The organism is Desulfatiglans anilini DSM 4660 (genome assembly GCF_000422285.1).
Taxonomy (GTDB): domain Bacteria; phylum Desulfobacterota; class DSM-4660; order Desulfatiglandales; family Desulfatiglandaceae; genus Desulfatiglans; species Desulfatiglans anilini.
The window spans coordinates 1-196,762 of the sequence record NZ_AULM01000006.1; the positions used below are offsets into that span (position 1 = coordinate 1).

At 62.1% G+C, this 196,762-nt stretch carries 156 protein-coding genes, 2 tRNA genes, 3 rRNA genes and 2 pseudogenes; 102 read left to right on the plus strand and 61 right to left on the minus strand.

The window, feature by feature from the left end; translation table 11 throughout:
- The 12 genes and pseudogenes from H567_RS29300 to H567_RS0107855 form a co-directional block, all read left to right on the plus strand.
- Nucleotides 1-182 (plus strand): annotated as a pseudogene (locus H567_RS29300) (hypothetical protein); the annotation flags it as partial.
- A 155-nt stretch (nucleotides 183-337) separates the two neighbouring features.
- Entirely contained in the window at nucleotides 338-460 is a 123-nt protein-coding gene (locus H567_RS29815) for a hypothetical protein (RefSeq protein WP_279614977.1), read from the plus strand.
- A gap of 114 nt (nucleotides 461-574) precedes the next feature.
- Entirely contained in the window at nucleotides 575-1,720 is a 1,146-nt protein-coding gene (locus H567_RS27050; RefSeq protein ID WP_051184608.1) for a divergent polysaccharide deacetylase family protein, read from the plus strand.
- 111 nt (nucleotides 1,721-1,831) lie between these two features.
- Nucleotides 1,832-3,004: a DegT/DnrJ/EryC1/StrS family aminotransferase gene (locus tag H567_RS0107815; RefSeq protein WP_028320973.1), complete on the plus strand. Its 1,173-nt coding sequence runs from the start codon at nucleotides 1,832-1,834 to the stop codon at nucleotides 3,002-3,004.
- A gap of 204 nt (nucleotides 3,005-3,208) precedes the next feature.
- A 16S ribosomal RNA gene (locus H567_RS0107820) occupies nucleotides 3,209-4,773 on the plus strand.
- Between the two features lie 94 nt (nucleotides 4,774-4,867).
- Nucleotides 4,868-4,946 (plus strand) — tRNA-Ile (locus tag H567_RS0107825).
- 6 nt (nucleotides 4,947-4,952) lie between these two features.
- Nucleotides 4,953-5,028, plus strand: a tRNA-Ala gene (locus H567_RS0107830).
- A 183-nt stretch (nucleotides 5,029-5,211) separates the two neighbouring features.
- Nucleotides 5,212-8,238 (plus strand): 23S ribosomal RNA (locus H567_RS0107835).
- 70 nt (nucleotides 8,239-8,308) lie between these two features.
- Nucleotides 8,309-8,425 (plus strand): 5S ribosomal RNA (rrf, locus tag H567_RS0107840).
- Together the 16S, 23S and 5S rRNA genes with 2 tRNA genes alongside form the textbook arrangement of a ribosomal RNA operon.
- A 301-nt stretch (nucleotides 8,426-8,726) precedes the next feature.
- Nucleotides 8,727-9,626 carry a 50S ribosomal protein L11 methyltransferase gene (locus H567_RS23730; protein WP_153306092.1) on the plus strand — a complete coding sequence of 300 codons (900 nt, stop codon included), beginning with the start codon at nucleotides 8,727-8,729 and terminating at the stop codon, nucleotides 9,624-9,626.
- A gap of 60 nt (nucleotides 9,627-9,686) precedes the next feature.
- Nucleotides 9,687-10,223, plus strand: a complete 537-nt coding sequence (locus tag H567_RS27055; protein ID WP_051184610.1) for a PaaI family thioesterase — start codon at nucleotides 9,687-9,689, stop codon at nucleotides 10,221-10,223.
- The gene (locus tag H567_RS0107855; protein WP_028320974.1) at nucleotides 10,216-11,541 is read left to right on the plus strand and encodes a DUF362 domain-containing protein; all 1,326 of its coding nucleotides are present in this window, start codon (nucleotides 10,216-10,218) and stop codon (nucleotides 11,539-11,541) included. The genes H567_RS27055 and H567_RS0107855 overlap by 8 nt, the downstream gene beginning before the upstream one ends.
- Here H567_RS0107855 and H567_RS0107860 read toward each other — a convergent pair.
- Nucleotides 11,528-12,184: a protein-L-isoaspartate(D-aspartate) O-methyltransferase gene (locus H567_RS0107860; RefSeq protein ID WP_028320975.1), complete on the minus strand. Its 657-nt coding sequence runs from the start codon at nucleotides 12,182-12,184 to the stop codon at nucleotides 11,528-11,530. The genes H567_RS0107855 and H567_RS0107860 overlap by 14 nt on opposite strands.
- A 434-nt stretch (nucleotides 12,185-12,618) precedes the next feature.
- Between H567_RS0107860 and rd the strand changes: the two genes are divergently transcribed.
- From rd to H567_RS27060, 5 genes are all read left to right on the plus strand, one after another.
- On the plus strand, nucleotides 12,619-12,777 hold the full coding sequence (rd, locus tag H567_RS27810; protein WP_084517026.1) for a rubredoxin: 159 nt from the start codon (nucleotides 12,619-12,621) through the stop codon (nucleotides 12,775-12,777).
- Between the two features lie 28 nt (nucleotides 12,778-12,805).
- Nucleotides 12,806-13,903 (plus strand): two-component system sensor histidine kinase NtrB, encoded by a 1,098-nt coding sequence (locus H567_RS0107870; RefSeq protein WP_035253719.1) that lies wholly within the window; start codon nucleotides 12,806-12,808, stop codon nucleotides 13,901-13,903.
- A gap of 579 nt (nucleotides 13,904-14,482) precedes the next feature.
- On the plus strand, nucleotides 14,483-14,680 hold the full coding sequence (locus H567_RS0107880; RefSeq protein WP_028320977.1) for a ferredoxin: 198 nt from the start codon (nucleotides 14,483-14,485) through the stop codon (nucleotides 14,678-14,680).
- A gap of 154 nt (nucleotides 14,681-14,834) precedes the next feature.
- Nucleotides 14,835-15,743: a TIGR01777 family oxidoreductase gene (locus H567_RS0107885; RefSeq protein WP_028320978.1), complete on the plus strand. Its 909-nt coding sequence runs from the start codon at nucleotides 14,835-14,837 to the stop codon at nucleotides 15,741-15,743.
- Between the two features lie 12 nt (nucleotides 15,744-15,755).
- A complete protein-coding gene (locus H567_RS27060; protein WP_153306093.1) occupies nucleotides 15,756-16,508 on the plus strand; it encodes an RNA 2'-phosphotransferase in 753 nt (250 codons plus the stop codon).
- A 169-nt stretch (nucleotides 16,509-16,677) separates the two neighbouring features.
- Here H567_RS27060 and mtaB read toward each other — a convergent pair whose 3' ends face one another.
- From mtaB to H567_RS0107910, 4 genes are all read right to left on the minus strand, one after another.
- Nucleotides 16,678-18,003 (minus strand): tRNA (N(6)-L-threonylcarbamoyladenosine(37)-C(2))-methylthiotransferase MtaB, encoded by a 1,326-nt coding sequence (gene mtaB / locus H567_RS0107895; protein WP_028320980.1) that lies wholly within the window; start codon nucleotides 18,001-18,003, stop codon nucleotides 16,678-16,680.
- A 12-nt stretch (nucleotides 18,004-18,015) separates the two neighbouring features.
- Nucleotides 18,016-19,080 carry a tRNA 2-thiouridine(34) synthase MnmA gene (gene mnmA, locus H567_RS0107900; RefSeq protein ID WP_028320981.1) on the minus strand — a complete coding sequence of 355 codons (1,065 nt, stop codon included), beginning with the start codon at nucleotides 19,078-19,080 and terminating at the stop codon, nucleotides 18,016-18,018.
- 165 nt (nucleotides 19,081-19,245) lie between these two features.
- A complete protein-coding gene (locus H567_RS0107905; protein WP_028320982.1) occupies nucleotides 19,246-19,671 on the minus strand; it encodes an NIL domain-containing protein in 426 nt (141 codons plus the stop codon).
- 33 nt (nucleotides 19,672-19,704) lie between these two features.
- Nucleotides 19,705-20,886: a pyridoxal phosphate-dependent aminotransferase gene (locus tag H567_RS0107910; protein WP_028320983.1), complete on the minus strand. Its 1,182-nt coding sequence runs from the start codon at nucleotides 20,884-20,886 to the stop codon at nucleotides 19,705-19,707.
- Between the two features lie 267 nt (nucleotides 20,887-21,153).
- On the opposite strand from H567_RS0107910, the gene H567_RS0107915 reads away from it, so the two are divergent.
- From H567_RS0107915 to H567_RS0107935, 4 genes are all read left to right on the plus strand, one after another.
- A complete protein-coding gene (locus H567_RS0107915) occupies nucleotides 21,154-22,329 on the plus strand; it encodes a 6-phosphofructokinase (protein ID WP_028320984.1) in 1,176 nt (391 codons plus the stop codon).
- 438 nt (nucleotides 22,330-22,767) lie between these two features.
- Nucleotides 22,768-23,838 (plus strand): flavodoxin-dependent (E)-4-hydroxy-3-methylbut-2-enyl-diphosphate synthase, encoded by a 1,071-nt coding sequence (gene ispG / locus H567_RS0107925; RefSeq protein WP_035253753.1) that lies wholly within the window; start codon nucleotides 22,768-22,770, stop codon nucleotides 23,836-23,838.
- A 33-nt stretch (nucleotides 23,839-23,871) separates the two neighbouring features.
- Nucleotides 23,872-25,593, plus strand: a complete 1,722-nt coding sequence (locus tag H567_RS0107930) for a proline--tRNA ligase (protein WP_028320986.1) — start codon at nucleotides 23,872-23,874, stop codon at nucleotides 25,591-25,593.
- Nucleotides 25,577-27,718, plus strand: a complete 2,142-nt coding sequence (locus H567_RS0107935; RefSeq protein WP_028320987.1) for a RelA/SpoT family protein — start codon at nucleotides 25,577-25,579, stop codon at nucleotides 27,716-27,718. The genes H567_RS0107930 and H567_RS0107935 overlap by 17 nt, the downstream gene beginning before the upstream one ends.
- A gap of 22 nt (nucleotides 27,719-27,740) precedes the next feature.
- Here the strand turns inward: H567_RS0107935 and rpmB are convergent, their stop codons facing one another.
- Nucleotides 27,741-27,929, minus strand: coding sequence for a 50S ribosomal protein L28 (gene rpmB / locus H567_RS0107940; RefSeq protein WP_028320988.1), 189 nt, complete (start codon nucleotides 27,927-27,929; stop codon nucleotides 27,741-27,743).
- 349 nt (nucleotides 27,930-28,278) lie between these two features.
- Here rpmB and mpl point away from each other — a divergent pair, with 349 nt between their 5' ends.
- Both mpl and H567_RS0107950 read left to right on the plus strand, forming a co-directional pair.
- Nucleotides 28,279-29,751 carry a UDP-N-acetylmuramate:L-alanyl-gamma-D-glutamyl-meso-diaminopimelate ligase gene (gene mpl, locus H567_RS0107945; protein WP_244155443.1) on the plus strand — a complete coding sequence of 491 codons (1,473 nt, stop codon included), beginning with the start codon at nucleotides 28,279-28,281 and terminating at the stop codon, nucleotides 29,749-29,751.
- Nucleotides 29,752-29,783: 32 nt separating this feature from the next.
- A complete protein-coding gene (locus H567_RS0107950) occupies nucleotides 29,784-30,647 on the plus strand; it encodes a DMT family transporter (protein WP_208598346.1) in 864 nt (287 codons plus the stop codon).
- Nucleotides 30,648-30,695: 48 nt separating this feature from the next.
- On the opposite strand, the gene H567_RS0107955 is transcribed toward H567_RS0107950, so the two are convergent.
- Nucleotides 30,696-32,255 (minus strand): ASKHA domain-containing protein, encoded by a 1,560-nt coding sequence (locus H567_RS0107955; RefSeq protein ID WP_035253722.1) that lies wholly within the window; start codon nucleotides 32,253-32,255, stop codon nucleotides 30,696-30,698.
- Between the two features lie 546 nt (nucleotides 32,256-32,801).
- Between H567_RS0107955 and H567_RS23750 the strand changes: the two genes are divergently transcribed.
- The 10 genes from H567_RS23750 (at nucleotide 32,802) to H567_RS0108005 (ending at nucleotide 43,290) form a co-directional block, all read left to right on the plus strand.
- The gene (locus tag H567_RS23750; RefSeq protein WP_051184613.1) at nucleotides 32,802-34,814 is read left to right on the plus strand and encodes a TonB-dependent receptor plug domain-containing protein; all 2,013 of its coding nucleotides are present in this window, start codon (nucleotides 32,802-32,804) and stop codon (nucleotides 34,812-34,814) included.
- Between the two features lie 12 nt (nucleotides 34,815-34,826).
- On the plus strand, nucleotides 34,827-36,212 hold the full coding sequence (locus H567_RS0107965) for an ABC transporter ATP-binding protein (RefSeq protein WP_028320992.1): 1,386 nt from the start codon (nucleotides 34,827-34,829) through the stop codon (nucleotides 36,210-36,212).
- Nucleotides 36,193-36,939 carry an energy-coupling factor transporter transmembrane component T family protein gene (locus tag H567_RS23755; protein ID WP_153306094.1) on the plus strand — a complete coding sequence of 249 codons (747 nt, stop codon included), beginning with the start codon at nucleotides 36,193-36,195 and terminating at the stop codon, nucleotides 36,937-36,939. Before H567_RS0107965 ends, H567_RS23755 begins: the two co-directional genes overlap by 20 nt.
- Nucleotides 36,936-37,661, plus strand: a complete 726-nt coding sequence (locus tag H567_RS23760; RefSeq protein WP_051184615.1) for a hypothetical protein — start codon at nucleotides 36,936-36,938, stop codon at nucleotides 37,659-37,661. The genes H567_RS23755 and H567_RS23760 overlap by 4 nt, the downstream gene beginning before the upstream one ends.
- The gene (locus tag H567_RS0107980; RefSeq protein WP_028320993.1) at nucleotides 37,658-38,197 is read left to right on the plus strand and encodes a hypothetical protein; all 540 of its coding nucleotides are present in this window, start codon (nucleotides 37,658-37,660) and stop codon (nucleotides 38,195-38,197) included. Before H567_RS23760 ends, H567_RS0107980 begins: the two co-directional genes overlap by 4 nt.
- 459 nt (nucleotides 38,198-38,656) lie before the next feature.
- Nucleotides 38,657-39,874, plus strand: a complete 1,218-nt coding sequence (locus H567_RS0107985) for an ABC transporter substrate-binding protein (RefSeq protein WP_028320994.1) — start codon at nucleotides 38,657-38,659, stop codon at nucleotides 39,872-39,874.
- Nucleotides 39,875-39,992: 118 nt separating this feature from the next.
- Nucleotides 39,993-40,886, plus strand: coding sequence for a branched-chain amino acid ABC transporter permease (locus H567_RS0107990; RefSeq protein ID WP_051184616.1), 894 nt, complete (start codon nucleotides 39,993-39,995; stop codon nucleotides 40,884-40,886).
- A gap of 11 nt (nucleotides 40,887-40,897) precedes the next feature.
- Nucleotides 40,898-41,854, plus strand: coding sequence for a branched-chain amino acid ABC transporter permease (locus tag H567_RS23765; protein WP_208598347.1), 957 nt, complete (start codon nucleotides 40,898-40,900; stop codon nucleotides 41,852-41,854).
- Nucleotides 41,855-42,592: an ABC transporter ATP-binding protein gene (locus H567_RS0108000; protein ID WP_028320996.1), complete on the plus strand. Its 738-nt coding sequence runs from the start codon at nucleotides 41,855-41,857 to the stop codon at nucleotides 42,590-42,592.
- A complete protein-coding gene (locus H567_RS0108005) occupies nucleotides 42,592-43,290 on the plus strand; it encodes an ABC transporter ATP-binding protein (protein ID WP_028320997.1) in 699 nt (232 codons plus the stop codon). The genes H567_RS0108000 and H567_RS0108005 overlap by 1 nt, the downstream gene beginning before the upstream one ends.
- A gap of 80 nt (nucleotides 43,291-43,370) precedes the next feature.
- Here H567_RS0108005 and H567_RS0108010 read toward each other — a convergent pair whose 3' ends face one another.
- The 4 genes from H567_RS0108010 to H567_RS0108025 form a co-directional block, all read right to left on the minus strand.
- The gene (locus H567_RS0108010; RefSeq protein ID WP_028320998.1) at nucleotides 43,371-43,787 is read right to left on the minus strand and encodes a secondary thiamine-phosphate synthase enzyme YjbQ; all 417 of its coding nucleotides are present in this window, start codon (nucleotides 43,785-43,787) and stop codon (nucleotides 43,371-43,373) included.
- A 103-nt stretch (nucleotides 43,788-43,890) separates the two neighbouring features.
- Complete coding sequence (locus H567_RS0108015) at nucleotides 43,891-44,748, minus strand: 4Fe-4S ferredoxin (RefSeq protein WP_028320999.1); 858 nt, start codon at nucleotides 44,746-44,748, stop codon at nucleotides 43,891-43,893.
- A gap of 527 nt (nucleotides 44,749-45,275) precedes the next feature.
- On the minus strand, nucleotides 45,276-45,941 hold the full coding sequence (locus H567_RS0108020; protein WP_028321000.1) for a cytochrome b/b6 domain-containing protein: 666 nt from the start codon (nucleotides 45,939-45,941) through the stop codon (nucleotides 45,276-45,278).
- 2 nt (nucleotides 45,942-45,943) lie between these two features.
- On the minus strand, nucleotides 45,944-47,584 hold the full coding sequence (locus H567_RS0108025) for a tetrathionate reductase family octaheme c-type cytochrome (protein ID WP_051184640.1): 1,641 nt from the start codon (nucleotides 47,582-47,584) through the stop codon (nucleotides 45,944-45,946).
- A gap of 480 nt (nucleotides 47,585-48,064) precedes the next feature.
- Between H567_RS0108025 and H567_RS0108030 the strand changes: the two genes are divergently transcribed.
- Nucleotides 48,065-49,423 (plus strand): sigma-54 interaction domain-containing protein, encoded by a 1,359-nt coding sequence (locus H567_RS0108030; protein ID WP_028321002.1) that lies wholly within the window; start codon nucleotides 48,065-48,067, stop codon nucleotides 49,421-49,423.
- A gap of 631 nt (nucleotides 49,424-50,054) precedes the next feature.
- Entirely contained in the window at nucleotides 50,055-53,240 is a 3,186-nt protein-coding gene (locus H567_RS23770; RefSeq protein ID WP_051184617.1) for a PEP/pyruvate-binding domain-containing protein, read from the plus strand.
- Here the strand turns inward: H567_RS23770 and H567_RS0108040 are convergent.
- Together H567_RS0108040 and H567_RS0108045 are read right to left on the minus strand one after the other, a co-directional pair.
- A complete protein-coding gene (locus tag H567_RS0108040; RefSeq protein WP_028321003.1) occupies nucleotides 53,215-54,789 on the minus strand; it encodes a type VI secretion system contractile sheath domain-containing protein in 1,575 nt (524 codons plus the stop codon). The two genes, H567_RS23770 and H567_RS0108040, sit on opposite strands and share 26 nt — an antisense overlap.
- Before the next feature lie 33 nt (nucleotides 54,790-54,822).
- On the minus strand, nucleotides 54,823-55,932 hold the full coding sequence (locus tag H567_RS0108045; RefSeq protein WP_028321004.1) for an FHA domain-containing protein: 1,110 nt from the start codon (nucleotides 55,930-55,932) through the stop codon (nucleotides 54,823-54,825).
- Nucleotides 55,933-56,373: 441 nt separating this feature from the next.
- Here H567_RS0108045 and H567_RS0108050 point away from each other — a divergent pair, with 441 nt between their 5' ends.
- Genes H567_RS0108050 through H567_RS0108070 form a run of 5 tightly spaced genes read left to right on the plus strand, consistent with a single transcriptional unit; the run spans nucleotide 56,374 to nucleotide 62,057 of the window.
- Nucleotides 56,374-57,105, plus strand: coding sequence for a PP2C family protein-serine/threonine phosphatase (locus H567_RS0108050; protein ID WP_028321005.1), 732 nt, complete (start codon nucleotides 56,374-56,376; stop codon nucleotides 57,103-57,105).
- Nucleotides 57,102-58,136 carry a S1 family peptidase gene (locus tag H567_RS0108055; RefSeq protein WP_028321006.1) on the plus strand — a complete coding sequence of 345 codons (1,035 nt, stop codon included), beginning with the start codon at nucleotides 57,102-57,104 and terminating at the stop codon, nucleotides 58,134-58,136. Before H567_RS0108050 ends, H567_RS0108055 begins: the two co-directional genes overlap by 4 nt.
- 5 nt (nucleotides 58,137-58,141) lie before the next feature.
- Nucleotides 58,142-59,470 (plus strand): serine/threonine-protein kinase, encoded by a 1,329-nt coding sequence (locus H567_RS27065; protein ID WP_051184618.1) that lies wholly within the window; start codon nucleotides 58,142-58,144, stop codon nucleotides 59,468-59,470.
- Nucleotides 59,471-59,491: 21 nt separating this feature from the next.
- Nucleotides 59,492-61,447, plus strand: coding sequence for a tetratricopeptide repeat protein (locus tag H567_RS0108065; protein ID WP_028321007.1), 1,956 nt, complete (start codon nucleotides 59,492-59,494; stop codon nucleotides 61,445-61,447).
- Nucleotides 61,434-62,057, plus strand: a complete 624-nt coding sequence (locus H567_RS0108070) for a CsgG/HfaB family protein (RefSeq protein ID WP_028321008.1) — start codon at nucleotides 61,434-61,436, stop codon at nucleotides 62,055-62,057. The genes H567_RS0108065 and H567_RS0108070 overlap by 14 nt, the downstream gene beginning before the upstream one ends.
- On the opposite strand, the gene H567_RS0108075 is transcribed toward H567_RS0108070, so the two are convergent.
- The 4 genes from H567_RS0108075 to H567_RS0108090 form a co-directional block, all read right to left on the minus strand.
- Nucleotides 62,041-63,180, minus strand: coding sequence for a transporter (locus H567_RS0108075; RefSeq protein WP_028321009.1), 1,140 nt, complete (start codon nucleotides 63,178-63,180; stop codon nucleotides 62,041-62,043). The genes H567_RS0108070 and H567_RS0108075 overlap by 17 nt on opposite strands.
- Nucleotides 63,181-63,320: 140 nt before the next feature.
- On the minus strand, nucleotides 63,321-64,268 hold the full coding sequence (locus tag H567_RS0108080) for a CsgG/HfaB family protein (RefSeq protein ID WP_028321010.1): 948 nt from the start codon (nucleotides 64,266-64,268) through the stop codon (nucleotides 63,321-63,323).
- A 235-nt stretch (nucleotides 64,269-64,503) separates the two neighbouring features.
- Complete coding sequence (locus tag H567_RS0108085; protein ID WP_153306096.1) at nucleotides 64,504-66,990, minus strand: PKD domain-containing protein; 2,487 nt, start codon at nucleotides 66,988-66,990, stop codon at nucleotides 64,504-64,506.
- Between the two features lie 163 nt (nucleotides 66,991-67,153).
- Complete coding sequence (locus H567_RS0108090) at nucleotides 67,154-67,933, minus strand: hypothetical protein (protein ID WP_028321012.1); 780 nt, start codon at nucleotides 67,931-67,933, stop codon at nucleotides 67,154-67,156.
- 163 nt (nucleotides 67,934-68,096) lie between these two features.
- Here H567_RS0108090 and H567_RS27070 point away from each other — a divergent pair, with 163 nt between their 5' ends.
- Nucleotides 68,097-68,654 (plus strand): SHOCT domain-containing protein, encoded by a 558-nt coding sequence (locus tag H567_RS27070; RefSeq protein ID WP_153306097.1) that lies wholly within the window; start codon nucleotides 68,097-68,099, stop codon nucleotides 68,652-68,654.
- A 128-nt stretch (nucleotides 68,655-68,782) separates the two neighbouring features.
- Here H567_RS27070 and H567_RS0108100 read toward each other — a convergent pair whose 3' ends face one another.
- From H567_RS0108100 to H567_RS0108200, 20 genes are all read right to left on the minus strand, one after another.
- On the minus strand, nucleotides 68,783-69,187 hold the full coding sequence (locus tag H567_RS0108100) for a DUF4150 domain-containing protein (protein WP_028321013.1): 405 nt from the start codon (nucleotides 69,185-69,187) through the stop codon (nucleotides 68,783-68,785).
- A 9-nt stretch (nucleotides 69,188-69,196) separates the two neighbouring features.
- Complete coding sequence (locus H567_RS0108105; RefSeq protein WP_028321014.1) at nucleotides 69,197-69,847, minus strand: DUF3540 domain-containing protein; 651 nt, start codon at nucleotides 69,845-69,847, stop codon at nucleotides 69,197-69,199.
- Nucleotides 69,848-69,935: 88 nt separating this feature from the next.
- Nucleotides 69,936-71,111, minus strand: a complete 1,176-nt coding sequence (locus tag H567_RS0108110) for a pentapeptide repeat-containing protein (protein ID WP_084517038.1) — start codon at nucleotides 71,109-71,111, stop codon at nucleotides 69,936-69,938.
- Nucleotides 71,090-73,699, minus strand: coding sequence for a DUF2169 family type VI secretion system accessory protein (locus H567_RS0108115; protein WP_028321016.1), 2,610 nt, complete (start codon nucleotides 73,697-73,699; stop codon nucleotides 71,090-71,092). The genes H567_RS0108110 and H567_RS0108115 overlap by 22 nt, the downstream gene beginning before the upstream one ends.
- A 34-nt stretch (nucleotides 73,700-73,733) precedes the next feature.
- A complete protein-coding gene (locus H567_RS23785) occupies nucleotides 73,734-76,013 on the minus strand; it encodes a type VI secretion system Vgr family protein (protein WP_051184621.1) in 2,280 nt (759 codons plus the stop codon).
- Entirely contained in the window at nucleotides 76,006-78,771 is a 2,766-nt protein-coding gene (gene tssH, locus H567_RS0108125; protein ID WP_028321017.1) for a type VI secretion system ATPase TssH, read from the minus strand. Before tssH ends, H567_RS23785 begins: the two co-directional genes overlap by 8 nt.
- Before the next feature lie 67 nt (nucleotides 78,772-78,838).
- Nucleotides 78,839-79,936, minus strand: coding sequence for a type VI secretion system baseplate subunit TssG (gene tssG / locus H567_RS23790; protein ID WP_051184622.1), 1,098 nt, complete (start codon nucleotides 79,934-79,936; stop codon nucleotides 78,839-78,841).
- Nucleotides 79,900-81,633, minus strand: a complete 1,734-nt coding sequence (gene tssF, locus H567_RS0108135; protein WP_028321018.1) for a type VI secretion system baseplate subunit TssF — start codon at nucleotides 81,631-81,633, stop codon at nucleotides 79,900-79,902. The genes tssG and tssF overlap by 37 nt, the downstream gene beginning before the upstream one ends.
- Nucleotides 81,634-81,711: 78 nt before the next feature.
- Nucleotides 81,712-82,125 (minus strand): type VI secretion system baseplate subunit TssE, encoded by a 414-nt coding sequence (tssE, locus tag H567_RS0108140; RefSeq protein WP_028321019.1) that lies wholly within the window; start codon nucleotides 82,123-82,125, stop codon nucleotides 81,712-81,714.
- 298 nt (nucleotides 82,126-82,423) lie between these two features.
- The gene (gene tssD, locus H567_RS0108150; protein ID WP_028321021.1) at nucleotides 82,424-82,915 is read right to left on the minus strand and encodes a type VI secretion system tube protein TssD; all 492 of its coding nucleotides are present in this window, start codon (nucleotides 82,913-82,915) and stop codon (nucleotides 82,424-82,426) included.
- A 62-nt stretch (nucleotides 82,916-82,977) separates the two neighbouring features.
- Nucleotides 82,978-84,468, minus strand: a complete 1,491-nt coding sequence (tssC, locus tag H567_RS0108155; protein WP_028321022.1) for a type VI secretion system contractile sheath large subunit — start codon at nucleotides 84,466-84,468, stop codon at nucleotides 82,978-82,980.
- 22 nt (nucleotides 84,469-84,490) lie between these two features.
- Nucleotides 84,491-84,979 (minus strand): type VI secretion system contractile sheath small subunit, encoded by a 489-nt coding sequence (tssB, locus tag H567_RS0108160; RefSeq protein WP_028321023.1) that lies wholly within the window; start codon nucleotides 84,977-84,979, stop codon nucleotides 84,491-84,493.
- A gap of 28 nt (nucleotides 84,980-85,007) precedes the next feature.
- The gene (gene tssA / locus H567_RS0108165; protein ID WP_028321024.1) at nucleotides 85,008-86,777 is read right to left on the minus strand and encodes a type VI secretion system protein TssA; all 1,770 of its coding nucleotides are present in this window, start codon (nucleotides 86,775-86,777) and stop codon (nucleotides 85,008-85,010) included.
- A gap of 7 nt (nucleotides 86,778-86,784) precedes the next feature.
- On the minus strand, nucleotides 86,785-87,540 hold the full coding sequence (gene tagF, locus H567_RS0108170; RefSeq protein WP_028321025.1) for a type VI secretion system-associated protein TagF: 756 nt from the start codon (nucleotides 87,538-87,540) through the stop codon (nucleotides 86,785-86,787).
- Complete coding sequence (locus H567_RS0108175; RefSeq protein WP_028321026.1) at nucleotides 87,537-91,025, minus strand: type VI secretion protein IcmF/TssM N-terminal domain-containing protein; 3,489 nt, start codon at nucleotides 91,023-91,025, stop codon at nucleotides 87,537-87,539. Before H567_RS0108175 ends, tagF begins: the two co-directional genes overlap by 4 nt.
- Entirely contained in the window at nucleotides 91,026-91,706 is a 681-nt protein-coding gene (locus H567_RS0108180; protein WP_028321027.1) for a DotU family type IV/VI secretion system protein, read from the minus strand.
- Between the two features lie 2 nt (nucleotides 91,707-91,708).
- On the minus strand, nucleotides 91,709-93,094 hold the full coding sequence (gene tssK, locus H567_RS0108185) for a type VI secretion system baseplate subunit TssK (RefSeq protein ID WP_028321028.1): 1,386 nt from the start codon (nucleotides 93,092-93,094) through the stop codon (nucleotides 91,709-91,711).
- Nucleotides 93,095-93,113: 19 nt separating this feature from the next.
- A complete protein-coding gene (tssJ, locus tag H567_RS23800) occupies nucleotides 93,114-93,692 on the minus strand; it encodes a type VI secretion system lipoprotein TssJ (RefSeq protein WP_051184623.1) in 579 nt (192 codons plus the stop codon).
- On the minus strand, nucleotides 93,689-94,417 hold the full coding sequence (locus tag H567_RS0108195; RefSeq protein ID WP_153306098.1) for a hypothetical protein: 729 nt from the start codon (nucleotides 94,415-94,417) through the stop codon (nucleotides 93,689-93,691). Before H567_RS0108195 ends, tssJ begins: the two co-directional genes overlap by 4 nt.
- Before the next feature lie 128 nt (nucleotides 94,418-94,545).
- A complete protein-coding gene (locus tag H567_RS0108200; protein ID WP_028321030.1) occupies nucleotides 94,546-96,759 on the minus strand; it encodes a hypothetical protein in 2,214 nt (737 codons plus the stop codon).
- A gap of 599 nt (nucleotides 96,760-97,358) precedes the next feature.
- Between H567_RS0108200 and H567_RS0108205 the strand changes: the two genes are divergently transcribed.
- The 5 genes from H567_RS0108205 to H567_RS0108225 all read left to right on the plus strand — a co-directional run bounded on the left by H567_RS0108205 (nucleotide 97,359) and on the right by H567_RS0108225 (nucleotide 106,408).
- On the plus strand, nucleotides 97,359-99,182 hold the full coding sequence (locus H567_RS0108205; RefSeq protein ID WP_028321031.1) for a HAMP domain-containing histidine kinase: 1,824 nt from the start codon (nucleotides 97,359-97,361) through the stop codon (nucleotides 99,180-99,182).
- A 152-nt stretch (nucleotides 99,183-99,334) separates the two neighbouring features.
- The gene (locus H567_RS0108210) at nucleotides 99,335-100,729 is read left to right on the plus strand and encodes a sigma-54-dependent transcriptional regulator (RefSeq protein WP_028321032.1); all 1,395 of its coding nucleotides are present in this window, start codon (nucleotides 99,335-99,337) and stop codon (nucleotides 100,727-100,729) included.
- The gene (locus H567_RS0108215; RefSeq protein WP_051184624.1) at nucleotides 100,726-102,039 is read left to right on the plus strand and encodes an ABC transporter substrate-binding protein; all 1,314 of its coding nucleotides are present in this window, start codon (nucleotides 100,726-100,728) and stop codon (nucleotides 102,037-102,039) included. The genes H567_RS0108210 and H567_RS0108215 overlap by 4 nt, the downstream gene beginning before the upstream one ends.
- Nucleotides 102,040-102,562: 523 nt before the next feature.
- A complete protein-coding gene (locus tag H567_RS0108220; RefSeq protein ID WP_028321034.1) occupies nucleotides 102,563-104,119 on the plus strand; it encodes a class I adenylate-forming enzyme family protein in 1,557 nt (518 codons plus the stop codon).
- Between the two features lie 225 nt (nucleotides 104,120-104,344).
- Nucleotides 104,345-106,408 (plus strand): molybdopterin-containing oxidoreductase family protein, encoded by a 2,064-nt coding sequence (locus tag H567_RS0108225; RefSeq protein ID WP_035253730.1) that lies wholly within the window; start codon nucleotides 104,345-104,347, stop codon nucleotides 106,406-106,408.
- Nucleotides 106,409-106,738: 330 nt separating this feature from the next.
- Here the strand turns inward: H567_RS0108225 and H567_RS0108230 are convergent, their stop codons facing one another.
- Together H567_RS0108230 and H567_RS0108235 are read right to left on the minus strand one after the other, a co-directional pair.
- Nucleotides 106,739-107,398, minus strand: coding sequence for a hypothetical protein (locus tag H567_RS0108230; protein ID WP_028321036.1), 660 nt, complete (start codon nucleotides 107,396-107,398; stop codon nucleotides 106,739-106,741).
- A gap of 93 nt (nucleotides 107,399-107,491) precedes the next feature.
- Nucleotides 107,492-108,373: a LysR family transcriptional regulator gene (locus H567_RS0108235; protein ID WP_028321037.1), complete on the minus strand. Its 882-nt coding sequence runs from the start codon at nucleotides 108,371-108,373 to the stop codon at nucleotides 107,492-107,494.
- Between the two features lie 154 nt (nucleotides 108,374-108,527).
- Between H567_RS0108235 and H567_RS0108240 the strand changes: the two genes are divergently transcribed.
- The 12 genes from H567_RS0108240 to H567_RS0108295 all read left to right on the plus strand — a co-directional run bounded on the left by H567_RS0108240 (nucleotide 108,528) and on the right by H567_RS0108295 (nucleotide 125,609).
- Nucleotides 108,528-110,480, plus strand: a complete 1,953-nt coding sequence (locus H567_RS0108240; RefSeq protein WP_028321038.1) for a heterodisulfide reductase-related iron-sulfur binding cluster — start codon at nucleotides 108,528-108,530, stop codon at nucleotides 110,478-110,480.
- Between the two features lie 35 nt (nucleotides 110,481-110,515).
- Nucleotides 110,516-111,502, plus strand: a complete 987-nt coding sequence (locus H567_RS0108245; protein ID WP_028321039.1) for an electron transfer flavoprotein subunit alpha/FixB family protein — start codon at nucleotides 110,516-110,518, stop codon at nucleotides 111,500-111,502.
- Nucleotides 111,502-112,296 (plus strand): electron transfer flavoprotein subunit beta/FixA family protein, encoded by a 795-nt coding sequence (locus tag H567_RS0108250; protein WP_051184625.1) that lies wholly within the window; start codon nucleotides 111,502-111,504, stop codon nucleotides 112,294-112,296. Before H567_RS0108245 ends, H567_RS0108250 begins: the two co-directional genes overlap by 1 nt.
- A gap of 68 nt (nucleotides 112,297-112,364) precedes the next feature.
- The gene (locus H567_RS0108255; RefSeq protein WP_028321041.1) at nucleotides 112,365-114,008 is read left to right on the plus strand and encodes a phytoene desaturase family protein; all 1,644 of its coding nucleotides are present in this window, start codon (nucleotides 112,365-112,367) and stop codon (nucleotides 114,006-114,008) included.
- 281 nt (nucleotides 114,009-114,289) lie between these two features.
- Nucleotides 114,290-115,054 (plus strand): SDR family NAD(P)-dependent oxidoreductase, encoded by a 765-nt coding sequence (locus tag H567_RS0108260; protein WP_035253776.1) that lies wholly within the window; start codon nucleotides 114,290-114,292, stop codon nucleotides 115,052-115,054.
- 223 nt (nucleotides 115,055-115,277) lie between these two features.
- On the plus strand, nucleotides 115,278-116,426 hold the full coding sequence (locus H567_RS0108265; protein ID WP_028321043.1) for a (Fe-S)-binding protein: 1,149 nt from the start codon (nucleotides 115,278-115,280) through the stop codon (nucleotides 116,424-116,426).
- A gap of 44 nt (nucleotides 116,427-116,470) precedes the next feature.
- Entirely contained in the window at nucleotides 116,471-119,575 is a 3,105-nt protein-coding gene (locus tag H567_RS0108270; RefSeq protein WP_051184626.1) for a CoB--CoM heterodisulfide reductase iron-sulfur subunit A family protein, read from the plus strand.
- Nucleotides 119,576-119,602: 27 nt separating this feature from the next.
- On the plus strand, nucleotides 119,603-121,432 hold the full coding sequence (locus tag H567_RS23810; RefSeq protein ID WP_051184627.1) for an aldehyde ferredoxin oxidoreductase family protein: 1,830 nt from the start codon (nucleotides 119,603-119,605) through the stop codon (nucleotides 121,430-121,432).
- Nucleotides 121,416-121,784 (plus strand): 4Fe-4S dicluster domain-containing protein, encoded by a 369-nt coding sequence (locus H567_RS23815; protein WP_051184628.1) that lies wholly within the window; start codon nucleotides 121,416-121,418, stop codon nucleotides 121,782-121,784. The genes H567_RS23810 and H567_RS23815 overlap by 17 nt, the downstream gene beginning before the upstream one ends.
- Nucleotides 121,785-122,001: 217 nt before the next feature.
- Nucleotides 122,002-123,684 (plus strand): PEP-utilizing enzyme, encoded by a 1,683-nt coding sequence (locus tag H567_RS0108285; protein WP_028321045.1) that lies wholly within the window; start codon nucleotides 122,002-122,004, stop codon nucleotides 123,682-123,684.
- 176 nt (nucleotides 123,685-123,860) lie between these two features.
- Complete coding sequence (locus H567_RS0108290) at nucleotides 123,861-124,889, plus strand: PEP/pyruvate-binding domain-containing protein (protein ID WP_028321046.1); 1,029 nt, start codon at nucleotides 123,861-123,863, stop codon at nucleotides 124,887-124,889.
- A 60-nt stretch (nucleotides 124,890-124,949) separates the two neighbouring features.
- Nucleotides 124,950-125,609, plus strand: coding sequence for a hypothetical protein (locus H567_RS0108295; RefSeq protein ID WP_028321047.1), 660 nt, complete (start codon nucleotides 124,950-124,952; stop codon nucleotides 125,607-125,609).
- Between the two features lie 50 nt (nucleotides 125,610-125,659).
- On the opposite strand, the gene H567_RS27075 is transcribed toward H567_RS0108295, so the two are convergent.
- The 4 genes from H567_RS27075 to H567_RS0108320 all read right to left on the minus strand — a co-directional run bounded on the left by H567_RS27075 (nucleotide 125,660) and on the right by H567_RS0108320 (nucleotide 128,746).
- Nucleotides 125,660-126,529, minus strand: a complete 870-nt coding sequence (locus H567_RS27075; RefSeq protein WP_051184629.1) for an ARMT1-like domain-containing protein — start codon at nucleotides 126,527-126,529, stop codon at nucleotides 125,660-125,662.
- A gap of 71 nt (nucleotides 126,530-126,600) precedes the next feature.
- Nucleotides 126,601-126,861: a hypothetical protein gene (locus H567_RS27080; protein WP_153306100.1), complete on the minus strand. Its 261-nt coding sequence runs from the start codon at nucleotides 126,859-126,861 to the stop codon at nucleotides 126,601-126,603.
- An 11-nt stretch (nucleotides 126,862-126,872) separates the two neighbouring features.
- Nucleotides 126,873-127,724, minus strand: coding sequence for a hypothetical protein (locus tag H567_RS0108315; RefSeq protein ID WP_028321049.1), 852 nt, complete (start codon nucleotides 127,722-127,724; stop codon nucleotides 126,873-126,875).
- A 110-nt stretch (nucleotides 127,725-127,834) separates the two neighbouring features.
- A complete protein-coding gene (locus tag H567_RS0108320; protein ID WP_028321050.1) occupies nucleotides 127,835-128,746 on the minus strand; it encodes a damage-control phosphatase ARMT1 family protein in 912 nt (303 codons plus the stop codon).
- Between the two features lie 602 nt (nucleotides 128,747-129,348).
- Here H567_RS0108320 and thiS point away from each other — a divergent pair.
- The 3 genes from thiS (at nucleotide 129,349) to uvrA (ending at nucleotide 133,512) form a co-directional block, all read left to right on the plus strand.
- Nucleotides 129,349-129,555, plus strand: a complete 207-nt coding sequence (gene thiS, locus H567_RS0108325) for a sulfur carrier protein ThiS (protein ID WP_028321051.1) — start codon at nucleotides 129,349-129,351, stop codon at nucleotides 129,553-129,555.
- A gap of 64 nt (nucleotides 129,556-129,619) precedes the next feature.
- Nucleotides 129,620-130,657 (plus strand): 4-hydroxythreonine-4-phosphate dehydrogenase PdxA, encoded by a 1,038-nt coding sequence (pdxA, locus tag H567_RS0108330; RefSeq protein ID WP_028321052.1) that lies wholly within the window; start codon nucleotides 129,620-129,622, stop codon nucleotides 130,655-130,657.
- A complete protein-coding gene (gene uvrA / locus H567_RS23825) occupies nucleotides 130,654-133,512 on the plus strand; it encodes an excinuclease ABC subunit UvrA (RefSeq protein WP_051184630.1) in 2,859 nt (952 codons plus the stop codon). Before pdxA ends, uvrA begins: the two co-directional genes overlap by 4 nt.
- Here the strand turns inward: uvrA and H567_RS0108340 are convergent.
- From H567_RS0108340 to ahbB, 7 genes are all read right to left on the minus strand, one after another.
- Nucleotides 133,466-134,110: a redox-sensing transcriptional repressor Rex gene (locus H567_RS0108340; protein ID WP_208598349.1), complete on the minus strand. Its 645-nt coding sequence runs from the start codon at nucleotides 134,108-134,110 to the stop codon at nucleotides 133,466-133,468. The two genes, uvrA and H567_RS0108340, sit on opposite strands and share 47 nt — an antisense overlap.
- A gap of 192 nt (nucleotides 134,111-134,302) precedes the next feature.
- Nucleotides 134,303-134,668: an ATP synthase F0 subunit C gene (gene atpE / locus H567_RS0108345; protein WP_028321054.1), complete on the minus strand. Its 366-nt coding sequence runs from the start codon at nucleotides 134,666-134,668 to the stop codon at nucleotides 134,303-134,305.
- A 69-nt stretch (nucleotides 134,669-134,737) separates the two neighbouring features.
- Entirely contained in the window at nucleotides 134,738-135,424 is a 687-nt protein-coding gene (gene atpB / locus H567_RS0108350) for a F0F1 ATP synthase subunit A (RefSeq protein WP_028321055.1), read from the minus strand.
- Nucleotides 135,425-135,427: 3 nt separating this feature from the next.
- Nucleotides 135,428-135,817: an ATP synthase subunit I gene (locus H567_RS23830; protein ID WP_051184631.1), complete on the minus strand. Its 390-nt coding sequence runs from the start codon at nucleotides 135,815-135,817 to the stop codon at nucleotides 135,428-135,430.
- Nucleotides 135,817-136,035, minus strand: coding sequence for an AtpZ/AtpI family protein (locus H567_RS0108360; RefSeq protein ID WP_028321056.1), 219 nt, complete (start codon nucleotides 136,033-136,035; stop codon nucleotides 135,817-135,819). Before H567_RS0108360 ends, H567_RS23830 begins: the two co-directional genes overlap by 1 nt.
- 87 nt (nucleotides 136,036-136,122) lie before the next feature.
- On the minus strand, nucleotides 136,123-137,409 hold the full coding sequence (hemL, locus tag H567_RS0108365) for a glutamate-1-semialdehyde 2,1-aminomutase (protein ID WP_028321057.1): 1,287 nt from the start codon (nucleotides 137,407-137,409) through the stop codon (nucleotides 136,123-136,125).
- A 57-nt stretch (nucleotides 137,410-137,466) separates the two neighbouring features.
- On the minus strand, nucleotides 137,467-137,931 hold the full coding sequence (gene ahbB, locus H567_RS0108370) for a siroheme decarboxylase subunit beta (RefSeq protein WP_028321058.1): 465 nt from the start codon (nucleotides 137,929-137,931) through the stop codon (nucleotides 137,467-137,469).
- Between the two features lie 372 nt (nucleotides 137,932-138,303).
- Between ahbB and H567_RS0108375 the strand changes: the two genes are divergently transcribed.
- Entirely contained in the window at nucleotides 138,304-138,675 is a 372-nt protein-coding gene (locus tag H567_RS0108375) for a DnaJ family domain-containing protein (RefSeq protein ID WP_028321059.1), read from the plus strand.
- Nucleotides 138,676-138,790: 115 nt separating this feature from the next.
- Nucleotides 138,791-139,840: a branched-chain amino acid ABC transporter permease gene (locus H567_RS0108380; RefSeq protein WP_028321060.1), complete on the plus strand. Its 1,050-nt coding sequence runs from the start codon at nucleotides 138,791-138,793 to the stop codon at nucleotides 139,838-139,840.
- Here the strand turns inward: H567_RS0108380 and H567_RS29820 are convergent.
- Entirely contained in the window at nucleotides 139,837-139,959 is a 123-nt protein-coding gene (locus H567_RS29820) for a hypothetical protein (protein WP_279614978.1), read from the minus strand. The genes H567_RS0108380 and H567_RS29820 overlap by 4 nt on opposite strands.
- Before the next feature lie 175 nt (nucleotides 139,960-140,134).
- Between H567_RS29820 and H567_RS0108390 the strand changes: the two genes are divergently transcribed.
- The 6 genes from H567_RS0108390 (at nucleotide 140,135) to H567_RS0108415 (ending at nucleotide 147,114) form a co-directional block, all read left to right on the plus strand.
- Entirely contained in the window at nucleotides 140,135-141,010 is an 876-nt protein-coding gene (locus tag H567_RS0108390) for a branched-chain amino acid ABC transporter permease (RefSeq protein ID WP_028321062.1), read from the plus strand.
- Nucleotides 141,011-141,056: 46 nt separating this feature from the next.
- Nucleotides 141,057-142,253 (plus strand): ABC transporter substrate-binding protein, encoded by a 1,197-nt coding sequence (locus H567_RS0108395; RefSeq protein WP_051184632.1) that lies wholly within the window; start codon nucleotides 141,057-141,059, stop codon nucleotides 142,251-142,253.
- Between the two features lie 98 nt (nucleotides 142,254-142,351).
- Complete coding sequence (locus tag H567_RS23835; RefSeq protein WP_051184633.1) at nucleotides 142,352-143,176, plus strand: ABC transporter ATP-binding protein; 825 nt, start codon at nucleotides 142,352-142,354, stop codon at nucleotides 143,174-143,176.
- A 38-nt stretch (nucleotides 143,177-143,214) separates the two neighbouring features.
- Nucleotides 143,215-143,982, plus strand: coding sequence for an ABC transporter ATP-binding protein (locus H567_RS0108405; RefSeq protein ID WP_028321064.1), 768 nt, complete (start codon nucleotides 143,215-143,217; stop codon nucleotides 143,980-143,982).
- A gap of 4 nt (nucleotides 143,983-143,986) precedes the next feature.
- Nucleotides 143,987-145,795: an AMP-dependent synthetase/ligase gene (locus H567_RS0108410; protein ID WP_035253733.1), complete on the plus strand. Its 1,809-nt coding sequence runs from the start codon at nucleotides 143,987-143,989 to the stop codon at nucleotides 145,793-145,795.
- A gap of 20 nt (nucleotides 145,796-145,815) precedes the next feature.
- Complete coding sequence (locus H567_RS0108415; RefSeq protein ID WP_028321066.1) at nucleotides 145,816-147,114, plus strand: helix-turn-helix domain-containing protein; 1,299 nt, start codon at nucleotides 145,816-145,818, stop codon at nucleotides 147,112-147,114.
- Between the two features lie 133 nt (nucleotides 147,115-147,247).
- Here the strand turns inward: H567_RS0108415 and H567_RS0108420 are convergent, their stop codons facing one another.
- Both H567_RS0108420 and H567_RS0108425 read right to left on the minus strand, forming a co-directional pair.
- Nucleotides 147,248-148,831: an FMN-binding glutamate synthase family protein gene (locus H567_RS0108420; RefSeq protein WP_028321067.1), complete on the minus strand. Its 1,584-nt coding sequence runs from the start codon at nucleotides 148,829-148,831 to the stop codon at nucleotides 147,248-147,250.
- A gap of 307 nt (nucleotides 148,832-149,138) precedes the next feature.
- Nucleotides 149,139-149,849, minus strand: coding sequence for a GAF and ANTAR domain-containing protein (locus H567_RS0108425; protein WP_028321068.1), 711 nt, complete (start codon nucleotides 149,847-149,849; stop codon nucleotides 149,139-149,141).
- Between the two features lie 544 nt (nucleotides 149,850-150,393).
- Between H567_RS0108425 and H567_RS23840 the strand changes: the two genes are divergently transcribed.
- Both H567_RS23840 and H567_RS0108435 read left to right on the plus strand, forming a co-directional pair.
- Nucleotides 150,394-150,981 carry an NUDIX domain-containing protein gene (locus H567_RS23840; RefSeq protein WP_051184641.1) on the plus strand — a complete coding sequence of 196 codons (588 nt, stop codon included), beginning with the start codon at nucleotides 150,394-150,396 and terminating at the stop codon, nucleotides 150,979-150,981.
- Nucleotides 150,981-152,084 (plus strand): GHMP family kinase ATP-binding protein, encoded by a 1,104-nt coding sequence (locus H567_RS0108435; protein ID WP_051184634.1) that lies wholly within the window; start codon nucleotides 150,981-150,983, stop codon nucleotides 152,082-152,084. Before H567_RS23840 ends, H567_RS0108435 begins: the two co-directional genes overlap by 1 nt.
- On the opposite strand, the gene H567_RS0108440 is transcribed toward H567_RS0108435, so the two are convergent.
- A complete protein-coding gene (locus H567_RS0108440; RefSeq protein ID WP_028321070.1) occupies nucleotides 152,071-153,153 on the minus strand; it encodes a type IV pilus twitching motility protein PilT in 1,083 nt (360 codons plus the stop codon). The genes H567_RS0108435 and H567_RS0108440 overlap by 14 nt on opposite strands.
- Nucleotides 153,154-153,422: 269 nt before the next feature.
- Here H567_RS0108440 and H567_RS28450 point away from each other — a divergent pair, with 269 nt between their 5' ends.
- The 6 genes from H567_RS28450 to groL all read left to right on the plus strand — a co-directional run bounded on the left by H567_RS28450 (nucleotide 153,423) and on the right by groL (nucleotide 158,720).
- Nucleotides 153,423-153,605: a hypothetical protein gene (locus H567_RS28450; RefSeq protein ID WP_153306101.1), complete on the plus strand. Its 183-nt coding sequence runs from the start codon at nucleotides 153,423-153,425 to the stop codon at nucleotides 153,603-153,605.
- Between the two features lie 51 nt (nucleotides 153,606-153,656).
- A complete protein-coding gene (gene panB, locus H567_RS0108450) occupies nucleotides 153,657-154,490 on the plus strand; it encodes a 3-methyl-2-oxobutanoate hydroxymethyltransferase (protein WP_028321072.1) in 834 nt (277 codons plus the stop codon).
- Nucleotides 154,491-154,500: 10 nt separating this feature from the next.
- Nucleotides 154,501-155,448 (plus strand): ketopantoate reductase family protein, encoded by a 948-nt coding sequence (locus tag H567_RS0108455; protein ID WP_028321073.1) that lies wholly within the window; start codon nucleotides 154,501-154,503, stop codon nucleotides 155,446-155,448.
- 11 nt (nucleotides 155,449-155,459) lie between these two features.
- Nucleotides 155,460-156,419 (plus strand): NAD-dependent epimerase/dehydratase family protein, encoded by a 960-nt coding sequence (locus H567_RS0108460; RefSeq protein ID WP_028321074.1) that lies wholly within the window; start codon nucleotides 155,460-155,462, stop codon nucleotides 156,417-156,419.
- Between the two features lie 310 nt (nucleotides 156,420-156,729).
- The gene (groES, locus tag H567_RS0108465; protein WP_028321075.1) at nucleotides 156,730-157,017 is read left to right on the plus strand and encodes a co-chaperone GroES; all 288 of its coding nucleotides are present in this window, start codon (nucleotides 156,730-156,732) and stop codon (nucleotides 157,015-157,017) included.
- A 59-nt stretch (nucleotides 157,018-157,076) separates the two neighbouring features.
- Nucleotides 157,077-158,720, plus strand: coding sequence for a chaperonin GroEL (groL, locus tag H567_RS0108470; RefSeq protein WP_028321076.1), 1,644 nt, complete (start codon nucleotides 157,077-157,079; stop codon nucleotides 158,718-158,720).
- A 154-nt stretch (nucleotides 158,721-158,874) separates the two neighbouring features.
- On the opposite strand, the gene H567_RS23845 is transcribed toward groL, so the two are convergent.
- On the minus strand, nucleotides 158,875-159,366 hold the full coding sequence (locus H567_RS23845) for a GNAT family N-acetyltransferase (RefSeq protein ID WP_051184635.1): 492 nt from the start codon (nucleotides 159,364-159,366) through the stop codon (nucleotides 158,875-158,877).
- A 484-nt stretch (nucleotides 159,367-159,850) separates the two neighbouring features.
- Here H567_RS23845 and H567_RS0108485 point away from each other — a divergent pair, with 484 nt between their 5' ends.
- Both H567_RS0108485 and H567_RS0108490 read left to right on the plus strand, forming a co-directional pair.
- Nucleotides 159,851-161,743 (plus strand): autotransporter assembly complex protein TamA, encoded by a 1,893-nt coding sequence (locus H567_RS0108485; RefSeq protein WP_161626582.1) that lies wholly within the window; start codon nucleotides 159,851-159,853, stop codon nucleotides 161,741-161,743.
- 18 nt (nucleotides 161,744-161,761) lie between these two features.
- Nucleotides 161,762-166,147 carry a translocation/assembly module TamB domain-containing protein gene (locus H567_RS0108490; protein ID WP_153306102.1) on the plus strand — a complete coding sequence of 1,462 codons (4,386 nt, stop codon included), beginning with the start codon at nucleotides 161,762-161,764 and terminating at the stop codon, nucleotides 166,145-166,147.
- A gap of 235 nt (nucleotides 166,148-166,382) precedes the next feature.
- Here the strand turns inward: H567_RS0108490 and H567_RS0108495 are convergent, their stop codons facing one another.
- A complete protein-coding gene (locus tag H567_RS0108495; RefSeq protein ID WP_028321079.1) occupies nucleotides 166,383-167,573 on the minus strand; it encodes an MFS transporter in 1,191 nt (396 codons plus the stop codon).
- Nucleotides 167,574-168,130: 557 nt separating this feature from the next.
- On the opposite strand from H567_RS0108495, the gene H567_RS0108505 reads away from it, so the two are divergent.
- The 3 genes from H567_RS0108505 to H567_RS0108515 are packed head-to-tail and all read left to right on the plus strand — an operon-like array spanning nucleotide 168,131 to nucleotide 171,766.
- The gene (locus tag H567_RS0108505; protein WP_028321080.1) at nucleotides 168,131-170,440 is read left to right on the plus strand and encodes a xanthine dehydrogenase family protein molybdopterin-binding subunit; all 2,310 of its coding nucleotides are present in this window, start codon (nucleotides 168,131-168,133) and stop codon (nucleotides 170,438-170,440) included.
- 4 nt (nucleotides 170,441-170,444) lie between these two features.
- Complete coding sequence (locus H567_RS0108510) at nucleotides 170,445-170,921, plus strand: (2Fe-2S)-binding protein (RefSeq protein WP_028321081.1); 477 nt, start codon at nucleotides 170,445-170,447, stop codon at nucleotides 170,919-170,921.
- Entirely contained in the window at nucleotides 170,918-171,766 is an 849-nt protein-coding gene (locus H567_RS0108515) for an FAD binding domain-containing protein (RefSeq protein ID WP_028321082.1), read from the plus strand. The genes H567_RS0108510 and H567_RS0108515 overlap by 4 nt, the downstream gene beginning before the upstream one ends.
- Nucleotides 171,767-171,792: 26 nt before the next feature.
- On the opposite strand, the gene hisC is transcribed toward H567_RS0108515, so the two are convergent.
- Nucleotides 171,793-172,932: a histidinol-phosphate transaminase gene (gene hisC, locus H567_RS0108520; RefSeq protein ID WP_028321083.1), complete on the minus strand. Its 1,140-nt coding sequence runs from the start codon at nucleotides 172,930-172,932 to the stop codon at nucleotides 171,793-171,795.
- Complete coding sequence (locus tag H567_RS0108525) at nucleotides 172,929-174,251, minus strand: hypothetical protein (RefSeq protein ID WP_028321084.1); 1,323 nt, start codon at nucleotides 174,249-174,251, stop codon at nucleotides 172,929-172,931. The genes hisC and H567_RS0108525 overlap by 4 nt, the downstream gene beginning before the upstream one ends.
- Nucleotides 174,252-174,615: 364 nt before the next feature.
- Here H567_RS0108525 and H567_RS0108530 point away from each other — a divergent pair, with 364 nt between their 5' ends.
- The 3 genes from H567_RS0108530 to H567_RS0108545 all read left to right on the plus strand — a co-directional run bounded on the left by H567_RS0108530 (nucleotide 174,616) and on the right by H567_RS0108545 (nucleotide 181,457).
- Nucleotides 174,616-177,309: a DEAD/DEAH box helicase gene (locus H567_RS0108530; protein WP_028321085.1), complete on the plus strand. Its 2,694-nt coding sequence runs from the start codon at nucleotides 174,616-174,618 to the stop codon at nucleotides 177,307-177,309.
- A 161-nt stretch (nucleotides 177,310-177,470) separates the two neighbouring features.
- The gene (locus H567_RS23855; protein ID WP_035253741.1) at nucleotides 177,471-178,658 is read left to right on the plus strand and encodes an SWIM zinc finger family protein; all 1,188 of its coding nucleotides are present in this window, start codon (nucleotides 177,471-177,473) and stop codon (nucleotides 178,656-178,658) included.
- Between the two features lie 558 nt (nucleotides 178,659-179,216).
- The gene (locus H567_RS0108545) at nucleotides 179,217-181,457 is read left to right on the plus strand and encodes a TonB-dependent receptor (RefSeq protein ID WP_028321086.1); all 2,241 of its coding nucleotides are present in this window, start codon (nucleotides 179,217-179,219) and stop codon (nucleotides 181,455-181,457) included.
- 55 nt (nucleotides 181,458-181,512) lie between these two features.
- On the opposite strand, the gene H567_RS23860 is transcribed toward H567_RS0108545, so the two are convergent.
- Entirely contained in the window at nucleotides 181,513-186,669 is a 5,157-nt protein-coding gene (locus H567_RS23860) for a RecQ family ATP-dependent DNA helicase (protein ID WP_051184637.1), read from the minus strand.
- A gap of 249 nt (nucleotides 186,670-186,918) precedes the next feature.
- Here H567_RS23860 and H567_RS0108555 point away from each other — a divergent pair, with 249 nt between their 5' ends.
- The 17 genes and pseudogenes from H567_RS0108555 to H567_RS27830 all read left to right on the plus strand — a co-directional run bounded on the left by H567_RS0108555 (nucleotide 186,919) and on the right by H567_RS27830 (nucleotide 195,661).
- The gene (locus H567_RS0108555; RefSeq protein WP_028321087.1) at nucleotides 186,919-187,311 is read left to right on the plus strand and encodes a type II toxin-antitoxin system VapC family toxin; all 393 of its coding nucleotides are present in this window, start codon (nucleotides 186,919-186,921) and stop codon (nucleotides 187,309-187,311) included.
- A 1-nt stretch (nucleotide 187,312) separates the two neighbouring features.
- On the plus strand, nucleotides 187,313-187,531 hold the full coding sequence (locus H567_RS27815) for a type II toxin-antitoxin system prevent-host-death family antitoxin (RefSeq protein WP_028321088.1): 219 nt from the start codon (nucleotides 187,313-187,315) through the stop codon (nucleotides 187,529-187,531).
- Between the two features lie 283 nt (nucleotides 187,532-187,814).
- The gene (locus tag H567_RS0108565) at nucleotides 187,815-188,024 is read left to right on the plus strand and encodes a hypothetical protein (protein WP_028321089.1); all 210 of its coding nucleotides are present in this window, start codon (nucleotides 187,815-187,817) and stop codon (nucleotides 188,022-188,024) included.
- Nucleotides 188,025-188,036: 12 nt separating this feature from the next.
- Entirely contained in the window at nucleotides 188,037-188,162 is a 126-nt protein-coding gene (locus H567_RS29825; protein WP_279614979.1) for a hypothetical protein, read from the plus strand.
- Nucleotides 188,159-188,392 (plus strand): DUF433 domain-containing protein, encoded by a 234-nt coding sequence (locus H567_RS0108570; protein WP_028321090.1) that lies wholly within the window; start codon nucleotides 188,159-188,161, stop codon nucleotides 188,390-188,392. The genes H567_RS29825 and H567_RS0108570 overlap by 4 nt, the downstream gene beginning before the upstream one ends.
- Before the next feature lie 55 nt (nucleotides 188,393-188,447).
- A complete protein-coding gene (locus tag H567_RS30060) occupies nucleotides 188,448-188,639 on the plus strand; it encodes a DUF5615 family PIN-like protein (RefSeq protein WP_161626583.1) in 192 nt (63 codons plus the stop codon).
- Nucleotides 188,640-188,862: 223 nt separating this feature from the next.
- Nucleotides 188,863-189,003 (plus strand): annotated as a pseudogene (locus H567_RS30065) (type II toxin-antitoxin system HicB family antitoxin); the annotation flags it as partial.
- Entirely contained in the window at nucleotides 188,996-189,169 is a 174-nt protein-coding gene (locus tag H567_RS30070; protein ID WP_084517050.1) for a type II toxin-antitoxin system HicA family toxin, read from the plus strand. The pseudogene H567_RS30065 and the gene H567_RS30070, both read left to right, overlap by 8 nt.
- Nucleotides 189,170-189,355: 186 nt before the next feature.
- On the plus strand, nucleotides 189,356-190,255 hold the full coding sequence (gene zupT, locus H567_RS0108585) for a zinc transporter ZupT (RefSeq protein WP_028321091.1): 900 nt from the start codon (nucleotides 189,356-189,358) through the stop codon (nucleotides 190,253-190,255).
- 97 nt (nucleotides 190,256-190,352) lie between these two features.
- Nucleotides 190,353-191,624, plus strand: a complete 1,272-nt coding sequence (eno, locus tag H567_RS0108590; protein WP_028321092.1) for a phosphopyruvate hydratase — start codon at nucleotides 190,353-190,355, stop codon at nucleotides 191,622-191,624.
- Nucleotides 191,615-192,223, plus strand: coding sequence for a GNAT family N-acetyltransferase (locus tag H567_RS23865; protein ID WP_028321093.1), 609 nt, complete (start codon nucleotides 191,615-191,617; stop codon nucleotides 192,221-192,223). Before eno ends, H567_RS23865 begins: the two co-directional genes overlap by 10 nt.
- A gap of 142 nt (nucleotides 192,224-192,365) precedes the next feature.
- Nucleotides 192,366-193,904, plus strand: coding sequence for a DUF1254 domain-containing protein (locus tag H567_RS23870; protein ID WP_208598350.1), 1,539 nt, complete (start codon nucleotides 192,366-192,368; stop codon nucleotides 193,902-193,904).
- Between the two features lie 40 nt (nucleotides 193,905-193,944).
- On the plus strand, nucleotides 193,945-194,235 hold the full coding sequence (locus H567_RS0108605) for a type II toxin-antitoxin system RelE/ParE family toxin (RefSeq protein ID WP_028321094.1): 291 nt from the start codon (nucleotides 193,945-193,947) through the stop codon (nucleotides 194,233-194,235).
- An 8-nt stretch (nucleotides 194,236-194,243) separates the two neighbouring features.
- Nucleotides 194,244-194,582, plus strand: coding sequence for an addiction module antidote protein (locus tag H567_RS23875; protein WP_035253745.1), 339 nt, complete (start codon nucleotides 194,244-194,246; stop codon nucleotides 194,580-194,582).
- A 77-nt stretch (nucleotides 194,583-194,659) separates the two neighbouring features.
- The gene (locus H567_RS28455) at nucleotides 194,660-194,830 is read left to right on the plus strand and encodes a hypothetical protein (protein ID WP_153306103.1); all 171 of its coding nucleotides are present in this window, start codon (nucleotides 194,660-194,662) and stop codon (nucleotides 194,828-194,830) included.
- A gap of 162 nt (nucleotides 194,831-194,992) precedes the next feature.
- Nucleotides 194,993-195,286, plus strand: coding sequence for a type II toxin-antitoxin system RelE/ParE family toxin (locus H567_RS30075; RefSeq protein WP_084517054.1), 294 nt, complete (start codon nucleotides 194,993-194,995; stop codon nucleotides 195,284-195,286).
- A 24-nt stretch (nucleotides 195,287-195,310) separates the two neighbouring features.
- Entirely contained in the window at nucleotides 195,311-195,661 is a 351-nt protein-coding gene (locus tag H567_RS27830) for a HigA family addiction module antitoxin (protein WP_084517056.1), read from the plus strand.
- Here H567_RS27830 and H567_RS23880 read toward each other — a convergent pair.
- Nucleotides 195,632-195,811, minus strand: coding sequence for a hypothetical protein (locus tag H567_RS23880; protein WP_035253746.1), 180 nt, complete (start codon nucleotides 195,809-195,811; stop codon nucleotides 195,632-195,634). The genes H567_RS27830 and H567_RS23880 overlap by 30 nt on opposite strands.
- Nucleotides 195,812-196,447, minus strand: coding sequence for a phage integrase N-terminal SAM-like domain-containing protein (locus H567_RS23885; protein ID WP_051184638.1), 636 nt, complete (start codon nucleotides 196,445-196,447; stop codon nucleotides 195,812-195,814).
- Nucleotides 196,448-196,762: the final 315 nt, after the last annotated feature.

A 196,762-nucleotide genomic window follows, 5' to 3' on the forward strand; every position in this document is an offset into this window, starting at 1 on the left:
AGGACCTGGAGGGACACCTGCCTTCCGAGAAATCTGATGGGGAGGAAGGCGGCGAAAAGGATGCCAAAGACCCGGGAGAGGAGGCCGCACAGGTCCTCCTTGAACAAGACAATCAAGTTCGGTATGCCTTGGATCTGCTGAAAAGCTGGAAGGTTTTTTCCAGGATAAAGTCGGCATCCTGATATTGTCCGAACCGGCAGGAAAACATGGCCCCAAGGGGTACTCTAGATCATACGGAAATGATTTTGCGGTAGGACTCGGTTTCCAATCCGGAAATGAGGATTTTTCTTCACACCCTTCGGGTGCTCAGTCCCACCGCTTCGCGGCGGGTCCCGGTTTGGCCAATATCAAGGAAATCAAGCGTTTGTGCGGAGGCGACCTGCAGGTCGCCGCACAAGCAAACGTGCAGGTTGACGCCGAGATTGGCCAAAAAGACCATTTCCGGATGGAAACTCTCTAGGGTGTTGGAGGACGGGCGCGTGGATCGGCGCACGGTTCTGGTGTCTGGTTGGGAGCGAAAAGGAGAACGAAAAGAAAACCCCGGAAGCGCACAAAGCGGTCAAAATTCCGTCCGTTGACCATTGGGCTTTTCCTCGCCTTTCTTGGCCTGGTGGCTTTCTCGTTATGGGTTTTTCGGGACAAGGGGTTTACCGGGGATGCCGTCCGGACCATTCCGCCTTTCGAAGAGGTTGTCAGCGTTCCCGAAGGCTTCCGCGATGCAGTGGGAGAGATAGACCGATCTGTTTATCGCGTGCTTTTCGATTCGGGGATCGGCGAGGAGAGTGTCTCTTTCGAGCGGGTTATTCCTCAGCATCGCAATGGGATCGTCTGGGATTATGCCGAGCTTTCGGTCCGCTGTTCGAACGAGGAGTCTGCCAGGAAGCTGGCGTATGCTCTGGCACAAAACGCGGATGTCTATGACGCCCCTAAGATCCGGGGAAGGATCCTATCCTCGACGGGCGGGCGGATGGTGATCGAGATCAGCAAGGACAACCTGCGGACTCATCTTGTCTCCCTTGTGTGGGGTGTTCCAGAGGATCGGAAAATCCCGCGCCATCCCAAGCTTGCAATCGTCATCGACGATATCGGATATGACCGGCGGATGGCAGACGCGCTGATGTCTTTGGACTTTCCGTTGAGCCTTTCTATCCTGCCGTACGGCCCCTTTTCACGGGATGCCCTCGAGAAGTGCGAAGAACGCGGGCTGGAAGTGCTCTTGCATCTGCCGATGGAGCCGAAGGGTTACCCGGAGGTGGATCCGGGCGAGGGTGCGGTGTTGCTGCAGATGGATGAGACCCAGATCGCTGACGCACTGGATCGGGCCCTTGAACGGGTGCCCGGTGTCAAAGGGGTCAACAATCACATGGGATCCGCCTTCAGCGAGAACCTGGAGAAGATGCGTGTCGTGCTTGCATTTTTGAAGTCGCACGATCTGTATTACCTGGACAGCCGCACCAGCCCTCGAAGCGTCGCCATCGATCTGGCGGGTGACCTCGGGCTTGAGGCTGTGAGTAGGAATGTTTTCCTCGATGACGACCCCTCGCTGCCGGCCGTCCAGACGCAGATGGAGCGACTGCTGAGTCTTGCCCGGCATAACGGTTCGGCGGTGGGGATCGGCCACCCGCACGAATCCACCTTGCAGGTCCTGCGGGAATTCGCCTCACGGATTCGCAGTGAATTTGAGGTGGTGGCTGTTTCGGAGTTGGTGAAAACCCGATGAGTCGTCTGCCGCCCGGATGCCCGGGGCGACACCGGATGGGGCTGGACGCAAGCTGCGGCCGCTTTGGCAGAGAGGGTTTTTCCGCCCTACGGCGGAGGGAGGGAGAGGCTTTTGAAGGTTCCATTACTTGATCTGAAAGTGCAGTACGCACGGATTCGTGATGAGATCGACCAGGCTGTGAAAGGGGTCTGCGAATCGCAGCAGTTCATCCTGGGGCCGGTGGTCGCTCAGTTGGAGAAGGAGATTGCGGGGTATTGCGGGAGTGCCTATGCCGTGGGCGTTTCTTCGGGAACGGATGCCCTCCTCATCTCGCTGATGGCATGCGGGATAGGCAACGGCGACCTGGTGGTCACAACGCCATTCACCTTCTTTGCGACGGTAGGCTCCATTTTTCGAGTGGGTGCTACGCCCTTGTTCGTCGATATCGACGAGAAGACTTATAATATGGATCAAAGGATCCTGGGCGAGATGCTCGATCGGCTGCCCGCAGAGCGGCGTCGACGGGTCAAGGCAATCGTCCCGGTCCACCTTTTCGGCCAGTGTGCGGATATGTCTCCCATCCTGGAGATTGCAGGAAAATACGGGCTTGCCGTCATCGAGGACGCTGCGCAGGCATTGGGCGCCGAATACCGGTTTCCATCAGGCGAAACGATGAGGGCCGGTGCGATGGGGCAGATGGGGTGTTTTTCCTTCTTCCCCTCCAAGAATCTGGGGGCTTTCGGGGACGCGGGAATGGTAACCACCCATGATGAGGAACTCGCCTCGAAGCTCAACCTGCTGCGTGTGCATGGGGCGAGGACGAAGTACTACCACGATTTGATGGGAGGAAATTTCCGGCTGGATGCGATTCAGGCGGCAGTGCTGCAGGTCAAGCTTCGGTACCTCGATCAATGGACGGCGGGCAGGCGGCGAAACGCCGCCATTTACAGACGTTTTTTTGAAGAGAAAGGCCTGAAAGAGGTGGGCTTGCCGTTCGAAGACACGCCCCGACACATTTACAACCAGTTTGTCATAAGACTTCCCTATGACCGGGACGGATTGAAAACCTTCCTGAATGACCAAGGCATTGGGTGCGAGATTTATTACCCCGTCCCGATGCATATGCAGCCCTGCTTCTCGATGCTCGGGCATCGGCCTGAAGATTTTCCCGTGGCCTTGGAGGCATCCGATTCGACGTTGGCGTTGCCGATCTACCCGGAACTGGAGGAAAACCAACTTATGTATGTTGTTGATAAGATAGCTGAATTTTATGCATCCAAAAAAACTTCAAAAAAATCCTCGTGAGGCGATTTTTTTTGTTGACAGGATAAAACCTGCGAGGTATAAACACGCTTTCTTTGGCGCACAAAAAAAAGTTCTTGACACGGTCCAAAGAAAAGACTAATCTTCAAAATACAAATCGAACGGATTCCTTGCTCTTTGAAAACTAAATAGTGATGCCGCTGTAGGCCCTTCTGAAAAGATTGGGCCGCGAGCCCAAAGATGATTTAAGTGGAGAGTTTGATCCTGGCTCAGAACGAACGCTGGCGGCGTGCCTAACACATGCAAGTCGAACGAGAAATTCCGGCTTCGGCTGGAAGAGTAAAGTGGCGCACGGGTGAGTAACGCGTGGGTAACCTGCCCTTGAATCTGGGATAACTCCGCGAAAGCGGTGCTAATACCGGATATCGTCCCTTTGACTTTGGTCATTGTGATGAAAGGTGACCTCTTCATGAAAGTTGCCGTTTAAGGAGGGGCCCGCGTACCATTAGCTAGTTGGTGAGGTAACGGCTCACCAAGGCCGCGATGGTTAGCTGGTCTGAGAGGATGATCAGCCACACTGGAACTGGAACACGGTCCAGACTCCTACGGGAGGCAGCAGTGAGGAATTTTGCGCAATGGGGGAAACCCTGACGCAGCAACGCCGCGTGAGTGAAGAAGGCCTTCGGGTCGTAAAGCTCTGTCAAGTGGGAAAAAATCTTCATCGTAAACAGCGCTGAAGACTGATGGTACCACTAAAGGAAGCACCGGCTAACTCCGTGCCAGCAGCCGCGGTAATACGGAGGGTGCTAGCGTTGTTCGGAATTACTGGGCGTAAAGGGCGTGTAGGCGGTTTGGCAAGTCAGGCGTGAAAGCCCAGGGCTCAACCCTGGAAGTGCGTTTGAAACTGCCATTCTGGAGTATGGGAGAGGAGAGTGGAATTCCCAGTGTAGAGGTGAAATTCGTAGATATTGGGAGGAACACCCGTGGCGAAGGCGACTCTCTGGACCAATACTGACGCTGAGACGCGAAAGCGTGGGGAGCAAACAGGATTAGATACCCTGGTAGTCCACGCGGTAAACGATGAGAACTAGGTGTAGCGGGTATTGACCCCTGCTGTGCCGTAGCTAACGCATTAAGTTCTCCGCCTGGGGAGTACGGCCGCAAGGCTAAAACTCAAAGGAATTGACGGGGGCCCGCACAAGCGGTGGAGCATGTGGTTTAATTCGACGCAACGCGAAGAACCTTACCTGGGTTTGACATCCTTTGACCGCCATGGAAACATGGTTTTCCCGACTCTGTCGGGACAGAGTGACAGGTGCTGCATGGCTGTCGTCAGCTCGTGTCGTGAGATGTTGGGTTAAGTCCCGCAACGAGCGCAACCCTTGTCTTTAGTTGCCAGTATTAAGTTAGGCACTCTAAAGAGACTGCCTCGGTTAACGAGGAGGAAGGTGGGGATGACGTCAAGTCCTCATGGCCTTTATACCCAGGGCTACACACGTGCTACAATGGGCTGTACAAAGGGTCGCTATCCCGCGAGGGGGAGCTAATCCCAAAAAGCAGTTCTCAGTTCGGATTGGAGTCTGCAACTCGACTTCATGAAGTCGGAATCGCTAGTAATCGTGGATCAGCATGCCACGGTGAATACGTTCCCGGGCCTTGTACACACCGCCCGTCACACCACGAAAGTCGATTGTACCAGAAGTTGCTGGGCTAACCCTTCGGGGAGGCAGGTACCTAAGGTACGGTTGGTAATTGGGGTGAAGTCGTAACAAGGTAGCCGTAGGGGAACCTGCGGCTGGATCACCTCCTTTCTAAGGAGATTAAGTGGTCTCCAACCACTAAATCCTAGGTCAATCCTACAGTTGGCATCACTATTTAGTCTTGAGGGAGCAAGGGATACCGCATGGGCCTATAGCTCAGTCTCGGTTAGAGCGCACGCCTGATAAGCGTGAGGTCGTTGGTTCAATTCCAACTAGGCCCACCAACCATCGGGGGTGTAGCTCAGTTGGGAGAGCACCTGCTTTGCACGCAGGAGGCCATCGGTTCGATCCCGTTCACCTCCACCAATTCGAGCACAGTGCTGAACGCTATGAGTCATCTGGACGATCAAGCTGGTTGGACTCACAGCTTTGAGCCTTGCGCTCCGGACGAAATGTCCGTATGGTTCTTTGAAAACTGAATACAGAGACAAGTAAATCAAAGGCGCCTTTTTGTTTAAAAAGGTTACTCATTAGTATGGATGGCTTTATGGCCAAGATACTAAGGGCAAACGGTGGATGCCTTGGCGCTGGATGGCGATGAAAGACGTGGTTAGCTGCGATAAGCTTCGGCGAGCCGCTAAACAGGCATTGAACCGAAGATTTCTGAATGGGGCAACCCATCCCGGGTAATTCTGGGATATCTGTCGCTGAATACATAGGCGGCAGAAGCGAACGAGGGGAACTGAAACATCTAAGTACCCTTAGGAAAAGAAAGCAATAGCGATTCCCAAAGTAGCGGCGAGCGAAATGGGAACAGCCCAAACCGAATGTATGTCAAGCCTGCAAGCGTTGTACATTCGGGGTTGTGGGATTCCGTTGGAGGTGCTTGCAGGCACCTCGGCAAGTCACAAATCCAATTTATAGTCGAACGATCTGGAAAGGTCGACCACAGAGGGTGATAGTCCTGTAGACGAAATGAATTGGACTTGCTGGACGGAACACCCGAGTACCGTGGGACACGTGGAACCCTGCGGGAATCCAGGAGGACCATCTCCTAAGGCTAAATACACGCCAGCGACCGATAGTGAACTAGTACCGTGAGGGAAAGGTGAAAAGTACCCCGGTGAGGGGAGTGAAATAGTACCTGAAACCGTTTGTCTACAAGCAGTGGGAGAACGTTTGGGATCCCTCGGGATTCCATGTTCGACTGCGTACCTTTTGCATAATGGGTCAGCGACTTACTCTGTGTTGCAAGGTTAAGCCGTCAGGTGTAGCCGAAGCGAAAGCGAGTCTGAACAGGGCGTTCAGTAGCACGGAGTAGACCCGAAACCAGGTGATCTATCCATGGGCAGGGTAAAGGTCGAGTAACATCGACTGGAGGCCCGAACCGCAGAGGGTTGAAAACCTCCCGGATGACCTGTGGATAGGAGTGAAAGGCTAATCAAACCTGGAGATAGCTGGTTCTCCCCGAAATATATTTAGGTATAGCCTCACAAATTAAGTGACGGGGGTAGAGCACTGGATGGGCTAGGGGTCCTACCAGATTACCAAACCTAACCAAACTCCGAATACCGTCAACTTCTATTGTGGGAGTCAGACTACGGGAGATAAGTTTCGTGGTCGAGAGGGAAACAGCCCAGACCGCCAGCTAAGGTCCCTAAATATGCGCTAAGTGGGAAAAGAAGTGGAAATGCAGAGACAGCCAGGAGGTTGGCTTAGAAGCAGCCACCCTTTAAAGAAAGCGTAACAGCTCACTGGTCAAGTGATTCTGCGCTGAAAATATAACGGGGCTCAAGCGCATTACCGAAGCTGCGGATTCTTCGATTCGTCGAAGGATGGTAGGGGAGCATTCCATCCGGGTAGAAGCTGGACCGCGAGGACCAGTGGACCGAATGGAAGAGATTATGCTGACATGAGTAACGATAAAGCGGGTGAGAAACCCGCTCGCCGTAAGCCTAAGGTTTCCTGAGTAAAGTTAATCTTCTCAGGGTTAGTCGATCCCTAAGCCGAGGCCGAAAGGCGTAGGTGATGGGAAACAGGTTAATATTCCTGTACCACCATACTGGCGTTTGAGTGATGGGGGGACGCAGGAGGGTAGGCCAGTCGGGTGATGGATGTCCCGATTCAAGCCTGTAGGTGGAGAGGGTAGGCAAATCCGCTCTCTCTTAACACCGAGAGGTGATGAGGATCCGCTTAGCGGAACAAACTGGTTGATCCCATGCTGCCAAGAAAAGCCTCTAGCGAGTCAGTAAGGTGATCGTACCGCAAACCGACACAGGTAGGCAGGGTGAGTATCCCAAGGCGCTCGAGAGAACTCTGGTCAAGGAACTCGGCAAATTGACACCGTAACTTCGGGAGAAGGTGTGCCCTCACTAGGTGAAGAAATTCTCTTTTGGAGCCGAAGGGGGTTGCAGAGAAATGGGGGTGGCGACTGTTTACTAAAAACACAGGACTCTGCTAAGTCGCAAGACGATGTATAGGGTCTGACGCCTGCCCGGTGCTGGAAGGTTAAGGGGACTTGTTATCTGCCCCTCGGGGTAGAAAAGCTTTGAACCGAAGCCCCAGTAAACGGCGGCCGTAACTATAACGGTCCTAAGGTAGCGAAATTCCTTGTCGGGTAAGTTCCGACCTGCACGAATGGCGTAACGACTTCCCCACTGTCTCGACCAGGGACTCGGTGAAATTGAATTAGCGGTGAAGATGCCGTTTACCCGCGAAAAGACGGAAAGACCCCGTGAACCTTTACTATAGCTTGACATTGGACTTTGGGCTAGTATGTGTAGGATAGGTGGGAGACTGCGAAATCTCGACGCCAGTCGGGAGGGAGTCGTCCTTGAAATACCACCCTTATTAGTCTAGGGTTCTAACCTTGGCCCGTTATCCGGGTCGGGGACAGTGTCTGGTGGGTAGTTTGACTGGGGCGGTCGCCTCCCAAAGCGTAACGGAGGCGCGCGAAGGTTCCCTCAGGCTGATTGGAAACCAGCCGTAGAGTGTAAAGGCATAAGGGAGCTTGACTGTGAGAGAGACATCTCGAACAGGTACGAAAGTAGGTCTTAGTGATCCGGCGGTTCCGAATGGAAGGGCCGTCGCTCAACGGATAAAAGGTACTCCGGGGATAACAGGCTTATCGCCCCCAAGAGTTCACATCGACGGGGCGGTTTGGCACCTCGATGTCGGCTCATCGCATCCTGGGGCTGGAGCAGGTCCCAAGGGTTTGGCTGTTCGCCAATTAAAGCGGTACGTGAGCTGGGTTTAGAACGTCGTGAGACAGTTCGGTCCCTATCTTTCGTGGGCGTAGGATATTTGAGAGGATCTTTCCCTAGTACGAGAGGACCGGGATGGACGAACCTCTGGTGTACCAGTTGTCGCGCCAGCGGCATCGCTGGGTAGCTATGTTCGGAATGGATAACCGCTGAAAGCATCTAAGCGGGAAGCCAACCTCAAGATTAGATATCCCTCTCCGGATTCGTCCGGGGACTGAAGACCCCTCGTAGATGACGAGGTTGATAGGCCAGAGGTGTAAGTGTGGCAACACATTTAGCTGACTGGTACTAATTGGTCGTGCGGCTTGGCCATATTTTCACCATCCAAATGAATGAGACCTTTGATTGCTTGTCCTGTATCAGCTTTACTTTTGGTTTAGTTTTTCGGTGGCAATGGCGAAGAGGAAATACCCGTTCCCATCCCGAACACGGAAGTCAAGCTCTTCAGCGCCGATGGTACTGCGTGGGGGACTGCGTGGGAGAGTAGGACGCCGCCGAATTACCTTTTAAAGCCCATCGCTTTGCGATGGGCTTTTTTTATGGGTGCGCCCGGCAGGGCGCACCGACTTGGAGGTGTACGCGCCCTGACGGGATTGAATCACCCGCTCTGCGTAAAGTTTTCGAGGCATCGGTTGTGAGGCTTTTCATCCATCCTTTTCCGGATGTTTCCACCCCGTAGCCGCGCGGATCATTCTGTGCTTGACGTGGACGTGCGGGGATGTTTATTTATTTTTCCGGCCGGAAAGGGTCTTTTTTGCCAATTTCGGCCTCAATCTGCACGTCGGTTGTGGGTTGCGTGTTGTGAGCGATCGTCTTGAAGCGATGGGCGGAGTTGTGAGCGGGGGATCTTGCCCTTACCGGGATCTTTACATCTACGCTTTGGAGGGCAGGGTCCTTCGTGCTGATGAGTCAGGATTTGGGTCTGAATTCATCGGCAATTGGGTGGAAGGAGAGAGTTCATTTCTCTTTTTCAAGGAACCTGCTGATGAGCGGGTCGCCCGCCTCCTTGCGCAGCGTCCTGAACTGACGCTGAGCGAGCGGTACCAGTTTGACTATGAGGAGTGGCAGGGCGGGGGGCTGGATTGTATATCCGCGGGAGGGATTACCTTCCGGGCGGCGTGGTCCCGGGTCGGAACAGATGACGGCAGGACCCTGCTCCTCGACCCCGGAGTGGTTTTCGGAAACGGAGTACACCCTACGACCCGTGACTGTTTGAGCGCCCTGGCTGAGGCGCATGCGAGGTTTCCTTTTCATAGTGTGCTCGATCTCGGAACGGGGACCGGGATTCTTGCCCTTTATGCTGCGGCCCTGGACGCTGAGCGTGTCCTTGCGGTGGATCTGAATCCCCTGTGCGTCCGGACCGCCGTTCGGAACGTTGCCCTCAATGGATTTTCCGATGTGATCCAGGTAGTGGAAGGGCGGGCAGAGGACTTCTGCCGGAAGGGGGTCGACGTCGTGGTCGCGAATATCCATGCCGAGGTGATCAAGAGCCTGCTCGCCGTGGAGGCGTTTCTGCAAAGCCCGGTGCTCATCATCTCGGGTCTTTTGAGGACTCCTTTTCGGGAGATCCGCGAAAAGATCAGAGCGGCAGGGTATGACATACACAGGGTTTATGAACACGAGATGACGTGGCACACGCTCATGGCTGTGAGGCCGGCGCCTGGCGACAGAGCCATGGGCCGATTTCGGGTGGAGCCTTGAGCGATAAGCTCCCGGCCCTGAAAGGGCACCACGGCTGCTTTTGGCAACGGAGAGAACTTGATGATGAACGAAAAGCGGCGATATATCGAAAAACCTGTCGGCCACCACTGTTTTGGCTGTGGGACGGCCAACCCGGTGGGGCTGAACATGCAGTTCTATCCCTGCGGCGATATGCTCTGTTCCGATGTTGTCCTGAGGGGCGAGCACGTCGGCTGGGAAAACATCGCGCACGGCGGTATCATTTCGACCTTGCTGGATGAAATCATGTCCTGGTCGATCATCTACTTTCGCAGGGTGTTTTTCGTCACGCGGAAGATGGAGGTGAAATACGTCGCCCCCGTTCCTGTAGGGGTAACGTTGACCGCCAGGGGACGCATCGTGGATCCGACCGACCCGCGGCATCTCAAGCTGGCCGGAGAACTGGTCGATGCCGAGGGGCGGGTTCTCGCGAAATCCAAGGGGGATTTCGTGGAACTGTCGCTCGAAAGACTGCCGGGGGTGCCGGAGGTGGTGAAAGAGGAAATGATGCGGCTGTTCTCCATTTATGCATCCGCCGGCAACGCTCGAGTGCCGGCGGAAGGGGCCGGGAATGGATAAACGGCTCGTTTCGGTTGTCCGCTATGATGAGGCGGCCCGCTCCGTCGAGAGTGCCGTGGGGCTTTGCGACGGATTAAAGGGCGTTCCGCGGGACGCAAGGACGTTCATCAAGCCGAATATCGTCTTTTGGTCGCGCCGCGTGCCGTTTCCCAAATGGGGGGTCATCACCACTTCCCGCGTGGTAGCGGATGTGGTGGCTGTTTTGAAGGCCCACGGGATCGAGCATGTGACCATCGGAGAGGGGATGGTGACCTACGATCCGAAAGATGTTGCGACCCCGGCCCATGCCTTCGAGATGCTCGGCTATCGCCGGCTCGAAGAGCGTTACGGGGTCCGATGCGCGAATATCCACCAACGTCCCTTCAGAACGGTGGATCTCGGGGACGGCATCCGCGCAAAGGTCAACGCGGATATCCTGGAAAGCGATTTTGTCGTGGACCTGCCGGTGCTCAAAACCCATTCTCAGACTGTTGTGAGCCTCGGGGTCAAGAACCTGAAAGGCTGCCTGGATATCCCTTCACGGAAGGCCTTCCACGACACGAGGGACGGACTCAGTCTGCACCGGAAGGTGGCCGGGCTGCCTGGCATGCTGCCGGAGCGTTCTCTGACCATCGTGGATGGGATCTTCACGAACGAGCGTGGCCCTGGCTTCGACGGGCGGATCAGGCGGAAGGATATACTGGTGGCCTCCGCGGACTGGCTCTCCGCCGACCTGGTGGGGGCGGCCCTCCTTGGCTACACGCCTGAAGAGGTGCCGCATCTCGACTATCTGGTGAAGAGAATGGGCCGGGCGCCGGATCTGGGAGATATCGAGATCTGCGGAGAAAAGATCGCGGATCAGCGTCTGTTGCACGCCTATGCCTTCCCTTATACGAAGGACGGCTCGTTGCCTGTGCCCATGAAGCGCATGGGCATCGAGGGGTTGGCTTACCGTCAATATGATCAAACCCTCTGTACTTACTGTGCCCTTCTCAGTGCGGCCGTCGTGCCGGCGGTCGCCAAGGCATGGAAGGGGGAGCCTTGGGATGAGGTGGAGGTGCTGACCGGCAAGGTAATGCAGCCGACGTCAGGAAAGAAAAAGACGATCCTGCTCGGCAAGTGCATGTATCTGGCCAACCGGAACCATCCTGATATCGCCGAGATGCTCGCTGTGAAGAGCTGTCCGCCCACGTTGGAGGAGGTTGTGGATGTCTTCCACCGCGCCGGAATCCTCATCGAGCGGAGCTTGATAGAGGACATCGAGGCGGTTCCAGGGTCGTTTATGCAGAAGTACGAGGGCAAACCCGAGTTTGACGAAGGGCTTTTCAGGATTCCTTGATGCTGTCCTGCCAGCCGTGGATACCGATGAGGTCCACGAAGCGGCATCCGCCCAGCCCCTTTTCAACGAACTGCCCATTTTTCCGAGTGATCTGAACGAGTTCCTGGCTGTATCGATTGCCTAGGGGAATGACCAGCCGGCCGCCCTCAGCCAGTTGATCCAGCAGGGGCTGTGGTATTTTGGGGGCTCCGGCGGCGACGATGATGGCGTCGTAGGGTTCGTACTCCTTCCATCCGAGCGTGCCGTCGAAGGCCTTGAAGAAGATGTTTTTGTGTCCCAGTTCGGTCAGAACCCGCTTTGCATTCTCCATCAGGGGCCGAATCCGCTCGACGGTGTAAACCCACCGGGACAATTCGGCCAGAATCGCCGTCTGATAACCGCTTCCCGTGCCGATCTCGAGTACGTTTTCGTCGCCTTTCAGTTCGAGGGCCTCTGTCATCATCGCTACGATGTAAGGCTGGGAGATGGTCTGCCCGTGCCCGATCGGCAGGGGGTAGTCGTTATAGGCTTCGCTGACGAGGGCTTCCTGCACGAAGCGGTCGCGCGGGATTTTGCCCATGGCCTGGAGCACACGCGCGTCTTGTATACCGCGGGCAATCAACTGGTTCTTGACCATTTTCTCCCGCGCAAGACGATAGTCGATCCGTCCGTTCATCGTTTCTCCTGCGTCGGCCCTGTCTGTTGACCATCGAGGGATGGTCCCGGGCACGGGCTTGTTTTTCGATTCAGCATCGGAATCGGTCCTGACATCCTATTCTCTATCACATGTTCCCCGTCGAAGCAATCCGGTCCGTGCGGGCCTCACGCAAATCGGGTTGGATGAGAGCCCCTCCGGCCGCCGGAGCTTCGAAGCAACTTGACATCCTCTCCGGCGTACCTTAGCTTTAGGGATACTTTCAACGGCTTGCAGTCAATAGCTTTTCAATGGATGAAATTCCAGGGCTTCAATCGAGGCGGCCGTGTGCGGCGATGGCTGACATGAAGAGGCATTTTCCCGTATGTGAGAAGGGGATTCAGGTGCCCTGTCGACATGTCCGAGGACCACAATGATGACTTGAACAGAGCGGAGGTTGAAGAATGGATAAGTACGTTTGTACGGTATGTGGGTATGTCTACGATCCAGCTGAAGGGGACCCTGACAACGGCATCGATCCCGGTACAAGCTTTGCGGATATTCCCGCCGACTGGACATGCCCGGTTTGCGGCGCATCCAAGGATCAGTTCGAAAAGGAGTAATCCTGGAATGAGGCCTTGATTGAAAAACATGGGCGAGACAGAAAAATACTTCGATCAGAACGAGGAATTGGTTTTTCTCAAACATGCTGTCGAGAATACCAATGAGGCCTTTGTCACGATCGACAAAGACCATAAGGTCCTGTTTTTCAACAAGGCCGCCGAGAGGATTTTCGGCTACGATCGGAAGGAGGTGCTTGGTCATGATCTCGGCGTGATCATGGCCCCTACCTGCAGCCGAGATCACCGCGAGGCCGTGGCGCGCTACGTGGAGTCGAGGGTTCCGCGGCGGATCGGGCATGAGACCGAGATCCTGGCGATGCGGAAGGGTGGAGAGATGTTCCCCGCATCCATCTCCTTTTCCGTCGCTGAGGTGGACGGGCGTCTGATCTTCACCGGCATCGTCCGGGATATGACCGAGACCCGCGCCCTTCAGGAGAAGATCATGCAGTCCGAGCGCCTGGCGGCTTTGGGTCAGCTTGTCGCCGAGATCTCGCACGAGATCAAGAACCCGTTGATGATGATCGGGGGGTTTTCCCAGCAGTTGCTGCGGTCCGTCAGTGACCCGAAGGACAAGAGCAAGCTCGAGATTATCGCAAAAGAGGTGAAGCGCCTCGAAAACCTGCTGGCCGACCTGAGGGAGTTCCACGGCAGGCGGGCTCTGGAGGCTGCCCCCGTCGATCTCCACAGGCTTCTGCAGGACACTGTCGCCATCGTGAGAGAAAACAATCCTGAGAAGGCTGTCAACATCGAACTGATGGAAGACCCCGATGGGCGGTTCGTGTTCGGGGACGAGGAGCGCCTGAAACAGGTGTTTCTGAACCTCATCAAGAATGCCAGCGAGGCGGTGGAAAGCGGAGGCAACATCCTGGTCGTGACCCGGGTCGCGGAAGACAAGGTCGCGATCGACATCCAGGACAACGGTTGCGGCATTCCAGTGGAATACCAGGAGAAGGTTCTTTCCCCCTTTTTTTCCACCAAACAGAACGGGACTGGTCTTGGTCTGTGCATCTCGAAGCGGATCGTCGAGGAGCATGAAGGCGGCGGTCTCGAGATCGACAGCCAGGTTGGACAGGGAACGACCATCCATCTGAAGCTCCCCCTGTACCGGGAGACCAAGAGCGCTTAACAGGCTGTTGAAAAGCGCCTGTCTGCTGCTTTGAGCTCATCCCGTGCCACTGCAGCGTGCTGAAATGTGCGCCGCATCCGCGGGATTTAGCATACCTTACGCCCGGCCGTTTTTTAACAGCCTGCGCGCAATGGGTTTTTCAACACGCTGTTATGAGAGCCCGTCGATTCCATCCTCTGCCACCGTTTGAAGGAATGAATCTTCGCTCCGGCCGATGCGCTGCGTATGGATCATTTTTGGGGCGGGCTTCCTGACGAAGGAAGCCGATCGGACAGGCAGGGTCCATGCACCTACGGCGCCTGGCCAAGGGTGATTCAGGCGCGGACGGAATGCCGATCCGCCAACTCGAAGCAAGAAGCAGGCGCCGAGAGGCTGACCGATGACCGTTCAATCTGGAAAGAAATGCCGTGATTGCCGGGAATGCCAACACTGCGCCGCCAGTCGATGCCGGCAGTGTTTGAAGGGGAGTCATTCGGAGCCGGCTTCGCTCGGGCCCTTTCTTACGCGCGGGGATTATCTGTCCTGGCGCCGGTCGCGCGAAGAGGCTGACACAGGGAAAGGGTGCGGGGGAGAAGGCGCTTGAAAGAGGCTCCAGTGGTCAATTTGAAGGCCTGCACCGACTGCGGTTCCTGTCTGGAGGTGGCGCCCGGGATTTTTGCGCGGCGGCCGGAGACGGGTGAGATTACGGTGCTCGAGAGGGATGACTACCCGGATGAAGACGTTCATGCCGCCGTAACGATCTGCCCGGCGGATTGCATCAGCCCGGGACGCGGTTGAACGGTGCTGGGGCGGCTGGCTGACGGAAATCGTTCTTCTGCGGTTTTTTGGAGTGTGAAGAGTATAGCCGGCTGATAGCGACGAGGGGATGAGCCTTGCTCTCCGCAAGGGGAGAGCTTTTCGATCACATCAAACAGGCGGCGGTATTTCAGCGATGCGATTTTTTATCACGGGTGGAAGCGGCTTTGTGGGCTCCAGCTTGACGGCCGGTCTGGTGGCGATGGGCGGGACCGTGACCATCCTCACGCGGCGGATCAAGGCAGACGCCGCTGCACAGGAGGGGGTCCGCTATCTCGAAGGGGATCCGACACAGGAGGGGCCCTGGCAGGATGCCGTGGCGGACCATGACGTCGTCATCAATATGGCCGGGGAGACGATCTTCCAGCGGTGGAGCAGGGAGAGCAAGCGCCGGGTCTATGACAGCCGCATCCTCACCACCCGTAATCTTTCGAAGGCGCTCAATCGCGCCTCCGGGCCGCCAAGGACGCTCATCAGCACATCGGCGGTAGGGTACTACGGCTTCAGGGGGTCGGAGACCCTGGATGAATCCAGCCCGGCGGGTGAGGATTTCCTCGCGCGGCTGGCCCGCGACTGGGAGGCGGAGGCCCTGCGGGCCGCCGCAGGCGGGGTGCGCGTCGTCATCTGCCGCTTTGGAATCGTGTTCGGGCGGCGGGGCGGTGCGCTGGGGGAGATGGTGCCGATGTTCCGCAGAGGGCTGGGCAGTTCCCTGGGCTCCGGGCAGCAATGGATCTCCTGGATTCACGAAAAGGATCTGGTGGGGATCTATCTTCACCTGCTGGGCCGGTCGGATATCTCGGGCGCCGTCAATTGCACCGCGCCCAATCCGGTGACCAATCGCGAATTGACCGAAACCCTGGCCACCGTCCTGGACAAACCGGCGTTTCTCCCCGCAGTCCCGGCCTTCGTCCTCAAATGGAAGATGGGCGAAATGGCTTCGATCCTCCTCAATGGCCAGAAGGTGTGCCCCATGAAACTGCTCGATATGGGTTACCGTTTCCAGCATCCGACGCTGGAAGACGCCCTCACGAATCTTCTGGCTTGATGGGTTGCGCTCTTGGGCAAGCGTTCACATGACATGCAGGTCGAGGGGCTGTCCCGGTTCCTGGACTACGTCCTGGGGCGTCAACCGGACGAGTTCGGCCTGGTCCCCGATGCCGACGGGTATGTTTCTTTCAAAGAGCTTCTGAAGGCGATCCAGGAAGATCCCGAGTGGCGCCAGGTGCGGCAGGGGGGCATCCGCGAGGTGCTGATGGGGGAGAAGCGGGGCTGGTTCGAGGCGGATGACCGGAAGATCCGCGCCGTCGAAAGGTCGTGGACCTTGCCCGGCAGCGGTGTGCCCCTGAGCGAGGTCCCCAGGATGCTGTTTGCCGCGGTGAGGCAGAGGGCGCACCCCGTCGTGATGGAAAAGGGTCTGATGCCTCAGGCCGAGCCTTTCGTGGTTCTATCAGACGACCGGGAGATGGCTGCGAGGCTTGGGCGCCGGCGGGATCCGGAGCCCGTCGTGCTGGAGATCCGTGCATCGGCCTCCAGGGCGAAAGGCGTCCGTTATTTCGGGTTCGGCAGGCTGTTTCTGAGTCCGGGCATCCCGGCCGAGTTTATCGCCGGACCCAAAGTCGACCAGGCGCTGCTCGAGGCGCGGGCGCTGCGCCGCGAAGCAAAGGAAAAGACGGCCGCACCGCAGCCGGATTTCACACCCGGGAGTTTCCTGCTCGAGCCTCTGCGTGATCCGCAGGATCAGCGGAAGCGGGGCGGCAGAAAGCGGAAAGGGTGGAAGGAGGAGAGCCGCAAAGTCCGCCGCGGGCGCTGACCCCGCTTCTCGGCGGGCTTTTCGCCGTTGGCTCCAAGGCCCGCAACCGGCCCCGTACCCTTCCGTCCCGAAAGGGCCTCTTTTGTCCATCTCGGCGTCCATCTGCCCTTCGGTTGTGCCATGTGCCGCAGATCTCCTCAGTACAAACGCTTGAGTTCCTCGATATGGATCAGCCGGGACCCGCTTTTTCGAGCATCCGCCCCCACACCCCTTTTGGTGCGGTGCGCTCTGCCTTGACGGCCAGGAGGCGCCCCGATGCCCCCGATGCCCCCTCGAAAAAGACCGGCACGTAGTTGTCGCTCGTCCCGTGCATCACCCTCTCGGTCTCCGAATGCCAGCCCTCCGCCAGGACCTCCAGTACGCCCCAGACATTCCTGCCGTAAAAGTCCCTGCGCTTGCGCTCCCCAAGCGAACGGATCCGGGCCGCCCGCTCTTTGATCGTCGCCGGGTGAACCTGGTCCGCCATGTCGAAGGCCGCCGTCCCTTGGCGGCGCGAAAAAGGAAAGACGTGCAGATAGGAGATGGGCAGATCCTTCAAAAGCCCCGCCGTCCGCTGATGGGCCTCCTCGTCCTCTCCGGGAAAGCCTGCCATGACATCGACACCGATGGCGGCCTGCGGCAAAGCCGAGTGGATCCGCTCCACCAGGCGCGCGAAGTCCTGCGGCCGATAGCGGCGGTTCATCCTCTCCAAGGTGGCGGCATCCCCGCTCTGGAGCGGGATGTGAAAGTGCCGGCACAGCCATGCTTCGTTCCCGGCCATCTCGATCAGGCCGGGGCTGATCTCGGTCGGCTCCAGGGAACTCAGCCGGATGCGCAGCGGGAGCCGCTCCCTGCCGATGGATTGGAGGAGCCCGGTCAGGCCGGCGCTGTGAGGATCGCCGTTTCCGTATTTGCCGAGGTGAATGCCCGTGAGGACGACTTCGCGGTAACCGGCATCGGCCAGCGTGGTCAGGGCGGCCAGAACCCCGGCCTCGGGAAGGCTCCGGTAAGGTCCGCGCCCGAATGGGACAATGCAGTAACTGCAGAAGGCCTCGCAGCCGTCCTGGATCTTCAGGTAAGCCCTCGCACGGCCTGAGAAACGGGCGACCGGCATGGGATCGAACGGGAGACCCGGCCTCAGATCCGGAACGCTCACTTGGCAGGCATCCGTCCGCGGATGGGTCGAAATCCAGTCGGGAAGTCCGGCCTTGAGCCGGTTCCCCGCGACGAGATCCAGACCTTCGATTCGGGCCAGCTCGCGGGGGGCGACCTGGGCGTAGCAGCCGGTGGCGACGACCCGCGCCGCCGGGTTTTCCCGGATGGCCTTGCGAATGGCCTGCCGTGACTGATGGACGGCCTGCTGTGTGACCGCACAGGTATTGATGATGACCAGGTCCGCCGGGGTTTGGACGGAGCCCTTCTGCCAGCCTGTGTGTTCGAGGGCTTCTTCCAGGAAGGCGGTTTCGTACTGGTTTACTTTGCAGCCGAGGGTGACGGTCTTGAAGACAGGTGCCATGTTATACGCTCTTCAGGATTGGGGCGGTCGCACGATCCATCCGCCGCCGAGGACGGTTTCGCCATCGTAGCAGACCAGGGCCTGCCCCGGGGTGACCGCCCACTGCGGTTCGTGAAAGGTCAGGGAGACCCGGTTCGGGCCTGTCATTTCGAGCACGGCGGGCGCGGCCTTGTGCCGGTAACGGATTTGGGCGAGGACCTCGATTTCGCCTTGGATGGGCTCGATGCCGCCTGTCCAGACAAAGTCTTCGGCCGCCACATTGGACGAATAGAGATCTTCCCGCCGCCCGACAACCACCTCGTTTTGCTGCGCCCGGATCTCCAGGACGTAATAGGGCCTGGGTGAGGCGATGCCGAGCCCGTGCCTCTGCCCGATCGTATAGCGGTAAGCGCCGGAATGGGCTCCGACAGCCGCTCCCCGGATGTCGATGATCCGCCCCGGGGCGGCCGTTCGGCCGTTCCCCTCCTGGATCAGATGACGATAGTCCGCGCCGCCCAGAAAGCAGATCTCCTGGCTTTCGTGGCCGGGTTCAACAGGCAGGCCGAACCTGACGGCCTCCCGCTCCACCTCGGCCTTCGTCATCCTGCCGAGCGGAAACCGGGTCCTCGCCAGGATCTGCGCGGACAGCCTGTGGAGAAAATAGGACTGCTCCTTGCCGGGGTCCGCTCCGCGTCTGAGGCGCGGCCGGCCGTCCTCCGCGGTTAGGACGGCGTAGTGGCCGGTGGCGATCGATGGGGCCCCCATGCGATCCGCTTCATCGGCCAGCTGGGGGAATTTCACCCGTTCGTTGCACAGGACGCAGGGATTCGGTGTGAGGCCGCCCAGGTAGGCCGCCCGGAACGCGGTGATCACTTCCCTGTCGAACGCCTCCCGCACGTCGCGGAGCACGAGCGGGATCCCGATGTGTCCGCAGATCCTGCGGGTTCTCGCGATCAGCGCCTCGCGCCCGGTTTCCGGGCCGGGCAGGAGGAAGTGGACGGCACGGACGCGCCGTCCCTCCCTTTTCAGAACGGCGGCTGCAACGGCGCTGTCGACCCCGCCGCTCATGGCGACCAGGATATCGGTCGGGGGGTTCATCCGGGTATGGCCTCGGGGCCGGCAGGTTCGGCGTTTGCCGGCGGTGCTCGGTCGGGCCGCCGGGCCGCGCGTGCCGGTCCTTGTCAGGGGGTTTCAAACGAAACGCGCCGGCACATCAGCCTGCCGGCGCTTCCGGTATTCAGACTCGTTTGTCGGGGCGCTTTTTCAGGAAAGAAGCGCCTTGTTGAAACGCACCTCCATGGCCCTGGCCGGGCAGGCGGAGACGCAGAGTTCGCAGGCGCTGCATTTGTCGCGGTCGAAGATCACTTCCATTTCCGGGCGTTTGATCCAGAGTGCCCCTGTTGGACAGACGGCGGTGCAGGCGCCGCACTGGATGCATTTTTCCTCGTCGCGCTTGATGTCCTGCGCGATGCTTTCCACCATGATCCCGAGGCTTTTCAAGTACCGGACACCCCGGGCGAAATTCTTCCGGTGCCCGCTCAGCTCGAGGACCATCAACCCCTCCTTGCGGGGATAGATGGTGGCCTTGAGGATGTTGAATGAAAGATCGAACTTCTTGACAAGGTTGACCGCTACCGGTTCATTGACGATGGCCTTTGGAAATCTGAGCGACAGGATCTTGGAATACATCCCGCTCTCCTCTCTGCTGACTGAAACCCGCGTTCAGCGGTATTTTTTCATGACCCTGGCGAATCCCGGGATGGAACGTTCGATGGTGGCGTCGCTGACACAGTAGGCGATTCGGAAGTGACCGGGGCCGCCGAAACCGCTGCCGGGGACGGTCAGGATGTTTTCCTCCCGCAGTTCGCCGATGAAGGCGACGTCGTCTTCGATGGGGCAGCGCGGAAAGAGATAGAAGGCGCCTTCGGGTTTGGTGAATTCATAGCCGGCCTCGCTCAGGCCTTTGCAAAGGAGGTCCCTCTTGCGCTGGTAGGCGCCGATGTCGACGCTTACTTCGAGGAGGCGCGGGATGGCGCGCTGCATGAGCGCCGGGGCGTTGACATAACCCAGGATCCGGTTGCACAGAACGAGGCCCTGAATGATCCCCGACCGGTCGGAGATCTGCGGGTGGGCGGCGACATAGCCGATCCGTTCGCCGGGAAGCGAGAGGTCTTTGGAGAAGGAGGTCACGACGAAGCTTTCCGGATAGACGTCGAAGATGCTGGGGACCTCCACCCCGTCATAGACGATCTTGCGGTAGGGCTCGTCCGAGATCAGGTAGACGGTCTGACCGGTTCGTTTGTTGTAATCCGTGAGGAGTTGACCCAGCGCCTGCAACTCCCCGGAGGAGTAGACGCGCCCGGTCGGATTGTTGGGCGAATCGATCAGGACGGCCCGGGTCCGCTCGTTCAGGGCGCCGGCCATGGCCTCGAGATCCAGCGAAAAATCAGGCTTCGTCGGCACGAGGGATGCGGTGCCCTGGTGGTTGTCGAGGTAGAAGTTGTATTCGACGAAGTAGGGCTTGGGGATGACCACTTCCTCCCCGGGATTGAGGATGGTTTTGAGGACGACGTTCAACCCGCCTCCGGCACCTACCGTCATCACGATGTCGTCGGCTGTGAAGCGGCAGTGGTTGCCCTTGTTCAGGTGGGCCGCGACGGCTTCCCGGGTCTCCGGATATCCGGCGTTCGACATGTAGGCATGGGTGCCGGGGCTCTGATCCTGCACCAGCTCCAGCATGACTTCCCTGAAGCGTTCCGGAGGCTCCAGATTGGGGTTCCCAAGGCTGAAATCATAGACGTTTTCGGCGCCGAAGCGCTTCTTCCGTTCGTTGCCTTCTTCGAACATCTTGCGGATAAAGGATGATTTTTCGATGGATGCCAGGATCTTCCGGGATGCAGGCATGGAACGACCTCCTTATGATGGACTAAAACTACTAGACTAACCTTTTCTGTTGTCATGTCAACAAAAATGGTGCTCTTGGGATGGGGGAGAAGACGGCACAGGCGGCCCTTCCGGCCCTTCTGGAATGATCTTGACAGGTCCGGTAAACTCTTCTAGTTTGAAAAACTTGAGCGGGGGGATCATCCGGCGGATGAGGGTTTTTCGCCGCATGTCGATCCGGCACGCACGGAGAGTGCACAGGAACCGATCTCCGGGACGGGGTGAGAAATGGACATTACAGGGACTGAAAAACCGGTCATTGCTATTTTGACAGGGGGCGGGGATGTTCCCGGCCTCAATCCATGTATCAAGACCGTCGTTTACCGGGCGGCGAGCGAGGGAATCCGGGTCCTCGGCATCCGGAGGGGCTGGGCAGGCCTGCTGGAATACAATCCGGACGATCCGGAGACGGCGTCTCAATGCTTTCAGGAGCTGACACCCGGCGAAGTCCGGACGATCGACCGCTACGGCGGGACCTATCTCCACACGTCCCGAACCAATCCGAGCGCCGTCAAGAAGAAGAACGTCCCGGAGTTTCTCGCCCGCCAGTTCAAAAAGAACGACAAGACGAAGGACTTCACACAGCATGTTCTGAAGAACTTGGAGCGGCTCGGCGTCAGGGCGATCATCCCCATCGGCGGAGATGACACGCTCAGTTTTGCCGAGCGGATCCACAAGGAAGGCTTCCCCGTGATCGCCATCCCGAAGACCATGGACAATGACGTCTTCGGGACGGATTACTGCATCGGTTTCTCCACGGCGGTCACGCGCGGCGTCGAGTTCATCCATGCCCTGAGGACCTGCACGGGCTCGCACGAGCGGATCGCAGTCATCGAGCTTTTCGGACGGTACTGCGGCGAGACCTCCCTCATATCGGCCTATCTGGCCGGGGTCGACCGCGCGATCATCTCGGAGGTGCCTTTCGACCCGCACCGTCTGGCGGAGCTGATCATGCAGGACAAGCGCGCCAATCCGAAGAACTATGCGATGATCACGATCTCGGAGGGCGCGCGGATGATCGGCGGGGATCTGGTGCTCTCGGGCGAGTCCGACGCATACGGCCACAGGCGCCTCGGCGGGATCGGAGAGGAGACGGGGGCGGTCCTGAAAGAGTTGACCGGCGAGGATGTGCTCAATCAGCGGATCTCTTATCTGATGCGGAGCGGCGCCCCGGATTCCCTGGATCTCATGGTGGCCGTCAATTTTGCCAACATGACGATCGACCTGTTCCTGAAGGCCACCTTCGGCCGGCTGGTGGCGCTGAGCCGAGGAATTTACACGGATATACCCCTGAGCACGATCTCGAGCGGCCAGAAGCGGGTGGATGTAAGGGAACTCTACGATGCGGACGAATATCGTCCGAAGGTGCGGCACGTGAGCGGCAAGCCCATGTTCCTGTATTGAACCACCCTCTCACGAAGGCCCCCTCTGAACGGAAGGATATCCTCCCTATGGACCCTCTGCGCGCCCGCCGGCAGGAAAGGGGGTTCGGATGCCGGAAGCACGATTCGGACCTGCGCCTCCCCATTGATGGCGGTTTCCATCTGTAAAGGGTCTTTTTTGCCCATCTCGATGTCCATCTTTGCGTTTCCCCGTGTGGCCGTTTGTTCGGGGCGTCGTTTTGCAAGTGATTGATTTGCTTGTCGTTGGCAGACCGGGACCCGCCGCGAATTGGTGGGACTGGGCGCCCGAAGCGGTGGGGCTGGACTCCGAAGGGGCGGGACCGGGCACACGAAGCGAGTGAAAAAGCCGGACCCTGGTGAAAAGATGGACGGGTTCCGGGCAAAATACGGATATTCGACCCGGGCGGTTTCGGGACAGAAGGGAAAGTCAGGATTCAGCATGTTGGATGACATCCGGCGGCGCAGGACGCGCCGCATCCAAATCGGTTCGGTGCCCATCGGAGATGGCGCCCCGATCGCCGTACAGTCCATGACCAACACGGATACGCGCCGGATCGATGCGACCGTCGATCAGATCCGGGCCCTGGCGGAGGCCGGGTGCGAGATTGTCCGTTTGGCGGTTCCGGACGCGGAGGCGGCCCGCGCGCTGCGGGAGATCCGGTCGCAGATCGGACTTCCCCTGATCGCCGACATCCACTTCGACCACCGGCTGGCGATCGCCTCTCTCGACGCCGGGGCGGACGGGCTCAGGATCAACCCCGGCAATATCGGCGGGAAGCCGGCCCTTACGCGGGTGATCCACGCGGCCCGTGAACGGCGGGTGCCGATCCGGATCGGGGTCAACGCCGGCTCTCTTCAGAAAGACATCCTGGAGGCCTATGGTCATCCCACGCCGGAGGCGATGGTGGCCAGCGCCCTCGAACACATCCGCTTCTTCGAGGCCGAAGGGTTCACCGACATCAAGGTCTCCCTGAAATCCTCGCGGGTGCTCGATACCATCCGCGCCTACGAGCGGTTCAGCGAGGCGGTCGATTATCCGCTTCATCTCGGGGTGACGGAGGCCGGGACCCTGATCTCGGGAACCGTCAAGAGCGCAATCGGGATCGGTTACCTGCTCGCTGAAGGGATCGGGGACACCTTCCGCGTCTCTTTGAGCCGGGACCCCGTCGAGGAGGTCAAGGTGGCCTACGAGATTCTCCGGGCGCTCGAGCTGCGGCACAGGGGGCCGGAGATCATCTCGTGCCCGACCTGCGGACGCTGCGAGATCGACCTGTTCCGTCTGGTGGAAGAGGTGGAGCGGGCCTTGAGCGGGATGACGGCGTCCCTCAAGATCGCGATCATGGGCTGCGTCGTGAACGGGCCGGGAGAGGCGCGCGAGGCCGATGTCGGGATCGCGGGGGGCCGCGGGCAGGGGATCCTTTTCCGGAAGGGCGAAGTGGTGCGGAAGGTCCCGGAGGCGGACCTGGCCAGGGTCCTCCTGGACGAGGTGCAAAAGCTGACGTCCCAGTAGAAATCAATCTGTAGAAAGGGCAGGTACCGGTTTATGCGTTTCTCGCAATATTTCATTCCCACCTTCAAGGAGATCCCGGCCGATGCGGAGGTCGTCAGCCACCAGTTAATGCTGCGGGCAGGCATGATCTGCAAATTGACCTCCGGGGTCTACACCTACCTTCCGCTCGGGCTGCGGGCCATCCGCAAGGTCGAGCGGATCGTCCGGGAGGAGATGGACCGCTCGGGGGCGATCGAACTCCTGATGCCCACCGTCCAGCCGGCGGAGCTGTGGCAGGAAAGCGGCCGGTGGGAATACTACGGGCTCGAACTTCTGCGCCTGAAAGACCGGCACGGCCGTGAGGGATGCCTTGGCCCCACCCATGAAGAGGTGATCACGGACCTGGTTCGGAGGGAGATCCACTCCTACCGGCAGATGCCCGTGAACTTCTACCAGATCCAGACCAAGTTCCGGGATGAGATCCGTCCGCGGTTCGGGCTGATGCGCGGCCGGGAATTCATCATGAAGGACGCCTACAGCTTCGACTGCGACGAGGCCGGGGCCAACCGGAGCTACGAGATCATGCGCGAGACCTACACGCGCATTTTTGCTCGCTGCGGGCTCCGCTTCAGGGCGGTCGAGGCGGATACCGGCACCATCGGCGGCAGTTATTCGCATGAGTTCATGGTGCTGGCCGAGACCGGCGAGGACGTGATCGCGAGCTGCACGCAGTGCGACTATGCCGCCAACCTCGAACGGGCCGAGGTGTTGCCGCCCGGGAATGACGGCCCTGCGGCGGCGCCGGCCGCTGTGGAGGCGGTTGCGACCCCCGGCAAACGGACGATCGAGGAGGTGACCGCTTTTCTGGGGGTGCGGCCCGATCAGTTGATCAAGACCTTGATCTTTGTCGCGGATGGGGAGGCGATCGCCGCACTCGTCCGGGGTGACCACGAATTGAACGAGGCCAAGCTAAAGCGCTTCCTGGGCGCGCAGCAGATCGAACTCGCCGATGCGGCGCTGGTGGAAGAGGCGACCGGTGCGCCGATCGGCTTTGCCGGACCGGTCGGCTTGAAGGCCAGGATCCTCGCCGACCACGCGGTCATGGCTATGGCCGATGCGGTCACCGGCGGCAACCAGGCCGATCTTCACCTCCGGCACGTCCAACCCTCGCGGGATTTCAAGGCGGCCGGGGTGGGGGATCTGCGGGTGATCACCCCGGAGGACCCCTGTCCCCGCTGCGGCGGTGAAATCCAGTTCAGCCGGGGAATCGAGGTCGGTCATATCTTCAAACTCGGCACCAAGTACAGCCGGGCGATGAAGGCCCTCTTCCTGGACGAAAACGGGCAGGAACTTCCCATCATCATGGGATGCTACGGCATCGGCGTCGGGCGAACGGTGGCAGCCGCCATCGAGCAGAACCACGATGCCGACGGGATCATCTTCCCGGTGCCGATCGCGCCCTTCGAGGTGACCGTTCTTCCGCTGCAGATGCACGACAAGGACGTCGTGGACGCCGCCGGGAGAATTTATGGTGAGCTGCAGGCCGCCGGCCTGGACGTCCTTCTGGATGACCGCGACGAGCGGGCCGGAGTGAAATTCAAGGACGCCGATCTGATCGGGAGCCCGGTCAGGGTCACCATAGGGGCGCGGGGCATTCGGAACGGGGAGGTCGAAGTCAGGCTCCGTTCCGCAGCCGAAAGCGAATCGGTCCCCGTGGCGGAGGCGGTCGGTCTGGTCCGCCGAAAGGTCGCCGAAGGGTATGATTCGGTTAAATGACATCACCGACAAACTGCTGAAATACCATCCCAAGGCGAACACGGCCCTGGTGGAAAAGGCCTATGTTTATTCGGCCAAGGTCCACCTTGGGCAGGTCCGCCTGTCCGGAGAACCCTATCTCTCGCACCTCCTCGAGACGGCCTACATCCTGGCCCGCCTCAAGATGGACGTGACCTGCATCGTCGCCGGGCTGCTCCATGACACGATCGAGGACACCAAGGCCAGCCTGGAAGACATCGAGCGCCTGTTCGGACCGGAAACCGCCCTGATCGTAGACGGCGTCACCAAGATCAGCCAGATGCAGTTCTCGAACCGCGAGCAGCGTCAGGCCGAGAACATCCGCAAGATGATCCTGGCGATGTCCTCCGATATCCGTGTCATCATCGTCAAATTGTCAGACCGTCTGCACAACATGCGCACCCTCGGGTACCACTCGCCCGAAAAGCAAAAGCTCATCGCCTCGGAGACCCTGGACATTTACGCCCCTCTGGCCGGCCGCATGGGGATCTACTGGCTGAAGTCGGAACTGGAGGATCTCTGCCTCTACTATCTCGAGCAGGAAGTCTATCAGACCATCAAGATGGAGATCGCGCAGCGCCGCGACGAGCGCGAAAAATTCATCCGCGAGGTCAAGGAACTCCTGATCGCGAAGTTCAAGGAGGTGGGCATCGAGGCGGTCGTCAAAGGCCGTTACAAGCACTTCTACAGCATCTACCGGAAGATGGTCGACCAGGACCTGACCGTCAGTCAGGTCTTCGATGTGCTGGCCTTCCGGGTGATCGTCGACAGCGTCAAACACTGCTACGAGGCGCTGGGGCACATTCATTCGATGTGGAAACCGATCTCGGGGCGCTTCAAGGACTACATTTCGATGCCGAAGGCCAACATGTACCAGTCCCTGCACACCACGGTCATCGGCCCCTGGGGGGAGCGGATGGAGGTGCAGATCCGCACCTGGGACATGGACCGGGTTGCGGAGGAGGGTATCGCCGCCCACTGGAAGTACAAGGAGGGGGCGGCGGCGCGGCAGACGGACGACAAGCAGTTCGCGTGGCTGAGGCAGTTGCTCGAGTGGCAGAAGAGCCTCGATGATCCGGCGGAGTTCCTGGACACCGTCCGGATGGATCTTTTTCCGAACGAGGTCTACGTATTCACACCGACGGGCGAGGTCAAGGAGTTCCCGAAGGGGGCCACGCCGATCGACTTCGCCTACAGCATCCACTCCGAGGTGGGTGAAAAGTGCATGGGGGCGCGCGTCAACGGCAAGATGGTCCCCATCCGTTACATGCTCCAAAACGGCGACATCGTGGAGATCATCACTTCCCCGAAACAGCATCCCAGCAAGGATTGGCTGGATTTTGTCAAGACTTCGCGGGCCAAGAACAAGATCCGCCACTGGATCAAGAACCAGGAGAAGGAGGAGAGCATACAGCTCGGCCGCAGCGTCCTCGAAAAGATGCTGGAGCAGGAGAACGTCACGCTTCCGAATCTCATGAAGAGCGATGTCCTTGCGGAGGTCGCGAGGGACGTCTCCTTCCATTCGATCGAGGAGATGCTGGCGCAGATCGGCTTCGGCAAGCTTTCGGCGAGGCAGGTGGTCGGCCGGCTCAAGACCAAGCTCGGCATCAAGGAAGACAAGACCCACGGGCTGGTCGAAAAGGTCGTGAGCAAAATCCGCCGGAGGCGGGGCGGCAGCGGCATCAAGGTGCGGGGCGTGAGCGATATGCTGGTGCGCTTCGCCAACTGCTGCCACCCGATACCCGGAGAGAAGGTGGTCGGGTTCATCACGCGGGGCCGGGGCATTACGATCCACCAGAAGAACTGCCGGCATATCCTGCATGCGGATCCGGACCGCCTGGTGGAGATCTCATGGGACACCGGACAGGAAGAGACCCATATCGCGCGGCTCAAGGTTACGAGCCTCGATCAGAAGGGGATCCTGGCGGATTTGAGTGCAGTGCTGACCCAGAAAAACGCCAATATCGTTCAGGCCGATGTCAAGACGACGATCGACAAGAAAGGTATTGCGCTGTTTACATTGGAGTTGGAGAATTTCCAGCAGCTCCAGGACATCATCGCTGGACTCAAGCGGGTCAAAAACGTGCTCAAGGTGGAGAGGCAATGACCCGCTTTCGGCGGGGCGGGGATCAGGCCTTCGTGATGCGCCCGGACTTGATGCAGTCGGTGCATACGCGGATCCTCACGGGCTGCCCGTTCTTGAGGCACCGCACCTTCTGGAGGTTCGGGTACCAGCGCTTCTTGGTCTTGTTGTGGGCGTGGCTGACGTTGTATCCCGTTACGGGTTTCTTTCCGCAGATTTCACAGACCTTGGCCATGACGGAGTCTCCTTCGAAACGCGACGCACCGGCTCTCGGATGTGTCGGCTGGTATGGGTGTTCAGGGTCCTTTCATCCGGGCAGCCCCGCTGCTTCTGCGGAGCGGGCGCCGAAAGACCCGACTCTTTGTGCAAACATCAAACCTGAAAGCATACTGATTCTTTTTAAAATAGCAAGTCATTTTTGATCAGATCGTCTCTGCGCCGGCGGCGGACCCGTTCCACCGAGCGTGGCGGGTCGCGACCGGCGGTGCGGACGGGATTGCAGCCTTTTCCGCCCCCCGCGCTTTTTCACGGTCCGCGGGGGTGGAAGGGCCCCGGCGCGCGGATTGTCCGCAGGAAGGAGTGCCTTGGCACAACCGCTCACAATGGACCCAAAAAGACCGCTTCTGGATCCCGGCTTGAACCGTCTGCCCGGGAAGCCGGAACGAATTCACCTGATGGGGATCTGCGGGACCGGCATGGCCTCCCTCGCTGGCATGCTGAAGGAGCGCGGATTGACGGTCACCGGCTCCGACCAGAACACCTACCCGCCTATGAGCGATTTTCTGGAGCGGCTCGGGATCGAGGTCCGCCAGGGGTACGCGGCGGCGAACCTGATGCCGCGGCCGGATCTGGTCATTGTCGGGAATGTCATCACGCGGGAAAACCCGGAGGCCGCCGCCCTCGCTGCCGCCGCCATCCCCTACCTTTCTTTTCCGCAGGCCCTGCAGGCCTTCGCCTTCGAGGACAAGCGCTGCATCGTCGTCGCCGGGACCCACGGGAAGACTACGACCGCCTCTCTGGCAGCCTGGGTGCTCACCTGCGCCGGGCTCGCCCCGGGGTTCATGATCGGCGGCATCCCGGGCAATTTCGAGCGCAACTTCAACGCGGGCGATGGACCCTATTTCGTCATCGAAGGGGACGAGTACGACACCGCCTTTTTCGACAAGGGCCCTAAATTCCTGCATTACCGCCCCTGGATGACCCTCCTGACCAGCATCGAGTTCGACCACGCCGACATCTACCGGGACCTCGCGCATGTGCGGGAAAGCTTCGCGCAGCTCATCCAGCTCATCCCGCCGGACGGCCGCCTCATCGTGAACGGGGAGGATCTCGTCGTGATGGAGGAGGTCCGGCGGTCCCGGGCCCCGGTTGTCCGCTACGGTTTTACGGCCGGTATGGATTGGCGCGCCGAAGGAGTGGAAACGATCGGGGCCGTGACGCATTTCGACGTCTTGAAGGGGGAGGAGGGGATCATGCGCTGCGGAACCCCGCTTTACGGCCGCCACAACATCGCGAACGCGCTTTCGGTCATCGCGCTGGCGGACGCGCTCGGGATCGAGGCTTCGAAGACGGTTGCCGCGCTGCAGGCCTTCAAGGGCGTCAAACGCCGGCAGGAGGTCGTGGGGGAGGCCTCCGGGGTGCTCGTGATCGATGATTTCGCGCACCACCCCACGGCGGTTCGGGAGACCATCGCGGCCGTCAAGTCCCGCTACCCGGACAGGCGCCTTCTCGCCCTCTTCGAGCCCCGCTCGAACTCCAGCCGGCGGAGCGTCTTTCAGGACCGCTATGCCCTCGCCTTCGACGCGGCCGACGGGGTGTTCATCCCGGAACCTGTGTTGATGCAGAAGATCCGCCCGGAGGAGCGGTTTTCCTCGGCGCGCCTTGTGGAGGATCTCCGCGCCCGCGGGCTGGAGGCTTTCCATGCCCCGCACGCCGAAGGGCTCATGGAGATCCTGCAGGGCGAGGTCCGGGAGGGTGACGTGCTCCTGTTCATGTCCAACGGCGGGTTCGACAACCTGCCGGGAAGGATTTTCGAAAGGCTCACCCGGAAGGGTTGACCGGGCGCGGAAGCCAGGGTACGAAGGTCGGGATGGTGGATTCCTGGTATGTATTTGCCATAGGCGCGCTGATCCTGATGGGGCTCCAGCGCTTTCTCTACAAGGTCTCCGCCGAGTGGAAGTGCAACACGGCCTGGACCTCTTTCGCCTTCATGGGGACCGTGACGGTCCTGAGCGGCGGGGCCTTTTTCGTCTCGGGGGGCGAAGAGCGGCACGTTTCAATCCTTCTTGTCGTCTCGGCCGTCAACAGCCTGTCCTTCCTGCTTGCGACCGTGGCTCACATGGAGGCGCTCAAGGCTATCCCCACCAGCATCGCCTACCCGATCATCCGGCTGAATGTGGTGCCGGTGGTGCTGTTCTCCGTCCTCTATTTCAAAGACGTGCTCTCTCCCTTTCAGGTGGCCGGCATCGTCCTCGCGGTGAGCGTGATGCTGATCCTCACCCGGGAGAGCGGCAGCCACGCGGACCGGTCGCGCAATGCCAGGCGGGGCGTTCTCCTCGCCTGCCTCTCGCTCGCGGGCGGGGCGGTGGCCTCGATTTCGAGCAAGTTCGCTGCGCTGCACACGAATCCGCTCGCTTACATGGCGCTGTCTTATTTCCTTTCCACCGTGTTTTCCTTCGGGGTGCGGCGCCGTTTCGAGCAGGAGGGGGTGAGCCGCGACCTGAGGCCGGCCCTCCTGATCGGTCTGTCGATGGGCCTGATCAACTTCGGGGGCTATTACCTCTTCCTGAAGGCCTTGAACTCAGGGCCTCTCTCTCTGGTCATCTCGATCGTCGGCATGCACTTCGTCATCCCCATCCTCCTGGCGGTCTTCCTCTACGGCGAGCGGCTGGGCCTCATGCGGCTCCTGGCCGTCGCCATGACCATCGGATCCATTCTCCTGATGCGCCTGTGACGGGCTCCAAACCGATTCCCCATCCTCGAGCCGGTCCGCCCGTTCGCCCTAGGCCCCTCCGACCGACGGGAAAAGGGACCGGTCCGTGTGCGGGATGAATTTCGCCGCGCTGAAGAGATTCATGAACTCCTGGTTGACGTTCAATTCGAGGTAGGTGATTCGGTCACGGATGGCCTGGCTTTCCCGGCGCACGGCCGCCGAAAGGAGCGCACGGGTGGCCCCTTCGAGCGAGGTGTTGCCGAGGGAGACGTAGGTCTCGAGCGGGAGGTCCGGGATCATGCCGACGGTGATCGCTGACCGGGGGTCGATGTAGGAACCGAAGGTCCCGGCGACATAGAAACGCTCGATGGCGTGCAGGGGGATCCCGACCGTGTTTCCGATGGTGGTGAGGATGGTGTACATGGCTGCCTTGGAGCGGATGAGCGCATCGATGTCGGGCTGGCTCAGGTAGAGCGGTTCGCCGGTTCCGGATGCCTCCGCTTCCACCACCGTCAGGTGGCGGATCCCGTCCAGTTCGATCATCCGTCCGCCGCATGCCTCCCGGACGAACTTTCCCCGGAGGTCGATCATGCCGGCCAGGAAAAGCTGGGCAGCGAGGTCGATGAGGCCGGAGCCGCAGATCCCGATCGGCGGCAGCTCCCCGATCGTGTGGATCCGGATCTCACGGGATTCCGGGTCGATCACGACCTTGTCGATGACCCCCGGGGCCGCCATCATGCCCATGCTGGCCACGCCGCCCTCCAGGGCAGGGCCGGCCGCCCCGGCGCAGGCCATCAGCCAGTCCCGATTGCCGACCACGACCTCGGCGTTGGTCCCGACATCGACCAGAAAGGCCGTTTCGTCCCGTTCGGTCATCCCGGAGGCGATGATCCCCGCAATCAGGTCCCCGCCAAAATAGCTCCCGACGTTCGGGAAGACGAAGACCGGTGCCGAGGGATGGATGGCGATCCCGAGGCTGCCCGCGGCAGTGATCGGGGGGGTGTTCATCACCGGGATATACGGCTCCCGGCAGATCCAGTAGGGGTCGAGCCCCAGGAAGAGGTGGGTCATGACCGTGTTGCCGGCGAGCGACAGGCCGGCCAGCTGTCCGGGCGAAAGGCCGTTCTCGGCCGCGGCCGCGGCGATCTCCCTGTTCAGGCGGTCGATCACGAGCCGCTGCAGACGGGACAACCCCTGGTTCTGCCCCGCGTAATGGATGCGCGTCAGGATGTCCGGCCCGATTTCGATCTGCGGGTTGTTGAAGCTGCGCTCGGCCGCGATCCGGCCGGTGGCGAGGTCCACCAGGCGGAGCACGATCGTGGAGCTGCCGAGGTCCAGGGCGAGTCCATAAATGCCGGCGGCGCCGTCCGTCCGGGGGACGGCGTCGAAGACCGTCCAGACGTCCTGATCTTCATAGACGAGGGCGTCCACCTGATAGCGCGCGTCCCTCAGGCGCTTCGGGAGGCCGTTGCCCAGGGTGAAGGCCGCCACGACCTTCGAGCTCCCGAGTTCCCTGCGCAGGGCCTTGACGAGCCGGTCGGCGTCCGCCGTGTTGTCTTTCAGGCTGGGTGGATGGAGGTTGAGGGAGATGCGCCTGATCCACAGGTCGTTTGGCTGAGGTGTAAACATGGTGCCCCCGTTCCTGTTGGGTTGATCGTTAATGGATGCCCGGTCTCCGCGTGGACGGCCCTTCGGACTGCCTCAGAGACTGTCAAAAAAGTCCGCAAGACACAAGCGTAATCTTATCACCCCGGGCCTTTGCGGGTTCGGGACGCAGGGGAAAAGGCCCGGGTGACGCTGCGGGCTCGCCTGTCGTGTATTCGAGCACACCTGCGGATGGGCGTTTTGAGGTCGATGGACGTCAACCGGGTCGAATCATCCCTAGGTCATGTGACGTCCTGAAAAATCGAAATTATATCCTGATTGACATAAAGCCGCGCCAGCCTTTAAGATGAAACATCCACTCCAAAAAGGACAGGTCCCTGTCCATGACATTTCATGTCTTTTCGGTGCCTTTTATGCTGCGGGCGGACCCCGCCCAGTGGCTCGATCCCTTATCGGCCGATGTGCGGCGGGATCGTGATCCTGTTTCTTCGAAGGGACGAAATTCAGGATGAGGCGAATGTTGGGGGGACGAGGCGTAGTCAACGGTTTACTTCTGGGAGGATTGAGACGATGGGAAAAGGGTTGATGATCATGGCGCTCGCCTGTTCCCTGGCATGTTGGTTCGGGAGCGGGGTTTGCGCTGAATCTTCGGCGGATGCGGCCGGTGAGCCGGCGTACACATTGGGCGAGATCATCGTGACCGGAGAGCAGGATGTCGTGGAGGCCGTGGGCACCGTACGGGAGGTCAGCGCCAGTGAGATCGAAACCCGGGGTGTGAGGACGCTTTCAGAGGCGCTTCAGCTCCTTCCCGGCGTGGTGATACGGAGCGGTGCGGAAGGGACTCCAAGGGTGGATCTCAGGGGTTTGCGTTCCCGCCATGTCGTTCTCCTTCTGGATGGGATTCCACTCAATTCGACGTTTGACGGGCAGTTCGATCCATCCGTGATCCCGGTCGAAAACATCTCCCGGATCAAACTGTCTTACGGGACCCATTCGGTTCTCTATGGGGACGGCGGACTGGCCGGCGTGATCAATATCATCACCAAGCAGGGAGGCCAAAAGGTAAAAGGATCAGTTGCGGGCGAAGCCGGAAGCGGCTCCCAGAACCTGGGCCGCTTCACCCTCTCGGGCGGCAAGGACGCCTTGACCTTCTTTGGCAGCGGAAGCGTTTATGACAGCGATGGTTATCGGCTGTCGGACGACTTCAAGCCCACGTCCGAGGAAGACGGGGGGCTCAGGGAAAACAGCGACAGCGAGAGGCGCAATCTCTTCGGAAACCTCTCCTACAAGCCCAATGACCGCCTTCACGTCGGTTTCGTGGTCGATTACAAAAACGGGGAGTTCGGGCTGCCTCCGAGCACCATCAACGACAAGAAAGACGTTTTCGCCAACAGCCCGAAATACGAGCGCGTCGAAGACTTCGATGGGATTTCGGCTCAACTTTCGAGCAGTTATGATTTCGATGGGCCCCTCAGCATGCGTGGCTGGGTGTTCGTCAACCAGCAGGACGAGGAGCGCAGCCGTTATGACGATAACGCCTACAATTCGATGAGCGACCCGAGTATCAAGGGCACCTTTCACGAGGACAACACGACGACTATTTCGGGGGCCGCGCTCCAGACGGCCTATGACCTGGCGGAAAGGGGAAAGGCGACCTTCGGTCTGAACGTGCGCCAGGAGGCCTGGGAAGCGGAAGGTAGGATCCGGGACGTGGAAGTGAAGAAGAATGTCTATGAATTCCGGGACTACTCCGATGACCGGGATCTCAATGTCTACAACCTGTCGCTCGAGTATGAGGTGAACCCCTTGGACGATCTCGGGATCGTGCTTGGGGGAGGATACAACTGGATGAACAACCCGGACGGCTCCAACGACGATGCAGGGAATTTCCTGTTCGGCGCCTACTATGATCTGAACCCCGAAACGCGCCTCAGGGGGTCGGTCGCGCGCAAGATCCGGTTTCCATCGATTCGTCAGCTCTATGAGGAGGCAGGGGGGAACCCGGACCTCACAACGGAAAACTCCCTCAACTATGAACTCGGCCTCGAGCGCGAACTGCCCGCGAAGAGCAGATTCACGGCCACGGCGTTTCTCATGGACGTCAAGGATTACATCGAAAAGATCCTGCCGGACGACCGCTTCGAAAACAACGATGAATACCGCTTCCAGGGTTTCGAACTGATGCTGGAATCCGCAATGGTCGACAATGCCCTGGTGCGGGCCGGCTACACCTTTCTCCATGCGGAGGACCGCTCCCCCGGCACGGAAAAGGACGAACTGCAGTACCGTCCCAAGCACAAGCTGACTTTGGAAGGCCAATACACGTTTCCGGCTGGTTTTACGGCCTATGCCAACATGCTCTACATCGCGAACCAGGTCTATTATTCCAAGAAGGCCCCGCTCATCGAGGGAGAGCTCGAGGACTACGTCCTGTTCAACGTAAAGCTCGAGCAGAAACTCTTCAATGATTTCGTGAGGCTCTACGTGCGGGCTGAAAACCTGTTCGACGTCGACTACGAGGAGTCCTACGGATATCCGCAGAGCGGGCGAATGCTTTACGCCGGGGCGGAGCTCCGGTTCTAGGCGAAGGACATTTTGAGGGCGACCTTCCTTTCCGTCAGGGGTTTCTCCTATACCTATCCGGGGGCTCCCGCACCAGCGCTCCGGGATATTGCGCTCAGGCTGCACACCGGAGAGTGCGTGTGCGTCGGCGGTCCGTCGGGCTGTGGGAAAACGACCTTGCTGCTTGCGCTGCGCGGGCTTCTGAAGAGGGGCCGTCAGGAGGGCGCCCTGGTTCGGGTTTGCCCGGGGTCGGAATCGGATATCGGGCTGGTCTTCCAGAATATCGAATCCCAGGTGTTGCTGACGCCGGTGGAGGATGATGTCGCTTTTGGCCCGCAGAACAGGGGATATCCGCACGGCGAGGTCACCTTGCGGGTCGGGGAGGCCCTCGATGACGTGGGTCTCCAAGGTTTCGAGAAGCGCAATGTCAGCGAGCTTTCCGCCGGCGAAAAACAGCGGCTCGGCATGGCATCCGCGTTGGCGGCCGGGCCGCGTGCCCTCTTTCTGGATGAACCGACGGCTCAACTCGACCGGAGGGGCAAAGCCAGACTCCTCCAGATCCTTCGCAGGCTCAAGGCTCGGGGGGTAATGCTGCTCGTCGCCGAGCACGACCTGGAGCCCTTCGTGGAACTGGCAGACCGGTTCCTGCAGATGGAGGAAGGCCGTATCATTTGCGTCGGGGATTGCTTCGAACCGCAAAGAGCCGGCGGTCGCCCTGCGGCGGGCGGGCGGGAGAACCTGCCCAGGCTGGTAGACGAGGGTCCTCCTATTCTTTCCTTGAAGGGACTCCAGGTCGAGGGCCCTGCAGGGCCGGTATTTCGTGGACTGGATTTGGAGATCCGAGCGGGAGAACGGGTCCATCTGTATGGTGAAAACGGCGCCGGGAAATCAACGCTCCTGCGCTGCATAGCCGGTCTCAGGAGGCCCGACGCCGGCACGGTCCAGGTTCGAGGGGTAGGGAATCATCGCTCGGACCGACTCCTTGGGAAAATCGCCCTGCTTCTCCAGAACCCTGAAAAACAGCTCTTCGAAGAGAATGTGCAAAAGGAAATCGGATTCTCCTTGCTGCGTATGAAACTGTCCGAGAAGGAGTCGGCGGCGCGTGTCATGGAATCGGCGGCGCTTTGCGGTGTGACGCATCTGCTGGATCGTCCCCCCCTGGGTCTGAGCCTGGGTGAACAGCACCGCGTAGCCTTGGCCTCCGTCATGGCGATGCACCCGTCTCTGCTGCTTCTGGATGAGCCGTTTGCCGGGATCGATTTCGGGGAGCGGCGCCGGCTCCTGAAAACCCTGACGGATTACCGGAATCGCTGGCAGACGGCTGTGCTGATCGCATCCCATGACGACCTGCCCGCGGTGGACTGGGCTGAACGGCGGTTGGAGATGAAGGGAGGACGGCTTGAGACCTCGCCGGCGTAGGATAGGGCCGACCTATTCAGCTGGGGCGGCCTATGAGTATCGAGCGGGCGAATCACCCGTGCATCGCCTGGGGGCCGGCTGGAAACTCCTGCTCACCTTCGTCATGGGGTTCGCCGCCGTGGCCGTGACCCGCTTCCCTGCGCTTTTCGCGCTGATCGGACTGAATGTGCTCTATATGGCAGGCTGCGGACTCAGGCTGCGGGACTGGTGGGTGGACAGCCGTTTTTTCCTGTATCAGACCGTCATCGTCGTCCTCCTCTATCTCCTGCGCTTCGGGTGGGAAGCGGGATGGTATCCGGGCGTTCTGGCCGGGGCGAAGGTCGTCCTCTTTTTTATGCCCGGAGCGGTTCTGCTGCGCACGACGCGGACCTCGGAGATGCTGAGGGTCTTCAAGAAATGGCTGCCGGCGCGCTTCGCCTTTCTGACCCTGGTCAGCCTCCGTTTCGTGCCCTACCTGGCGCAGGAGGCGCGGGAAATCGTTCAGGTGCAAAGACTGCGGGGTGTCCCGCTGAGCTTGAGGGGGTTTGCGGATCCGCGTCATTGGAAAGAGGTGTTTTCCAGCATCATGGTGCCTTTGATGGTCCGCGTCATCCATACGGCAAACGAGGCGGCGCTGGCGGCGGAGGCCAGAGGCTACGGGGTGCGGGAGCCGATACCGGGGGAGCGAACATGCGGCGCCCCGCCGGAGGATTTTGTCGGACAACCTATGGAAGGAAAATCGGAATGAAGCTTTTGATCGCTATCGATGACACGGACAACGAAGAAAGCATCGGCACCGGGCGTCTATCGCGGATGCTGGCTGCGTCGCTGAGGGAAGAGGGGTTCTCTGCGCAGACGACCGTGACCCGTCATCAACTGCTGTTGCACCCGGATATCCCTTACACCTCGCACAACAGCAGCGCCTGCATCGAAATGGATGTCGAGGGAGACGTGATGCTGGAGGCGGCGGAGACTGCCAAAGCGTTCTTGATGGACCACTTTCACGAGGGTGCGAATCCGGGGCTGTGCGTGGCTTACCGTTCCTCCGTGCCGGATGAATTGCAGGACCTGGGCTTCAGGGCGCAGCGGGAGGTCCTGACCATCGCGGAGGCCCGGGCCCTGGCGGCAAGACTCGGCGTGTGGGTCTGGTGGCTGGGGGAGACAGGACAAGGGTGCATCGGTGCGCTGTCGGGGGTTGGGTTGCGCAGCACCGGCCGCGACGGCCGGTTCATTTCGCTCGAGGGGATACGGGACCTCGACGGCCGGGTGAGTGTAGGCGAAATCTTGGAGAAAACGGGGATCCAGGCGGTTGAGGACGGAACGGGGCTTCGCCTTCATGCCGGTGAAATGGTGGATTCCCAGGGGTGGCTCAGACCGGAGCTGAAAGAGGGCAAGCCCGTTTTGCGGGTCGAGGCGGTGAACGGAGCCTGGACCGTGACCGGCAAGAAGAAGAAGGGAGGGCGAGCGTGAGTTCCAGCACGGGCCAACGTTTTACGCTGCAGGAGGGGCTCTGCATCGCCTTCTGCGCAACCTTCGTCGTCATCGCGCGCGCAGCGCTGCGCCTGCATTTGAATATCCCGGGCCACGCGATGTTTTTCACGATCTTCTTCATCATGCTGGGTCGCGGCTGTGTGGCGAGGTTCGGAGCGGCGACCCTGGTGGGGCTGGTGGCGGGCTTCGTGTGCATGCTCCTGGGAATGGGCAAGGGCGGTCCGCTGATGATTTTGAAGTTCGCCCTGCCGGGGTTGGTGGTGGATCTGGCGGCCGCCTTCCACCCTGCACTGTTCTCGAGCCTTCTCTGGTCGGTGGTGACAGGCGCCCTCGCCTCCGCGACGCGCTTTGGAACCGTTGCTCTGGTGGATGGGTTGATGGGCATGGACAAGACCGTCGTCCTTCAGCACGCGCTTCTGAGTGCATCGTTCAGCATGCTTTTCGGGGCCTTGGGGGCCGCCATGGTTCCGGCTGTCGTCCGGCGGCTCAAGGTGAGCGGCCTGATTGCCCGGTAAGGGCGGTCCGGCGGCGGAAGGTTGCCGCACACTTTCCCGCTGACCGATCTCACCGTATCCACCCCGTCGGTTGCCTGACAATGGACAGCATGTCAGCTGGCATGCGCTCTCTACTCCCATTATCATCTCGTTTACACAATTGTTTTTGACTACCTGCAGTAAAGTGTGTTATGTAAAACACTCCACAACCGATCCATAATCGATCAACCCGGCATAACCGAAAATCATTCATTTCCAGTGCAACCTTGCTACGGTTAAAATGCGTTTCTCGATCGGAGCCTCGTGTTTCCGCGCTCCGAGACGGTGTTGTTTCAGCGTTGAAAATAGAACCGGCAGAAGAAACGGACATCTTGTCGCATCTTGCGCTGTCAAGACGAACAGGCTGTACGGGAATGAACTCCCGCGTTCCGATGGCTGTATCCGATCTATGAACCCTATGATGTGAAGGAGGATGAGGGGATGAGACGTTGGATGATGCTGGCAGGTTTGTTTTTGAGTCTGGTACTGGTCTGGAGCGTTGGTTCGGCGCTTGCCGAAAAGCCGATCAAGGTCGGGATCGTCGACTGCTACTCCGGGCCGCCGAGCACCTACACGAACGATGTCCGGGATGCCTTCCAGCTGGCTGTTGACAAGGTCAACGCCGAAGGGGGCGTCTTGGACCGGAAGATCGAATTCGTCACCCGGGACAGCAAGTTCAAGGTCGACATCGGGCTGGCCGCCGCCAAGGAGCTGCTGATGCGGGAAGAGGTCGACATCCTGATGGGCACGATCAACAGCGCCCTGGCCCTGGCGATTTCCGACCTCGCGGAGAAGGAAAAGATCCCCTTCTTTGCGACGTTCTCCAAGAGCGACAAGATCAGCGGCCAGGCGGGCCATCGCTATGTCTTCCAGATCACGGAAAACACGACGGTGGCGGGAAAAGCCGCCGCGGCCGGCCTGGCGAAAAGACCCTATGTGAAATACTGGATCGCCGGGGACGATTATGAGTACGGTCACGCCATCGCCGAAAACGCCTGGAAGCACCTGAAGGAGCTGAAGCCCGAGGTCGAGCTCCTGGGGCAGTCCTGGTGGAAGCTCGGCGAACCGGACTTCACGCCCTACATCACGTCGATTCTCTCGGCGAAGCCCGATGCGGTGATCATCGCCACCGGCGGGGCCGGATGCGTCCCCTTCCTGAAGGCCGCCCACGCGACCGGCTTCAACAAGCAGGTGCCCTTCTTCATGCACACCGCGACGGAACTGTCCACCTTGAAGCCCCTCGGCCTGGAAGCGCCTGAAGGGGTGATCGGGACCTCGAACTACTTCTACTACTATCCGGAAACCCCGGAAAATCAGAGCTTCGTGGAGGAGTTCAAGAAGGCCTTCGGACGCGAGCCGAAGGTGGGGGCCCTCTACGGCTACATCACCGCTCAGCTCATCATCGAAGGGTACAAGAAGGCCGGCGCCTTCGATACCGAGAAGTTCATCGATGCCGTCGAGGGAATGGACTTGGCCACACCGGTCGGCAAGGTGACCCTTCGTGCCTGCGACCACCAGGCCATGCTGCCCATGTACATGGGGGTGACCAAGAAGGTGGAGGGCTACGATTTTCTCATTGCCTCCGATATCGTGACTATACCGGCAGAAGAGATCATACCGAGCTGCGAGGAGATCGCCAAGACGCGCGAAGCCAAATAGCCCCTCTTTCCGAAACAGACAAGGGCCGGATACCGCCGCCCTCGCGGCCGCCAGCGGCGGCCTCCGGCCCTTGAATGCCTTGACAGGAAATTCACCGACACCCTGGGGGCTTCGCAAAATGGAATTCGCAGCGCATGTGTCCTGGGAAGCTCTGCTCCAGCAGGTCCTGGTCGGTTTGAGCCGGACGACCATCCTCTTCATCGTTGCATCGGGGTTGAGCCTCGTGTTGGGGGTGCTGCGCATCCCCAACGTGTTCCATGGCTCGCTTTACATGATCGGCGCCTTTCTCGCCTACTCGGTCGCGGTCTTCATCGGGGGGCCGGCCGGCTTCGCGGTCGCCCTGTTGGCGGCCCCGCTCGGGGTGGCTCTCATCAGCCTGATCGTGGAGCGCGGGCTTTTCTGCCGGTTGTACGAGCGGGAGCACCTGATGCTGCTCCTGTTCACCTTTGCCTTCATGCTCGTCTTCTCGGATCTGGTCAAGCTGGTGTGGGGTTCGGATTACCGGTCGCTCTCCCTCCCGCCGATGCTCCAGGGTTCTTTCACTATCCTTAATCTCCCTTTTCCGCGCTACAACCTCTTCCTCCTGCTGGTCGGCCCCGTGGTGGCCTTCGGCCTGTGGTTCCTGACCAACAAGACCAAGATCGGCAAGATCGCCCGCGCGGCATCGGTCGACCGGGAGATGGTCGGCGCCGTGGGGATCAACGTCAGCTGGGTCTTCGCGGCGGTTTTCATCATCGGCTGCTTTCTGGCCGGCCTGGGCGGCGCGCTGGTCGCCCCGACACAGAACATCACCCAGGGTATGGATCATGCCATCATCATCCAGGCCTTTCTGATCGTCATCATCGGCGGTTTGGGCAATATCTGGGGGGCGCTCCTGGGCGCCCTGATCTTCGGGTTGACCGACGCGATCGGCATTTTGATCCTGCCCCAGTTCGCCATCGTGTTCCCCTATGCCGCCGTGGTCATCGTCCTCATCTTTCGTCCGACGGGCTTGCTGAAAGCCACCTGGTAACGGAGTGCATCGTGTCCAAAGGGGTATTCAGTCCAAAGACCTGGCTCCTGCTCGCGGCGGCCGTTGCGTGCATGGCCGTGGCGCCGCAGTTCCTGAGCAGGTTTTACACCTATCTGATCTCCCTGGTCCTGGTGACCGGGCTCTTGGCCATGAGCCTCAACCTGGTGCTCGGCTATGGCGGGCTGTATCAGTTTCACCATGCCGTGTTTTACGGTGTCGGCGCCTATACCTTCGCCCTCATGCGGGTGAAGACCGGCCTCCCGTCGATCTGGGCTTATCTGGCTGCACCCGTGGCCGCGCTTCTGTTGAGCCTTCTGATCGGCTGGATCTGCGTGAGGCTTTCCAAGCTCTACTTCGGGATGCTCCAGATCTCTCTGGGCTCCCTCGTCTGGGCCATCGTGTACCGCTGGTATTCCTTTACGGGCGGGGACGACGGCATCCACGGCGTGCCGATCCCGGAGGCCCTCTCCTCCATCGACAACGCCTATTATTTCACCAGCGCGGTGACCCTGGTCTGCCTGTTCGTGATGTATCTGATCGTCAATTCCCCGTTCGGGCGCGTGTTTCAGGCCACCCGCGACAACCCGGAGCGGAGCGAGGCCATCGGGGTCAACGTCAAGCGGCAACAGCTCGTGGGGCTCATGGTCGCCGGTTTCTTCGCCGGTGTCGCCGGGTCGCTCTTCGTGACCATCGAGGGGTCCGTCTTCCCTGACATGATGTTCTGGACCCTGTCCCTGGAGATCCTGATCATGTGCCTCCTGGGGGGATGGTTCTCCTTCTTCGGCCCCATGCTCGGGGCCGCCATCGTGGTCGTCCTGCGGACCGTGATGGGCATTCACACCGAGTACTGGACCCTGATCCTCGGCGTCATGCTCATGCTGCTGATCTTTTTCCTGCCGGAGGGGGTGCTGGGCTATTTCACGGCCAGGTGGGGGTCCCGCCGCCGGGCCGCCATGGAGGATCTCTAAATGCTCGAGGTCAGGGACGTCCGCAAGTCGTTCGACGGGTTCATGGCGGTCAGCGAGGGGAATCTCACCGTTGAACGGGGAAAGATCGTCGCGGTCATCGGGCCGAACGGGGCTGGAAAATCCACCCTGTTCAAACTCATTACCGGCCACCTGAAGCCCGACGGCGGCTCGATCCGGTACAAGGGTGAAGACATCGCCGGTCTGCCGCCCTACACGATTTGCCGGCGCGGCATCAGCCTGTCCTTTCAGATCGTCAACATCTTCCACCGGCTGAGCGTCTTCGAAAACGTTCAGGCCGCCATCCTGTCCCGCCAGCGGAAGACCTTCAATCTGTTCACGCCGGCGGCGAGACTGGCCCGGGAAGAAACGATGCGGATCATCGATGCGGTCGGCCTGTCGGACAGGGTGGACGCCGTCAGTTCGACCCTTGCCTACGGTGATCAGAAGGTCCTCGAGATTGCCATCGCCCTCGGCAACGACCCCGAGCTCCTGATCCTGGACGAGCCGACGGCCGGCATGTCGCCCGAGGAAACCGCCGCCACCATCGGCCTGATCAGGCGTTTGACCCGGGAGATGGGCCTGACGATCCTCTTTTGCGAACACGACATGGAACTGGTTTTCGCCATGGCCGACGAGATCATGGTCATGCGGCAAGGCGCCACGATCATTCAGGGCCCGGGAGAGGTCGTCCGGGCCGATCCGGATGTTCAGGAAGCCTATCTGGGGGGAGGCCATTAATGCTGGAGGTCAGGGGCATTCACACCTATTACGGCCTGAGTCACATCCTTTTCGACGTGTCGCTGGATGTCCGCCAGGGCGAGATCGTGTCCCTCCTCGGGCGCAACGGCGCCGGCAAGAGTACGATCATGAAGAGCATCATGGGCCTGGTGCCGCCCCGGCAGGGCTCCATCCGTTTCAACGGCGAGGCGGTCACCGGGAAGCCACCCTATATCATGGTTCGGAGGGGCATGGGCTATGTCCCGGACAGCCGCCGCGTGTTCGCCGACCTGACGGTAGACGAAAACCTAGAGATCTCGGAGCGGAATACGGACAAACCCGACGGCTGGGACCGCGAGGCCGTCTACCGGTTTTTCCCGGACCTGCGGAGGATCCGGTCCCGCCGGGCTGGGTTCCTGAGCGGCGGAGAGCAGCAGATGCTGACCATCGCCCGGGCCCTCGTCACGAACCCCTCCTTTTTACTGCTCGACGAACCTACCGAGGGGCTGGCGCCCCTGATCGTCAAGATGCTGGAGGAGCAGATCCGGCAGCTTGGCCTGCGCGGCCTGACCGTCCTCCTGGCCGAGCAGAATCAGAGCGTCGCCCTGAGCCTCAGCGTCAGGGGCTACATCGTCGACAACGGCACGATCGCCTACCAGGGGAGCATCGACGACCTGCGCGACAACGACGAGATCCGGAAGAAGTATCTGCTGGTTTGATCACTCTTTGCCGTGAACTATCCCCTTCTCGAGATTTCAGATCTTGGATCGAACCCTGGTTCAGCGAGGGTAAAACAGTTCTAACTTCCGATCAGCTTGACGAGCGCTCTCTTCCGCCGCCTCCCATCGAATTCCCCGTAAAAGATCTGCTCCCACGTCCCCAGGTCCAGCCGGCCGCCGGTGACGGCGACCACCACCTCGCGCCCCATGATCTGACGCTTCATATGGGCGTCTGCATTGTCTTCCCCGACGTTGTGACGGTACTGAGAGACCGGTTCGTGAGGGGCCAGCTTTTCGAGCCACACATCGTAATCGTGGTGTAGCCCGGACTCATCGTCGTTGACGAATACGGATGCCGTAATGTGCATGGCGTTCACCAGCGCAAGGCCTTCCTGAATCCCGCTTTCCTTTACACAGTCTTCCACCTGCGGCGTTATGTTGATGAAGGCCCGCCGCGTGGGCGCCTCGAACCACAATTCCTTGCGAAAATGCTTCATTTTGTGATGCTCCTCCCGGTGCCCTGGTGACAGGTTCGTGCATGCTGCCGATGAATGCGAAGACCAGGGCGGCGCGATCCATGGGCCGATGACGTGCACCGGATCAGTCTCCGGCGGGGATGCCCGATTCGCAGGGGACGCCCGTTTGACACAGGCCGCAGGCATAGCCTTCGAGGCCATATCGGCGCTTGACATATTCCCTTGCGGCCCCGCCGACGTACGCGGCGCACTTGCGTTTGTCTTTACCCCTGGCGGTGATGGCCCCGACCGGGCAGCGGGGGATGCATTTGCCGCAGATCCCCCGGCTGAAAAAGAGGCAGTAGGCCCGATGGTCGGTGTAAGGCCTTTGCGTGGGCGGAACCTGGACGCGTGCCACCACCGATCCCGTGCGCATGGCTTTTCCGGCCGGAGTGATCAACCCGTCGCACAGGCCGAAGGTCCCCAGGCCGGCCGCAAAGGCTGCATGGCGTTCGGACCAGGTGGAGGCGAAGTCGTAGCGCGGGGATATCCGCCAGCTGAACTGAGGGCTGAGCACAGGGGCGACGGCCTGGATGCCCTTGGACGCAAGGTTTTCCACGACATGCCGGCGGAGCTTTTCGTTGACGATCTCGCCGAAGATGCGCCCTCTGGCCCACCTCTCTGAGGGGTAGGTCTTTTCCCGGGTGTTTTCCGCTTTCGTGAGCGCGTTTTGAGGGAGGATCCAGCTGATGACGCTGATCTCCTCAGGGCGGACATGAGGGTCCTCGAAGGTGAGCGCGAAGATCTCCCAGGGCGTCAGGTGGAAAGGGCCGACATGCTCTTTGAAGGCCTCGAACAAGGGGTCATCGCCCCTCGCGAAGCCTATCAGAGGCGAGGCGAAGGCCTTTTCGTTCGCGGCGTTCTGGAGGGTGTTTTCAGGCGAGTGGTCGATGAAATCCGTAATCAGACGCTCGATCCATCGGGTTTTCTCTGTCTGGCTCATGAGGGTCCAGACCTCCATTTTAGAGCGGTGGGAGAAAAGATCATCATCATAACATCGCTGAAGTTGCCTTTGGCACGAAGTGGGCGGCCCAGACATCGCCGGACTTGCCTGTCGGGCAAAAGGCCTCGACCTGGATAGGCAGGAGGCCCGCATCCGCTGAATATCCGCGAAAAGACAGCCGGCACGCCGCTTCAGGTCTCCAGATGGGACGGCCCGGCGGGAGAAGCCCATTTTCCGGGTCTCCCCCCGTTGCTCTGACCCGTTGAACGACCCGGACGAGCACGGTACCTCCTGCTGTCAAAATACCCCAATTTCATGCACTCTGAAAGATAAATGCGGATGGCCTGCGGTCGCTGACAGGTCTTGCGGACCGGGGAGTCAAAGGGGGTGCCAGGACGCCGGATGTGTTTCGGAGGATGTGTTTCCGAATAGAAAGCGGGTTTCGTGTTCGGGAGCCGGAAACGGCCGCCCGTGGGGAACCCGGGCGGCCGAACAGAGGGTCTGCGGCGGTTCGGATGGAGCGGGCTTCAGCAGACCCCGGCCTCGGCCTTTCTGGGCTTGCGCTCCCAGTCCTCGATTTCGGTTCCTTCGGGAACTTCTTCCCAGCCGCTGATCATGGCCCTCGTGTGGGCGAAAAGGGTGTGACCTGTCGTGATCATGTACAGGTGGACGACGAGGAAGGAAAGAATGGCAAAGGCGCCGGCCAGGTGGATGGCGGCGACCACCGTCAGGGACAGACCGCTCAACCCCCACCCTGCCCAAGAGTTGTAGCCCCAGTAGACGAGGCCGGTCGCCATCTGGACCGGGAGCAGCAGGGCCGCGAGGGAAAGGTACACGAGCCGCTGAAGCGGGTTGTGTTTGGCGTCTCTTTTCTTGGGGACCGGGTGCGATTCGCCGCGGAAGATCCCGTAGCTGTAATAGCGGATGACCAGGAGCATCTTCTTCGTGGTGGGGATATACTGACGCCACTCACCGGTGGTGAAAAGCCAGAAGATGAAAAACGCAAAGGCGATCAGCCAGGCGATCCCCGCTGTATTGTGGATTTCTGACGCCGCTTTGAATCCGAACAGGCTGAAGAGGCCGTTGATCTCGAACCCCGTGACCAGCAGCAAGAGGATCAGGATCGTTTGCAGCCAGTGCCAGAAGCGTTCGTAGCGTGTGTAAAGATAAATGTTGGTCATGCGGGATTCCATGTCTATTTCTCCTTTCGGCGGCCGGCGACCATTCTGCCGATTCCGTGAACGAATACGCCCAGCAGGGAGCCGAGGACGACGGCCCAGCCGAGGAAATGAACCACCGGGTTGCGGTCGCGCCCCGGCATGTAGAAGCCGGCCAGGTTCTGCAGCCGCCCCTCCTTGCTGTGGCATTCGATGCACTGCAGGGATTGCTCTTTCGGCGCAACCATGTGGGTGATCGGAAACACATAGGAGGTTTCGACGAAGTCGAATTCACCGCTGAAGGGGATCCCGGCGGTCTGCATGCCGATTTCGATCGATCGGCGCCAGTCCCAGTCGGCCCAGTAGGCCCCTGAGCCGGGGGGACCGAAGAGCTTGGGGATGACCACCGTCTTGTTGATCTTGTCATAGGGCTGTTTCCCCCGATGGACCTTGAAGGGGAAGATCCGCGACATGGGATCGTCGGGGCTGCCGAGGGGTGTGTTCACCGCCACGGTCCGGGACGGATCGACGACATCCTGGGCCGTCAGGGTCTGGATCGCCCCGTTGAACCAGAAGTATTCAGGAACGACATCCTTTTCCCACACAAAACTGCCTTTCAGGGAGTCATAGGAAGGTTTGCCGTGCGGCCCTTTCTCGGCGAAGGGCTTGCCCTCTTTCTTCTGGCCGGCGGTCGACCAGTCCCACCACATCTTGGTCGCCAATTCCCGCGCAAAGGCCGGGATGTGGCAGCTCTGACAGGCCACCTTGTCCGTATGGTCGTTGGCCTTGACACCCGGTTTGTGCGGGGTGCTGGTGTGGCAGGATTCGCACATGATCTTGGCGGCGAGGTCGTCTTCGACAAGGCTCTTCCGGTGGCCGGCCGCCGGGTTCGAATAAATCCTCCCCGCGATTCGGTGCAGTTCGGTGGTATGGCAACGGACGCAGTCGAAATCTTGCCCGTCCGTCCCCATGTGTACATCGAGGGCCTTGTTCGGCATCATCATGGACGAATCGAGGTCCCCGTGTTTGACGGCATCCCCGCCGCCGCCGAAAAAGTGACAGGTGCCGCAGTTCTTGCGGGTAGGGCGGGCGACGCTCTGGGCGACCTTGTTCCAGTCCGGCGGTTCGTAGAGTTTCCCATTCGCTTTGAAGACCGTGGGCTTGTCGACCGGGTGGCCCGCACCTGTGGGGAATTTCTTGTAGGTGCCTGTCTGTTCGTGACAGACGAGGCAGTCGACGGCGTATTCATCCTTGAAGTTGAAGGATTCGTCTTTCCAGCCATACCCTGCATGGCACGAGGTGCACCGTGGCCAGTTGGACTGCGCGTTGATGCAGAAGTTGTTCAAGGTGATGCCCGCCTTGCCGATCCGCTCCTCTGGCGGCCGGCTCGGGTCCAGCCATGTCCAGTGGATGGTCTTGTGGAACTGGCCGGCCGCCAGTTCGTGGCAGGAGAGGCAGGCCTTGGTGACCTCCGGCCCCGATTGAAAGGTCTGCTGGAGCGGCTCATGCCTGGAATGGTCGGCCGTGATCCAGACCGTTCGTTCCTTGGTCGCCTGCTGGGCCATCGTGCGTCCAGGCGCTTGATTTTCGTCCACGACCCTGACCTGCGCCAGGGCCCAAACCGGTGCAATGAGCGCCGCAGCGAAAAGCGGCAACCAAAACCGACGCATCCGTGCCATAGTCCGCTTCATCGTTTCCTCCCGTTTCCCCTTCATCTCACTGTTCTGCGAAGACCTGCGGGATGCGATGGAGATCCCGCTCGCTCTGGAGCCTTTTCGAGGATGGACGTTTTGTCGGCGGGTGCCATCCTTTAGATGCTATGAAGCAATACCGATGCCAAACCCGAGGGCGGAGGCGTCTGCTATATAAGTATTTGAAATAAATGCGAGTAAAAGCCGTTGCCCGCTTGTCGAAGTTCAAGTATATTAACTTTTATTAACAATTTAGCGTTAACAGTGTTTCCGCTGTTAATGATTTTCAGGAAGCAGATTGGATGAACAAGGGAGCCTATGTCGGGTGACCTGGTTTGGCAAAGGCCCGCTGCTTGCCCCGCGTTGCCGGTTCCGCCTTTCAGGGATATCATTGCATCCCGATGACATGCGGGGTTTACGCTCTAAGGGGTGCGCGAGCGAGATTCGAGGTGTGAGGAGGACAGACGGATGAGAATTGCCGATTACTGGGAGACCATCGTCAACACCCTGCGGGATGGCCTGCTGGTGGTGGATTCGGGAGGGAAGATTCTCTATCTGAATCCGGCGGCCGAGAAGATGACCGGTTATGGGTCCGAGGAACTGGTGGGGGCGTCCTGCCGCACCCTCAACTGCACGGGATGCAAGATCTTCGGACGGGGGGCGGGAGAAGCCTGGTGCAGCCTTTATTCGACAGGGGATGTCAAGGCCAAACGCTGCTTTCTCACGAGTAAGCAGGGGCGGTCCGTGCACATCGTGAAGAACGCGACGGTCTTGCGTAATGCAGAGGGTGAGATCCTCGGGGCGATCGAGATCCTGTCCGATCTGTCTGAAGTGGTTCGGGTGCAGCAGGAGATCGGCGCCCTGCGCAGGACGTTTCAGCTCGAAGACGGCTACTACGGGTTGGTCGGTGAATCGCCTGTCATGCAGAGGCTCTACGACCTGATCGACAACGTTGCCCAGACGGAGGTCCCTGTCATGATTCAGGGCCGGAGTGGAACGGGCAAGGAACTGGTGGCGAGGGCCATTCACCATGCCGGCCCCCGCCGTGAGAAGCCGTTCATCAAGGTCAACTGCGCCGCGTTGAATCCGAATCTGCTGGAAAGCGAGCTTTTCGGCCACGTCAAGGGGGCCTACACCGGTGCCGATCGCTACCGCATCGGCCGCTTCGAGGCGGCCCACGAGGGGACTCTTTTCCTGGACGAAATCGGGGACATCCCCCCTGCGGTCCAGGTGAAGCTCTTGAGGGTCCTGGAGGAAAAGGAGATCGAACGTGTGGGGGACCACCGGTCCATCCCCGTGGATGTTCGGATTATCACCGCCACCCATAAGGACCTCGAAAGGTTGACCGCCGAAAATGCCTTCCGGGAAGATCTCTTTTTTCGAATCAACGTGTTTCCGGTGTATTGCCCCTCGCTGGCCGAGCGTCGGGAAGACATCCCGTTGCTGGTGCAGCACTTCATCCGCCAGCAGACCATCAAGACCGGAAAATCCGTCAGCGGCCTGCTTCCTGAGGCGATCGAAGCCCTGACGGCCTATGCGTGGCCGGGCAATGTCCGCGAACTCAGAAACACCATCGAATACGCCTTTGTCCTCTGCAAAAAGGAAATGCTCGGATTGGAGCATCTGCCGGCAAAGATCACCGGCGCACCTGCCAGGATGCCTCGAAAGGACCTGGATGCCGTGGCAACGCTCGAGCGGGATGCACTCATTCAGGCCCTGCATGAGACCGGGGGGAACCAGTCGAGGGCCGCACACATCCTGGGCGTGAGCCGGGTGACCGTCTGGAAGCGGATGAAGCGCTACGGAATCGACCCGCGACCGAAGTGAGGCCATATCTGAGAAGGAATCCTCGTGGATTTGCCGCCTGCCGCTGAGCGGGGAGAGGCCCGGCTGCAGCCGGTGGAGTGTGACTGAAAGCCGGGAGCGTTGCACCAACGGCTGCTTTTGGAATACCCGGAAGAGGCGGGTTGCGAGCTCCGAGGCAGCGGATTCGTCGCGCTCGACAGGGTGTGGAGAAAAACCAGGGTCCTGGAGATGCACGCAGACTGCCCGTTATTGGTTGGAGCGGCGGGTGCCGGATGGTATCATCAGGTCCGCGCTCCTTTTTTTTGGAAAACTTATAGCCTGGTCTCGATCCGGAAATGATTTTCCGGTACAACCCAGTTTCCAGTCCGGAAATGAGGATTTTTTGCTAATATCAAGAAAATCAAGCGTTTGCGCGGAGGTGACCTGGTGGTCGCCGCACAAGCAAACGTGCAGACTGACGCCGAGATTGGCAAAAAAGACCATTTCCGGATGGAAACCCTATTGGAGCGCGTCCTGTCGCTCGTGCGGCAGGTCCGGCTGAGAAAAGACCCGTTCGCGGGAATGAGATGGATGGACAGGGGTACAAGGCTGCGAGCGGTCGTAGAGCGAGGTCAACCGGCCCGTTTGCCAGGGCGAGATTCGGAGGTGGGATATGGGATTGATTGCGGATCTTTTCGGCAAGGAGGATGCGTGCACGCTCCTCGTCAACCTGGACGGGCGCATTGCCGAGAAATACAACTGGTACAGGGATTTTCTGGTCCAGAACCGCGAGGCGCTGAACATCATCTCCGAACTGGAACTGCTCCAGGAGGACAGCCAGGGCTTTGCGCTCAGCGCCGTCGAGCGTCGTTATGACCGCCTTTTCGCGGCCACGGAAAAGCTGGTCCAGGCCCTCAACGCGCTTTCCGGCGGACGCTACGAAGGGCTGGTGCGGGTCTGCGGAGAGGTCGACAAGGCCATCCGCCCGCTCTTCGAGGTTTCGCCTGGGCGGAGTTCCGGGGATCTGGTGCTCCCGTTCGAGGATCTCACCGAAGATATGACCGCCGTTGCCGGTTCCAAAGCGACCAACCTTGCCGTGATCGGCAACGTTCTGGGGCTCCCGGTGCCGGCGGGCTTTGTCGTCACCGCAGAGGCCTTCCGGCTGTTTCTCGAGCGCAACGACCTGAACGGGCCGATCGACGAGATGCTCGGGGCGCTGACCCCGGAGGGGGGCGAGTCGCTCGATCCGGTCGCCGCATCGATTCAGGAAAAAATCCTCCGGGCCGGCCTTCCTCCGGAGCTCGAGAAGGCCCTGCATCAGGCCTACGAGTCGCTGGAGGGCAAGACCCGTGAAGGGGTCCGCGTGGCCATGCGCTCCACCGCAGTAGGCGAAGACACGGAGGCGTCCTTCGCCGGACAGTACAAGACCGTGCTCAACGTCGGCCGGGCGGAGATGATCGAGGCCTACAAGACGGTGCTCGCCAGCAAATACTCCCCCCGCGCCATCCGGTACCGGATGCGGTCCGGTCTGGACGACCACGCTACGCCGATGTGCGTGGCGGCGGTGACGATGATCGGGGCGCTTGCGAGCGGCGTCGTCTACTCGGTGGATCCTTCCGGATCGTCCAGGGAGGGGCCTTCCGAGGTCATGGTTACAGCGACATGGGGGCTTGGCGAACTTCTGGTCTCGGGCGAATCCTCCCCGGATACCTTTTATGTGGACCGTGAAACGGGGGAGATCACGAGGCGCGCAATCAGTCCCAAGCCCTACCGAATGGTGACGGCGGAGGGAGGGGGGACGCGCCTCGAGGAGTTGACGGGGCGGGACCGTGAGGAGCCGTCGCTCGATGATGCGTCGGTTCGGGCACTGGCGCAGTGGGCGCTGAAGCTCGAAGGGCACTTCGGCGCACCGCAGGACATGGAATGGTGCATGGATCCGGACGGCCGGCTTTTCATCCTCCAGTCGCGTCCGCTGGGCATCACGCACTCCCGCCCGCAGGAGATGTCCGGGGCGGATGCCTTCGAAGGACACGCTGTCCTCTTTTCGGGAGGAAGCCGCGCCTCCGGCGGGGCGGCATCCGGCAGGGTCCTGCACGCATCGAGGGTGAAGGGAGCCTCCGTCCCCGGAGACGCCATCCTGGTGGCCAAGGCCGCTTCCCCCGAATACGCCCGGTTCGTGGGTTCCTTGCGGGGCATCATCACGGATCTAGGGAGCGTGGCGAGCCATCTGGCCTCCGTCGCGCGGGAGTTCGGGGTCCCGATGGTCGTGCAGGCGGGCGACGCCACCGGCGTGTTGAAGGAGGGGGACGAGATCACCCTGGTGGCGGACAGCACGACCGTCTACAAAGGAGTGGTCGCCGGACTCGACGCCCCTGTTTCGCTGCCGGGCGAAGGGGTTTTCCAAAGCCCCGTCCGGCGGAAGATGAAGGAGGTCATGGCCCGGGTCTCTCCGCTGAACCTCACGGACCCGAAGTCGCCTTCCTTCTCGCCCGAGAACTGCGAGACGATTCATGACATCATCCGCTACAGCCATGAGACCGTGGTGAAAGAGATGTTCGGGCTTTCGCAGGAGGCGGGCGAGGAGGGGGTCCGTTCGGTCAGGATGACCGCCAATATCCCCGTGGCGCTGTATTTCGTGGATCTTGGCGGCGGGCTCGAGAAGAGCCTCACCACCTGCGACGAAATCACGCCCGATGCGATTGCATCTCCGCCCATGAAGGCCCTCTGGCGCGGCCTTTCTCACCCGGGCATCAGCTGGTCCGGGGCCGTCGGCCTGAGCGCCAGGAACGTCATGGCGCTCATGACCTCCGGGCCGCCGCCGCAGATGGCGAGCTACGTCGTCCTCTCCGATGAGTACGTGAACCTGAGCTTCAAGTTCGGGTACCACTACGCGAATCTGGACATCTTTCATTCCGATGAGCCCGAAAACAACTACATTACGCTTCAGTTCGGCGGGGGCGCCGGCTCCTGGTTCGGGCGCTCCATGCGGATCCACTTCCTTACGGAGGTGCTCGAGCACCTGGGCTTCACCCTGAACATCTCGGGCGACCTGCTGGAGGCGGTTCTCAAGGGATATGACCGCGATTCGATGGAGGAGGCGCTGGATCAGGTGGGTCGGCTGCTGGCCGTCACCCGGCTCCTGGACCTGGCGATCCAGGGCAGGGAGCAGGTGGAACCCATGGTGAAGGCCTTTCTCGCAGGCGACTACAACCTGCTGGGCGACTCCAGGGCGGCGCTCGAGGGTTTTTACACCCTGGTCGGAGAGTGGCGAGCCGAGAAGCGCGGGGGGCGCCAAGGATGGCTCCAAAAAGGCTCCGGTTCGGGAGAGGGGCTTTCCTGCACCTTCAAAAACATCATGGGGAAGATGGCCGGGGATCGATACCAAAGGTTTCTGGACAGCATCCAGGCCTACCACTATTTTCCCCTGGCGGTGTTGAAGGAAAGCCACGTCAACAACGCCACGGTCGAGGCGACCCTGACCCTCGAGGGCGGGTGCATCGACATGACGGGCGGCCTGGTTTTCGGCTTCCGGAACTTCAATCACTATTTCGTCTTCGCCCTGGACGCCCTGGCGGGGAGCGCCGTGGTCTTCGAATTCGTGAAGGGCAAGCGGGTCAGCCGCGCGGAGGCGAAACGGGAGGTGGAATCGGGCCGGGGCTACCGCCTGTCGGTGCGGGTGCAAGCATCCTCCGCCGAGTGCTCTGTGGACGGAGAGCCCGTGCTGACCTTCGAGGCCAGGAAGCCCCTCGAGGGCTATGTCGGCCTCTGGACCAAGGCCGACAGCCGGGTCTACTTCGAAGGCCTGGACGTCAAAGAAAAATCCGCCGCGGCGGTCACGACCAGGGAAACTGCAGGGTGACGCGTTCACCTGATGGGACGATGGATCGCGGGGGAAGGAGGTCGATCAGGACCTCGGGGCGATCCTCTCCTTCCGGGCTGCTGACGATGAGGGTGAATCCGTCCGGGAGGCGGTGCCCGGTGCGCTCCCAAAAGCGCGAGAACGCGGTCTTGAGATCGTTTTCGAGGGCGGCTGGGGCGAGCCCATGGGGGAAATGGTCTTTGCACCCCAAGACAACCTGGGTGATGCCGGAGACGAAGAGCTGGTAGGCGAGCGAGGTGCCTGCGGCCGTCGTCTCGGCCGGGGCGAAGACCACGTCCTGGTTCCGTAAGGCCACAAGCGGCAGGATGCCGGTGCGGATGAACTGTGCAAGCCGCTCCTCGCTCAAAGGCATTTCCGTGGGGATCTGCCGTCCTTGCGCGATGGCATGAAGAGGCTGATCCTCCAACCGGATGCGCTGCCATTGGGTGAAGGCGGTGGGCCACCCCGTCCGGTGCAGGCTCTGCACCAGGAGCGAGGCAAGCCCCCAGACCGGCGCGATCCAGGGGGGCGTCTTCTCTTCGAATGCGGCTGTGCGGGGCGGGTTTTCCGGGCCGTATGGGATCCTGGCGGGCAGGCGGTTGCAGGTGAGGGCCAGCCAGCGCGCCTTCGATTCCTGCTGGAACCGGCGCCACTTGGCGAATTCCGGGCCCTCGGTCGTGTGCGGCAGATAGGCGAGCCGGTCGAGTTCACTCCAATCCTCGAGATGCAGAAAGCGCGGGCCGATCCAGCAGACAGCGGGGGAAAGGAGAGTCTCGGCGAGCGCCGCGGTCCGTTCGAGGCGCTCGATGCCGGACGGGGAGCTGTCGCAGGGGAGGTCCAGGAGGATCACCGAAGGCGGCGAGGCGATCAGGTGATCAAGCGCGAATTCGAGGGTTTCGGCGAGCGTCTCCGCCGCGGCCGGGAGCAGGCCGATCTCGACCGTGCCGTCCGCCGCCCCCTGACCCAGCAGGAGCTTGAGCCCGCGCCAGGATCCTTCGAGGGCCTGATGGGATGGATCGGCGAAGATGCGCTGAAGGGTCCGGGAAAGCAGGTCCTCCAATACGGCGGTGATCGACCGGGAGGAGGTATCCGGCGCCCCGCTCCCTCCGGGCAGAGCGACCATCTCGAGGATCTTGTCGATTCCGCCGGTGGACGAACCGCGCGGCTCCGAAATCGGGGCATCGGGGCAGTGGATGGGCGGCAGGTGGGGCCGCGCAGCCAGGGCGCTGCAGATCGACTGGTTGTCGACGCCCTGACGGCGGGACTCCGCGGCGAAGACCTTCGCCTCGACGAGGGCCTTCAGGAAGGGATCGGTCTGGATCAGGGCATCGGGGTGGAACGATTTGAGGTGTTGCCAGGCAAGATCCAGACCGCCTGCGGGGCAGAGTTCCTTCGGCAGGGGGATGTACAAAGCCGGCCTCAGCTGCGCCAGCACCCGGTCCAGGTCGGACGGGTCGACGGTGATCGGGGCGTCGCGCCAGACGGCTTCCCCGGCGCCTCGAAAAGGGGCGATGGCGAGGATCTTGAACGGAAGGGATGGGATCTGCATGCCGCCTCCTGATCATTACAGGGTTGCGGACGGTCAGCGGCTCCAGAACTTTTTCAGGATGGAGCGCGGGCCCTTGCCGGATTTATCCGGCGGCTCGGAAGGGGCGCCGCCGGGGATTTCCGCAGGAGAATCCTGAGGCTCCCGGAAGGCCGGCGCCTCGAACTCGGCCAGCCGTCCTTCGCCCAGAAAGCGGAATGCCGGACCCTGCGGGGTCAGGCGAAGGATGCAGTTCGGCTCCAGGACCGCCTGCGGGTGGACCGGCTGTCCGTTTACGGAGAGGGTGCCGCGGCCGGTGAGGTCCTTGACCCAGTAGCGGTCTGCATGGTGGAAGAACAGCGCGTGCTCTTCCAGGATCCCGGGAAGGGGCAGGATGAGGTCGCAGCGCGGACCGCTTCCCAGGATGACCGGCAGTTCGTTGAATGTCCGCAGGGTTGGGCCGTACAAGATCGTCAGGGGCGCGCGCACGCGCTGCACCGGGATGTCGCCCGAAGGAGGAGCCGGGTGGGGCTGCGGGGGTGCTACGGGTGGAGAAGGCTCACTCGGCCGAAAGGGTGCACCGGTGCCTGCGGATGGTGGGGCGGCGGCCTCCGGTGGCGCCTCCCCCTCGGGAAGGCCCGGGCCGCGATGGTATGGGCCGGTGGGGGCTTCCGCCGGGGCCTGACCGGCCTCCGGTCGCCCGGGAAACACGTCCGGCCCGGAGACATCGGCATGGGGCGTCGATCCTTCAGGCCTCACAGGGGGGATGAAGGGCTCCACGGGTCTTTGGGGCGGAACCGCCGCAGCGCCGGCCCCCGCAAGGCTGCCCGTTTCGGGCTGCGCGTCGGCGATGCGGGTCAGAAAACTCACCTTGGGTCCGCCTTCGGCGAAGAGCAGAACGTCCCCGTCCTTCAGATAAGCCTCCTTGACCCGTTTGCCGTTGACGAACGTGCCGTTGGTGCTGTGATCGATCAGCTTGAAGCGGTTCCCTTCGCGGAGGATTTCAGCATGTCTGCGGGATACGATCAAGAGGTCCTTCGGGAAGGACACCTGGCAGTCGGGGCTGCGCCCGAAGAGGATGGCCGGGTCGTCGAGTTCCTGGATCTCGCCTTTGCGCGGCCCCTGGATGTGGACCAGTTGAACGGTGATAAGCGGCGGTTTCTGCATGGGCTCACCCGGACCTCGCATGTGTGGAGCGCTGAAGAGCGGCCTGTCGCGGGATCGAAAGACGGCTGAATCCCCTGGATCCCCGAGTGGACCAAGGCCGCCAGCAGGGTAAAACCGAACAGGCAAAAGGTCCCCTGCTGCGCTGATCTTCACTCTGCAAACATAGGGCGGTCTCTGAATTATATGTTGGAAAGCCCCCTCGTTGTCAAGCGGCAAGCGTTGCCGGTACCGGGTAATTTTTAGAAATGATTGTTCTTTTCCAGGAATTCGGGTAGAGTCGAAGAAGAGCTGATTTATGTCGTGTCCGGGTGGTTGGCGCTTTGGGTGATCGTTGCATGCAGCGAACGGATGGTCGCCGCAGACGCCCGCCGCGCGGAGGAAAACCTTCCCGCCGTATGTTCACGTGCACCCGATGCCTGCGCTGCAAGGAGGGGGAGACCGATGAGCAGGATGGCATGGGCCGGCAAGTCGGATATCGGCCTGAAACGCCGGAACAACGAGGACACCTTCCTGATCTCCACCGAACTCGGCTTTTGCCTCGTGGCCGACGGCATCGGCGGCGCCGCGGCCGGCGAAGTCGCCAGCCGGACCTTTGCTGAAACAGCCGGTGAGATCTTCCAGAGCGCACAACCCCTCTCCGAAAAAGATGTCATTCAAACCGTCCGGGAGACCTTCAAGGCTGCCAACGAACGGGTGCGCGAGCACATCCGCCGGAACCCCGCCCATCTCGGCATGGGATGCACCGCCGAACTCCTCGCCTTCCACCCGCACGGGTTCGTCCTGGGGCATCTGGGAGACAGCAGGACCTACCGCCTCAGGGATGCTCAGTTCACAAGACTGACGAGCGATCACACCCTCGTGCAGGCGCAGCTGGAGCAGGGGCTTATCACCCCCGAGGCCGCGCGTACCCACCCGATGCGTCATGTGATCCTGCGTGCAGTGAGCGGGGAGGAGGCCGTGGAACTCGACCTGATTCGAGGGAAAATCCTGCCGGGGGATGGTTTCCTGCTGTGTTCGGACGGGTTGACCGACATGGTGGATGATGCCCGTGTCCACGAGATCCTGGCCGCAGGGGGCTCTGTACAGACCAGGGTGGACCGGCTGGTCGAGGAGGCGCTCGCGGCGGGGGGGAGGGACAACGTCACGGTGGTCCTCTGCGAGGTGGTGGGATGAACCCGGGCCGCGGGGCTTCGGCAGCGCCCTCGGCCGGGGCGGTGAAGGCCGCACGGCTGCCGACCTTCGGAGCCGATGCCCGCACCCTCAGGACTCTTTTGGCGTTTGGCCTGTTTTTCCTGGAGGTGTTTTTCCCCGGGCTGACGCCACGGGATCTGCGTGCGGAGAATGGGTGGCAGTCATACGCCTTGCCGGCGGCGGAACTCGAAGCGGTCGTGACAGGATGGCTCGAGCGTTCGGGCTTCGAGGTCGGGGGGGCGACCCTCGCCATGGGGTACCGTCGCCTGGATGCCCGGAAGGGGGAGGAGGCATGGGAGATCCGGCTGCGCCCGCAGTCCCCCCTAGGTTCCCAGTTGCTGGCGGTTTTCACCCGGGGAGGTGATCCCGATCCGGCCCGGGCCGCGGCCCTTGACCGCTTCGTCACGGAATATCTGGGCGGTTCAACAGGACCGGCGGCAGGGGTTTCCAACAGGGATATCCCTGCTGCGGTGCTTTCGAGGATCGAATCCGTGGTGTGCATCCGGGTTGGGGAGGGGGCTGCGCAGAGCCAGATCTCGGGCGTGGTGCTCGACCGTGGAGGTCTGATCCTGTGCGTCGCGCACGCCCTGGGGCGGGGCGATGGCGTTCAGGTGGTTTTCCACGATGGAAGGGTTTTGCAGGGGCTTCCGGTCAGGCTGGAACCGCATCGGGATCTCAGCCTCGTCCGGGTCGCGGGGAAGGCACCGCCGGGGGTGTCGCCGCGCGAGGGGCGCCGCCTCGTCGGGATGGGCGAGCGGGTCTATTCCATCGGATGCCCCCTCAGACTCAGCGGGACGGTCTTTCAAGGAACGGTCAACGGCCCGCCGCGAAAGGTCGACGGTCAGCCCCTCTGGGTGGTTCGCATGGAGATTTATCCGGGCAGCAGCGGCAGCCCCGTCTTCGACGTCCAGGGCAACCTGGTCGGCATGGTCAAAGGCCGCTACCGGGGAACCGATTCGGTCGGTTTTCTGATTCCGCTCGAAACCATCCTTGCCTTTCTGAACGAGGGTTGAGCCGCATGCGATACGGGCGCTTCGAGGTCCAGCGGGAACTGGGGCGGGGTTCGATGGGGGTGGTTTACCTGGCCTATGATCCCGATCTCGATCGGCTGGTGGCTGTGAAGGTCCTGCGCGAGGACCGGCTGGTCAGCGAGGATTTCGTGGAGCGCTTCCTCCGCGAGGCCCGGGCCATGGGGCGGCTGTCGCCGCACCCCCATATCGTGACGGTCTTCGATGTGGGGCGGGACCACGGCACGGTCTATATCGCGATGGAGTACCTCGAGGGCGAGGCCCTGAGCGATCTGATGCGCCGGCGCCCCTTCTCCCTGGACGAGATCGTGGACCTGGGGGTCCAGGTGGCCGAGACGCTCGATCATGCCCATCGCAAAGGAATCGTACACCGGGACATCAAACCCTCCAACATCATCGTCATGCCGGGGGGGGCCGTCAAGATCACCGATTTCGGCATCGCCCACATCGAGGACCCTTCCATTCAGTATCGGACCCAGGCAGGCGAGATCCTCGGCACCCCTGTCTACATGTCCCCGGAGCAGGTCATCGGGCAGAGGGTCGACGGCCGCTCCGACCTCTATTCCCTGGGCGTCATCCTCTATGAACTCGCGGTGGGGGTCCGGCCTTTCAGGGGGGAGAACCTGGCCGCCATCTTCAGGGCGATTACGCAGGACGAGCCCGTGGACCCCGTTGCCGAGAACCCGGCGGTCCCTGCGGTGCTGGGGACGCTCATCCTGCGGGCCCTGCAGAAACCGGCCGAAGCGCGGTTCCAGACCGGCGCGGAGATGGCGGCCGCCCTCGAGGCAGGCCTGAAGGCTCTGGTCCCGCCGCCTGTTCCCCCTGTCGAACCTCCGGTGTTTGCGGCTTCCACCCCGCCTTCCGTCCGTGCGCCTTCCGAGGTTACGGTTCGGGAAGGTTCCGGCGGGGCGGTGCAGCGCAAAGGGATAGGGCGCCCGACGCCGCTTCTGATCGTGCTGGTCGCCCTGGTTCTCGGTGCAGCGGGGGCCCTGGGGTATCATTTTCTCAAACAGGAACCGGTTCCTCAAGAGAAGCAGGGGGTCGTCGAGCAGACCCCTTCGGTCGAGGAGACGACCCCTGAACAGGTGCCGCCCCAGGCGCGCCTTGTGGTGGAAAGCTTCCCGGAAGGGGCCCAGGTCTTCGTCGATCAATCCTATCGGGGAGAGACCCCTCTCGGTCTCGATCTCCCGGCGGGGACCTACGAGGTCCTCGTCGAGAAGAAGGGCTTCCACGCCTGGGAGGCCCAGTTGACGCTCGCCGAGGCGCGAGAGACTCCGCTCTCCGTGCGGCTCCTGCCGGAGGAAGAAGGACAACCTTGAAGCGTCGGAGGAGGTGACGGCATGCAATTGAAAACAGGATGGATCGTTTCCCTCGCGGCCCTGGTGGTGCTGATGGGGGGCGGCCTTGCCGCTGTCCCGGCCCAGATTCCCCCCGGGAAAAGGGCCCCGAGCTTTGCCCTAAAAAGCGTCGAGGGCGCCTCACATGCGCTCGATGCCGTAAAGGACCACCCGATGGTGATCCTCTATTTTTTCGATGTGGAGTCCCGCCCCAGCCAGGAAGGTCTTCTGACCCTGGATCGCCTGACCAGGCAGCACCGGGAGGCCCGGTTGACGGTCTGGGGCATCACGCTTTCCCCCGCACAGAAGGTGGCTGAATTCGCGGCGGGCCGAGGCCTCGGATTTCCGCTCCTGCCGGACACCTCCGGCGTAAGCGACCTTTACCACGCGCGTGTGGTGCTGCCGACGGTCTACATCCTCGGCCCGCAGCTGAAGGTCCTCGACTATTTCCAGGGCGGCGGCCGGACCACCGAGGTCATGCTGACCCGCCTGGCCGAACGCACCCTGCAGGCCAGACAGCCGGCGCTTGCCCGGGCCCTCGGGGGGGAGGCCGGTGCGAAAGACCCCGCGAATACCGATGCCCGCGTGGTCCAGGGGTATGCCGCACTGAAGGAGGGCAAACTGGAGGAGGCGGCCGAGACCTTCGACGGCCTGGCGCAGAAGACGGGTCGAGCCGGGGCGGTCGGGAAGGAAGGGCTTGCGGCGGTGTATGCACGGCAGGGCCAGGCGGAAAAGGCATTGCAGCTGGCCGACGAAGTGACGCAGAAGGCGCCCGGACGGGCCTATCCGCATGTCATCAAGGGAGATGTCCTCTACAGCCAGGGAAGGCATGCCGAGGCCGAGAAGGAATACCAGGAGGCCACCCGCAAGGAGGAGGCCCCGCCCTTCCAGCGGGCGGTCGCCCACAACCGTCTCGGGCGTCTCAATGCCGCCCAGGCGCGCTATCCTCAGGCGCGGGAGCTTTACGACCAAGCGGTGGAACTCGACCCTTACTATGTCGAGGCCACGGCCAACAAGGGCGTCACGTATGAGCGGGAGGGGCAATGGGGCAAGGCCCTGGAGGCTTATAAGGGAGCCCTCACGCTCGACCAGAGCGATGTCTTTACCGCGGTGCTGGCGCGAAAGGCCCAGGAGCGCCTCGATCTCGAGCGGGATGCCGCACGCAGCCGGCGGGTGGATGCGCTCGTGAAGGAACTGGCCGAACGATATCGTCAACAGAAGGCTGCACCCGTCGAGGAGGTCGATGCATGGACCTCCCGTCCGATGGTCCTGAGTTTCGTGGATATGCAGGAAAGGGGCGGGCTGGCCGATCGCGACGGTTTTCCGATCGTCCTCGCCGAAGGGCTGACCGAGCAGCTCAACCGTTCGGGCCGCGTCAGGGTGATCGAGCGGGTTCTGATCGAGCGGGTCCTCGAGGAACTGAACCTGGGCTCGTCCGAGCTGGCCGACCCGGAAACCGCATCGCGCCTGGGGCGCATCATGGCGGTCAAGCTCATCGGCACCGGGACGTTGAACCACCTTCCCGGTGCTTCGCTCCTCAACCTGCGCCTGATCGACACGGAGACCACCGCCATCCCCCGGATCCTCACCGCCGAGGTCCAGCCCGGTCCGGCCTTCCAAAAGACCTTTTTTCAGCTGAGCCGGCAGATCCTCGAGACCGTCATGGAGAAATACCCGCTGCGCGGCTATGTGGTCGAGGCCGCCGGTGACGAGGTGATGATCAACCTCGGAGCGCAGCAGGGCGTGGTCCTCGGGACGCGCTTCGCCGCCGTCGAGGAGCAGCCCCCGGTCGAATACAAGGGCAGGCTCCTCCAACGCGCGCAGCGGACCATAGGCGAACTCGAGGTGACCCGGATCGAGCCGGACCTCGCCTACGCCCGGGTCCTCGAACAGGATCGGCCGCTCAAGACCGACGACAAGGTGCAGGAAACGGGAGGGCCTGCACGTGAGACTCGTTAGGCATCATCACGGCCCCGATCCTTGGGCGGCGCGCGCTGAAACGGGTTCGGCGCGGAAGACGGCCCCGCATTCAAAAGGCGGCGTGGTTCGGCCTCGGTTCCGCATCTGGATCGAGGCCTATGCGCTGGCCCTGATCCTGGGTGCCTGCGCCGCAGCAGCGCCTCCCGCCCCCCTCGGGCCGCCGGCGGTGGCGGTCTGGGACCTCGAGGATCTCGGCCCGGAAGGGTCGGCCCTCCCGGGATTGGGAGAGGCCCTCGCCGGCCGGGTGATCCAGATCCTGGATGTCGAAGGCGGCTACCAGGTGATCGAGCGGGAGCGGCTGGTCCGCATCCTGGAGGAACTGAACCTGGGCTCGGGAGAGCTGGCGGATGAAGAAACACGACTGCGCCTCGGGCGGATCGCCGGGGCGCAGCGGATGGTCTTCGGCAGTTATCTCGTGATCGAGGGGACCGCCCGGATCGATCTGCGGCTGGTGGAGGTGGAGACCGGCAGAGTGCTGGCGGCCGCGGAGCGCAGTGCGGCAGGCCATGATATCCAGGCATGGCTCGGCGCCGCCGGGGAGGCGGCGGCCGAGCTTGCACGGGCCGCTCCGGTCAGAAGGTCCCGGTGAAAGTGACGGCGGCGCTCAACCCGCGGTAACGCCGGCCGCTTGTGGGGTGGTACCAGGTCTCGTCATCGTCCACGATGAAGCCCTTGACCCCGACCTCTCCACTCAGGTTGGCCAGGAACTGTCGGGCCACGGCGAGCCCGAGGGCGAATTTCTGGCGCTCGCCGACGTAAAGATCCTCCCCTCGAGGGTAATCATTGGCGTCGATCGAGAGGAACTGGGCGAGCCCTTTCAGCGTGGTCCGGGAATCGAGCGCATACCGGCAGAAGAGGTCCGCCACCCATTCGTCCCCGTGGCTGTTCGCCTCCTCCTTCAGAATGCCGCCCGACGGCTCGTCGAAGCGGCTTTTGGCCCTCTGGATGCTTCTCAGACTGACGGAGGTCTCCCAGGGACCGGCCGAATAGTCCAAGCCCACGCCGATCATCATGAAGTCCCCCTCCTCATAAAAGGCCGCATCCCGCACCGTGTCCTGGCCGTAATCGGCGTACTGGGCGAACAGCCGCGCTTGCCAGGCGGATGTCAGCAGATAGTGGACCTCCGCCGACAGGGTGAAGATGTTTCCCGGGTCGTAGTCCTCGACCTCCTCGCTGTAGTCGTAGCTTCCGCGCCACACGTATCCAGCCCCCAGGCCGGCCGCCCAACGCTCCCATTCCCTGCCGAGGACGAGCGTCGGGTTGATGTTGAAACCCTCGCCGAGCTGGGTGATGGAAACGAGATCGGGGTCCAGATACAGCAGCAGATCATCGGCGCTCAGCCGGGTCTCGCCCGTGGGAAGGTTCAGATCGAGCCCGATCAGGATATCGACCGGGAAGCGGCCGATGATCTCGTAGGAGGCATTGATCTTGGTGTCGGCGAAATTCGAGACGGACACGTCATCCCTGCCTTCGGGAGATGTCTCGGTGTACATGACGGCGCTGAGCACCCGCAGGGAAAACGCATCGTAGCGGCCGGCAACCTCGATGGGCGTGTGGAACTGAAAACCGCTCTCATCCGCATCGCTCCGCCACAGGTCGAAGTGAAAGCCGGTGTGAAGGGTGTATTCGAACTCCGCCGCAGAGGCCGGTCCGATGATGCACCATACGCTGACCAGGCACAGGATCCCGATGACGATCTTTAGGGCTTTCATGGCAGATTTCTTCCTCCTGAATAGCCTTGGGTTGCGACCTGCAATGATCGTTTCCTCTGACTCCGCTTGCTCTCAGAGGCTGTTTCCCTGGTGGAGACGGGTTTCCCCCCTTTCGGGGAGATCTTTCCTCAGCCCTCGCGTCAAGGCTGAAAGCGCTCAGGCGGCGGCGGCGGCTCGGGCAGCGGTTGGGGCAGCTGGTCCAGATCCTGGGGTGTCCGCTCGCGCCGGATCACCTCGTCGGGTGAGAGACGGTCGGTCAGAGAGGTCCGGTCGCGCAGCGAACGGAGGAAGGCCCCGCTCCGCCGCTTCGGCGGGATGAGCCCGAGCGACCTCAACTCTTCGAGCGCCTCGGCCGCCGTACCGAAGCCGGGGTCGGCTTCCAGGGCCTTTTCATATAGCTCGGCGGCCTTGGGATAGAGCCCGCGGTCGCTGGCATCGATCCCTTCGGCGAACCTCAGGAAGGCCTCGAGGCTGATAGTCAGGGGCCGCCGCAGCGCCTCCTCTTCTTCGGTCGACGGTTCGATCTTCAGGAGGGCCAGGATCCCGAAGAGGATCTCCTTTTCCATACGAAACAACTCGGCCAACGGTCCCTGCGCGGCGGGCTGCCCCAGGATTTGGCTGTCCGGGACTTCCAGGACGTCGGCCCGGATGTCGATGACAGGGGCACGGTCGGCTGTCATGCCCCCACCGGCAAGCCAGCGGGCCCGGAGAAGCCTGCCCACCCTCGGCGCCGTCCCGGTCTCCACCAATCCTGAAACCCCGAGTCCCAGCTCCTCCACCAGGGCCTGCATGCGCACGCGTTCGACGACGCGGAGCGATGAGACCTGCGTCAAGTCGGTGATCAGCATGACAGCCAACCCCTTCTGGAGCGGATCGAGTTCCGCCGCCCCGGTCCGGTTGGCGAAGTTGAGCACCGCGATCGTGTCCGAGGCGGCAGCCGATGCCGCCAGGGCCTTTTCCTGCTGCAGGGCCTCTCTGGCCCACAGCCGCTCCTCTTCCGTGATGACGTGTCCGGCCCATGCCGGTGATACGGTCATCAGCAGGATCAGGACGCATCCTGCCAGCGCTTTTCTGCTGCATTTATGCATGTGGGGACCTCACCGTTTTTTGTCTGGATTTATTGGTCTGTGCACTTGATTTCAACTTCCATACGGAAGGGACTTTTCAAGCCTGTCTGCGCCTCATCCGCCCGGTTGCTCGTGGGGCGGCTTGCAGGTCTTCTCGGTAAAACAGTTTGATCCTATGAGCATCTCCCAAGCATCTTCCTTTCCGGATTGCAGAAGACGCCATTGCCGGCTCCTCCTGTCCGGATGATGGATCCGGTCAGGGGCGGCGCCGTGTTTTCCCCAGGCCTTCGGGCGGCAGGGGCGGCGGAGGACCGTCATAGGTGCCCATTCCCGCTTCTGTGGTCTTCGAGCCGTTCGAAAGTGCCGCAGGTTCCGGCGGTATCAGGAGTTCCACATCCTCGGGGGTCAGGTTTTCGATCCAGTAACCCCGTCCCATCCGCAGCCCCGAAGCGATGGCATACTGCCCCGTTGCGCTGTCGTATTCCAGGATCACCCGGCTCGTCAACGTGTTTTCCTCGGCGGTGACAGGGATGAGCGACTCTTCTGTCCCGTCGCTGACCAGGATCCGGTCGTTCCAGCCGACATCGAAGAAGAAAGGGCCGGCGAGCTGGTTCCAGCCCGGGTGCAGAAGGACCCTGCAGGGCCGGCGGATGGAGGCCGGTGTGCCGGTGATATCCAGCGTGGCCGGGTCGCGGGCAATCGCCCAGTAACCGCGTCCCGGAACGCAGGCCTGCTCGGCCCCCCACCCCGGGCCGACGATTTCGATGTTTTTACCGGTCTCAGGATCCCAGCGGAAAAGCCTGAAGCGCTTAATATCGTATGGCCCGAGCTGTGCCGTGATCTGATGCAGGAGATCCGGGTCCGCCTCGACCGGAAAGCCGACCTCCGAGTAGGCACCGGAGGGCAGGGTCAGCCTGAAGGTCCTCGGGCTTCGGTCATCCACGGTGATGGTCACCGTATCCGAAGAGGCCAGAGCGGAGGCGTCGCGGACCTCCAGTTCGAAATCGAGCCTGGCCCCTTCAAGAGGCACCATCGGGGCGGTGAAGGTCGCTATGGCGGTTTCCGCTCCGGACAGGCTCACAGGGGTGCCACCCGTCTGCCGCCACCTGAAGGCCGCGATGGGATAGAAAGGATCGGACGGGCGTGAGAGCGATCCATCCAGGGTAACCCTGGTTCCTTCGTCGACAAACTGATCGGGTCCGGCCTCAGCGACGGGCGGCAACGGCAGGTCTGTCACCCGCACCAGGGCCATGTCGGCACCCTGAAGACCAGCCGAGTCGGTCACCACCAGGAGGAAGGCCAGCAAACGGCCCAGGGCGCCTCCCAGGGGCGCCGTAAAGGACGCCACGGCGGATTCTGCGCCGCTCAGGGCCACAGGCAGGCCCCCCACCTGAATCCACTGGTAGGACACAATGGGGGCGGCCGGGTCCCACGGCGCGGAGGCGCTTCCGTCCAGGGTGACCAATGAGCCTTCTTCCGCGCTTTGGTCAGGTCCGGCCGCGGCGGTGGGCGGCTTGCGCGCGGAGATGACCCGGTATGCCTGCACCGGGACGTCGTCCTGGACGGTTTCATAGGCTGCCAGGACGCTCACGTCCAGGGGGTTGTAGGCCAGGGCAGGCCGGGTATCGCGGCCGCCGGTCGCTGCGACGGCGATCTCGAGACCGTCCGCCGCGCCCTCGGCATCCAGGAACCGGCCGTAGACATCCCAACCGGTGAGCTCCCCCCCGCGGTCGTCCTGCCAGGCGGTCAGGAAGCGCCGCCCGGTTTCGAGGAAAACCACCGCCGGATCGAAGGCCTCAGCGGCCGTGTCGGAGATCGGAAAATCGTCCCCGATCAAATCGCCTTCAGAGCCGACCAAACGCCCGAAGATGTCGGCACCCCGTGCCTCGGCATTGCGTCCGTCCGTCCACACCGCCAGATAACGGCCGCCCAGCCGGTCGAAGGCCACGGCGGGCAGGGTCTGGTCGGCATCGGCCGCTGTGAGGATCCGTTCATCTCCGATCAGTGCCCCGCCGGCCTCGACAAGACGACCGTGGATATCCCAGCCGGTCGAGTCCGCGTTCAGGTCATCCTGCCATATGACGAGGCTGCGGCCGCTGGCGGGGTCGCAGGCGACGGCCGGAAAGGCCTGTAGGCGTACCTCCTCGTTGGACGGTGTCAGCAGAAAGGCCTCCTCCTGAACCAAGGTCCCGTTCGCATCCACTTCGCGGGCCGCAATCGCCTGATTGCAGATCTGGGTGGGACCGAGGCTGTAGCAGGCCCGAGTCTGCCAGACGACGAGGCATAGGCCGTCGCTGCAGGCAACCTGCGGGGCCATTTCACCCTGACTGACGTATCCTGTGATGGGGATCCTCCCTTCGAGGGGCAGGCCGTCCGGGGCAACCAGCCGTCCAAGGACCCGCCAGTACCGTATATTGGTATCCGGGAGGAAAGCGGATTCGCTCCAGACCGCCAGGAAATGCCCGTTCTCGCTGATGCGGTCGACGGCCGGGAACTGCCGCATCACCGCGCCGTCCATTCCAGAGAGGCGGACTGGATCTCCGGCCGGCTCTCCGGCAGCGTCCCGGAGCTCCCCGTAAATGCTCGACGTGGCATTGAAGACGTCTGCAAATACCGATAGGTAGCTGTTGTTGACGGGGTCATGGGCCACCGCCGGCTGGTAGGCGTCTGGGGCGGCTGCCACGCCTGGCGGCAGCAACAAGGCCACCCAACATCCCAGTGCGCAAAGCAGTGTCTTTTTCATGGCATCCTCATCGTTCATCCTTCTAAGGGTCTCATGGTGATCGGATCAGTGAACGGTTTGTGTTTCAGGTCTCGAAACGTGTCTGCGCCTGGCACCTTCTTGATGAATTTGAAACAGGCTGTTCCGTGGGCGAGGGCGCCTGAAGATTACCTTCCCGACGGAGTCAGAAGTCCATGACGAATACCTTGGCCGATTCCCCGGCACCGTAGGGACCGAACAGGATGGAATCGGCTGTCCCCTGCACCTTGAAAAAATAGGACGCCTCGGAATCGAGGCGGTTCTGCACGGCCCAGGCCAGGTAGGACCTTTCCCGAAGCGCCAGCTGCATCCCTTTGACCGGGTAGGACAGAACCGATCGCTCGGGGAGGCTCCCCCTCGGCCCGACGGCCTGGAAGGTGATCTCGGCCGGTCCGGCTATCCCTGCCATGGCCCCTTCCCAGGGCGCCTCGACCGGCCCCGCCTCGAACCAGGTTCCGAGGGTGGGGGACGCATGCACCTCGATCCGGTAATCCGCCAGGGCCGCCGCCGGGGGAGCGGAGTGCAGACGGGCGACGATCTTGGCCGCCGGGCTCGCCCCCTGGAGGGCCGTCACCTGGGCCCCCTTGAGCGGCGTGGGGAGGGTGTCCGCCGGGGGTGCCGCGCCGCCGCTCACGAACAGCGCCACGGGGAATCCTCGTCCTCGTTTTGCCTGAACGGTGATCGCCAGCAGGGCGAGGCCATAGCGCACGCTGGGGGTGGAAAACGCTTCGCCGCTCCCCAGGATCGCCCACAGGGCCGTCCGGGGATCGACCAGGACCTCTCTCGCCTCTATCCAGGCCGCCTTCTCGACGTCGTCCACCCAGAGATGCGCGCCGGCCTCGATCCCATAGGTCTTGAGTTCGGCCGGCAGGGGCTTGACCGCATCTTCCGACCCGCTCAAGGAGGTGATCCATATCCGTTTCATCGGTGCACCGCCTTTCCATTGCCTACAAAACCGCAAACCCCGCTTTTTTGTCTTTTCTACCGCGCGGGAGGAAGGTTATAGTTTCAGGGTATCTCCGTTTTCAGGTTTGCTGGAAGCCCTCCGGCCTTCAACCGATGCCTCCGGATGGACACATGGAGACGCCATGAATCAACACCGTATCGGTCTGGTCATCGCGGCCCTTGGCATCCTCTGCGCCCTGATCAGCCTGGTTGTGGTCATCGTCCTCTCGCCGCTCGAAGGGATTCTTCTCACCCTCGTGTTTACGGGCATCTGCGGGGCCGTATACTGGAGTGTCCTCCGCCCGATTCTGCATGACCGGGCGCTCCAGAAGCGGGGCCTTCCGGCCTCGGCCGTCATCCTCGACGCGCTGGACACGGGCACCACCGTCAATCGCAACCCCAAGGTCGACCTGCTGCTCGAGATCCGCCCCGGAGAGGGCGGTGCGTCCTATCAGGCCCGGGCCACTCCGGTCGTCTCCCGGCTTCAGGCATCGCTTCTGCAGCCGGGAACGGCGGTCGAGGTCAAGATCGATCCGCGCGACAGGAAGCGCGTGGCCCTCGCCTCGGTGAGTACGTCAGGCGGCCTGTCCCGTGACCCCGCGGAGTCCAGGCTCGAACGCCTGCAGGATCTCCATCGAAAGGGCCTTATCACCGAGGCCGAATACCGCCGCAAGCGGGAGGAGATCCTCCGCGGGCTTTGATCTCTGCCGGGGGCTGCGGGTTCCTCCTTTGGACCTGCAGGAGCGCTGCGAACCTCCGGCTGGGGGACCTCTCCGCCTCACCTCAGAAGTCCTTGCCGCTCTTGTCGCGATTGCTTCGCCGGCCCCTTTCAGGGTGCGAGCAGGATCACCTTCGTCTGGCTCGGGACGAGGCGCATCCCGGGGGCGTTGGTGCTGTTCTGGATGCTGGCGCTCGTCAGCCGGGTCGCGGGCATCCCTTCGAAAAGCACGGTGAAGGCCCCGGTCAGGTGGCGCTGGGGCCCCATGACCGTCCCGGAGGCGACGCCCATGGAGACGCCGGGGTTGTCGCCGTTCGTCATGGGGATCATGGTGCCGAGATTGTGCGCCGGCATGCACATGATGAAGGTCTTCTTGCAGGCCGTTCCCGGGTTGGCGGTCGGGCCCATGGCGATATTGGGATAGGGGACCGGGATCGGCGGTGCGGGAGGCGCCGGTGTCAGGCACACATCCGGAAAGGCCATATCCATCCCCATCATCTGCGTATTGGCGAACATCGCGCCCTCCTATCCGATGTGGATCCTCTCCCCATCCACCTTGACGTCTTCCCGGGCGGTCAACATGGCATAGCGGCCTTTGAAGGAAAGCCACTTTCGGGCGAAATAGTCGAGGCTGCCCGCCTTGACGTGCTCCGACTCCTCGATCACGCGGTAGGAGCGCCTGGCCTTTTGCGTGAGGCGCTCCGCCACCGATTCGAGTACGCCCGCCAGGACCTTGACCCGGGCCGCCTGGATCTCCAGAAAGGACCCGAGGAAGGCGCCCCGATCCATGGTGATCTCCCCGCGGGCCGCATGCACTTCGAGGGTGGAAGCCGCCAGTTGGATGTCCTGGTTAGTGCCGAGATCGATGCCCTCCTGGGAGACGAGGCTCAGGCGGCCCTGAGAGACTCGGATCGCCGCCGGCCGGTCGAACCGGATCTCCAGCCCTTCGTCCTGCCGGCGCTCCAGCACGGCAAGGATGTAGGCAGCGCCGTCCGGATCGGCGCAGACAAGGACCTTGTCGCCGGGCTGCGGACGGATCAGGCAGCCCACAGCCTGCCTGGCTTGGACCAGCCCGGACGGGGTCTCGACGAGGCAGCCGTCCGCCTGGACCTTCTGAATCTTTCCATATTCCTGAAAGACGGGGAAAGGGCCGCTTCTGGCGGCGAGGTTTTCCATGGTCGTTCCCTCCTGGGGGCCGGCGCTTCCTTCCTTCGGTGCACCGGTCGTCGTGGCCGCCGCTTGGCGACCTGGGGTTGTCTGTGGATCAGGGGCCCTTGCGCATCGGGTTTTTGGGGTCGCCGGGGGTGGGCTGCCAGTCTTCCGCCGCGGCCCGGTCCGCGTCCGTCGGGAGCGCGGCGGCGCGGTCGGCACCGTTCCACAGCGTGTAATTCTCCGCAACCCGGTGCAGGTTCGTGCGGTAAAGGCCGGCCCGGGACAGGTCCGCCCCGGACAGGTCCGCATGGCTGAAATCACCATAGGTCAGATCCGCCCCCGTGAAGCGCGCAGCCCGGCAGCAGGCCTTGACGAAAATGCCGCCTGCCGCTTGGACCCCCGACAGGTCGGCGAGCGTCAGGTCGGCCTCTTCGAAGGAGGCCTGAAGCAAAAACGCGCCGCGCAGGGAGGCTTTTGCCATCTGCGCCTTCATGAAGATCGCGTAGCGCCCCTGGATCCGGTCGAGGACGGCGCCCGAAAGATCGGCCTCCATGAAGCTTGCCTGGGTCAGATCGGCCCCGGCCAGATTGGCGCCCTTGAGGTCGGCGCCGATGAACTGCGTCATCGCCAGGTCCATACCGCTCAGGTCCATGCCGGTCAATACGGCATCCTTCAAAAAGGCCCGCAGGAAACGCGCGCCTGCAAGCCTGACACCCTGCAGGTCGGTTCCGAAAAAGACCGTCTGCTCCAGTTCCGCGCCGCTCAGATCGGCATCGCGCAGGGGGGTTTCGTAGAGGGCGGCCCGATGGAGCCGTGCCCTTGCCAGGGTGGCTCCCGAAAGGTCCGATTCGATAACCTTCACGACCCGCAGGTCCGCGCCGCTCAGATCGGCATCGCCGAGATCGCAGTGCAGGACATGGGCGTCGGTCAGATCCGCCCCCCGGAGGTCGGTCCGCATCAGCCGCCCCTTTTCGAGGACGGCCTGGTGCAGATCGGCCCCGCCCATGGCGGCACCGGAAAGGTCACAGTCGACCAGGACCGCTTCTCTCAGACGGGCCCGTTCGAGGCGGGCGCCTTGAAACGAGACGCGCTCGAAGATCCCCCCGTTGAGATCCGCCCCTTCGAGGTCCATTCCGCTGCAGTCGGCGTGGCAGACGAGTTCGCCCAACTGCACGAGCCGCTCCAGATCGGCGCGGGTCGGCCGGACCGGCGCGGTCTTCTTGAGCCCCGGATAGGAGCGCATGCGTGCGATCAGTTCGTCCAGATTCATGGGCGTTTCTTGATCCATCGATCCAGGAAGACCTTTCTCAACAGAGAGCCCCGGAGGTCCGTGTTGCGAAACCGGGCCTTCATGAAATCCACGCCATAGAGGTTCGCACCCTGCAAGCCGGCCTCGAAGAGGCAGGCCCGCTGGAGCGACCCCTCGCGCAGGTTGATGCCGGAAAGGTCGGCCCCGGTCAGGTCCGTTTTGACGAACCGCGCTTCGACCGCCTTCGCCCTCGCGAGGCTCGCCCCCTGCAGGTTGCATTGGCTGAGGTCTGCCCGGCTGAGATCGGCGCCGTCCAGGCGGGCGCCGGACAAATCGAGGCCGCGCAGGTTCGCACCGGCCAAACGGCTCCCCTCGAAGCCGGCTCCGTTCAAGGCGTTCTCACCGGCCGTGCAGAGCCGGCTGAGATCCGCGCCTCGAAAGGAGACCTGTTCGCACTGCGCCCCGACGAGCACCCCGGCCGTCAGATCCGCTTCGCTGAAATCCACCTCCTGCAAGGTGGTGTTCAAGAAAAGGGCCTCGCGCAGCACAGCCCCGGCGAAGAGCGCCCCGGACAACCGGGCCTCGATGAACCGGGCCTTGGGCATGGCGGCCCCGCTGAAGTCGACGCCGTCCATCACGGTCTCGGACAGGTCGGCATCGTCCATCGTGGCTTTCCTGAAAACGCTCCCGCTGACCCGGGCCCGGGTCAATACGGCCTGACGCAGATCGGCCCCGGTGAAGTCCGCCCCGCTGATCTCGGCATCGCCGAGGTTGCTGCCCTCCATTTCGGCGGAGGTGAAACGGGTTCCCGCCAGGCGGCCGCGCACGAGGACGCAGCCGCTGAGATCGGCCCCCTGAAGGTTGGAACCCGAGAGGTCCACGCCTTCGAGAAAGGCGTTCTTCAAATCGATGCCGGCCAGTTGGAGGCCGCTCAAATCGGCGCCGGTCAGGTCCATCCCGGCAAGGGAATCGCCGCGCTCGAATCCCGCCGTGACCAGGGCGCGCAGACCGGCTGCATCGCCGGCCGCGGGCCGGTCTGCAGGCGGAAAATACTGCCCGTACCGGCGGTAGGACTGATCCAGGAGGGCCTTCGCATCATGGAGCTTCTGCTCGAGCTCCGGGTTGTCGAGACCCAGTTCGCGCAGACGCGCAATCGTCTCCTCCGGGGAGAAGGCCGGCCGGCCGCCGCCGCTCTGCGCGGCTTCCTTCAATGCGGCTTCACCCTCGAACCCGAGCTCCTGCAGGAGGGTCCGAGTCTTCGAGAGCGATTCGGCTTCACGGCGTTCGGCCTCCGCCAGGATTGCATCGAGGTGATCGATCACGGCGTCGATGTCGGTCGGATCGAACGATAGCTCCTCTGACGGCATGGCGTCCGGCTCCCCCGCCGCCGGATCGAGCCCCAGGGCGGCCGCCCGGGCCTGCGCCTCGGCGGCCTCTTTTTTGGCCTTTTCCTGCAGCCGCCCGGCCAGGATGTTGTCGCTCGCCTGCAGCTGCCCCTCCTCGCTCTCCTCCATCAGCAGGGCCAGACCGGAGCGCTCCCCGTCGGGCATCAGGTCCGTCTCGCGCAGGCTGTAATAGGCGCCTTTTTCCGGGTCCAGCCGGTTTGCGAGGGCCCGGCGGTAGTGTTCGTCCGGGCGTGGGGCGTCCGCCATCGATTCGAAGGCGATCAAGAGGTGCAGGACATCGTCGGCGTCCGGGTCGGCCACCTCGGCGACTCCGCGGTGGATCATCAGGCCCTTTTCCTCCTCGGGGAAGAGCCACACCGTTTCGAGATGGGCCGGGATCTCTTCGAACAGAGGATCCGGTCCCGCCATGCGGTTCATGAAACAGCGCGGGCGGATGCCGGGCAGACGCCCCTGCTGGTGGGGCCGGTCGGGGTGCATGTGATCGATCTCGAAGGGTTCATCACCGCTGAACCACCCCTCGATCTGCTGATCGGCCGGCGCCGCGTTGAAGATCGTCCAGTCCATGTCGGCGGCGAAACCCGGAAAACGCGTTTGGAGCCACTCCTGGTCGTAGGTTCCGGCCTTGGAGAACCTTTCGGCCCAGGTCAGATCGAGCGGCCCGAACCCGGCCGGCGGCGGGCGGTCCGCCTGGGAGCCGATCAGCCGGCGCGGGTCCTCGATATTGGGCAGCGGCCAGGCGGGGTCTCCTTGCCCGGATGCCACGGGCGCGGCTCCCTTCCCGATCGGGTTGGGGGCATACCCCTCGCCGCCGAAGGCATTCGGATACATGATGTCCATCCGGGCCATCGGCAGCGGATCGGTGATCACCCACGCCCCGCTTCGACCGCGCCGCCAGAAGCGGTCGCCGAAGATGTAAAGGGTTTTCCGGATCGCGCCCAGCCCGCATGCGACCCGGCCCGCAGGGGTCGGGGCGCCGTCCGGGGCGAAATAGCGGCCGGTGATCAGAACCTCGCCCCTGGCCTTCGGCATTCCGAGGTCGATCACGGCCTCGGGGCCGAGCGCCTTGGCAGCGTATTTCCAGAGATCGATCTCCGTCTCGATCACCGGTTCGGATGCCGCGAACGAAAAGAAGGTGAGGAGCCCCGTCGAGAGGTAACAGCGCTCCCCGGCCTCGAAGGTCCTGTAGAGCAGTCCGAGTTTCAGGGGTTTGATCACTTTCATTCGTTCGACCGGTCAGTGGGCCTTTCTGTCTGTTTCACGCGAATATCCTGGCGATGCGGTTGTCGAGCAGGACCCGCTCGCCGAGGACGATCTTGCCGTTGTCGGACTTGATGCCGTCCTTGCCCAGGTTTACGGCGGCATGGCTGATGGCGATCGCCTTCTGCTCGAGGCCGAGCGAGAGCTTCGTCTCGTTCTTGAATCCCATGAAGATCTCGATCGCGGCCGCCAGCTTGATCGATTTTTCGAAGCCCTGAACGATGTTGTCCAGCAGGGCGATGTTGCGCGCCTCGGGTCCGTTGACCGTGATCGTGCGCGGTCCGTTGACCGTGTAGTTGTCCGTGCCGTTCACCGTGAGGCTTTTCACCCCGGTGATGGTGCTCGTATCGCCGCCCGTGATGCGGTGCGTATCCCCGCCCGAAACGGTGACTTCCCGCCCGCCGTTGACGGTGTAGGTCTCGCCGCCGCCCTCGACGGTCACGTGCCGTCCGCTCGAGACTGTACGCACCTCTTCGCCTTCGAGGAAGACATGTCGGCCCCCCGTGACGTCGTGCGTTTCGCCCCCTGCCTCGATGGTGGTCATCACCCCTTGGCCCACATTCATGTTGAGGCCGCCCGTGATGGTGATGTTTTCATTCTGGCCCACCCGCTTGGTCCGCTCTCCGGTGACCCTGACGGTGTCCGTCTGATCCACGGTGAGTTCCCGGTGCCCCTGCACGATGACGTGCTCCGATCCTTCGGTGAAGATCATCACGCCGGTCGGGCCATCTCCCGGATTCGGGGCGCCGATGCGGATGGAACTGCGCGCCGTGGGGGTCTGCAGCTTGATCAGCTGTTTGCCGTCGGTATCTTCGGTGTGGATCTGATTGCCGCCGCCGGTGCGGATCATGCACTGGGTCTGGTTCTCCGAGGTAACGGGGCTCGCCGTCTCCGGGTTGGGCACCGAACCGGCGATGATGGGCCGGTCGGGGTCCCCCCCGACGAAGGTGAGGAGCACCTCCGTGTCGCGGTGTAGCGGAAAATGCATCCCGTAGTCGGCCCCGGCGTAGGGCTGGGCCATCCGCACCCAACGCGAGGCACGGCCGTCTCTTCGGTCGCTCTGGTCGAAGGCGAGGCGCACCTTGTAGCGCCCTTCGTCGTCGATCTCCGCGTATTGTCCGTCGCCCGCGGCATCGACCCGGGCGCTCATGGTGCCGAAAAAACGCGGCTTCGGGGTGGTGCGCTCCGGGCGGTACTGCACGTCGGCCGGAAGGGCGCTGAATCGGTTCACGTAGGTGACGAGCGATGGCTCCTCTGCCCTGGGGTGGCCCTCGCCGAAAAGGGCGCCGGCCTGGTTCCCCTCGTGCTCGAGTTCGGTCAGCAGGAACCGCCGGTTGCAGCTGTCGCGGTAGTGGCCGGCGAGCTCGAAGAGGAAGCCGGGCGCGAGGGCTGCAAGGAGGCTTTCCCCTGTGAAGATCTGTTCCCGGCAGAGGATTTCCTCAGCCCGGATGCGCGCCAGTTCGTTCCCCTCCTCGGGGGTTTTGAAATGTTCACCATAGAGATACACGTCCCCGCGACCTTCGGCGTCGACCTCCGCCTCGGCGCGCAGTTCGAGGTCCGGGCGGCGGTAGTTGTAGTCGCGGAGGATGACCCGGCGCGGCAGCATCCGCTGCCGGCAGATCAGCGCACGGACCACCTCCTGGTCGCGCGCGGTCAGGCTCGAGGGCGGCCGGTAGTCCACCGCCCCGCCGGGGATGGCTGCATGGCTGGAAGAGCTGTCCGTAAAGATGAGTTTTTCGAAGGCGTCCGTCTGTTCGAAATAATAGTAGATCCCTTCACGTTCCATCCATCGGCTGATGAAGTCGAGGTCCGTTTCGCCGTACTGGCAGATGTACTCCCATTGGGGGTAGCTGCGGGTCAGGCGCAGTTCGTAATCGTCGCCGGTCAGGGCTGCCTGCCGCAGGATCTCCTCGAGGACGTCCGGGACCGTTTTGTCCAGGAAGAGCTGGTTCTCACGGTACAGACCCGCCTGCCAGAGCCTCGGCACCAGGACGGCGCGGTAGAAGACGTGCACGTCCTCCTGCTCCAACTGCTCGAAGCGGGCCGGGACGCCGTGGATCACCCGGGCCTCCTCCTCTTCGGGGCGGAGAATCGTCAGTGCAGCCGGGCTGCGCAATACGGTTCGCAGATCGATTTCGGGGTCGTCCGAGACCAGGGTGATATCGAACTCGTATGGCCGTGACACGGCCTCCACCCCCCTGAACTGTACGACCTCGAAGGCGTCTTCCGCCAGGGCCTCCGATCGAAACAGAAAGCGGCGGTGATCCCGATCAGTCATCTTCCATTCCTCCAAAGTGGATGCGGAAGGTCCCGTCCTCGGCCAGGCCGATGTGGACCGCGGCCGGCGGGGCGGCGGCCCCCATCGCCCCCAGGATCTCGCGCGAGAGCTGGGGAAGGATGGTCCCGCTCATGATGTAATCCACGTTCCGGGCCCCGGTCTCGACCTCGGTGCAGCGCGCGGCGATCTGATCGACGACCGCCTGGTCGTAGGTGAGCTGCATCCGGTGGGTCTCCGCCAGGCGTTTAGCCAGTTTACGCAGTTTGAGCACCACGATGTCCTTCATGATCTCCGGATCGAGGATGTAGAAAGGCACCACGGCCATCCGGGCCAGGAGCGCCGGTTTGAAGTGATGGCTCAGGATCGGCCGGATAGCCGCCATCAGGGTCTCCACGGCCGGGCGTTCGCCGGCGGTGCACATCTCCGTGATCACGTCCGTTCCGAGATTGCTCGTCAGGAAGATGACCGTGTTCTTGAAGTCGATCACGCGGCCCTCGCCGTCGGAGAGCATGCCCTTGTCGAAGACCTGATAGAAGAGGTTCATGACCTCGAGGTCGGCCTTTTCCACCTCATCCAGGAGCACCACCGAATAGGGGCGCTGGCGAACCGCCTCGGTCAGCACGCCGCCTTCGCCGTATCCGACGTAGCCCGGAGGCGAACCGATCAGGCGGCTGACCGTGTGGCTCTCCTGGAACTCGCTCATGTTGATCGTCACGGTGAAGCGTTCCCCGCCGAAAAGAAGGTCTGCGACCGCGAGGCCCGTCTCGGTCTTTCCGACCCCGCTCGGTCCGACGAGCAGGAAGACCCCGAGGGGCTGGTGCGGGTCCTTGAGGCCGGCCTTGGCCGCCTTGATCACCTGGCCGATGGTTTGCAGGGCCTCGTCCTGGCCTTTGATGCGCTCCTGGAGCCGCGTTTCGAAGTCGAGGATGTTGCGTGCCTCGTCGCGCATGACCTTTCCGAGCGGGATGCCGGTCCAGTCGCTCACGACCTTGGCCACCACGTCCGGGTCCACCTCGATCCGCACGAGGGGCGCGCCGGCCTGCAGGGCCTCGAGGTCGGTCATGAGGCGGGCCATTTCAGCGCGGAGCGCCTCCTCGGTCGGTTGCTCCACCCTCGGTTGATCGGCCCCAGCAGGCTCAGCGCCGGCACCCGCCGGCCCCGGGGGAGAAGGCGTGCCGCCTTCGGCCGGCCCCGGCGGCCCGGGGGAGGGCGCTTCGGGCACGGACGGGGTTTGCAGCATCCCGCTTGCGACCTCATAGAGGGTCCTGCGGCAGGCGATCAAGGCCCGTCCGAGTTCCTGCTCCTTCAGCCAACGCTCGGTGAGGGCCGCCAGATTCTGCTGGAGTCCTTGCCGTTCAGTGGCGATGGCGGCCTCGCGCTCGGGGTCGACCGCTATCCCGTGCAGCCGGTCCCGTTCGAGGGCGCGCTGCTCGCGCTCGAGGGCCTGGATCCGGCGCTCCTGATCTTCGATCACATCCGGTTTGGCCGAGAGGAGGACCTTTACCCTCGCGGCGCTCGTGTCGAGGAGGTCCACGGCCTTGTCCGGCAGCTGCCGGCCCGAGATGTAGCGGCTCGACAGCTCGGCTGCGGCGGCGATCGCGTCGTCCCGCACGACCACGCCGTGCGCCTCTTCGTATTTCGGCTTCAGGCCGCGAAGGATCAGGGCGGCGGTCTCGACGGAGGGTTCGTCCAGTTTCACCAGCTGGAACCGCCGGGCGAGGGCCGCGTCGCGCTCGAAGTACTTCTTGTACTCCGACCAGGTGGTGGCGGCGACGGTGCGCAGCTCCCCGCGGGCCAGGGCGGGTTTGAGAAGGTTGGCCGCATCGCTCCCCCCGGCCGTACCGCCGGCGCCGATCAGGGTGTGGGCCTCGTCGATGAAGAGGACGACGGGTTTGGGCGAGGCCTTGACCTCGTTGATGACCGCCTTGAGCCGGTTTTCGAACTCGCCCTTCATACCGGCTCCGGCCTGCAGCAGCCCCATGTCGAGCCCGAGGACCGAGACGTCCCGAAGGATCTCGGGGACGTCACCCTCCACGACCCGCAGGGCCAGCCCTTCGACCACGGCGGTCTTTCCCACCCCTGCCTCGCCGACCACGATCGGGTTGTTCTTGCGCCGGCGCGCCAGGATGTCCACCATCTGACGGATCTCGCGATCCCGCCCGAAGACGGGGTCGATTTCCCCGGCGGCCGCCTTCCGGCTGAAATCGATGCAGAAGCGTGCCAGCGCCGTGGCCTCGCCCGCCGCTTTTTCCTCGCCGGGTTCGGGCCTCGCCCCCGGCGGCGCCTCGGCGGACCCCTTGAGGATGGTCCAGAATTGGGATTGCAGCGCATCCTTCCCGATTCCGGTCAGGGTGTCCACGTAGGCCCCTGTGGCGAACTGGGTGGGCTTTTTGAGGAAGGCCAGGAGGATGGCACCCGAGCGCACACGCTCCTCGGCAAGGTCGACGGAGGCCGTCAACCAGGCGTCCTGAAAGAGCTCCATCAACAGGGGGGAAAACACCGGTTTGGCGGTGTTGCCCGTCCTGAAGGACTCGATGGTCCCGGTGACCGCCTTCTGCACGCGGCCCGGCTCGATGTCGAACCACCGGCAGATGAGGGCCAGGTCGGACTGGGGTTCTTCGAGGACCTTGGCCAGGAAATGCTCCACGGTGACCTCGTAATGGGTGCGCGAGACACAGAAGCCGGCCGCCCCCTCGAGCCAGCGGGTGCAGTGCCGGTTCAATCGTCCCAACAGGGCCTTGATATCGACCGTGATCATGGGTTTACCCTCCATCGACGAATGTCGATCTGGTTGCGGCTATCTCGTGGCCGTGATGACTTCCCTTTCAACGATTCTCCGCTGCACTGCGCCTCCCGCCGGCCTCCGTGCCGGTGTGAGGCGGGTGGACGGCAGGGATTGGAAGCCTTTCGGGAAAGAACCGCACGCTGGCTTCTTCCACCACGCCGCCCGAAAAGGTCCAGGTGTCCAGCCCGAGCCGGGCCCAGGCCAGACCTCCGAGGCAGACCGGCCTGGCCTCGCCGGCGGCGAGTACCAGTTCGAGGTCGTATTCCAGGGGCTCCGTCACGTAAAACGTCATCAATGACCTCAGTCGTTCGAAGTCGCGCCCGCCGGGGAGGAGCGCCAGGAAGGACGCAGCGTCGAGGGGGCCTGCGCGGATGCGGAACCGTCCCATCCGGTCCTGCACGGTTTCACCCAGATAGCTGGTCTTTCCGAGCGCGTTTCCGGCAGATCCCAGCGAGAGGCGTTGATCCGGCGGGATGGGAGCGGTCCTGAGGATGCAGGGGACGATATCCATCGGGATGCCGTGAAGCGCGTCCCCAAGAAGGCACGCGAGGCCGAGGGCCGAACGGGGAAACTGCGTGAGGAGCCCGAGGTAGCGGAGCAGGCCGGAGGCCCCCGGCATGGCATCTCGGAGAACCGGTTCTCCGAGGCCGAGAAGCGCGAAAAGCCGCTCCAGGTCGTCGCTGCTTCGCTCTTCATTGACTTGGAGAAACAGCCGGTTTTTCATCCAGGCCCTGAAGAGCAGCATGAACAAGGGCTGATTCACGGCGTCGACGAAATCCCGGGTGACCGACTCCTCTGCATCGGCCTCATCCAGGAGATCCTCCGTGTAAAAGACAGGCAGCGGCGAAGAGACGCCGTACAACCCCAGGAAGTTGGCGGTTACGCGGTAGATGGGCCGCCCCTGCTCATCGGGGCGCAGTTCTTCGACCCGGTCCACATCGGCTGGCGGAAAGGCCAGATCGAGCTTCGGCCGGATCCTGACGGCTCCGACATCATCCGCGGGAGGTTTTCGCCCTTCCGGTCCAGGCCGCTGCAGCGTGCGCAGCAGCCGGATCACCTGATAAAAGGCGAAGCGCTGCCCTTCCTCGATCAGGGCGTGTTTCAGATCAGAAAACGGTCTCCCACCCTGGCCGGCCATTGCAGACGTTCTCCTTTCAGGACTTCTTCTATCTCGATCCGTGTGAAGGTGTTGAGAGAGGCATAGACGCCAAGAAAATAATCCAGGACGCACCCGAAGAGAAACAGGTCTCCTGCTCCGGCAAAGTGGTCCTGACGCATCTGGAGGATGATGTGGCGACCCCGCATCGGGATGCCCGAGATCAGCCGGTCGGCCGGGAGGACGTGGATGCCCTGGATGCCCTCGATGCGCTTGCGGTTGGCGAGGACCGCACGGCGGTCCCGGCTTTGGGGAAAGATGTAGAGTTCGAGCAGCGCCCGCAGATGCTCGGGCTTCTGCAGGGAGAGGTAATTGAGCGACAGATGCCCCAGCAGGCGCCAGAGGAGGTTGGAGCCGAGCGGCGGCAGGATGTTGGGCGCAGGCGGACGGATATTGGCGAACTCGGCGAATTCGGGCGAACGGCTGGTCGGCAGTGCGATGTCCCCGGCACGCAGGTTTTCCGGGAGGGTTCCGTTCGTGCAGAGCAGACGGATGGAGAGGGTCTCCGGCGCAGGCAGGCCCTCTCCGGGGGGATAGGACACCGACAGGGAGACGTCGTACCCGGCCCGGACAGGGGAAGGGCGGAAGACCTTCTGGTAGACCGGCACGGGTCCTCCGTGGGCGCTGAAGACCTCGAAGGGCTGATAGACGCGCTGCCGGGCGCTTCCCTGAGCCACCCCGATGACCTCCTGGATGTCGTAGACCTGGTAGTGCTGGGTATTGGCGCCGGAAGGGCGCACCGCATAGCCGGTCGTCCGGTGGTCCAGCCTGATCGGATCCGCGTCGTGGTCGAAGAGGTTGACGGCCGGGGCGGCCCCGAGGACGACATGTTCCCTGCGGATCCTGGGAGGGGGTGACGGGGTGTGGTCCAGTTCGAACACGATCTCGAACCGGTCGCCGGGACCTCGATCGCGCCAGTGCTCCCAGCCGTTCAAGTTCAGGAAGCAGAATTTTTCCGGGAGGATGAAGTATTCCTGCAGAATCCGGTAGCCCGGAAAGGAATGCGGCGGATACGGGAGGAGCGCCTCTGCGGGGGAAAACCCGGCGGGCTGCAGGGCATCCGGCGGGAGGGTACAGGATGCGCCTCCCTCCGCGGGTGTGAGCAAAACCCGGTGGAGGCTTCTGCGCAGCAGGAGGTAGAGGTCGGCTGACTGGGCATACCCGCCTCCCAGAAAGAGCCTCAGGGTGCGGGGGGCCCAATCGGCGAGTTTCATGCCCCGCAGCTCGAGGAGGATGCGGACGGCGGGCGGGCGGCCCGCCGCTTCGATATAGGACGCCTCCAGCAGGTGGAGCGGGTGGAGCTCCACGTCGCAGCAGGTTCGGAAGAGGCACGACGTCCCTTCGACCGGAACGGACGCGATCTGGGCGCCTCTTGCGATGATCAGGGGCTGCTTGAGCATGGGCTTGGGCTTGAAGGCGATCACGGTGGTGCAGGGGATCGGCCGCAGGTAGTGCGGCCAGATGAGCTGGATCAGCTCATGGATGATCTCGGGGAAGTCGTCCTCGATCTTCTCCCTGATCTGGGCCGTCAGAAAGGCCACGCCTTCGAGGAGGCGCTCGACATCGGGGTCCGCGCCGGCCCCGCCGAGCATGGGGGCGACGGCAGGGTGCGCCCGGGCGAACTCCTCACCGAGCTCTCTCAGCTGCGCCAGCTCCTGCTGAAAATATCGGCTGATCATCGATCCCTGCCGCTCCTTGCACGCCGTCGGAAGAGGGTTCGGTTGAAGGTCGATGTCTTTTCGGACACCCCGGATCGGTCAGCGCCTGACACTGACCCGGCCGTCCGATTCCACCACGCTCTCGAAATAGACGGTATCCTTGAGGTCCTCGGCGGCCAGCTTTCCGACGATCTGGAACCGCAGGGACAGCAGATCCTCTTCATCCGGAACGAAACGGACGCGGATCACCTTCAGCCGGGGTTCGTATTTCTGGATCGTCAGTCGTATCGCCCGTTCGAAGCGCGTCAGGGAGTCCGGATAGTCTTCATTGATGTCCGTCAGATCCGGTAACCCGTAGTCCTCGGCGATGGGGACACTGCCCTGCCGGGTGTTGAGGATCCTCTGCAGGTGCCCGAGCACGGACTCGACGACGCGCATGGGATCCTCGCGCGCCCGGGCGAGGGGCGACGCCTTCCAGGTCCGGATCCGCTCGAGCAGTCTGTCTTCACGCATGGTTGGTCGCTCCGCGTCTCCTGATCCGCCCGGCGGGGATCGATGATCCCTTCCGGCAGCTGCAGGACCATCCGGGCTTACCCTTCCCTGCCGGGATCGGCCGCGCAGTCGGCAGGGCACCCCTGTGGGTGGAGCGGCAGAACCCGGCGGGACAGTCTTTTTCCTGGATTGCGACCCGAAGGCCGCCGTTCCCTCGCCGGATCGGGCCCTTCACCATCCGTTCTCATTGCCGCAAAGCGCCCTCCCGCATCAGGGCCTCCGGCGGCCTCGTCGATGCAGCACCAGCATGAAAGCCCTGTCAGGTACGTTCGCTCCAATGGTCGATATGTTCGACGCCGTCGGGTTCGTAGCACATCCGGATGTAGCCGAAAACGAACGACACCTCTTCGGTGGGCGGTGTGTTGGCCGATGCCGGATCGATGACGTCGGGGCTGAACCGTGTGATTGTCGAGATCCGCCCCTCCTGGATCTCGATGGTGAAAAAGTGCTGGGTGGTGCCGTCGCCGGCGGGGTTGGGCCGATAAAACTTGAAGACGCCTTCGATGACCTCGTTGTTTGTCAACGCCTTGAAGAGGAGCGGCGAGCTCTTGTCGATCCGCTTGACGATCCGGAGCGGCTCATAGGTCCTCTGCCCGGTCGCCATGCCTGTGGCGGCCTCGCGCGCCGTCCGGACCGAGTCCTTGAAGGAAAGGCACTCGATCGAGTTTTCCCGCTCCATGGAGGTGATGGTGGAGTCCCCCTGGATGTCCTGACCATTGGCCTTGAGGAAAAGATGTACGGTCTGAGCCATGGTTCCTGCCCCCCTTTCTGGTTTCGCCCGCGAAAAAAGCTACCCTGGGTGTTTCGTTTCGTTTATTCCTTCTCTAGCTTGCCGACCAGGGAGAGGGTGAAGAAGGCCCCCATGTATTTGAAATGAGGCCTGACCTTCAATCCGACCCTGTACCAGCCCGGCTCGCCCTCCACGTCCTCGACGGTCACCTGCGCCTGCCGAAGCGGCCGCCGGCTGCGGACCTCCGGCGCGGGGTTGTCCATGTTGACCACATATTGCGTGATCCAGGTGTTCAACTCGCGCTCGAGATCGGCTCTTTCCTTCCAGGTGCCGATGTTTTCCCGCTGGATGACCTTCAGGTAATGGGCCAGCCGGTTGATGACGAACATGTAGGGCAGTTGCAGCCCCAGCTTGTAGTTCAGTTCGGCCTCTTTCCCCTCCTTGCTGATCCCGAAGAATTTGGGCTTCTGGACCGAGTTGGCCGAGAAGAAGGCGGCGTTGTCGCTCCCCTTGCGCATGGTCAGGGCGATGAAGCCCTCTTCGGCCAGTTCGTATTCCCGCCGTTCGCTGATCAGCACCTCGGTCGGGATCTTGGTCTGGATGGCCCCCATCGCCTCGTACTGGTGCAGGGGCAGGTCCTCCACGGTGCCCCCGCCCTTCGGGCCGATGATGTTCGCGCACCACCGATACTTGGCGAAGCTGTCCGTAAGGCGTGTCGCGAAGGCGAAGGCGGCGTTGCCCCAGAGGTAGTCGCCGTGGTTGGCCGAGACGTCCTCCTGGTAACCGAATGCCTTGACGGGCGCGGTCTCCGGCCCGTAAGGGAGGCGCAGCAGGAAGCGCGGCAGGGCCAGCCCGACGTATCGGGCATCCTCGCTCTGCCGGAACGACTGCCACTTGGTGTACTGAGGCCCCTCGAAGATGGATTTCAGATCCTTCAGCTGAGGCAGCCCGTTGAAATCGTCCAGGCCGAAAATGGCCGGCCCGGCGGCGCCGATAAAGGGGGCATGGGCCATGGAGGCCACGCTCGCCAGATACTGCAGGAGTTTGATGTCCAGGGGGCCGGCCCCGAAGGCGAAATTCCCGATCATCGCCGCGTAGGGCTGTCCGCCGAACTGGCCGTATTCCGCCGTATAGACGGTCTTGTAGAGCCCGGATTTGGTGATCTCAGGGGCGTCTTCGAAGTCCTCGAGAAGGTTTTCTTTGCTGACGTTCAGGATCTCGATCTTGTTGTTTTCCCGGAAATCGGTCTTGTCGACCAGGTACTTCATCGAGCGCCAAGCCGATTCGAGCTTCTGAAAATCGGGGTGGTGCAGGATGACGTCCAACTGCATCCCGAGGCGCTTGTCGATCTCCGCGATCATCTCGTCGACCACCGCCTTCGAGATCTTGGGCATCTCGCGCCCCGGCTCCAGGAGTTGGGTGATCAGGGCCTCGACCCCCCGTTTCGTCACCCCGTAGGCCTCGTCCGAGGGTTGAAGCCTGGTGGCCTGAACGATTTCGTCCAGGATTGAGCGCTCCTCCGTCGCTTCCGCAGGAGCGGCGGCGGCAGCCTGCTGCTCGCGTTCTTCTGGCATGGCACAATCTCCCCCTGTTGGCTTATTTTTCTTCCGCGCCGAGTTCCTTCAGAAGCTGCTCGCGCGCGGCTTCGTCCTTCACCAGTTCTTGGATCTTCTTTCTGAAATTCGGCAGGTTGCTCAAAGGGCCCTTGAGCGCGCCCAGGGCCTCGCGCAGTTCGAGCAGGCGCTTGAGTTCAGGCGTCTTGCGGGCCACCGCCTCCGGTTCGAAGTCTTTGAGGGACTCGAACTGCAGGTCGACATTCATCTCCGCGTCGGGCTCCTCGGCAAGACGGTTCGGCACGGAGATGTTCAGCCCGATGCCCTGCGCCTTCAGCACCTCGTTGAAATTGTCCTTGTCGATGTTGATCGGCTCGCGGTCTTCGAGGGGCCGCTCATCCGGCCTGCCGGTGAAATCGCCCAGGATCAGGAGCTTCAAAGGCAGTTCCACCTCTTCCTGGGCATCGCCCAGAGCCGGACGGTAGACGATGTTCACCCTTTCACGCGGGGCAACGGATCCTTCTTTGGCCATGATCTCCTCCTTGGTGGTATGAAACCGTTCAACGTCCGGCCAGACGCAGGGCGTCGGCCGGCGCAAGTCTCGCGATGCGGTCGAGGACGGCGGCGCCTCGATTTCGCACGTCTTCCGCCGGTGCGGCGCTGAATCCGCGCCAGACGAGTCTGAGCGCCTTGGCGGCAAGGTCCGGGTCCCAACTCTCCAACTGGAAGGCGTCGATGTCCTGCAGGACCGCCTCCAGCTGAGGCAAGGCCGCCTGGGACTCGGAAGCGCCGAGCAGCAGTTCGCACAGGCTCAGGCGCCATTCCATCTGCCTGCGCCGGGACGTTCCGCTGCGTAGACCCCGCTGTAGCAGTTCGGCTGCCTCGGCCAGGCGTTTGCGGCCGGCCAGTTCGCGCGCCTGCTCCAGCAAGGCCGCATCCGGGCCGTTTGCCGCGCCTGCTGCGGCCGCCTGCACGGTCTCAGGCGCCTCCGTTTCCGACCGGTGGCGAAGGGATTCCAGCCAGGATCGTGTGGTCCCATCGGCGAAAGGGGTCCCGTCCGAAAAGCTCAATTCTTCGATTCCGCAGAGGCGCTTGACCAGGGATACGGTCTCATGGACGACAGCGTCCCGGGCGGCTTCGCAGCGGGGGCCCATCCGAGCCAGGGACTCGGCCGTGAGGCGATTCAGGTCGAGCCACAGGACGGCGCTCTGGAGGCGCTCCTCGGCGCTGCGGACCATGATCTCCCAACCGCCCTTCGCTTCCAGGCCCTTCCATTCGTTCTCCAGAAGGGGCCTGTTCATGGGCGGCGGGACTTCGGTCCTCCCGCCAGCGGCCGGGGGCAGGGCATGGATCAGGGACCAGGACGCGATGCGTCGCAGGCGGTATGACCGGGGGTCGCTCAGGTTCTGTCCGAGGTAATAATCGGCCGTCCGCCGGACCGCTTGAAAGGCGCCTCGCAAGACCTTTTCCGCCTCGACCGCTGAGGCGGGCTGGGTTCCCGGCCCTGCCTCGCCGGGTTCGGGCCGCACCCCCGCGGGAGGGGCGGCAGGCCCGGGGACCGGCTCCTGCGGCGGGCCTGGAGAGGGAGCCGAGGCCGGCGGATTTTCGACGGTTCCTCGCAGGGGATGCGGCTCGGAAGCGGCCGTCCCGGCCGGGGTTGAAGCGGATTGAGGCGTTGTGTCCTCAGCCCCCTTCTTGAGCGCCGCGACATCGCCCGGCGCAGCGGCTGCAGTTGAAGCCGATGCCTCTAACGTGGGAGGGGCCGGGCCCTGGGCGGGTTCCGCAGCCTCCCCGGTCTGCACCGGTATGGCATCGATAAACCGTTCGAGAGGTCTTGTCAGCGGCGGACTGTCGAGGTTCGCCTGAAGCAGGGCATCGACCCGCATCAGGGCCTCACGGTATTGCTGCACCGCTTCCGCCGCCGCTCCTTCAGGCTTGAGGTCCTCCAGCGCCGCCGCGCTCTTTTCGACCCACCATTCGAGGGCCGCCGCCCGGCCGCGCATCCGTTTCTTCGGCGGAAAGAGATCCTCCCAGAAGTGTTCGATCAGATCGCCCATGACCTGCAGACCCCGGGCGAGGCCTTCGAGACCGCGGGTGCGGATCGCCGCCACCGCGAAATAGCTGGCCGCGAGCAGGTCCTTCGATTTGCCGGAAAGAATGGCCGCCGCGAGGCGTTCGACCGTTTCCCAGTCGGTGCCGCCCGTGGCGGAAGGCGTCGACAGCTTGTCGATTTCGGCCTGGAGGGCCTCGAAATCGGGGTCGTAGCGCGCATCCACGCCTGCCGGCTGCTCCGGCCGAATCGGTTCCTTACCGAGAGACCACGGGTCCATGGGATGGTCATTCCTCCAAAGGTAAAAGCCACAAGCGCGCAAAGTCGGCGGGTGTCAGACCCCGCAGGAAAACGGCTAAAAACACGCGATCCGGGCTTCCGCCGGCGAAAACGGCCTGGGGGCTTCCGGCCAGAACCGTCCTCAATCCGAGGAGCCGCCGGCGGGCGGTCTGCTCCTCACCACCCGAAATCCCGCTTTGGAGCGGCAGGACATAGGCCGTTCCACCGGCTTCCACCCGCCATGCCTGAATATCCGGCTCAGCTGGAACATCCGCAGGTTCGCCCCCCGGCTCGGTCATCCCTTTGCCGCCTTCGGTCGACCCGGTGCTCGACCGGGGTCCGGAGGCCGGAAGGCCCCGGACGGCCTCCTCGAAGGGCTTGAACCCGGCGAACCGGCGGCTTGCCAACCCTTCCATCTGCAGGTACATCTCTCTGAATTCGATCAGCAGAGAAGGCCAGCGTTCCTGCCACCGATTCAACGGCCCGGTGCCGAGGATCAAGAGCGGATAGGGCCTTCCGAGCGTGTCGCTGCTGTCTTTGATGAGGCCGCAGGCGATGTCGTTCCGGTTCCCTGCCCCCGCCCAGAACCGCCAGGACTGGTGGACCAGCCGCCTGGTCTCCGACTCCCCAAGGCGATGGTAGCCTTGAGCGATCCAATCCGAAAAGGCCTTTGAAAGCTGCGTCGGGGAGCCTGCCTTTATGAAGTCTCCGGCCGCCGGGTGCTTGCCGGCGGCGGTCCATTGCCACAGGGTTCGAGGTTTCATCGATCCCAGCACCGCACGATGGTCCTCGGCGCCCGTCCCGGGCCCGCAGCCAGCAGTTTGACAGCGGCGCCATGACCGCTGAACTGGTAACGGGCGCGGATGAAGCTGATCCCCATCTGCTTGAGGGCGGATGCCTCCCGCGGGAATTCATCCGGCCGGAATGTGCGCTCTCCCCTGTTGAAATCTCTCAGAAACTGAGCAAAGGCCAGGTTGCCCGTGTAGATCTTGACCAGGCTCAGGGTCCCCACCTCGATGGTAAAGACGACATCGCCGCAGTTTTGGGGCTCCCACTTGAAAACCTCGGTGATCGGATAGTGGAAGTTCGCCAGGCTGAAGGTCTGGGCTGCACACTGCAGTTCCAGGCGCGTGGCATGGGGGCGGATGTGCGCCTCCGGGTTGGTGTCCGTGGGCAGGCCTTTGATGGTGACCGCGTAGCTCTGTTCGATCGGTCTGGCGGTGCGGGCTCCGCGGGTAAGGAAGGAAAGGAATGCGCCCTCGAAGGGAATGGCTTCGCCCATCACCCGTTTGGAATAGTAGCCCCGGTCGAGGCTTCGTCCGAGAAAAGGGGCCCCGGGCCCTTTGACATACTGCAGGGCATAACCCCCGTCGCCGAGGAGCAGTTCGTTGATCCGCTGCAGGTCGGAGATGCCTTCGACCTCCACCAGCACCTGTTGTTCCCACAGATCCTGCAGATGGCAGGCGGTTTCCATCCGGACATACGTCCAAAGATAGTCGAAAGGGCCCTTGACCAGGTCCCAGACGAGTCCGGCGCCGGATCCGGATCCGCCGCCCGCCGTCGCCATCGCGGCCTTGAGCCGTGCGTAAGCGTTCTGGGCTGCCACGAGCGGGGATTTGCTCATCGCCGGGTCTTCGCTGAAGACCTGGGCGGCCGTCTGGTAGGCGACGAGGCGCGAGGCCGAGACGGGGGTGATCTCCATCAGGGCGGCGCGATAATCACGCAGGGCCGAAGCCGCCGTCATCATCGACCGCAGCGACGGGTCGTCTTCTCCCCGGCTGAATGTCTCTTCGAGCTTCCCGATCAGGTCTTTGCCCTTTTTCGCGGCCTTGGAAAGACCGGCGCTCTCTTCGGCAAGGGCCTCCTTGTCCGCCAGGAGGCGCACGTTCCGGAAGGCGAGCAGGGCGGCCGGCCATCCGGTGTCGTCCCGCCACTCGGAGAAAGTCCCCAGCTCCTCGGCCATCCGCGAAAGGAGGTTGAAATAGGGCCCCTGGTCGCTTCCCATCACCGCCGCGGCCGTCCGGCGGGGTTCGCCGGCCGCGAGGCCGGCTTCCCCCTCACGGAAGGCCGCGCCAAAGGCCTGCCAGCTACGGAGATAGTCCGCAGCATAAGCGGTCAGGAAAGCGGTCTTCCGGCCGGCGATCAGCGCCGGGTCCGGCAGGGCGTTCTCGATGTCTGCGATCAGGCCCTCGATGAAGGCCTTGCCTTGGCGGGTGAAGCAGGGGGGCACGGCGGGGGATGCGGCCCCGGCCAGACTGTCCCCCCAGAAATCCTTGAGCTTGACCGGGGAAAGCGCCGTGCGGGTGTCGACGTAATCCGTCAGCCAGCCGAGCCGCGCCCCTTCGTGGGTGAGGGCGTACTGGAGCAGGCGCCGCAGGTCGCCTATCTCCTGGTTGAAGTCCTCACTCCTGGAAGACCACACCAGATAGTGGCGGTAGAGAAGAGCGAACCCCTCGTCCACGGCTTCTTCGGGCAGGTGCGGTCCGGCTGTCGGCAGAAGCGCGGCATAGGCGGGTTGGGGCCGGGCCTCGAGCGCCTCGAGATCCTCTCCGGCTTGCCGCGCCTTGATAAGGAGGATCCGCCGCACCAGGTGAACGACGTGGGGCCCGATGATCTGCCCGGGCGTGGCGGCCGAAAAACGCATCACCGTTTCCGATCCGGCGTGGTCAAGCGGGTCGAGGAGGCCTTTCCGGAATTGCCTGCAGAAATGCGCCTTCAGCTGCAGCTCGACCTTCTTGCTGTCGGGCAGACCCATCCGCGGGATCCACCAGTTGCGATTCTGGTCTTCCACCCGCAGGGCAGCCTGCCGGAAGCGCTCCAGGGTGGCGAGGTCGGTGACGGTCTCCCCCCGGATAACCGCAGGGGCTGTGAATTCGTGCGCGATGTGCCGCAGGCTCGAGAGGTTGCGCACGAACGAAAAGCTGAGCAGACCGCAGGCGGCCAGCACGAGCGCGACCCAGGCGCTCAGGCCGAGATTTCGGGTGAGACGGCGCCAGTCGAGCGCGCGCTGAGTGGGCGCGAAGAGGCGGCGATCCTTTGGCAGGATCCGCGAGAAGAAATCGTGGAGGAACAGCCCGCGGCTGGTCCCGGGCAGCACCTCGCGCGACGCGATGAGTCCCAGGGCCTGGAGGAAGTGGGAATAGGGGCTGCCTTCCTGGCGGCCGCTGCTGAAAAAGAGGCCGCGCAGGATGGGGGTCTCCTGGTAGGGGTTTTGCTGGAAAGCGGCCTTCAGAAAGGCCGTGAGTCCGGGCGTCAACCCCTCGAATTCCTCCGGAAACAGGAGGAGCGCCGGGTCCACCGCACGGGCGCCGCCCCGGTGAAGCAGCAGCAGGCGCAGTTCCCGCAGGCGTGTGCCGATCGCCTGCATGGCCCGGCCGAGGAAGTCTTCTACACCGGCCTTCAGATCGCGGTTGACAAACCCCATGGCCTGCTGCTGGGCCTTTTCCGGGAGCTGGTCGCAGAATTGGGTCATCCCCTGGATCAGGTCGCATTTGGTGACGAGCACGTACACCGGGAAACGGGCCCCGAGCACGCGCATGAGCTCGTCGGCACGGCGCCGGATGGCCCGGCCGTCCTCCTCGAGCCGCGCCGTGTCGCCCTGAAGCAGCTTGTCCGCGGGCAGGCTCACCACCAACCCGTTCAGGGGCTCTTTCTTGCGGAACTTGGCCAATTGGGCCAGGAAGCGCGTCCACTCCTCCTTGTCCCGTCCCTCGTCCACGGGGATGGCGTAGCGTCCGGCGGTGTCGATGATCACCGCCTGGTCGAAAAACCACCAGTCGCAGTTGCGGGTGCCGGACAGGCCCGAGGTGCGCGTCATTTCCGCAAAGGGCGCCGAAAGCCGGGCGCTTTGGATGGCCGTGGTCTTGCCGGAACCGCTTTCTCCGATGACCAGGTACCACGGCAGGACATAGAGCGGGTTGCCGAGCTTTTTGAGGTGGGACTGCTTGAGGGCGGTCACGGCTTCCCGCCAGCGCTCCTGGACCTCCCGCGCCTGATCCCGCTCCTGGTCGGAAAGCCCCTTCAGATAGGCATCGTCCTGGGCGATGACCTGCTGAACGAAGCGCTCCTCGCGCTGGCGCAGCAGCACCTTCTCGAGAAAGACGAATCCGAGCCAGACGCCTGCCAGCCCGACGAGGATGAAGATCCCCACCCACCAGGGCCAGTCGAGGGTCAGGACCAGGCCGGCCACCACGAGGACGACCAGAAGGACCGCGAGAGTGACGAGAAACCCTTTGAGGAGTCTTTTCATTTACTGCACCGCGCTGAGGACATTTACACTGACGCTGCTCAGGATGAAACGGTAGATCAGAAACAGTCCGGCATACAGGATGACCGGACACCCGATACAGGCGAGGGTGAAAAGGGGCAGACGCCCGGCTGCCCGCGCAGGGGCCGCCATGATCTCCGTCTCGGGCGGATAGGCCTCGGGGAACAGCTCCCGGTCTTCCAGGCTGGGCAGCGCCATGGAACTGCCGGAGAGGACTTTCAGGTTGGTGGCTTTCAACTGCTCGAGGAGGTATTCGTCCCCTTCATGGCAATACCGCCCCATGAATCCCATGGCCAGACACAGATAGTAGACCTCGCGGACCTCCGACTGATGAGGACCGAGCATGTTCAGCCGCTCGAAGAAGCCTTCGCCCGCGTCGGCGGTCTGGTAGTGGATGCGCTGCAGCTGCTCCCCCTGCCAGCGCTGCCGTTCCGGCCATTGCGAACTGAGGATCACCTCGTCGATCCAGGCAAAGACGGCAAAGCGCGCCAGATCGTAGTCCTCTCGCGTGAAGGATCCGCTGCCGAAGCGGGCCTCGGCCCCCGAGATCAGCCGCTGGATGTCGGCCCGCACCTGCTCGAAGGAGGCCTGCCGGATGGTGTCGCCCCGGATGAAATAGGCGACGTAGGCGATCAGTTCCATGAAGCAATCGGTCAAACGCATGCTCATCTCCTCCCCGTCACCATCAGCTCGATCTTGAGGTCTTCCGGGGCCTGATCCCAGTAAAGGGCGAGGTTGCGGTTCTTCTGCACCGGGAGCCACTGGTCGCTGTGGTGGTCGATCTGGAAGTAGAGGGCCCTTGCACGCCGGGGCAGTTCCTGCGGAGGGGCCGGCAGATGGGCCAGCCGAACCCCCGGCAGGGCGCGGGCGATCAGGATCGGCAGCGTCTCGCGCGAACCGGTTTTGGCGGCCGTCTCGAGAGAGCGGAGCACGGTCTGAGGGTCGGCTTCGGTCTCGAAGACCAGGTAGTAGCGCATGCGGCCCTCGAAGATGGCCGGCGGCAGTTCAGCTGCGAAATAGGTTCCGTCGAAGAGGACCTGCAGGACATACTCCGGCCCAGCCGTGATTTCGTCCAGAAGACGCGTGATCAGTGAGCGTGCGGCCGAGAAACAGGGCCCGAGGTTGCGGTGGTCGTAAGGGGGCAGGAGCCGCGCCCCCCCGGGTCCCTCGCCCATCGCGTTGATCTCGCCCGAAAAGGAGGAGAGCTCTCCGACCAGTTGGCGCAGAAGGGCGTAAACCTGCCAGGGATGGACGGGCTCGGCCTCGGTCAGGTGGAAGAGAAGCGGCACGTAGCGGTTGAGGGATCGCAGCGCCAGCAGGTAGACCATGTCACGGGCTCCGAATTCGGCCGAATGAATCCCGCGGTCGCGCTTGTAGGCCTCCAGCTGGCGGCCGCGCGCCGCGAGTTGGTCGCGGATCTCGCGGACCGTTGCCAGCAAGGGGGCGCAGGCCGTCACGGTGAGACAGGGCGGGAAGAATCCCTCGTCCAGAACGACCTTTTCCGCGCGCCGTTCGAGCCTCGCCACCGGGACCAGCGCGTAGCCTCCGAGCCGGCTGATCTCCGGTTCCCAGAAGATGCGCAGGACATAGTGGAGCCGCTTGACCTGCCCGGCCGGACCTTGCTGATGCAGGTCCTGGATCTCGTCCGGGTCGACCGGGGCCGTGAAGCGGGTGGTGATCTCCGAAAGCCGGTCGATGCGTGGCAGCACCGTCACGTTTTCACCGGATTCATTCCATTGCCTGAGGCCGACGTAGACCGTCAGGGGCTTTCCCCCGTTCACCCAGGCCTCCTCGAAGGATCGGCCTTCGATCAGGGCGTTGCCGGGGAAGACCGCGTGCGTCCGGTCGGGAAAGATGAATTCTCCCCGCGTCAGTTCGAAGGTCAGGTTTCCAAGGGCGGCCTCGGCGATTTCGATGTCACCGACCCCCCAGAAGTCAGGCTGCAGGAAGCGGTGGAACGGCTGGAGCAAGGTCCCGGCGTGCCGATCCGCGAGTTGAAAATGCTGCGGCTGCAGGAAAAGGCCCTGGTGCCAGAAAAGGGGTCTGTCCATGGTCCCGTGCGCTCCCGCTTCAAGGGGTTTTCGGTGGAGCATCGTTTGCCGGTCGATCTTCGATCCGTTCGGAGCCCAGGTTCAGCTCGACGGTCAGATGAGCAGGCCGGGACACCGGCTGCCGGCCTTTCGCCTCCGGTTTTTCCACGACCACGGGGACATCGAAGAGGCGGATGATGTTTCCCTTCTGGAGGGCGTAGTATCCTGCCACGACCGCGACGTACCGGGCCCCCTCGGCCCGGTCCAGGGGGTATTTGAGATCCTGATCGGGGTGAACGATCAGGCGTTTGGCCGCGGCGACGCTTGCGTCGAAGGGGGCGCATTCGAGGAGTTTGTAGATGCCCCCCGGCTGGTCGGCAAGCTGGTGGAAACTGTTCGGGTCCCTCAACTGATAGACGCAGAGCAGAAGCGTGTGCGGCAGCCCGTCATACAAATTCAGGCGGGGATCGGCTTTGATGTAGAGTTCGATCGCCTCTTCTTCGTAGGTGAACTCGGGTGGAGAGGGGGGCAGCGGCGGGCTCGAAGCGCATCCTGCAAGACCCGCGATAATGCCCCAGAAAAGAACTCCGGCACCAATCCATGCAATCCTCTGTTTCAATGCGAACCTCCGTCTTGTTCCGCCGTTATCTTTGCGCAATTCCGTTCGAAGCCCCGTATCCAGTCTTCCATAAATCGATTCGATTCAAACCATTGCCGACATTGCCGAAAATGCTCCTCGTAGAGGCCGTAGAGTTCGGCCTTGCGCAGGGGGCCGAATCGAAGCCCCCCTCCGCCGCTTTTCGAGAGGGCCTCGGGGTCGAGGGCCTGAAGGATGCCGCCCACCTGCTCGACAGCCGTCCGTTTGGAGGCTTCCTGGGCGATCATGAAGGCTCGCTTGATCTGACCGAGGTAGCCTTCGATCGACCTGGCGCCGCCGGCCCCGGCTATCTCCGAGCCGATGACGTGCCGGATCGTCTCTTCTCCCCCGCCGGGCGCCAGATGAAGATCGATGGAACGGACCACCTCGTTGAGGAGGTCGAAGACCTTGTTCACGGATTCGGCGAGGCGTTTCACCAACTCCTCGGCCGGCAGGTCCGCCTCCGGCTCCCTGCCGAGGATCAGGGCTACGACCCTCCGGAGGGTCGTTGTTTCCAGGGCGCCGGCGGCCGGCTGCCCTTCGCGGGGAAGGAATGCTGCGGTCAGATCGGCGAGTGACTTCTCCTGAACCTCGTAGGGATGGCCGCCCAGCTCCGCCGCGAGCATCGCCTCGATGCGCGTGCGCGCCTGTTCAGGACCCTGCCGGTAAATGGCCCGGATAGCTTCGACCAGTGCTGTCGGTTCCATTCCGTGATCGTCTTTGGATGACCTTTTCTGATCCATCTGTTTCTGCCTGTTGGAAAGGCCCGGCCCTCCCGGGGCGGCGGGACCCCTTCGAGTCTCATTCCGATGGCCTTCGCCGCGCCGCCTGGGGGTCAAGTTTCGTCCCTGCGCAGGATCACCGTTTCAATCATGAGGTCGTCGTCTTCGGATGTTGCCCCGGCTGAGGGAGCCGCCTCTGGCTTCCCTCCGGCAGCGGCGCCGGAGAGGCGGTTCCAGTCGTCTGCAGGGGGGGCTCCGTTCCGGCCGATCACCACGGTCTCCTCGAGAACCTCCGGCGCCGGGCCGGTTTTCCGAGCTGCGGGACCCGGTCTGTCCCCTGCGGGCTGCGGGGCGTCCGGTGGACCGTCGGGGGAAAGCACGACGGTCGCCGGTTGCGAATCCTGCCCTTGTTCCATTCGATCTCCCGGGGGGTAAACGGCGGGCTCCGGCCTGTTGTCCGGGCCGATGATCATCGTCGACTGGAGTTCGCCCTCCGCTGACAGGGGAGGTTCCGGTGGGACGCTCCCGGACGGTTCGGCGGCTGCTGAAAGGACCACGGTCCCGGCCAGGGTTTCGGCTGCATATTGTCCGGCGTGCAACGAAGGGGGCTCCGTTTCCCACGGCTGAGGGCGCTCCCGCGCCGCCCGGGCGGTCCATTCGGCCTTGATATCCTGCAGAAGGCGATAAATCGCCTCGTCTTCCCGGGGGCGCTCGCCCGGGCCTTCGACCGCAGCCCCTCCGGCGGAGGGGCGGGCTTCCGGTTGAAACATCCAGATCTTGATCTCCTGCCGCAGCTCGCCCAGGGTCCGTTCGATGCCCTCGAGGGCGGCTTCGACAGCGCCCGCGGCGCTGTTTCGAAGAAGGCCCCAGCCGATGCCGAGGGACCGTTCCCACCATGGCGTGAATGCTTCGCCTGCGGCGGATTCACGATTCCAGAAGATGTTTCGAGGGGAGAAGACGCTGTCCGGGTGGTTTCGTGCAACTGCGGGAAAGGCCTCATCGGGGCCGGCGCCGGGCGTCTGAAGGGCCTCCTGCAGGGCGGTGTAGATGTCCTGTGGTTTTTGCCGCCGGTTGGCCAGGAGGATCTGGAACCAGACCAGACCGAGCAGCTGAAGCCCGGTAGCGGCGCTCCCCTGCAGCGGTAAAGGCAAGGGCGGGCGGCTGCTGACCATTCCGATCGAGCGGAGGTTGAAAGACCAGCCGAGAGGAAGATGTCCGGGGCTGCCCGGGAGATCGACCCACAGGCGGTCGAAGGAAAAGTCCGTGCCCGATGCGCCGGACGCTTCGAGGTGCGGCCTCAGGAGGCGCAGGCACGCCTCCAGGAGACCCAGCTTGAGGTAAAGGACCTCTGCGAAACGGCGGGGCGATCCATCCGGGAAAAGGAACGCTTCCCTGTCCTCCTGAAGCGGCCGAATACCCGGAGGCTGAAAGGGCCGGAGTCTTCTGTAGTCCCCTCGTTCGCGCGCCTGCCGCTCCAGGTCATCCGGCGGGGCCCCGCCAAGGAGGGCTGAAAAATCGATGAGGCTCAGGGACGGGGCGTCGAAGACGAGCATGAAAAACGGAAAAAAGGCAAAGGGAACCACTCTTGTGACGGCCAGGCCCGAGGGGCCGTAGCACTCAGAGGCGTCGGGGCAGCCCCGGCAGGGAAAGGCCGCCGCTTCGCCGCCGGGGCCGGCCTGCTGAGCAAAGCCGCGGATCAGTGCGCGGCCGTCTTTCAAGGCGAGTGGATCGGCGGGATCCGTCATCGGCGCATAGAACGCCGTTCGGCCGGTTTCTTGAAGGCAGGCGGGGCAATGGAGGTAGCGTGAGAGCGATCCGCTGTAGGGGCTCAGCCCCATCCCCCGAAGGACCGAGTCATCGCGGCACAGGTCGAGCAGCGCCCCGCAGGTCGGGCATGGGGGATGGAAGAAGGTCCGTTGCTTCTGGCAGAAAAAGAGCGGACGGAGCGGCATGAAACGCTGGGAGGCATCGAGCTGGCTGCCGAGGACCGTGAGTCCGGCCGATCGGCCCTGAGGGCGGTAATGGGCGTAGGTCGTCAGCCACAAGCGGTCGATATCCGGGTTGCTGAGAGGGCGGACGGGGTCTTCGCCTGCGAGGCAGCGGTCGCGCTGCACGAGCAGGAGGAGCCGCTTGATCTCCGTACCCTCATCCAGGATGAAGCGGGCTTCGAAAAGACGTGCGAACGGCCGGGAATCGTCGAATACCGAAAACGGCGCCCCGGTTAAGGATTCGGGCACGGCTGGATTGACGAACTCCAGTCGCATTGTGGAGGTGTTCTGGGCGTCGAGATAGGGCAGCAGCGACTGTGAGACGCGCTCGTGAGCCACGTTCGAACCCTTTCCCTTGCAGGAATGTTTGGTCAGGGTACCGTGGAATAGCCAGCCCGAAGTGCGATGATGGTGTTGTCAAAATATATTAACAAATCAACTAGTTTAAGGGATACTTTAAACGTCTGGCCCTGCCAAGTCAATATCAAAGTTGAATTTGGTTCATAAATAATGCCCATCGCGGAAATGATTTCCCCGTAGAACCCGTTTCCAATCCGGAAATGAGCATTTTTCTTCACACCCTTCGGGTGCTCAGTCCCACCGCTTCGCGGCGGGTCCCGGTTTGAAAAAAATCAATGAAATCAACCATGTGCGCTGAGGCGACCGGTAGGTCGCCGCCCAAGCAAACGTGCAGATAGACACCGAGATTGGCCAAAAAGCCCTTTTGCGGATGGGAAGGGGGTCGATTCTGGATGCCGGCTGCAAGAAAATTTCGTGGGGCCACCGCTTTTATAGTATGATCTCGAGCAGATTGGGGAGGTTCGAACGATTTTGAAGGATTTGAACCCGTTGTCCCACGCGGTTTGGGGAACCGAAGGATGGTGCGGCATTGCAGGTTCTTGCCGGCCCCTTTTCCCCTAGCTCCGGGAGAAAGCCTCTTGCGGTTTCGCTTTTCCATTTTTGTCAAACTGGTCCTCTTCATCATCCCGCTGGTGTGCATCCCGATCGCCGTGGTGGGGTACCTCTCCGTGCAGGCCTCCGTCGAACGGGTGAATCGGCTGGTGCGGCAGGAGCAGATGGCCCAGGTGCAGGCGACCGCCGAGAGGATCGACGCCGTGTTCTACAATGGCCGGATGGATCTGGAGACCCTGGCGCGGTCCCCGGTACTGGCCGAGTTCTATCTCGCGCGGCTGTTCCGGCTGGAGGCGGAAGCCGGGTTCAACCGGGAGAATCTGGAAAAGCTCTTTGCCGACATCCTGGCGCGCACGCCGTACTACCATCGCATACGTTTTCTGGACCGGCAGGGCCGCGAGCGGATTCATGTGTCGCGAGAGGGCCCTGTAGGACCGTCGGCGGATCGGAGCGGAGACGTGTTTTTCCTTGAAGCCCGCGGTCTCGGGCCTGAGGAGGTCTTCTTTTCCGGCCTTGTGCGCAGTGAGGATCATGGAGGCTACGTCGTATACGCCGCCCGGCCCTTCTTCACCGGTTGGCGCGAATACGCCGGGGTCGTGGTGATCGATGTGGATTTCGAGAAGATCATCGAGATCATCCGTGCGATACAGGTGGGGGAAGGGGGGTATTCTTTCCTGATCGATCAGGAGGGCCGTACCCTGGTCCACCCGCGCTATGACCCCTACGCCTTCGGCATCGGTGATTATCCCGACGCCAGCCTGCGGGATATGGTCCGGAGCATGCTCTCAGGCGGAAGCGGGTGGCAGACTTATACGTTTCAAGAAGAGGAAAAGGTGGCGGGATTTGCGCCGGTCCGCAGCATGGGCTGGTCCCTGGCCGTGACGGTGCCGATCCGCGAGTTCGCCCGCGAGTCGCACGACCTGCAGTCCCGGGTGCTGAATCTCGTCCTGATGACCGTGCTGGTCACACTTGCCGGAGTGTTCGCGCTGTCCTATCATCTCCTGAGGCCCGTCAGACGGCTTGTGGCGGCCACCAACCGGGCGGCGGGAGGCGATCTGAACCAGGAGATACCTATTTCGTCCCATGACGAACTGGGCGATCTGACGCGGTCTTTCAACCGGATGCTGACGGATCTCGCCCGCATCCAGCAGGAGTTGGTCCGTTCGGAGAAGCTGATCGCCCTGGGGCGGCTTTCGGCCGGCGTCGCCCATGAGATCCGGAATCCGTTGAACGCCATGAAGGGCGCCATGGTCCATCTTCGCCAAAAAAGGCCCGATGAACCTCTGATTCAGGAGATCGCCGGTCTGGTGACCGAAGAGATCGACCGCCTGGATCGCCTGGTGGCCGAGTTCCTCTATTTTTCAAAGCAGGCCCCACCCCGGCTGTCGCCGACGGACCTGAACCTGGTCATTTTGGGGGCGCAGGCGCTGCTGATCCATCAGGCCTCCCGCAAGGGGGTGCGGTTCGAGAACCGGCTGGATGAGGGGCTCCCTCCTGTCCCCCTCGATGCGCATCAGATGGAGCAGGCTCTTTTGAACCTCGCGATCAACGCTATGGATGCCGTTCCTCCGGGCGGCGAGGTCCGGTTTACATCCGGTGTGAAGGAGGAGGGCGGCGCGCGTTTTGCGGCCATCGAGGTGGTCGACAAGGGCGTGGGCATCGGCCCGGAAGACCTTCCGAACGTATTCGACCCCTTTTTTACGACCAAAGAGGAAGGCACCGGCCTCGGGCTGCCGCTCAGCCTCGGGATCGTGGAGGCGCACGGCGGCAGCCTGGAAATCGAGAGCCGTCCGGGTGAGGGCACCCGTGCGACGATCCGCCTTCCTCTCGACGGATCACCGGCGGGATGAAGACCCTTTCCATCCGGGAAGGGTCTGCTTGGTCCGTCTCGGTGTCGAGCGTTGCGCTCGCTCGCGCGGCGGCACGCAGGCCGCCCGGGGGGAGGATCACCCTGCTTTGCTCGACCGGCTGAAAAGACCAGTTCCGTAGGGATACGAGGCAGATGGACACGGAGAAGACGATTCTAGTCGTAGATGACCGCATCAACGCCTTGAAGGTGTTGATGCTCTTTCTGGCCGACAAGGGCTATCGCGTGCTGGAGGCCTCGAGCGGGCCTCAGGCGCTGGCGGTCTTTCAGGACCATCCAGAAATCGATGTGGTGCTCTCGGATCTCAAGATGCCGGGGATGAGCGGGCTCGACCTGTACAAGGCCATGCTGGAGGTGCGCCCCGTGCCGCCTTTTATCATCATGACCGCCTACGCCACGGTGGAAACGGCGATCTCGGCCCTCAAGGAGGGGGTGACCGACTACCTGATCAAGCCGCTCAACTACGAAGAACTCCCCATCGTGCTGGCCAACGCGTGCCGGCAGGCGGAGATGAGCCGGGAACTGGCGGCGCTCCGCCAAGAGGTCCGAAAGGAGCAGTGTTTTCACGGGATGCTCGGGGTCTCCCGTCCCATGCGGGAGATCTTCGAGATGGTCCGCACGGTGGGGCCGACCGATGCCGCGGTGCTCATCACCGGTGAGACGGGCACGGGAAAGGAACTTCTGGCCCATAGCCTGCACGAGGAGTCGCGGCGGCGGGATCGCCCGATGGTTTGCATCAACTGCGCCGCCCTGACCGAGACCCTCCTCGAGGCCGAGATGTTCGGCTATGTGAAAGGTGCTTTTACCGGGGCCCTGACAGACCGGAAAGGCCGCCTCGAGATGGCGCATGAAGGGACGCTGTTTCTGGACGAGATCAGCAACATGACGCTTCACCTCCAGGCCAAGTTCCTCCGGTTCCTGCAGGACGGCAGCTTCGAGCCGGTCGGGGCGAACTGGAGCAGAAGGGTGGACGTGCGGCTGGTGGCTGCGACCAACGCCGATCTCGAGGCGCAGATCGCCGCCGGCCGATTCATGCGCGACCTCCTCTACCGCATCGAGGTGATCGCGATGCACCTGCCGCCTCTCCGGGAAAGGGTCGAGGACATCCCCATTCTGGTCGAGCATTTTATCGCCCACTACGCGCGACACTACATGAAATCGATCGAAGGCGTCGCTCCGGACGCCATGCAGGCCCTCCTGGATTATCCCTGGCCGGGAAATGTACGGGAGCTCGAGAACTGTCTCGCACGGGCCGTGATCCTCTCCAAGCAGTCCGTTCTCGGTCGGGATGACCTGCCGGGGAAGATGACGGAAGGCGCGCGGGCGGAGGCCGGGTCCGGCGAGGCGGGAAGGGAGGATGCGCCGCCCGTGGAAGGGGTGACGCTCAAGGACATGGAGACCCGGCTGATCGCCGACACGATCCGGCGCTGCCAGGGGAACAAGACCTTGGCGGCCAAGGTGCTGGGGATTTCCCGCAAAGGACTTTACGAAAAGATGGCGCGCCTCGGGATCAAGGAGGACCTCCTTTGAAGCGGGTATGGGGGCTTTTGCGTCCAATGAGCGGGGCTGTGCTCCTGTTCGGCGTTCTGACGATCCTCCGGCCGCCGATCGTCGGCCCCTCCCTGCTCTGTGCCGCCGCAACAGAGGAGATCGTCCTCGGGGCGCCGACCTCCCTCGGAACCCTGGAGGGCGCGGAAAGCCTGAAGGCGGCGCGCCTGGCCGTGGATGAGGTCAATGCGGCGGGAGGGGTGCGGGTCGGCGGCCGGGTCTGCCGGCTGCGCCTCGAGCCCTGCGACCTGAACGATGCCGCCGGGCGGGTGCGTCCGGAGGAGGCGGTGGCGCGCCTCGAGCGCTTCATCCGGGAACAGGCGCCCGACGTCATCCTCATCGGGCCCTTCCGGTCCGAGGTCCTGCTGGCCTCGATGGACCTCCTGGCCCGGCACAGGATCCCCACCCTGGTGAGCATCGCCATGTCCCCGGCGGTGGATGCCAAGATCCTTTCCGACCCGCGGTATCGCTGCATCTTCCGGTTGAGCCTCAGTACGCGTTATCTGGCCGCGCGCCTGATCGAGGCGTTGCAGATGATGCGGAGGGAGTTCGCATTCGACAAGATACTGATCTTGAATCAGGATGTGGCCTGGGCGCGTTCGACGATCTCGCTGCTCCTCAAGGTGTATCTCGACCGCTCGGACTGGAAGGTGACGGGGCAGGAGAACCTCAGCGGCGAAACGGTGGATTTCAGCCGGTTCCTGAACAAGGCACGTGCAGACGGGGCCCACGTCATCCTGACGATCTTTGACGCCCCCGCATGCGGGAACCTGATCGAGCAATGGCATACCCTGAAGCCGCCCGCCGTCCTGTGCGGGTTCCTGTCGCCCGCCATCGGGCCGGGGGCCTGGGAGGCCTTCGGAGGGCGCCTCGAGGGGGTGATCAACGTCATTTTCGAACTCGGCAACCTGCCTTCGTCCCGCTATGCGCCGGCTGCAGCCTTTTACGAGGCCTTCGAGGCCGCCTACGGGGCCCCGATCGAGGCGGGCCACGGTCCAGCCCCCTCCTACGAGTCGGTCTACGTGTTCGCGGAGGCGATCGAACGGGCCGGCAGCCTGGAGCCGGAAGGGGTCATTGCGGCGCTCGAGGCCACCGATCGGCAGGGGAGCATGGGCCGCCTCCGTTTCCACCGGGGACATCAGGCGATCTTCGGTGAAGATCCGTACATCGAGGCTTTGGCCTGCGTGGTGCAGTGGCAGGCATCCGGCCGGCGGGTGATCGTGCACCCGGCGGCCATCGCCGAAGGTCCGATCGCGCTGCCCGATTTCGTGCGCCGGGGAAGAGTGGAGTGAAGCCGCGGCGTGCACCGGTGCCGAAACGCCGCTGCCGGGTCGAGATGCGCCGGCTTGAAGCAGGGACCTTTCCTCGATGTGTTACTTTTCCTTACAGCCTGATCAAGGTGTAACCGAAGGTAACAATTTGAAGAGATTTGCGCCTAAATTGTTCATATTCTGATATTATTCTTTATGCCCCGATGTTTCCCCCCCGCCAGTGAGTCCCCGGATGTAACGAAATCTCACACGGTGTCCTCTCCGCCCGACGTCCGCCCAGCCGGTGCTTTTGTGTAAAATATGAAAGAATGACAGCTTGTTGAGTGTTTTTACGCCCCTGGCACGGCCCTTGCTTTTTACGGTACGGCAATGGGCTGCGCCTGGACGGGTGAACGATCCCGCCCGGGCGTCGAGCCGGCTCGAAGCAGGCGGCCGACACCGGGACGGTGCGAAGCGACCGCTCCCTGCGCCGGTGGAAACGCCTTCGCGGAGGCGATACGGAAGGCCCGGCCGACACAACAACATGACGAGGGGGGAGACAGTGATGAACACGATAGGGACGCTCAGGATGGTGGTGGCTCGGAATCTGGAATACAATCCTGACAGACCGGCCTTGATTCTCGGCGATCGGCGCTACACCTTCGGGCAGTTTGCGGACAGGACCCGCAGGATGGGAAACGCGCTGCTCGACATGGGACTCAGGAAGGGGGACCGGGTGGCGATTCTGAGCAAGAACAGCATCGAAAACGCCGAAAGCTACTTCAGCATCCCCAACGCCGGCCTCGTGCTGGTGATGCTCAATTTCAGGCTCGCACCCCAGGAGATCCTCACCATCCTGATGGACTCGGGCGCCACGGTCCTCATGGTGAATGAGGAATATCTGGGGCATGTGGAAGAGATCAGGAGAGATCTCGATTTCGTGAAACACTTCATCTTCATCGGTCCGGTGGAAAAGACCCCGCCGGGCTGGTTCCATTACGAGAGCCTGATCGCGATGTCCTCGCCCGAAGAGCCCGCGACCGAGATCTCCGAGGACGACCTGGCGGCCCTGATGTACACGAGCGGCACCACCGGCGCCCCGAAGGGCTGCATGGCGACCCATCGAAACTATTATCATGCCGGCCGCAGTCTGACGCTGGAACTCAAAATGAATCCCGATGACGTGAACATCATCCCGTCGCCCCTCTTTCATGCCACCGGCGAGGTGGTGCTGATGAACGGGATGTACAGCGGCACCCCGTCGATCATCATGCCCCAGTGGGACGCGGAGATGTTCATGCAGCTCGTCGAGCGGTACAGGGTCACGAGCGGCATGCTGGCCACTCCGATGCTCCTCTTCCTGGTGGAGCACCCCGATGCAGGGAAGTATGACCTGTCGAGCATCCAGAAGATGTTCTTCGCCGGGGCGCCGGTCACGCCGGTGGTCTTCCAGCGCGCGATCGAGCGCTTCGGAAACGTGTTCCTGCATCTGTTCGGCACGACGGAGACCGTGGGCCAGGCGACCATCCTGCGCACGGAGGAGATCGCGCAGGCCCTGGCGGACGGCGACACCGAGATCCTTTCGTCGTGCGGCCGATCCTTTGCGGATATGCAAAGCGTCGTCGTGGACGAGAACGACCGGCCGGTGCCCCCCGGCGTAGTGGGCGAGATCAAGGTGCGCGGGCTCGGGACGACCCTCGGGTACTGGAACAAGCCGGCGGAGACCCGGAAGGATTTTCGCGACGGCTGGTATTATCCCCTGGATCTGTGCCGGATGGACGAGAAAGGCTTCATCTATGTGGTGGACCGGAAGAAGGACATGATCATCACCGGCGGCGAGAACGTTTATCCGGCCGAGGTGGAAAATGTCCTCTACAAGCATCCGACGGTCGCTCAGGCCGCGATCGTGGGGATGCCCGACGACCGATGGGGCCAGGTCGTCACGGCGATCGTCGTGCGCAAGGACGGCGCCGAGGTCTGCGAGGAGGACCTCCGTTCCTTCTGCCGGAAAGAGATAGCGGGCTACAAGGTGCCCAAGCGCGTCCTGTTCGTCGATTCCCTGCCCATCAGCGCCAGCGGCAAGATCCTCAAGTACAAGCTGCGCGAGGAGTTGATGCAGTAGCGGCCGCGAAAACCTGATCCTCTCCGCGATTTTCCGCTTGACCTTTCGGGCGGCTGAAGGTTGAAATCAGGCAGACAGCGTGACCCGGGCAGCCCCGGTTTTCGGGGCGTGAATGTCCAGGCTGGAGGAGGCGCCCGTGAACGTTCCTTTCGCGCCTTCCAGTGCGCCGGTCCTGAATCGCTGAACCTTCTTGCCGCCTGAAGCCTGCGGCCGATCGGAGGGAAGATGCAGGAGAATTTGGAGGTCCCCACCCTTTGCAGGATGTGCGACCATGGCTGCGGCATCCTGGTGAGCGTCGAAAACGGAAAGCCGGTTCACATCCGCGGCAACCCTGCCCACCCGTTCAACAAAGGCTGGATGTGCGTCAAGGGGAAATCCGCCCTTGATCTGTTCTATGCGGCCAACCGGTTGAAGACGCCTTTGATCCGCAGGGGCGGGCGGCTCCTTTCCGCCTCGTGGGATGAGGCGCTGGGCCATGCCGCGGAGCGGCTGCAGCGGCTGAAGGAGCGATGGGGCCCCCAGGCGCTCGGCATCTACTACGGCGAGGGGGTCGGGCATCAGGAAATCCGCTACTACATGAAACGGTTCGCCAATGTCTACGGCACACCGAATTTCATGAGCGTCGGGGCCATCTGCAACGCCGCCCGCACCTTCGGGGAGATCCTGACGCTTGGCGGCCTGACGAAGCCGGACATCGCCAACGCCCGGCTGGTGGTCTTGTGGGGGGCCAATCCGCTGGTCTCCCACGAGCCGGTCCCCCCAAAGGTGATCCGGCGGCTCGGGAAGTCGGGCGCCCGCCTGGTGGTCGTCGACCCGCGCACGACCGAGACGGCGGCCAGGGCCGACCTGCACTTGAAGATCCGCCCCGGAACGGATGCAGTCCTGATCGCCGGGCTGCTGCACGTGATCCTGCGCGAGGGATTGTGGGATCGGGGCTTCACCGGCGAGTGGGTGTCAGGGTTCGAGAGGCTGCAGGCGGAGGTTTCGAAGCCGCGCTACGCGCCGGAGGCGGGGGCGGCGCTGACCGGCATCGACCCCGAGGCGGTGAGGGAGTTCGCGCGCGAATACGCCCGGACGAGGCCCGCGTGCGTCTTCACCGGGAACGGCCTGGAGCATCATCCTTCGGGCGTTGCCAAGACGCGGCTCCTGGCGGTCCTCAAGGCCGTCACCGGGAACCTCGATGTTCCGGGGGGGGAGCTTTTCACTCCGAGGCCGCCGATCAAGGACATCACCTCGCCCCTGCCGCCGCCCGAAGCTCCGGCGATCGGCGCCCGGCGCTTCCCGATCTTCTGCCGCGCCCGCGGAGAAGCCCACGCCCTCTCCCTGCCCCGCGCCATTCTGGACGAAGAGCCCTACCCCATCAAGGGGTTGACGGTGACCGGCGGTAACCCGACCCTTCAGTGGCCCGACAGCCGCCGCACCCGGGAGGCCTTCGAAAAGCTTGAATTCCTGATGGTGGTCGATGTGGTGGACGCCCCCGACAGCCGCCTGGCGGATGTGGTGCTCCCGGCCTGCACGTTTCTCGAGCGGGACGAACATCGGAGCAACGTCTACCTGAACCTGCCGTGTGTGACCCTGAGGCAGGCCGTGGTGGAGCCCCTCTACGGCCTCCCCGACCAGATGATCTGGGTGAAGCTGGCCCACGCCATGGGTTACCGGGAATACTTTCCGTGGAAAAGCTGCATCGAGGGGATCGATGACCTGTTGAGCCCCATGGGAAAGACCTATGCGGAGATCTCGGCCGCCGGGGGCATCTACGCCTATGACCGGAGGATTTACCGGCGGTATGAACGGGAGGGGTTCGGCACGCCTTCCGGCAAGGTGGAGATCTATCCGAAGCGTCTCGAGGAGGCCGGGTTCGATCCTTCTCCTGTTCCTTCTCTCGAGGCTGAACGAATGCGGGCGGCGGAAGCGGATCAGAACGATCCCTTCCCCTTGATGCTGGCGACGGGGGGCAATCTCCTGCCGTATACGCACTGGCAGTTCCGGTATATCCCCAGGCTTCGGAAAACAGTGCCCGATCCGTTTCTGGAGATCCATCCCGAGACGGCCGGTCTGCTGGGGGTCCGGGACGGCGAACCGGTGGAGGTACGCACGGAGACAGACGTCATTGTGGTCCCGGCGATGATCACCGGCGCCATCCGCCCGGGGGTGGTGCATTTGGCCCAGGGGTGGGAGACGAGCAACGCCAACCGCTTGACGTCCAACGAGGATGCCGATCCTGTCTCGGGGTTCCCGAACCTCAAGTCCGTGAGGTGCCGGGTCGTGAAGCGCGCCTCGGCATCTTGAAGCCCGAACGACCGGAAGCTTCAGATCCTACCCGAATCTTTTCAAGGGTCCAGGGAGATCCTCCGTTCCATCCGGAAATGATTTCCCGGTAGAACCCGATTTCCAATCCGGAAATGAGGATTTTTCTTCACACCCTTCGGGTGCTCAGTCCCACCGCTGCGGTGCGGGTCCCGGTTTCTTCACACGCTGCGCGTGCTCAGTCCCACCGCTTCGCGGCGGGTCCCGGTTTGGCCAATATCAAGGAAATCAAATGTGCAGATTGACGCCGGGATTGGCCAAAAAGACCATTTCCGGATGGAAATCTCCTTGGACCCCCATGCCGTTCGAACCTCAAAATCCTTTCATCATTTCCGCAATCAGATAGGGGACTTCCACCCGGCCCGTGGGCGCCAGGATCCGGCTGCTGAAGTTGACGGCGTATTGCTTCTTGAGGGTTCGGGAAAGTCTGCGGTATTGGGCCGAATCGATGGCCTTGGCGATGTCGGCCAGGCTCCGGGCCGTGCATTCCGCCAGGATCCGGGGGCCGGAGCCGATGGCGAGCCGCCAGCCGTGGGTGACGGGCACCCCCATGTCCTTCATCATGGGGATGGCCTCTTCCGACACGAAGCGGTTGTGCGCCTCTTCCTGCCCCGGGACGATGTCATAGTACTGATTGAATTTCCAGGCACCCGTCTGGATGTTGAAGGTCTGGTTGCGGAACATCCCCGTAGGGATCCAGACCCGGTTTCCGTAGTTGTAAACGTAGCGCTGCAGCTGCGTCGCCATGATCCGGTATTCCCGCGACGAGAAGGCGGCGAGAAGCCCGGCGTCGTTTTCTACGGCGGCGGCCGCGACGATCCGGGGTCCTGCGCCGACGGCCACATAAAAGCCGCCGAGCATCCGGATCCCGAGCTTTTCGAGGCCGGGGTTGAAGGTTTCCGAGATGAATTTCGAGTATTCATCATATTCGCCGGGGTTTACATCCCAGTATTGGCTGAAGAGGATCGTCATCGGTGGTTTTCTCCTTGCAGTAGTGTGGGCGGCCAGCCCGGTAGGGCCCGGAGCGCATCGGCCGGCTGAAACCCTTTGCATCTTATATGATTCTCATCCCTCAAACAAGCTGAGAAAGGCCTTGGTGGCTGGATTGAGCTCGATTCCCTTGGCGAAGATCATGTCCGTCTGGACGTGGATGGGACCCTCGGCCAGATTGATGGGCTTGAGGAGCCCCAACTGGGTTTCCAGGCGGATGTCGGGCTTGTACATGATGGTGACCCCCCGTCCCTGAATGACATACTGTTTGATGAACTCGAGGCTTTCCGCCTCGAGCAGCACCGACGGTTTGATGCCGTAGGCGTCGAGGAACGAAAGGATGGCGTAGCGCGAGCCCGAACCTTCCTCGCGGATGATGATGGGCTCCGTGGCGAGGTCGCTCATCTGCACCGTCTGCATCCTGGCGAAGCGATGAGTGGTGGGGGCCACCAGGCAGAATTCCTCCTTGGAATAGGGCACGACGCTCAGCCTGCTCCGGAACGGGATTCGGGCGATGATCCCGACGTTAAATTCGTGCGCGATGACGCCCTCCGCAATGCTGGTGGAGCTGGCTTCCTTCAGGTAGACCTTGATGCCTGGATGCCGTTCCTGGAAACGGGACAGGATCTGGGGCATGAGGTGCCTGGCAAAACTCCGGGTCGTGCCGATGACGAGCGATCCCTGAGAGAGTTCGGCGCGGCCCTTGATGACATACTCCATTTCCTCCACGATCTCGAAGATGCGCTCGGCGTAGCCGAAAAGGACCCGTCCGGTCTCGGTCAGTTCGAGCGCCTTGCCGTATCGGGTGAAGAGCTTCATGTCCAGGTCTTCTTCGAGGGCCTTGATCTGCATCGTCACCGCCGGCTGGCTCACGTAAAGGGCCTCGGCCGCCTTGGTGATGCTCTTTTCACGGGTGGCAAGGAAAAAGGCCCGGAGCTGGTTCAGATTGACGCGCATCAACCCCCCAAATTTCTATAAAAAGTTCTTTTTGAATATAAGAAAAACTTATAACACTATAAAAACAATTGCTTTGACAAGTCAATAGAAAAACAAGGAATATTTTCTCAAACAGGCGCTTTTGTGCGGCAACCCCAAGAGAGGAGAGGGCTTCATGACACCGCAGCGGATGATGTTCTGGCAGATCGACCTGGTCTGGCTGTTTTACCTCCTGGCGGCCCTGGCAACGGCCCTTTTCCTGGCAGGGATGGCAGCCCATGTGCTCGTCTGGAAGAAGAACGCCGGGTCGCTGAAGGTCCCCTTCTCCAAAGAGGCGCTCGAGCGGATGGTCCTGGACAGCTTCCTGGGGCGGCGCATCCTGCATGGGGAGCCGGCCGCCGGCCTCATGCATCTCCTGATCTTCTGGGGCTTTCTCTCCCTTTTCATCGGCACCACGGTGCTCGCCGTGCATCATTACATCGTAGCCTTTCTGACGGGTACGACCTATCTGATTTTTTCGGTGGCGATGGAGATCGCGGGCCTCATGCTGCTGGCCGGGCTCCTCTGGGCGCTCGTCCGCCGCTATGTCCAGCGGGTTCCGCGGCTCGAACGGCGGCTGGAGGATGCCATCGTGCCCTTGTGGCTCCTGGTGGTGGGTCTTTCCGGATTTCTGCTGGAGGGGCTGCGCCTCTCCTACGAGCAGCCGGCCTGGGGGGGATGGTCCTTCGCGGGCGGGTGGGCCGGGGCGCTCTTTTCGGCTTCGGCCTCCGAAGCCGCCTATCCGGCGGTCTGGTGGGGCCATACGCTCCTGAGCCTCTCCCTCATCGCGGTGATCCCCTTCACGAAGCTCTTCCACGTCCTCGGCGCACCGGCGGCCGTCTACTTCGAAGGGATCAAGGAACCGGCCGCCCTGGATATCGAGGAGGCCGGCCAGTTCGATCTCGGGGACACGGTCTTCTTCGACGCCTGCATGCGCTGCGGCCGGTGCGTCGCGGTCTGCCCCTCCGCGGGCGCCAAGGAACCTTTCGCCCCCCGCGATTTCATCCAAGCCATGCGGCGCTCCCTGTGGCAGACCCACTCCTCCTTCGGGGATGTCCGCTTCCTGAGCCGCGCGGAGAAAAGCGATGTCGATCAGAACTTCTGGTACTGCACCACCTGCCGCGCCTGCCTGGAGGTCTGTCCGATCTACGGGGCCTCTTTCGAGGCGGTGACGAGAAAGCGGGTGCTCGCCGTGGAGGAGGGCACGCAGGTGCCGAAGCTCCTGAACCAGACCCTCGAGAAGCTGGCGAAGTACGACAACCCGTGGGAGTCTTCCAAGGGCCAGCGCGACGCCTGGGCGAAGGACCTCAACCCGCCTGATCTCACGAAAAGAGGGGTGGAGGCGGACCTGTGCTACTTCGTGGGGTGCACCACCTCCTTTGACGACACGGCCCGGGGGATCGCCCGTTCGTTGACGAAGATCCTCCAGACGACGGGGGCCTCCTTCGGCATTCTGGGCAAGAAGGAGCCATGCTGCGGGGACATCGCCCGGCGCGTGGGCGAGTTGGGACTTTTCCAGGAGCAGCAGGAAAAGTGCCTCGAACTCTTCGACCGCTACGGCATCACGGAGGTCGTAACCTCTTCGCCCCACTGTTTTCACACCTTCCGCAACGATTACCCCGACGCCCCCTTCAGGGCCCGGCACTATACCCTCCTGCTGCGCGAGATGCTGGAGCAGGGACAACTCCGGTTCCGGGAGCAGCCGAAGACGACGGTCACCTACCACGACCCCTGCTATCTGGGCCGATACAACCGCATCTTCGATGAACCGCGCGAGGTGATCCGGGCGATTCCCGGGCTCAGCCTGGTGGAGATGGCGCACCACCGCGAAGACAGTCTTTGCTGCGGCGGCGGCGGCGGACGGATGTGGCAGGATCTGACCGGGGAGGTCAAGATGAGCGAGATCCGGATCAGGGAGGCCGAGGCCACCGGGGCGAAGATCCTGGTGACGGCGTGTCCGCTGTGCCGGATCATGCTGGAAGATGCCCGCAAGGCGGCGGGGCTGAACGAGACGCTCCAGGTCATGGACCTGAACGAACTTGTGCTGCAGGCATTGGAAGGGGTCGATGCCGAAGCGCCCGGCGCCTGAGATAAGCCGAACCTTTTTGCAAGAGGAGGATCCACATGGATGATGTCCTGATTCTGGGAGACATGAAAGAGGGTTCACTGGACACACGGACCCTGGAACTGGTGGGGGTCGGCCGGCGGCTGGCCAAGGAACGGGGCGGCGATCTCTGCGTCCTCATCCTGGGGGATGCGCCTGGGGGCGGCGCTGCTGAAGCGGCCTCCTACGGCCCGGCGAAGGTGTACAGCGTGGCGCACCCGCTGCTGAAAGGCTTCCAGCCGGAGTTCTGGCTGAAGGCCCTGGAGCAGGTCTGCGCACAGGTCAAGCCCGGGGTCTTTCTGATGAGCCACTCCTACAAGGGGATGGAGCTCGGGCCGCGGCTCGCCTGCCGCCTGGGAGCGCGGCTGACGACGGACTGCATCGACCTGGCCGTCGACCCGCAGGACGGGCTGCTGTTGCGGACCAAGCCGGTCTCGGGCGGAAATGCCATATCGGTCTTCAAGTGCCCCGGCGAGCCGCAGATGGCGACGGTGCGGGGAAAGGTGTTCGAACCGGCCGCGGCGGGCGAGGCCAAAGGCGAGATCGTCGAGATCGCGGTGGAGCTCGACGCCTCCATGGCCAGGGTCGCCTCCCTCGAGGTGGTCAAGGAGGAGGTCGTCGCCCTCGACAAGGCGGACGTGGTCGTGGCCGGGGGCGCGGGCCTGGGCGAAGAGGACGGGTTCGAGGCCCTCGAGGATCTGCGCAAGGCCCTGAGCAAGTCCTTCGGCAACGTGATGATCGGGTGCAGCCGGGTGGCGGTGGACAAGGGGTGGATCTCCTCGGATCACCAGGTGGGTCTGACCGGGACGATGATCTCTCCGGACATCTACGTGGCGGTGGGCATCTCGGGGGCGATCCAGCACCTGGTCGGCATGGTGCACTCGAAGAAGATCATCGCGATCAACACGGATGCCGGCTGCAACATGTTCAAGGTGGCCGACTACGGCGTGGTCGAGGATTTCGAAAAGATCATTCCTGCGCTGGTCGAGAAATTGGAGGAACTGTGATGAAAGAGATGCGAATCATCGTCTGCGCGAAGCAAATACCCGATCCCGAAGCGCCCCTGTCGGATGTGCGGGTGGATGCGGCGAACAAGGAAGTGATCGTCGATGCGCCCCAGGTGATCAGCCCGTTCGACGAGAATGCGCTGGAGGCGGCCCTGCGGATCACGGAGGACCTGGGCGGGACCATCACCGTCCTGAGCCTCGGGAAGAAGGTGTCGGACACGGTGCTCCGGAAGGCCCTGGCGGCCGGCGCCGACGAACTGATCCTGCTCCAGGACGACGCCTTCGACAAGCTCGACAGTTATTCCGTGGCCCAGGCCCTGGCCGATGCGATCCGGAAGATCGGGGACTACGACCTGATCCTGACCGGTCGGCAGGCCGGGGATTGGGATTCGGGGCAGGTGGGCCTGCTGCTGGGGGAGATCCTGGGGATTCCGAGCGTCAGCCTCGCCCGTGAGATCAGCGTCGAAGACGGCAGCGTGGTGGTCAAGAAGAGCACGCCCGAGGGCTACGAACGGGTGAAGGCCGCCCTGCCGGCACTCGTCACCGTCAGCAACGAGGTGGGCGAGCTCCGGTACATCTCGAGGACGCGGATGCTGAAGATGCTCAAGGGCGCGGGTTCCATCCCGTCCTGGGGCGCTCAGGACCTGGGGACGGCCCCGGATGCCCTGAAGAAGATGTCCATTGTCGAACTGTCTTCTCCGCCGGATATGCGAAGAGACTGCCAGTTTCTGGAGGGGGCGACCCCGGATGAGGTGGCGGGCAAACTGGCGGCCGTCTTCAAATCTCTGCAATAAGGTTTTCAAAACCGGGTGATAGCGGAAACGGTTTCAATCATCATCAATAGGAACAGGAGGTAGTTGAAATGGCGGATAAATCTTACGATGCAGTGGTTATTGGCGGTGGACATCACGGGACGACCATTGCCCCCTATCTGGCCAAGGCCGGTCTGAAGGTCGGGGTTTTCGAGCGGCTGGACCACCTCGGCGGCGGCGCGGTGTCGTTCGACGACTCCCCGGCGCCCGGGTTCCGCGGGAACTTCTGTGCGCATTTCACGCGCTACTACGGCCATCCCGCCTACAAGGAATTCAACCTCCGGGCGGAGGGGCTGGAGTACGTCTTTCCGGATACCAACGAGGCCATCATCTTCGATGACGGCACTTCCTATGTCAGCTACGCCGCGTTCCCGGTCGTGAACCCGGAAACCGGCGAGACGAAGTTCAGCGAAGAAAACTTCAAGAAGACCTATGAGCAGATCAAGCGGTTTTCCAAGGCGGACGCGGAGGCCTATCTGGATGTCACGGCGAAGTACCGGGATTACGTCCGTCCGGCCTTCCATCGGCAGCGCTACTCCGTGCCGACCCCCTGGGGAGTGCCGGACCCGGTGGAGGAGCTGATGTCCAACCCGAAGAGCGGGCTCGACCCCTCCATGCAGTTCATGACGGCGAAAGAGGTCGCCCACTACTTCTTCGAGAGCCCTGAGCTGCGGATCCTCACCCTGCGGGGCTTCCTGACCTCCTGCGGCATCTATCCGGACGACGTGCCGGGTCTGGCCTTCCTCTACGCCACGCTGCACCTCGTGCTCGGCTGGGAGACGGCGGCCATCGCCAAGGGCGGCACCCAGTCCATCACCGATGCGCTGGTTTCGGCCGGCAAGAAGATGGGGGTCGAGTACCACATCAATTCCGAGGTGGCCAAGGTCCTCATCGAGGATGGCAAGGCCAAGGGGATCAAGCTCTTGGACGGGACGGAGATCGAGGCCAAGCAGATGGTGGTCTCGGACAATGCCAGCCCGCAGCTCTTCCTGCGCCTCATCGGCGAGGACAAACTCAACACGTATCAGAAGCGCAAGGTCGACACCTACTTCTTCGACCGCGCCCAGCTGTTCTGGGGACCCGTGGGGGTGCACGAACTGCCGCAGTACAAGGCCGCGAAGGACAACCCGGATGTGAACATCACGCCGCGGACCTACTGGGCCCCGAAGGACCTCGGGTTTATGGAAGACAAGTACATGCACGAGATTTTCCTCCTGGGTATGCCGTCCAAGATCTTCTGCCTGACGGCGCCGGACAGCATCTGGGACCCGACGCGCGCGCCGGAGGGAAAGCACAGCATCCACGTGGAGGAGTTCACCGCCCCCGCCCGCCTCTTCTCGCGGAAGGAATGGCGCCAGCTCCACGACGAGTTCATGGATGCGATGATCGAACAATGGCAGAAATACGCCCCCAATATGACCAAGGACAACTTCATCGGGGAGCGCGTGGCTACGCCGATCGACATCCAGGACACGCACCTCGATATGCGTGAGGGCGGCTGGTGCGAAGGCAACCAGGGCGGCAGCCAGAGCGGGCGCTTCAGGGGTCTGCCGGGCGGTTACAAGACGTTCGTGAAGAACCTGTACATGTGCTCCTCGGGCGTTCCCGGGGGCGCAGGGATCGGGCGCGGTTCGAGTTACGCCTGCTACAACGTGATCGCGGATGAGCACGGGCTCCGCAAGCCGACTTACTGATCGGGTCGGTCTTCCCCCTCCGGCCTGTATTCAACCCGGCACGAAGGAGAAGAAACCCTCCCTTCGTGCCGGGGAAACAGGGACGGAATGAGGCATTTTCGGCATTCTTTGTCCGAAGGGGCCGGGTGAGGCGGGTCCGGTTGCGTGCCGGGGATCGATTCGATGCCGGCCAGGTCTTCGATTCGGGGATAGAAAAGCTTGCGTTTTCCAACTGGTTCGGCGGCAAGGCGAACGGCCTTCCCTGCCGGCATGCAACGGATGCAGCAATGAGGAGCGTGGCCATGCGTTTGAAGGACAGGGTGGCTGTGGTGACCGGCGGGGCCCGGGGGTTGGGAAGGGCGTTTGCGCTGCGGCTGGCGCAGGAAGGCGCGCGGATCATGGTCATGAATATTGTGCTGAGAGACAAGGACCGCGAGGATATGCAGGAGACCGTCCGGTTGATCGAAGAGCTGGGCGGCGAGGCCCGGTCCTTTGCGGGGGACGTGACGAGCGAGGCGGACACGAAGGCCATGGCGGAGGCCACGGTCGCGGCGTTCGGGCGGATCGACATCCTGATCAACAACGCCGCGATCTACGACGGACTGGTGCGCAAGCCCTTTGACGAGATCGACCTCGGCGAGTGGGACCGCGTGATGGGGGTCAACGTCAAGGGGGCCTTCCTGGCCGTCCGGGCGGTTTTCCCCGTCATGAAGGCGCAACAATCCGGGAAGATTGTCAATCTCTGCTCCGAAACGGCCTTTACGGGGTCCCACGGGTTTGTCCACTACGTCTCGTCGAAGGGTGGTATACTGGCATTGACCCGCGCTCTGGCGATCGAGCTCGGGCCGTACAATATCTGCATCAACGCCGTCGCCCCTGGATTCACGGATACGGAGGCCAGCCGTTCCCTGGCGGATGTGACCCGCTACGACACCACCAAGACGCCGCTCAAACGGTTGGGCACGCCCGAGGATATCACCGGGGCAGCCCTCTTCCTGGCTTCCGCGGAGAGTGATTTCATCACCGGCCAGACATTGGTCGTGGATGGGGGCCGCTATATGCACTGAGCCCGCAGCGCGACCCGATCGCGGTCCGTCGAGGCCGCGGGCGCCCGGTGCGGACCAACCGAAACGCGTCACTGAAGCCACTTTTTTCCCTCTATTTCTCTGAAACCAACAGCTGTTTGCGAATAACCATTCCGGGTGCAGGAGTCAGTCCCTTCCCGGAGTGCTTCGGCTGTTCGATGTCACAACGACGGATATACGCTTACATTCGCGACAGGAGTCCGGGATGGAGATCGTCGAACCTCTGGAAGAAGCCATCGATATGATCCAGGAGGCCGGGGGCGAGGCCTTCAAACTGTGTTTTCAATGCGGTTTGTGTTCGGCGAGCTGTCCCTGGAACCTGGTGCGGACCTTCCTGCCGCACCGGATGATCTGCGAATCGCGCTTTGGGCTGGTCGACCTCGAATACGAGGCGTGGTGGCGGTGCACGACTTGCAACCTGTGTGTGAGCCGTTGCCCGCGGGGTGTGGCGATCACCGATGTCCTCGGCGCGGTGCGGAAAATCCTGCTCGATTTCGAATACCGCATGGCGCCGGCCAGCCTCCGGAGCGCCATGGGGGGCCTCGGCGGCGAGGGGAATCCTTGGGGCGGGAAGCGCGAAGACCGGTCCAAGTGGGCGGAGGGCACCGGGGTCGAGATGTTCAAGGCGGAGCACGAGGCCGTGTATGCGCCCTGCTGCGCACCGGCCTACGACACCCGCCTGTGGGGGGTGGCCAGGGCGACGAGCCGGCTCCTGCAGCAGGCCGGGGTGTCGTTCGGCATCCTCGGGAACCGGGAGAGCTGCTGCGGCGAAAGCGTGCGCAAGGCCGGAAACCATGAGCTTTTCGAAACCCTTGCGGAGAAGAACATCGCGCTCTTCCACGAGTCGGGCGTGAAGACCATCATCGCGACATCGCCCCATTGCTTCACGACCTTCAAACAGGACTATCCCAAGCTTGGCGGGGAGGTGCAGGTCCTGCACGTGACCGAGGTCCTCGCACGGCTGATTTCGGAGGGCCGGATCCGCTTCGGAGGCGAGCTGCGTAAAAAGGCCGTTTACCATGACCCCTGCTACCTCGGGAGGCACAACGGGATCTACGATGCGCCGCGGGCGGTCCTTGCGGCCATCCCCGGACTCGAGTGGACGGATGAGCTGAACAGCCGCGAGAACAGCCTCTGCTGCGGGGGCGGCGGTGGACGAATCTGGATGGAGACCCCGAAAGGGGAGCGTTTTTCCGATATCCTGGTGGCCCAGGCGATCGAACAGGGGGCCGATGTCCTTGTGACGGCCTGCCCTTACTGCATCCTCAATTTCAAGGACAGCGTCGTGACGGGCGGGTTGGAAGACCGGCTCGAAGTCATGGATATCTCGGAGATCGTCGCCATGGCCCTGTAGATTGCAGGGAAAGGACGCCTCAATAGGCCAGTGGGGATAAACGAATGTCAGGACATGATCTGGGTCCCATAACACCGGCAACGGGCCGGGAGGCGATCGGCGCCGTCATGGTGGTCGGCGCCGGGGTGAGCGGCATACAGGCGGCGCTGGATTCCGCCAATGCGGGCTTCAGGGTCTACCTGGTGGAGAAAGGTCCCTCCATCGGGGGCAGGATGTCCCAGCTCGACAAGACCTTCCCGACCAACGACTGCTCCATGTGCATCCTGTCGCCGAAGTTTCTGGAATGCGCATCGAACCCGAACATCACCATCCTCACCGAAACGGAAGTGCAGGCGGTCGATGGGGAGGCGGGGAATTTCTCCGTGCATCTGCTGGCCGCCCCCCGGTTCGTGGATCTCGAAAAATGCACCGGCTGCGGGGTTTGCGCCGAGTATTGCCCTGTCAACATCCAGGATGAGTACAATGCCGGGTTGGCGACGGTCAAGTGCATCCACCTGCCTTTTCCGCAGGCCGTGCCGGCGGCGAGCGTGGTGGACCCGGCCCACTGCCTTTTTCTGAATCGCAGGGAATGCCAGATCTGCGTCCCCACATGCAGGAACCGGGCGATCGACTTCCACCAGCAGGCGCAGCGCCACACCATCCGCGTCGGCGGGATCATCCTCGCGCCGGGCTACGAACCCTTCGACCCGTCCGGGCAGAGCCTCTACGGTTATGACCGCTTCAGAAACGTGTTCACCGGCCTCGAGTACGAGCGCCTCTTGAGCGCCAGCGGGCCGAACGCGGGCGTTCTCAGGCGGCCGTCGGACGGCACCGCGCCGGCCCGGATCGCCTGGATCCAGTGCGTGGGCTCGCGGGACGTCTCGATCGGGAAAGGCTACTGCTCGTCGGTCTGCTGCATGTATGCCATGAAGCAGGTGATCCTTTCGAAGGAGCACATCCCCGGGCTCGAGGCGGTTGTCTTCCACAACGACGTGCGGGCGTTCGGCAAAGGCTTCGAACGCTACTACGAGCGGGCCAAAGGGCTCGACGGGGTTCGGTTCGAGTGGGCGAAGCCCGTGATCGTGGGCGAGGACCCCGAAACGCATGCCCTGACCCTGCGGTATCGAGTGGGCGGCGAGGCGGTGCGCGAAGAGAGCTTCGACATGGTGGTCCTCTCCGTCGGGCTCACCTCCCCGTCAAGCCACGCTGAACTGGCCGGCAGCTTCGGAATCCCGCTCAGCGAGGAGGGGTTCTGCCCTTCTTCGGCCTCCCTGCGCCCGATGGAGACCGGACGCCCCGGGGTCTATGCCTGCGGGGTCTTCTGCGGCCCGATGGACATCCCCGACTCGGTCACCATGGCGAGCGGCGCGGCGGCCTTGGCGACCCGTGATCTCAGCCGTGTCCGGGGGACGCTCGTCGAAGAGAAGAGCTATCCGCCGGAGCGGGATTCTCTGGGCGAGCCGCCCCGGGTGGGGGTCTTCGTCTGCCACTGCGGAACCAACATCATCAAGGGGGTGGATGTCCCGAAGGTGGTGGACTATGCCAGGGGGCTCGACGGGGTCGTGCACGCCCAGGAGGAGACCTTCAGCTGCTCCATCGATTCGATCAAGCGGATGGTCGAGGTGATCCAGAAGAAGTCCCTGAACCGGGTGGTGGTGGCGGCCTGCACCCCCCGGACCCATGAACCGGTTTTTCAGGACGCCCTCAAACAGGCGGGACTGAACCCGTTCCTTTTCGAGATGGCCAATATCCGGGAGCACTGCGCCTGGGTTCACATGGGAGAAAAAGGGCCGGCGACGCAGAAGGCGCGGGACCTGGTTCGGATGGCGGTCATGAAGGCCAGGCTCCTCTCGCCCCTGACGCAGCCGACCTATCCCGTTCTGCGCTCCGCGCTGGTGATCGGGGCCGGGATCGCGGGGATGTCCGCGGCGCTTTCGCTCGCCGATCAGGGTGTCAAGGTCCATCTGGTCGAGAAGGGGCCGGCGCTCGGGGGGATGGCGCGAAGGCTCCGCCGCACGTTGGAGGGCGAGGACGTCCAGGCGGCCCTGAAGACGCTGACGGAGCGGGTCTACCGGCACCTGCTGATCCAGGTGCACAAGGAGGCCGAGATCCGGCATTTTTCCGGGTATGTCGGCAATTTCCTAACCACCATCGAGACCGGGAAACGGCGGACGCCGGTGGATATCCCGCACGGCGCGACAGTGGTGGCGACCGGCGGCAAAGAGTTCCGCCCCGATGAATATTTCTACGGCCGGAACGACCGGGTCCTGACCCACCTCGAACTCGAGGGGGAGATTGCGGACGGAACCGCGCGGATCAAGGACTGCCGGTCTCTGGTGATGATCCAGTGCGTGGGATCGCGGGATGCCGAGCACCCCTATTGCAGCCGGGTCTGCTGCGGTCAGGCCGTGAAAAACGCCCTCGGCCTGAAGGCCTTGAATCCGGCCATGAAGATCACCGTCCTGTATCGGGACATGCGGACCTACGGTTTGATGGAAAACGCCTATCGCGAGGCGGCGGACAAAGGGGTGGTGTTCATCCGCTACCATGAGGCGGACAAGCCCGTGGTGACGGCCGGAGAAGGCGGCGGGCCCCTGGAGGTGCTGGTGACCGAGCCGACGCTCGGGCGCAGGCTCAGGCTTCAGGCGGATCTCGTCTCGCTTGCCGCTGCGACCATTCCCGCAGAGGACAACCACCGTCTCTCGCAGCAGCTGAAGGTGCCGCTGAATGCGGACGGATTCTTCATGGAGGCCCACATGAAGCTTCGGCCGGTGGATTTCCCGACGGACGGGATCTTCATGTGCGGACTGGCCCACGGCCCCAAACGGCTCGGGGAGAGCATCGCCCAGGGGCACGCCGCGGCCGCGCGGGTGATGACCCTGCTCTCGCGGGAGGAGATGCGCGGCGAGGGGGCCGTCTGCCGGGTGGATGCGACGAAGTGCACGGGTTGCCGGGTGTGTGAAACCGTCTGCCCGTTCCATGCCGTGGCGGTCGACGAAGGCAGCGGGGTTGCCGCGGTGAACCCGGCGCTTTGCAAGGGGTGCGGACTTTGCGCCGCCTCCTGCCGGAGCGGCGCCCTGCAGGTCATGGGAAACAACGAGGAGCAGGTCTTCTCGCAGCTCGAAGCGTTTTTAGTGCAGCCCGACGGACAGCGCCGAGTGGCGGTCTGAGGCCGCGGGTCTTTGAAAGGAGCCGCGATGTTTGGATGGAAAGGCAGGATTCTGCGGATCGATCTCACGACGGGAAACCGCTCGATCGAAGACCTCTCCCCGGAGTTGTGCCGGGAGTTCGTCGGGGGGCGCGGAGCGGGCCTCAAGATTCTGATGGACGAGATGGACCCACGGATCGACCCTCTGGGGCCGGAGAACAAGCTCATCTTCGCGACGGGTCCCCTGACCGGCACCGGCGTCCCGGCGGGAGGGCGGTTCGTGGTGGTGAGCAAGTCGCCCCTCAGCGGATTCATCGCCAACCCCTGCTGCGGCGGTTATTTCGGACCGAACCTGAAATATGCCGGGTACGATTTCCTGATCCTCGAAGGAAAGGCCTCCTCACCGGTCTATCTTTATATTCGGGATGAACAGGTGGAGCTGCGGCCGGCGGAGCAATTGTGGGGCCTGTGGTCGACCGCTACGGAGCACGCCCTGCGACAGGAGTTGAGTGCGGAACTTGACGACTGGCAGTTGAACGACCTGAGCATCGTCTGCATCGGGCCCGGAGGGGAGAATCTGGTGCGCTTTGCCTGCATCATGGCCGATGGCGGCCGCGCGGCAGGCCGCTCGGGCCTGGGGGCCGTCATGGGCTCGAAGAACTTGAAGGCGATTGTGGCGGGCGGCACCGGCTCGGTCGAAGTGGCGGACGTCGAGGGGTACCGGCAGGCGGTCATGGGATTCCTCGACGAGGGCCGGGAGAACCGCGTCCTCTACGCCCGGCGGATGTACGGCACCTGGTCGCTGCCGGGCCGCGCCAACAAGAGCGGCACCCAGGCGACCCGGAACTTCCAGGAGGGCTACTCGAAGGCCTTCGAGTGGTACGAGGACCCGAACCACGTGCGGGACCATATCCGGGTGCGGGACGAGGCCTGCTTCGGCTGCCCCTTCGCCTGCAGCAAGCGCAGCCGCATCGACGACCCGGCCTACCCGGGCACCACCAAGGGGCCGGAGCACGAGAGCATGGCGCTGCTCGGGTCCAACTGCGGCTTCGGGGACCTCGACGACATCTGCCGGGCCAACTACATCTGCAACGAGCTCGGGATGGACACGATCACCGCCGGGGCTACGATCTCCTGCGCGATGGAATTGTATGAATCGGGGTTTCTGCCGGAGGAGGACCTCGGGTTTCCGATGGGCTTCGGGAATACGGAGGCGATGTTCGCGCTGCTCCATCAGACAGCCGTCCGCGAGGCCTTCGGAGCGGTCCTTGCCGAGGGCGGGAAGTTCCTGGCCGAGCGCTACGGCCACCCGGAGCTCTTCATGGGCGTCAAGGGGATGGGGATGCCCGCCTGGCACCCACAGGGCGTTGAGATCATCGGGCTCCAGTACGCCACCAACAACGTCGGGGGCAGCCACACGAAGGCCACGCTGCCTTTCTACGACGGGCGCCGGGACCCGGCCGAACATCTGAAATGGGCGAAATACGACCAGGATTACATCGCCTTGGTGGATTCGGCCATCCTGTGCTGGATCATCTACCACGGCCCCTTGTGGGGGGAAAAGCTCCAGGTCTGGTTGAAGACGGTGACCGGGATCGACTATGCGAACGAGGAGTTGGCGTTGATGGGGGAGAGGATCTGGAACATGGAGCGCCTCTTCAACCTCAAGGCGGGGCTCACCAAAAAGGACGACGCGCTCCCGAAGAGAATCACCGATGAGCCGCGGGTGAAGGGGCAAGTGGTGCACATGGATCGGATGCTGCCGGAGTACTACGCCCTTCGGGGGTGGGATGAGGATGGGGTCCCCACGCCCGCGAAGCTGAGGGAGTTGGGGTTGTCCGAGGAAGACGGGGGCAAGGACGATGCGAATCAAGATTGATTATGCCAAGTGCACCGGCTGCAAGCTTTGCCAGGTGGCCTGCTCGCTCCAGCACACGGGTTCGGTCAATCCGCAGCGGTCGCGGATCCGGGTGTTCTTGGGGGAGGATGTCTGCCTGCCGGTGATTGCGGGCCCGTACACGGAGGCGGCGTGCAACTCCCGGGGCAAGGTGGTGATCAATGGTCTGGAGGTGGACGGGTGCGTGGTCTGCCGGGCCTCGTGTCCGGTCAAGTCCGCCTTCAGAGAACCGGATACGGGCATCCCGCTCAAATGCGATTTCTGCGGGGACCCGCCGGATCCCCAGTGTGTGAAATGGTGCGATCCGGGGGCATTGACCCTCGTCGATGCGTAGGCGAAGACACAACGGGAAAGGAGGTGCAGAGGAAAAAGGCTGCGGTATCCCCTTGCTTTCAACCTGTGAGAGGTGCATCCCACCGCATTTGGGAGGTTGTTCGCGCGAGATCTTCGGGAAGCATGGGCGCCGGCGGTCGCCGGAAGATCAGGTATCAGAGGAGGATTTGCAGAAGCCGGTTTTTACTTCCACAACCACGCTTTAAAGGGGGAGAAACATGAAGGTCTACGATGTGGTTCCAGGTCTGGAATTCGATCCGGAAAGAGACTTTGAGCTGTCGCCTGCCTGGTTTTTGGACGGCACGCACTCGGTGCCGCCATGGACGCCCATGTTTGGTTGGTTCTGGGTGAGCTTCTGCCGTCACGGCATGCAATGGGGAGCGGAGAAGCTCAGCCTGCCGACGGTCAAAGGATGGGACTGGCGCTTCATGAACGGAGGCGGTTATCTGACCCTTCTGCTGGTCAAGAGCGAGGAGGAAAAACAGCGCCGTGAAAAAAAATTTCGTGAAGCGATTCTTCCATTTATTAAAGATTACGATGGTTTGTGGAATGGCTTCGTCCAAGAGATCCTGGGGCGTTACGAGGCCTTGAAGCAACTGGATCTGGACACCGCCGAGAACATCGATCTGCTCGCCAATTTCGAGGAGACGATCTGCACCTGCCGCCGGATGTGGGAGATCCACATGTACATGATGTACGGGACCTACACGGCCTACATCCTTTTCGAAAACATGTGCCGGGAACTGGCCGGTATCGACGACACGAACCCGACGTTCCATCAGCTCGTCTCCGGCTTCGACAACAAGGTGTTCCAGGTGGACAAGCGCCTGTGGGAGTTTTCGCAGCGTGCCCGCGAGGATGGCCTCGAAAAGGTGTTTCTGGAAGGCGAGGTGGACGGGATCAAGGCCAGACTGGAGACCGTCGATCAAGGTCGTTCTTTCATGAAGGACTTCAGCGCCTTTATGAACGAGGATGGCTGGCGGATGCAGCGGATGAGCGAGATCAATCTCCCGACGTGGGTGGAGGACCCGACCCCGGCCCTGGTGAACGTGAAGCAGTTCCTGCAGAAGGGCGGCGATTTCAACCTCGAGGCGGAGCGCGCCAAGATCACCGAGGCGCGTCTGGAGGCCGAGAAGGCTGTCCTCGAAAAGGTGCCGCGCGAAATGAGGGGCTGGTTCGAGCAACTGATGCGCCTTGCCCAGAAGAGCGGGGTCTTCAGCGAGGAGCACGACCATTATCTCGACCTGTACACCCACGCCATGATCCGGCGGATCGTCCTCGGCATGGGCAAACGCTGGAAGCAGGAGGGGGCCATCGACGATCCCGAGGACATGTTCTATCTCCAGCCGGACGAGGTGCGGCGGGCGGGGATCAACCCGGATCAGTTCGACATGCGCTACATCGTCGAGCGTAGACGCGCGGAGTGGGAGGAGTGGTGCAAGCACCCGAATCCGCCGGCCCTTTTGAAGGAAGGCTTCGACCTCGACCAGGCCATGGGTGTGCTCGTCAAGAGCAACGATCCCATCGCCAGCAAGGTCGTTGTGGGTTCCATGCCGCAGGTGCGCCCCGAACTGAAGGCGGATCTCTATGGCACCTGCGGTTCTCCGGGGGTGGCCGAAGGCCCCGCACGGGTGATCATGAACGAGGATGAGCTGAGTCTGATCCAGGAGGGGGACATCCTGGTTGCAGCCAGCACGTCGCCCAGCTGGACCCCTATCTTCAGCATGATCAAGGGGGTCATCGTGGATCGGGGCGCCAGCCTGTCGCATGCGGCCATCGTCGGCCGGGAGTACGGCATCCCCGTGGTGATGAACGTGTTCGAGGGCACCACCAAGATCCGCTCCGGTCAGAAGGTCAAAGTGGATGCCAATATGGGGACCGTCTATATCCTGGACAAGTAATCGGCCGGGGTCCGCGACGGACCGGCTCGTTTTCACCTGACCTTCCAGGGTGAGGAGAGGCGTGATGGGCACGCCCACCCTGCGGGTTTTGGTTTCGGACCAAAGGCGTAGGGTTGTCCTGCGGGGCCGGCAACGGTCCTGCGGGACCAACCCGCTGCCTCAGGGGAGGATTCAAAATGGCGCAAAAATGGATTTACAGGCTCGATGAACTCCGCAGTGAGCACAATGATCTGGTTGGAAAGAAGTGTGCTAATCTGGGGGAGATGGTGCACATGGGTATGCGCGTTCCACCTGGATTCGCCATCTCCGTAGACGGCTACGAACGGTTCATGAGCGAGACCGGCGCTGGCGATGAGATTCGGAAGTATGTGGAAGAGGCGGGAGAAAGCCTGCGCAAGGTGGAAAAACAGGTCGAGGCCGGCCGTGTGATCCGCAACATCATTGAATCGAAGGACATGCCCGAGGCGATGAAAGCGGAGCTTTACGGCTTTTACGACGAACTGTGCGAGACGGTCGGCAAGCCCGATGTGGCGGTCGCAACGCGGTCGAGCGGTGCGGTGAGCATGCCCGGGCAGATGGAGACCTATCTGAACGTGAAGGGAAAGCGGGAAGTGGTCCGGAAGGTGATCCGGGTGTGGAGCAGTGCCTTTACGACGCGGGCCATCGCCTTCCGGCTCGAAAAGGGCATGGACATGGCCAAGGCCCCCATCGGAGTTGCGGTCCTCAAGATGGTCAGTGCCCGGTGCGCCGGGGTCACGCTGACGGTTCAGCCCACGACAGGGGATTTGAGCAAGGTGGTGGTCGAGGGCAACTGGGGACTTGGCGAGAGTGTCGTGTCCGGTGAGATCACTCCGGACAGCTTCGTGATCGACAAGGAGACCAAAGAGGTTGTTTCGTCCACGATCAGCCAGAAGCTGCGCATGGTCGTGTTTCGCAAAGACGGGATTGCGATGGTCAGCGTTCCGAAGGAGCTGCAGGGAAAGCCCTGTCTCGAGGAAAAGGAACTGCAGGAGATCGTGCGGATCGCCCTCAAGGTGGAGTCGTACTTCGACATGCCCCAGGACATGGAGTGGGTCATAGACGATGATATGTCCTTCCCTGAAAATCTGTTCTGGGTTCAAACCCGACCGGCCAAGTTCTCGAAGAAGAAGGAGGACGATTCCGAGTACCTGGCCGAGTTGATGACGCGGATCTTCAAGATGTGACCGTCATAACGCCCCCTTCTTCAACAGGAACCCGGTGTTCCTGATTCAGGGAGAACGCTCATGACCATTTTGTTCAGCCAGTACTGGGACGTCAACCCAGGCGAATACGATGACTACTCCCGGTTTATTTCTGAGGAGTTCAATCCGGCGCTCGAAAAGCTGGGGATCAAACTAGTAGGCGGGTTCTACGTGGCCGTCGGTGGAGGGCCGAGGATCGTGGCGGTGGCCACCGTGAAAAACGACATGGGCCTGCTCGCCGCCCTTGCGTCCAGAGAATACCGCCAGGTAGCCACGAAGCTGATGCAGCATGTCTACAACTACGGAAGCAAGCTGTGGATCCCCACGGGCATGTTCAGGGATCAGGCCTACAGCATCCAGACCGGAGCCTGGAAATTCAACCAGTATTACGATATCGTTCCGGGCAAGGAGACGGAGCACAACCGGTTCGTGGTCGAAGAGGCCATCCCTGCGATGAAGGAGATGGGGGTGCCCGTGACCCACGGGTGGCGCCTTTCCGTCGGAGTCGGCCCCCGTATCCTGGCGGAGTGTACCGCCCGCAGCCTGGCGGACATCGCCAAGGCGATCGACACCTCCGAGTATCGCAAGCTCTCGCGGACCATGAAAAAACTGTACACGACGAATTTCAGCAGCCGCATCCTGGCCCCGACCGGCCGATTGGAGGTGCCCTACCTGATCATGAGCATGATGAAGAATTTTTAAGCCCCGTTGCAGGCATGGAAGCTGCGTCCGGTGAGGAGATCTTTGCCCGGTCAGGGTTCGGACAGGGCGACGACGAAACGGCCCTGGGGTACGCCGAGCTTCTGCGACAAAGGGCCGCACTTGATCTTCAGCATGTAGATCACGGGTTTCCCCATGCCTTCTTCGTAGGTGGCTTCGATGTTGAAAGTGCCTTTGGCGAGGATCAGATCGCACTCGGTGATGGCGCGCTCGAGTTCGGGCGTGCTTCTGCCGGGGACCAGAAGCGTCTTGACGCTCAGCATGCGCTCGCTCAGATTCTCGAGGCCGAAAAAGTGGGCATCGGCGCGGGTGGCATCCTCGAAAAACGGCGCTTCCTTGAGGACGAGCGTCACGGCGGCGCCCATGGCCTCGAGCTGCTCGATCAGCAACGAGTCGAAGCCGACCTCGCCCGCGTTGTCGAAGAGATAGAGAACCCGTTGCCGATCGCGGGCCGCCTCGTACACGTCCCCCATGAGGACGGGAGATTCGGTTTGACCCGCCATCAGGGCCTCGGTTTCGGTGAATGTCAACCCGCCGCTCGGGGCGGCAAGCGGTGAGACATTGCCGGTGGCCGCGAGGAAACAGGCCCGCTCGAAGCGCTCCTTCGGGGTCATCCCCTCGGCGATGAAGCGTCTGGCGGCCGGCAGCAGGGCCTTGACCGCCTCGTTGCTCTCCTTCTTGATCTTATCGTAAATGCCGGCGGCGGCGACCACCTGAGGCGTCACGGCATCGAGCGTCTCTCTGGCGGCAAAACCCAAGTTCTCCCTGGCATCGAAGGTTTGGTGAAAGACACCGAGGAGGGTCTGGATCAATTCGAGCCTCCCGGGTTCGTCCAAAGAGGACGCCGTCCTCCCGAAGATCCATTCGAGGGTGCAAAGGGCGCAGTCGGCAAGGGGCTTCATGACGTTCGATCCTTTCCAGCGGGCTTCAGCAGAGAGTTCCAACGGCTGCTTGTCGCCTGCCTAGGTGTGTTCTATTTCTCCGGAATCCGCTTGAAACGGCTCTCCTTGATCTCCTCCGCCTCCAGATAGGCCTCCAGAGGGATCCGGTCATGTTCCGCGATCGCGCGGATCTCGATGACCTCATGAACCGTGAGGCCCAGGCGGGATGCGATTTCCTGGTCGGTCAGTCCGCGGTTCTGCTCTCCGGGGACGAACCGTTGGACGCGGTTGGTCCACTCCCAGACCTGCCGGCCGTAGCGCTGATACAATTCCGGTGAAACGGGTCGTGGCATGGGACTTTCTCCTATTGCGGCGGGGTGTGCGGATGAAGTCTTCTCGGGATCAGGGGGCACCGTTTCAGGCAGTTGAAGCACTGGGCCGACAGTTCGGTCGAATAGGCGATGCCCCGGACCGCCCTCGTAAAGTGACTGCCGAAGAGGATGGTCTTGCGGCGGTCCTTGTCCTCTTCGTTGACGACCTCGAGCAGGAGCTTCTGAAAAACATCCCGCGCGGCGGTCTGCGCCCGGGGGTAGCAGCCCTCCTGGCGGTATTCCATCCAGCTGATCAGGCCATCCTTCAACTCACCGGACAGGCAGTCCGGGCAGGCAGACAGACAGGGCGTCGTTTGCTTCTTTTCCCACAGCCGGACGCAGGACGGATGGGGACACACAGGCTTCTCCAGGGGGCCGTCGCCCGGTAGCGGCATCGTGGTGATGACGCCGTTGAAGTAGAGCAGACCGTAGACGGGGTTGAGGATGATCCCGGCCGCCATGCTGCGCGTGCCGAGGCCGGCCATCTCCGCGCAGAGCTTCAGACTCAGGTACGGGTAGTGCCCGTTCCGCTCCCCGGTGGGAATCGGTATGGTGTAATGACCATACTGCGCTTCGATGAAATAGGCGAGCTTGCGGGCTGCGCTGCCCGTTTCGCCCCGGCTGTACCCGATGCTTCCGAGGACACGGTTGGTTCCTGATCGCCACGCGCCGGCCGTGGGTTGGCCTCCGCCGAGCAGCACCACGCTCCTGGCGCCCTTCAGGAGGTCATCCGGGCGGTGCCCCGCCGGGGCGTACTGGTTGATGGCCTCGACCGAGGCGATGCCGACCGCCTGGGCGCCGAGCGACAAGGCCTTTTCCTTGATGGTTGCAACTGCTTCCGTCATGGGGCCTCCTGTGCTTCCGTCCAAGAACGGCTTTTCCCGACAGAGCGGGTTCCTGGTTCCCCGCTTGTTGAAGAGGGGGTGTCGTCCCGGGATCGGAAGGCATCCATGTGCTAAATGTCGATTGAAGAGGGATGTTTCCTGCCCGTGAAGGTTTCGAGAACGGGTTGAAACAGCGGAACACCGAATTCTTCGTAGTAGGGATAACATTTCGACACGAGGAGATAAGCGATCTTGCGGGTGACGTCCTCCCGTTCCTCGCTGAGGGAGTCGTAGTTTCCTCCGCCTTTCGAAAGGATCAGATCGGCCTCCTCGACAAGGCTGTTCACCTCGGCTGAACACCGCTCCAACCGCGTGCCGGGAAACGGCCCGTCCATGCCGTTCGGGATGACGGGCACGAGCGCGTCGATGCCCACGGCCCGCGCCTCCTCGAGGGTGGTGTCGTTCAGGGTGGGGCGCTGCCTGACCACGACGGTGATGTCTGCTTCGAACCGCTCCTTGAGGATGCCGATGAGCACTCTATCAAAGACGATCTCTCCGGCGTTGTCGGCGAAGTAGACCACTCGCTTCGCCCTTGAGAGCCCCTCTTCGAGGCGGCCGAACCGTTCCGGCGGGATGGGGGCCTGAAGCTTTTCACGGATGAGGTGTTTGATGTCCGGCGGGTTCTCTCCGACCATGAAATCGATGTTGTTGCCCAGGATGGCGAGTTTGACGGCCGTGAGAAGCGGGTTGGGATCTTCGCGAACAAGCGTTTCGAGGTAAGGGAGCACGTCAATGATCATCTGGTTCTGGGTTCGTTTGATTGCATGGAATGGATCCTCTTCCTGCCGGGCCTGCAGGATGATGTCCATCACCTGTTCGATGATTTCCGGACTGGTATAGTTCCACCGGCCGCCCTGTAAGGAGGGCAGGGCCGCGATGCGGCCGTACAACACTCTGCTTTCGTCTTTGTCGAACTGCAAGGCACGCATAACATAGACAGCCATTTTCAAGATGCAGGGGATACAGTCGGGCTGAATCAGCATGGTGTGGTTTCCTCTGTGACGCGCAAGGGCTGAGAGGTGGAAGAAATAGTGGAAATATGATGCTGATTGTAGAGGTTGAAGGGGGATGCTGTCAATGTCTGATCCGGAGGAAATGCGGAAATGATATGGTTTTTAGGCGGACCTTCCGAAGCACGAAGATGGCTGGACAGATTTTTAAGAGGGAAATGAACGGCGCGAGGCCGGGAAAGGCTTGTCAGCCATCCTGATGACAAAAATCGCATCCGGGCCCGCTGGAAATCCGCCCCGGCAGGATCACAATCAGGTGTTTGAAACGATGCAGTAATCATGTAATATATACCGTGAAGACGTGAAACGGGTGGGGCATTCCTTTCTTCCCTCCCCGGGGCTCCGGAAAGAATGGTCGCTTCCGAAGGAAGACGCTTCCGAGCAGACCGGTCCCAGTGGGCCGCCGAGATGAAGGTCAACGGGGTTGTCGGAGGAGGGCAATCCCGGCTGTTTTGGAGATTGCGCGGCCGCCTTGGGATAAAGGCCCCGGTTGTTTCGCAGATGCGTGGACTCCGGTGCTTCGGCCTTGCTCCCTGGAGGCCGCCGATGCCCCGAATGATCGAGGAGAGAGGGTCATGGCGTTGAATATCACGGTGGATGGGACGGCTAGAACACTACCCGGCGTGCTCACCATCCGCGAATTGATCGAACAGTGCAACAAAAAGGACCCCCATCTGATCGTCGAGCGCAACGGGGCGTTCGTCTATCCTCAGGATTATGCCCATGTCAGGGTTGAAGACGGCGACCGGATCGAACTCATCATCCCCGATTTCGGCGGGTGAATCCTTCTGCGGCCGTGCGCCCGAATCCCGTTCCTTGAAAAATCCGTGCGGAGCGCATAACGACATGGCAAAGACGCCTTTTTTACCTCTGATCGGCATCACGATGGGCGATCCGGCGGGCGTGGGGCCGGAGGTTATCGCCCGGGCCCTCGCGGATCCTGATGTTTACCGTGGGTGCCGACCTTTTGTTCTGGGGGATGCCGAGGTGATGCGGGAGGCCCTTCCGCCGGGGATGGCGGTTCGGACCATCGAAGATCCGGCCGAAGCCGGGGGCCTTGCCGGGCGGGTCGACCTGTTGCCGCTTTCCCATCTCCCGCCGTCCTCACGCGTTCCGGGAAGGCCCACGGTGGAGGGCGGGCGCGCCATGGTGGGGTATATTCTCGAAGCGGTCGAACTCGCCCGGAAGGGGCGGATCGACGCCATGGTGACAGCCCCCATCAACAAGGCCCTGATGAACGCGGCGGGTTTTCACTACGAGGGCCACACCCCGTTGATCGCCGAGCGGACAGGGGCACGGGACTATGTCATGATGCTGGCCGGGGAGCGGCTGCGGGTGACGCTGGTGACGATCCACTGCGCCTTGAAAGAGGTGCCCGGCCTGTTGGATGCATCCGCCATCCGCCGCACCATCTCCGTGACGCATCAGGCCCTGAGGCGGGATTTCGGGATCGAGCGGCCCCGGATCGCTGTGGCGGCCCTGAACCCGCATGCCGGCGAGGAGGGCCTTTTCGGCGATGAGGAGGCACGGGTGATCGGCCCCGCCGTGCAGGCCGCCCGGGCCGAAGGGATGGAGGTCGCGGGGCCGCTGCCTGCGGACACCCTCTTTTTCCACGCGGCGGCCGGCCGCTACGACGTTGTGGTCTGCATGTATCATGATCAAGGGCTGATTCCCCTGAAACTCCTCCATTTTGCCGACGGTGTGAATGTAACGCTGGGGCTGCCCATCGTGCGGACGTCCGTGGACCATGGTACGGCCTATGACATCGCGGGAAAAGGCCTTGCCGATCCTTCCAGCTTGATGGCCGCGCTTCGCATGGCGGCATCCATGGTCAGGCATCGGGCCGCCGCGGGTGAAGCGGCCGCGATCGACAGAGATCCATGACCCACAGCTGCATCAAGATCAGGGGCGCCCGCCAGCACAACCTCAAGAACATCTCTTTGGATATCCCGAGAGATCAGTTGGTTGTCATCACGGGCCTTTCGGGCTCGGGGAAGTCCTCCCTCGCCTTCGACACCATCTTCGCCGAAGGCCAGCGCCGCTATGTGGAGTCCCTTTCGGCCTATGCGCGGCAGTTCCTCGAGCAGATGGACAAGCCGGACGTGGACGCCATCGAGGGCCTTTCACCCGCCATCTCGATCGAGCAGCGTTCTTCGAGCCGAAATCCGCGCTCGACGGTCGGGACCGTCACGGAGATCTATGATTACCTGAGGCTCCTCTACGCCCGCATCGGCCTGCCTTTTTGTCCGGCCTGCAATCTGCCCATCCGCTCCGAGACCGCCGAAGAGATCATCGACCGGGTCATGGCCCTTGGCGAAGGGGCGCGGATCCAGATTATGGCCCCTCTCGCTCCCGGGCCCAAAGGGGCTTACCGGCAGGTCTTTCAGCGGCTTCGCAAGGAGGGGTTTACGCGCGTGCAGGTCGATGGGAGGACCCGCATGCTCGATGAAGAGATCAATCTCGACAAGACAGGGGACCATGAGGTCCTGGTGGTGGTGGACCGGCTGGTCATTCGCGACGGCATCCGTCAGCGTTTGAGCGATTCCATGGAACTGACGCTTTCCATGGGAGAGGGCAAGGCGGTGGCGGCGGTTCAGGAAGGCGAGGTGTTTTCCTTCAGCCAGGCGGCGGCCTGTCCGCGATGCGGCTACCGTGTGCCGGAGCTCTCGCCGCAGGCCTTCTCCTTCAACAATCCGCAAGGGGCCTGCGAGGCCTGCAATGGATTGGGGACCCGGAGGCACTTCGACCCCGTGCTGATCGTGCCGGACCCCGGCCTTTCGCTGCGGGAAGGGGCCATCGCCCCCTGGGCCGGCCGGGATTCGGTCTATTTCCAGCAGATGCTCGATTCCCTCTGCGACCATTACCAGGTCAGCGTCTACACGCCTTTCGGCGAACTCCCGTCCGAGATCCAGGAGGCCTTTCTCTATGGCTCCGGGGACGAAGAGATCGCTTTCTTTTTTGAACGGGAGGGGCGCCGGCATGACTACACCCGGCCGTTCGAAGGCGTGATCCCGAATCTGGAGCGGCGCTACCGCGAGACCGGCTCCTACCAAGTGAGGGAGGAGATCGAGAAGTACATGAGTGTACGCCCCTGCCACGTCTGCCGCGGCGGGCGACTCAAACCGCCTGTCCTGGCGGTTCGGGTCGGTGGGAAGGCCATTCACGAGGTCACGGCGCTTTCAATCGCCGCCGCCGAACGGTTTTTTGACCGGTTGGAGCTGGGCCCGAGGGAGGCGGCCATCGCCTCCCGGGTGACCCGGGAGATTCAGGCGCGGCTTACCTTCATGAAAAGCGTCGGGCTGGGCTACCTGACCCTCGACCGCCCCTCGGCGACGCTTTCAGGGGGGGAGGATCAGCGGATCCGGCTGGCCACCCAGATCGGGTCGGGGCTTGCCGGGGTCCTGTACGTGCTGGATGAACCGAGCATCGGCCTTCATCAGCGGGATAATCTGCGCCTGCTCGAGAACCTGAAGCGGCTGCGGGATCTCGGGAACAGCGTGCTGGTGGTGGAGCACGACGCCGAGACCATCCTGGCGGCCGATCATGTCGTCGACATGGGGCCGGGGGCCGGCAGCAACGGGGGGGAGGTGATCTTCGAAGGCCCGCCTTCGGCGCTGATCGAGGACGGCCGCTCCTTGACGGGGGCCTATCTTTCCGGCCGCCGGTGCATTCCCGTGCCCGCTGCGCGCCGCAAGGGAACAGGCCGGAGCATCGTGATCGAAGGGGCGCGGCAAAACAACCTCAAGGATATCACGGTCCGGATACCCCTCGGGACGTTCACGTGCATCACCGGGGTCTCCGGGTCCGGGAAGAGCAGCCTTTTGAACGGGATCCTGTACCCGGCCCTCGCCCGGGATCTCTATCGGGCGAGCGGCCCGGTGGGGGCGGTCAAGGCCGTGAGCGGGACCCGCCACATCGACAAGGTCATCCATATCGATCAGAGTCCGATCGGCCGGACCCCGCGATCCAACCCGGCGACCTATACCGGCGTGTTCACGGACATTCGGGATCTGTTCGCCCAGCTGCCCGAAGCGCGGATGCGCGGCTACAAACCGGGCCGCTTCAGCTTCAACGTCCGCGGCGGCCGCTGTGAGACCTGCCAGGGGGATGGCATCATCAAGATCGAGATGCACTTCCTTCCGGATGTATACGTGACCTGCGAGGCCTGCAAGGGTCTTCGGTACAACCGGGATACGCTGGAGATCCGCTACAAGGGGTTGAACATCGCCGAGGTCCTCGATATGACCGTCAACCAGGCCTATGGGTTCTTCGAGAATATCCCGGCGATCCGGAAGACCGTCCAGACCCTTCTGGATGTCGGGCTCGGGTATGTCAAGCTGGGGCAGTCCGCCACGACGCTTTCCGGCGGCGAGGCGCAGCGGATCAAGCTTTCGCGGGAACTGAGCCGGCGCAGCACCGGCCGGACGCTTTACATCCTGGATGAACCGACGACGGGGCTGCACTTCGCGGACATTCAGAAGCTTCTGGAGGTCCTGAATTATCTGGTGGCTCAAAAAAACACGGTGGTGGTGATCGAGCACAATCTCGACGTGATCAAGACCGCAGACTACATCATCGATCTCGGGCCGGAGGGCGGCGAAGAAGGGGGAGGCTATCTGGTGGCGTCCGGTACGCCGGAGGAATTGTCCAGGGTGCCCCAATCCCACACCGGAAGGTTTCTTGCGAAGGTGCTCAAGGCTTGTTCTTGCTCAGATGATAGGCCAGATTCTCCAGCTTGACCGTTATGTCCACGTTTTCGATCAGACAGCACTCCGGGATCCGGAGCCTTACCGGCGTGAAGTTCAGCAGGGCCCTGACCCCCGCCTTCATGAGGAGATCCGCCGACCGTTTGGCTTCCTCGGGGCGGGTGGTGATGACGCCGATCTCGATGCCAAGCTCCCGGACGAGCTTTTTAATGCTGCGCATCGGCTCGACAACGAGGCCGCAGGGCAGGACCTTGCCGACCCTCCGTTGGTCAGGATCGAAGGCCGCAACGAAGTGATAGCCGCGCCGGCGAAAATTTTCGTTTTCGACCAGGGCGGTGCCCAGATAGCTCATTCCCACAATGCAGAGCTTCCAGACACGGTCTGTGGCAAGGATCTTCTTGATGGCTTTCAGGAGGTCTTTGACATCGTAGCCGACCCCGCGGATGCCGAACTCGCCGAAGTAGGCGAGGTCCTTGCGGACCTGCGCCGAATTGACGCCGCACAGTGCCGCCAGCCTTTCGGAGGAGATCACCTGCGAAGCACCGTCGCCGAGCCCCTCGAGAGGGCGCGAGTACAGAGCGAGTCGCTCGATGGTCGGTTGAGGAATTTTGGACTCTTTGATCATCGGCATCCGAAAACGTCCTGGAGGCAGCCCGAGAAAGGAGCCCGGGGGCGTCATCGTGCAGTCGACCTCAGGTGGTCTTCCCGACCATGGCGTTGAGGACCGTGGAGCAGCGAGGTCAACCGTGATTTTGTGAAATATTGCACATGTCTGCGAAAAAAAAGAGGGCCTTGTGCAGGCCCCCTTTTTTCAAGAGGACCCTTACGCGCCTATAGACTTCAGCATGACTTCGATATCTGGAATCTTGAAGACCAGGATGAAGCAGATGACCAGCGCATAGATACACAGCGACTCGATCAGGGCGAGACCGATGATCATGGTGGTCATGATCTTACCGCCCGCTTCCGGGTTCCGAGCCGTACCCTGCAGCGCACCGTTGATGGCGTTACCCATACCGATGCCGGTTCCCAGGGCGGCGACGCCGATGCCGAAACCGCAAGCGACGGCGATCCCGAAGAATACCCAGAACGCTGCCGCCTGTGCCTGGCCGTCAGCGGCCATGGCCATCGATGTCATACCCAGAACCATAAGAGCTGTGAGAACCCCAACGACTGTTTTTTTGGACATACGAACCAACCCTCCTTTCCACAAATGATGTTTGAACGCGGCCTTCTTCCCAAAAAGCCTTCCACTACGCTAGTGGGCGTGTTCCATGGCACCCACGAAATACATGATGGACAAGAGCATGAACACCAGGGCCTGAATGAAACTGACGAGGATGCCCAGGAAAAGGATCGGCAGCGGCGCCAGATAGAGCCCGGCCAGGCCGAACAGGATGCCGAGCACCATTTCCTTCCCGAAGATGTTCCCGAAAAGCCGTACACTCAGGGACATGATCCGGGCGAAGTGACCGATGATTTCGATCGGCAGCATCAACGGGGTGAGCCACCAGACCGACCCGGTGAAATGCTTGATATATTTGATGCCGTGAAAGCGGATGCCGATGATGTGCGTGTAGACGAAGGTGCACAGGGCCAGGGCCAGCGTGGTATTGAGGTTCGCCGTCGGTGAGAAGAACCCGGGAACGAGGCCGAGCAGATTCGAGACCAGGATGAAGAGGAAGACGGTGGCGATGAACGGGAAAAAGAAACGCCCTTCGGGCCCGCTGATCTCCACCATGAAACTCTCCAGCCCGTCCACGACGACCTCGAAGAAATTCTGGCCCTTTTTCGGCAGCAGCTGAACGCCCCTGGCAAAAAGCAGGGCGCTCAGGATGAGCAGCAGCATGACGAGCCACATATGCGTAACGTGCGTAAAATCCGCAGGATGGTGAAAACCGAAGGATTCAAGCAGTGAATCGATGAAAAAGATCGGATGCTCCATAATCTAGACAACCTCCCCAGAAGATGTTTTCCAGACGAGACGCAAGGCCAGTTGGATGATGCTGATGACGACGATCGACAGCCCTACGGCCAGCCCGACAGGGCTCACCAGGTCCCGCGTGATCAGGACGTACATCAGAAAACCGATGGCCAGAAGGCGCAGATAAAATTTGACAATGATGGACCTGCGGCTGACCTGCAGGGTGCCTTCCGATGAAAATCCGCACCGGATCGTGTGCTGCAGGACGTTGAAATTGGCGATGATCAGCAGACCGCCGATCAGGACGCCCAACGTGAAATGAGGGCTCATGAGGAAAAAACTGGCCCCCCCGAGCAGCATCAGAATGAGCCAGTTCTGGATTCTCAAGGTTTTAAAAAGGCTGTCCCACTCCATCAAAGGTCCTTGGCTTTCTTGTAAAGGATCTGCAGATTTCTGAAAGCCGCTGCAATTCCGAATCCGAGAAAGATGTAGAAGAACCACGGTTCGGTGTCGAACTTCTTGTCGATATAGTTCCCGATCAAGGCGCCGAGGCCGATCGAAAGGGCCATGGCAAGGCCTACGGTGCTGATGTAACCCAAGGCCTTGACCGTTCTTTTCAGGTCTTCATCCATGATACTTGCGGCCCCTCCTGCCGGGTGCGCCGACGGCTTCGAGACCGCTAGGTCTTTAGCACACGTTTTCAAAGGAAGTCAATCTTTTTAGTGCAGTTTATCGAAGGCCGCGGCGGCACAGGCGATGGTTTTTTCCAGGCTTCCCGGATCGTGGGCGAGCGAGACGAAGGCCGCTTCGAAAGGCGAAGGCGCCAGGTAAATGCCGCAGTCGAGCATGCGCCGGTAATAGGCCACGAATCGGTCTTTGTTGCATTGGAGGGCCGTCTCGAAACTCGTTACCGGGCTGCCGGTGAAAAACAGGCTTCCCAACGAACCCACGCGGTTGACAACGACGTCTATCCCCGCGGCTTTGGCCGCCTGGGCAAGCCCTTGGAACAGTTTGGCGCCGGCTGCTTCCAGCCTTTCGTAGACGCCCGCCTCCCCCAGCAGTTCGAGGGTCGCCAGGCCTGCGGCCATAGCCAGCGGATTGCCGGACAGGGTTCCGGCCTGATAGACGCTTCCTTCCGGTGCAATGCCGCACATGATCTCTTTACGGCCGCCGTAAGCCCCGACCGGCAGCCCGCCGCCGATGATCTTCCCGAGGCAGGTCAGATCCGGCAGAACGCCGTAAAGCTCCTGCGCGCCGCCCGGAGCCACCCGGAAGCCGCTGATGACCTCGTCGAAGATGAGCAGGCTTCCGTACGTCTCGGTGATCGTGCGCAGACCTTGGAGGTATCCGTCGTGCGGGAGAACGACCCCCATGTTCCCGGGGACCGGTTCGACGATCACCGCGGCGATCTCGGGCCCGTATTTCAAAAAGGTCGCTTCGACGGCGTCCAGATCATTGAAGGGGAGCGAAAGGGTATGCCGGGCGATGTCGGCTGGCACCCCCGGGCTGCCGGGGATCCCCAAAGTGGCCACTCCGGAACCCGCCTCCACCAGCAGGCTGTCGGCATGGCCGTGGTAACACCCGTTGAACTTGACCAGCTTGTCCCGGCCCGTGTGGGCCCTGGCCAGGCGGATGGCGCTCATCGTCGCCTCGGTGCCGGAGTTGACCATGCGCACCATTTCGATCGATGGAATCCGGTCGACAATGGCGCCGGCCATCGCGACCTCTAGCGGCGTGGGTGCGCCGTAGCTGGTCCCGCGCTGCAAGGCCTTTTCGATGGCTTCGACGACCTTCGGATGCCGGTGCCCGAGGATCATGGGGCCCCACGACCCGACGTAGTCGATGTACTCGCGTCCTTCGACGTCCCAGACGCGGCATCCTTCCGCGCGCTCGATGAACAGGGGGGCCGCCAGTCCGACGGCCTTGCAGGCCCGGACCGGGCTGTTGACGCCGCCCGGGATATAGGTTTGCGCTTGCCGGAACCATTCGGTCGAGTTTCGCTCCATGCTGCGGATAGCCTCCCTCCCTGTGTGACAGGACCTCTTCGGGGATGTCGACACGGGTCAAAAATAAGCCATGCTGGTTTTCTTGAATTCCTTTTCGCTGAACAACAGGGTGTAATCCCGAATCTGGACGGCCTCCGACATCTCGCGCGCCATCCGGCGGCATTCTTCCCGGCTGCTCCCGTGAACCATCGTGTACAGGTTGAAAGGCCACTCGCCCTGAGGCGGTCTGTGATAGCAATGCGTTACCGCCGGGAACCGCGCCAGCGCTTCTCCCACCTCGTCGATGCGCTCATCGGGCACGCGCCAGGCCACCATGGCATTGGCGCCGAACCCGGCCTCCTGGTGGCGGAGGGTGGCGCCGAAGCGGCGGATGGTTCCGTGCGCCTTCAGGCGGCGGATCCGCTCGAGCACTTCAGTCTCCTGGATGCCAAGCCGCGCCGCGATGGCAGCGAACGGCCGCGCCTCCAAGGGGATGTCTCCCTGGATCTGGGCGATGATTTTTTTGTCGAGCGGGTCGATCATATCGGCTTCCACAAACCGGGTCCACAGGGTCTCTGCCCGTGGCAAAGGCAAAAAGGTTGAATATCATGGGAATAACCGACGGGGCAGGCCGTTGTCAAGCCGGATATGTCTGCGGGCTGGGTGCAGCCTGCGGCGATTTGGCTTGAAATCCGAACGAAATTTGTATAATAAGGTAACCGAGCATCTTCATCGTCCGATCTCCTAATCCAAGAATGATCTATATTCCCTCCCGGGAAAGCTGATCCCCCTGGATCGGGGCGGACGCGAAATGCGCACCGTTTCGAAGATTACATGCTCGAACCCCGCGTCCTGGGGATTCCCGCCCGGGCATGCATCCTTTTTCCATCGTGAAGGAGCGTTTTTCGCACGCCTATGTTTGGATTCGACAAGATCGCCGAGCGGCGCATTCAGGAAGCCGTGGACCGGGGGGAGTTCAAAGATCTGCCGGGCCGCGGCAAACCCCTCCAACTCGAGGATGACAGCGGCATCCCCGAGGACCTCAGGATGGCCTACAAAATTTTGAAAAACGCCGATTGCCTCCCGCCGGAATTGCAGCTCAAGAAGGAAATCCGGCAGATGGAAGATCTGTTGGAGGGCATCCCTGACGAGAGGGAGCGGTACAAGCTCATCAAGAAAATCAATTACCAGATCATGAAACTCAACATGATGGGGCACAAGTCGCCCCTGCTGGAGGAGACGGAGATATACTATCATAAAGTCGCCGACAAACTAGCGGGGAAGTGAATGCCCGCGGGCCGTTCGAAACCGGCCCTGCGCGTACACCCGGCATCTTGTCACCGTTTCTGCTCTGCACGTTCATTCGACTTCCGAGACCTGGATCATTAGGGAGTACCCGCATATGGACATGAAGAGGGATTACTATGAGGATGTACAGCTGTTCAGTTCCGGCGTGGTCGTTTTCTGGTTTCTTTGTCTGATCGCCTTCCTGGTCCTTTTCCCGTTATTCGCTAAAAACTACTACATCTACATGGCCAACTACATGGCCATCAACATCCTCGTGGCGGTCGGTCTGAATCTCCTGGTCGGGTACACGGGGCAGATCTCGCTGGGGCATGCTGGGTTCTTCGCCCTGGGCGCCTATGGCACCATCATCCTGATGGCGGAGGTCCATCTCCCTTTCATCCTGGCGCTCCCCGCCGCGGCGCTCGGCGCGGCGCTCTTCGGATTTCTCCTGGGCCTCCCGGCCCTGCGCCTGGAAGGCCCCTATCTTTCGATCGCGACCCTCGGTTTCGGCCTGACGATCACCCAGGTGATCGGGCGGATCGAGCTGTTCGGGGGGCGGCAGGGGCTGCACACCCCGGACCTCGTCATCGGTCCCTGGCACCTGGACTCCGACCGCGATTTCTACTATCTGCTGGTGATTATCACGGTCCTCCTGACGCTGGCCGCACGCAACATCATCAAGACGAAAGTGGGCCGCGCCTTCATCGCCCTGCGCGATGCGGATGTCGCCGCTGAAACGATGGGTGTGAATCTGACGCTCTACAAGACGCTCGCCTTCGCCGTGAGCGCCTTTTACACCGGCATCGCCGGGGGGCTGTACGCCTTCGTCCTCCGGTTCATCGAGCCGGAGATGTTCGGTCTGCTCATGTCCATCATCTTTCTGGCCATGGTGGTCGTTGGAGGGCTCGGGTCCATCTTCGGGTCGATCGCGGGGGCGTGTCTCCTCAGTTGGCTCGATCTCGAACTGCGCAACATCCTGAGCATCCCCTATCTGGGGGAATGGCTTCAGGTGCTTTCGCAGAGCTATTTTTCGATCACCGGTGTTTCAAACATCCAGTTCATCGTCTATGGACTGATCATGGTCCTGATCATGCTCTTCGAGCCGCTCGGGATCTACGGGTTCTGGATTCGAAGCAAGCTGTACTGGCGCACCTGGCCCTTCTAGCTCGTTTCCATCCGGAAAGGGTCTTTTTGACCAATCTCGGCGTCAATCTGCACGTTTGCTTGTGCGGCGACCTGCAGGTCGCCTCCGCACAAGCGTTTGATTTCCTTGATCTTGGCCAAACCGGGACCCGCCGCGAAGCGGTGGGACTGAGCACCCGAAGGGTGTGAAGAAACCGGGACCCGCCCCGCAGGGGTGGGACTGAGCACGCGCAGCGTGTAAAGAAAAATCCTCATTTCCGGATTGAAAACTGGGTTCTACGGGGAAATCATTCTTTTCCGGAAGCAGGAGAAGGATATGCTCGATTTTCTGCAGATGCTCGCGAGCGGTGTGGCCGTGGGGAGTTCCTACGCCCTGATGGGCCTCGCCATGGTCATCATCTACAAGACGAGCGAGGTGGTCAATTTCGCGCAGGGGGAGATGGCGCTCCTCTCCGTCTTCATGACCTACATGGGGCTCGAGTTTTACGGCGTCCCCTTCTACGCGGCTTTTCCTGCAGCGCTCCTGTTCGCCCTTTTCCTCGGGTTTTTTCTCGAGTTTGCGGTCCTGCGCCGTGCCAAAGAGCCGAATACCCTCGGGATGATCATCATCACCATCGGCCTCGAGATGATCCTGATGGGGCTGGTTTCCTGGAAGTTCGGGGCGGACCCGAAGACCATGCCCTTTCCGGTCTCGCCCTACGAAAGCCTGATGATCGGCGATGTCTTCATCAGTGCGCTCGAAGGGTTGACGTTCGTGGTGGCCCTGACGGTCATGGCGGTGCTCTTTCTCTTTCTGAGATATTCCAAGCTGGGCGTGGCCATGAAGGCCACCCAGCAGAACCCCGTCGCCGCGCGCCTGATGGGCATCCGCACCAACCGGATCCTCATGATCACCTGGGGGATCTCGTCGGTGGTCGGCGGCCTCGCAGGGATTCTGATAGCGCCGACCACCATGCAGCCCTACATGATGTGGGACCCCATGCTCAAGGGCTTTGCCGCGGCCGTCCTCGGAGGGATGACGTCGCTGCCGGGGGCCGTGTTCGGCGCTTACCTGATCGGAGTCATCGAGAACCTCTTCGGCGGATACGTCTCGATCGAGTTCAAGTCCTCGGTCGCTTTTTTCATCATCGTCCTGGTCCTCTGTTTCAAACCGAGCGGTCTGTTCGCCCGGCATTATGTGAAGAAGGTGTGATGTGAGGCTTCATTGGGATAGACGAAACACTAAAAAGGAGGGAACCATGCTGAAGAAAGTCTTGGGGATGGGGTGTCTGGCGGCGTGTCTGGTCCTGGCTCTGGGTTTTTCGGCCGCTGCCGAAGAGGGCGTCACGGATACGGAGATCCATATCGGGCAATGGGGCCCTCAGACCGGACCGGCTGCGCCATGGGGCGCGGTGGCCCGGGGGACGGGTGTCCTGTTCGACATGATCAATGCCGAAGGGGGCATCCACGGCCGGAAGATCGTTTATCACATGTTCGATGACGGGTACAACCCGGCCAAGACCAAGGCGGGCGTGAAGGAACTGCAGGAAAGCGTCGGGATCTTCGCCTGGGCCTGCGGTGTGGGGACGGCCTGCGGGCTTTCGGTCAAGGACTATCTGATGGAGAGGAAGATCCCCTGGGTGGGCCCGGCGGCCGGTTCGCTCCACTGGATCAGCCCGCCCGAAAGGGAGCTCTTCGCCGTCTATCCGCTCTATTACATCGAGGCCAAGGCCCTGTGCAACTACGCGGTCGACATCCTCGGCAAGAAGCGCGTCGCCATCGCCTATCAGAATGACGATTACGGCAAGAACGGGCTCGAGGGCGCCAAGAAGGAACTGGCCAAATTCGGTCTGGATCTGGTCGCCGCCGTGCCAGTCGAAAAGGGCGATACGGACATGAAGCCCCATGTCATGGCGCTCAGGAAGGCCGAGGCCGATACGGTGCTCCTGTGGGTGACTCCCGTCCACGCGGTGAAGATCCTCGGCACGGGGACGGCCATGCAGTTCAAGCCGCAGTGGATGAGCACGAGCACCTGCTCCGACTTTCCGCTCATGTACAACATCAGCAAGGGGCTCTGGAAGGACGTGATCGTCGCGAACTTCGCGGAGCTGCCCGGGTCGGGCGATCCCCTGATGCTGAAGTACCGCGAGGCCTACTCCAAGTTCGCCGCCAAGGACGAGCGCTGGGGGGTCTTTTTCTATGCCGGGATCGGTTTCGTCGAACCGATGGTCGAGGGGATCAAACGCTGCGGCCGTGATTTGACCCGGGAGCGGTTCGTGAAAGAGATGGAGGGGATTCAGAACTTCAAGGGCATTTTTGGTCAAATCGCCTACAAGCCCTACGACCGCAACGACCCGATGAGCCGTCAGGGGCAGAAGGAAGTGTTCCTGAGCCAGTGCCTCGCAAATGGAGAATCGAAGCAGTTGACCAACTGGTACGCGCCTTCGATGGATTAGCATTCGGGCTGAAACGGACGTCCCGCCGCCCCCATGCCGCCCGGGCGCGGCATGTCCATTTGGCGGCGGGACTTATTCAACCAAGCGATGGAGCGTGCATGCCCTTTTTCTGCGTAGAACACCTCTCGATTGCCTTCGGGGGTCTGCAGGCCCTGGAGGAGGTGGGCTTCGAGATCCCGAAGGGGTCCATTTTCGCCGTTATCGGCCCGAACGGCGCGGGGAAAACGACCCTTTTCAACTGCATCAACGGCATTTACCGCCCCGATGCGGGACGGATCCTCTTCAAGGACACCGAGATACAGGGCAGGAAGCCGGATCGCATCGCCCGGCTGGGCATTGCCAGGACCTTCCAGAACATCGAGCTCTTCTCGCGCATGACCACGATGGAAAACCTCATGCTGGGCCGGCACATCTTCATGAAAACCGGCCTGTTCAGGGGGGCCTGGATGTGGGGGCGTCGATCGTTCGCGGGCCGTGAGGAGGTCAAACACCGCCGCGCGGTGGAGGAGATCATCGATCTGCTGGATCTTCAGGCCGTGCGCAACAAATTCGTGGGGGCCCTCCCTTACGGGACGCAGAAGCAGGTGGAGCTCGGACGGGCGCTGGCCCTCGAACCCGAGTTGCTGCTGCTCGACGAGCCCTGTGCGGGGATGAACTCCGAGGAAAAGCAGGACATGATCTTCTGGATCAAGGATATCCAGGATGAACTCGGGGTGACGATCCTGTTGATCGAACACGACATGAAGATGGTGATGGACATCTCCGAGCGCATCCTCGTGATCAATTTCGGGCGTCCGGTCGTCGAGGGCTCCCCGGATGAGGTCACCAACCACCCCGAGGTCTTGAAGGCGTATCTCGGGGAGGGCGAGCCGGAGATCGGAGGCGGGATGGCGGGTGCCGGAACGGGCGTGTCACCCTCCTGAAATGCGTCATCAATGACGGGTTCCATACGAGGCGTCCTTTGCTCGAGATCAAGAACATCGAAACCTACTACAATCTGATCTACGCCCTCCGAGGGGTCTCTCTCACGGTCGAGGAGGGGACCATCACGGCGATCCTCGGCAACAACGGTGCAGGCAAGTCCACGGTGCTGAAGACCGTCATGGGGCTGATCGAGGATCAGCCCGACAAGGGCACCATCGAATTTCAGGGGCGCCGCATCGACGGCCGCGACACCGAGGAAATCGTCCGTCTGGGGATTTCGCTGGTGCCGGAGGGGCGCGAGGTCTTCGAGGAGTTGACGGTCCGCGAAAACCTCCTGATGGGCGGGTACACCCGCAGGGAGAAGAGCGGCATCCGAAAGGATTTCGATCGGATATACGAGCATTTCCCGGTCTTGCGGAGCCGCGCGGATCAGTGGGCGGGGACGCTTTCGGGCGGCGAGCAGCAGATGCTGGCCATCGGGCGGGCGCTGATGGCCCGGCCTTCCCTGCTGCTTCTGGACGAGCCGTCCCTCGGGCTTTCGCCCATCCTGGTGCGCGAGATCTTCGGGATCATTCAGGCGATCAATCAAGGCGGCGTCACCATCTTACTGGTGGAGCAGAACGCGCGCATGGCCCTCGGGATCTCGCACTTCGGGCTGATCCTCGAAAACGGGCGCTTCGTCATGAAAGGGTCTTCGCGGGATTTGATGCAGGACCAGGACGTGCGGGAGTTCTACATGGGCATCCGCTCCGAGGCATCGGCGAAGGGGTATCAACGCTGGAAACGCAAAAAGCGCTGGAGATGACGCATTGACCGAGCAGACAGTCCCGGCCGTATTCAAGGCGACGGTCGAACGCTACGGCCCTCGAGTGGCCCTCAGGCAGAAGGAGTACGGCATCTGGCACGACATCTCCTGGGACGAGTACTATCGGAGGGCCACCCAGGTGGCGGCCGCCCTCATCGCGATGGGGCTTGAGAAAGGGGAGTGCGTCTCCATCATCGGCGACAACTGCCCTGAATGGGTGATCATCGACCTGGGGATTCAATGCGCGGGCGGGGTCGCGGTGGGGGTCTATTCGACCAATGCCTGGCCGCAGGTGGAATACGTGATCGAGCACTCCCAGTCGCGCTGCTTCTTTGTCGAAAACGAGGAGCAGCTTGATAAGTGGCTGAATTTTCGTGATAAAACAACGCGCCTCGAAAAGGTCGTGGTGTGGGATCTGGAGGGTCTCCGGCACTTCGAGGACCCGATGGTGGTGACCTTCGAGGAGTGGCTCGAACAGGGGAAGGGGGCGCTCGCCGGGGATCCGCAGATGGTGGAGCGCCGGATGCGCGAGGTGACCCCCGAAGACCTCTCGGTGCTCATCTACACCTCCGGGACCACCGGGCCGCCCAAGGGGGCGATGCTGACCCACCGGAACGTCATGTGGATGGGGAGGACGATCACGACCGACAACCCGATGTTCGACACGGATGAGGTCATGTCCTTCCTGCCGCTCTGCCACATCTTCGAGCGCATCTTTTCGGTCTTCGCCCAAGTCACTTACGGGTACACTGTCAACTTCATCGAGAACCTGGACACCGTCACCGACAACATGATGGAGATCTCGCCCACGGTGGGGTACGCCGTCCCCCGCATCTGGGAAAAATACTACTCGGCCATCTACATCCGGATGTCGGATGCCACCTGGTTCAAGCGCATCGTCTTCGGGTTGGCCCTCAAGATCGGCAAGAGGCGGGCCGACCTGCGCATGGACTTCCAGAAGGTGCCGGGTTACCTGGAGCTGCTCTATCGCCTGGCCTATCTGGCCGTTTTCAGGAAGCTCAAGGAGCGCCTCGGCTTCGACCGGTTGCGCGTCGCCTATTCCGGGGCGGCGCCCATTTCGCCGGATGTCCTCAAGTTCTTCCAGTCGATCGGCGTGAACCTGATCGAGGGGTACGGGCAGACGGAAGGGACGGGGGTCACCTGTGTCTCCAGGGTGGGCCGGGTCAAGTTCGGCACCGTCGGCCCGCCGCTGACGGGGACGGATGTGCGCATCGCCGATGACGGCGAGATCCTCGTCCGCTCGCCGGGGGTCTTCAAGGGGTATTACCGTGACCCGGAGGCGACGGCCGCCACGCTCAAAGACGGCTGGCTCTACTCGGGGGACGTGGGCGAGCTCGACGAGGACGGCTATCTCAAGATCACGGACCGCAAAAAGGACATCATCGTCACGGCCGGGGGAAAGAACATCACGCCGCAGTACATCGAAAACAAGCTCAAGTTCAGCCCCTATATCAACGACGCGGTGGTGATCGGCGACAAGCGGAAGTTCATCAGCGCCCTCGTCATGATCGACGAGGACAACGTGGTCAAATACGCCCAGGACCACAAGGTCCAGTTTTCCACCTACGGCGACCTCACGAAGGATCCGCAGATCATCAAGCTCATCCAGGGGGAGGTGGACGCCGTCAACGAGACCTTGGCCCGCGTGGAGCAGGTGAAGAAGTTCACCATCCTGCCGAAGAAGCTCTACGAGGAGGACGGCGAGGTCACGCCGACCATGAAGGTCAAGCGCAAGTATGTCAACGAGGCCTTCAAGGACCTGATCGAGGCCATGTACCGCAAGAGCGGCTGAGGCCGCGCCGGAACCGCGCCATGACCAAAAGGATACGAGTGGCATCGGGGGTCGAGGATCTCGACCGGTTGCTCGGCGGGCTGTTCATCGGCGACAATGTCGTCTGGCATGACGACGCCGGAAGCCTGGCCTCCGTCTTCTGCCTCAATTTCATCCAGGCGTCCCAGGCCCAGGGCCGTCCGATCATCTACGTCAGCTTCGACCGGTCGCCGAGAAACCTCCTCGACAAGCTGGGTCCCCTGGCGGAAAGCCCATACCTGACCATCCTCGACTGCTTCACCTATGGGAAAGGCGATGGCTCCGACGTCTTCCTCCGCTTCTACGACCGGCCGGAGGCGGAAGGGCCGTGCCGCATCATTTGCGTCCGGGAGCCCCGGGAGGTCGAACGGGTGAAGGATGCCTTCTACGGGGTGCATGCCCCGATGGAAGGCGACGTCCGGTTCGTCTTCGAAAGCCTGACCGGGATGCAGGAGTTGTGGGGCGGCGAGGAGCACATCCGCGAGTTCTACAGCCATTCCTGCCCGCGCTTGTATGAATTGAACACGATCGCCTACTGGATCATGGAGAAGCGTGCCCATTCCGCGCGCCTCAGGGCCCAGATCAACCAGATCGCCCAGGTCGCGATCGACCTCTCGGTCAAGCGGGGCAGAACCTCGCTGACGGTCCTGAAGGCGGAAAAGCGCAATCTGGACACCCTCGACAAACCCTTTTCCTATTGGTCCAGGGACCTGACGGTCACCTTCGAGTCGGAGCGGCGATCCACCGGGGGCTTGGATATCGGCCCACGGTTGAAAGAACTCCGGACGCGGCGCGGTTTCTCGCAGACCGAACTCGCCAAGATGGTCGGTGTGACCCCGAGCACCATTTCGCAGGTGGAAAGCAACCTGATCTACCCCTCGCTTCCGGCGCTGCTGAAAATGGCCGAAGTCCTGTCCGTCGAGATTGCCGCCTTCTTTCGCGGCGAAGGCGAGGAGGACCACCCGGTGGTCTTCCGGGGGGCGGAGGGCCTGGATGTGAGGCTCGCCGACCTGCCGGAAGGCCATGTGACGGCGAAGCTCCTCACTCCGCTCGACCTGGAGCCGAAGGCCGAGCCCTATCTGCTGGAGATCCAGCCCAGGGCGAGCATCCATACCCATTTCATGATCCACAAGGGCGAAGAAATGGGCTACCTCCTCTCCGGGAGGCTCGAGTTCGCCCTGGGCAAAAGTGTCCACACGGCGGAGGAGGGGGATGTGATTTATTTGAGGGGCGGGATGCCGAGCCAGTGGAAGAACCCCGGGCCCGAAACGGCCCGCCTGCTGTGGGTCAAGATTCGCTGAGAAGCTGGAGCCGCAGAGCCGAGAAAAAAGCCGGAGCGCATGCACTCCGGCTTTTTTCTCGGCTCTGTCTGGCCGTTGCGGCGGAACACCCGGAGGCGCCCGCCGGAACGGTTTATCATCCTTTTCCGGGCGATCAGGCGTCGATGACGGCCAGGGCCTCGTCCCGGTACGCGTTCATGATGTAGGGGATCCCCGTCACCTGGGCGGCCTCTTCGGTCAGGGAGGCCAGGTCCCTGCGGTTGATCAGGTCGACGCGCCACTTGCGGGCGCCGGCCATGAGCTGCTGGAGCCCCACGCGCAGCTTCTCGCCGGCGCTGTAGATCCCGATGGCCCCCAGCGGGAACTGCTCCACTTCCTTCCCGTAGGTGGCCTTGAGGTCTTCGTAGCAGACGAAGATCTCTTCCTTGGTGGAGCCGTACTTCGAGACGGTCGAGGGGAGCCCTCCGTCCTCGCCCTGCAGCCAGCGGCCGATGTTCTTGCCCACCATGCCCGGGATCATCAGGGCGCGGCCCATGCAGACGGCCTTGCAGTAGGGGGCGCCAAGGGCCAGGGCCTTGAAGATGTGGTCTTCGCTCGAGAACCCGCCGGCGAAGGCGATGTCCGGCGCCGGGCGCCCGTTCTTGGCCAAGCGCTCGCACAGTTCGTAGGCCATGGCATGCAGATAGATGGACGGAACGCCCCACTCCTCCATCATGCGCCAGGGGCTCATGCCCGTTCCGCCGGGCGCGCCGTCGATGGTCAGCAGGTCGATCCCGGCGTCCGAAGACCAGCGGATGGCCATGGCCAGTTCCCGCATCGGGTAGGCACCGGTTTTCAGGGTGACCCGTTTGGCGCCCAGCTTCCGCAGCCGTTCGACCTCCCTCATGAACCCCTCCTGGTCGACGAAGCCCAGGCGCGAGTGGCGTTCGAACTCCTTGATGGCCCCGTCTCTGAAAGCCGCCTGGTTGGAGGGGCTTTCGGGGTCGGGGGTGACGATGTAACCGCGCTTCTTGAGCTGGATGGCCCGCTCGAGCGAATTGACCTTGATTTCACCGCCGATGCACTTGGCGCCCTGGCCCCACTTGAGTTCGATGGTCTCGACGCCGAGTTTGTCGATGACGTACTCGGCCACGCCAAGCCGCGTGTCCTCGACGTTCATCTGGACGAGGATGTCGCCGTAGCCGTTGTGATACCGGCGGTACTCCTCGATTCGCCGCCGCATGTCGGGGGCCTCTTTCACCTTCCCGTTCGCGTCGAATTCGAGGCCGGGGTCGATGCCGCAGACATTTTCACCGCACACGAGGCTGATGCCCGTGATGGCCGCGCCGATCGCGAAGTGCTCCCAATTCTTGCGCGCGATCTCCGTGCTGCCGAGGGCGCCCGTGAACATGGGGATCTTCATCCTGACCTTGTCGCTCGTCCCGAAGGCCGTTTCGGTGTTGACGCTCGGAAAGGTGGCGTGGTCCGGGTCCGCCACGGTTCCTTCGGCCCCGAGGGCGTATCCCATGATGTTCAGGTGGGAGTAATCGACCGGATAGTCCTTGCCGGAACCGGCGGTGATATCCCCGAAGGGCGTGGGATACAGGAGTTCACGGCTGCGGAAGGTGGCGTTGAAGAGGTCGCAGTTGCCTTTGCACCCGTCCACGCAGCGGGTGCAGATCCCCGATTGGGGCGCCACGTCGCGGGAGCGGTTTTTGGTCTGAAGGGATTCGTTGGAATTCGGTGTGCACAGGTTCATGATGATGTCCTCCGTTCAATAAGGTGAAAAACAAAAAAAGGCGCCTCCCCGCGAAGGGGTAGACGCCTTTGTCTTTATTATGGTGCAACCCGCACGCCATTGTGCAGGTTTCATCCATGCTTTAAAATGTTCAACTATCTTAGTAAGAGTAACGCCTCCTGTCAAGAATTTTTTGCTTGAAGACGGCCGGTTTTTTCAGTCCTGCTGAAAAAAACCGGACCCGAGCCGGCAGCGGTGCGCAGCGCGGGAAGGAACTCCGGAGAGGGCGGCTGCTTTTTGCTTGAGGATGGGAACGGCGGGGGGGCGTCTACAGTTCGTCCGAGAGGAGGACCGCTTCGGCGACGTAGCGGATGGACTTCCGGCTGTCCATGCTCCGCTTTTGCAGCCAGCGATGGGCCTCGTCCGCCTTCATGTTGCGGCGCCGCATGACCACTTCCTTGGCCCGTTCCAGGAGCTTGCGCGTCTCGAGCTCCTCCTGGATCACCTTTGTCTGGACCATCAGTTCGGTGTTCATGATCGCGACGGCGGCCTGGTTCGCGACGGCGGTGATGAGGTTCACCTCGGTCTGCGAGAAGTCGTGCGGTTCGGAGGTGAAGCAGTTCAAGACGCCGATGACCTGTTGATCCTTTCCGTGCATAGGGATGCCGAGCATGGACACGAGCCCGAGTTTGCGGGCCATCTCCTTTTCTTTGAAGCGCGGCTCCTTGAGCACGTCACGCAGGATCAGCGGCTGTCTGTGGGTGGCGACGTAGCCCACGACCCCTTCGTCCATGCCGAGGGAGCGGTCCTTGACATAATCCGGATCGATGGCCTGGGTGGCCTTCAGGCGGATGATCGGCGGAGTGACGCCTTCGTCGACCATCCAGAGGGAGCAGATCTCCACCCCGGTGACCTTGGCCGTCACCATGACGATGAGCTTGAGGATATCCTCCAGGTAAAGATCGGAGGTGATGGCCCGGCTGATATCCGTCAGGCCCTTGATGTATTTTTCATAGGTTTCCGGGGTGATTTTTTCCATCGATCCATTGTCGGGTTTCGGGCGGGGTTTCCTACGCAGCCTCAGCCCTCGAGTCGAGAAGCCGTTGCCGGGAACACAGGGCGGGCGGTGTTCTTATCGGCGCTTCACATACGCGGCCCGGTATCCCGCTTGTTGACCACCCTCGTTCGAAACGGTTCTCATCGGGCGCGGGCAGATTGACAAACTCTATATATACACCCTAAGAGCGTGTGGTTCAATCCTCTTGATGGGTGCGAGCGGTCGGATGCCTCCCGCTGCTTTCGATTGACGGCGCATGGATCGGCTCCCTATAATCCAGCCGGACGGAGCAGGCCGTCAGGGGAGCGCATCTGCAGCGTCCGGCTCATACCCGCCGGTGCGGCGCGCTTGGATGCGGGCCTCATTCCATGGGAATTTAAGGGCCTTGCATCTGGACACTTTTTCTCTGCCTGTGAACATCCCGTTGTTCGGCGCGCTGAGAGACGCCATGAGCCAGGCGGCGGGTGGGCCGGAAACGCCCGGGCAGGCTCACGCCCATCGCGTGAAGTTGAAAGGGAGGTCAAGCATGAACAGAGAAGATCGACCGGTGACCGTCACTAGCCATGAGGAAATCTACCGGTGCCGCGTGTTCAGACTGGAGCGGGAGCAGGTGGTCCTCGGCAACGGCACCGAAGTGAGCCTCGATATCATCCGTCATCCGGGCGCTTCGGCGATTCTGCCGCTGACCTCGGATGGGCGGCTTCTGATGCTGCGGCAGTACCGCCATGCGGTCGGCGGCTTCATCTGGGAGATTCCGGCCGGCACCTTGAACCCCGGGGAAGACCCTCTGGCCTGTGCCCACAGGGAACTGGCGGAGGAGACGGGCTTCAGTGCGCGCAGCATGGAGAAGATCGGCGAGATCACACCGCTTCCGGGTTATTCGGACGAGCGGATCCATCTGTATGTCGCCGCCGATCTGACGCCGGCCGAACAGCGGTTGGACGAGGACGAGTGGCTCCACGTGGAGGCGCTGCCGATCGGCCGGGTGATGGAAATGGTTCGGGAAGGGGCGATCCAGGATGGAAAGACCCTCTGCTCGCTGCTCTTCCTGGAGCACGGGGCGGGCCGGAACCTTCATCCTGCGGCCGTGAAGAGGATCCGGGGGGAAGGCTGATGCCCAGCGAAACCGTGTTCAGGAACGCTGTCCGAAATCTGCTCGAGGAACAGACCTTCAAAGCCACCGCTCCCTGCCGCGTCGATGCGGGCGGCACCTGGGACATCAAGGCGATGGCGCTTCCTTTCGAGAAGGAGGAGCCGACGACCGTCAACATCGCGCTCGATCTGAGGACCTCCGTCACGGTGTCGGCGCATCGCGAAGGCTTCGTCAAAATCACCTCCCGGGGCTTCGAGGGGGCGGTCGAGGCCGAGAGCGGGCGCTTTGCGCTGAGGCCGCCCTTCGGGGCCTATTTTGCGGCGGCGGCCCACTTCGGGCTGGACGGGCTCCTGATCCACATCGACTCGGCCTCCCCTGTCAAATCGGCCCTGGGGGGATCGAGCGCGGCGCTGGTCGCCCTGATCCGGGTGCTGGGCGCCCTTTCACGAAAGGCGTCAGCCGGACGCGCACCCAAACGTCAGGAGACGCTGCTTCTGGCCTACCATCTGGAGGACGCCCTGCAGGGGGGCTGCGGCGGCATGCAGGACCAGGCGGCGGCGGTTTTCGGGGGCGTGTCGGGGTGGCGCTGGACTTACAGCCGTCCGGCAAGGCCGTTTGCGCGGACGCGCCTCCTGGACGGCCCGGGGTGCGAGGCCCTGAGCCGCAGGATGTTGGTCGCTTTCAGCGGCAAAGAGCACGTCTCGGTCGTGACCAACCGCCAATGGGTGGAGGATTTTCTGGAAGGAAAGACGCGGCGGGCCTGGCTCGAGGCGAACCGGGCCGTGTCGGCTCTCGCCCGCGCGATCGAAGGGCGCAAGTGGGCGGAGGCGGCCCGTCTGGTCCGGCGCGAGATGGCCACCCGGCGCGACATTACGCCGGAGGCGCTCATACCGGAGACGGCGGCCCTGATCGACGAAGCGGAGGCGTGCGGCTGCGGCGCCCGGTTCGCCGGGGCGGGGGCCGGCGGATCCCTTTGGGCGATCGGCCCCGAGGAGGCCATCGACAGGCTGCGGACGGGCTGGAGGAAAAGGCTCTCGGGCATCCCGGGGGGCCGGATCCTGGACTGCGGGGTGGATCCCCGGGGCGTCCGGCTGGAGACGGCCCGTTTGCCTAAACCTCGGTGAAATCGGCAGGCGGGTGGTTCAAGAAAGGCAGAAACCGCGATTTGTCGATCGATTTCGAATACGCATCTTCGGGATGGATGATCTTCCGATTGAGCAGGTTCATGATGGCGTCGTCGAGGGTCTGCATCCCGTATTTTTTCCCCATCTGCAGCATGGACGGGATCTGAAAGGTCTTCCCCTCCCGGATGAGGTTCCGCACGGCGGGCGTGGCGATGAGGACCTCGATGGCCGCCGCGCGGCCCGATTGGTCGGTGCGTTTCAGGAGGGTCTGGCTGACGACGGCCCGCAGGTTGTCCGCCAGGGTGTTGCGGATCAGCTCCTGTTCGTTTTCAGGGAAGACCTCTATCATCCGGTCGACGGTCTTGGATGCATTCGGGGTATGGAGGGTGCTGAGGACCAGATGGCCCGTCGAAGACGCCTCGATGGCCAGGGCCATGGTTTCCAGATCGCGCATCTCCCCGACCATGATGACGTCCGGGTCCTCGCGCAGCGCCCCCCGGAGGGCGACGGAAAAGGAACGGGTGTGCCGGCCGACTTCCCTGTGGTTGATGATCGCCTTGTCGCTCTGGTGAACGAACTCGACAGGATCTTCGATGGTCAAGACGTGGTCCTTGCGGGTGCGGTTCACTTCGTCGATGATGGCGGCCAGGGTGGTGGATTTTCCGCTGCCGGTCGGTCCGGTGACCAGGACGAGCCCGTTCGGGAGCGAGGCGAGTCTGCGTATCACCGGCGGCAGCCCGAGCTCCTGGCAGTTCAGGATCCGTGACGGGATCGCACGAAACACGGCGCCGATCCCGTTCCGATGCAGGAAAAAATTGGCGCGGTAGCGCGCCGTCCCGGAAATTTCATATCCGAAATCGACATCTCCGGTCTCTTCGAATACCTCGATCTTGTCCTTTGGCGCGATTTCATAGAGCATGGTCTTGAGGGCGTCGTTGTCGAGAAGGCCGTATCGGATCCTTTCGAGATCTCCATTGATCCGCATAACAGGCTGTTGACCCGCAATCATGTGGAGATCCGATGCCCCCTGTTCGTTCATCAATTGAAAAAAAGCGTCGATGCGAGTCATTGCAGGTCTCCTGTTGAAAGCGTTCGCCATAATGCCCCTAAGGTCCATCATACCATCATATACACGCGTGATTTGCTGGTCGGCAACCCTAAAAAGGGACGCGCCGCGGATATTTTGATGTCCTCCCGGCCCCGCCTTTAAAGGTTGACAACGCAATGCTCTTGACATAGACGTGATACAGGGGAGACGGCGAAGAATTCGTATCCATCCGGAAACGATTTCGCGGTATAACCGGGTTTCCATTTGGAATGGAGGTTTTTTCCCTCCCTTTGGGTGCGCAGTCCCGCCGTTTAGCGGTGGGTCCAGGCCTGGCTGATATCTATGAAATAAAACGTTTGCGCGGAAACGACCTGGTGGTCGCCGCACAAGCATACGTGCAGATCGATGCCGAGATTGGCAAAAAAGAGCATTTCCGGCTGAAAACGAAGTCGACAACTAAAATACAGGGATAGCGACGAAGAGGGCCTTGGCGGCCGCCGAGAGCTCATCGAGAGGAGGAACCGATGGAACAGAAGAAAGTGACGATTGCAGATTTGCAGGCCAGGAAGGCGGCGGGGCAGAAGATCACCATGGTGACGGCTTATGACTACCCGTCCGGTGCGCTGGCGGACCAGGCCGGGATCGACACCATCCTGGTGGGCGATTCCCTGGGCATGGTCATGCTGGGGTATGATTCGACGGTCCCCGTGACGATGGACGAGATGATCCATCACTGCAAGGCCGTGCGCCGGGGCGTGAAGCGCGCTTTCATCCTCGGGGATATGCCCTTTCTCTCGTATCAGGTGAGCGAGGAGAAGGCCGTTGAAAACGCCGGCCGGTTCATCAAGGAGGCGGGGTGCGAGGCCGTCAAGCTCGAGGGCGGAAGCGAGATGGCAGGCGTGATCCGGGCGATTGTAACCGCCGGCATCCCGGTGTGCGGGCACATCGGCCTCACGCCGCAGACGGCGACCAAGCTGAGCGGCTTCAAGGTCCAGGGCAAGGACGCCGAGGGCGCCCGCGAGCTGGTCCAGGCGGCCAAGGACATGGAGGCCGCCGGCGCTTTCATGCTCGTGATGGAATGCGTCCCGGACGTCCTGGGAGCCCGCATCACCCGCGAACTCCGCATCCCCACGATCGGGATCGGCGCCGGCCCCGACTGTGACGGACAGGTCCTGGTTTATCACGACGTCTTGGGGCTCTTCGAACGCTTTACACCGAAATTCGTCAAACAGTACGTCAACCTGGCGCCCCAGATTCGAGAGGCGCTCGCCCAATACAAGCAAGATGTCGAGAGCGGCGCCTTCCCCGGCCCCGAGCATGTTTTTTCGATGAGTGCCGAAGAGGCCGATAAGATTTGAGGGTTTGCCCATGAAGATCCTGGTCGTAGGTCCCGGGGCGGTGGGGTGCCTGTTCGCAGCCCGTTTCCGCAAGGCCGGTTATGAGGCGACGCTGCTCGATTACCGGCCGGAGCGGGCGGATCGCATCAGTAGAGAGGGGATTCGCATCGAAGGGGTCCTCGGCGAGTACAGGGTCGAGGTGCCTGTCGTCACACCCGGGACGCCTTCGAGGCCCGACCTGGCGTTGATCTGCGTGAAGTCCAACCAGACCCGGCAGGCAGCCGAAGAGATTGCGGACTGGCTGCCGGATGACGGGAGGGTGCTCACGCTGCAGAACGGTCTCGGCAACTTCGAGGTTCTCCAGGAGGTCTTCGGTGCGGAGCGGGTGCTCGGGGGGATTACGGCGGAGGGCGCGACGGTGCTGGGCCCCGGCCGGATCCGGCATGCCGGCCGCGGGGATACGGTCATCGGCCCTGATCCGGGTGGTGACGAAACGATCGAGCGCATCGTCGAGGCCTTCAGGCAGGCCGGCTTCGCGGTGCGGACGGCCGAAAGGGTCGATCAGTTGATCTGGGGGAAGTTGATCGTCAATGTCGGGATCAATGCGCTGACAGCGCTGCTGAGGGTCAAAAACGGCCGACTGCCGGAGCTTCCGACCGTCGCGCGGCTGATGGACGATCTGGTGAGGGAGGCTGTGGCCGTGGCGTCCGCCCGGGGGATCGACCTTCCCTATCCCGACCCGCTCGGCCGCGTGATGGAGGTGTGCCGTGCGACAGCGGACAACGTGGCGTCCATGCTGCAGGACGTCCTCAGACAGCGCCCCACGGAGGTCGCGCATATCAACGGGGCGATCGTGAGGGAAGGGGAGCGCTGCGGGGTCCCCACCCCGGTCAACCGGGCCTTGACCTGGCTGGTCCAGGGGCTCGAGAACAGCTACGCGGAACGGGTCCCGGACCCGCCGGCTTCGACAGGTGAGTGAACGGGGTTGTCATGAAGATCATGGTGACGGGCGGGGCCGGGTTCATCGGCTCCAACGTGGTGGATGGGTATCTGGCCGAGGGGCATCAGGTTTCGATCATCGACGATCTGTCGAGCGGCAGGCTTGCCAATGTCAACCCGGGCGCCCGCTTTTACGAGGCCGACATCCGCTCCCCGGAGATCTCCGGGATCTTCGAGCGCGAAAGGCCGGACATCCTGAACCACCACGCCGCGCAGATCAGCGTGCCCGCATCGGTGGATGACCCGGTCGCGGACGCCGACATCAACATCAAGGGGCTTCTGAACCTCCTCGAGGCTGCGGTGCGGTTCGGGGTCCGGAAGGTGATCTTCATCTCCTCGGGCGGGGCGATCTACGGCGAAGCCGGGGAGTATCCAACCTCCGAGGCATGCCCGCCGAGGCCGCTTTCCCCCTATGCGGTCGCCAAATACGCCTCGGAGCACTACCTCGCCTTTTACCGCCACCAGTACGGCCTGGATTACTGCGTGCTCCGATACGCCAACATCTATGGGCCGAGGCAGATCCCGAAGGGGGAGGCCGGCGTGGTGGCCATCTTCATGAACAACCTCCTCAAAGGGGAGCCCTCGCTGCTCTTTCACTTCCCCGGCGAGGAAGACGGAATGGTCCGCGACTACTGCTTCGTCGGCGATGTCGTCAAGGCCAACATCGCCGCCCTTTCGCACGGAGGGGGCGGTTGTTTCAATATCGGTACGGGTGTCGAAACCCGCACGCGCGATTTGTACCGTACGATCTTCGAGCGCCTCGGCGCGTTGCGGGGGCCGCTAAACCCGCGGCTGGCAACCCCTCTCCCGAGGGAGGCCCGTGCCGGCGATCTTAGCCGGAGTTGCCTGCAGATCGGGAAGGCGGCGGAAAACCTGGCATGGGCCCCGCTGACACCCCTTCCGTTCGGCATCCAGGAGACCTGGTCCTGGCGGTTGAGCCAGCCTCTGTGATCTTTTTCTTTTTTTCCTTTCCGGTCTCTTGACAAAACGCAACGCCGTATTAGTTTAGAGCGTCGTTTGAATTGGGCGCCGCGGAGGGGCCACCCCTCCTTCTATTGCCGGAGAGCGGCTGGCAGGGCGCTGGAATGCTCCTGGGTTGCTACCTGTTCAAACAGGCTTCCTGAAAAGGCCGTGTAAAAAGGCGCCGATCGCATGCAGCAGGTCGAGCGGGTGCCTGACGGGGATGGAAGCTTTTTGCTTTAAGGGGCCGGTGAAGGTCTCTTCGAATTTCGACAAAAACTGAAACGGGAGGAAATGGAAGATGAATGTAAGACCACTGCATGACCGCGTCATCGTGAAACGGGTCGAGGGCGAAGAAATGACCAAAGGCGGAATCATCATTCCGGATACCGCGAAAGAAAAACCGATCGAGGGTGTGGTCGTCGCCGTCGGCAACGGCAAGATCCTCGAGAACGGAACGAAGATGCCCCTGGAAGTGAAGGCGGGCGACCGCATCCTTTTCGGGAAATACGCCGGCACCGAGATCAAGATCGAGGGCGAGGAACATCTCATCATGCGGGAAGACGACATCATTGCCATCGTGCAATAGCATCCTGAACGATCGGACATCCGCCTGTTCAAAACAATCATTCAAGGAGGAGAATCAGCATGGCGAAAGAGATTAAATACGGTGTTAAGGCGAGGGAGTCCATCCTGCGGGGCGTCGATTTCCTTGCAGATGCTGTGAAGGTCACTCTGGGGCCCAAAGGCCGCAATGTTATTCTGGACAAGGCCTTCGGGTCGCCGAACATCACGAAGGACGGCGTCACGGTCGCGAAGGAGATCGAACTGGAAGACAAGTTCGAGAACATGGGCGCACAGATGGTCAAGGAAGTCGCTTCCAAGACCTCCGATGTGGCCGGTGACGGGACCACGACGGCGACGGTTCTGGCCCAGGCGATCTATCGCGAAGGATCCAAGCTCGTGGCCGCCGGTGTCAACCCGATGGCCCTCAAGCGCGGCATCGAAAAGGCGGTCGAAGTGGCCGTCGGAGAACTCAAGAAGATTTCCAAGCCCACCAAAGACCAGGAAGAGATCGCCCAGGTCGGCACCATATCGGCGAACAACGACACCACCATCGGCAATATCATCGCCGAGGCCATGAACAAGGTCGGCAAGGAAGGCGTCATCACGGTCGAAGAGGCCAAGAGTATGGAGACCACCCTCGAGGTGGTGGAAGGCATGCAGTTCGACCGCGGATATCTCTCCCCGTATTTTGTCACCGATCCCGAGAAGATGATCTGCAATCTGAGCGAGCCCTATATTCTGCTCCATGAGAAGAAGATCAGCAGCATGAAGGATATGATTCCCATCCTGGAACAGATCGCCAAGATGGGCAAGCCGCTCCTGATCATCGCCGAAGACATCGAAGGTGAGGCGCTGGCGACCCTGGTCGTCAACAAACTGCGTGGAACGCTGCAGGTGTCCGCGGTGAAGGCCCCCGGATTCGGGGATCGCCGCAAGGCCATGCTCGAGGATATCGCCATCCTGACCGGCGGCCGTGTCATCTCAGAGGACCTGGGCTTCAAACTCGAAAACACGACCCTGAACGACCTCGGCACCGCCAAGACCATCAACATCGACAAGGACAACACCACCATCGTGGACGGCGGTGGAAACCGCGGCGACCTCGAAGGGCGGGTCAGGCAGATCCGTGCCCAGATCGATGAGACGACCTCCGATTACGACCGCGAAAAGCTCCAGGAGCGCCTTGCGAAGCTGATCGGCGGCGTCGCCGTCATCAACGTGGGGGCTGCCACCGAGTCCGAGATGAAAGAGAAGAAGGCGAGGGTCGAAGACGCCCTGAACGCCACGCGCGCCGCTGTGGAAGAAGGCGTCGTCCCGGGCGGCGGAGTCGCGCTCGTCCGCTGCATTCCGGCGCTGGCTGGGTTGAAGCTCGAAGGCGAGGAACAGCCCGGCGTCAATCTGGTCATGCGTGCGCTCGAAGAACCGCTCCGTCAGATCGCCAACAACGCCGGGGCCGAAGGGTCCGTGGTCGTCGAAAAGGTCAAGGAAAAGGAAGGGGCGACCGGTTACAACGCTGACAAGGGCGCATACGAAGACCTGTTGAAGGCCGGGATCATCGACCCGACCAAGGTGACCCGTTTCGCCCTGCAGAATGCCTCCTCGGTCTCCTCGCTGCTTCTGACGACCGAGGCGATGATCGCCGAAAAGCCGAAGGAAAAGGATGACATGCCTCCGATGCCGGGTGGCGGCATGGGCGGTATGGGCGGCATGGGCGGCATGATGTAGGCGCCGCGCATCGCTCTACCCTGCAATCCGGCGCATCGAACCGCCGGTTGCAGTTCGTCATATAGACCCGTTGCGGGAGGCGAGCGCCTCCTGCAACGGGTCTCTTGCTTTCCAGGTCCTTACCCTCTTCTGTGGACGGCTTCCCCGCCCCGTTTCACCTCAGCGTCAGATCGAAGCGCTGCTCCTGGATGGTCTGCCCCCATTGCGCGACCGTGTGCTCCTCGGTCAGGGTGAAGCCTGACTGCCGGTAGAGGCGAAGAGCGGCATCGAGGCCGCGAAAGGTCCAAAGATAGAGGCTTCGAAAGCCCGCCGCCCGGCTGAAAGACAAGGCGGACCCGATCAGTTGCCTGCCCAGGCCTTCGCCCTGAGAGAAGGGTTCGACGATGAACCACCTCAGCCGGGCCGAGCCGGGCTCCACCGGTCTGCCGTCCACCGCGATGCTTCCGGCGAAGTGCTTTCCCTGCCATGCGATCCAGAGCCCGTCGCGCCCCGTCTGAAAATTCCGCACAAAGTCTGAAAGTTCTCCCCCCACCTGGGTTTCGAAGGAAACGTCGAATCCCCACCGATCATGGTAGTAAACCGCGTGGAGTTCAGTTATCTTACCTACAGCGCCGGGGAAATATCCCGTTATGGCCGCCTCGTTCATAGTCATGCTCCCGAGTGCTGTTCAGGAAACTGGGTTGTACCGGGAAATCATTTCCGGATGGAAACGAGTCTCGCTTGGATACGGGTTCTTTGTTGATCCGAAGCGTGTGTCCTCGTTGGAGGCGGCAGGTGCATAGTCCCACCGCTCAGCGGCGGTTACCGGTTTCTTGACTCGCTTTGCGCGCTCAGGTCCACCCTGGAGGGGTAGGTCCCGGTTTCTGCATACGCTTTGCGTGCTCAGCCCCACCCCTCCGGGGAGAGACCCGGTTGTTTGACAAGCTCCGGGTGCCGAGTGCCACCCTTGCGGGGAGGGGCCCGATAGGCCTATATGAAAAAGCCAAGGGCCTGCGCGAAGGGGATCTGCAGACCGCTGCACAAGCAAACGTGCCGATGGAAGCCGAGGCCGGCAAAAAAGCGTCATTTCCCGATGGACGTGAGTGAATCGGCAGAAATCTTCGCAGCGTGTCACGATGTTCGAAATCCTGATGAAGATTCATATTAACATCCTGAATTCCACCAGTGAAAGAAGAAATTGCGCCGGCGCCGCGCCGGATACTGCGCGGCGCCCGGTTCTGCTTGCATGCTGCCGCGGGCTCCTCATCACAGGACTGCTCGCGGTTTTTTTTCTCCAGGGGTTGTCTGTTTCCGTCCGGGCTGAAACCGGGAGGGAGGGGGTCGAGTACGTCCTCCATATCGAAGGCATCGAGGATTTTGCGCTGAAGCGCCTGGTCGAGGCGTCATCGGTCACCCTACAGGAGCGCAAAAGCTATCCTCCCGCCACGATCAGGCTGCTGCGCCGGCGCGTCGAGGAAGACATCCCCAGGCTGAAGGCGGTCATGCGGTCCGAAGGATATTACGACGCACAGTTCGGCTTCGAGTTGGATGACAAGGCGGCGCCGGTCAAGGTGCTCTTCACGGTGACACCCGGTCCGCTCTATACCCTGAGACGCATAGAGGTCGAACCGGCCGACGGCTCGATGCTGCCGAAGGAGCGGATGCCCTCGGCCGGGGACATCGGGCTTCACCCCGGCAAGGCCGCCAGGGCGCGCGCGGTCGTCGATGCGGAGGCCGCCCTTCTTCGCCTGGTGCGCGGGATGGGATACCCTTATCCCGAGATCGCTGAGCGGCGGGTTCAGGTGCAGCATGGTGCGCGTGCCATGGATGTCCTGTTCGTCCTCGATTCAGGACCGCTTGCCCGCTTTGGCAAGGTCGAAATCACGGGCCTGGAGCGCCTGGACGAACAGGTGGTACGGGATCTGATCCCCTGGAAGCCGGGGGATCCTTACGATCCCGCTCCGGTCACGAAGTTCCAGGACCGGCTGCGGGAGACAGGTCTGTTATCGGTCATCCGGGTGGAGAAGGGTACGGTTTCCAAGACCGATGGAGAAATTCCCCTCAAGGTGGTGTTGACCGAGAGAAAACCCCGGACGATCGCCACGACCCTCTACTACAGAACCGATGAGGGCTTTGGAGGGCGGTTTTCCTGGCAAAACCGGAACCTCTTGGGAGGGGGTGAACGCCTGGGCTTTACAGGAACCCTTTCCCGCTTCGAGCAGGGAGGCGAGTTCAGCTTCCGCAAGCCGTGGTTCCTCCGCCAGGATCAACGGCTGGAGGCGACTCTGCGGCTGGCCGATGACCAGCCGGACGCCTATGAGGCGCGCAGTTACACCGGCCGGCTCCTGATCGGCCGGAAGCTGTGGGAGACCCTCGAACTGGGCGTCGGAGTGCAGGCCAAGGCCTCGACGGTGACGCAGTTCGAGGAGAAGAAGCGCTTCAAATACCTTTCCTTCCCGGTGTCTCTTTCGTGGGACGGGACAAGGGACCTGCTGGATCCGCAGCGAGGGGGCCGTCTTGCGTTGGAGGCATCCCCGAACCTGGACCTCGAACGCCGTGAGACGGATTTTCTGAAGATACTCGGCACGCTGACCCACTACGTTCCGGTCATCCCGAACCGGCGCCTCATCCTGGCAGGCAGACTTTCAGCGGGCGTCGAGCCGGGGCCCGATGTCCTCGAGATTCCCGCCGACGAGCGTTTCTATGCCGGAGGAGGCGGCTCCATCCGGGGGTATGCCTACCAGTCCGTGGGTCCTCTCAGGGACGGTTCTCCCGTCGGGGGCAAGGCGTTGCTGGAGATGTCAGTGGAGGCCCGGTTCGGCGTGACGGATACCATCGGTGCCGTTCTGTTCCTGGACGGAGGCAGTGCCTTTTCCGACCGGATTCTGGATGACAGCGCCGATGTCCTGTGGGGGACGGGCGTCGGCCTGCGCTATGTCACGCCCATCGGGCCGCTGCGTCTGGACGTGGGCATCCCCCTCAACCGCCGATCGGACATTGACGATCCCTTTCAGGTCTATATCAGCCTGGGGCAGGCTTTTTGATATGAGCGGTCTATGTCGATGAAGTCTTTTGCCATCAGAGCGGCCAAATGGGGCCTGGCTGCGCTCGCCCTGGTGATTGTCCTGGCCGGCGGAATCTTTACGGTGCTGCAGACGCCGTGGGGCAAGGACCGGCTCATCGAGGTCGTCCAGTCGGCCTCGCGTGTCGACGGCGTGCCGGCGGTCTACATCGAGGGATTGACAGGGCTTCTCCCCTTTGACTTCGCTGTTGGCGCCATCGAGCTTCGGGACCGTGAAGGCCCCTGGCTCCGGATCGAAGCCCTCGACTTCCGCCTGGGGAGGGTGTGGCCCTTGTTCGCAGGGAGGCTTGAGGTCGAACACTGCCGCGCCCGGGAACTCAGGATTTTGCGTGCGGTCGTTTCCGAACCCGAACCGGCACCCAAAGAGCCGGGCGATCCCCTGAAGGCCGTCGAGGATCTCCTCAGCCGTCTTGCGGTCGGCGAGCTGCGGATCGATCGCCTGAGCCTGCAGGAGGCCGTCATGGGCGAGCCGGCGGTCTTCGCCCTGAATGGCGCTTTCGGAGAGGCGGGTGCCGATCGCGGCCGCGGGATCCGGATCCTTTTCGAACGGGTGGACGACGGTCCGGCGACCCGTCTCGAAGGCGAGGCCTTCGCATGGCCGGATACCGATCGGCTGCGCGTGGCGTTTTTGTTTCACGAGGACCCGGGAGGGCTTCTGGGAAAGATGGCCTCCATTCCGGACGGGATCGAGATCCAAATGGACGGCGACGGCGAAATGGATGCCTGGAAGGGCAGGCTGAGCGCCGCAGTGGGCGCTTGGGGTTCCGCCGCGTTTCTGTTGGGGCTCGAGATCGGTGATGCCGCCCGCCTGTCCCTCGAAGGCGTTTTGCAGCCGGGCGACGGGGTTCTGCCCGTGGAGTGGGCCGGATGGTGTCTCAAGGCGCCGGAGATCGCTGCGGCCGTGCGGATTGACGGCTTCGACAGGGCGGCGATCGATCACCTGCGGATCGACACGGGGGCGGTGCATCTCGAGGGGGCCGGGTCGTTCGATCTTGAAAAGCGCCGGATGGAGGCGGGTTTCGATCTGCTCGCTCCGGACCTCTCCCCGTTGGATGCCCTTACGGGCGGCGGCCCGAAAGGGAGGTTGACCCTCTCGGGCGCGATCGAAGGGCCTTTCGACCGGCTGACGGCCCGATTCCGCCCTGTCCTCGAATCGTTCCGAATGGCGGAGCTGGGGGTCGGCCGGTTTGCGGGCGACCTCGAGGCGGAGCTGATACCCGCAGCCGAGGGGGCGTCTTACGGACTGCGGCTGGCCGGAGAGGGGGCGATCGAGGCCGTTACGGTGGCGGGCGAGCGGCCTCTCGGGGATTCGCCGCTCGGCTGGAAGATCTTACTTTCCGGGCCGACCGCTGCCGGTTGGGGGATCGAAACGTTCGAACTTGCCGCCGAGGGGCAGCGGCTGAAGTTGTCCGGATCCTTCGATCCGGAGGGGGTGCGCGGCGAGGCGCGGGTCGTCCTTTCCTCCAGGGATCTGGGCCCCTTGAGCGCCCCCTGGGGCCTGGCTCTTCCGGGGCGTGCCGACCTCCAACTCCGTATCTCGGCGGATGGGCCTGAGGATGTCGATGCCGTTCTCGAAGGAACGCTGTCGGTGCCGACCGCGGATCTTCCGCCCGGGATCCCGCCTGCTCTCGGGGGCCGATGGGCGGTTGCCGGCGTCTGCCGCCTCGATGCCGGGAGGCACTTGACCTTCGAGAATGTTCGATTCGAAGGGGAAAGGGAGACCGTCAGCGCATCGGGCACCCTCGATCTTGCAAGCAGAAGGGTCGATATCACGGCCGGGCTTCGTTCCGACGACATCGCCGCTGTAGGACGCGGCCTCGACCTGCCTCTTTCGGGTGCGCTGGCGGCCTCCGCCGTGATGACAGGGACGCTCGACGTGCCCGAAATCAGCCTCGAGACGGCCGGGAGCGAATTCACGGCGTGGGGGCTTTCCTTCCCGGACCTGCGCCTGGAAGGCTCCCTCAAAGGGCCTCTTGCCGCGGCGACCGGCGAGGCCAGGCTTTCCTTTACGAAGGAGACGGGGTTGTATGCCGTCGCGGGGGCTTACGCCTTCGGGGCGGAGCGGATCACGGCCGACGGCATCCGGGTGAGCGCCCCCGGGTTTGCAGCGGAGGGCCGATTTCACATCGCAGGGGGATCCATCGGGGGGGATCTGGCGGGAAAGGCCCAGGATTTCATGTTTCTGACCCCTTTCGTGGGTGAGGAGCCGGCCGGTGTGAGCGGGTCCGCCGATTTCCGATTCGTGCTCGATCCGTCCCCGGAGGGCGGCACGCTCACGGGGGAGATCGCCGGAGAGGGGATCCACGGATCGTTCGGAACGATCGATGCGTTCCAGGCATCCGGCCGGGTTCTTCGGCCGCTGGGACAACCCGCGGGAGAAGCGCGTCTGGAACTGAAAGGCTTCCGCCAGGCCGGATTCGACGTCGCATCGCTGACATTGGACCTGATGGCGGACTCCTCAGGTTCGTTGTTCGAAGGACGGATCGAAGGGGCGTATGGAGAGCCCTTGGCGATCGAACTGGGCGGCGCCCTCGGCTACGGAGCCGGGCCTCTCTGGATGAGGATCGAGCGGTTGAACGGGCGCTACGGGGCCTATCCCGTTCTGCTGGTCCGGCCTCTGACGGTCGAACGGGAAGGCGCTTCGCTCACTGTGGATGACCTGGCGCTGCGCTTCGGCTCCGGTTTGCTGCAGGCAACCGTGCATCTCGATGCGGAGCGTTTGGAGGGGAAGGGGGCTCTCATCGAATGGCCGTTGGAGTCCCTCCCGCCTTTCCAGTCCGCCAACCTGAGGGGAACGGCCGAGGTCGACGCGGTCCTGGACGGGTCCCTCGAAAGGCCGATCTTCGAAGCGGATTTCAACGTGAAGGACCTGAGGTCGGCGGATCCCGATTTTTCAGGGATGCCGTCGGTGCAGATCGCCGGATACGCCAGGAGCGCGGAAGGAGGCATCTCGGCCGCCGCCGGCATGCGCACGCAGGATCGCGAGGTTCTGACCGTCGAGGCCCTGGCGCCCTATGCGGTCTCCTTCTCACCGGCCGGCGCGCGCAGGATCGACGGGCGGGAGTGGTCCGGGCGGGTGGAGGCGGACATCGATCTCGCGATGTTCAACGGCTTGGTCGACTGGGAGGACCAGGTCCTGTCGGGGGTCTTGACCGCAGACATGCGCCTCGGAGGCGCCGGGGAAAACCCGTTGCTGGCCGGCGGGATGAAGGTCGTCGACGGGGCCTACGAAAATCTTCGAACGGGGACCGTCCTGAAGGATCTGTCCCTGGAAGCCGCCTGCGGCGCGGAGCGGATCGATATCACCTCGGCGCAGGCGAGCGACGGGGGCGAAGGGAGGCTCTCCGCTGCAGGCTGGGTGGCGCTCGATCCGGAGGGAGGCTTCCCGCTGCAGGTGGATCTGACCCTCGCCAATGCCACCCTGGTCCGGCGTATCGACGCCACGGTCGCAACGGATGGGGTGGTGCGCCTGACGGGGGCGCTGCGCGACATGCTGCTCGCGGGCCGGGTCGTTGTCGGTCCGGCGGATCTGCGGATACCGGAGAGTCTGCCGCCCGAAGTGGTTACCCTCGATGTGGTCGAGATCAACGGCGTGCAGGACGGACCGGCGGTCCCGGAAAAGAAAGAGAGCACAACGGAATCCCCGGGCCTTCGGCTGCGGTTCGATCTGGCGGTTTCGAGCCCGGGCCGGGTCTTTGTGCGCGGCCGGGGCCTCGACTCCGAATGGGAGGGAAACCTGACCATCAAGGGCTCGGCGGACGCCCCTGTGCTGGCCGGCCGTCTGTCGCTCGTCAGGGGGCGGTTCGACTTCCTCGGTAAACCGTTTCAGCTCACCAGGGGGGTGATCACCTTCGACGGCTCCGTGCCCCCGGATCCCTCTGTCGACGTGGTGGCCGAGGCCTCGACCGGGGATGTCACGGCCCGGGTGAGCCTCGCCGGGACGCCGTCGACCCTCAAGCTGGCGCTTTCTTCGGACCCGCCGCTGCCTCCGGACGAGATCCTCTCCTATATCCTTTTCAGGCGCACCGCCTCGCGGCTGAATGCGGCCCAGGCGCTTCAGCTCGCAGCCGCCGTCCGCACCCTGGCCGGGGGCGGCGGAGGCCTCGATTTCATGAGCCGGACGCGGCGGCTTCTGGATGTGGACCAACTCCAGATCAGGACCCCTGAAAACGGCCAGGGCGACACGACCCTGGCGGCCGGCAAGTATATCAATGAAAAGGTCTACCTGGAGGTCGAGCGGGGGTTGGGCCCGGAGAGTGGAAGGATAAGCGTCGATGTAGAGATTACGCCCAGCATCACCTGGGAGGCCGACGTCGGTGAGAACTCCGAAGGCGGCATCGGCATCAAATGGCGGCGGGATTATTGAGGTGGCTGGATGCCCCGCGCTGCCACGTCCGGCCGGGGATATCCGCCACAAGCAGGCGGCGCTCGTCAGGAAACGACTGCCCGGTAGGACCAGGGTTCCCATCTGCCAACAGCCCTTCTCGGGCAGCTAGACGTCGATCGGCGCGTTTGCTGGTTCGGCGGTCGACAAGGCCCCTCCGGCCAAACACCTCCCGCTAGCCCGAACCCCGCAGTTTTTTTTCCGAAGGGTGCCCTTCTCAATCAGATCCGCTGCGCTTGCCTGTGGTCATGGCCAGCGCAAGGGTGGCGGACCCGCCGGCGATGTAGAAGAGCAGCCTGAATTCGGCGCCGAACGAGATGAAGACCCCCCCGAGGTACGGGGTGCAAAAGTAGGCGAGGTCCATCGTGAAGAGGGCCAGATTGGTGTTGAGTCCTTTGAGAGCGGGCGGGGAGGCTGAGAAGAGCAGGGCGTTGAGCAGCGGCAGTCCTACGCCCATACAGGTCCCGTAGACCGCCGCCAGGACGTAATAGAGGATGCTCGTTGGAACGTGCGGCAGAAGGACCACACAGGGGATGAGCAGGGCGAGCGCCTTGCGGAGGGTCGAGCGTTTGTCCAGCCGGTCGAAAAGGGTGGTCCCCGTCAGGCGCACGACCAGCATCATGATCATCGAAACGCTGAAAAACAGGCCTACCTCTCCGGTGCCGATCTGGACGGTGAGGTTCTTTAGAAAATAGAAGAAGGTCGCATGCGTGAAATAGATCAGGAACAGCATGAAGAGCAGGGTGGCCACCGGCCGCCGGCGAAGGTTTTCACGGATTTCCGGCCAGGTGAGCCGGCGCATCAGCGCCGTGTCGAGCCCTTTTACCGCTGCGCCGATCCGGCCGCGCGCGGCGGCCAGAAGCAGGAGGGAGAGGATGGAAAAGATCGAAACCGCCGCATAGATGTCGGCTTCGTTCCGCAGGCGCGGCAGGAGCGCCTCCGAGAGGGGCGGTATGACCGCGTAAGGGATGATCGACGCGATGCTGATGACGCTGAAGCCCTGACCGCTCCTTTCCTGAGGGATGAAGATCACGGCGAGGGCGATGAGGGCCGAGGTGAGCAGAACGAACACCCCGCCGTGGATGATCCGCAGGACGATCATGCCGGCGACTGAATCCACCCACAGGTAGGCCCAGGAGGCGGCGGTCAGAAGAAGGAGCCCGGCCAGGACGATGCGCATGGCATTGCGCACGTTCAGCCAGGGCAGCACCACCAGGCGCAGGATGAAGGCGGACATCGGTTCGAGGCCTACGAGGAACCCCCGCCACGCCGTGGGGATGCCGATCGTTTCCAGATAGTGATAAAAGCTGTAGAAGACGCTGATATTGCAGAAGGCGGCCCCCATGATCAGGCAAAGGGAGGTGAATTCGGCCGTCATGAGTTTCGGCGGTGGGGCTGGGTCGTTCATGGATCCTCGTCTCAGATCGGCGCAGTTCCGCAACATTTGGCAGCCGGCGTTTCGTTCCGCCCGCGGCTGCGGTTTTCTCCCCGGGTGTTGCATACCCCAAGACAGATGAATGCGGTGAGAATAAACCCGGAGGATTGGAAAAACAATCCCGGTTGCGGCCTGAGGGGATCTTTTTGGATGTTTTGTCATCCGTTGCGGGCCGTGACTCTAAAAAAACCGGATTTCCTTAGCATAAAAAAGGATCCCCGGAATGTCCCGGTTTCGCGGGCGCGCCTTTAGCGTTGAACGAACGAGGGCTTTGTGCTATGCACTTGCGCAAACCGCCCCTCTTCGCGATGCAGCGGCAATCGATGCCGCAGCCGGCAAGGCGGAGAGCGGACCTGCGGCGGGCTCTCCAAAAAGCCCTGAAGGTGCTGGGACGGCGGCCCCGGCCTATCTGAGGATGGACGAAGCCTTTGCCCGGTTCCGCTGATTCTTTGCATCTATGATTTCCACTGTGGACTTTTGTAGTGTGATGGAGGGCATCCCTGGATGCCGGCCATCGAAGCGGGCAGGGCATGAGCCAGGACATTCCCAGAATCGGACGACCTTTTGTCCGTCCGGACGCGGCATCAAAGGCCGCGGGTGCGGAAAAGTACGCCGCCGACCACTATGGCGAAGGCCTGCTGTGGGCCGGGGCCAAGCGCGCCGGGGTGGCCCACGGGCGTATCCGGGCTGTTGACATCGGGGCGGCAGCGGCGCTGCCGGGGGTGGTCGCCGTCCTGACCGGCCGGGATGTGCCGGGGACCAACCGGCAGGGGATCGTCCACAAGGATCAGCCGGTCCTGTGCGACGACGTCGTGCGGCACTGCGGCGATCCGGTCGCACTCGTCCTCGCGGAAGACCGCCTGGTGCTCCGGAAGGCCCTGGACCTGATCCGGCTGGGCATCGAGCCGCTGCCCGGCGTCTTCGGGATCGACGAGGCGCTCCTCCCGGACGCGCCGCTCGTCCACGAAGGCAGCCCGAACGGAAACATCCTCCTCCAGGCCGCGCTCCGCAAAGGCGACGCAGAGGCGGCCTTGCGGTCCAGCCCCGTCGTCGTCGAGGGGATCTTCGAGGTCCCTTTCATCTCCCACGCCTTCCTGGAGACGGAAAACGGGGTCGCCTGGCAGGAGGCCGACGGCCGGCTCGTTCTGGTCGTTTCCACCCAGGCCCCCTTCCGGGACCGCTGGGAGATCGGCCATGCCCTCGGCATCCCGATGGACCGGATCCGGATCATCGGGCCATACCTGGGGGGCGGCTTCGGCGGAAAGGACGGCGCCACGGTCCAGTGCCTGCTGGCCTTGGCGGCCTTGCATGCCGGGGGGCGGCCGGTGAAAATGTGGTGGCCGCGCGAGGAGAGCTTCCTGGCAGGGTACAAGCGCCACGCGGCGCGCATGCACTACCGGATCGGGGCATCCGAAAATGGTGAACTCCAGGCGCTCGACTGCCGCCTGTCCTATGACACGGGGGCCTACGCGCACCTGGGCGGCGAGGTTATGGCCCTCGGGATGGAGCATGCCTCCGGACCCTACCGCATCCCGCACACCCGCATCGAAGGCGTGTGCGTCTACACGAACAACCCCATCGGGGGCGCCATGCGCGGGTTCGGGGTGGCCCAGGTGAGCTTTGCCGTCGAGCGGATGATGGACCGGATGGCGGCGCGGCTGGGGATCGACCCTTTGGCCCTGCGGCGCAAAAACGCCCTCGAACAGGGCGATACGAACGGGTGCTGCGTGCGGCTGACGCAGTCCACCGGCATCCGCGCCTGTCTTGAAACTCTGCAAAAGCATCCCCTGTGGCGCGGGCGGGAGGCCTGGAAGGCCGCGGCGGGGCCGTTCAAGAAGCGGGGCGTCGGCATGGCGGCCCTCTGGAATGCCATGGGATACGGCCGCGGGCTGCCTGACTCGGCCATTGCCAAGGTGGAACTGACGCGCGAAGGGGCCATCCGGGTCTATAACGGGGTCAGCGACATGGGCCAGGGGAACACGAGCGCGCTCTTCCAGATCGCCGGTGAGATCCTGCGCCAGCCTGAAACGCGCATCGAGGGGGTGCAGCCGGATACAGAGCGGACATACCCGTCGGGCTCCGCGGCGGCGGGCCGCACCACCTACACCTATGGAAACGCCCTGATCCAGGCCTGCGAGGAACTCCGCCGCCGGATTCTGGGCTGGGCGGCGCTGATGCTCTTCGCTGACACGCTCGACGACCTCGAGCTGCTTCCGGAGCGGGTGCGATACGCGAAGGCGAAAAAAGAGGTCTCCCTCCGCGACATAGCCGCCATGATGCGGGACGAGGCCCGTGTCTGCATCAGCCAGTTCATCATGCCGGTCGCAGCCGATGCCCCGGATACGGGGAAGGAATTCGTGATCGGGTTTCCGCACCTCCTATTTTCCCACGCCGCCCATCTCGCGCTTGTCGAGGTGGACGAACTGACGGGGGCCGTCGAGGTCAAACGCTATCTTGCGGCAACGGAGGCGGGGAGGGTGCTCAACCCGCAGACCTTTGAGCAGCAGGTCGAGGGGGCCGTCGCCCAGGGGATCGGCTACGCGCTGAGCGAGGCGGTGCGTCTGGAAAAGGGGCGCATCCTCACCCCCGATTTCGCGACCTACATCATCCCGGGCGCACTGGACGTGCCGGAGATTGTCTCCATCGCCGTGGAGGCTCCGGAGGCGACGGGCCCCTTCGGGCTGAAGGGCGTCGGGGAAGTCGGGATGAACGGTCCCCTCCCGGCCATCGCCAATGCGGTATCGGACGCCTGCGGCATCGAACCGAATCATGCGCCTCTCACGGGGGAAAAGGTCCTCGCTTTGATCCAGGGCAAAGGCGCAGCATCTCATGCGGAGTGAAGTCGTGGAAATCCGCTTTGTCTTGAACGGAAAAGAAACGCAAGTGAGCACGGCGCCCGACCGGCGGGTGGTCGACCTCCTGCGGGAGGACCTGGGGCTGACGGGGACGAAAGAGGGCTGCGGCAGCGGAGAGTGCGGGGCCTGTGCGGTTCTGGTGAACGGCGAAAGCCGCCTGAGCTGCCTCATGCTCGCCGCGCAGCTGGATGGAAAGGCGCTGACGACCATTGAAGGCGCTCCAGAGGACGGCCGCCTGCAGGCCCTCCAGGAGGCCTTCGTCCGGTGCGGGGCGGTGCAGTGCGGCTTCTGCTCCCCCGGCATGATCATTGCTGCCGCGGACCTCCTCGGGGCGCGCCCGGACACCGGCCGGGAGGCGATCCGCGAGGGGCTTAGCGGCAACCTCTGCCGCTGCACGGGGTACGCCAAGATCGTGGATGCCGTTCAGGCCGCGTTCGAGAAGCTGCAGGGAGGCCCCACCCCATGAGAGAGGTTTTTTCCCCGGAGAGCCTGGAGGCGCTCTGGCCCCTGTTGGAGGCGCCGTCATGGGCGCTGCTTGCCGGCGGGACGGACCTCCTGGTAAAGATGCGGGCCGGTCGGAGCGATCCCGCCGCCTTCATCTGCCTCGAACGGATCGCCGAACTCCGCGGGGTGCGCGAGGGGGAAACGGATCTCTGGATCGGGGCCTGCACGTCCCATGCGGAGCTGATCTGCCATCCGCTCGTCGAGCGGCACCTTCCGGTGCTTCACCAGGCGCTGCGAACGCTCGGCTCCCCGTTGATCCGCCGGATGGGGACCCTCGGCGGTAATATCTGCACCGCCTCCCCTGCAGGGGACACGCTCCCGCCGCTATATGTCCTCGATGCGGTTCTGGAGCTTCGAAGCCAGAGCGGGATGCGGCGTGTGCCGATCGGGGAGTTCATTACAGGGCCGGGGAGGACAGGCCTCGAACAAGGTGAGATCCTGGCAGGTGTTCGGGTGGAGAAGCCGGGAGGGAGGCAGGTGCACCATTTCGAGAAGGTGGGGCAGCGCAAAGCCATGGCCATCGGGGTGGCGAGCATGGCCGCCCTGCTGCGCCTCTCCGTGGACGGGGAAATTTTTTCGGCGCGGTTTGCGTGGGGAAGCGTCGGCCCGACCGTTATGACCTGCGCCCCGGCGGAGGCGTTGCTGGCCGGCAAGCGGCCCTCGCGGGGGGTGTTCGAGCAGGCCGCCGCAGTTGCGATGGCGGCCGTGGCACCGATCGACGATGTTCGTGCATCGGCCGAATACAGGCGCAGGGTTTCGGGCAACCTCCTGCTGCGGCTTTTCCCCGAAGGATCGACCCTCACCTGAAAACCCGAAAATCCTTCGTCCTTCCTTCAGCGCGCGGTTTTCCGGTTCCTCAGACCCGGGAGTTTGAGGATCTTTTCAAGGGCCTCCACGAGGGCCTCCAGGGCCTCCATGCGGGAGAGGGTGATGCGGATGCAGTTCGGGAACCGGAACCCGGTCATCGTCCGGACCATGACGCCCTCCGCCATGAGCCTTCGATAGGCGAGCGTGTCGCTGATGGGCAGCCTCACCATCATGAAATTCCCTTCCCCCACCACGACGGGCAGGTGCATCCGCGCGAGCTCGCGGCCGAGGAAGTCCTTGCCCTGCCGCACCATCGAGCGGGTCCGTTCGACATGCTCCGCGTCCCGGATGGCCGCCTGCGCCGCTTCCTGGGCCAGGACGTTGACGGAGTAGACGGTCATGGTTTTCCGGATGGTTTGAACCACCTCCGGGCTTCCCGCCAGGTAGCCGATGCGGAGCCCAGCCAGGCCGTACATCTTCGAAAAGGTCCGGAAGACGACCAGATTGGGGTAGTCCTCCATCAGCGACATTCCGTCCGGGTAGTCCGGCTGGTCCACGAACTCGCAGTAGGCCTCGTCCACGACGACGATGCGCCGGCCGTCGACGGCATCCAGAAAGGCCCGCATCCGTTCTGTGTCCCAGTAGGAGCCGGTCGGGTTGTTCGGATTGCAGACGAAGGCGATCTTGGTGCGGTCGTCCATCCTTTCCAGCATGGCCTGATCGTCGAATTCGAAATCCTTGAGCGGAACGAGCCGCGCCTCGAGCCCCGAGAACTCGGCCACCCACTCGTAGACGGCGTAGGTCTTGTCGGCCGTGACGATGTTGTCCCCCTGCTGGCAGAAGGTCTTGATCACGCAAGTGATCACTTCGTTCGCGCCGTTGCCGACGATGAACTGGTCGGGGTGCTTCCCGAAGGTTTCCGCGAGCGCTGTCCGGAGGTAGTAGCAGTCCCCGCTCGGGTAAACCGCAGCGGCGGGCGGAGGGAAGCGCTGGATGATCCGCTGCGCCTCCGGCGGCGGGCCGAGGCAGTTTTCGTTGTTGTTGAGGCGGTAGAGGCGGTCGCACCCATAGAGCTTCTTCAGCTCGGGGTCCGGCTTGCTCGGGATGTAGGCCTCGAAGCGCCGGATGTAGTCGGGGACGAGTTGCTGCAGGGCCACCCCGCTCATTTGGGGGCCCCCTTTCGCGGATGCTGAAAGAGCAGGAGGTCGGACGCGCCGCCGTAGGGCATGACGATGCGCGGCTCGAAGCCCTGCCTGAGCAGCATCGGGGTGAACCGCACGTGCCAGGGGCTTCCGAGATCCATGGCGAACAGGATGTTCGAGAGGGATTCCTTTTCGAGCAGCGCGAGATGGTCGGCCAAGTTCTGCTCCGCGTCTTTATTCCACCAGACCGGGCGAAGAATCGCCTCTTCGTGAAACGGGTCGAGCGTTACGAAGATCACCGAATAAGGAGAGGGGGTTTCCCCGAGGTCGCTGACGGTGCGGATGTGGCGGGCCAGCCCCAAACGGGTGTACTCTCCCGAAAGATAAGCCTGCAGGTCCGGGTGACACCAGACCGCCGTTCCGAGATCCTCCTCTATCTGCCGGTAATAGAACGGGTTGGATCGGACCTTTCCGTCTTCCCCCCGGGGCTCCAGCGTCCCCAGCAATTCGAACCATCCTTCCGGGATGTGCCGGGTCGGGTGGCGCAGAATCAGCCCGATCTTGCCGGTCCGGGCCAGGGAGGCGATGCAGGCCTCGATCAACTCCGCGGCCATCCGGGAGGGGTCTTCCTGCCCGAAGATGTAGGGGCCGGCGGCTTCGACCACCTGGTTTTGAGAGATGTGAAGGAGGATGCCTCCGCCGATGTTTCCTTTCTGGTCCGTCGCGATCAGGACGGTGAACTCGCCGGCGGCGGCCATGTCCACCACCTTGCCGGGGAAACGGAAGGCGAGGGGGAGTTGGGCGGTTTGATAGAAGGTCAGGGCCATGTGGACGAAGGTCTTCAGTTCTTCCGAATCGGGGGGACGGACCGAAAACGATTCAAGGGGCTTTGCGGTTCCGCTCCAGTCACCGGAGAGCTCCGGATAGGCCTTTTCCTTGATGAGCGTCAACATCAGGCCTTCCGGCATGCTTTTCAACCGGAACCCGTCGACCATGCGCGAGGCGATGATGAGGCCGGTCTCTTCGAGGCTGGATTCGTCCTCAGGCGAGACGCGTGCCGTGAGGTTGAAGGCCCGCAGGTCGAGGTTGCGGTCCGGCAGCAGGAAGGCCTCCTCGACGCAGTACACCCTTTCCTTGCAGAGGATCTCGATCTCGCCGCCTCTCGCCGCCGTCCTCGATAGGTGTTCCACGAGTTCTTCCGTGGCGAGCGTCAGGGCGAGGACGCTTTTTTTGTCCAGCTTGAAGGCGGCGGCGGATTGCTCCGCGAAGGCGGCCGCCAGGTGAATCAGATCGGGGTCGACGGTCATACGCAGCGCCACCTGGCGCATCGGCTTCGGCTTCACGGGTCGCTCCTTCCAGCCCTCCAAGGGGCGCCGCCCTGTCAGGGGCGATGGCAAAAAGCAGGGTCTCGGTTCCGATCCCTTTTCGAAGAGGGAACGTTCATGCCCAAAACGTCGACTCGCCGGTGCTCAAGAAACGCGTGCGAGGAGAATCATTGGAGGAAGAAAATAAGATGGACTCGATCGAAAAATCATGTAATTTCTAAAAAGACCCTTTTTACCGGAGGGGCTATAGGCGGGGTCTTTCCTGTCTTGTTCACCCTCTAGGGATGCCGGCTGATTGGCCGGCCGTGCCATCGTGCGGCGTCCTGCCGATTTTTAGCTGAAAAACCCTCGATTGTCCACTGTTTTGCCAGCGTTTACCGCCATGAAGAATGATCAGGACACACTGCAGATCCGGTTGACCAGACGGGGCTTTTTGCGGTTGGAGCCGCAGGAGGCCTCGCCGCCGTCCCGGGCCTGGGAGGCGCTGCAACGCTCCTTCGAGGCGGACTGGCGTTCGGGGCTTTTCTTGCTGGCGGCGGAAAAGCTCTCCTGCGACGGCCGGCTGACCTTGCGGTTCTGGCAGGATTGGGCCGCACGGTATCTGACGGCCCTGTGTCACGTCCCTGCGGAGATGGCGACCTTCGCAGTCGATCCGCCCTCGGATGACGTGTGCGAGGCGCAGGCCCTGGCCGCCCCGCCCATGCGCGGCGGGGAGTATCTCACGGCCGCCGTCCTCCGGGGCGTGTGGCTCGAACTGGACGGCTGGGTCCGGAACGAACTCGAAGGCGGGGAGGGGCTCGAGGCCTTCTTGACCACCCGTGCGCCCCAGTGGCGGCAGGTCGGAAGGGTCTGTTTCCATCTGGCCGAAAACAGGCAGGATGAGCGGCGCCCTTTCGCTTTTATGGCGACCTTCTCCACGGGTTTCGGCGCCGCCGGTCAACTGAAACACCTGGCCCTCGGCAAGGCCCTCGAACAGTATGCCGGGGCTGGAAACCGGCCGGTTCTCATCAAGCTGCTCGCCCCGGTGCAGCGGGCGGGGGAAACCTGCGTGTGGGTGAGGGAACTAACGGCGTCCCGGCGGATCTACCAGCCGATGGCCTGGTCGGCGGAGCAGGCCTACACCATGCTCCGGAGCGTGCCGCTGCTGGAGGATGCCGGGCTTTCGGTCCGGCTGCCCAACTGGTGGAAGAAGCGCGCCCGCCCCCGGGTGAGCGTGAAGATCGGCGAAACCCGAACGACGCTCGGGACCCGGGCGCTCCTCGATTTTGATCTTCAGGTCGCACTGGGGGATCGAACGCTCTCGCCCGAAGAGCTGAACGCGATCCTCGATGGAGCCGACGGGTTGGTCTTCATCAAGGGCCAATGGGTGGAAGTGGACCGGGCGAGGCTCCGGGAGGCGATGGCCCATTGGGAAAAGGTGCGGAGATCGGCCGGAAAGGATGGGATCTCTTTTATCGAAGGGATGCGTCTGCTCGCGGGGGCCTCGGCGGATCTGAAGCATGAAGAGGAGGCGGAACGGCACCGGCCGTGGTCGGAGGTCGTCGCCGGCGATGCCCTGCGGGGCATCCTGGCGGGCCTGCGGGATCCGGGCCGATTGGCTCCTGTGGATACGGGCGGTGCGCTGAGAGCCGATTTGCGGCCTTATCAGCGGGAGGGGCTCAGTTGGCTGCGGTTTCTGAGCGGACTCGGGTTGGGGGCGTGTCTGGCCGACGATATGGGGCTCGGGAAGACGATCCAGGTCCTGGCCCTGCTGATCTGTGCGGTGCAAGAACCTGCCGGAGCGCAGCGGCATCCGGCGCTGCTCGTGGTGCCCTCCTCGCTCCTCGGGAACTGGCGGCAGGAGGCGGCGCGCTTTACGCCGGATCTGCGGCTCGTTTTTGTGCACCCGGCCGAGACCGACCGCCGCACGCTCGACCGGATCGCCCGCGAGCCGGCCCGCCTGGCCGAAGCCGACCTGGTGGTGACGACCTATGCCATGGTGCACCGCCAGCCGTGGCTGGCCGATCAGCATTGGCGCCTGGTGATCCTGGACGAGGCCCAGATGGTCAAGAACCCCGCAACGCTTCAAAGCCGGGCGGTCCGAAGGCTTTCGGCCGATGCCCGGATCGCCCTGACCGGGACGCCGATCGAGAACCGGCTGGCGGACCTCTGGTCCCTCTTCGATTTTCTGAATCCGGGCCTCCTGGGGTCCGCCGGGGTCTTCCGGACCTTTGTCAAGGGCCTGGAGGCGCGCCCCGAGAACCCGTTCGAGCCGCTCCGCCGCTTGGTAGGGCCCTATATCCTGCGCCGCCTCAAGACCGACCGGCGCGTGATCGCCGATCTCCCGGAAAAGACTGAAATGCCGTGCTATTGCACCTTGACCCGGCAGCAGGTCGCCCTCTATGAGAAGACGGTCCAGGACCTGAGGGGGGCGTTGAGCATAGTGGAGGGGATAGCCCGCCGTGGGCTGGTCCTTCAAACGCTCCTCCGTTTGAAACAGATCTGCAACCATCCAAGCCAGGTCACCGCCGACGGCGATTATCGGGCGGAGCGGAGCGGGAAGTTCGTGCGTCTTTCCGAGATCGCCGGCGAGATCGCCGAGCGTCAGGAAAAGGCCTTGATTTTTACGCAGTTCCGGGAAATTATTCCGGCGTTGGCGGATGTGCTTGCAGCGGTTTTCGGCCGGCCCGGGCTGGTCCTGCACGGCGGAACGCCCGTCAAGCATCGCAAAAGCCTGGTGGCGCAGTTCCAGGACGAGGACGGCCCCCCGTTTTTCATCCTTTCGCTCAAGGCGGGTGGTACGGGGCTCAACTTGACGGCCGCCTCCCATGTGGTGCACTTCGACCGCTGGTGGAATCCGGCGGTGGAAAATCAGGCCACCGACCGGGCGTTCCGCATCGGTCAGTCCTGCAATGTTCTCGTGCATAAGTTCATCACGCGCGGCACCGTGGAGGAGCGCATCGACGTCTTGATCGCCGAAAAACGGCAGTTGGCCGAAGAGGTCCTTTCCCCGGAGGGCGAGGTGAATCTGACCGAACTCTCCGACGATGCCCTGATCGAACTGGTCCGTCTGGATATCAGCCGGGCGGCTGCCTGAGGATTGGAAGGGACGTTGTTCAAGGGTTCCTGATTGTCAGCTTGTTTCCATCCGGAAAAGAGTGTCCGGCACGACAAAGTTTCCAGTCCGGAAACGGGCTTGTCTTCACAAGCGCCTGAACGGTGGAAAGTTCGATAGTGGTCAGGAGGACGTGGTTACCGATGGCGAGAAGAGGAAGAAGATATACCAGTTACTGGCCGCCCTACGTGCCGGTCGCGGAAAAACGGGCCAAGGCCGCCCGGCAGGCGCAGAAGCTGATGAAGAAAGGGATGCGGATCGACCCCGTCGAGATCGAGGGGCGCACCATTACGCGAAGTTTCTGGGGCAACGGCTGGTGTGAGCACCTGGAATCCTTTTCTGATTACAGCAATCGCCTGCCTCGGGGACGGAGCTATGTCCGGAACGGGTCTGTCTGCCATCTCGATGTTCTCCCCGGCCGCATCGATGCCCTGGTGAGCGGAAGTTCCCTTTACTCCGTTTCAATCTCGATCAAGGAATTGCCGGCCCGGGCCTGGAAGGAGATCAAGAACCGTTGCGTGGGGCAGATAGGTTCCATGCTCGAACTGTTGCAGGGGAAGCTTTCCGATGAGGTCATGCGGATTGTGACGGATAGAGAAAAGGGCCTCTTTCCTGGCCCCAGGGAGATCACGTTCCGCTGCAGCTGTCCGGATTGGGCGGTCATGTGTAAACATGTGGCCGCAGTCCTCTATGGTGTCGGGAATCGGCTAGACAACCGGCCTGAACTCCTTTTTCTCCTCCGCGGCGTCGATCCCGAGGAGCTGATGGGCGCCGGGGTTGCGCTGCCAGCCGCCGTAGCTGAAGGAGAAGGCGGGTTCCTCGCCGAGGAGGATCTGGGGGATATCTTCGGAATCGAACTCGATGCATGCGACCCGAAACCCCGATCCGCAGAGTCTAAGAGGCGTGCGACGGGAAAGGGCGGCGCTTCGGCTCTTCCGGCTGCCCCAGGTAAGAAGGCGCGGCGCCCGAGACCTGCTGCTCGTTCCGCGCGGGCCAAGTCCTCCACAAAAACTCCGCCGAGATCCGCCTCAGCGCCGGCTAGCGTTGAACGTCCCGCCCCAGCCGCGAAGTTGAAGCAAGGAAGGGTGCCGCCGCCCGGGAAGACGCCCTTGCGTACTCCTCCGCCCCCGGCTCTTCCCCGGCTTCGCCCGTCCGGTCAGTCGGTCGCCCGCCTGCGCCGGACCTTGAAGATGACCCCTGCCGAGTTCGCGGAGCGGCTCGACGTAACAACCGCCACCGTCTACCGCTGGGAGTCCACCACCGGCCGCCTCAAACTCAAGGACCGCAGCCTGCAGGCCCTTCGCATTCTGGCCGCTCTGGCAAACAAGTAAGCGGATCGGGCGCCAGACCCGGACATATCAGGCACGCCGGTAAATGGTTGGCGGATCTTCGCCTCGATGCTTTGCCGGAGCAAAACTCCGAAAGAAAGGCGAAAAGATTACTTTCCCGATGCCTCTGTTCGGGAGGGAGTCAGTTGAGCGGGTAGACCCCCCCGTAGTGGAACAGAGATTTTTCTTGACGATCTATTCCATATTGGAATACTACATAATGCATTAAAAGGCCGCAGTGCTTCGGATCTTTGCATATTCCCCATTGTGGGACAGAAGAGGACCTCTGATCACGCCTGCCTTGCGGATGCGGAACAGGCGTATGGCGTCGAATGAGCCCGTTTCCATGCGGAGAAAAGCTTTTTGCCGGATATGAGACAAGAATCCTTCCTCCTCGACTGAAAACTTGGTTGTCCCCAGTCGATCATTTCCGGATGGATACGAAGCCTTTCAAGGCATTCGACGCTCGATGGCGCAATTCTTGTTAGTGGAAAATATAATCATATAAATCTTAATCATTTATGCATGTCTTGAACGAGACGACCTGAAAGGAGATTCGAGATGAAACGGTTGTTCCTGGCGGCGCTTTCGATGGGTTGTATGCTGTTGAACGGCTGGGCGTTTTCAGCGGAAGAGGTTATTTCCCTTCCTGATATCATCGTACAGGGCGAGTTCGAAGAGGCAGATTTTGTGGGGCCGATGTTTACAGAAACCAACACCAAAACAAAAATTACGGAAAAAGCGATGGATGTCCTCGGAACAGGATCCACGATGTCCGTACAGAAAACCATCAATCTCATGCCCTCGGTGAATCAACAGAGCGTTGATCCTTTCGGTCTCGGGGATATCAGCAATTATCATGAATCGTTCAGATTCAGAGGGGTGGAGGCAACCAGTGGCGGCAACCCCGCCTCCCCGGTCAATGTGGAAAACATCCCTGTCAGTGGGAGGCCGGGGGGAGGAGCCAACATCTACGATATGGAAAATTTCAAAAGCGTATCGATCTACAAGGGAGGGCTTCCTGCAGATAAGGCTTTCGGTTTGACAAGCATCGGCGGAAAAATTGATCTGGAGGTTAAGAGGCCTTCGGAAGAATTCAGCTTCGATTTCAGGCAGGCGTTGGGAAGTCATGACGCAAGGAGAAGTTTCCTTCGCCTCGATACGGGATTACTGCCTTCCGATACCGCCGGATTTTTGTCGTACTCCAACACGAATGTAGACAAGTGGAAAGGCGAAGGACATTCCGGCAGGAACAATGCTATGGCTGGGTTGACACATAAACTAGGCGAAAAATTCGAAATCGAAGCATTCTCCATCTATAACAATGCAAAAGTAAACACATACAGGCCGCTCAATTATAAGCAGGCATCTTCTCTGGATAAAAACTACAATTTAGAATACACAAATGATAAAAATGATTATTTTTACTATGATTACAACAAGAACGATTTCGTTGATTTCAATTTTTTTATAAATGCAAAATATAATATTTCAAATGATGCTAAAATAAATTTAAAACCATTCTACTGGAATGATCATGGATATTACTCTGAAACAATCACCATGAAAAATGGACAAAACAGAATCAGAAGATGGGATACAGATCACGATATCGTAGGCGCTCTGGCGGAGTATAATCAGAAAATTCGATCATTCGATTATACAATAGGTTATTTTTACCTTGAACAGGAGAGGCCGGGTCCGCCCACATCCTGGAAATTGTATAAACTCGATTCCGGAGAACTGGTTTTCGACAAGTGGCAAATTCTTTCCAATTCTTCAAAACATCGTCAGCATGCTCCGATTGCGTCAGGGAAATATTCTTACGGTCGATTGACACTGGAAGGGGGTGTCAGATATCTGCGCTATTCGATGCCGGACATAACCACCTACGATGCAACCGGCATCCCGGATGTAAGCTATGAGGAAGCACTTAATTTGACGACGTCCATCGAATCGAAGGCGAGTGCGCCTTCAAAGGATTTTGATAAGATTCTTCCCAATTTTGGTTTGAATTACAAATTCAAAGATTCTTTGAGTGCCTACTTTTCTTATGGCAGGAATTTCGGCATGAGCGTCGCTCTTTATCCTTATTATATTTCTCAGAAAAGCGAATTTTACAAACAAGGCATAACACTTCAAGATCTATGGAATAAACAGGAGCTCGAAATAGCCGATAATTTCGATCTCGGCTTGAGATACATCTCTGAAAAGCTCTATATTGTTCCAACGATCTATTATGCCAAACACAAAAACAAGGCTGCCACTTATTATGACGACTCGCTCGGGGTCAGTTTTCCTGCAACCATTTTCGATGCCGAGGGGTACGGGTTCGAGCTGGAAGCGGGCGCCGTTCCTACCAGGAATCTGTCTCTGTATGCATCCTTTTCTTACAACCGGTTCTATTTTTCTCAGAATATCTATAATCAGGGGGGGGCCGTTGTACCGATCGACGGGAATCAGGTGCCTGACGCCCCGGAATTTCTGGCCAAAGCGCTGCTGAGCTACAGAATCGGCAATTTTTCACTGTCTCCAATCCTGAGATACACATCGAGCAGGTACGGAGACATTTTGCAGACGGAAAAAGTGGATGAAGCACTGATAGTCGATTTCGACATTACGTATACGACAGCGATCCCCAAAATAAACGTCCGCGAATTGGATGTTTCTCTGTCGTTCTACAACCTGATGGATAAAGAATATATCAGCATTATCAACACCTCCGATTATCAGACGCTTGGCTCCACGTATCAGTCCGGCGCCCCTTTTACCGTCTTCCTTTCTGCCGCCGTTCATTTTTAAATAAATCAATCGAGTTTTTGGTCCGATTCGCCTGGCGCATGGGAAGTCATGGGATTCATTCATTTCCATCCGAGCACGGGGCGGTGGGCCTAGCCGGTTCGAAGGCGAGTTGAAACAGGCCGGTGTACCAGGGGGCGCTGCGGGCGCCCGGGATCGGGATGCGCGGGGCGTCCTTTTCCCGGCGGGCGACGGCGGCCAGGAAGCGCAGTCTGCGCAGCCGCAGCCCTTGGGCGAGGATGCCCTCGTACCGGGCCTCGCCGCGGGCCGAAAGCCGCGCGATGGGGGTCAGGTCGTAGCTGATGAGATAGTAGCGGCCGGGCTTGACCAGGGTGAGGGACTCCGCGGCCCCCGGCTCGATCCGGCGCAGGATCGGCTGGGCCTGCTTGATGAAGCCGGGAAGAGACGGGAACGAGATGACCACGTCGCGCAGATCCAGGTCCCAGAGGCGCGTGTGGTAGTCCCGCTCGTCTTCGGCGTCGAGCGGCGGGTCCGCCTCCCGGTAGACGACGGCTTCGGGCCCGGCTCCGGCCAGTTCGGGGATGAAGGGGTGCGGGTCCCGGCGCTCGTAGAAGACCGTCAGGTGCCGCATGGCGCGGGTCACCGCCACGTAAAAGAGGCGGCGTTCCTCCTCGTGCCCCGCTTTGTTCCGGACGGGCTGCCCGGCGATGATGACGGCCGGGAACTCGAGCCCCTTGGCGGTGTGCAGGGTGGCCGCCAGGACGCTTCCCCGGTCCGTCTGATACAGCTGGCGGACGTCGCGTGAGGCGTCGTAGACATAATCGATGAAATCGGCGACCGGCAGGTCTCTTCCCATGGTTTCGTGCAGGTGGTTTTCGAGGATCGAGCGGAACATCCCGACCCACATGTTCTGCGGGGAGTAGCCGCTTTCGGACGTCAGGTCCTCGACCAGGCCCCTCAGGGCGGCCGCGCTCATCACCTCCTTGCGGCAATCGTTCAGCGTGTCCAGGAACAGCCGGAACTCCCGGACCGCCGTCAGCGGCAGCCGGCGCCCCCTCAGACCGCGGAGGGGGAGCCCCAGCCGCCGCGCCAGCATGAGGAGGGTGTCCAGTTCGCGGTTGGTGCGGCAGAGGATGCTCACATCCCCCGGGGCCAGCTCCGGGTCCTCGGAGAGCAGCCTTTGGGCCTCCAGGATCGCGCCTTTGAGGCAGCTCAGATGGTCGGGGGCGCCCACCAGCCCCACCCGGTGAGGGACGGCGCGGTTCGGCTCGTTCTCGGCGCAGACGATCGGGGCCGACTTGATCCGGTCCTGGTTGCGGGCGATCAGGGCATTGGCGGCCGCTACGATGGCCGGGCTCGACCGGTAGTTCCGGGAGAGCTCCAGGGTCTCGGCGCCGTAATCCTCCTGGAAGCGGCGGATGAACCGGACGTTGGATCCCTGCCAGCTGTAAATGTTCTGATCGTCGTCGCCGACCGCGGTCAGGACGGGCCTGCGGTCCGCGTCGCTCTCCTGCCTCCCGGCCAGGAGGGAGACGAGCCGGTACTCGAGCTCGTTGATGTCCTGGTATTCGTCCACCAGGATGTGGCGCAGGCCGGGCAGGAAGGTGTCCCGCCAGGGCCTGAGGCCGCTGTCGTCCCGCGCGGCCGCCTCGAGCATCCGCACCGCCTCCTGGAGCACATCCTTGAAGTACCCGGCTTCCGGGTCTTCCGTCCCCTGAACCGGGCCCGGGTCGAAGATGCGCCCCGTGAGGAACATGGCCAGGCTGTGGTAGGTGCGCACGCGCACCCAGGCGCCCTCGGGGCCGAGGAGCTCCCGCAGCCGCAGCTTGAGCTGGGTGACCGCGTTGCGGTTGAAGGCGAGGGCCAGGATGCGCTGGGGCTGGATGCGGTGGATCCGCACGAGGTAGGCGATGCGGTGGACGATCAGGCGCGTCTTGCCGGAGCCGGGCCCCGCCACGACGAGGATGTTGCGCCCTTTGGCCGCCGCCACGGCCTTTTCCTGCACCGGATTCTGGAGGTCCGCAACGATCCGGCGCCACGATTCGGGCGTCGTGGGGATTTCGAGCTGCTTGTACTGGCCCTTGAAATAGAGCTGTTTGAAGGGTTCCCGCAGCAGGTTGAAGTAGTCGGCCACGAACCTCCCGGCCTCTTTGACCGAGTCGAGGGCCAGGGCCACGTAACGGTCCATGATGTGGATCTGGGCGATCCGCTCCTTGTAGTGATCCTCGAGCGGCAGCAGCTCCTCCTTGTAGAAGCGGTCCTCCTTGCCGGCCAGGACGCGGATCGTGAGCGCGGGGCGGAAGACCGTCAGGCCGCTCTGCAGGGCGATGGCCTGGATGGCGTGCAGCGCCAGCAGGCCGTGTTCCATGTGCTGGTTCAGATCCTTCAGGTAGCTGGTCGTGAGGTTGTTCTTGAGGGCGGCGATCAGCTCCCCGCTCCGGAAGGCGGCCAGAAGGTCCTTGCCGCGGGCGTTGGTGGGGAGTTTGCGGATGAGCGCCTCCAGGATGACCCCGCAGACGGCCCCGCGCTCGGCGACCTGCCTCCGCAGCGTCTCCCAGTCCGTCTTGAAGGCGAGGCCGCAGGTGTCCTGGCTGATCTGCCGGCGCCTCGCCAGCTTGTCCTGGATGAGCACGTCCAGCACCCGCATCAGGCGGTCGGGCCGCGCCTCTTCGATCCCCCTTTCCTTGAGGGTCTGCGACATGCGGCGCACCCCGAGGATATAGGGGGTGTCGCCGCCGATGTCCGGTTCTTCCTCCTCCATCAGGGAGAGGAGGGCCTTTTCCAGGTGCAGGAACCCTTCGAGCCGCCGCCTGGAGTCGTTCACCACACCCACGTGCACGTAGGCGGTCAGGTTGAGGTCGTGGTTCAGGAGCCCCGCTTCGCGCATGGATCTCAGGGTGGCGACGAGGCTCCTGGGCTCGAGGCCCGTGGCTTGGCTCAACCGGTCGGTGTTGAGGAGTTCCTTGGGGTCGCTTTCGAGAAGCACCTGCAAGAGGGCCCGCCAGGCCGCCTTCCGGTTCTCCGACAGGCCCAGGGCGGCCATCCGCCCCTCGGCTTCCGACAGACTCCGCACCAGGACTTGGCCCTGGATGACGCTCGTGCGGTTGTCGCCCCGTTCGAGCTTCCCCTGCCGCTCGAGCCAGGCGAGGGCCGTCCGGGTGCGGATGTCGTAGGAGGGGTCTTCGAGCGTCAGGTTCTCGAGCCCCTGCTCCTCCACGGCCTCGCTCCCGAGGAGTTCGCCGGCCGTCACCACGATCGTCCGCTCCGGGTGCCGCTCGGCCAGGTGCTTGAGCCCGGTCAGGAGGCCCGATATGTCGCGCCACTCGAGCCAGCTCTGGGCGCTCAGCCAGAATTGGGTTTCGAGGTCTTCGGGGGTGAAGAGCAGACAGCAGACGGCCGGCTTTTTGTCCCGTCCGGCCCGGCCCGCCTCCTGGAGGTAATTCTCGAGGGAGCCCGGCACGCTGTAGTGGATGACGGCCCGCACCTCGGGCTTGTCCACCCCCATGCCGAAGGCGTTGGTGGCGGCGATCACCTGCAGTTCGCCCTCCAGGAAGCGCTCCTGCACGCTCCGCTTGTCCTCGGGGCTGCGCCCGCCGTGGAAATAGTCCGCCAGCCACGAGCGCTCCCGCAGCCCCTCCGCCACCCGCTCGGCGGCGCTGCGCGTGGCCGTGAAGACGATGCACCCGTCCCGCGGCCCGCTCGCCTGGAAGATCTCGCGCAGGAGCTGGTCCACGAGGTCGATCTTCTCGTTTTCGGAGGCCGCCTCGACGCTGAACCGGAGGTTCGGCCGCTCGTGCCCCCCCTCGAAGACCTCCAGCTCCAGCCCGCCTTCCTCCCGGAAATACCCGCAGATCTCTTCGATGACATCCTTCTTGGCGGTGGCGGTGAAGCAGGCGATCTGGGGCAGGTCCGCCGCCCCCTCCGGGAGGAGTTCCCTCAGAAACTTGACGATGAAGAGGTAGTCCGGGCGGAAGTCGTGCCCCCACTTGCTGAGGCAGTGGGCCTCGTCGATGACGACCAACCCGATTTCACGCTGCTTGAGGGTGGCTTTGACGGTCGTGTTGCGCATCTGCTCGGGGGCGATCCAGACCAGATCGATGTCGCCGAGGCGGATGCCTTCCAGGGTCCGGGCGCGCTCGAGCATGGTCAGGAGGCCGTTTACGGTCCCCACGTTGGCGATGCCGCGCCGCCTGAGGCTGTCCACCTGGTCCTTCATGAGGGATTGGAGCGGGGAGAGGATCAGCGTCAACTGGTTGCGCTGACGGGCCCGCATGAGGGCGGGCAGCTGAAAACAGAGGGACTTCCCGGAGCCTGTGGGCATGACCGTGAGGCAGTTCCGGCCCGCCAGGATGCGCTCCACCACCTGCTGCTGGAGCGGCGGGTCCTCGCCCCGCACCGGCAGGAAGCGCTCGAAACCGAAGAACCGCTGCAGGGCCTTCCCGGCGTGGTGATGTTCGGCGCAGTAGGCGCAGCCGGGATCGCCGCAAGCCGACGCCCGCAGTTCGTCCAGGTGCACCGGGATCACGGGGAACCGCCGCCGCACCCAGGGCGGCAGCACGGAGTTGCCGTCCGCCACCCCTAGCCAGGCGGCGATGTAGGCCAGGGCGGCCGCCGTCTGCGGGTCGCGGAAAAGCTGTTCGAAGACCGCTTCGCCCCGCCGGAGGCAGACCCTGCCGGCCGCGATCTCCATCCACGCGTCCTTGATCGCGGCCTCCTCCAAAGGCGGCGCACCGCAGAGCGCCGCGAAGAACCGCGCGTAGAAGTCCGCCGGGAAGGTCCGGTCCAGCAGGCCGCCGAAAAGCCCGAGGGTCCGCGGCGCCATCCGGCCGAAGGCCTCGACCTGGTCGGCGAAGAGGGAGGCCGCGCAGGCGGCGTCTCCCACCGGGTCGTTGGCCGACTCCCGGATGATCTTGTAGTCCTTGACCAGGCGGTGATAGGGGTTTTGCGGGAAGGCGAGCGGCGAGAGAAAAAGGGTGTCGAGCAGGGGCGATTGCAGCAGCCGCAGGTCCGGGTGGCGCCGCCGCAGATAGGGGATATCGTGACAGGCGAGGTTGTGCCCCAGCAGAAAATCGGCCCCCTCGCAGAAGGCGTCCAGCTCCGCCAGCGCCCTTTCGAGGCTGCTTCCACCTCTGCGGGCGAAGGTGCGCGTCCCGTCGGCGGTGACGGCGCCAATCTGGAGGATGCGGTCTTCGCCGGGATGGATTTCGAGGTCGATCGCAACGAAGGAGAAGCGGGGGGGCACGCTGATGCTCATGTCAGGTGGTCGGTCTCCGATCGTTCAGGATTCTGCCGGCGCCCGGGACGTTCGGTCAGGAAAACCTCCCAAAAATTACAACCATACATCACCCGGCCCGAAGATTCAAGTTCTCCGGTAAGCGGTCCGGAAAGCCGATGCCGAAGCCTCTTGAAAAGGTGCCGGCTTGCTTCTCGTTCCGCCTCCTATTACTTGACAAACACCATAGTTGTTGTGCAATTGTCTAAAAATCCGTTTTAAAGATTTGCCATGGATATTGTAATCGACACATCCGCTTTGATTGCCGTTTTGGTTGATGAGCCGGAACGTGCCAAAATTATAGAAATAACCGTCGGGAAAGCATTATTTGGGCCGGGTTCAATCCCCTGGGAAATGGGTAACGCATTTTCGGCCATGTTTAAGCAAAACAGATTGGCTCTCAATGAAGCTCAAAAGGGATTATCAATATTCAGGAGAATTCCATTGAGGTATGTCGAACCAGATTTTGCGAATGTTTTAAAACTATCGAAAACCATCAATATGTATGCTTACGATGCATATATCCTGGATTGCGCTATCAGATATAAATCTCCACTACTCACTCTAGATCGTAAATTAACTTTAGTGGCTCAAAGCATTCGTGTCGAAACATTGGAGGTTTAGAATGCAAGTATATACCTATTCAGAAGCTAGACAAAAGCTTGCTTTGGTGCTGGAACAGGCCGAAACTACCGGCAAAGTATTAATTCGAAGAAAGGACGGCCGAGTTTTCGCACTCATACCGGAAAAGGTGGCCTCATCTCCACTTGATGTACCCTCTATCAAAGCGAAAATCACTACAAAAGAAATCGTGGATATCATTAGAGAAGGAAGAGGAAGGTAGGTTATTGGCCTTCAGCAGACCGCAGTAAGACCGTCGCCGCTGCTAAGGCAAATGTTATGGCAAGGAACGATAGAACAACAGTAGGAGCCATTGCTCCTGCCACCACGCTTCAGTTTCCACAGTTTCGGAGCTACCATGGTTGAATCATCTCAGCAATCGAGGGTGGAACCCCCGCTGTCCGTGGGGGCGTGTCTCACCCACATTGACACAGAGGGGGTCTTGCGCAGGCGCACCTTCGTCTGTTTCAACCCCAGAGAAGCGGAACGCCAGAATCTGCACCGGGATGGCCGTTCGGACGGTCATGATGCGCCTTCTCGCCCTGCAGTCAGCCAGCCGGGACGGCCCCTGGCACACTCTCTTTCGGGAGTTGCTGGAACGGGCCGATCATCGTGCCCTTCTGGCCGAGATTCAGGGGGACGGATCGGCGCGGGTATCCGAACCATCCGCGGCCTACGACGTCTCACGAATGCCCCAGGGGCGGCTGTTTGATTGAGGCGGAATCGGGATGAACATGTGCGTTGATTTGGTGTATGATGGCGAAACGAAAAAAACAATTCCGGCAGCCGCTGTTGAAGAAGGCAAATCGCGATTGACCGGCTTTCAGGAACCATTAATAGAAGGCGTACCATGATCGAGCGCATCACAGCCAACCCGAAGATACTGGGGGGAAAACCGATTATACGAGGAACGCGTATCTCGGTAGAGTTCATTCTCGATCTGCTGGCCTCCCATGTGTCGGAGAAAGACATCCTTGAAGACTATCCCCACCTGACAAGAGAGGATATTCAGGCATGCCTTCGGTATGCCGCACGTTCCTGCAAAAATGAGATTTATGTGGCGCTGGAGACGGCCGCACCATGAAGCTCGACTCCATCCAAATCCTTAGAGGCGAAAACATCTCGCAAAAGGTGGTGGCCTGCGGGACCAAGGGCTTGACGTTCTTGATGTCAAAGAGGAGCGTTGGTACGGAAAAGAAGACCAGGAGATCCTCGATATGGCGTTGAGGGGGCACCGGTTTGTCCTCACCCACGACTCTGATTTCGGAACCACGGCCATCAATGAAGGGAGACCGTTCTACGGCTCCTCTATCTGCGGCTCAACGACTTGAAACCTGAACAGGTCGCCCGTGTCTGCCGGTACCTCTTTCGCCAGGACCTGGATATTCTTTCAGGCGCCATCCTCGTGATTGAAGAGACCCGAATACGCATCCGTCACCCTGTAGAAAACGGTTAAGCCAGACCCCGCGCCGCGTGGGCACCTCCGCATCTATGCCAATGGGAACCGATTCGTGGCCTGCCGGTTCCACCGGGACGTCGATAAGCAACGGGCCGAAGGGAGATACAATAGAAGATGCTCGCAATAATCTTCAGGAGGCACTCGAGTTATTTTTTGAAACAGCCTCACCCTCAGAAATTCGTGCTGGCTTTCATGAGGAAGTATATGTAACCCAAGTGGAGGTTGCCATTGGGTAAGCTTCGTATGCTTTCCGGGAAACAGGTTTGCGCTATTCTTTCGCGTCATGGATTCGAAGAAATTCGGCAACGTGGCAGTCATATCGCTATGCAGAAGCAACTTCCTGATACCACGATTACCGTACCGGTCCCAAACCACTCAGAATTGCGTACAGGAACACTATAATCCATTATCCGTCAATCTGGCCTTTCAAGAAGTGAATTTGAATCATAATTGCCCAACCATGCTTTTGCAGCGGATCGCAAAAAGCCGCGCTCGATGAAAAGCGTTGGGCGGCGATCAAGGCCGCTTCTTACACGGCTTCAATGAGTCAGTCGAATGTAAGACTAGTTCCTTAGTCACGGGTTTGTTATGAATGACGTAGCGGTTGCATTTGGCCTGACTCTGTTTGCGGGAATGGCAACCGGGATCGGCAGTGTCATCGCGTTCACCGCCAAGAGAACAAACTACCGGTTTCTCTCGGTGGCAGCGGGATTCTCGGCTGGCGTGATGCTCTACGTTTCGTTTGTGGAGATCTTTTTCAAGGGCGCCGAATCCCTCTCGGAACGTTTCGGGGATTATGCGGGGAATTGGATCAATGTAGCCTCCTTCTTTGGCGGGATGCTGCTGATTGGACTTATCGACAATCTGATCCCGTCCGCAGAGAACCCCCACGAAATCCACTCGGAAAGGGAGACACGGCCGCTCCACGACCCGACCGCTCCGATTCCGGAGTTCGTTTCCGAAACTACCATGCCCTCGAGGGGCCACGGCTCTCACGATCACGGCGCTGATCACCATAAGCTGATGCGCCTGGGGCTGTTCACCGCGCTGGCAATAGGAATTCACAACTTCCCGGAAGGATTGGCCACTTTCCTGGCGGCCCTGGAGGACCCGAGCCTGGGCGTGGCTATCGGCGTGGCGATCGCGCTTCACAACATCCCCGAAGGGATCAGCGTATCCGTCCCCATCTTCTACGCCACAGCGAGCCGTAAGAAAGCCTTTTTTTACTCTGTGCTCAGCGGTCTGGCGGAACCGATCGGGGCCGGCATGGGATACCTTGCGATCCGCTTCTTCTTTGGGAGCAGCACCGGGGTGATTCCATCGGAGATCATGGGCGTCCTTTTCGCGGGTGTGGCGGGGATCATGGTGTACATCAGCCTGGACGAATTACTCCCGACAAGCAGGGCCTACGGAAGAGGTCATGACAGTCTTTGCGGACTAACGGCCGGCATGCTGGTGATGGCGTTGAGCCTGTTGTTGATGCAGTGATGAAGAGCGAATGGTCCACCAGGGCAAGCACGTGACGGCGCGGGGTGCGCCACCCGTGATGCCCTCCATGAGGCACCTACCCGGAAAGGAGAATGCAATGGCCACCATCTCCAAAATACGAGCAATGGAAATCCTTGATTCCCGAGGGAATCCGACCGTACGTGTGTTCGTCGAGCTCGATGACGGCACGTATTCCTCCGCATCTGTCCCTTCTGGCGCCAGCACGGGCGAAAATGAGGCCCTCGAATTACGTGACGGTGACAGCTCACGATATGCAGGCAAAGGGGTTCTCAGGGCGGTGTCCAATGTCAACGAAGTCATCGCTCCATCCTTGATTGGACTGGAAGCATCCGGGCAAGCCCTTATCGACGGACGAATGATCGAGATCGATGGAACGGAAGACAAATCGAAGCTCGGGGCCAATGCCATCCTTGGCGTCTCCATGGCTGTCGCTCGTTCGGCGGCTCAGTCCGCACATATCCCCCTCTACCAATACCTTGGCGGCGTCGGAGCGAGACGATTGCCGGTCCCGTGTATGAACATCGTCAATGGCGGCCAACATGCAGACAACAGCGTGGACTTCCAGGAGTTCATGGCCGTTCCGATTGGCGCCCCTACGTTTCGCGAAGGGCTGCGTTACGTTGCCGAGACATTTCATGTGCTCAAGGGTATTTTGAAAGACCGGAGATTATCGACGGGTGTGGGCGACGAGGGAGGCTTCGCACCGAACTTCTCAAGCAATGAAGACGCAATAGAAACAATCGTGCTGGCGATTGAAAAGGCCGGTTATAAGCCGGGTGAGCATATTGCAACCGCCATGGATAGCGCAGCGACGTCATTTGTACTGGACAAGGATGGAGAATACGACCTGAATCGCTCACGGGCCGGAAAAATGAACAGTGATGACCTTGTTGCACTGGCCGGCGAGTGGATTGACAAATACCCGATTGTGCTCTGGGAGGATCCTTTGGCAGAAAATGACTGGGAAGGGTTCAAGCGTTTTACAGCCCGACATGGTAAAAGAATCGAAGTTGTCGGGGATGACATCTTTGTCACCAATACGCGGTATATCGCAAGGGGAATCAAAGAGGGCACAGCGAATTCTGCCCTTATCAAACTGAATCAGATCGGAACCGTATCCGAGACGATCGAGGCCGTTCGAATGTGCCGCGATTCAGGTTGGCGCTATTTCCTCTCGCATCGTTCCGGCGAGACTGAAGACGCCTTCCTGGCCGATTTTGCCGTCGCTATGGACGGAGGGCACCTGAAGACCGGATCGGCTAGCCGAAGCGAACGTGTTGCCAAGTACAATCGTCTGCTGGAAATTGAGGAAGAGCTTGGGAAAAGCGCTCTGTATTATTGGAAATAGCGGACGCTTCGCGCGCATGGCAGAACCTTTGCAGCGGAGCGCAAAACGCCGCGCCGCTGCGAAGCGAACATTGGGCAGATAAAATGTATTCAATAAAAACTGAAAGACTCTTTCTCTCAAATTTAAAAGACTCCGAGAAAGCCCCATTAAAAAGCATGCTCAGCGATCCCTCTGTAATGAGGCATTTATTTGCTGGCAGGCCCATGTCATCAGAAGAAGCAGATGTTTTGATCGATCAATATTTCATGAAACAAAATGGCAATACTGGATTGGGGTCTGTTTGCGATTTGGCCGAGAAGAAGTTTATCGGCTTTGCCGGCATTATACCATGTGAGTGCGTCGATACTGGAAAAGAATTCGAATTCGGCTTTGCATTCCAGGACATCTCATGGGGGAAAGGCTATGCGACAGAAATTGGGAGAGCGCAAATAGACTACGCCTTTAAAAACCTGGACATTGACCGTTTATTCGCTTTGGCCCATCCAAACAACGTCGCATCGAACAAGGTATTGTTGAAGCTGGGCATGAAAATACTCAAAAATATTGAAATAAAAGAACGGGGCGAAAGAATGGTATACACCATTGAGCGGTGTGCCTGACAAGATGCTGCACCGGACAATCATTCCGTGCTTCTTTTTTTCGAGCAATTGGTTTTGGTAGATTGGTTAGACAGGCTTTTGTACAACGCAGATCGTCGTAGCAGCGCAACAGCCAAATCACAATCGATAGGAGGATCATGAAATGAGCACTCGGAAGCCGCACCGTAGTATTCCATGGCCGAAAGGCGCCCTTCGGGCCATGGGCATAGCATTGGCGTCTGCGTCAGTCGCGATTGGGGTTGTGGCGATTGTGCTGGCGGATAGCGCTTCCGCAGCGAAAAGAGTGCCGCCGTGGAAGGTCCGGGAGATTGCCGAGAAAGCTTACTACTATGGCCTGCAGCAGGTGATCTACTATGGCCAGCGCTGGACCATTACCCAAAACGATGACCCAGGAAACAGTGCATACTCGGGAATCAATCGGTTTTTTTGGGTGCGCAAGAAGATCACACCGGACTTCTATGTGGTAACGCCCCAATCCACCACGCTCTATGGCTCCGGTTTCATCGATCTGCGGGAGGAACCGGTTGTGATCGAGATGCCCGAGATCACCGATCGTTACTTCAGCCTGCAGCTCATGGATCAATACGGCATCTTCCACACCGTTGTGGGGAGCCCCTTCAACGGCACCCGGAGCCGGAAGTATCTTTTCGTGCCGCCCGGATATGACGGCAAGCTGCCGGGAATTTTCCCCGCCACCGATATCATCTTCTGGCCCAGCGAAACCGCCTATGTGATCGTGCGAATTGCGGTGGAGACCGGGACCGACGAAGAAATCAAGCAGATCAATGAATATCAGGACCAGATCACGGCGACGCTCCTGAGCGTCTGGACGGCCAACGACAACACCGGCGTACCGCAAACCGAACGCGAGATCGTCCAGGGCGACTTTGCGGTGTACCCGCGCATGCCGGAAATCGCCATCGGTCAGGTCGACGAACAGACCGCAGAGGACTTTTACACGATCCTGAACATGGTCATGAACGACCCAAGCATGACCATTATGCCAGATTCCCTTGCGGAGATGCAGATGCTCGAACGACTCAAATCGATAGGGATCGGTCGAGGCCTCGCTTTTGATTGGGATTCGCTCCGCCGCAACACCAAGGCGGCTATGGAGGCCGGATTCCAGGCTGGGTTCGACGGCGTTCGCAAGGCGCTCACGACAGGCCTGGTCGATATGAACGGCTGGCAGGTGGCCCGGGCGGAGGGTGACTTTGCAACCAACTGGATCGATCGTGCGGTGATAGCCGATGCCGGATGGGGCGCTTGTGACAAGGCCATTTCCCATCTCGGGGCGTTCCGGTTCACCGACGCAGACGGCGAGCCGTTGAACGGCTCCAACACCTATACGATCACCTTTGACATGAGCAACTTGCCACCGGTCACCGAATTCTGGTCGATTCCCATCTACAACGCGCAGGGCTATTTTGTGGCCAACGAGATTGACCGGTACGAGATCAACAGCTATATGCTGGAGCATGGCGATCTGGTGGTGGAGGACGGCAAGTTGGTGATCTATGTACAGCATAGCAAGCCCGAAGACCCGGACCAAGCCAAAAACTGGCTGCCCGCACCGGAAGGCGACTTCCGTTTCACAGCCAGGTTCTACGGTCCCTATCAGGCGGTAGTGGATGGCAGCTACGAAATGCCTGTTCCCGTGAACACGGGGCCTGCCAAATAGAACTTGCTAAAGGTGTAGCCTATTGGCTACAATGGCCGTTATGATCGAAATCCGCAAAACCGAGGCCTTTGCTAAGTGGCTCGATGGCTTGCGTGACCTCCGGGGCCGGGCTCGCATTCAGGTGCGGATCGAGCGTCTGGCGACGGGGAATCCGGGGGACGTGAGGCCGGTTGGCGAAGGAGTCTCAGAGCTGCGGATCGATTATGGACCCGGCTACCGTGTGTATTATACGCACAGGGGACAAGCATTGGTCATGTTGCTTGCTGGCGGAGACAAGCGCACCCAAGCCGGCGACATCGAGGCTGCCTTGCGATTCGCTCGCAATCTATAGGAGCTATTATGCCAAAGACAAAGACCACACGCTACGATGTTGCCGAGCATCTCCGTACACCTGAGGAAACGGCAGCATACCTGGAAGCTTGTTTTGAGGAGGCCAACGGTGATGCTGCTTTCATCGCCAAGGCTTTGGGGGATATCGCCCGCGCCAAAGGCATGTCTCAGGTAGCGAAGGATGCTGGCCTATCTCGTGAAAGCCTGTACAAGGCTCTTTCCGGGGAACGGACCCCGACCTTTGACACGATCCTCAAAGTAATAGGAGCGCTAGGATTGAGAATTCATGCTGAACCTGTTGCTGCAGATTCAAAGGCCGAACGCCTGCATCAACCTCAAGCGGATTAAAACCGGCAGTTTTTCCATTCGTGGTTGCTGCACAGATTATGCGATTCATTCGGCATAGCATGACAAAGAGGCAGGCCATGAAGAACAAAATTGAAATCCGAGCACTCAATCACGACGAAACTCTTGCAGTAATGAATGTGGAAAAATTCGATTTGCTGACATCCAGCTCCGCCGGCGCCCTTTCGAGGCCGCCTCCGCCTCTGCGGCCGAAGGTGCGCGTCCCGTCGGCGGCGCCGGCGCTGATCTAGAGGATGCGGTCCTCTCCGGGATGGATTTCGAGGCCGATCGCAGCGGAGGAGAGGCGGAGGCTTCGCTGGTACTCATGTCAGGTGGTTGGCCTCCGAATGTATGCTTAATTTAGCAGGAAGATATGACTTGAATTAGCATGATAGCCGTGCTATTGTCATTCCATGATACAATCCTTCAAAAACAAAGCGACGGAGGAGATTTTCAACGGCCGGTCAACCAAAGCTGCGAGGAAAATTTGTCCGCAAAGCCTCTGGGCGATCGCGTTTAGAAAACTTGATAGGCTTGATTCTGTCCTGACTCTTGATGAATTGCGTGTTCTGCCCGGAAATCGATTGGAGGCGCTGTCGGGTGATAGAAATGGACAATACAGCATCCGCATAAACGATCAATATCGTATTTGTTTCAGTTGGACCGAAGCCGGGCCTATGAATGTTGAAATAGCGGATTATCACTAATAAGTACAACCATGAGGAGCTGCAATGATACGGATACCTACTCATAGGGCACCAACCCATCCTGGCGAAATGCTGTTGGAAGAGTTTTTGAAGCCTATGGGCATAACTCAGCGAGATTTAGCCAATGCGATAAAAGTACCTTATCAACGCATCAATGAAATTATCAACGGGCGGCGTGGAATTACTCCAAGTACGGCCTTAAGGCTTGCAAAGGTTTTTGGTGTGTCAGAAGACTTCTGGATGAATGTTCAGCTGAGATGGGATCTTTATTTCGCTAAGAAATCTGAGTTCGACGCCCTGGAGAATATTAAGCCGTTGCCCCTTGGCGGTCTTAAAGCAAATAGCTCAAGCGCCGAACATGGCGTTGGAAACTGACCGGTGCTGCTTTGCCGCTAGGCCCCGGCAGGCCAACTTGACGTTCGGCGCCCGCGCCCTCTCGAAGACCTCCCGCTCCAGCCCGCCCTCCTCCCGGACATACCCGCAGGTCTTTTCGATGACATCCAGCTCCGCCGGTGCCATCTTCACCTACGTATCGCCGCTGTCTGGGTGCCGATGGGGTGCGTTTACGGGATCGCGAACTTTCTGCCCGGAAAATACTAGCTGCCGGGCTGCAGTTTTGCGGAGCTGCGGCCGCAGGTCGCTCTGCCTATGTTCATCGGGGTCCTGTGCGGCCCGCTGGCCGGCTTCGCCACGGGGGCGTCGGGCGACATGCTCGGCTATACCTTTGACCCTAAGTCGGAGGCATTCCATCAACCGCAACCCAGACCCATAGAGAAGGGCCGCCATGATCCAAAGGACTCCATCGAGGCAGGCGAGAATGGCCCTAACCTCGTCCCGTGTGAAGACGACAGGAAGTCGGCGGGGTCTTTTGGCCCGTTCGATGCCGTCGATCCAGCCGCGGTTTTTCTTGAGCACGTTGCGGTAAAGGAACAGGATGGCGCAGAGCGCCTGATTCTGGGTGGAGGCCGCCACCCTTTTTTCCACAGCCAGATAGCTCAGGAAAGCGCTGACCTGGGCTTCTCCCATTTCCAATGGGTGCTTCCGGTTGTGGAAGGAAATGAGCCGCTTGATCCAATGGACGTAAGTCTGTTCGGTGCGATAGCTCATGTGCCGGACACGAAGCGCAGCCCGGACCTGGTCGAGGAGTGTCGGCTTTTCCATGGCATTTCTCCCGGGATGTCTACCCGCGGGTTTCGACAAGGGCCTTTCAGTAAGGCGGCCTTAGATGGCGGCGGACGCCCGGCACCCTCCGTATGTACTCGAGTGGATCAACTTGGCGGCGCGGCGGACGGGGGCACTTGAAAAGGCGGAACGATCGGGAAATGGCGAACCGAGGTGGGGGCAATGCTCTGGAACTTGCTGCGCTCAAAAAACTTCCAGTTATTTATACAGCTATCACTTGTGAATATCAAGATCCGATTGCGTCAAATTTGAAGCCTAGATCCCCTCAGGATCGGTTTATACGACACATCAGCC

Coding starts and splice junctions, on each gene's coding strand:
- H567_RS0108455 (WP_028321073.1), top strand. CDS start 154,501: ATGAAGATCCTGGTCGTAGGTCCCGGGGCGGTGGGGTGCCTGTTCGCA.
- thiS (WP_028321051.1), top strand. CDS start 129,349: ATGGCGTTGAATATCACGGTGGATGGGACGGCTAGAACACTACCCGGC.
- H567_RS0108340 (WP_208598349.1), bottom strand. CDS start 134,110: ATGCCGATGATCAAAGAGTCCAAAATTCCTCAACCGACCATCGAGCGA.
- H567_RS23875 (WP_035253745.1), top strand. CDS start 194,244: ATGCCAAAGACAAAGACCACACGCTACGATGTTGCCGAGCATCTCCGT.
- H567_RS0108110 (WP_084517038.1), bottom strand. CDS start 71,111: ATGGATCAAGAAACGCCCATGAATCTGGACGAACTGATCGCACGCATG.
- H567_RS29825 (WP_279614979.1), top strand. CDS start 188,037: ATGAACATGTGCGTTGATTTGGTGTATGATGGCGAAACGAAAAAAACA.
- H567_RS0108485 (WP_161626582.1), top strand. CDS start 159,851: ATGAAGATTCATATTAACATCCTGAATTCCACCAGTGAAAGAAGAAAT.
- tssH (WP_028321017.1), bottom strand. CDS start 78,771: ATGATCACGGTCGATATCAAGGCCCTGTTGGGACGATTGAACCGGCAC.
- H567_RS0108005 (WP_028320997.1), top strand. CDS start 42,592: ATGCTGGAGGTCAGGGGCATTCACACCTATTACGGCCTGAGTCACATC.
- H567_RS23855 (WP_035253741.1), top strand. CDS start 177,471: ATGGCGAGAAGAGGAAGAAGATATACCAGTTACTGGCCGCCCTACGTG.
- H567_RS23845 (WP_051184635.1), bottom strand. CDS start 159,366: ATGAACGAGGCGGCCATAACGGGATATTTCCCCGGCGCTGTAGGTAAG.
- tssE (WP_028321019.1), bottom strand. CDS start 82,125: ATGCGTGAAGACAGACTGCTCGAGCGGATCCGGACCTGGAAGGCGTCG.
- H567_RS27065 (WP_051184618.1), top strand. CDS start 58,142: ATGCGATACGGGCGCTTCGAGGTCCAGCGGGAACTGGGGCGGGGTTCG.
- H567_RS27055 (WP_051184610.1), top strand. CDS start 9,687: ATGATGAACGAAAAGCGGCGATATATCGAAAAACCTGTCGGCCACCAC.
- H567_RS0108495 (WP_028321079.1), bottom strand. CDS start 167,573: ATGAACGACCCAGCCCCACCGCCGAAACTCATGACGGCCGAATTCACC.
- H567_RS0108010 (WP_028320998.1), bottom strand. CDS start 43,787: ATGAAGCATTTTCGCAAGGAATTGTGGTTCGAGGCGCCCACGCGGCGG.
- groL (WP_028321076.1), top strand. CDS start 157,077: ATGGCGAAAGAGATTAAATACGGTGTTAAGGCGAGGGAGTCCATCCTG.
- H567_RS0107905 (WP_028320982.1), bottom strand. CDS start 19,671: ATGTATTCCAAGATCCTGTCGCTCAGATTTCCAAAGGCCATCGTCAAT.
- atpE (WP_028321054.1), bottom strand. CDS start 134,668: ATGTCCAAAAAAACAGTCGTTGGGGTTCTCACAGCTCTTATGGTTCTG.
- H567_RS0108015 (WP_028320999.1), bottom strand. CDS start 44,748: ATGAGCCAGACAGAGAAAACCCGATGGATCGAGCGTCTGATTACGGAT.
- H567_RS0108000 (WP_028320996.1), top strand. CDS start 41,855: ATGCTCGAGGTCAGGGACGTCCGCAAGTCGTTCGACGGGTTCATGGCG.
- H567_RS23885 (WP_051184638.1), bottom strand. CDS start 196,447: ATGGAAAAGCCGACACTCCTCGACCAGGTCCGGGCTGCGCTTCGTGTC.
- H567_RS0108435 (WP_051184634.1), top strand. CDS start 150,981: ATGCCCAGCGAAACCGTGTTCAGGAACGCTGTCCGAAATCTGCTCGAG.
- H567_RS0108250 (WP_051184625.1), top strand. CDS start 111,502: ATGAAAGAGATGCGAATCATCGTCTGCGCGAAGCAAATACCCGATCCC.
- atpB (WP_028321055.1), bottom strand. CDS start 135,424: ATGGAGCATCCGATCTTTTTCATCGATTCACTGCTTGAATCCTTCGGT.
- H567_RS0107910 (WP_028320983.1), bottom strand. CDS start 20,886: ATGCCTGCATCCCGGAAGATCCTGGCATCCATCGAAAAATCATCCTTT.
- H567_RS0107870 (WP_035253719.1), top strand. CDS start 12,806: ATGGGCGAGACAGAAAAATACTTCGATCAGAACGAGGAATTGGTTTTT.
- groES (WP_028321075.1), top strand. CDS start 156,730: ATGAATGTAAGACCACTGCATGACCGCGTCATCGTGAAACGGGTCGAG.
- panB (WP_028321072.1), top strand. CDS start 153,657: ATGGAACAGAAGAAAGTGACGATTGCAGATTTGCAGGCCAGGAAGGCG.
- rpmB (WP_028320988.1), bottom strand. CDS start 27,929: ATGGCCAAGGTCTGTGAAATCTGCGGAAAGAAACCCGTAACGGGATAC.
- tssF (WP_028321018.1), bottom strand. CDS start 81,633: ATGATCAGCCGATATTTTCAGCAGGAGCTGGCGCAGCTGAGAGAGCTC.
- H567_RS0107985 (WP_028320994.1), top strand. CDS start 38,657: ATGAGACGTTGGATGATGCTGGCAGGTTTGTTTTTGAGTCTGGTACTG.
- H567_RS0108440 (WP_028321070.1), bottom strand. CDS start 153,153: ATGACTCGCATCGACGCTTTTTTTCAATTGATGAACGAACAGGGGGCA.
- mnmA (WP_028320981.1), bottom strand. CDS start 19,080: ATGAACCCCCCGACCGATATCCTGGTCGCCATGAGCGGCGGGGTCGAC.
- H567_RS0108225 (WP_035253730.1), top strand. CDS start 104,345: ATGCAGGAGAATTTGGAGGTCCCCACCCTTTGCAGGATGTGCGACCAT.
- H567_RS0108245 (WP_028321039.1), top strand. CDS start 110,516: ATGGATGATGTCCTGATTCTGGGAGACATGAAAGAGGGTTCACTGGAC.
- H567_RS0108395 (WP_051184632.1), top strand. CDS start 141,057: ATGCTGAAGAAAGTCTTGGGGATGGGGTGTCTGGCGGCGTGTCTGGTC.
- H567_RS23840 (WP_051184641.1), top strand. CDS start 150,394: ATGAACAGAGAAGATCGACCGGTGACCGTCACTAGCCATGAGGAAATC.
- H567_RS23770 (WP_051184617.1), top strand. CDS start 50,055: ATGGGATTGATTGCGGATCTTTTCGGCAAGGAGGATGCGTGCACGCTC.
- H567_RS23830 (WP_051184631.1), bottom strand. CDS start 135,817: ATGGAGTGGGACAGCCTTTTTAAAACCTTGAGAATCCAGAACTGGCTC.
- eno (WP_028321092.1), top strand. CDS start 190,353: ATGGCCACCATCTCCAAAATACGAGCAATGGAAATCCTTGATTCCCGA.
- tssG (WP_051184622.1), bottom strand. CDS start 79,936: ATGGCCGGCCAGGGTGGGAGACCGTTTTCTGATCTGAAACACGCCCTG.
- H567_RS0108425 (WP_028321068.1), bottom strand. CDS start 149,849: ATGGAAAAAATCACCCCGGAAACCTATGAAAAATACATCAAGGGCCTG.
- tssB (WP_028321023.1), bottom strand. CDS start 84,979: ATGGCCAAAGAAGGATCCGTTGCCCCGCGTGAAAGGGTGAACATCGTC.
- H567_RS23860 (WP_051184637.1), bottom strand. CDS start 186,669: ATGAGCATCAGCGTGCCCCCCCGCTTCTCCTTCGTTGCGATCGACCTC.
- H567_RS0108530 (WP_028321085.1), top strand. CDS start 174,616: ATGAAGAATGATCAGGACACACTGCAGATCCGGTTGACCAGACGGGGC.
- H567_RS0108085 (WP_153306096.1), bottom strand. CDS start 66,990: ATGAAAAAGACACTGCTTTGCGCACTGGGATGTTGGGTGGCCTTGTTG.
- H567_RS27070 (WP_153306097.1), top strand. CDS start 68,097: ATGAATCAACACCGTATCGGTCTGGTCATCGCGGCCCTTGGCATCCTC.
- H567_RS0108115 (WP_028321016.1), bottom strand. CDS start 73,699: ATGAAAGTGATCAAACCCCTGAAACTCGGACTGCTCTACAGGACCTTC.
- H567_RS0108555 (WP_028321087.1), top strand. CDS start 186,919: ATGGATATTGTAATCGACACATCCGCTTTGATTGCCGTTTTGGTTGAT.
- H567_RS0108055 (WP_028321006.1), top strand. CDS start 57,102: ATGAACCCGGGCCGCGGGGCTTCGGCAGCGCCCTCGGCCGGGGCGGTG.
- H567_RS0108220 (WP_028321034.1), top strand. CDS start 102,563: ATGAACACGATAGGGACGCTCAGGATGGTGGTGGCTCGGAATCTGGAA.
- H567_RS0108195 (WP_153306098.1), bottom strand. CDS start 94,417: ATGGAACCGACAGCACTGGTCGAAGCTATCCGGGCCATTTACCGGCAG.
- H567_RS23750 (WP_051184613.1), top strand. CDS start 32,802: ATGGGAAAAGGGTTGATGATCATGGCGCTCGCCTGTTCCCTGGCATGT.
- H567_RS0108295 (WP_028321047.1), top strand. CDS start 124,950: ATGACCATTTTGTTCAGCCAGTACTGGGACGTCAACCCAGGCGAATAC.
- H567_RS0107955 (WP_035253722.1), bottom strand. CDS start 32,255: ATGTTTACACCTCAGCCAAACGACCTGTGGATCAGGCGCATCTCCCTC.
- H567_RS0108100 (WP_028321013.1), bottom strand. CDS start 69,187: ATGTTCGCCAATACGCAGATGATGGGGATGGATATGGCCTTTCCGGAT.
- H567_RS0108420 (WP_028321067.1), bottom strand. CDS start 148,831: ATGAACCTGTGCACACCGAATTCCAACGAATCCCTTCAGACCAAAAAC.
- pdxA (WP_028321052.1), top strand. CDS start 129,620: ATGGCAAAGACGCCTTTTTTACCTCTGATCGGCATCACGATGGGCGAT.
- mtaB (WP_028320980.1), bottom strand. CDS start 18,003: ATGGCACCTGTCTTCAAGACCGTCACCCTCGGCTGCAAAGTAAACCAG.
- H567_RS0108490 (WP_153306102.1), top strand. CDS start 161,762: ATGAAGTCTTTTGCCATCAGAGCGGCCAAATGGGGCCTGGCTGCGCTC.
- H567_RS0108210 (WP_028321032.1), top strand. CDS start 99,335: ATGGACACGGAGAAGACGATTCTAGTCGTAGATGACCGCATCAACGCC.
- H567_RS0108315 (WP_028321049.1), bottom strand. CDS start 127,724: ATGACGGAAGCAGTTGCAACCATCAAGGAAAAGGCCTTGTCGCTCGGC.
- H567_RS0108565 (WP_028321089.1), top strand. CDS start 187,815: ATGGCCGTTCGGACGGTCATGATGCGCCTTCTCGCCCTGCAGTCAGCC.
- H567_RS0108065 (WP_028321007.1), top strand. CDS start 59,492: ATGCAATTGAAAACAGGATGGATCGTTTCCCTCGCGGCCCTGGTGGTG.
- H567_RS0108505 (WP_028321080.1), top strand. CDS start 168,131: ATGAGCCAGGACATTCCCAGAATCGGACGACCTTTTGTCCGTCCGGAC.
- tagF (WP_028321025.1), bottom strand. CDS start 87,540: ATGAAACCTCGAACCCTGTGGCAATGGACCGCCGCCGGCAAGCACCCG.
- rd (WP_084517026.1), top strand. CDS start 12,619: ATGGATAAGTACGTTTGTACGGTATGTGGGTATGTCTACGATCCAGCT.
- H567_RS0108460 (WP_028321074.1), top strand. CDS start 155,460: ATGAAGATCATGGTGACGGGCGGGGCCGGGTTCATCGGCTCCAACGTG.
- H567_RS27075 (WP_051184629.1), bottom strand. CDS start 126,529: ATGAAGCCCCTTGCCGACTGCGCCCTTTGCACCCTCGAATGGATCTTC.
- H567_RS0108515 (WP_028321082.1), top strand. CDS start 170,918: ATGAGAGAGGTTTTTTCCCCGGAGAGCCTGGAGGCGCTCTGGCCCCTG.
- H567_RS28455 (WP_153306103.1), top strand. CDS start 194,660: ATGAAGAACAAAATTGAAATCCGAGCACTCAATCACGACGAAACTCTT.
- H567_RS0108240 (WP_028321038.1), top strand. CDS start 108,528: ATGACACCGCAGCGGATGATGTTCTGGCAGATCGACCTGGTCTGGCTG.
- H567_RS0107885 (WP_028320978.1), top strand. CDS start 14,835: ATGCGATTTTTTATCACGGGTGGAAGCGGCTTTGTGGGCTCCAGCTTG.
- H567_RS0108180 (WP_028321027.1), bottom strand. CDS start 91,706: ATGCGTTTGACCGATTGCTTCATGGAACTGATCGCCTACGTCGCCTAT.
- H567_RS23835 (WP_051184633.1), top strand. CDS start 142,352: ATGCCCTTTTTCTGCGTAGAACACCTCTCGATTGCCTTCGGGGGTCTG.
- H567_RS0108045 (WP_028321004.1), bottom strand. CDS start 55,932: ATGCAGAAACCGCCGCTTATCACCGTTCAACTGGTCCACATCCAGGGG.
- tssC (WP_028321022.1), bottom strand. CDS start 84,468: ATGCCAGAAGAACGCGAGCAGCAGGCTGCCGCCGCCGCTCCTGCGGAA.
- H567_RS23815 (WP_051184628.1), top strand. CDS start 121,416: ATGCGAATCAAGATTGATTATGCCAAGTGCACCGGCTGCAAGCTTTGC.
- H567_RS23810 (WP_051184627.1), top strand. CDS start 119,603: ATGTTTGGATGGAAAGGCAGGATTCTGCGGATCGATCTCACGACGGGA.
- H567_RS0108285 (WP_028321045.1), top strand. CDS start 122,002: ATGAAGGTCTACGATGTGGTTCCAGGTCTGGAATTCGATCCGGAAAGA.
- H567_RS0108360 (WP_028321056.1), bottom strand. CDS start 136,035: ATGGATGAAGACCTGAAAAGAACGGTCAAGGCCTTGGGTTACATCAGC.
- H567_RS0108105 (WP_028321014.1), bottom strand. CDS start 69,847: ATGGAAAACCTCGCCGCCAGAAGCGGCCCTTTCCCCGTCTTTCAGGAA.
- H567_RS0108255 (WP_028321041.1), top strand. CDS start 112,365: ATGGCGGATAAATCTTACGATGCAGTGGTTATTGGCGGTGGACATCAC.
- H567_RS0108260 (WP_035253776.1), top strand. CDS start 114,290: ATGCGTTTGAAGGACAGGGTGGCTGTGGTGACCGGCGGGGCCCGGGGG.
- H567_RS0108375 (WP_028321059.1), top strand. CDS start 138,304: ATGTTTGGATTCGACAAGATCGCCGAGCGGCGCATTCAGGAAGCCGTG.
- H567_RS0108075 (WP_028321009.1), bottom strand. CDS start 63,180: ATGAAAGCCCTAAAGATCGTCATCGGGATCCTGTGCCTGGTCAGCGTA.
- zupT (WP_028321091.1), top strand. CDS start 189,356: ATGAATGACGTAGCGGTTGCATTTGGCCTGACTCTGTTTGCGGGAATG.
- hemL (WP_028321057.1), bottom strand. CDS start 137,409: ATGGAGCGAAACTCGACCGAATGGTTCCGGCAAGCGCAAACCTATATC.
- H567_RS0107990 (WP_051184616.1), top strand. CDS start 39,993: ATGGAATTCGCAGCGCATGTGTCCTGGGAAGCTCTGCTCCAGCAGGTC.
- H567_RS27815 (WP_028321088.1), top strand. CDS start 187,313: ATGCAAGTATATACCTATTCAGAAGCTAGACAAAAGCTTGCTTTGGTG.
- H567_RS30075 (WP_084517054.1), top strand. CDS start 194,993: ATGATACAATCCTTCAAAAACAAAGCGACGGAGGAGATTTTCAACGGC.
- H567_RS0108265 (WP_028321043.1), top strand. CDS start 115,278: ATGGAGATCGTCGAACCTCTGGAAGAAGCCATCGATATGATCCAGGAG.
- hisC (WP_028321083.1), bottom strand. CDS start 172,932: ATGAGCGGGGTGGCCCTGCAGCAACTCGTCCCCGACTACATCCGGCGC.
- H567_RS23870 (WP_208598350.1), top strand. CDS start 192,366: ATGAGCACTCGGAAGCCGCACCGTAGTATTCCATGGCCGAAAGGCGCC.
- H567_RS0108380 (WP_028321060.1), top strand. CDS start 138,791: ATGGACATGAAGAGGGATTACTATGAGGATGTACAGCTGTTCAGTTCC.
- H567_RS0108175 (WP_028321026.1), bottom strand. CDS start 91,025: ATGAAAAGACTCCTCAAAGGGTTTCTCGTCACTCTCGCGGTCCTTCTG.
- H567_RS0108020 (WP_028321000.1), bottom strand. CDS start 45,941: ATGGAATCCCGCATGACCAACATTTATCTTTACACACGCTACGAACGC.
- H567_RS0108040 (WP_028321003.1), bottom strand. CDS start 54,789: ATGCAGATCCCATCCCTTCCGTTCAAGATCCTCGCCATCGCCCCTTTT.
- tssA (WP_028321024.1), bottom strand. CDS start 86,777: ATGGACCCGTGGTCTCTCGGTAAGGAACCGATTCGGCCGGAGCAGCCG.
- H567_RS27830 (WP_084517056.1), top strand. CDS start 195,311: ATGATACGGATACCTACTCATAGGGCACCAACCCATCCTGGCGAAATG.
- H567_RS0107935 (WP_028320987.1), top strand. CDS start 25,577: ATGATTCGGTTAAATGACATCACCGACAAACTGCTGAAATACCATCCC.
- H567_RS0108025 (WP_051184640.1), bottom strand. CDS start 47,584: ATGGCACGGATGCGTCGGTTTTGGTTGCCGCTTTTCGCTGCGGCGCTC.
- H567_RS0108080 (WP_028321010.1), bottom strand. CDS start 64,268: ATGCATAAATGCAGCAGAAAAGCGCTGGCAGGATGCGTCCTGATCCTG.
- H567_RS0108545 (WP_028321086.1), top strand. CDS start 179,217: ATGAAACGGTTGTTCCTGGCGGCGCTTTCGATGGGTTGTATGCTGTTG.
- ahbB (WP_028321058.1), bottom strand. CDS start 137,931: ATGATCGACCCGCTCGACAAAAAAATCATCGCCCAGATCCAGGGAGAC.
- H567_RS0108090 (WP_028321012.1), bottom strand. CDS start 67,933: ATGAAACGGATATGGATCACCTCCTTGAGCGGGTCGGAAGATGCGGTC.
- tssD (WP_028321021.1), bottom strand. CDS start 82,915: ATGGCTCAGACCGTACATCTTTTCCTCAAGGCCAATGGTCAGGACATC.
- H567_RS0107930 (WP_028320986.1), top strand. CDS start 23,872: ATGCGTTTCTCGCAATATTTCATTCCCACCTTCAAGGAGATCCCGGCC.
- H567_RS0108270 (WP_051184626.1), top strand. CDS start 116,471: ATGTCAGGACATGATCTGGGTCCCATAACACCGGCAACGGGCCGGGAG.
- ispG (WP_035253753.1), top strand. CDS start 22,768: ATGTTGGATGACATCCGGCGGCGCAGGACGCGCCGCATCCAAATCGGT.
- tssK (WP_028321028.1), bottom strand. CDS start 93,094: ATGGACAGACCCCTTTTCTGGCACCAGGGCCTTTTCCTGCAGCCGCAG.
- H567_RS0108235 (WP_028321037.1), bottom strand. CDS start 108,373: ATGCGCGTCAATCTGAACCAGCTCCGGGCCTTTTTCCTTGCCACCCGT.
- H567_RS0108390 (WP_028321062.1), top strand. CDS start 140,135: ATGCTCGATTTTCTGCAGATGCTCGCGAGCGGTGTGGCCGTGGGGAGT.
- uvrA (WP_051184630.1), top strand. CDS start 130,654: ATGACCCACAGCTGCATCAAGATCAGGGGCGCCCGCCAGCACAACCTC.
- H567_RS0108415 (WP_028321066.1), top strand. CDS start 145,816: ATGACCAAAAGGATACGAGTGGCATCGGGGGTCGAGGATCTCGACCGG.
- H567_RS0108290 (WP_028321046.1), top strand. CDS start 123,861: ATGGCGCAAAAATGGATTTACAGGCTCGATGAACTCCGCAGTGAGCAC.
- H567_RS0107915 (WP_028320984.1), top strand. CDS start 21,154: ATGGACATTACAGGGACTGAAAAACCGGTCATTGCTATTTTGACAGGG.
- H567_RS0108230 (WP_028321036.1), bottom strand. CDS start 107,398: ATGACGATCCTCTTCAGCCAATACTGGGATGTAAACCCCGGCGAATAT.
- H567_RS23785 (WP_051184621.1), bottom strand. CDS start 76,013: ATGACTGATCGGGATCACCGCCGCTTTCTGTTTCGATCGGAGGCCCTG.
- H567_RS0107855 (WP_028320974.1), top strand. CDS start 10,216: ATGGATAAACGGCTCGTTTCGGTTGTCCGCTATGATGAGGCGGCCCGC.
- H567_RS23760 (WP_051184615.1), top strand. CDS start 36,936: ATGAAGCTTTTGATCGCTATCGATGACACGGACAACGAAGAAAGCATC.
- H567_RS0107950 (WP_208598346.1), top strand. CDS start 29,784: ATGGTGGATTCCTGGTATGTATTTGCCATAGGCGCGCTGATCCTGATG.
- H567_RS0108570 (WP_028321090.1), top strand. CDS start 188,159: ATGATCGAGCGCATCACAGCCAACCCGAAGATACTGGGGGGAAAACCG.
- H567_RS0108320 (WP_028321050.1), bottom strand. CDS start 128,746: ATGCTGATTCAGCCCGACTGTATCCCCTGCATCTTGAAAATGGCTGTC.
- H567_RS0108030 (WP_028321002.1), top strand. CDS start 48,065: ATGAGAATTGCCGATTACTGGGAGACCATCGTCAACACCCTGCGGGAT.
- H567_RS0108050 (WP_028321005.1), top strand. CDS start 56,374: ATGAGCAGGATGGCATGGGCCGGCAAGTCGGATATCGGCCTGAAACGC.
- H567_RS27080 (WP_153306100.1), bottom strand. CDS start 126,861: ATGCCACGACCCGTTTCACCGGAATTGTATCAGCGCTACGGCCGGCAG.
- H567_RS0108605 (WP_028321094.1), top strand. CDS start 193,945: ATGATCGAAATCCGCAAAACCGAGGCCTTTGCTAAGTGGCTCGATGGC.